Origin of the sequence: Alteromonas sp. 5E99-2 (assembly GCF_017368475.1) — a bacterium.
GTDB lineage: Bacteria > Pseudomonadota > Gammaproteobacteria > Enterobacterales > Alteromonadaceae > Alteromonas_F.
In genome coordinates, this window is the sequence record NZ_JAFNJE010000004.1 from 1 (window position 1) to 230,686 (window position 230,686).

Here is a 230,686-nt window from a genome sequence, read left to right on the forward strand (position 1 = left end):
TTTGTCATCTTCGGAAATGCTGCTTTCTGGATTTTCAGCTTCCAATTCATCTAACAGGTCATCAGTAAGATCATCTGATGGCTCTGGAGACATCGACTCTAAAAGCGCATCAACATCATCAACGCTATCCTCTTCGTCAGAAATACTACTTTCTGGGTTTTCAGCTTCCAATTCATCTAACAGGTCATCAGTAAGGTCATCTGATGGCTCCGGTGACATAGACTCTAAAAGCGCATCAACATCATCAACACTATCCTCGTCGTCTTCGGAATTGCTACTTTCTGGATTTTCAGCTTCCAATTCATCTAACAGGTCATCAGTAAGATCATCTGATGGGGGCTGTGAAACTGAGTTAAATATGTCGTCGATATCGTCTGCTGAAGCATCTTCACCAGCGTCACTATCAGCCGTTAGAGGCTCGTCAATTAATTCATCAATTACATCGTCAGTAATTGCATCTTCACTCGATGAGTTTTGCTCTTCAGATTCATTGCTCGAATCTTCAACAGGCGTTTCTTGGCTTTCTTCTTCATCACTTAAGTCAAGTTCGTCAAGCATTCCACCCATCATTTCTAATTGATCAATTTCACCAATTAAATTCTCTGTATCTTTATCTAACTCTTGGCCTTGCTTTTGTATTTGGTCATCAATTTTGCCAATGGCATCTTCATCGAGATTATCGCCATCAATGCCTAATTTATCAGCGACATCACTAGCATCAAAATCGGCACTATCCACTGCTGCATCGAATAAGGCATCAACATCTACAGCTTCACTTTCTTCTTCCTGATTACTTTCTTCGCCCTGATCACTTTCTTTACTCTCATCGTCACCAGAAATATCAAATGCATCTACTTCATTGCTGTCACCAAACAAATCATCTAAATCACTTTGACCTATTTCACTGTCACCCTCTTCAAATAAGTCATCTAGATCAGAGTCACCCTCAACGCCAGGCTCTGGCACTAACATTTCATCGCTTAGATCAGTGAAGTTTTCCAGTTCATCATCCAAGGAATCTTCTAATTCACTAGACAGCACGTCATCAAGTAAATCATCATCATTAAATAACTCGTCGTCACTGATGTCTTCGCTATCATCAATAGGCTCATCCAGTAAGTCGTCTGTTTCCGACACTGAAACCGCGTCAACAGGCGCGACTGCATCTGATACAACAGGCTCTGCACTTTCTTTAGGTGCCTTTTTCTTGCCTAACAACCAATATGCAACGCCTCCAAGAACCAGTAGAGTCATCACGATAGAAATGACCATAAGTGCAATAGGACTAGAGAGCTTTTTCAATAGACTTGAATTTTCAGCTTCCTGCCGTAACGACTGCTCTTCTTTCAACAACTGCAGCATTTCTTCAATACTTTGTGATTGCGCGCTCATAGTAGACTTAACATCACCGTCTACTTGTTCTCTCAAAGCGTCTAAATCACCGTTAACTTTATCTATTCGTTCGTACAGCTTTTGGTTATCTTCCAACAATGATTCAACAGACTTGATGGAAAGCGCGAACTGATCTTTGAGTTCATCAAATTGCCGTGTTTGAGTTTGATCTAACGAGTTTAGCCTTTTTTCAAGGGCATCCTTCGTAGAAGAAAGGTCATCTTGATTCACCAGTGGTGAAATAGGTTTAATTTCAGCTACTTTCCCATTGGCGTCTCGCGTTGCTCTCTGCCAAGCCTGCTCATCACCTTCAGCTCGTGCTTTAGCTTCTTCAAGATCCACTCTTGCTATATAGCGCTCTGATGGCAACCTAAGAATAGAACCATCAATCATCAAATTTAAATTTCGCTGCTCAAACGCTTCAGGGTTTAACTCGTATATGGCAAGCATGACTTGATAAATTGAGAGGCTTCGATTTTGACGATACCGCTCAGCAACACGCCATAGCGTGTCATCTGACGTGATTGGACCGTAAACATTACCTGAAAACTGTTCGGTGGCGCCTTTAGGCCCCTTTATTTGAACAGATTCCTGAGCATTAACAATATGCCCAATCCCCATATTTATAATAAAGAAGACAAAAGCAATGGAAGCAATAAAAGAGCTTGACCGGGTGTTATTCATAGCGAAATTAAGCTGTTCCCAATTATCCGAATGTAAACCTACAATGAGGTCATCGGCAGATTACTTATTATATTTATTTTATACCACGCACTGTGGCGCCAAAAATACGACATATTCACATGTAATACACGCAATTTTATTTAAAAACACAGCATCTACAATTAATTAAGCAAGTTTTACGCCTAAACGATAAGGCACAAAAAGGTTATAAAAAAGAATGTACTTAGAAATATAAACTAGATCTGTGCCGGCAGCAAAGGTTGCTACCGACAATTTGGTTTTTATTGCAGAGATTTACAGAAAATCGCGAATAAGGGTTTCAGCGATTTGAATGCTGTTAGTAGCAGCGCCTTTGCGAATATTATCAGACACAACCCACAGATTAATACCATTAGGATGAGTGATATCATTGCGAATACGACCAACATGAACAAGATCATTGCCGCTAGAATCTCCTACTTGGGTAGGATACTTTTCTCTATCTTCGTAAACACGAACACCGGGCGCATTTGCTAATAAGGCTTTGACTTCATCAGCATCAATAGGTTGATGTGTTTCTAAATGAATTGCTTCACCGTGGCCATAAAAAACCGGAACACGAACTGCTGTAGCATTAACTAAAATACTGTCGTCGCCCATAATTTTCTTAGTCTCCCACACCATTTTCATTTCTTCTTTGGTGTAATCGTTGTCTAAGAACACATCTATTTGCGGAATACAGTTAAATGCAATTTGTCTAGAGAATGCGTTTACTTTTGCTTCTCTCGCACCCAACAAATCAGCAGTTTGCTTGGCAAGTTCTTCCATTGCTTCTTTACCAGCACCAGATACCGACTGATAAGTGCTAACGTTAATACGTGCAATACCTACCGCTTCATGAATAGGCTTAAGCGCCGCCATCATTTGAATTGTGGAACAATTAGGGTTAGCAATAATATTGCGACTTCTAAAGTCAGCTAATGCATTTGCATTCACTTCAGGAACCACAAGAGGCACGTCTGGGTCGTAGCGGAACTGAGAGGTATTATCGATAACAATACACCCTGCTTCACCTGCAATAGGAGCGAATTTTTCTGAAACGCTTCCACCAGCAGAAAAGAAACCAAAGTTAGCTAAAGACCAATCAAACTCGTCTGCATCAATGACTGTGATTTCCTTACCCTTGTACGTAACAGTTCCACCAGCCGAGCGTTTACTCGCTAGAGGGTATAGTGTATTGATCGGAAAATCGCGGGCTTCTAAAAGTTCGATCATAGTTTGACCGACTAAACCTGTTGCACCTAATACCGCAACATCAAAGGCTTGAGACATGAGAGTGAATGCTCCTGTAATAAAATATCTAGTTAAGCGTTATTATCTGGTAAAAATGTAAAGCCAAGTGCACTTAACGCAGCTCGCTCTTTTTCTGACAGCTTACATTCGCCATGCAAATAAAACGCGTTGTATTCTCGCCTTCCCTGGTATTGCTTTCTTAATTTTGAGAACGCGGGGGATTTTGACATGTTCTCAACAAAAATCCTATGGTCAAAATGTATATCATATACCCTTTGTAAAAATTGGCTCATTGGCATAGCACTATCACCATAGCCATATTCCAAAGGCTCAAGCCGAGGAAGGAATTGATCAATATGCACTTTTTCGCTTTTTGTCGATGTTTTACTACACAAATAATCGTACACCATTTGCGTACCGCGAATTTTACCTTCGTCGGTATGCCCAGCAATGTGTGGCGTACCCAAACGCACAAACGGCAATAACTCAGTATTAATTTTCGGTTCGTTTAACCAAACATCTAATACTAACTGAGGACCTAAATTCGCTTTTTTTAACGATAGTAAATGGCTTTCATCTAGCACCTCCCCTCTACATGCATTAATAAGCCATTGGTTCGTTGTCATTTTATCTAAACGACTAGCACTAAGCATGTTCGCTGTTAGGTGTTCTCCAGTTTGAACGTAAGGAACGTGTAGACTAACCACATCACAAGCAAGCGCTCTGTCTAGATCGACAAAATTGCGTGGGTCCTGATGTTCAATAGGTGGATCGCATAATACATATGAAATCGACAGCGCATCTAAATACTTAGCTAAGGTGCTTCCTACATTGCCAGCCCCAACAATGCCAACTTCAATGGTATTGAAATCCAGTTCTCGTTTATCGTGGGCAAACATAATGGCGCTAACAACGTATTGCGCAACGGCTATAGCGTTACATCCTCCCGCTGAATAATAATTAATACCCGCTTTTTGTAAAAACGGAATATCCATATGATTTGTTCCCGCAGTAGCCGTAGCAACGGTATGCAAACGATTGGCTTTACTGAGAAGTTTTGGTGTGATTTTGGTAGTAGAACGAATGGCTAATACATCAATATCAATAAGACATTCGGATGTCAGAGTTTGCCAAGAATAAGGCTTTGCATGACCCAAAGAGCAGAAATAATCTGCTCCGTGGGGCATGGTATCTTCATAAAGAATATTCATGCTATCGCTATGTTGAGTAAAAAATTAACCCTCGAATTTTTTCATAACTAGCGTTGCATTGGTACCACCAAAGCCAAAACTATTCGACATAACTATATTGAGTTCTGCTTCACGAGGTGAGGTTACAATGTCTAAACCTTCTGCTTCTGGGTCAACGTTTTCAACGTTAATTGACGGACAGATAAAGCCATGCTCCATCATTAACAACGAATAAATGGCCTCATTCACACCTGCAGCACCAAGGGCATGCCCGGTTAATGACTTAGTTGCGCTAATAGCCACTTTTTTGTCACCAAAGACCGCTTTGATGGCGTGAAGTTCTTTCACATCCCCCACAGGCGTAGACGTACCGTGAGTATTTAAATAATCTACATCACCGTCTACATTTTCTAGTGCCATTTGCATACAACGGATCGCCCCTTCACCAGAAGGTGCAACCATATCATGACCGTCGGACGTTGCTCCGTAACCCACAATTTCAGCGATAATATTTGCGCCGCGAGCTTGTGCATGTTCTAGTGACTCAACCACGACCATGCCACCACCGCCACTACTTACAAACCCGTCTCGGTCTGCATCATAGGTACGTGAAGCCAACTCTGGCGTGTCGTTAAATTTCGACGATAATGCACCCATAGCGTCAAACTGAGCTGATAAGGTCCAATGTAGCTCTTCTCCACCACCAGCAAAGACGACATCTTGCTTACCCAATTGAATCAGTTCCATCGCATGACCAATACAGTGGGCACTTGTTGCACAAGCTGATGCAATAGAGTAATTAACACCTTTAATTTTAAACGGTGTCGCTAAGCAGGCAGATACCGTTGATGCCATACATTTAGTTACCATGTAAGGCCCAACACGGCGTACGCCTTTTTCTCTTAAGATGTCAGCAGACGCTACCTGAAACTCAGACGATGCACCGCCAGAACCTGCAACAATACCTGTGCGTATGTTGGAAACTTGTTCTTCAGTTAGTCCTGAGTCGGCGATAGCTTGGCTCATTGCAACGTATGAATACGCCGCAGCTTTTCCCATAAAACGCATTTGTTTGCGATCGATGTGTTCAGCTAAGTCAATATCAACGTCACCCCATACCTGGCTACGCAATCCCATCTCTGCAAATTGTTCAGAGTGAGTAATGCCCGATTTACCAGATTTTAATGACGCCACCACGTCCTCTTTGGATGTACCAATACTAGATACAATTCCCATTCCGGTAATGACTACTCGTTTCATATGTTACCCTTGCGCTTAATTAGCGCTTTTTCCTAATAATTAAAATTTCAGCGTACATGTGTACACTGTGACGGATGAAGCGAGTTATTGCAACCCAGAATTTAGTTGTCGGTCCTGCTAGAATGAAAATTAACACTGCCAAAATACAATTTAATGAACAAAATACCCCGGTCGCAGAAGAGTTTGACGATGTCTATTTTTCTAACGACGACGGTGCAGCTGAAACACACTATGTTTTCATTCAAGGAAACGATTTAATAAATCGTTTCAAACACTGCGATAAACCCTTATTTATCATAGCTGAGACGGGTTTTGGTACAGGCTTAAATTGTGCGATTGCTGTTGAGATATTTAATAAGTTTAGACTAGATAATCCAAATCACGTACTAAAGCGCTTACAAATAATTTCTGTTGAAAAATACCCTTTATCTGCACCTGATTTATCAATAGCGCTGACTAAACAACCCTCCTCTCAAGCATTCAAAAGTGCATTGCTGTCTCAATACCCTAATTTAATCGGTGGTGCTCACCGATTAACCTTTGGTGCCGTCAGTATTGATTTGTGGTTAGGCGACGCAATAGAGATGTTTGACGCCATGATGAGCAGCACTCAAGACAAAGTTGATGCGTGGTTTTTAGATGGTTTTGCGCCAAGTAAAAACCCTGACATGTGGTCTCAAGCCTTGTTCGAAAGAATGGCGGCCTTATCGTGTAACAAGGCGACACTAGCGACATTTACCGCAGCTGGTTTTGTTCGTAGAGGCTTAATTGAGGCGGGTTTCACTATGCGAAAAGCACCGGGTTATGGCCGAAAACGCGATATGTTAGTGGGTGAATATACACCAAAGTTACCTCCTCGTTCCGTAAACAATCACAACAATATCGCGATAATCGGAGGTGGTTTAGCGGGCGCCAATGCCGCACTCGCCCTTGCCAAACGAGGGTGTAACATTACTCTATTTGATAAAAATGACATTGCTAGTGGCGCATCGGGTAACCCTCAAGGAGGCTTCTACCCTCAACTTCACGCTCAAGTGAGTAACCCTAGTACGATTCAAGCTTTGAGTTTTGATTACGCTAAACGAAGCTACCAATCATTACTTAATTCACGTTTTACCTTTGAACACGATTTTTGTGGTGTACTTCAGTTGGCATTTTCTGACAATGTAAAAGAACGTCATCAGAAAATGAAAACTAATAAGCCTTGGCCTGACACGCTTATTCACCCAGTTACCCAACAAGAGGCCTCGACCATAGCCGCAGTTCCTCTTGAAATAGGCGGGATGTTTTTACCTCAAGGCGGTTGGATATCGCCACCATCGCTAGTGAAGGCGTTACTCAATGCCGCAAGCGCTATTTGCAAGCTCACCATAGTTACCAATACCAATATTAATGTGCTTGAAGAAAAAAATGGCAAAGTAAGAGTGAATGCGAAAAATATCAACTATGAATTTGATCATCTGGTTATGGCCAGTGGTTCTCATACCGACGCATTTTCACACTATGCTCATTTACCTTTTGGTAAAACACGAGGGCAAGTGGAAAGCATTCCAACTAACGACGACATCGCGCAATTACAAACCGTACTCTGCCACAAAGGGTATTTTGCGCCGAAAATGAATAACCGTCACGCCCTTGGCTCTACCTATAAACGGGACGATATCACCACTGAATATCAAATCGATGACACCCATATTAATTTGCGAACCCATAAAAAAGCGTTGCCAAATACCGCGTTTATTGACAGCTTGCAGAATGAGTTTACTGGCCGTGCTGCTACACGAATGACCTTGCCGGATCATCAGCCCGTCGTAGGAATAGTAAAAGATGAAAATGATTCTGGGTGCTTCAGCGTGTTATCAGGGTTAGGTTCTCGCGGTTTAACAACTGCCCCACTAATGGCTGAGATATTGGCGAGTGAATTGTTTGCAGAGCCCATACCTATGGCACAGAATCTATATGACGCTGTGCACAATACACGTTTTGCAAAACGTGCTGCTAAACGAGGTTAATAAACCTGAATTCAGGTTTATTACATTTTATCTGTACTTAATTTCACTCCACCAGCCCAGTTATCGCCTTTACTGTCTTCACTTGGAATAACTGCATCGGCAACATAAAATGGCACCAATTGCTGTGCTGTTGCAACAACAGCCCGTGATTGCATACCAATAATTCGAGCATTAACCATATAGCCACCTTGGTGTTTTGCCAAGGTTCCGGTAAGTACGAAATCCACATTGCTGTCACGGGCTAGTTCTAAGTAATCCCTAGACAATATGAAATCACCTTCTTCAGTAACTCTAATGTAATTTGTCGCTTTAAAATCAATAACGGGAATTCTGAACTGGTGAATTTCATGAATAAATGACTCGGCCATTTGTTGAGCTAATAAATTAGTTTGCTGTAAATCGCTATCTAACAATGAAAAATGAGTCACGCCAATAGGCGTTCTTTGGCTAACTTCGTCCATATTCGCAACCAAATCTTGCGTCATCATACGTACGTAATCGCCAATATGATGGGTCAACGGCCTGCCTTTATATGCACCTTGTAAACTTGAATATAGCGGCAGTTGGTTTCCCTCCGTAGCGTCGCCATCCCTTACATTCCCGTTAGCGGAATATTGTATATTCTCTTGAGTTGACTCTAATGTTGTAATATCGACAATATTAAGGCCACTAACCACAACATTGTCTTCAATTTCCTTATCTGCATCATCACCTTTAAAGATAGAACAGCCACTTAATGTAACTACAGCGATTACAGCAAGTACATGTAAATAAAAAGGTTTAATCATAATAATGCGCTCTAATTAATATCAGTCGTTAAACTTTGAGTTCTCACTAAACGACCATTTCTGGAAGTAACGGATTCTGTTTGCCAAAACAATTCTGCAGGGAAAAAAGTCGTTGCCGCTGCCACAACTTCTTTAGTCTGAGCGTGAATAATGCGTGCATTCACAATTGCACCTAACTCTTGATTAAGCACAGTCCCCGTTATAAAAAAATCCACTCTTCGTATATCGCTTAATGCTTCTACGTTGCGTGTAAGTATTGAGTCTGAATCTGCTGTTACTCTAATATCGTCTGAAAGTAAAAACTCTTGAGTAATATAACCTCGTTTAGCAGCTTCAGTCGTTATCCCTTCTTTTAGTTGATGACCAAGTAATTGCAGTGGGTGATGAGACTCACCGTTATACACCTGCTCTGCGAGTGGAACAAACCCCACAACTGCGTAGCGAGATTGTCTACTTGGTGAAGACTGAGCAAAAAGTTCATTGGCAAGTTTATGAGTATAAAGCTCAACATTGCCTAAGGCAGGGTGTGCTTTAACTTGCCTTTTGCTTCTTGCCTCACTGATTTCATCATCACTGTTTGCACAACCACCCAATAAGCAGAGTAAACTTACCAATAAAATGCTCGGTTTTGCCATAATAGCGTTCAGTTTAAAATGGAACATACTGGTGTTAAGCAAAAATCATGCACAAAATTCAAGTTTATAAATTATAGTGGAAACCAAGTTAAATTAACCCATTGGATATCAAAATATAAGACCCAGATAGGCAAGGATTTGCCGTATAGAGGAACAAAAACTACTGCAATATGAGAATGATTATTATTAATAGAATTGGTACACTATAAATGTTAGAGGTAAAGCTAAATTTCACCTTTCAAGCTCTACGGTACATCAACAATAAAAAGGAATGGCAATGGTAATTGACTTAAATAGTAAAAAAACTGTCTTGACTAGTCTGTGTTTAATCGTGGGCTTAAGTGCCTGTAATAAGGCTTCTGACGATACAGAAACCAGCCATTCTCACAATGATGAACTCGTTACTGCAGTAGTAAAAAATGATGCAGACATAGCTTATGCTGTCTACAGCGATTCCGTCATATTAGCAAAAAACCTGCAACAAACCTTAAGTGAATTTATTGCTAACCCTACCGCTCAAGGTTTACAGCAAACAAAAGCAGCTTGGTTGGCCGCCCGTGAGCCTTATGGTCAATCAGAAGTGTATCGCTTTCGCATGGGACCTATCGATATTTTACGTGAAGACGGCACCTTGGGTAGCGATGGCGAAGGTCTTGAAGGGCGCATTAACGCTTGGCCATTAGGTGAAGCCTTAATCGATTATATTGCACCGTCAATAGATGGAAATGCTGGTCCTGAAAGTCCAGCAAATGCGTTAACAGGAAATTTAATTACTAATGTCGACGCCTACCCTGAAATTAATTTAGAGTTACTTAAAACCTATTTTGAACACGGTGAAGACGAACGCAACGTGACAACAGGTTACCATGCCATAGAATTCTTGCTATGGGGGCAGGATTTGAACAAAGACGGCACAGCCGGTTTAGTTCGAGATACTTCTCCTGGGCAGCGTCCACTTACCGATTTTATTGCGAAAGAAGGAATGTGCACTTCTGGTGATACCTTAGCAGCTGCACACATTTGTCAACGCCGTGGGCAATACCTGTTAGCCGCCACCGAATTATTAATTCAAGATCTTTCGGTTATTACGGAATCGTGGCATCCAGAACGAGGCAGTTTTTATCAGTCTTATGTGAGTGCACCTAACAACGCGCTATCCGCCATGTTTGAAAGTATGGGCCGATTGAGTTTTGGAGAGCTTGCTGGAGAGCGTATAAACATTGCGGTAACAACAGACTCTCAAGAAGATGAACACTCATGCTTCAGTGACAATACACATAGAGATATCTTTCTAAACGCACAAGGCATTCAAAACACCTATTTAGGTAAATACACTAGAATAGATGGCAGCGTGATTGAAGGGACTTCTATATACGATTTATTGAACGAAAGTGGTCACAGCGATATTGCAAATATACTGTTGCAACAACTTCAAACAACCATGCAATCAGCAGCGGTTATCAGTAATAAAGGTGAAAATAATATCCCCTTTGACGTGCTGGTTCAAGAAGGCGTAACGCAACCTGACATCAATGCCATGATTAAAAACCTAACAATTCAAACCGATGGAATAGAAAGAGCCATTAATGCTCTTAATTTGCGAACTGATAACTTAAGACAAGATACAGAGCAGGATTTAAGTCTTTGAAATATTGCTGTTTTATCATTCTGGGCTTAATGCTTATAGGCTGTCAGCCCAAACAAGACGAGGTGATTCTCGATCACAGTGGTTTGCCGTTATTGAGCGCAACCAAACCTGATCGCAATGAACACCTATCTGGTGGTGACACCACAGTCTTTATTCGCAACAATGATGCCTTTAGTCAAAGGCCTCTAGCCGTTGCGAAAAACTTTGCCCTTGATGGCGCATTTACTTCCGGTGACCATTTCTTCCGCACACCTATGGCGGGTGTTGGCCCATTATTAAATACTAACAACTGCCAAGGTTGCCATTTAAATGATGGACGGGGCGTCCTTCCATCATCTCCTAACGAACCCTTTACCAGCGCCTTGGTTAAAATTGGCAGTAAAAATGGCGTTCCTGATCCTGTTTACGGAGATCAAATTCAAACGTTTTCGATCACTAGTTTTTCATCTTCAGACATCACTAATGGACTCCCTGAGCACGGTTCCAGTTTGGAGGGTGAATTAAAAGGAGAAGCCTTCCCTTATATCGAGTACGAAGAAATAGCTGGGCAGTACAGTGATGGTACCCCCTATTCCCTGCGAAAACCCATCTATAAATTCAAAGATATGAGCTTTGGAGACTTCATGCAGGATATACAGTTTTCTGTGAGGGTCGCGCCGCAAGTTTTTGGCTCTGGATTATTAGAAGCCATTCCAGAAGCTCACCTTCGTGCATTAGCCGATCCAGATGATAAAGATGAGAACGGTATTTCAGGTAAATTATCCTTAGTTACTGAAGAGCTCACCCAAAAGCAAACAATAGGACGCTTTGCCTATAAAGCACAATCACCTACAGTATTACAACAAGTCGCAGCAGCCTTTAATGGCGACAGTGGCTTAACAAGCTCTATTTTCCCCAAAGAACCCTGCACAGACCAACAAGAAACCTGCCTCGATTACTCGAGTAAAGAACCTAAACAAGGCGACGTACCTGATTTAGACAATGTCATTCTAGCTTTTGTTGAGTTTTATAATCGCGTACTGGCAGTACCTGCTCGTCGTGGCTACGACATAAAAACCGAACGTTGGGATGACAATATTCTGGCTGGAAGAAAAGTCTTTATGGATATTAACTGTCAAAATTGTCACACACCTCGTCATCAAACTGGTGTTGCAAAAGGAAGTGTTCTAGGTGAAATAGCCTTAAGCGGCTTATCTGAAAACGCCAGCGATATCCATGTATTATCGAACCAAACTATTTACCCATTCACCGATTTGCTCTTGCACGATATGGGTGGAACATGCCAAGTTTCAAAAGAGACACCAAACAACCAGATATGTACCAGCGGCGAAAATTGCCATTATGTACAACGATGTGAAGGCCTCGCAGACGGTTTAGTACAGGGAAATGCACTACAAAGTGAATGGAAAACACCCGCATTATGGGGGCTTGGTCTAGTTCAAACAGTAAACCCTAAAGCAACATTTTTACATGATGGACGAGCCCGCACTATTGAAGAGGCGATACTTTGGCATGGTGGGGAAGCCACATCAAGCCAACGTGAATTTATCGCATTAAACGCAAAACAAAGACAAGATCTTATTGCGTTTTTGACATCACTTTAACGCAAAGATTTTCGGAAAGACTAAAATGATAAGTGCCACAAATAACATAGGTAAAGTCAGCGCCGTACTTTTGGTTTTATCGCTTACGGCATGCGGTAAAGCCCCAACGCCAAGCACAACACTACCGACGCAGGAACAAAGCACAAATTCCCATGACCAGTATGAACAATACAACCGTTCACTTAGTGAGCGAGTGCTAGTCCCTCGTTACACCAAGTTAGCGGAATCCTTTTCTAATCTGCATACTACGGCAGTCAACACATGCACTACTGCTCTATTAGATTACACCCATACAAAAGTGGCTTGGCGAGATGCTATGACTGCATGGCAGAGTATTAATTGGTTTCAACTGGGACCAATAGCTGAACATGGGCAACTGACTCGAATTCAATTTTGGCCAGACAGTAATCAAGCCGTAAAACGCGGCGTTGGTAAATTGTTGGCACAAGAAGATCTCCCCACACCTGAACGCCTCAGTCAAATAAATGCGGGGGCTCAAGGTCTACCTGCCATAGAAAAATTACTCTTTAGCGATTTCATGGTTGAGAAAGCAAGTGAACAAAAGCGTTGCCAACTAATTGCCCTTATCTCAGGTAATCTAAGTTCAATGGCAAACGAGGTGTCAGCACAATGGAATAACTCGCAGACGCCCTTTATTGAACACTTCAACACAGGCGAAGGTGAATTTAGTGATGCAAAAGACGCATCAGAAGAAATGATTTCCAATTGGTTAGCCAGTTTAATTCGAGTGTTAGACAACAAGCTGTCTTACCCCTTGTCAATAAAAGCGCCTGGCATTCCTTTACTCGCTGAGTCTCCTTATGCCGATTATTCCACGCAAAATATTCAAGAAAATATACGTGCTTTTCGCGCTGTATTTTCCGCCGATGGTGGCTTTGGAATCGATGATATACTGTCAAAACAAGGACAAGATACTTTAGCTGAAACAATATTACTTCAGTTTGATCGCGTAGATAATGCGATGGCCAAAATCCCTGATTCTTACGAACAAGCATTAGCCACTGAAGAAGGAAGGCAAGCACTAACTGAGCTAATTGATGAACTACGTGGGCTACAACTATTATTTGCGACTGATATGGTGAACGAGCTTTCGTTGAATTTAGGTTTTAATGCCCTTGATGGCGATTAATAAATGAAACGATACGCGAAGTGAAATTGCTTCGCGTATCGTATTTTATGAGGTTATCTGCTACCTGTGTAATGGATCATGTTTTTCCAATCCACAATCACTCGACCCGAACCATTAGTTAAACGGTAAGCACCTACTTTTCTATATTGTTCTTCTTCACCGCCACCGCTAACAGTTTCTTGCCATATAAGTGTGTTGTTTGCGTCGAAAAGCTGTGCAATTTCAAAAGTGCCATCTCTAGTGTCACTGAAAGTACGTAAGTGTAAGCGATACCAAGTGTCTAACTCTATTTCCACAGTATCAAATCGGCTATAACCGTTATTCGCTTCAGTGGTATCCCCTTGTACGCCGAATACATATTCACCATCTTCTTGTCTTACTTGGTAAATAGAAAACACGCCTTCAGAGCCCGTTTGGTCATCGTGAGTTTGTGCTACAGATACACGGTTGAAGTTTGGTTGTTCTGAACTGATTCTGAAATTGCCAGAAAATCTATGTAAGCCTTGTCTACGTTCAAATTGAAACTCTTGACGTTGTAACTCCGCAGTACTTGAAGTTGAAATTTCAAATTGAAATAACCCTCTATCGTTAGTTGCACCACTGGTACTAGGTGTGCGCCCTCTGCCATCTTTGTCTTGGCTGGGTGAGTTACTCGTGTCAACAGTCCATTCGACATCTGAAAAGCTCTGCGCTGAAACACCAGATATTGATGCTGCAATTAACGAACAGGCTACAAACAGATTTTTAAACTTACTTTGATTCACGTACTTCATAACTTTACTTCCTAACGAGGGTATAAATGAGTGGAAACGTTTCCACGATTAAGTAACGTTTTGTCAAAACCACTTCAACAAAAGCAACGTAATAATAACATTTACTTTTTAGTAACAAACCCTACCCACTAGGATTGTTATTATTTCGTTAAAAGTTAAAATTTGTAGGCAATTCGCAATAACAATATAAACACATGATAAATAACGAATTTAAAAAAATAATATAGTGAAAATAAAAAACTTACCTTTCAAGTCGTGATAAAAAAGTGAGATTTAACTTATTGATAAATATCGATTATTTGTTCAAAAAACTAACAATTATCATTTATTGTTAAAAATTTAAACAATATTCCTATCCCGAATGCTAACTAACCTGAACCCAGCTTAAGTATTCGTGCAAGTGTTTGTTTGAAAGTGCTAATTTTTAATACGCCCTAATAATGCTGTCTTTGTAACCCTGTTTGAGTCAATATTTTGGCCGACATCTCTTCGATGGAATAAGTAGTACTATTAAGAAAAGGGATATGTTCCTTACGATATAAGTTTTCTACTTCTCTCAGTTCCATTTTACATTGACGAAGAGAAGAATATTTACTTTGAAACCTGCGCTCTGAACGAATTTGATGTAGCCTATCTGCATCTATTGTCAGTCCAAACAATTTGTGTTTATAGCTTTTCAAACTCAAAGGTAACTTCAATATGTCTCCCATATCTTCTTCTGTAAAAGGATAATTCGCCACTTTAATCCCGTACTGTAATGCAAGATATAAGCTAGTAGGCGTTTTTCCAGACCGAGAAACCCCAATCAAAATCACGTCGGCGTCATCATAATTTTTTAAACTAGAACCGTCGTCATTCGCTACGGCATAGTTAACTGCATCAATCCGAAAATCATAGGTCTTTTCGTGAATACTGTGAGTTCTATGCTTAAGAGGCTTTGATGCTAGCCCTAGCTCCTCTTCCAATGAAGCAACATAACGATCTAAAAAACTATAATTGATACCCACAGATTTAGAAATTATCAAACTCACTTCTACATTGACGATAGTGTAAAAAACTAATGGCCTTTCGCCCGATTCTTTATAAGAGACTTCAATTTCCCTCAGCACAGCTTCAGCTTGTTCTGTTGTTTCTATAAATGGCAAAGTGATATGTTTAAATTCTACGGTAAACAATGACAACAGAGCATGACCAAACACTTCGGCAGTAATCGCAGTTCCATCTGATACGTAAAACGCTGACCTCATAACATCTCCTTAACAATGTCGTAATTTAATTACAGTGAAATTTTAAATTTTACTTTCATATTAAGCTCAATTTATGATTACGCCTCAAAAGCTAGACTTATATAAAAGCCATATTCTTTTGAAAAACAATGATCTTGAAAACAAACCAAGAAAATGAAAGAAATTTGTAAACTTACTTTAATACAAACAACATTATTGATTAAATAACGTTTTGGAGCAAAGCACGTGTTGAATTACACTTTATGGTATCAAGACTTGGGAATGAATGACATTGGCCAAGTTGGGGGTAAAAACGCATCACTAGGGGAAATGATTTCGAACCTAGCAAATGCAGGTGTTGAAGTCCCTGGTGGTTTTGCAACCACTGCCGATGCCTTTAATGAGTTTTTGCAAACTACTGGCGTAGAAGACAAAATATACTCATTACTCGATTCCCTTAATGTCGATGATATAAGTGCCCTAGCCGCTGCCGGCGCTAAAATCCGTCAATGGATTATTGAAACCCCTTTTCAAGAAGCGTTTGAAAAGGCGATCCGAACCGACGTTTTCCGTTTGCAAGAGGGAAATAGTTTAGATATGTCTTTTGCTGTCCGTTCTTCCGCTACCGCCGAAGATATGCCTGACGCTTCATTTGCAGGCCAACAGGAGACATTTTTAAATGTAAAAGGGGTTGATTCCATTCTTATTGCTATTAAGCACGTGTTTGCGTCTCTTTTTAATGATAGAGCGATTTCTTATCGCGTTCACCAAGGCTATGACCATAAAGGTGTTGCACTATCAGCAGGTATTCAACGAATGGTTCGCAGTGACCTAGCGTCTTCAGGTGTCATGTTTTCCATCGATACTGAATCTGGTTTTGAAGATGTCGTATTTATTACGTCTTCTTATGGTTTGGGTGAAATGGTAGTCCAAGGAGCTGTAAACCCAGACGAATTTTACGTACATAAACCTACGTTAGCCGCCCAGCGGCCAGCCATTGTTAGGCGTAATCTTGGCAGCAAATTAATAAAAATGACTTACTCAGATAACCTAGAGCATGGCAAACAAGTAGAAATTGTCGACGTAGCTAAATCTGACAGTGATCAGTTTTCGTTGACCGACGACGAGGTACAGGCCTTAGCCCGTCAAGCTAAAATTATTGAAAATCACTATCAACGTCCTATGGACATTGAGTGGGCGAAAGACGGCAATGATGGCAAGTTATACATTGTACAAGCTCGTCCTGAAACTGTGCGCAGCCGTGAAAAATCTCAATTTATTGAAAACTTCAAACTGAATGGTTCAGCTAAAATCATAACAGAAGGTAGAGCAATCGGTCACAAAATTGGTGCAGGCCAAGCAAAAGTACTCTCATCTATTGATGAGATGAATAAAATCAACGCTGGCGATGTTTTAGTAACCGACATGACGGATCCCGACTGGGAGCCTATCATGAAGCGGGCTTCAGCAATCGTGACAAACAGAGGCGGCAGAACGTGCCACGCCGCGATTATAGCTCGTGAAATGGGCATTCCTGCCGTTGTCGGCTGTGGAAATGCAACCCATTTAATTAAAACGGGCGATACGATCACCGTATCCTGTGCTGAAGGTGATACCGGCTTCATTTATGACCAACAACTGGATTTCGAGGTAGTAACATCTCGTATTGATCAAATGCCAGAGATGCCCCTAAAAGTCATGATGAATGTGGGTAATCCTGATAGAGCATTTGATTTTTCGCGTTTACCTCATAAAGGCGTTGGTCTCGCCCGCTTAGAGTTCATCATTAACCGAATGATTGGAGTACACCCAAAAGCATTATTAGAATATGACAAACAGCCCGTTGATATAAAAAAAGATATTGACGAAATGATGGCTGGATATCCATCCCCAGTCGAATTTTACATACAAAAATTAGTTGAAGGTATTTCAACTATCGGCGCAGCTTTTTCTCCTGAAAAAGTCATTGTTCGTCTATCTGATTTTAAGTCGAATGAGTACTTTAATCTCGTTGGAGGGAATCAATACGAACCTCATGAAGAAAACCCAATGCTAGGTTTTCGCGGCGCTAGCCGCTATATTTCAGCCGATTTCAAAGCCTGTTTTGCACTGGAATGTGAGGCAATAAAGCGAGTTCGTAATGATATGGGGCTCGTCAATGTAGAAATCATGGTTCCTTTCGTTAGGACACTGGATGAAGGCCGTCAGGTGATCAAACTCCTTGCTGAACACGGTTTAGTCAAAGGAGAAAATGGACTAAGAGTAATCATGATGTGCGAGCTTCCATCTAACGCCCTTTTGGCCGATCAATTTTTAGATATTTTTGATGGATTCTCAATTGGCTCAAATGATATGACCCAGCTGACACTTGGTCTAGACAGAGATTCCGGCCTCATTGCTCATTTATTTGACGAAAGAGATCAAGCTGTAAAAGTGTTACTTTCCATGGCTATTAGCGCAGCTAAAAAACGAGGGAAATATGTCGGTATATGTGGACAAGGTCCTTCAGATCACAGCGATTTCGCAGCTTGGTTAGTTGAGCAAGGCATTGATACTGTTTCATTAAACCCAGACACAGTAGTTGAAACCTGGCTGTATCTTGCTAATGCATTAAAATAACCCCTCAAAGGCTGCGTATTTCGCAGCCTTTTTACGAAATACGCATAAACACAGACACTAAAGCTTCTCAGATTCTAACTAGGTTAAATCTATTCAACCCACACACAAAAAGTAATCCACCCTGTAATATTCCAACAAAACTTACAGCTTTTGATCAATTTGACCTAAAAAAACAAATTCATTATGTCACTTAAAGAAAAAGTGATTGTACTGTATGTCTATTTTTTATTAATAAACTAGACTTTAAATTACTGCACCAAACCAATGTTAATTAAATGTAGGAAAAAAATGAAAAAAACAAACACACTGACAACACTAATTTTACTTGGTACATCTTTACTCAGTTTTAATGCACTTTCAGCAATAGAGTTACTCGACAAAAGTAAAAACTTACCGGATACCCATGTTTCGGTATCAGGTTACCTAAAAGTTGATGCAAGACATGTAAACGGAGATGTGGGCTATCAGGATTATTGGGTTGCCAATATTCCTGGTGGAGAGGCCATTGAAACATCTACCACCGCATTTAACTTTAGAGAGTCTAGATTAGGAATTAAAGGGAGCCACAAGGACGTTTCAGGTTATGTGGAAATTGATTTTTATGGTGGCGGCGGTAACGAGATTGTATCAAATTCAACGACCCCTCGTATTCGCCATCTGTTTATCGAGTATAAAAATTGGAAGGTTGGTCAAACCTGGACCACATTTATGCCGCTTGCTGCTATACCTGAAACATTGGACTTTGGAGGGCCTCACGTTGGTGAAGCGTTCATTAGACAAACTCTAATTAGATACACCAATGGACCTTGGCAATTTGCGATAGAAAACCCTGAAACTAACGGCGATGGAGACAATGGTTTTTCCTCAAGTGCGGTGGGGCTGACCGGCACAGATGCTGATCCTGATGAGTCCATTCCCGATTTTATCGGCCGCTATAATCACGATGCAAAATGGGGAAGATTAACATTTGCAACGCTTTTTAGGATTATTGATCAAGGTGGATTAGACGAAACAGCTTTTGGCTTCAACGTATCTGGAAAAATAAAAACGTTTAAAAAAGATGACCTGCGCTTTCAAATCAATCACGGCGACTTAGGACGATATGTCTCTGCTGGTTTAACTCCTGATATTGTCGTTAATCCAACCACCAATGAGACTGAGGTTGAAACAACAACGGCTTTTACAATCTCTTACCGACACTTTTGGACTGAAACCATGCGAACGACCGCTTTCTATGGTTCAGGACAAACGGATATATTAGATAGAAAACGCAATCATTGGGGAATCAATTTGATTGAAGATATTACGCCATACCTTAATATTGGGGCCGAGTTTGGAAACTACTCCGTTGATGATGCAGCCATAGAAGACATAGATTCTAACTACTTTCAGTTATCAGCGAAGTTCACGTTTTAATAGAAGTATTCTTTTTTATTTTGGAAGGCTGTTCTGAAATGTTCAATCAGCAATTTTAGTTTTTTATCAGGCTGACGAGTTCTTGGGTGTACAGCAAAAATACCCAATCGCTTGTTAGCGTGCTTTTCCAGTATCTGAATTAAGCGACCTGATACTAAGTCTTCATGCACTAGCACTCTAGGTAAATAAGCAATACCTAAACTAGCCAGTGATGCTTGTCGCAATCCATCTAAATTATTAGTATTAAAGCGCCCCTCAACTTTTACATCTTGCGCCACACCGTCAACTTGGAATTTCCACAATTCAGCATTTTTCCCATCATATCGATAAACCAAACAATGCCTATTTTTTAGTTCTTCTGGTAACTCAGGTACTCCATGTAAACGCAGATACTCGGGGCTTGCACAAACGATCCATTGAGAATCAATGAGGCGTCGAGCAATAAGGGATGAATCTTCTAAGTGGGCAGTTCGAATAGCGAGATCATAACCATCACCAATAAGGTCCACAAGATGGTTACTTACTGAGAGTTCAATATTAACTTTTGGGTGAAGTTGACAAAACGTGGCAGCGGCAATGTTAAGAACGATTTGAGCCGATACAGCAGGTACAGTAACCTTTATTGTACCTTTTAATTCATTTGCATAACCTGTTACCGCATCTTCTGCATCTTGAAGCGCTAATTTCGCCAGTCTTGCTTTACCGTATAAAGCTTGACCAGCATCAGTCAAACTTAACTTACGTGTAGTACGATAGAGTAATTGTATATTAAGGGCTTTTTCTAATCTTCCAATACGTTTACTTACAACCGAGTTGGTTAACTCCAACTTTTCTGCAACTTTGGAAAAAGATCCATCATCTACAACATGCACAAATAAAAAAATATCATCTGCTTTAACCATAAAACACCTCAATTATAGCAAAAAAAGAAAAAAACAATGTCTTTGATGAATGTATATCAATAGCCAAAGCAAGTGTAAAGTTGATTTCACATTGATTTAACCCATTTTTAACATCATTGTTAGTTCAAAATTGAAACAAATCAATTGTTTTGCTCATCTGAATTAACTGCCAGGAGATGATTATGAACCATACACTGGGACTTTTAGCTTTATTCCCAATAGCCTTATCGGCAATACTATTACTCGGACTACAATGGTCAGCGAGAAGGTCCATGCCTATAGTGCTAGCCGTCACGATAATAATGGCTTTGTTCGTTTGGGAAATGTCCGTAAGCAGAGTTACTGCGTCAATATTACAAGGTTTAATCATTACAGTATCGGTATTATGGATCATCTTTGGCGCGATTGTTCTACTCAATACGCTTAAATACACAGGTGCCATTCAAGTTATACGAATGGGTTTTACTCGAGTGTCGCCGGACCGAAGAATACAAGCTATCATTATTGCATGGTGCTTTGGAACCTTTATTGAAGGCGCGTCCGGATTTGGTACTCCCGCAGCTATTGCTGCACCACTCATGGTTGCCATTGGTTTTCCAGCCTTAGCTGCTGTACTTATGGGTATGATGATTCAAAGTACTGCTGTTTCATTTGGAGCTGTAGGTACCCCCATAATAATAGGTGTAAATAAAGGTTTAGACACAACAGCTATTTCTGCAACCTTGCAAACACACGGCAGTAATTGGGAGCAATTTCTTCAATTGATCACAACTGAAGTTGCCATTATTCACGGTATTGTAGGTACTTTCATGCCTCTTTTAATGGCTATAATGTTAACCCGCTTTTTTGGCAAAAATAAAAGTTGGAAAGAAGGCTTTGAAATTTTACCATTTGCGATTTTCGCAGGCTTAACTTTCACCATTCCTTATGCCCTAACCGGAATATTTCTTGGTCCTGAATTCCCCTCATTAATGGGAGGTTTAGTCAGCATGACTATCGTAGTTAATGCCGCAAAAAAAGGCTTATTCGTGCCCAAAACAGTGTGGGATTTTCCGAAGAAAAGTGAGTGGTTAGAAGGGTGGACTGGTAATTTAGAAACTAGAAATGACGACATCCCTGTAAACAGGAACCTATCTCCTGTAATCGCTTGGATGCCTTATCTTATCGTAGCGGCGTTATTAGTGTGCTCGCGCGTCTTTGTCGACTTTAAAGCAATACTTACAGGTGTAACTCTAAACTTCACCGATATATTTGGCGAAGCGGGTATTAATGCAGGGTTTAGTCCGCTGTATTTACCTGGAGGTATATTAGTAGTTGCTGCGCTCGCAGCAATTATGATGCAAGGTAAAAAAGGTAAAAAGTTATCAATATTCGGCAAGGCCACAGGCGATTCATTTAAAACTATTATGGGAGCAGGTTTTGTTCTAGTGTTTACTATTCCTATGGTTCGCCTATTTATTAATTCTAGTGTCAATTTAGCAGACTTACCCAGTATGCCTGTTGCGGGCGCCGAATTATTTGCTTTTATTTTTGGTGATGCCTTCCCCTTAGTCAGCCCCTCTATTGGTGCATTAGGCGCATTTATTGCGGGTTCCAACACAGTATCGAATATGATGTTTAGCCAGTTTCAGTACGAGGCAGCTCTAACTTTAGGTATTACCCCTGCCCTTATGGTTGCAACGCAGGCCGTTGGTGCGGCAGCTGGCAACATGATCGCGATTCATAACGTAGTTGCAGCTTCTGCTACTGTAGGTTTACTCGGTCAAGAAGGAGCAACATTAAGAAAAACAATTTTACCCACTTTATACTATGTTGTTACTGCGGGTGTTATCGCGCTAATAGCACTAGCCGTTGTAAGGTAGAGAGGAAGAGAATTAAACTATGACTGTATCAAATTATTCCTTGATTAATGATTTCGAAGTACTTCTAGGTAAGGACAAAGTAGCAACAGGAAAACGCAATACCGAACATTTCGTTACAGGATGGCGTTCAGGCAAAGGTGAAGCCCTTGCGGTTGTATTCCCCCAAACGCTTTTGGAGTTTTGGCAAGTACTTAAACTTTGTGTTAATGCGGATTGTATTATGGTTATGCAAGCTGCAAATACCGGCTTGACTGAAGGGTCGACACCCAGTGGGTCTGATTACGACAGAGACGTAGTTGTCATTAACACCTTGGCCATGAGCAAACTAATTTTATTGGATGAGGGAAAGCAAGTAATTAGCCTACCTGGAACCACACTCCACACACTAGAAAAAGCACTCAAGCCGTTAGAACGCTCTCCTCATTCAGTTATTGGTTCGTCGTGTCTTGGTGCATCTATCGTTGGTGGCGTTGCAAATAACTCAGGGGGAACTCTAGTTAAACGAGGACCTGCGTACACAGAACTATCTGTCTACGCTTGGGTAAACGCGAAAGGTGAACTCAAGCTAGTTAACCATTTGGGTATTGAATTAGGCGACACTCCAGAAGAAATACTAACCAATCTGGAAAATGAAATATTCAACAATACTGATATACAATATGACACTGGCAAAGCATCGGCAACGGATTACGTAGACATACTACGAGACGTAAATGCCAATACGCCAAGCCGCTTTAACGCCGACCCAAACCGATTATATGAAGCTAGTGGTTGTGCGGGGAAAATAGCGGTATTTGCAGTGAGATTGGATACGTTTTCCAAACCTAAAAAAGAGCAGAGTTTTTACATAGGGACTAATTCACCAAAAACCTTAGCTAAAATTCGAAAAGATATTCTAAGTTCCTTCAAAGCCATGCCCGAAGTGGGTGAATATATGCATCGAGATATTTTTGATGTTGCGCAAGATTATGGCAAGGACACCTTTTTAAGTGTGAAACACTTAGGCACGGATCAACTCCCTAAAATGTTTGCAATGAAAGCGAAAATAGATGTGGTACTGAATCGGGTACCATTTTTACCCAATTACATCACCGATCGTTTAATGCAAGGGATTGCAAAGCTATTCCCTCAACATTTACCTGAAAGAATGCTTCAGTTTCGTCATCAGTTTGAACATCATCTTATTCTTAAAATGAGCGATGACGGAATTGAAGAAGCCCGAACTTTTTTAAGCCAATTTTTCGCAGAAGCCCCCTCTTCCGGCAGCTACTTTGAATGTGAGCCAGATGAAGCAGAAAAGGCATTTTTGCATCGTTTTGCCGCCGCTGGAGCAGCAATTCGTTATCAAACTCTTAACGAAAATAAAGTAGGCGATATCCTTGCTTTAGATATAGCACTGCGTCGGAATGACGCCGATTGGGTTGAACAACTTCCCGAGGATATCAACCGTGATATAGATAAACGTTTGTACTATGGACATTTTTTCTGCCACGTTTTTCATCAAGACTATGTATTGAAAAAAGGTGTCGATGCCATGGCTGTCAAAAAGAAGATGCTAACGTTGTTAGATAACCGAGGTGCCAAGTACCCCGCTGAACACAATGTAGGTCATGTATACCAAGCAGAACCTGCCCTACAAAACTTTTATCGTCAGCTAGACCCAACAAATAGCTTTAATCCCGGTGTGGGCAAAATGGAAAAGCACAAGCGTAACTGCGCATGTTGTTAGTGTCGCAAATTAGACGATTGTAAAACTCTATATCAAGGTGTTTGTTCGCCTTAAAACGCTCCAAAATACAGGTTTAAAATGACAAGATTAAAAAATTGCCACAATTTTCATGATTTTCGAACATTGGCAAAAAAGCGATTACCCGGTCCAATATTTCACTATATCGATGGTGGTGCTGATGACGAATCAACGTATCGACGCAATACTGCAGCGTTTGAAAGTTGTGATTTAGTGCCTAGCGTACTGGCTGGTGTTAAAGATGTGGATCTATCTGTCACTGTAATGGGACAAAAATTAGACATGCCCGTCTACTGTTCACCAACAGCATTACAACGTTTGTTTCATCACCAAGGCGAACGGGCTGTAGCCAATGCCGCAGAAAAATTTGGAACCCTATTTGGAGTTTCATCATTAGGTACAGTAAGCATTGAAGAGATAGCCAAACAAATCAACTCGCCTCAAGTCTATCAGTTTTATTTTCACAAAGACCGCGGATTAAATAGAGCTATGATGCAACGTGCAAAAGAGGCTGGTGTACAAGTTATGATGCTAACCGTTGATTCTATTACTGGTGGTAATAGAGAACGGGATTTACGCACGGGGTTTTCTATTCCTTTTCAATTGAACCTCAGCGGTATATTACAATTTTTAATCAAACCCATGTGGGGCATCAATTATGTCACCCACGAAAAATTCAGACTACCACAATTAGATGAGCACATTGATATGAGTGGAGGCGCAACGTCAATTGGCGATTACTTTACTAATATGCTTGAGCCATCTATGAACTGGGATGATGTTGCCGAAATGGTGAAATTTTGGGACGGAGAGTTCTGTTTAAAAGGTGTAATGAGTAGAGAAGACGCCCGTCGTGCTGTGGATATTGGCTGTACAGGGATTGTCATATCGAATCATGGAGGCCGCCAACTAGATGGTTCACGTAGCTCCTTCGATCAACTTGCAGAAATAGTCGAGGAAGTCGGAGATGAAATTGATGTTTTGTTTGATAGTGGAGTGCAACGCGGAACTCATGTTTTAAAAGCGCTCTCTCTTGGCGCAAAGGCAGTCGGTATTGGACGAATGTATCTATACCCCCTCGCAGCCGCAGGTCAATCAGGCGTAGAAAGAGCGCTTGGACTAATGAGAGCTGAGATTGAAAGAGACATGAAGCTAATGGGAAAAACATCAATCGACCAGCTCTCAAGTGATAACCTACGCTTTAGGTAATAGCCCGCGTACTATTTTGAGTACAAGCCACTAACAGCTGTTAAAATCAATGTGGCACTTAACTATTATTGCTTCCATTTAAGTCGCCGACTAGGGACTGCCATAAGGCTAAAACTCGTTTTTGATCGCCGCTTTCTAGTTCATTATTGTCAAACGCACTGTGCAAGCTGGATAGTACCTTTTCATTGAGTAAAGGCAGTGACGCGCCTGGCTCAACTTCCATTGGTTTAGCAATCACCGCGACATGACCTTGTAAGTAACTGGCAATAAAAAGTTCTTCGTCAGTTCCCGTATCTACCACACTATCCAGCGCCGATTCCAACGCCATTACTTGATTTAAAAATACAGCCATATTGCTATTCCACCAGATATAAAGCTCGGTCGTGATAACCGGTAATAATTGTTATAGGTCCTTGTAAATTACGATCCACTCTTTCATTTCCCGTGTCGACTCGTAAAGGTCGACCTTCCAATGAATTTAGTTTCAATTTACTTGCCAAAATTAATATATTTTGTTTTTCGATTTGTTTTAAAAAGCAAGGACTTAGTTGTTGATTACCTCGGCCAAAAATGTGTCCTTGACCACCTATTACGGTAATCACTAATTTCACTTTGTTTTTATGCGTATTCACTAGTTGTTCTAAGTAAGACGCGTCCACATCACTTTTGATACACTCAGATTGATAAACCACATCTACGCCCAAAAGGGAGTTTGGCAAATTCAACGATGCCATTACTGATGCTAGGGTAGAGCCTGAGCCCATTACATAATAGAAATCGTCTTCTTCGTCCATTATTTCGATGACATCATCAACTATGTCTTGAAGAACCAATTCATCGCTTTCTTGGCCCCCCATTTTAACGGCTTGGACGTAATTCAAATGAGACGGCACTCGCATACTACCATAGTGCTTCGCGATGACTTTACCTTGCCTAAACGCAGATTCATCGATATCCCGCACTTCACCTTCAATTTGGCTTACAGCTTCGCCCCTTAATAGCGCCCTTAGTACCTCACCTGCGGCACTAGGTGTGACAGCATAAACACCTGAATGAATCTTGCAGCCTGCGGGAACACCTAGCACTGGGATAGTTTGACCAACACAATGAAATACATTCCTTGCAGTACCATCGCCTCCAGCAAAAATTAACACGTCGATTTCTTCTGCGAGCATAGCAATTATTGCGCTTTCAGTATCCGATGCTTCTGACTGAGCATGTGTTTGGGAATACACAATTGAAGGCGTTAACCCCAAAGCAGTTAATGTACTCTCTCCCATACTGCCTGAGGCCGTGAAAATCTGAACCTGCTGTAACTCTTCAACAGCAAGTTTAAGCGCATTACGCATTTTGTCATTGGACAAGCATTGTGCACCTGCACTCAATGCTTGAGCACGAACGTCATGCCCGTCACTGCCTTTTAGCGCTAATGCCCCGCCAATACCGGCATAAGGGTTAACGACAATGCCAATTTTTAGCCGAGCTTTTGTATGCACTGCATGATCCAATTTTTTAATTGCTGCTCGCTCAGCCCTCCAGACATTCTGTCAATTTCTTTGCCGTGATGGAAAAAGATCAAGGTTGGAATGCTACGGATAGACGCTTCTGCAGAAATCCGTTGCGCTTGTTCAGTGTTAACTTTGGCAAATAATACTGTTTCTGACTGCCTAGCGACACTAGTAAATACGGGAGCCATAGCTTGACAAGGTCCACACCAACTCGCCCAAAAATCCACAATTACAGGTAAATCATTTTTTTGAATATAATGCGCATAAGTACTATCGGTTAGCGCTACGGGTTCGCCTGAAAACACGTTATTTTGACACTTTCCACAACGCGCTTGGGTATGGTCTTTATCTTCAGGTATGCGATTAATCGCAAAACATTCTGAGCAAGCTAAATGCATGTATATTCCTATTGGATAATTGAGCAATACTGAATTTTATCAGTTTTTGTTTTCAGGCGTTGTCTATTTATTACGCAAGCGAACCGCACATAGACGAAACATTAAAGGTTTTTTGTAAAGCGTGTATAAAAACTTGAGCGCGAGGAGGAAAACCATTTTCCATATAAACACCAAGTTGGGTTTCAACCGCTTTCGCAAAGGCTTCGGTGTTGGGCTGTGCCCCATTTAAATTATCTGTGCTGACCCTAAATTTATGATTACTCGCCAGCGAGAATCCCCACTCGATAGCCTGAGGTTTTACCTCAACAAGTTCGAACTCTGCTTGCTGTTTTTCATTTCTGCCATCTGGCTCGTACCAGTAGCCGTAATCTGTTTGCAGCCGCCTTTTTTCCCCCGCAAGACACCAGTGGGCAATTTCGTGTAACGCACTAGAGAAAAAGCCATGAGCAAAAATGATACGGTGGTAAGGTATGTGCTGATCTTGAGGAGCGTAGAGGGGTTCATCATCCCCTAATATCAAACGCGTATTGTAGTGTTGAAATGTAACATCAAATAATTCGATTAATTTCCGCACTTTTTCATTTTCTTTCATATACTTATTAACAAAAATAAACCAGCTAACTCAGCATTAATGCATAATAGTGTAGCAAAAGTAAGGCACTATCGGCTATGCTAGCGAAGGTGTACAAAAAAGGACAGTTATTTGCACTCTATCTCCGAACAAATAATAGCGGATCTGCGTAAAACGCAAGCACAACGAGATCTTGCTAAAAAAATGCAAACTCTCGACGCAGTTATTGCTTTACAACATTGGCAGTGTCAACGTTTGTTAACCACTCATGCAGAATTAGCAAAACAAGACAAATATAAAGAAGCTATGGCTTTTTTTGTGGATGAGCTTTACGGCCCCAAAGATTTTAGTCAACGAGATGCCGATATAGTAAAAATTGTGCCTAAACTCGCAGCCTTATTACCTGAAAAAGCAACAAGTGCATTAGCCGATGCGATAGCCTTAAACACCCTTTCTTTTGATATGGATCTAGATTTAATCCATCACTTAAAAGGGCCTCTCAATCCGACTAACTACGCCCAAGCGTACCGAGCAATGGGGCGATTTGAAGACAGGCAACACCAACTTAACACCATTAGCCATCTGGGAAGCCTACTGGCAGATGTAGTAAAGATTCCCGGAGTGTCTATGTTAATAAAAGTAGCACGGCAGCCCGCTAGAGCAGCCGGTGTATTGACTCTTCATGAATTTCTAGAGCGAGGCTTTAGGGCCTTTAAAAATATAGGTGATGTAAACAGCTTTATTTCTCCGATTATTGCTAAAGAAAGAGAAATCATGCAAACACTGCATAGCGATACTTTTGATGTATCGAATGAAAACCCTATACCCGAATTAAGCTAATGACTTCATTCCCGTGGCGTTACGACAACCCTTTTATACTTGAATGGCAGATTCAAGAAGAACACATCGACCATTATGGCCACGCCAATAATGTAGCTTATATTGCACAATTGGAAAAAACAGCGTGGGCCCATTCAAATAATTTAGGCCTAACGATTGAGCAATATAAAGCTCTAGATAGGGCTATGGTTGTGAAGTCACATAATGTGGACTATCTATTGCCCTGCAATCTCAATGAAACTCTTTTATGCGCAACATGGGTTGTACAGTGCAGTAAGAAAATTAAGCTAAAACGCAAATTTCAGTATCTTTGTACCCAAAGAAAGAAAATCGTTTTTGAAGCTGAAACCTTGTTTGTTTGTATCGCGTTATCTTCCGGTCGTCCAACTCGTATGCCTACGATTTTTGAAGACGTGTACGGCGGAGCCTGTATTGGAGAAGTTCAGTGAATCGAACTACAGGCATTTTGATCGTAATAATTTTACTTTCCATAGGATTTAACATTGCACTATGGTTTGGGAATACTTCAAACCCTACGCAAATAAAAAACACACCGGTAGTGGAAAAAACAACCGATAAAACTGCCACAAAAACTAGTTCTCCTGATTCTTTAAATACGCAAGAGCAAACATTAAAACAAGATGAAGAATTACCTTCGAACCTTAATATTGCCCCTTTACGAAGACTTTTAAAAAATGGCGAGTACATTGAACTGGGCCGCCGATTAAGAGATGCGTTGCGGGTTTTACCTAACAATACCGAATTGCTGTTAATGGAAGCTGAATTTATCGCAAAAACCCAGCCGCTCTCCGAAGCAATATTAAATTACTACTCTTTACTCGATAGGCCCTTTGACCCTAACACTCATAAATATATTCAAGATAAAATAGACGAGTTAAGCAGCCACGGGGTTTTACAACTACAAAAAAGCCAACAATGGGATATGCTTGCGCAGTTTATGGAGCCACTATTTCAACGTGTTCCCGATAACAAAACTTACATATTGACCTTGGCTGAAGCATACGGACAGCAAGAAAATTTTTCTTTGATGGAGAGTGTTCTTGCGTCTCTGGATGAGCTCGATCCACAAGCCATTACACTGAAAAATCAAATGTATGCCAATCAACAAAGACCTGCCAATACATCTGAGTTTTTACCGACAACACAAGACAGATCAAATAGCTCAAAGCAAACCGATTCAGTTGCACTAATTAGAAGTCGAGATCACTTTCTTGTTGATATTACTATCGAGCAAACCCCTGTGCGTTTGCTTATCGACACAGGAGCGAGTATTACAGCCTTATCAGCCAGAACTGTAGACCGTTTAACTGAAAAGTACGATGCAGAGTTTCTGGGAGTTTTTCAAGTGAGTACAGCAAGCGGTGTGATTGACGCTCCCATGGTCGCATTTAGAGAATTACAACTGGGTAAATTTACCTTCTCGGATTTACCGGTTATTGTATTACCCTCAGATCCCTTTGATGAAGCGGAAGGCCTGCTGGGAATGAATGTATTGCGTGCATTTGACTTCAAAATTGACCAAAAAACACCAGCCCTTCAATTACGTCAATTTTAACACCTTATACCATGGCTTTTTGGCTTATCCATTCAGCGACTCGCTCAGCAATCATAATCGTCGGCGCATTAGTATTGCCTCCGATGAGTGATGGCATCACAGACGCATCTACGACTCTTAAAGCCTCGATCCCTTTAACGTTACACTGATTATCAACAACCGCCATATCGTCTTCTACAGATCCCATTTTGCACGTGCCAACGGGATGATAAATAGTTTCTGACTTGTGTCTAATAAACTCGCCAATATCACTATCGCTTTGAGCTTCAATGCCAGGACTTATTTCTTTGCCATGATAATGCGCAAAAGCCGGTGAGCCTAAAATATCACGAGCGATTTTCACGCCATCTATCATCACCTCTAAGTCGTGTTCGTGAGACAAATAATTGGGTTGAATTATCGGGTGGTCAGCAGGGTGATTACTTTGTAAACCAATATAACCTCGACTTTTAGGGTAAAGACAGCAGACATGAATTCCAAATCCATACCCCGCCACAAACTTTCTTCCGTGATCTTTCAATATTGCAGGCAAAAAATGCAATTGGATATCCGGCTTTTCGCTTCCGTGGCGAGAGCGGACAAAACCACCGGCTTCAGCAATGTTGGAAGAAAATACACCTTCCCTTTTAAACAAATATTTAAAAGCCCCTTCAATGTACTTAGGCAACGCTGTGGGTGAAATAGCGTAACCTTGTTTTATATTTGTTGTGCATTGCACCAAGCTGTCTAAATGGTCTTGCAGGTTTTTACCTACTCCCGGTAAATTGTGTTGGACGTGTATACCTTTATCCATTAACTCTTCTGCAGGGCCTATACCAGAAAGCATTAAAATATGAGGAGAATTAATAGCGCCCCCACTTAAGATAACTTCTTTTTTTGCATGAAGTCTTAGAACTTTACCTTGGAAGCGAGCTTGCACGCCTATGGCTCTTTTGGCTTTAATTAACACTTTTTCGACATGAGTGTTGGTGTGTATATGTAAATTAGACCGATGGCGAATATCAGATAAAAACCCCTTCGCAGTTGAGCATCTCTGGCCGCCTCTTTGAGTCACATGATATAGTCCTAAACCTTCTCTGTGCATACGGTTAAAATCATCAATGACCTTGAGTTCAACATCTTCTGCGGCATTAACAAAAGCGCTAGAAAGCGGGTCGACATGGCGAAGTTCGTTTACCCCCAATAACCCCCCTTCACCATGAAACTCATCTTTACCGCCAAAAAAATCTTCTGAACGTTTAAAATAAGGCAATACGTCATTAAATGACCAACCTGTAGCCCCTTGCTCAACCCAAGCGTCGTAATCTTCAGCTTGTCCACGTATGTAACACATAGCATTTACCGAACTGGAACCGCCCAAGGTTTTACCGCGAGGCCAAAACAACTCTCTCCCATCAAGGTGTTTCTGGGCTTCTGTATTATAGTTCCAACCAATACTTGTCAGGCGACTAATTAAGGACAAGCCAAAAGGAATGTGAATCAAGGGATGTTTATCTGGCTTTCCAGCTTCAATCAGCGCTACCTTAGCTGCTGGATTTTCACTTAACCTAGATGCTAATACTGCACCGGCCGATCCGCCGCCGACAATAATAAAATCATAATCTTGATTGAACTCTTGCATAACACACCCGAATAATTAAAACCAAAAGGCTGACTTGTGTTGTACCTGCTATTACACCTATACTCGCGGAACTACCCACTCTTTGTCTAGTAAAAATAATACGCTATGAAAAACCTTTCGTTCGCTGATCGTTGCCGCGTAATTATTGCCTGGGTACTGGTGAAATGCGGACGACTGCACTTCGACGATTTTTCAGAACAAGAGCTAAACGAACTTATATCGCCTTATTTACCACAGGAAATTACCGTTGACGTACCGATCGGTAATGCCACTTTGCAATGTAATAATGCCACTGTTTCATTGAACGTCGATAATCGGCTCAGGTTACACACAACCAACGCGTTCAGTATTGATTTTATGGGTAACACTCTTTATCGGATCCATGTAATGGCGATAATTAGCGCCTCACCTAACTATATTAGGAAGCACGAAAAATTAACTTTTATAGATTTAAAAATAGACGAACTTCAATGGATTGACGATGAATACACCTTAATAAAAGAGACGACTAACCGGCTCACCCAGTATTCACCATTGGCATTTACCGCTTCGCTAGCGTCTCCTCTTACAAGTATGCTCAATACAGCAACTGCGGGTTTATCTAGCTCAGCCATTACCTATTTAAATAGTATTGCCCAGAACAACAAACAACAGGTGTTAGATGATCATAAACCAGCCATTGAACAGGCTATTGTGACTCAACTTAACAAAAGTGCAGGCTCTATTACTATGGATCAGGCTATTTGGCGAGAATACGTGTTTAGTAAAATCGGCAAAAAAGTCACGGTTGAACATAATAAACTGCGATTTTGGTTGTCTTAGTAGGCCCTACCTAATAGGCCCTACCTAAATGCGCCAAGTTAAGATTCTACAATAGACACGGGAATATCTTCTTCGTGCTCACCAATATCATCAATACTTAACGTCGGGTCATCAACGCTTTTTTCCAACATATCAAACGCTTCTTCAACGTATCCTGCTAATGGTTGCAATGAATCAATTCTATTATTCCCACAAACAAAGCCTATGTTGGCGGTTCCGTTGTAGGTCATCAAAGTGATATTAACACCGCCTCCTGGCGTCATTGTGGACACCGGATACACCGAAATTAATTTGCTGTCTTTTAAATAACGGGTGTCTTTGGGCCCCGGTACATTAGAAATTAAAATATTTCCAATAGGAGGAATGTAATTCGATAAGCGGCACCATTCAATCACTAAGGCACAGGATTGAATAACAATGGTGTAAGCACTAAACGAGCCTGGGTTTGCTCGTTGCGCTGCGTTTTTAACGATACGGTGATTATAGATAATTTGACGAAGTCGCAAATAGGGGTCGCTTTCTCCATGAGCCAGTTTCACAGGGACTATTGCTATCTTGTTTCCACCGGTTTTTTCACCCGGGCGCCTCAAATTAATAGGCACATTAGTCAACAAAGCTTTTTTGAATGTGTGCCCGTGATCTTGTAAAAGCCTATGTACCCCAATATCAAAAGCGCACAATAAGACTTCGTTTGCCGTTGCTCGGCATCGCCTACTTACTTTGCGAACCCGAGCAAAGTCGATATCCATTGTGGCCACAGCCCGCCCATTTTTTACTTGCCCCGTTAAGATGGTTTTTGTTCCAGTAAACGGCACTGGCATGTAGTGGCGATTAACGCGAATTAACTTTAACAGTAGACGAATGAAGATCACCGTTAAATCCCGTGAAATATGGACGAAATTCACAACTCGTCTTTTCCACATTGCCAAGACCGAAAGACGAGGTTTTGAATAACGTTTACGTTTCATTGCCCAAACAGGGATAAATGAGCCAGTATGTGGCTGCTTCAAATACCCTGCTTGGAACCACCTGACTAAGGTTGCCCCATCTCCATACATGTGATGAACACGAATATAAATGGCAAAACGACGAGATACATCATCGTGTAGAACATGAAATTGCCATAGTGGTTTATCAGGGTCTAAACGGGTTTCATGCATGGATGCTACTTTGTTATCCATGGCAATGGGGTCGTTAACATCCTCAACTTTATGAAACTGAACATGGTAGGACATATTCAAAGATTTAACCGGTTGAAGCCCTATTGGGTACCCCATCACAGATTTCACTTTACATAGAAATGGCGGCACCGCTTTGTCGAAAGATTTGAACTCTGCAACTAAATTGGAAACATACACCGATGGAATAACCCCATCAGGCATCTCTAAAATTTGTATACACCCTACATGTTTAGGGTTTGCAGCCGATTCCGTTATCCAAAATGATTTATCTAAAAACGATAGCGATTTAGCCATATCATATTCCTTGAGACCATCCCTTATGGTTAAAACTAGGTAAATCGTGCAGTTCCAATGCTCTCACGATTGCTGTAGCTGCATTTGGAGACAATGAACACCTTGGAAGCAAGGCAGTAATAAGCAAAGACAAGCAATGGTATTGCTCATATTCACTTGAGTCATATTCTTGATTACTCCCCTTTACTCTTATCATATGATCATATTGACAAGATTGCGTGATAATGAGAGAGGTTAAGGTGGAGATTTGTGCTGACGACGTGTCTTTTAAACTAAACCCACCAGCGTTTGCACACTGAGTAAATAATTGTGAAAGCGTGTCGTTTAACTGCTTCAAAAAACGACTATATTGCTGTTGATGTTGAGGGTATTTTTCCATTAAATCAGCAGGGCTACGATAAAGAAAACGAAAAAGATGAATGCGCTGAATAACCAAAAAAAGATAGAAAAACAGTTCATCTATTTCCAGCGTCGCTATTTTATTTTTATCTAAAATTTCGTCCATTTGCTGGCGATGTAACTTCATTAACGCCATGACTAGCTGCTCTTTACCTTTAAAGTGATAATACAAATTACCGGGAGAAATATCACACTCATTCGCTATATCAACACTACTTATCGCCGCTTCCCCATGGTCATTAAACAAGGCTAAAGACGTCGATAAAATACGCTGCGCCGTTTTCACAAGAAAATTCCAAATAGTTGAGCGAAGCCCGCTCCCATCCCCAACAAAGCGCCAATGACAATCAGTTTCCATTCATCGGCTTGGTAGGCGGGCCGAAGTACCCCTTCAAACTCTTTCGGTGATAACGCACGCATACGCTCACACAAGTCTTCATTAACCCTAAGCACTTGATTAGCGTAATCATAGGCGTAAAACAAAGTGGCTTCGGAGTTATCAAAAATTTGCTTTACCGCTTGTTCTTTCATTTGAAAATAATTGTCTGAGCCAACTCCAATAGCAAAATAAGGCTGTGCAATTGCTACATAGCGCTCAATTGCATCGTTGACGTGAAGTTCTATGAGTTCAAAAAGATGAGATGAGCCAGACCCGTTCAAAATACTGTGAGTAATATTTTGTGGATTAATCAATTTTTCGGAAATTAAATCTGAATAGACTTTTGATACTTCATTTTGCCGTTTTAAAAACATGCCTTGTAACGTAAAAGGGCCAATTTTAATGGGGTTAATGGGTTCAAATATGATTTTTAATGCAATCCAGTTGGTCGCATAACCAACAATTAGCCCACCTAAAGGTAAAATCCACCATGCTTGATAAAACATCCAAAGCAGCATAGTTGCTAAACCGAATAAAAAGCCAAAATAAGACCCAGAACGAATAATAAACGGAAATTCTTTTTCACCTGATTTTAAAAATATCTCATTGATTAGCTCGGGAGAATTCACTAGTTGATAAACAACTAACTCTTTAATATTCAGAATTTCGGTAATATTGTGTTGCACATCGCCCACTAGCTTCTTTACGACGTTAGGCATGTCGCTTTCTACCCTGAGATAAACTAGATTTTTTCCCTGTACCGGCATTGCAGCCCACAGCTGAGGTGCAGAGGATTGCATAACCTCGTTAACTACTTTTCGGATAACTTGTTTTAATCTGCGTTCAACAGCTTTAGTCAATTCATCGGGGTCTAATCGCGCTGCGAGCTCTTCAACGCTCAATAATTTACCCAATACAAGTTCAACTTCAATTTCCGCCATTTCTTTGCGCTTAGCAGGGATCAAACCTTGCCACCCCAAAAAAGGTCGAAAACCAACAAACTCTATTGGGTAAAACATCATTTTTACCGCCATAAAATTCGTTATCCATCCCACTATTGCGCTAGTAAGCGGAATAGACAGCAGTAGCAAAATTTCACTATTCCATTGCATTGTAAACTGCTAGTCCTTGTTTAGGTGAAAACTAAAGGCTACTGGTCGTAGCCCATAACGTCAATGCAAATAATTGGGTAGAGCTTTCTAATCACATTGACTAAACTATAAATTCAAAAGACATGTGAGGTTGTCATGGTACTTTTTAATCGACGTTTGCAAGATCTAGACGAAGCTATTCTTCATGCACAAAGCTATGAAGAATATAAAGAAGTCTGCCATGAACACGACGAATTAAGTGGTGCAGAAGAGTGGAAACACAAAAACCCTTGTAAAGACTACGATTACAGGCTTATCCGAAAGCGCGTGCAGCGTATGCAGTTGGCTCAAAGTAGCGGCGATATTTTTGGTTTAATGTCGATATTGCATGAAGGGTTACATGGAAACCTTGGAAATATCGCAAACCCTGAATTAAAATCTCAATGTAAAATTGGCACTAAAGTCCTTATCGAAACCTTTATTGAGCAAGTACTCAAAGCCATTGAGGCTATTTATAATGCCAATGAAAATAAAGTCGATTTCTACGAAAAATTACACTTTTTTGAAGAAACAAGTCATTCCTTTGGCCGTAGTTGTTTAATGTTATCTGGCGGTGCCGGGTTAGGCTTTTTCCATGCTGGTGTTGTGAAGTCACTTAACGAACAAAACGCATTACCTACAGTAATATCAGGTGCAAGTGCGGGCTCTATTATAGCGGGCTTGTTAGCCACGCGAACTCAGGAAGAACTTCAAACCTGTTTAACACCAGAATTTATATACGAGACTTTTAAAAATTGGCGGGTATGGCGAGGAATTGATAAAAAAGGGCTATTTAATTCCAAGTATCTAGAAAATGCATTGATTGAACTTTTTGATTTAACCACTTTCGAAGAAGCATATAAGCGTACAGGAAGACATGTTACCGTCACGGTTTCCCCTGCAGACATACATCAACATTCTAGGTTGTTAAATGCAAAAACATCTCCTAATGCTATTATGTCTCAAGCGATTAGAGCCTCATGTGCAGTTCCCATTGTATTTAATCCTGTACAACTTCGAGCTAAAACGCCCTCTGGTGAAGTTATACCCTATATTCCAAATCGCCGGTTTGCCGATGGTTCATTGATGGCTGACTTACCATTTGAGCGTTTGGCCCGATTATATGGTGTAAATCACAGTATTGTGAGTCAAACTAACCCATTAGTTGTCCCTTTTTTGTCTTCCGAAAGAGAAGACTCTAAAAGCATAACGAACATGACATTGCGTCATATTAGCGCTTTAGCCAAGCGAAACAGCATTTTCGCATTTGATATTTTAGAGGAAATTATACCGGGTAGAGCAACCAAATTAGCCTTGCACAAATGCCGTTCAGTTATAGACCAGCAGTATGTTGGAAGCATCAATATATTGCCCGAAAAAAACATAAGAAATCTGATGCATATACTGGCAAATCCAACAGTAGACAGCATTCAAGAATTAATGAAGCAAGGTGAAAAAGCAACATGGAGCCAACTTGACTCCATCCATAGAAATACAATAATTAGTGAAACATTGCGTTCATATTTGCAGCAATTGAAACAAAGAGAAGCCCGTATGCTCAAAGGTTTTAGGCCTAGGGATATTGTGGATAAAAGAGCATAGGGCTAGGAGTAAAATTTGTCTTTAAACCAAGTAGATACCAGTTATACACAACAAGTAAAACAACTCGTTTCACATTATTTTGACCCTAAAAATGAAAAGGGTTCAGTTGTATCTGACGCAATGGCTTATTTTGCGAACAAAGATTCGAAAAACAAAGGATCGAAAAATAAAGAGTCAAAAAATGTCACTTTAAATAATTCAGAAAAATCACGCATTGCTAGGGTTTCATCTCTCAATAGCTTTATTTCCCAGTTATTATCGTTGACCGAAGGCGACTCTTTAGAAGAAACTCAACATAATACGGCAAAATTCCTTGGCACCTTACTGCTAATTACAGACCACTCCGATAAGGATTTTGCTAAGCACCATCAAATACTAAAACCTATCTATAAAGCAGCGCTATCATTACGACTTTGTGACGACCTGCTCAATCTCGGCAACGTTACACATCGCTATTTAGGTAAATACTCAGAAACCACGTCGCGCTATCAAACTGACAGCCATTGGGGTGAAAGATGGCGAAATGAACTTGCATTTCCGTTAGTAAAAGCTGCGTTATTACAAGATATTGGCTTGTATCACCCTGCATCAATCGACTTGCTACATGGCGATAACGATAAACTCAATGAATTTCGCCTATTAGACGAAGGTGAACGTAAAACACTGTTAAAGCTAAATTTAAAATACTCTTTAGATTACGTAGAAAACGCCATCGGCTTCTCTCCTTACCAAGCCAATAGTCACGAAGAAAAAGACATTAAAGAATTAATGGAACAAGAGGCGCTAGATTTCACCTTAGAAACCATTAAAGACGCAACAATTTTACAAAATCATATTGGTGATTTAATAAAAATACCTCAAATTTACGCATCCTTTGTGTTGTCGACGAAATCTAATTACGACAAAAAAGACCTACCTAAAGGCTACATGATAATTGAGCAATTAATGAAAAATGGTACGCTGGAAAAGCGCATTGCAAATTGTTTTTTACAAATGGTGGGTTATTTCCCTCAAGGTTTTGGTATTTCTTTTATCGCAAACGACGAGCACGGCAATTTAAAGTCAGACTATGAATTTGCAATTGTTAACCGCCTCTACCCTAAAACAGCTGCGGAACCAAGAGTACGATTAGTCACTAGGAATTTAACATTTATTCGCTCAAGCAAAGATTTAGTCATTTCCCGAGACGCTAATCTCTTTTTCCAAAGTAATCATAAGAAACTACTCACCATCAATAAAGAACGTTTGAACGAAATTTTATCAAACCTCACAGGCGGCCCAGAGGACAGAAACGTAAATAACCTAATTCCTAAACTATGGGAACCTTTTGATTATTTTAGTGAAAAGCAAAATCAAAACTTATGGAATGGAAAATAAACGCCTTAAATTAGGCGTCTTTTTTCGTTGTAGACGTCGTACTTTTAGCTCTTGTGGTACGAGGTTTTGCCGTAGTTGAACTTCTGGCTGCTCTTTTCCTAGGTGTAGCCTGAGTTGGCTTAGATTTAGTTTCAGCCGCTTTTTTAGCTGCAAGCTCAGCAACTAACTCTACTAAGCTATCGATTTTCACCGACAATTGCTCCAATTTAGCGTCTTTGGATGATAGCGAGTCAAAGCGGCTTTTAATAGGACTACACAATTTAAAAGACGTTAAGTTTTCTTTGAGTTGCTTTTCAACTGCACTCCCACGTTCCTGCAAAGATGAAAAGTGGTTTATGGAATCTTCTTTTACAGCAGTAAACGAGCGCTGTAGAAGACTAAAGGGCAGCATTGCTAAACCTATGCCAGCGTCTACAAACTGTGAAATTGTTTGATTTGCGGCTGTATATTGTTTCTTATCAGTAGCCATTTTATAACTCCCAAAATAAGCAACTTGAACTCGAGATAAAAAAATCTGCTGACTACAATCGTAATCAGCAATTAACGAAATTCATCTTGCTTACTTAGCAGCAGCTAACTTTGCAACGGCTTCCGTAAGTGCATCTACTTTCGCATTTAGCTCTTCAATTTTGTCGTCGCTACTATCTGAATCAAGGCCTAATTTTTTACGCACATCGGCTACTCGAGTTTCTACTTCACCTGTTGTTTTTTTGATTTTACCTTTGGCGTCAGACTCTAGGTTTTCGCCTTTCGCAACAAGATCATCAAAGAGCTTATTCGCTTCTGAGCTAATTTTCTCGTAACGACCTTGTGCTTCATCAACACTTTTACCGTACGCACCTAAACCTGCAAGCCAGATTTTACGTGCAAATTCTTCTGCGTTATTGACTGTTTCTTTAATGGTAGGTTTAGTCATGGGGCTATCCTCTTAAACAAAATTCAAAAATAGTGTAAGAGGATAAATTAGAAAGCACATACTAATTATGAAAAATAACGTTAGGAAAAGTTAGTCGACCAAATCTTTTGGCATGTTATCACGCAGTTCAGCCCAAACTTTACCACTTTCGATACCATAACTTCTTACCAGCAATGGTACTTTATCATGCTCCCCATCGGCTGCGATTTGCAGTAATTTCTGATAGTAATCAATAGCGAGCTCTCGCGCTTGGGGGTTAGAAAAGAAGTAACCACCGATGCGGGAATATAACCCTCTAAAGCCATTCATCATTAATACGAACACATTGTTGTTCGACGCCAATGCTAAGTCGTGGTTAACTTGGTAGTCAAATTGTGCAAAAGCAACGCCTTCTTGCTCAACATTTTTATAGCGAGAGATAATTTCTATCGCTTTTTCAGGATTGTGGCGTATTGCACCTCGTATGAATACGGCGCTGAGGTTTGTTCTGGCTGCTAACAAATTGTCGACAAGTTCTGGAATGCCGTCTTGATCTAGACGTGCAAGGGTTTCTAGAATATTTAAACCACAAGTCTCCCAAAAATTATTTACTTTCGTCGGTTTTCCATGCTGGATAGTTAGCCATCCATCTCTAGCTAAACGCTGAAGTACTTCTCGTAATGTTGTTCTGGTAACACCAATCAGTTCAGATAATTCACGCTCTGCTGGTAATATAGTGCCTGGAGGAAAACGCCCGCTCCATATCGATTCGACAATATACTCTTCAGCAAAACCTGCTGGACTTTGTGCCTTATAAATCATAGAAAATTTTTAAACTCATGGCTTGATGTTTTATTCAAACTGATTGTACCAGATGCATAGTCGTTAACAAACCGTTATTAGTTTCTAAAAATTCTCATTGCTTTTCAGTATAAAAATAGAAACTTTTACGCTACTCTTAATTCAGTATTTTATGTTCATTGAAACAAAGGATTCTTCTGTGCAATCTAACATTATGTCCGCGGTTTATAAAAACTTTCTGGGCCATGCTCCCGATTGGTTCAAATTGACCATCATTGCATTTTTAGCGATTAACCCCTTGGTTTTTTATATAGACCATTACGTTGCTGGTTGGCTATTGGTGATAGAGTTTATTTTCACTCTTGCAATGGCATTAAAATGTTACCCTCTGCAACCTGGAGGTTTGTTAATCATTGAAGCCTTGTTTATTGGAATGACATCCCCCGATCACGTATTACATGAAATAGAAGTGAATATTGAAGTACTGCTACTGCTCGTGTTTATGGTTGCAGGCATATACTTCATGAAAGACTTACTGATGTTTTTGTTTACAAAATTAGTTATACAAGTCAAAAACAAAGTGGTTCTATCCGTTTCGTTTCTTTTTGCTTCTGCGTTTTTATCTGCTTTCTTAGATGCATTAACTGTCGTAGCGGTAATAATCAGTGTCGGCATGGGGTTTTACACCATTTATCATCGCGTAGCATCCGGCAAAGAGTTTACTGCCGACCACGATCACACTAGTGATGACAAAATTGGCGAAGACGATTTAGATAATTTCCGCGCTTTTCTACGTAACTTAATGATGCATTCTGCCGTAGGTACCGCGTTAGGTGGTGTAATGACTATGGTTGGAGAGCCACAAAATTTAATCATCGCTGACAAAGCCGGTTGGGATTTTGTAGAGTTCGTTATCCGAATGTCTCCGGTCACTATTCCAGTGCTGATTTGCGGAATTATCACAACGATAGTGTTAGAAAAAGTCAAACTGTTTTCTTATGGTGCCCAACTTCCTATCAATGTCAGAGGAATACTGGTGGACTACGACAAGCATATGGACGCAGAACGCACAACCAGAGATAAAGCCAAGCTTGTTGCTCAGGCACTTATTGGTATTTGGCTTGTGGTTGGTTTAGCTACCCACATTGCCGCTGTAGGCCTTATTGGTTTGTCAGTTATTATTCTAGCCACCTCTATGAGCGGCGTAATTGAAGAGCATGCATTAGGTAAAGCCTTCGAAGAAGCTCTTCCCTTTACTGCCCTACTGTGTGTATTTTTTGGTGTTGTGTCCGTTATTATTGACCAAGGCTTATTCCAGCCAGTGATTCAATGGGTACTTTCTTATGAAGGTAAAACACAACTTGTCTTGTTTTATCTAGCTAACGGCTTTTTATCCATGGTCAGTGACAACGTTTTTGTAGGCTCGGTTTACATCACAGAAGTGACTACAGCACTGCAAGAAGGCCATATAACTCGTGACCAATTCGATTTACTAGCAGTTGCTATCAATACTGGGACTAATTTACCCAGCGTAGCCACACCAAACGGGCAAGCTGCTTTCTTGTTTTTGTTAACGTCTGCCATTGCGCCGTTATTACGCTTGTCATACGGGCGTATGGTGTATATGGCCATACCTTACACTATCGTGCTGACTTTGGTTGGCTTAGCAGCAACCTATTTCAATCTATCAGATGCCACACAAATGCTTTACGATATGCATTTAATCGAGCATCACACTCTTTCTGATATGAGTGAGCATGCCACAGACTCAGGTCATTAGGCTATGAAGATGGCGTTGTTGTAAATGAATAGAATAAGTCTTTGGTCCACAAAACGATCAGCTTGGCTATTGTTGTTTAGCTTATCATTGTCGCTAGAAATAGCGGCTTTGGTATTTCAACACGGGTTCGGTTTCGAACCTTGTGTTATGTGTATTTATCAACGCAATGCCCTTTGGGGTATTGTGTTGGCAAGTACGGTAGTGCTGATATCGAATACACCCTGGACTCGGCTTTTCGGCTATGGGCTGTGGTTGTTATCGTCAGTATGGGGAGCGTTACTATCCTGGGAACATATCGATATTCTCACCGCAAGTAACCCCTTTTATATTGCGTGCGATGCGATGCCAAACTTCCCTGCATTTTTACCTCTACATCAATGGCTTCCTTCTATGTTTGCCGCACCTGGGTTATGTAATGATGATAGCTGGCAGTTGTTAGGACTCACCATGCCTCATTGGCTATTGGGAATATTCAGTCTGTTTGCTTTAACTTGCGTTATTGTAGTGGTAAGTCGGCTTATGGATGCAAGGAAGCTGTGACGGACCTTTATGTCTTACCCGCAAAACTACCTGCTATCCACACACAACAAGGGCCTGTAACTTTAGAGCGAATTCATGTAAATCATGCCGAGATGTTGGCAAAAGCAGGCGCAGATTCAGCGGATCATGTTCATCAGTGGTTAGGAAAGGAGCTATGCCCAATCTCTTTGCGAGCTGCGGTAAAAGTAATAGCTGATCTTGAAGAAAAGCGCATCCAAGGTTTTGGAATTTGCTATCTATTAATTTTTAATCAACAATGCCTTGGCCTAGGCATCATTAACTATATTCACCCTACCCATAAAAATGCAAATTTAGGCTATTGGCTACACCCTGCTTCTGTTGGCCAAGGGCTCGCTTCAGCACTGTGTAAAAGTCTAACTAGGCTTGCATTTACCCAAATGGATTTAATGCGTTTAGAACTACTCATAGAACCCGCTAATTACGCTAGTATTGCTTTAGCTGAAAGGATTGGAGCATCCAAGGAAGGCCTATGTAAAAAGCGTTTATGGGGAACTAGAGATGCTTATTTGTATTCAATCGTCGCTTAGCGGCCACATGACGATATAGTCTTCAAAATCCTCTAGCTCTACATCATTTTCGTTCACTGTTTTGTTACGTATAGATTGATTTGCTGCATGCATCGCAGATTTTTTGCCTTTATTGAGCAATGGATGCCACTTTGGTAAAGGCTTGTTTTCGTACAAACGGCGATAGGCACAACTAGGTGGCATGAAAAAGATATCTTTTAAATTCACTTTAGTTAATTTAACGCAATCTGGTACAAGCTTAGTGCGAGTTGTGTATTGAGTACAACCGCAAGTTTTGGTGTTTAAAAGGTTACACGCAATGTTAGTATAAACGATAGATTCCCCTTCATAAATCACATCAGTAGGCCTTCCTTCGTCTTGATTTTCATCATCGATAAACTTATGCAAACAACATTTTGCGCAGCCATCGCAAAGCGCTTCCCATTCGTCATTATTCATTTCTTGAAGTGTTTTATGTTCCCAAAAATTAACACTTAGAGACATGTAACAACCTCAGTATTCACACAAATTTTGTTTTCTAATTTCATTGCAATGGAATCGCCAGAAAACAAGGGAGCAACGCCTTTGGGAGTCCCCGTCAAAACGATATCGCCAGGTAATAAAGTGAAATGGCTTTTAATTTCATTGAGTAAGGTTTCAATATCAAAAATCATGTTGGATGTATTGCCAGACTGTCTGGTTACACCGTTCACGTCTAGCTGAAAAGACAGGGTCGACATGGTATCTGGTGAGACCGGTATAAAAGAGGAAATAGGACAACTCCCATCGAAGGATTTGGACTTTTCCCACGGATGTCCTTTCTGTTTACACTTAGCTTGGATATCTCGTAAGGTTAGATCCAATGCCAAGCCCACGCCCCAAATTTGGCTCTCCACATCTAGAACCGTATGTCGATTGATCGTCTGTTTAACGAGTAATGCGACTTCAATTTCATTATGGCACTCTCCCTTATCGATAGGGATTTCAATAGGAAGAGAGGCATCAACCAGTGACGTATTCGGCTTCATAAACAGCATAGGCGAACGGGTTCTCGTCGACGCCATTTCTTGTATGTGCTCAGCGTAGTTTTGTCCCACACAGATAACCTTCCCCACAGGAAGGTCGATAGTATTGCCATCAATGTCTTGAAATGACTTAAACAATTTCATCTATAGGCCTTTTTTAATTCTTTCGCTTAAATATGACACGGATATGCCAAAATAGCTTGAACGATTCCAGCGCATGAGTGTTTGAAAGTTGTCATAAACCAAATAGTGCCTACCGGTTTCTCCATCGGGCATCAGTAGCCACGCCTTAATCGGCACATTGGGTAATGGTTGACCATCATAACGAGTAACATTGAATTCCCCCCATGTATGTATTGGTTTACTTAAGCGCTTATCTAAACCTACAATTGAAGAATCTGTCACCGCGCTAGCGTCTACTTGACGACCCCATGTGTATTCATCATTCCAGCCGTGCTGTTTTAAAAAATTAGCAATTGAAGCTAATACGTCAGGTACTGAGTTCCAAATATCTTTTTTTCCGTCGTTATCATAATCAACGGCATAAGCCAAAAAGTTAGTAGGCATAAATTGAGACTGCCCCATCGCTCCCGCCCAAGAACCATTGAATGCTTCTAGGTTGATATGGCCTTCTTGTAAAATAGTTAACGCCGCAAAAAATTGCGTTTTAAATAAGGTTTCTCTGCGTCCCTCAAACGCTAATGAAGCAAGCGAACTCAACACCGGGTGTTTGCCTTGAATTTTACCAAAGTTGGATTCATTTCCCCACAATGCAACAATAAAACGCCCTTGAACTCCGAAATCTTGCTCAACCTGTTTTATTAGTTCTTTATGAGTTTGGTACAAAGATACCGCCTGTTCAACTTTCCAATCGGGCACCCGTGTAGACAAATAATCAGATAATGTAATACGTTTTTCCGGCTGGCTTTTGTCGGCTTTTACCACAGTTGGCCGAAAGGCTATTGATGCCTTTGCTTGAGTTAAAATATCTTCACTGAAACCTTTTTCTTTTGCTTCTATAAATAACTGTTCCACGTAAAGAGCGAATTCGGCTTCGTTCTGGGCAAATACATTGCTTGAAAAAAGATAAAATGAAACGAAGCAAATCCAAAGCGTTACGCCTTTTTTCATTTTAAAACTCCTTTTTAGGAGGCATGGCATCAAGCCCTAAAGCACTGCGATGTTCATGCAGAAGATTCTCTTCTTTTTCTGGTAATTGTAAAAAATAGCCTTGTTCTTCAATTCCTTTAACAAGGTCGTGGTGAGATACCCTATTAAAGTTTTTCTCGTTGTTTAAAGGGAGCATCATCACCAACTCCGGCTTACCCAACTCCTGCATTAAACCTTCAGGGATGCGTTCGAAATGACCTTTTTTCTCGACAAACAAATAAACGCCGGTTTTACGGCGTGTTTTGTACACAACACAATATTTCATTTTTAGCCTACAAGTTTAATGCTTGAAGATGTGGCTGAAAAAGCGCTTTACGCCAGCCCGTCATTAGATCGGGAGTCAGCCCCTGTACTCTGTATTCATCAATAGACAGCCAGTGGTATTTTAGCACTTGGTGCAACTGCTTTTTAGAGCTTAAAATTTCTGTAGGGATACCCGTTTCAGACGAAATTTTGTCTAAAACAGTTTTCAAACTTGCCATTGTCGCTTTATATTTTGAAAACTCAGACAAACGTTTTACTGGCTCAGGAATACTATTTTTATTATTCTCGGCGTCACTTAATGCTTGGTTAACAATTTGTATAGCGTTGCCCCCCGTCATTCTAGCTTCTTGCGGAGTCAGTGCTGAGACCTTTGATAAAGCGGTTTTACTGGTTGGCATTACCATCGCAATGTTGACCATTGAGCCTTCTTTTAATACAAAGTTTAAAGCCATGTCACGAGCTCGTGCTCGTTCTAATCGCCACTTAGCTAAATATTTCAATGTTAAAAGAGACTCTCCTCTCAATTTCCAATTATTTTTTATGAGTAAATAAGCAAATTCACTAGGAAAATGAGCGGCTTTTTTACTGGATAAGAGTTCTGCCTCTGACAACACTATTCGCTTTTGTTCGTCAGATAACTGCGCTATTAGCTTTTCATAAATATCGTACAAATAAATAACGTCGTTTGCCGCATAAACCAATTGCTTTTCGCTTAATGGTCGAGCCAACCAATCAGTTCGTGACTCCCCTTTATCCAATTCAATACCAAGCATATTTTGCACAAGATTGGCATAGCCCACCGTTGCGCCTAAACCACATAACTGCGCTGCAAATTGAGTGTCGAAAAGTGGAGAAGGAAGTACATTAAAGGCAGTGTTAAATGCCTCTAAATCTTCAGAGCAGGCATGCAGTACCTTAATGCAATTTTGATTTGTCAGTAAGTCGATAAGAGGTTGATGATTGTCAATGCACGTTGGATCAATTAATGACACAGTATCGCCATCATTGAGTTGAACAAGCCCCAATTGCGGAGCCAAAGTTCGAGTGCGAACAAATTCCGTATCTAAAATGACAAAGTTTTTTTGTTGAGCGCGGTCACATACGCTTTTTAACTCACTCGAACTTGTGATTAATTCAGTCACGCAACTCTCTTCTTAAAATTTTACCTACATTGGTTTTCGGTAACTCATCTTTAAACACTATAGATTTAGGTACCTTATACCCAGTTAAATGCTGTTTACAGTGGGCTATCATTTCATCTTTTGTAACTGTATTGTTTTTCCTAACAATAAATAAACGCACAATTTCACCACTTACATCATGAGGAATTCCCACGGCAGCGGCTTCAATTACATCATCGTGCATTGCTGCGACTTCTTCTATTTCGTTAGGAAATACGTTAAACCCTGAAACTAAAATCATGTCTTTCTTGCGGTCAACAATATAAAAGTAACCTTGCTCATCAACTTTTGCGATATCTCCCGTCGCTAACCATCCGTCTTTTAGTATTTCATTGGTGGCTTCTTCTCGATTCAAATAACCTTGCATCACTTGTGGGCCTTTTACCCACATCTCTCCTGATTCACCATAAGCCACTTGCTCACCGTTGTCGTCAAGTAGACGAATATCCGTAGAAGGCACAGGCATACCAATACTGCCTTTATAAGATTCAAGCTGAGGCGGGTTAACCGTTACCACAGGGCTACATTCAGTAAGGCCATAGCCTTCCAACAAAACGGTTTTCGTAACCGCTTCCCATTTTTCGGCGACTGGACGCTGCACTGCCATGCCACCGCCGAGACCGAATTTAAAATTGGAAAAATCTAATTCAGCAAAGCCTGGCGTATTTAATAAACCATTAAATAAGGTGTTGACCCCAGGAAGAATGGTGAAAGGGTATTTGCTCAACTCATTAACAAAACCTGCCATGTCCCTAGGATTGGTGATTAACAAGTTCTGGCAACCGTATTTCAAGAAAAGTAGGCAGTTCGCTGTCAATGCAAAGATATGATAAAGAGGCAGTGCGGTAACAACCACGTCTTTTCCTGGCTCAATAACCGTTTCTAAAATTTCAGACACTTGTTCCAAATTAGCAATCATGTTTTTATGCGTCAGCATTGCCCCTTTCGAAACACCGGTTGTACCTCCGGTATACTGTAAAAAAGCCAACGAATCGTGATTCAAGTCTGGTTTTACAAAATCGGAAACATGGGTTTCATTAACCACAGAGGTAAAGGATTTAGCCGTTGGCAACGAATAGGCTGGTACCATTTTTTTCACATACTTGATGACGGCATTTATAACCCAACGTTTAAGTAGGGGTTGCATGTCCCCAATTGAAGTTAAAAAGACATCTTCAACTTTCGTTTCTTTCAGTACGCTTTCCAAAGTACAGGCAAAGTTGTCGACAATCACTATGGCTTTCGCACCGGAATCATTTAGCTGATGCTTTAACTCTCTAGCCGTATAAAGTGGATTCACATTTACAACAACCATACCCGCTTTCAAAATACCAAACATCGCAACAGGATATTGCAAAAGATTAGGCATCATGATGGCAACAGGATCTCCCGCTTTTAATCCAGATTTTTGTAAATACGCGGCAAACTGTGTTGATAATCTATCAAGTTCGTTGAAAGAAAGAGAGCAACCCATATTAATATAGGCAATGGAGTCTTGATAACGCTCAACTGACTGATTGAAAATATCGACAATAGACGCATATTTATCAATATTTATTTCGCTACTAACCCGTGGGTCGTAATGCTCAAGCCAGCTTTTTTCCATCCCAAACCTCATAAAAATGTTGTACAAACCCAAAGTTCTCTCTTTGGCTTCTTATATCTCGATAGATAAACCGTGACATAGTATAAGATGCTAGGGTAAAGATAAACGCAATCTCTTATAATTGCCTGATAAACTCTGTGATATTAAACACAGTTTCTTCGTGTTTTTCTAAATGAAGATGATGGCCTCCATCAATTAACACTAAATTTGCCTGGCTAACCCAGCCTCTCCTTACCTGAAAGACCCTATCCATTTGCTTAACGCTGGTTGAAGATGCAATAACAAGTGTCGGGCAAATAATACGAGTCATTATATTTTCTGCCTGCTCTTCGGTAAGCCTCAAAAGTGACTGAGTTACCAATCGAGGATCACTTGCCCAAAATTGTTCTCCGCTAGTATTTAGGCGAATATTTCTTTCAAGTATAAAACGACATAGTGATTCTTGCAGATCTGTTTTTCTTGCTCGTGCTGCAGAAGCCAAAGCCAAATCAGCTTTTTTGCTTTTTTTCACATTCATTTTCTTCGATCTTGAATGCAATGCATCGCGAAGTTGTTTGGCACTTGTATTTGCAGGCTTAGTTAATGGACCAAAGGAATCAATATTAATCAGTACAATCACAACACTAGGATATAGCGCTGCATAAGTACTCGCTATTATTCCACCTAATGAATGTCCAACTAAAATTACCTTATCTAGAGAGAGCGCATTAATAAGCTGATGTAAATCCTGAACATAATCTAGCTGATTATAATGGCAACCTTCAGGTCGATGCTCAGACTTTCCATGTCCTGCGAAATCTAAGGCAATGAAATCGTCATTTGGAAATGACTGATTCAACCCAATCATGCTATTGGCGTTGTCTAGATAGCCATGTAAGGCAATAACTGTATGTTTAGCTTTGTCCCGTTTTACCTTTAAACCTCGTAACCTAATATAACCTAAGTCAACTTCCCATTCTGTGGCCGATGGCATTATGTACCCTTTAATCCATAAAAAAAGCGGCATTACATTGCCGCTTTAAATCTTTAATTTTTTAACTATTTACTTTTCTATACGATCTGATTGATTTGAACGTCGTCCTTGATAAGGTCTTGAACTAGCTCGAGTAGAGCGAGGCGAAGCACTTGGTGCATTTTCAACCACTCTTACGCGAGAGCGGCCGTGACCACTGCGCACTCCGTAACCATATCTATTTCCACCATAATAACGTCCGCCAAAGCGAGAACCATAAAAGCCACTATGAAATCCGCCAAATCCTACATCTAAACTTGTTACGTTATAGATAGTTTCTTTACGCCATAAATGAAAGCTATTCCCTTGTAAGGTAGGGTATACATAATTTTGTTCGCCAATTACGCCTTCTAAAGGTGAATCAACTACCCCAGTAAAGGTAATCACTCTGCCAGGCTCAAATACGATTGGGTCAAGAAAATCGCTCATTTTAACTTTAAAGCGACCAACGCTTTCGCCTCCAAGGCTAGGCTTTCCATAATGGTTCAACGGAAAACTTACAACTTCAACGACAGACCCATTTTCTAAATTTTCTACATTCGCGATTAACCCTCCCCAACGGGCAGGCTTAGTTAAAGCACCATCACCTATTGCCAGCACTTGTTCGTATGTAACCAGCTGATTCTCATCAGCTATTTGAATATTTTCAGGCACAATAGCGCAGCCAGAAAGAAAAGCGATGAATCCGATCCAAATGAAACGCATGGGTAATTCCTCTAAAAATGGACGATGAGCAATATAGTACTAAACCTTTTTACATGAATGGAACCTGAATCGTTCACAAATTTCATACAAATTAGTCTCAAGCATATATATCTAGACCGAATAACTGCTGAACTTGTTCCCTTCTTTCTGTATTTTGTACTGCTAAATACTGACTTAGTGCTTTGTTGGCAGGTTCTGGTGAAAGTAACTCTGGAGAAAACGCCTGTGAAAAACCGCTTCCGAAATTGACTTGAGAAACCGGCGGCGTAGGGGCTATAGCTTCAGTTCGGTTGTTGCTTGCATCAACAGCCTGTCTTCTAGGAGCTTGTGGAGACAACAGCGCATTACTGACGCCAGTATTAATTGTGGTCATAAAACGTTTATTTAAACCAATTCAGAACGAACAATAATTTGTCGCTTAACTATAAACCCAAAACTAAAGCAAATTTTATACCCATTTACAACAATACTATTCCGCGTCCGCGGCGAGATCAAACTTTAGATTATAACCATCAAACTATTGATCAGCATTTGATATAAGCGCGGCCTGGTGTTTCTCACTAAAATCTGATCAAATCTCCTTTTTTAACCATTGAACGATAAGATGGAAGGCTTCGCTGTTTGGGTCAATCAGGAACGAGACAATTCAGGCGGTCAACATATTGCCTTTGATGGAAAAAACCTTGCCCAAAGCCCTCGAAAAAGAGGCGGATGTTGTTCTTCAGGTAAAAGAGAACCCAAAAGGGTTAAGAGCAGGGATTGAAGGCTGGTTTCATAAGTGCCCGCGCGATGTGTAATCGTCAAGTAAACCTGTAGAGTTTTTAAGCCGCTTTTTGCATTTCTAAATATTTTTCATGGAGTGTCATATATTCCAATGCGGAATGTCGCCGTTACCATTTGCTGTGACCCAAGATAATAAAGACTGTAAGCTCATAGAAAAGCTCTTTGTAGCATCAGGAATTTCTACTGGTACGCAAAGAGCTTTCTTCGGAAAAACACGCTAAAAGAAGCCTATATCGTCACTCAAGATACAATTAAAAATGCTATTTATTCAGATGTACATGATCTATAAGTTTTTGAATCCAGCATAGACAGTCATTTGCCGCGAGGTACATTTTTTTGCCGGATATTGCCGCTTGTTATAGAAACCACATTAGTAATAAGACGAGATTCTAACGCTTATATATTGATTTGAATTATTAACCTGTTATTTATATCAGGTTTTATCATATTGGTTTGTTATTTGCTGTGTATTAAATACCGTAACATCACCCAACGAGAATTTAGTATGCAAGTCAACGGCGCGCAATATTATTCAAGTCAGATCGATGTAGTACAAAAAGGTAATTTAAGTCCAAAGTCCACTGTCCCTTCTACCTTAAGCACGCCAGCCACAACCAAGTCAACGGCTGACACCGTATCAATTAGCACCGCTGGGCTAAGCGCAGAACAAAGGTGGCAGGAAATCGCTGATAAATATGACCTGACAAATGTAACAGCTAATGAAGTTACTACAATGGCAAAGGAGCTATATGACAACAAGCTGATATCTGCTACGGAGATGTTTGACATGTATGTACCCGAAGACATTAATTTTCATCTCAATCTTGATACCAAAAGAGATCATATAGAAAATATGACAAATCGCCTTACAGGGTTAAATAATGCAGAGGGCATCTCACGAGAGTCAATTGAACAAGCGACAAAAATACTTGAGATGTTAAAAGATCTTGGTTAGAGAACCTATACCCATTATCTAAAAATGAGTATAGATTGAGGTTACATTAGGTTTATCGAATGAATACTGAATCACTGTTAAAACCAAATGGAGAGGCAACGGAGTTTGCTGAAACGTTAAACTGATCACTTACATTCGAAGCACCGAAAAAGTCGAATGTATACATGAGTTGGAAACACAACTTTGGCGAGCACACAGGGATAACGATATATCAAAAAAAATGTTGGAATGATTACTTGAACTTACAGCAGCTTTCTTCACTCGCGACAATCGCAGACTCAACTAGCTAAAAACATGAAGAAAGCCAAAGCTGTGGCTATTCGTCCCACACGTCAGCATCGTTACCTTGAAAATGAAAGTGAAGCGGCTTACGCCGCCAACATATTAAAACGACATTTCAACCTAAACACACATAATACGCATTTTGCAGGGGAAATAATGAACATTGGGACATATCAATGCTAAAGTTATCTAGCCTGTGTAATGGATTTATCGACCAAAGAAATAGTGGGCTATGCGCTATCCCAAACACCCAATGCGCAATTAGCGATACAAGCATTAGACAATGCGGTCAAATGCAAAAAACGGCTTAAAAACGGCTTAAAAACGCTACAAGTTTACTTGATTATCACATTTTTGTGTTAAAACTTGACCAAAGTATAATCCCATCGTAAGTACTATTCTTTACCTGGCAACTTCTTCCACGTAACTTTGTCTCGTAAATAAACAGGCTCCAACTCACTTGCGTCCATACCAATAAGTTTGTCAGTTGTGTTTTGCAACTCAGTTAAAGCAAGCTCAATTAAAGCAAGCTGTATCATTTTCTCTGCATGAGGAAAAGCGGTGGTGGCCTGATGAGATTTAACGACCTCGGCAAATTCGGGATAAGCATGCCAACCAGAACCGGATATTCCAGTAGGACTAAAGGCTTGCATCGACTCAAGCGCCACTGAAGGTGGAATAACACTTTCATTTACACAGGTTAAGTGGCCCTGCGCACAACGTTCATATTCACCGTAATAAACTTCACCCATACGGGCATCAGATGCCACAGAAATTCTTTTTTCCTCTGATGTTTGCGCCATAGCAGCTAAGGTACTGATACCAATAACCCGTTTATTTGCGCCAAAGGCCAAGCCTTGAACAATACCGCAGGCTATTCTCACGCCAGTAAAACTACCCGGCCCTCTTCCAAATACCAAATAATCCATATCAGCAATTTTCGCTCCACACTCACTTAATAATCCATCAATCATTGGAAGGATTTTCTGGCTGTGCTGCTGAGGACATTCTTCATACGCACTGTATTGTTTACCATCAACAAGAACAGAAGCAGAACAGGCTTCCATCGATGTATCAATAGCAAGTAAATTAAACTGTTTCATAGTTTTTCCAAAAAAGAAGTCACTTGATTTAAGTCTCGAGTCCGCCGCATAGTCGGCAAACTTGATAAAAAGGTCTTACCGTAATTGTGCGTCACCAAACGCGTATCGCAAATCACTAAAACACCTTTATCACCACTGTCTCGAATCAATCGCCCTGCGCCCTGTTTAAGACTAATAACCGCTTGAGGGATCTGAATGTTAGCAAAAGGGTTTGCCCCCCTTTTTTTACAGTCTTCTATTCTAGCTTGTAGTAAAGGGTCATCAGGGGCAGCAAAAGGCAGTTTATCAATTAGCACACAAACCAGTGCGTCGCCCCTGACATCGACGCCTTCCCAAAAAGCGCCAGTGCCTAATAATACGGCATCAGGCTCATCGACAAACTGTTGTAATAATGCTCTTTTGGTTGTTGAGCCTTGAACTAACAAGGTATTGTCTACCTTATCCGCTAAAGCTTCTGCCATTTTCCTCAGCACATAGTGGCTTGTAAACAGTAAAAAACACCGCCCTTTACTGCTTTTTATCAAAGACAATGAAATGCTTAACAAGGATTCAAAACTCTTCGGATTACTGGGTTCAGGAATATGTCGAGGTACGCATAATAACGCTTGTTCTTCATAATTAAATGGACTTTCCAACCCTAACGTATGGGCGGCGTCTAACCCCATTCGGCGTTGAAAATGATCAAACTTGCCCCCGACCATCAGCGTTGCTGAGGTAAAAATCCATGCTCTATCGGAATCATCCATAATTTGACGAAATTTAGCAGAAATAGAAAGAGGCGTTAAATGCAGAACAATATGTCTTTGAGTGGTTTCATACCATAAGCTCACACCTAGTTTTTCAATATTACACACTGAATCCAAATTCATTCTTAGCAACACTACACGCTCAAAAATTGCGTCGAGCTCTTTGTCTCTTCCAAGGTGTATTTTTGCCACTTCATACACAATACTAAGTGCAGATTTTAGCTTTTCAATTTGTAAGCTGATCTCTTCTTCTTGTAATGCGTCGTGCCAATTCCCTCGTTTGGGGTTAACTGGAAAACACAAACGTAAGTCGTTTGCTGCAGTTTGGCACTTTTGTGCGGCTTTATCGAGCTGTTCAATATCTTTCAATGTTGTGCGGTAGAGCACGGTTATGTCTTTTGCTAATTCTACACATTGACGACTAGAAATGGCTTCCCCGAAATATTCACTGGCAATATCAGGGATTTGATGGGCTTCATCAAACACAATGGAATTGGCTTCAGGAATAAGCTCTCCAAACCCAGTGTCCTTTAGCGCTAAATCAGCAAAGAAAAGATGGTGATTTACGACCACAACATCGGAGTCCATTGCCGTTCTTCGGGCTTTCACCAAATAGCAGTCTTCATAATCAGGGCAGTCTCGCCCCAAACAATTGTCCGTTGTAGAGGTAACGAATGGAATTACTTTCGCGTCTTCTGGAAGCTCTGTTAACTCGCCGATATCCCCGGTTTTTGTCTCATTTACCCATTCTCGGACCAAACTCATTTCATGTAGTGTTTGTTTGTCTAGAAATGTCGCTCCACCCTTGTGTTGTCCTAACCGGTGAAGACAAGCGTAATTAGCTCTGCCTTTTAGCAATGCTGCGCGTTTATTACTTGCTAATGCCGATTTAACTAAGGGAAGATCTCTATGATAAAGTTGTTCTTGAAGATTTTTTGTTCCCGTGGAAACGATACACTTGCCCGGTGCTAGCAGGGCAGGAATAAGATAAGCAAAGGTTTTCCCTGTCCCCGTGCCCGCCTCTACAATCAGTTGCTCTTTCGCTTTTATGACTCGTTCGACTTCAACAGCCATGTCCGTTTGTGCTTGTCGAGGTTTATACCCATCTATTTTTTGCGACAACGCACCTTGACTTGAAAAAGCGTCCTTAACTGTATGTTTGGATTGAGACATTTACGCTAAAACTTTTAAATTCATTAAAATTTACGCCAGTGCTCAGACTAACGTATTCCGCTCATTGTACAATCTTATCATTGATCAGGTGCCTTCTCTTCGATAAATGTTTATCAATAGTCATTTACCTTCGCGTAATGTTATTTATCAAAATAGGGACGCAGTTGTAGTTTACCTTCCCATCACTCTCAGGCATAGTAGAAAAAACAGTATTAATTCATTAGGTTAGGCATGGCTTTTACATCAAATATCAAAGGTATTCTTTGTTTATGTCTTTGTACGTTTTTTGCTCATGGCTCTTCAGTTTACAAAATATCTAATGGCAAAAATACGCTTTATTTAGGCGGAACTATGCATGTACTGGCTCAATCTGATTATCCGCTATCAAATGCATACACTATTGCCTATAAGGCATCTGACAACTTAGTATTTGAAACTGACGTCATGGCTATGTCGTCCCCAGCTATGCAGCAAAAAAGTGTAGAATTATTAACGTTTTCAGATGGTCGCTCCTTAACAGATGAATTGTCCCACGCTACGCTAAGTAAGCTTAAAGCACATTTAAAATCCCGAAATATTTCTTATGACATGTTTCACACAATGAAGCCTGGGCTCGTTGGAGTGACGTTGTCACTCATAGAGTTGCAAACTATGGGACTCAGTGTCCAAGGTGTAGATGCATATTATACTGCTCTTGCGCTCAATGATGGGAAGCCAATTAGTTGGCTCGAGGAACCAGAGCAACAGCTTCACATGTTAGCTAAATTTGGCGAAGACCAAAGCGATCAATTTATTCAATATTCTCTTTCCGAATTACGCGATTTCTCCGAAGACATAACAGCACTAAAACAAGCTTGGTATATTGGCGATTTAAATGGATTAGAAGAAGTAGGAATTAACGACTGGAAAGCAGATTACCCCGAGCTATACCAAATTCTATTATCTGACAGAAATAAAAACTGGATGACCAATATAACAAGTATGATGCAATCCCCCCCTACTGAATTTATTTTAGTCGGTGCTTTACATTTAGCTGGAAATAATGGCTTAATAGCCCAACTCGTCTCAAGAGGATTTACAGTCACCCAGCTGTAATATTAAAAATTTATTACATTCACGGCTAATGTGATTAAACCATCATCTCCCTGTGATACTTTTGTGATATCTTCCAGTCAAGCTTACCTCAATTGATATTTTAGCCTTTATGGCAATTGGAGTTATTCCTTATGACACATTCTGTTTTAGTTGTTGAAGACGATCCAGATATTGCAGATCTAATACGCGTTAATCTTTCAGAATTAGGCATTCAAACTACAATGCAAAATGACGGTAGACAGGGATTAAACTGCGCCAAAGAGAATAAGTTCGATCTGTTATTGTTAGATGTTATGTTACCGGAGATCAGTGGTTTAGATATTTGCCGTGAAATTCGCAGCTGTAAGCCTGAGCAAGCTATTCTAATGCTAACATCCAAAAACTCGGAAACTGATAGAGTATTAGGATTAGAGCTTGGCGCTGATGATTACATGACTAAGCCCTTTAGCGTTAGGGAACTGCAAGCACGTGTAAGATCTCATTTACGTCGTATTGATGTATACAGAGAATCACATCAAGCCGTATCTCAAGATGACATTATCAAAGTAGGCGAATTGGAAATTAATCCGACTCACCATACTATATCCATAAAAGGTGAAGTTTTAGATTTAACGTCTACAGAGTTCGATTTAATACACCATTTAGCCAAGCACCCAAATCAGGTGTTTAGCAGAGCTCAATTATTAGAAAAAGTATGGGGCTATCACCACAGTGGTTACGAGCACACAGTGAATTCTCATATCAACCGACTAAGAGCGAAGGTAGAAGCTGACGCGACTTCTCCCAAAATAATTGAGACCGTATGGGGTGTGGGATACAAACTTAATCCGAGCGCCTTATCATGATGAAACTCTGCTTCTATCAGCGCATCACTCTTATTGTAGTTGGTGTGTTTATGTTAATTTTGATCATGTTTTTCGCGGGTAGCTCATACCTTCAAAAACAAACTCGATACGAAGCAGAACAAGTACTCCACCAAGATCTGGCTCATCACTTAGTAGAAGATAGCCCATTATTAAGCAATGGAGTGTATGATCACGAAGCTCTAAAAAATTCATTTCATATGCTTATGCTGCTTGGGCCAGGCTTTGAGTTTTATTATTTAAATAAAGACGGAAAGGTTCTCACCCACTCCACCCACAAATCGCAACCAGTGGTCAGAGAAGCTATCGATCTTAAGCCTATTCAATCATATATAAACAAAGATAAAGACTTTCCAGTCTTCGCAGACGACCCTAAAGATAGCGATAGACAAAAAATATTTTCCGCAGCTCCTATCTATAATGAAGGCCAGTTACAAGGCTATCTGTACGTAATTATTGGTGGCCAAGATTACGACTCCATCTTATCAGAATTACAAAATAGCCAATCTCTGCGTGAATTTTTCATGTTTGTTGGAGCTGGCCTGATAGCAATTTTAGTTGTTTTATTGGTACTATTTAAGCTCATTACCGCACCGCTCAGAAATTTAGTAAAAGACGTAGCAGAATTTAGAGAAGCGGGTTATCGATTGGAAAAAGCCAAACTTTCCGGCCATAAATGGTGCGTAGACTCAAACAGCGAAATCGACCGACTAGGCTGTGCATTCAGTGATTTATTCCATCACGTGGACGCACAATTTCATGCACTTGAAAGAATAAACGAACAGCGTAAAGAAATGCTGGCTGATATCTCTCACGATCTCCGTACACCTTTAGCCAGTATGAAAGGCTATATCGAAACCTTGCACTTACAAGGTGATACCTTATCTAGAGAAGATCAACAACGTTTTATTAGTATTTGCATGCGCAATATGAACAACTTAAAGTTATTGATTGATCAAATTTTTGAACTCGCCTATTTAGAAGGTGGTCAAGTCACCATTCAAAAAGAAGCCTGTGCCATTGGTGAGTTCTTATTTGATATTACTAGCAAATTTTCGCTAGACGCAAAAAACAAAAATATAACGCTGCGACTCGAGCCAGGCCAAATCGAAGGGTATGTAAATACTGATATGGGTAAACTAGAGCGTATTTTGTCTAACTTAATCGATAATGCAATTCGCCACACACAACCCGGTGGACAAGTCACCTTGTTTGTAGAAGAAACGAATAGTGGTTTTAACGTTGGTGTTGAAGATACAGGTGTCGGTATTGCAGAGAATGAACTTGAATCTATTTTCACACCACGATATCAAGCTAGCAATACCCAAAAACAAGATGGTAAAAATGTCGGCTTAGGTTTGGCAATTAGTCAAAAATTAGTGAGCTTATTAAACTCTGACTTAACAGTGAAAAGCAAATATGGCAAAGGTACCACATTTAGCTTTTCACTCCCTCAAGCATAATATTCGTTACGCTTACATCCGCTCTAGTGTTTCAATTCCAAGTAGCTCTAGGCCTTTAGATAAGGTCTTGGCTACTAATGCGATGAGCGCTAAACGACTTGCTTTTTCTTGCTCACTCACACCTTCTTTTAGAATAGGACACGCTTCATAGAATGACATTAGCGCGCTAGCTACATCGTACAAATAGGTACACAGAAGATGCGGCGTTGCATCTCGCGCTAGGGTTTCAATGACTTCACTAAACTGAAGAAGTAATATGGCTAATTCACGTTCTTTCTCATGTTCTAACACCAAGTTGTTAGAGCCTAATGTACTTGTATCTATACCAGATTTAGTTAAAACGCTATTCACTCGAGTATAGGCATACTGTAAATAAGGTGCAGTATTACCTTCAAATGACAACATAGAGTCCCAATCAAAGACATAATCCGTCGTACGATGTTTACTGAGGTCGGCATATTTAATTGCGCCAATACCAATATCATTGGCAACAGTGGTTTTTTCTTCGTCCGACATGTCATTGTCGCGCTCGGCAATCAAATCACTTGCTCGTTGCACAGCTTCTTTTAACAGGTCAGCCAATTTGACTGTGCCGCCGGTGCGGGTTTTGAAAGGTTTACCGTCTTTGCCTAACATCATACCAAAGGGACAATGCTCATAACTTTGTTCAGGAGCGATAAATTCCGCTTTTCTTGCAACAATTTCGGTTTGTTTGAAATGCAAAGCTTGTCTTGCATCAGTAAAGATAAGGGTTCTGTCAGCATTCAATGTGTTGTTGCGATAACGAATCGCCGCTAAATCTGTTGTTGCATACAAAAATCCGCCACCGGATTTTTGTATAATATAAACTGCCGGCTTACCTTCTTTGTCTGCCAATTCAGGTAAAAAGACAACTTGAGCACCTTGGTCTTCTACTGCAATTCCACTTGCTTTTAGCTCTGTTACAACATCGTTTAAATCGTGGTTGTAGGCACTTTCTCCCATAATATCATCTCGCGTTAGCGACACGTTGAGGTAGTCATACACATCTTCAGAATGTTGAATGGAGATATCAATGAACTGTTGCCACAAGGCTTTACAGCCTTCATCGCCTTGTTGCAAACGAACAACATATTCTCTTGCTCTGTCAGCAAAGCCTTCTTCATTATCAAAACGAACTTTCGCTGCGCGATAAAAGTCTTCTAAATCGCTCAGCGCTTTTTCAGCAATTGCGTCTTCAGCCAAGGTGTCGCTTAAATGGGCCAACAGCATGCCAAATTGTGTGCCCCAATCACCCATGTGATTTTGTCTAATCACATCATGGCCTAAAAATTCGAGGGTTTTGACTACAGCATCACCAATTATCGTACTTCTCAGGTGTCCTACATGCATTTCTTTCGCTAAATTTGGAGCTGAATAATCAACAACAACTTTCTTTGATTCTTGTTTAGCGACGTTTAATCTTTCATCATTCAGCGCATCTATCGCAGACGCTGCAACGAAGCTATCTTTAAGAAAAATATTGATAAACCCAGGCCCTGCAATGTCGAGCTTTTCAACCACGTCATCGAGTTCCACCGCATCAACGATAAGCTCTGCAATATCACGAGGCGCTTTTTTTAATTTTTTTGCTAACGCCATAGCCCCATTAAATTGATAGTCACCAAACCCAGGGCGGGTATTTTTCGCAACGGGTACAACTGGGTTTTCAATGTTCATTGCGGCTAACGCAGCGCTAAAGCGCTCAACGAGTAAAGTATGTATATTCATTAAAATTGTTCTCTTAGTGCTCGCGAGTCGTTGCGAATTCGATATCAGGGTAGCGTTCTTGTGCTAACTGCAAATTAACTCGAGTGGGCGCAATATAAGTTAAGTTATCGCCGCCATCTAAAGCTAGGTTTTGCTCAGCTTTACGTCGGAATTCATCCACTTTTCGCTCGTCGCCATATACCCAGCGGGCCGAAGCGACATTGATATGCTCGTATATCGCATCAACTTTATATTCAGATTTAAGCCTAGCTACAACAACGTCGAATTGCAGAACACCTACGGCACCAACTATTAAATCATTATTAATTAATGGTCTAAAGACTTGCACGGCACCTTCTTCGGATAGCTGAATTAAGCCTTTTTGCAATTGTTTTTGCTTTAATGGATCTTTTAACCGAATGCGCTTAAACATCTCAGGCGCAAAGTTTGGTATTCCGGTAAAACGGTAATCATCACCAGAAGTAAAGGTGTCGCCAATACGAATAGAACCGTGGTTATGCAAACCGATAATGTCTCCTGCATAAGCTTCTTCTAGTAACGCTCGATCCCCCGCAAGAAACGTAAGTGCATCAGAAATACGTACGTCTTTACCTATTCTGGTATGACGCATTTTCATGCCTTTTTCATACTTACCAGAAACAATACGACAAAACGCAATACGGTCTCGGTGTTTGGGGTCCATATTCGCTTGTATTTTAAATACAAAACCACTGAACTTATCATTGTCTGAGTCTATGCGCCCATCATTTGTATCTCGCCCCTGAGGCGCAGGAGCCCATTCCGTTAGACCATCTAACATATGGTCTACACCAAAATTACCCAATGCAGTTCCAAAGAACACAGGGGTGAGCTGACCTTCATTAAACAGCTCCACATCAAATTCGTTTGACGCGCCCGTAACGAGCTCTAATTCGTCGCGTAATTGTTGCGCTAAATCAGACCCGACTTTTTCATCAAGCTCAGGGTTGTCTAATCCTTTAATAACGCGTAGTTCTTGTATGGTATGACCCTGTCCCGATTGGTACAACAAGGTTTCATCACGTTGAATGTGATAGACGCCTTTAAACAGCTTTCCACAGCCAATAGGCCAGGTAATAGGGGCGCATAAGATATCTAGCTCTGTTTCAACTTCATCAAGTAATTCCAGAGGATCGCGAATATCTCGGTCTAATTTATTCATGAAAGTAACAATAGGCGTGTCGCGCAGACGTGTTACTTCCATCAGCTTACGGGTGCGATCTTCAACCCCTTTCGCTGCATCGATAACCATTAAACAGGAATCAACGGCAGTCAGTGTTCTGTAGGTATCTTCCGAAAAGTCTTCGTGTCCTGGGGTATCAAGTAAGTTAACTAAACTATCGCCATAAGGAAACTGCATCACCGAGGTAGTTACTGATATACCTCGCTCTTTTTCCATTTCCATCCAGTCAGACTTTGCGTGCTGCCCAGATTTTTTACCTTTTACCGTTCCAGCAGTTTGAAGCGCATTTCCAAAAAGTAGCACTTTCTCAGTAATGGTGGTTTTACCTGCATCTGGGTGAGAGATGATAGCAAAAGTCCGTCGCTTATTAATTTCTTCGATAAAACTACTACCACTCATATTTGAAAACCTTTTGAAAACAATTTACCCACCACACAATTAGCCAATACAGTTGCGCTATTAAAAGCGCGGTATTCTACCGAAAATGATGAACTTTTGCTTATCAAAATTACTACAGATAGTAAAAATAGATATTATTCAAACAAGTCATGACTAAGAGCCCTACAATACTAAGCTCATAATTAATGCACTTTCTCGGATTTTAGGGTCATTCACACCAGGATAATAACTCGCTCGTTTGCCTACTTCGCTAAAACCTAACTTCTGATAAACACGAATTGCGGTAATGTTAGCTGCTCGCACTTCCAAAAAACACTGTCTGGTAGATTGGGTATCGAATTGCCCAATAACCTGTTTTAAGAAATCGGTACCAATGCCTTTATTTCTAGCGCTCTGATGTACGGCTATATCCATTAGTGTGATTTCATCTAATACCTGTAAAGTAATGGCATAGGCAATAATCGAGTTACTTGTATCTGATGCGATATAAAGGGTGTAGGGTTCGCTTACCATATCGAAAAAAACCTTTTTCGACCACGGGTATGGCTGGCTTTCTTGGTGAATTAAAAAACATTCTTCAATCTGCGCTTCCTGACCAACAGAAACGATATGTAGCTCAATCACGCCACAGGCTCAGCACATTTACACATCGCTTTCCATAAACTTTTCTTTTGCGATGCTGATAAAGCAGTTAATTGAAATGGCACAGACACAAGCGATGAGGAAAACAATATAGGCTTTGAATCATCGACCTGCCATTCCTTAGTATTAGGTAGTGCCATATTGATGTCTTCGAAAAAAGTCTGAATATCGGTAATGACTGGTGAGCTAGTTTCTGTAAGCTTAATAACTTGTTCAACGTTTGATACTGGAACTTCTGGCCGCTTCTGAATGGTATTTTTAGGAACATCTTTTGACTTTACAGATGAACGGAGTGATTGAATAGGATCAATATTTTGAGCTGGTAGCACATCACAAGACTGCACTTTTTCTTTAGCATCTTTGTGCTGCTGTGTCTCAAACACAACAATTCCCATTTGTTTCAATAAAGCGTGTTGATAATCACTTAACATGAGTAAACAAAGAGTACTTAAAAAAAGTGGCAGGGGTGGAGGGACTCGAACCCCCAACCATCGGTTTTGGAGACCGCTGTTCTACCAATTCGAACTACACCCCTAACGAGGTGGTGAATTATACGTATGAAGTTATAAAGGTAAAGCATTTTTAGCCTCGTACCATAAACCATTTGTAATTTGTGTACATAATTTCATCGCTTGAACATAATTGAACACTTCTTGTGCGCTTCTTCCTAGTTTTTCTGCGTAACTTTCAATCACCTGATGAGCCTGGCTTAAGGGTATTTGGTTTATAGAAATTGCCGATGCGATATCAAAATAGCGGTTTCCCCATGCAAGATACTCCCAATCAACCACTATTAAGGGGGCGTGGGATAATATATGCCCTAAAGACAAGTCGTTATGGCATAAAACTCGAGGTTCTGTGTCAAACAATTTATTATAATCGTCAGTGCCTTGCTCAATATCATGGAGCCACTTTTCTTGCTCACTTTGACTTAAATGTTCAAGGTAATGTTGCCATTGAGCAGGCAAATCAATATGTAAAATCAATTTAGAGTCGATTTTTATGGTGTGTAGCTCAGCTAAAACCGTCCCTAAAAGGCTTTGATTTTGTGCAGGTTTAAAAACAACGTTTTGACTGGATACATACTCTTCTACCCAAACTCCATTTGCACAGTCAATCCACACAGGCATTGGAGCAAAACCTTGGCTTGCAAGGTCCTTTTGAGCATTGAATATTGCCGGTCGATTTAACTGAGTAAAAGATTCTTCGATGAATTTTTTTATAACATAGGTTTTATTTTCGGCCTCAAAGGTATAAATCCTATGAGTAGACTGAACAGGCATTAAAGTAAACACTGTATTCTTACCAATTCTTAATGGCGATTTCTTCAATACCTGTAAAAAAATCTTTTTTTCATCGTTCGATATAGTCATATAACGCCTCGTATAAAACCACCGACTTAATTATATTTTCGCTTTCTTTCTCGCTTCCATAACATCAAAATTAAGAAATTTTGCAACGAATATTGCTTGGCCGACTTCTTCATGGGTACGCTGCATTTCTGTACCTAATATAGCAACAACTTGCTGATAATCTCCTGAGACTTGTGTGCTTGTTGAACAAGTTTCAACTTGAATATCACTGTATGAGTTCAATCTATCAATAAACGACTTTATTGGTTCAATATACTCATTGACTAGCGGGTAAAGCGATAGTTCAACCATAACTTTCATAGATTTTTCCTATAATTAATCAGCGCCTTGTACAGTTTAGTACCCATTGCATAATATCATTCAACTTTTATGCTACCAAACAACACTTGAATCCCCCACTATAATCGAACGTTATGATCACTATTGAAATTAATCTAAAAAACAATTGAACTTTTTCCTTGCAGTCACCTCGGGTATTGTTAAAATCTCGCCGCGTTGAGTTAACTCAACGAACCAAGGGGTGTCTCTTTTAACGGAGGCTGAGACTAGCTGTGCTAGAACCCTTATACCTGATCCGGATAATACCGGCGTAGGAATGGTCAATAGTTTTTCTTCCATTGCACTGCCGCAAAACCGAATCTTTTCTATTTTTATTTGAAGAGATCCACATGAAATATCATAAACGTTATTTAAGCTGCTGCCTTGCAGTTGCCCTGTCTCCTGCCCTGTCTTTCGCCAATGAGACAATTGATGAAGCAGACGTAGAGCGTATTGTTGTTACCGCTGAATTTAGAGATGACAGCCTACTTGATTTATCAAGCAGTGTCAGTGTTTTAGACAAAAATGTCATTGAACGCCGAGGCGCTAACCACATCGAGCAATTGTTGAATTTTGCCCCCAATGTAAACATTACTGCTGGCGCATCAAGAGGCCGCTTTTTTCAAATTAGAGGCATTGGTGAGCGAAGTCAGTTTATTGACCCAGTCAACCCTTCAGTGGGTTTGGTTATTGATGGTATCGACTTTACTGGTCTAGGTTTAGCAGCAAATACACTTGATGTTCAACAAGTAGAAGTGTTTAGAGGCCCTCAAGGAACCTTGTACGGTGCAAACGCACTGGCTGGCCTTATCAATTTAAAAACAAACGATCCTACTGATGCGCTCTATGCAAAAATTGGCGTTGAGCTATCCGAATTCGGTGGTCAAGTTATCGACGGTGTGGTTAGCGGACCTATTGGTGAAAAAATCGGTTATCGCGTTGCCGTGCAAACGCTAAAAAGCGATGGATTTACCGAAAACAGCTTTTTAAACAGAGATGACACAAACAACATCGATGAAACCACACTAAGAGGAAAGCTGAAAATCGCAGTTAACGACGATTTGACAGTAAACCTTACTGGGTTATATCTAAACGCTGACAATGGCTATGACGCATTCTCATTAGATAACAATCGAGTGACCCAATCCGATCAACCTGGTCAAGATACACAGCGCTCCTTTGCAGGAGCTATAAACACAGTTTGGACAGGAGCCGAAGCATTCAACCTTGAAGCAACTGTCAGCGGTGCAACCACTGACAGTTTATATAGCTTTGATGAAGACTGGAGCTTTATTGGCGCATTTTCTGACGATTTGTTTCCCTTCAGTTCAGCAGACAGCTTTGATAGAGAGCGAGATAACTTTACTTTTGATTTACGCGCGATATCTTCAGAAGGACATAATATTTTTGCTGGAAAAACCACGTGGGTAGCAGGTATCTATTCAAGAACAGAAACAGAAGATCTGTTTCGTATTCGCTCTTCCGACTTAGCATTTGATGGTGCTTTTTCCAATGACTTCGACACCAGTAATACTGCGATTTATGGTCAGTTAGATACCCAATTGAATGAGCGCTGGAACCTGATCACAGGCTTACGCGTTGAATACCGTGACGCAGAATATACTGACTCAACAGGTGTAGATAGCTCAGTTAGCGAAACATTATGGGGCGGTAAGATAGTACTAGAATATCGCTTAGCCGACGACACTTTGGTTTACGGTTTATTGTCTCGTGGCTTCAAAGCCGGCGGTGTAAACGGGCAAATAATTTCAGCAGCAGAACGCAATGACTTTATACCTCAAAGCACATTTCAATTCGGTACCGAAACATTGGTAAACCTAGAGTTAGGTGTTAAAGGCAGCTGGTTTAACGACAAACTGCAATCACAACTGTCTGTATTTTACCAAGATAGAGATGATGCTCAGGTCAGTCAGTCTATCTTTAACTCAGATGACTTCTCATTTGATGAGTTTTTAGATAACGCTGCGGCAACCGCTATGGGACTGGAGTTTGAGGCAGTTTACGCCGTTTCAGATTACTTTAGCATTTACACTAGTCTTGGTTTACTCGACGCTGAGTTTGACGATTTCGAAACCTTCTCTCATGTTGATGCCCGTACCGCATTAGCACCAATAAACCTTGAAGGCAGAGATATAGCACAAGCCCCGACTTATCAATTTACAGTAGGTACTGATGTTTACCTGAGCGACGCATTAACTTTAAATATTGAAGTAGAAGGTAAAGACGAATATTTCTTCTCGAATGGTCATAATGACCGTGCAGACGCATATGAGCTACTGAATATTCGCCTAACTTATCAACTTGATAACTGGGAGTTTGCGATTTGGGGTAGAAACTTAACCGACCAAGATGTTCAAACTCGCGGATTTTTCTTTAGTAATGAGTTTGGTAATAACCCAAGTAATGGCTATGCACCAGAACCTTATTATCAGTTTGGTGAGCCTAGAATTGTAGGTATAAACGTAAACTACGAGTTCTAACCTCTTAAAAGGAAAACATGCACCCTATATAAAATGGGGTGCATATTTCATTTTATTCGGTCATTTTTAAACCATCACCATACAGCGCTTGATTTTGTAAGGTTTCAAGAGTCTTATGATGGGCTTCAGGCTTACCTGTATCAGGGTTTATTTTAACAAACACAATTTCTTCAGCTAAACATATCGTTGTTTTAGTTGCGTTGTTACGAACCAAACATCTAACCGTTATAGAGCTACGCCCTACCCTTTTTGTTTCTAAGCCAAATTCAACAATATCACCTTGTTTTGCCGGCGATTCGAAGCTAATTTCACTAATATGTTTAGTGACTAAACAGTTTGTTCCAAGTTGGCAAATTGCATAAATCGCTGCTTCTTCATCAATCCATTCTAGTGCTCTACCACCGAATAGCGCATTGGCATAATTTAAATCACTGGGCATCACTAGCCGACGAGATAAAAATCGCATTCGAATTCCTCTTTGCATACAGATAAACTACACATACTTTTTATTATACGCGAATATTCCATTGTATCTCTGGGAAAACTGGTTCAACGAAAGACAACAAGGCCAATACCACCGAAAGTTAATATTACTCAGCGGTGACAAAGTCTGGACTGACGAACAAGCCATACGACTTAGTCAAAGTACTGAGGGAAAATCTATTTGGGTAGGTGACACTAGTGTGTTCACCACACGAGGCGTTCCCACTAAGCAATTTAAAAAGCTACTAGGGCAAGAGTGCTTGATTGGACTATATGACGCTCAAAATGGCATAAGCCCAAGTGCGCTGTTAGCGCTATCCGGTACAATCAAGGAAAATGGTGTATTGGTAGTGTGCTGCCCTAGATGGTCACAGTGGCCATCAGCAACGGCATTAATGCAATCAAATCTGATTAGTCATGGATATAGCTTAGAGCACAGTTTATTCATAGAACGCTGGCAAGAAATGATTTCTAAGGCAGAAGACGTTTTTGTTTACGAACAAGATAAAAACCTTGTGTTTTCACCTTGTAACAAGCCGGTAGAAAATCCGAAAGAATTAAACTTCGAGCCGCCTTTCGCAAGTGGCGATCAACAAAACGCATTTTCAATTTTGTCTAACTTAAAACAGAACGAAAATGCAGTGATAACCGCGAGAAGGGGCAGAGGTAAATCTGCTCTTCTGGGTCTAATTGCAGACTATTATGTAAATGAAGGTAGAACCGTTTATGTATGTACTTCGTTAAAATCCAATGCTACCAGTATATTTAAACATGTAGCTAACAAAAAGCAGGTGAAATGGTACGCACCTGACTCCCCGGAATTGTTAGACTCGTCAGATCTGTTACTTATCGATGAAGCTGCAAGTCTCCCAATAAAAGAGGTGCTGCGGCTCACTAGGAGCTGCAACCAATATATTTTGGCCACCACCACTGAAGGCTATGAAGGCACAGCGACTGGTTTCAAATACAAACTATTACCAAAACTCAAAAATAAAAGCTCGCAAATACGTGAAATAACCTTGCACCAACCCTTGCGCTACTGCAGCGGAGATTCGTTGGAATTACACCTAGACTGTTTATTCTTGCTAAATTCAACAATTCATAATGTTGAAGTTAAACCTAATAAAGAATGTAGCCCGCACATAGAAATCATTAAAAATAAACAGGATGTCTCGGCTGAGAAACTTCGTCAGTGGTTTTCAATTTTATCGTTAGCCCACTATCAAACAACGCCAGAAGACATAATCCGCACTTTAGATTCACCGGATAATTTTTTTATTGTACTTTACCAAAACAACAGCCTTATTGGCGTTGCTATTGTAATAGAAGAAGGCGGGAATCGCTTACAATCTCTTGCTCAAGATATTGCCAGCGGTGCGCGCAGAGCAAAAGGCCATCTGTTAGCACAAAAGTTAAGCTTGCATTTGAGTGACGACACTATTCTCACGAGGAAAATTTGGCGTATAAATCGTATTGCGGTATCTCCCCAGTTACAAAACAAGGGTTTTGGAACAGCATTTTTACGGCAAATAGAAGAGCATGCTTACTTTAAAAAAGTAGACCTTATGGGCGCATCGTTTGCGGCAAGTAATAATGCCACTCGCTTTTGGATTCAAAATGGCTACACACCATTTCATTTGGGCTCTGTAGCAGACAAATCAACTGGTGAGGTATCGTTAGCGGTTGTTAAAACGATCCGTCCTCGAGTAGGCATGGATGAAGCTTTATTGCTTAATTTATTTGTCTATGAGTCACCAAGGCAATTTAGAAACGAGACCATCAGCGAGCTATGTGAACAAACAATCTTAACAAGTAGCAATATAGAGCGACTTGAAGAAATTTTCTTGCAGCGGATTCTGGACTATATCAATGACTCAAGAAGCCACAATCATATGGGCAAAGCAATATCATACTGGTTAGAGGCCAATACACATAGAATAAAGCAAGTTCAACCTCCGACTAAGAACTTCAGTCAGCTACTAACACGTCGATGGATTGACGTAGCCACAGACCAAGAGTTACTCAAAGATTTTAAAATTAACGGAAGGAAAAAGCTCTACAAAAGTCTTAAAGAGAGTTTTTGTTATTACTACTGGGAATTAAATATAGAAATGGAATAGTTTAAAGCAGATAAGAAAAAAGCTCCCGAAGGAGCTTTTTATTTAAAGTCTAATGCCTTTATTTTTAGCTTTAGTTTCAATGTATGAAACCCAAGCTCTAGCATTTTTTCTAACTTCTTTATGTTTTTGTGCTTCAGTCACGTGAACAAATGCTTGCTTAAAGTCGCCTTTATGGAAGTTAGCTTCCATTAAAGCATAGTGCAATTCACCTACATCTTCAGAACCACCATTCAATGCAGCTTTATACGCTTTAATGGCACCACTGTAGTCTTCAGCTATCAACAACAAGTCACCTTGTTTTTTATTAAGCTCTGCATTGTTTTCCACCTTAGCTGCTTGACCATAATAGTTAGCTGCGTTGATGTACTCTCTAGCTTGATGATAAGCATTTGCAACACGGCTAAGTGTTTGCTCATCCTTTTCAAGCAGGCCTGAACTTAAGTTTTCAACAAGAACCTTTGCTGATTTACTTGGTATACCCACTGCTCCGTATAACTGAGAAAGCGTCTGAATTTGACTTTTCTTTTTCAGGAAACCTGCGTTATACGCAATTTCATAAGTAGACAATGCTCTATCATAATCTTCTGTAGATAAGTAGAAAGCACCAAGTTGTGTCCACCAATTTGGATCTTCAGGAAAAACCGTAACAAGATCTTCTGCAACTAATACAGCATCTTCATACATTTTACGTTCGTAGAATGCCTGAAGCTTCAGTACATAAGGATTCTTATTGGGCTTTTCAAAAAGCGCAATGGCTTTATTCGCAGGTTCAACGATTTCAGCAAACTTTTTCAGCTGGTAATTAGCATTGGCAATACGTGTATAAACATTTGGGTCTTCTTTACAAGTAAATTCGTCCCACTTTGCGTAATAGTCAATTGCACTAGCATACTCTTGCTCTTGCATGCTTAAATCACCAATCAATTTAAGCAAACTTGCGTGCTCACTGTCGTTTAGAATTTTAGGATTAGCGGCCTCTTTCAAATGACCTAAAGCCCGCTGACCTTCACCTTCAACGCCTGCTAAAATATTTCCTAAGAAACGCTTAACATAAGCTGCATCAAACTCATTTTTTGGCGAAAGCTCGTCTAAAATTTCAACAGCATCGTTAATGCGATCTTCATTATAAGCTTCAAATGCTTCAGCAACTTTTTTACCTACACTTTGCCCAGGTAAGTTAGTTTTACCTTTCTTGTAGCCTGGACAAATGACAGGTCCAACAGGTACAGCTGGCGCTGCGTTTGCTGTGTCATTTTCTTGCGCAGAAAGAGACATCGCAGAAAGCGACAGCCCCATGCCTAATGCAGCATTAAAAAACACAGAACGCTTAAATAAATTAGTCATATCTAGTTCTCCAACTTAAAGTCTAATTGGACAGATTGATTAAATTGTTTAACTGCCTTACCGCCTTCGATTTTTGGCTTGTACTTCCACTTAGCCAAAGCTCTTCGCGCTTCTCTATCGAATACGCGCTTCGGGTCCGCATCTGTAACCTTGATATCGTCAACACCACCCAACTCATTAATAGTAAAGGAAAGTCTTACCCAACCTTGTTTACCATCACGAGCCGCTTGGGGCGGATATTTCGGTTCAATACGAACAATAGGGGTTGCTTCACCATCTTGTCTTAGTGCACCGACACCACCTAAGTTAATATCAAGACCACTTGTATCAACGCTTGGAACATTCAGACTAAACCCATCTGAATCTGGTTCAGCTGCATCCGGTTCAGTTGGCTGTACCTTAGGCGGTTGCTGTGGCGGAGGCGGAGGAGGAGGAGGAACACGATTACGCGTCTGTGTCTCATCGTCCGGCTCCTGCATCACGATATCAATCACTGGCACTTCAGGGATCTCATCATTGGGACCGTTCGATGATTCGATGAGCTTAGCCATCATAACGAACAGTCCAAATGCGAAAGCAGCACCGATAAAAATCGATAATATTACTCTCATTTACTTAACCTCGCGCAGCAACGGAAATGCGATCAATCCCAGCAGCTTTGACTTGGTCCATCACTTCAACTACCAAACCGTGTTTCGATTTGATATCCGCTTGGATAATCACATAGTCAGTGGGTTGTTCTTTCAGAAGGCGTTCCATATTAACTAAAACGCTATCTGAGTCAACTAAACGCTTGTCTAACCAAACGTCACCGTCTTCCGTTATTGCTATAAATATATTTGCGTTCTTATGAAGGAAAGCTTGGCTAGCATCTGGCTTATTAACCTCGACTCCGGCTTCCTTAACAAAAACAGTAGTAACAATGAAAAAGATCAACATAATAAATACAACGTCCAACATAGGAGTCATATCTAGTTCTGCATCATCCTCTTCTGTTCTGACTTTACGCGCCATAATCTTTCTCTCTAATGATGAGGCAAGCTGTCTATAAGCTTATCACGTGCTATTTTAGCTCTTGTCTCTAAACGAGAGCTGATGAATAAGCCTGACAATGCTGCAACCATCCCAGCCATAGTAGGGATCGTCGCCATTGATATACCAGATGCCATTAACCTTGCGTTACTCGTACCTTGAGTCGCCATGGTCTCAAAAACATTAATCATTCCAGTTACTGTACCTAATAATCCTATAAGAGGACACATAGCTATTAACGTTCTGATAATTAACATTCTTGCATTCAAGTCATCTGACGCTTGCGAAATCCAACGATCACGGATTCTATGCGCATACCAAGACGTGGTATCTTCTCTGGCTTCCCAACTAGTGATGATGTTTTTTCTCACTTTTGGAAATTCACCTAAAAGATACCAGTAGCGCTCAATCATTAAAACCCACATAAGAAAGAGCGCAGCAGCAACGAAATACAACACGTCACCACCGGTAGCGATAAAGCCCCTGACAGATTCAAGTAATCCGTAAAGGCTTGTCATATTATGCTTTCTCCGACTCAGCGTGAGCCGCGATTACACCAGCAGTCTGCTCATCTAAAACATGAACAATTGATCTGCTACGTGATGCAACGAAACTATGCATAAGAATAAGAGGTAGCGCTGCAATAATACCTTGAGCTGTTGTTACCAATGCCATTGAGATACTTCCAGCCATTTGACGAGGGTCGCCTGTACCAAACAAGGTAATAGTTTGGAAAGTCTCAATCATACCTAAAACTGTACCAAGAAGACCTAGTAATGGCGCGATAGCTGCGAAAATCTTAATAACATTAATACCGCTATCAATACTTGGTAGTTCTTTCAATATAGCTTCGTCAAGTTTAAGTTCTAAGCTTTCCGCATCTACATTTTTATTGCTATGATAAACAGCAAGAATTCTACCTAATGGGTTAGCGCTCGAAGGATTATTTGTATTCTTAAGCTGTGCTTTAATTTTACTTCCAACTAAGGTTAACGTAATAATTTTATAAACACCTATAAGAAGACCAATTACTAGCATTCCAGTAATTACATATCCTGGAGTTCCACCATTATGGAAACGTTCCAAATTTGTCGCTTTTTGTTTTAACAAGCCTAAGATTTGACCCGCTGAAGGATCTACATAGAAAGGAATTACACCTGAAGAGGCATCAGTCAAATTTTGAGCTGTAGCCACCAAGTAAGAATCAGGTTGACGTCCTAATGGCTGAACTTTTTTACTCTCAGCATCATAAGATAAATAACCTTGTTCACTTACTAGGTTAAATGAACCGACACGAACCACTTCTTGCTGAACAGTACCACCGTCTAGACTTACTACTTCCGTAGTGAATTTAGAAACTTGGCCAGATTCAGTCATTTCAGTTTGTAGTGCGAACCATAAATCTTCAAGCTCTTTTAGCTTAGGTAGCCCCTTAGATTCAGATGCCATTTCAGCAAGAAAATCACCACGGCCTTTATATTCAGCACTTACTATAGATGTGGAAATACGTCCATAAGCTTCAGATGATGCCTGTCGAACTACACCAAACATTTCACCCAACGTACCCAGCGCTTGGTCCAACTCTGTTGCTTTCTCTGTAAGCGTTACTTCATTTGCAGCAAATTGCTTATTAAGGCGAGTGCCTCGATCTTCTTCAGCTTTAAGTGCAGCTTGCGCTTTGCGTAATAAAGCTTGTTTATCAGAACGTGCAGAACGAAACTCTGCTTCTCGCTGTTCATTAACTTTTGCTTCAGAAACACGATTGCTTTTCACTTGATTTAGCAACTGCTCAAGAGTGCCCGCTTCTTGCGCTACCGCGCCTGCAGATGCAACCATTAGAGAAGCGGCTGCGGCTATAAATTTCAATTTTGCTTTCACGTCAATTACTCCGCTGCTTGAATAGGCAATTTAATTAGGTCGAATGGAATTTGTTGATTTGCCATTCTGACAGCACTAACAGCTGATGATAGATATTCACCACCTAACTCATTCCAGCTACGAGAAGTATTGTCCCATACCCATGCACTTGATTGGTCTAGTGAAAGGGCTAAAAGCGCAGTACGCCCAAGATTGAAAAACTCTACAGTAACGTCTGTTCCAGCAATATTGATAGTACCTTGTTCAGATGTGATCTTAGTACCATATTCATTTTCAACCAAGTAAGCTTCTATAACCTGACGGAATTGCTCTGAAACCGTTACGTCAGAATTACCCATAAGGTCGCGAAGACGGTCAACACGTGCTAAACGTTCTACCTTTTTGATAGGAACATCTAGGTTAACAAACTGTTCTAGGCTATCAATCATTCTAAACATTAACGGCACTATGCCTTGTTTAGTTTCTTCAATACTGTCAATTTGATCTTGAAGAGAATTAATACCTAATTGTTGATCTGCAACCAAACCTGCAAGGTAATCGTTATATACCTTAAGGTTTTCTGTTTGATCTACTACACCACGATACTCAATCAACAAATCTTGGGATTGTTCGAATAAAGCGTTAATCTTTTCTTGAGATTTAACCGCTGCGTTATGAATTTTTGCTTCTTCTGAATGAAGCTCTTTGAGCTCCGCAGCAGATGCTACTGAGCTACTTAAAAGCACTACTGAGCTAACTACAGCAGAAGAAATGAGAGTTCTTTTACTCATATTGGACATAGTTCCCAACTAATTTATTGTTAATCCTTAAAAAAGTATTACGCTTTATTAAGGGCCTTTGAAAAAACGCTTATTAAATAAGCAAATTTATAAATATTATTAATATTATTTTTTTGTTCAGTGCAAATATTCACACGATTACAAGACTCGAGTCAAGGTACTCTTTTTATTTAAAGTAAACTTAATCCGATAATTTCTAATTAGCCTTTGAAATTATATCAAAAGCAATAGTTAATCTTTGCTCATCCGATGAGAAAGGAATTGTTCCGTGCCAACAATACGAAGGAAATACAACCAACCTTCCTACTTTAGGCTTAATTTTGTATTCGTATTCTAAATTACTCGGAACTTCAAAGTTAGGTTTCCCAAAAACAAGGTGGCCCATGTCACTTTCTTCACCAATAACGTCAGGGAGAGACACATAGAAAACTGCACTCAAGTTTCCTTCAGGGTGCACATGGGAACTATGGAAGCCTTTATCATTCAAACAAATAGACCATGAAGCTACAAATTGATGATTATCAAATGGTTTTGGGATAAATTCATGTTCACTAGACAGTTCATTCAAGCCTAATCCATAACTTTTAATACATTCATCAAAAAACATTTTTAGCTTTTGAATAAGATAGTTAGAACTCGAAAGTATATCGCCTTTAGTTTGTGTACCACTCGTTAATGTTTGGAATAGAGGAGCTAAATTGGTCTGATGTATAGCTTTTAAGTAGGCTGATAATTCATTGCAAAAGACATTTGATTCTGAACCATTGAAATTAATAGGAAGATCATAGGTTTGAACCAACTTAGAATAGTTACAAAAACTCTTAATGTATTCTTTTTCACCAAGTAAACGTTGGGCAACAGCGTAATAAGCCTTCCCTACTACGCGATACGTTTTGTCACTTATTAACTCTAAAGCCAACTCTTTTGCACTATTCGCATCTCCCAGCTGTAATTTATACATGCACAAAAGTTGCTTAGCTGGAAGGGAGACTATATTTTCTAAGGTTTCAGACGCAAGCAATAAGTTTCCTTGTCCGAATTGTATTTTCGCCAAACGAAAACGTATCGCGTCCTGATTATGCAATTGACTATAAAATTTATCGATCAATTGGGATGCTGCATCGTAACGTTTTAATTGAATCAAATTATCACAATATCCTAAAACTAAACTTTCACTTACATGACCTTTTTGCATCGCCTCTTGGTATGGTTTTATGGCCCCTTCAACATCTCCCAGTTCAAACAAAATTTGCGTCAAATTTCGATAACTATCTTCAAAGTGCGGATTACGCTCAATAGCAAGCTTGTAATGTTTGACGGCATCAACTAAGTTTGAGACATCTGTATAAGCATTACCCAAATTATGGTGTAACTGGAAAGAATCGTCCCCGAGTGAGGCAACTTTTTTCAAATAAACTAGTGCTCTTGAAGGGTTCTTTAACAAGCGCTCAACAACGGCCAAGTTATGAAGTGATGATTTTCGATTAGGCGCTAATTTGATTATACTCTCATACATATTTTTTGCATAAATGAGCTCGCCTTTCTGTTTTGCAATACTTGCTAACTTAGTTTTTAATAATAAATTCGTCGGCCATATTGACTCATATATCTCGAATTTATTTTGTATAAAGCTTAATTCAACATCACCTTTTGCATTCAATAAGTCTAAATGCTTAATAGCTAAATCACTATGGTTTACAGCTTCAGCTTCTATGATACGAATTGCATCCTCAACACGATTAATCGCAAATAAACAATCGCTTAAAGAAGAAATTATCTGACTATTCTTTGGCTGAAAATCATAAGCGCGTTGTAAAAACTCTAGAGCTTCTTGGGCTCTTTTCGTTTGTAATAACAAAACACCAAGGTATAAATTGACATTAATATCGCCCTTATTTTCAAGAAACAATTGGCGATATACAATTTCCGCTTGATTAAAGTCACCTTGCTGATGTTGCGATAACGCATATTGAAGATTGAACATACTAATATTTTTTAAATGTGATAGACCAAGCTACAGGTAGCTCTTTATTTTTTATAAAAAATGGCGAATAATCCCAGTCACCTAGTTGATTTGTTTTACTAATAATATTCTTGATATCACTTTCTCTTAAAGCTGCTTCACACATTATTGACATTCGACTCATTGCCTCTTTAAGTTGCGCATCTATACCATTGAACCATTGTATAATATCAGACTCATTATATTGCCTGAAACGTTCAACTAACTGCTTAAATCCATTAACAAAATGTAACGTGCCTCCACACCAAATATCATAATTTTCATCAAGAAAAAGCAAAAATTCCGATAATAAATCAGAGACACCATTCGCAAACAATTCTTTTATGGATTCTTCAATTTTAGAATACAAGGAACATTTAGTTAAAATCAATATCGCTTTTAATTCCGCAGAATAACGAGAATGAATATGGCCACCATGAATATGGCTTAAAGTATACAAGCTTGCATTTGATGATAGTAAGCTAGGAATGCCTGTAAAAACCTCCACCCCAAGATATTCAACACCAAACTGACTAACTACAGTAGTAAACTTATGTAAGTCACATGATTCAAGGTGGTTTTCAGTATTTAGGAATGTCGATACTGTTGGGAATTTAGAACTTAATATGTTCAAAGGTTCAAAAGAACAATCAATCCCCATTAATTGATACGACTCAAGAGCATCAATACAAGAAAATATTGCCCCTGTCCCACAGCCAATATCTGCAATTCGACTATTTTTATTTTGTTTATTAAAAATTGTTTTCCAATATAAAGATAATTCTTTAAACCCTTCTCCATGAAGATCGGTAAATACCGATTGTGTATTGCTATTCGACAGCCAGTATTTATTCCATTCGTCTATATTTTTCATTACATTGTTTTATAAAGTTCAACTCGCATTTATTAAGTACGTCTTTAAAATAAAAAAGGCGGGCTATGCCCACCTTTTAATATATCCAAATAACGTGTTTTAGAACGTTGCTGTAATACCAGCAAAGTAAGTTCTACCGAACACATCATATGTTGCAGGATATGTGTTTGACTGTTCTGAGTTAGCGCCAAATACTAATGGCTCTTTTTCAAACAAGTTACGTACACCTGCATTCAACTTAAAGTGATCATTAAGGTAGTAAGTACCAGTTAAATCAAAGTAACTAACTGAACCTGTAGTTTCTTGTACAAATACTACATCATCATTATCATCTTCAGTACTTCCGATAAAACGCCATAGTAACTGAACGTCGAAGTCATCTTGACCCCACTGTACTGTTGCTCTGTGCTTATAGTCTTGAACTGGCTCACCACATGTATCACCAAATTGACCTGCACAATCTATCACAGGATCTGCGGCCGATGTCTGGAAAGAGTTTTCGTCTGTGTAAGTTCCTAAGTAGCTTACGCGCATATTACCGCCAGCTAAATCAAAAGAATAATTCACAGAAAGGTCAACACCTTTTAATGCTAGTTTACCCACATTCTGAGACAGAACTTCTACAAAATCAATTGTACCATCTGCGCGACGAGTAATAACATCACAGAACGCAGAACCTACACCACCATTCTCATTGCTAGTATCATAACAACTTTGAAGGATATTATTTACACCACCACCGAAGTCAAATACTGCATCTTCAATTTCAATGTCAAAGTAATCGATACTAATATTTAAATCTTCGATCGGAGAAAATACAGCTCCAATTGTCACAGTATCGGCTTCTTCTTCTTGTAATTCTGGGTTACCACCAAAAAGTCCGCTCGTTTGGCCTGAAATAGCATCAAGTGACGGTGTGAAAACTGCGTTTGCAGGAACACCCGTTGCTAAACAAATAGCTCTAACTGCCTCTGATTGATCAACTGCTTGCGATGAACAAGGATCTTCTGCTGAAGGGTTACCTTCACTTTGAGGAGAGAACAATTCATCAATATTTGGAGCTCTAACCGCTCGGTTAAATCCAGCTCTGAAGCGAACTTTATCGTTCACGGCCCAAGAACCTGCGACTTTAAATGAACTTACACCACCAATTGTAGAGTAATTTGCATAACGGTATGCTAACTCTAAATCAATAAGTTCTGCGAATGCCACATCAGAAACCAAAGGTAGATATGCCTCTACAAAGTAATCATTTACTTCAATGTTACCAGATACGGGAGGTGAACCATTAAAACCAGCAATCGTACTTGCTGCTAAATCTTGTGATGGGTCAAAAGAGAAGTTCTCTTCTCTTCGTTCAAAACCTACTGAAAGGCCAATTGCACCGCCAGGAAGTTCAAAGAAATCACCAGTATCACCAGTGATATTAAAACCAAATACATCCTGCTCGAATTTTTGTGCTGAATTAACTCGCGTAGAAATAAACTCGGCTGATTCTTCGCTGATATTACCTTCACCGAAAATATTTAATGGAGTACAACCCGTTAAACCACCGTTAGAAGCAGTATCAGAACAACTTGGGTTTCCATCTGCATCAAGAATAACCTGCCCAGATTCATCTGTCGCAAGGAGAAGAGCTTGGTTGAAACGGTCTACATTGACGTTACCTAACTGAATAGTATCTTGAGTAACTTCACCAGTTTGATAGTAAAGGTCATATTCCCAAGCAGAATCCCCAAATGCGCCGCGTAAACCAGCTAAAATTGAAAACTTAGTACTAGTGTCTTCTGCAATACGAGCGCCAACTTCAAGTAAACGGCGACGCACTAATGCAGTAGCGGTATCAGCAATACCATCGTTATCAGTGTCTACATCACCACCAATTGCGTCAGACAAAATCTGTTGAGCTTCAGCGTCAATAAATGGATTTCCATCTAAAGTAAATTCTGAAGTTTCAAAAACTGGTGTTGCAGCTAATTGTTGTGGAACAAAACTGTTTGCGAAACTGCCCTGACCATACACTTCAATGTTGTCAGTTATTTCATAACGACCAAGTGCAGTTATATTATAACGTTCCTGAGGAAGTTGCAGATAGTTAACTGGAGCAAAATTATAAAAGTCGTTCGGCTCACCAGATTGAACGAAAGGTCTAAATGAACCATCTGGATCAAAAATACCGCCGCCACCAAACTCATCCGGTAATCCAGCTGCAAAAATAGACGTTCCTGGTACACCTGAAGAACCAAAAGATTCTAAAAATAGGCTACCATCTTCAGCCACAGCATCATCTAACGCAACAGCGGAAATTTCTCTGTCGCCGGCAAATAATTCTTCACGTTCGGTATATTGAAGAGACAACACAACGTTACCGCGGTTATCATCAAAGTTGCCACCTACAGTAAATGAACCATTCCAAATTCCGGCATCACCTTCTTCTGTAGTTTCATAACTGACTTGAGCTTCTGCACCTTCGAAGTTTCTTTTTAGTTTAAAGTTAACAACACCTGCAACCGCGTCTGAACCATAAACTGCTGAAGCACCACCTGTTAGCACTTCTACATCTTCAATAAGCGCAGCCGGAATAGTGTTAATATCAACAACACCTGCAGCCGTAGTTGGAGTTGCACGGATTCCATCAACCAACACTAGCGTACGGCTAGTGCCTAAACCACGTAGGTTAACAGTTGCAATACCACCACCTGGGTTATTGGAAGAACGGTCCAGACCAGGAACCGTTTGTGGTAGCGTATTTAATAACGCTTCAGTATTCACTGAGTTTGTAAGAGTGAACTGTTCTGCACTAATAGTCGCAACTGGAGCATTACTTGAAAAGTCAGCCTTGCGTATACGAGAACCTGTTACTGCGATTTTCTCGACGTTAACTTCTTCTTCGCCCGATGACTCTTGAGCGTACAAAGGGGTAGTAAGGATAGTCGATGCAGCACCAACCATTCCAGCAAGCTTCACAGCCGAAGCTAGCTTTGAATTTCTAAACATGTATTGTCTCCCTAGACCACTAAATTCATTTAGTGTTTATTATTCGTTCAATTAAAAATTGATTATTGCAATTGATAACGACTTTTATTAATTTTTTGAGAAATCTTTCCCAACAAAATAATAACCAAATAAAACACGGCTGGTCAACTTAACAGTTTCAAATAGCTGTGAAAGTTTCAAATCAATTAAAAGATGCTAACTCAATTTGTAAATAAATGTTTACAGCAGTTTAATTATTAACCCATTTGCGTAAAACTTAAATAGAACTTTTGTTTTTATAATGTTCAAACTATCTTTAGATAATGTTTAGAAATTAAAATTATATAAAAGAGACTATAAAATGAAATTAGATGATGACATTCATAATTACTATGAACATTTGGTCATAGAGCATGTGACTGCGTTAGGTTTAGACAAAACACAGACACCTGATTATTTAGCGGATTTATGTTGCTTAGCGCTTAATCAAGTACCGCCGCGGTACATACGATATGAAGTAGATATGGCCTTTTATTTGCCCCAGAGTGAAAGGATGCAAATGAAAATGAACGTTGAAGAAGCCGTTGGAAAAGCAATACACTTTTTAGAATCTAGCGCGTCTTAATTCAATTTGAGTAGATTGGGTGGCACACCTTCAGCCGCATCCCGGCACATGAGTCGTTTGCTGCGGCTGCTCCCTTCCAGGCCTGACCGAGTTCACAAAGTATCATTGCGGGAGGACCAAAGGCCTACCATTGAAGGCGCGCATTATGAACAAGTTACGCAGTTCATGCAAGCGCTTTTCACTTTTTCAAAAACCGTTCTTCAGCAATTTTATTTGCCACAATATTGGTCGCTAAATCTTGTTCATCAGAACCTTTAAAAATATCGGTTAATGTTTGACCGATATTTTCAATATGACTTTTAAGCCCCCTATCAGAACTTTCAATTTTTTGATGATAAATATCAATTATTCCTCCGGCATTAATCACATAATCTGGAGCGTAGAGGATTCCTCTATTACGGCATTCTGTTCCTATTCCCTCATTTGCCAATTGGTTATTTGCCGCTCCCGCAATCACTTTAGCTTTAATGTTAGGTAACGATGTAGGGTTAATCGTTGCGCCTAGTGCACAAGGTGCAATAACGTCAACATCGAGAGTTAAAATATCTTGAGGATCGACAATAACAGCCCCCAGTTCTTCTGCTGCGACGGTTACGTTCGGCTTGTACACATCTGCTACAAATAACTCTGCTCCCGCATTTTTTAAATGTCGAGCCAAGCGAATCCCTACACTTCCCAGTCCCTGTATAGCAACTTTCACCCCTCTTAAGTCAGTATTATATTGGTATGCAACGGCTGCTTTTACCCCAACAAACACACCCAATGCAGTAGCCGGCGATGGATTGCCATCAGACTTTTCTTCACTAATATGATACTTGGAGTGAATACCCGCTATATAATTAGAGTGTTTTTCCATATGTTGTAAATCTTCAACGGAAATCCCCGAATCTTCGGCCGTGTAATAACGCCCTTTAAACGTGTCAACGAATTTTCCCATTGCTTCCATCATAGCGGGAGTTTTAGCAGCTCTAGGATCTCCAAGAATCACTGATTTTCCGCCACCCAAAGCTACATTTGCCATAGCAGCTTTATAGGTCATTCCTTTCGACAACCTAAGTACATCCGTCAGCGCTTCCTCACTATTTGCATATGACCACATACGACACCCTCCAAGAGCGGGTCCCAAATTAGTATTGTGTACCGCGATAATTGCTTGTAAACCTGAATATTTATCATTAAAAAAAGCGACATGCTCGTGATTATTGTATTCATTGTGATCTAAAACAGACATTGCGATCCTTATAAAATATTTACTGACAAAATAGTAAAATAAAAATCAAACAATAAATTTGCTATGTTTGTAGAAATTGGCAATCTCAACAGAAATTCTATGTTTATACGATCCTTAGTGTTAGGATATATGTCCTGTTTGTTGACGATTTATATGATAGATGAAACTCGATAAGTTTGACCGAGAAATACTCAGAGTGTTACAGAAAGATGCAACCGTCTCTATGGCGGAATTAAGCACTCGAGTAGGTTTATCTCATACTCCCTGTTGGAGAAGAGTAAAGAAACTAGAAGCTGAAGGTATAATTAAGCAAAAAGTAACATTGCTCGATAATAAACTTTTGAATCTTGGGGTGTCGGTTTTTATTTACGTCACACTAAAAAATCACGATGGTGAGTCACTGAACGATTTCGAAAATGCTGTTCAGTCGATTAATGAAATTGTCGAATGCCACACCACCAGTGGTGAAAAAGATTATTTACTCAAAGTCATTGTAGAAAGCATAGAAGAATACGAACACTTACTGAAAAATAAACTAACAAATTTGCCTTTAGTTGATCACTTAAGCTCTACATTTGCATTAAAACAAGTAAAAAACACCACTGAACTACCTATAAAAAGTCAATAAATGTAAATAGATAGCACTAAAGTGGTGTTGAACTTTTGTTGATGCCATATTCTCTTAATTTATTGGCAATTGCCGTATGACTCAAACCTAATTTTTTTGCTAGCTGACGAGTACTTGGGTACGATGGATAAAGTCGTCTTAGTACGTCTTTTTCAAACTTTTTCACTTCTTCATCTAATGTGCCGTCAAAGTTCTCATCTATGTATGTAACCGAAGGTGCACAACTGGGGAGTTTGAGATCATCTTTAACAATCTCACTTGAGTCAGACATTGATAACACTCTAAATAACGTATTTTTTAGCTGCCTAACATTTCCAGGCCATGGGTACTGTAATAAAAAATCAACACAAGATTTATTCAGTTTTGCAGTACGCTTTCCAAGTTTTGCACTATTCTCAACGATGCATTCCTCTGCAATTTCAATGATGTCTGCTTTCCTATCTCTTAGCGCTGGCATCGTTATATTAAGGCTATTCAATTGGTAATAAAGTTCCTGCTTAAATTTACCTTTATCAGATAATTCACTCAAATCTTCAGTTGTTGAGCAAATTACTCGCACCGAGACTGTTCGCAATTTATGCTCCCCGATTCGATTAAATTGCCCAGTTTCTAAAAAGTGTATAAGTTTCAGTTGTATATTCTCTGGCAGCGCAGACACTTCGTTTAAAAAGAGCGTTCCACCATCACAGCTTTCAAACAACCCCACTTTAGCTGAAGTTTGTCCCATGACATTATCTGCACAACCAAATAGTTCTAATTCCAGCACAGTTTCAGGTAGCAAGGCACAATTTAACACTAAAAAAGCCTTGTTAGCTCTTCGACTATTTTGATGGCAAGCTTGCGCTAAGCGCTTTTTACCCGATCCTGTTTCACCGCTTATAACAATTGAAGCATCAAGATCGGAGATTTGTTGTGCTGCTTTGATAACCTTTTTCATTGCCATACTTGACGTAGTGAATTGTTCAAAAGCGCTTTTTTCATAGGTATGAAAGGTGTTAAATTGCTGCTCCAGCCTCACTTCAGATTTCAACATCATAACGCCCCCAGCCAATATTGAGCCATTGGTACCGTCAGGAACAAACACAGGAACTATGTCGGCTAAATAATCTTGTTTAATAAACTTAACTTTTGTTGTCTGAGAGCCAATATCACTCCGTTCAAGCCAATTGCTGACAACAACTCCGTCAATCAATTCTCCAAGTTCCAGCCCCTCTACTTCTTCTTGAGAAAGCTCTAAACTTGAAAGCGCCGCTGTGTTGCATGTGACAACTGCACCTTTAATGTCAAATGAAAAAACAGGGTCGGGTAATGCCTGTAAAATTGCTGATAGCTGATAGTGTTCCCTTTCCCCAGGCATATAAAGTGTAGTTTTAACATCCTCGATACCATTTATCCGTCTTATTTTAGGCATCAAATGTTTAAAATCTTCAAATTCCATATTCGGAAAATGTAAGTATATTTTTCCTGATTCGTAAATCTCGATACCTCGTAAATCGATTTTATGCTCAACAAGAATATCAAGTATATCTTGAGTTATGCCCAACCTGTCCTGACAGCTGATTTCCAATCGCATTTACACTACCTACTCATGAACTCTAGTTTGCGAGAATAGACTAGAACATGCCGAAAACGCTAACTTTTTCTATTAAGAACGGTTTATTTGCGATTAAATCAATTTTTTAAGAAATTAAACAATAAAAAACCCGAAATAATTCGGGTTTTTTAAAGACTCTACTCATTTACAGCTGGTTAAATTCTCGTTTTAATTGAAATTCACGAGAAGTTACATAAGTTTCTATATTTCTCAATTTTAGTTCTGCTTGCTCAAATCTATCTTTTATATCTGACAATGCTTGTTTTGGCGGCTCCCCTGCTTGCCATACTTTTGTTTTCAATTCCACCGGACCAGTTGGTGAAGATGCTTCATTTTTCCATCCTTTACCGTCATGAATTGACACTGTATTTTCGGCATTATTGATTTCACTTTTGTGCTTCTTATCTAAGATAACCCACGCAGCAACATAAGTTACGAAAACAAAAGGAGCGGCAAGTAAAAAGAAGCACGTTATAGTTAATATCCGCATAAACCATACTTCGATACCAAAATAATCCGCTATTCCAGAGCAGACACCTGCAATCCTTTTATTCTCAGTGTCTCTAAACAAACGTCGTTTTGATTTCATGCCTTTTTTCTCCAATCAGGAGTTTCTTGGTCTAATATAGCTTCTAATGTTTCAATCCGCTCTGCCATTACCTCTGCCTTAATAGCCATGTCTTTCAATACGGCTTGATCTTCCGGCGCTAGCCCCTGGGCAACTTGTTTTTTACTTTTATAGTGCAAAATTAACCAAATAGGTGCTACGAAAATAATAAACAAGATCAATGGTGCGATGAAGAGTCCAACTATACCTTCATTCATTTTTACTCTCCTTGAAAACAGGCCCTAAGCTAGGGCCGATAAATTAATAAATAACTAGACTATAAACTTAAGATTTCGCTTTTTTGCTCATTTTCGCTTTCAGCGCTTCTAGCTCATCAGTTACTTTATCATCTGCTTCAAGTTCAGAAAATTCATCGTTCAAGGTTTTCTTCCCAAGGTCATAGGCTTCAACTTGAGATTCTAAATCATCAATTTTTCTCTCAAACTGACCGAACCTTTCCATAGCTGCATCTACTTTACCACTATCTAGAGTTCGCTTAACTTCTAAGCGAGAACTCACCGTTTTTTGGCGCATTAAAATCGCTTTCTGACGACTTTTCGCATCAGCTAATTTTTCTTGTAGCTGACCTACTTCATCCTGAAGTTTAGAAATTTGTTCTTCTACAATGCTAAGCTCAGTCCGAAGCGTTTCTGCACTGTCTGCTGCCCTTTGTTTTTCTTGTAAAGCGGCTCTTGCTAAGTCTTCACGTTCTTTGTTAATAGCCAGCTCCGCTTTTGCTTCCCAATCTGCGGCATCGGAATCAAATTTATTAATTTGATGTACGATTTCTTTCTTACTTGCTATTGTCTTAGCTGAAGTAGAACGTACCTCGACTAAGGTGTCTTCCATTTCTTGAATAATTAGACGAACCATTTTTTCAGGATCTTCTGCTTTATCTAAAAGCGAGTTGATGTTTGAATTAACGATATCGGTGAAACGCGAGAAAATTCCCATAATTGTATGCCTCGTTTTACTTAAGATTAAATAACTATACTGAGAATGTATTCAATAAGCTTGCCAACTCTAAAAAACAGTATAACCGAATGAAAAATAACAATTTAATCTAAATCAATAAAAATGTCGATTTCCTCACCGTTATCACTTACACTAACATTTGGTTTTTTTGACCAAATATTAAGGAATCTAATTTGAGCCGTTTCCGCAAGCAAGATAATTTATTAGGGCAATCCAATAGTTTTTTAGAGATATTAGAGCAAATATCTCAAATCGCCCCACTAAATAAACCCGTATTGGTTATTGGTGAGCGCGGCACAGGTAAAGAGCTTATCGCTGCTCGGTTGCATTATTTGTCTAAGCGCTGGGATCAAACTTATCTTAAATTAAATTGTGCTGCATTAAGTGAAAGTTTGTTGGAGTCAGAACTGTTTGGCTATGAAGCAGGCGCATTTACCGGCGCATCGAAGCGCCGAGAAGGTCGCTTTGAAGTCGCTGACAACGGTACCTTATTTTTAGATGAACTAGGGAACACATCTGGCTTAATCCAAGAAAAACTATTACGTGTTATAGAATATGGTGAATTCGAGAGGGTCGGTGGAAGTAGAAGTGTAAAAGTTGACGTACGTATTATTGCAGCAACAAATGAAAATCTTCCCGCTTTGGCTGAATCTGGCGAGTTTAGAGCTGATCTGTTGGATAGGCTCGCATTCGACGTTATTACTATTCCCCCATTGCGTGAACGGCGAGACGATATCATAGATCTAGCGGAGCACTTCGCAATGAGTATGACAAAAGAGCTAGAAATGGAGTTATTCAGTGGCTTTTCAAAGAACGCAAAGCAGATATTGTTAGATTATGATTGGCCGGGGAATATTCGAGAATTAAAAAACGTTGTTGAACGTGCAGTTTACCGAAACAACAACCCCCATGTACCCGTCCATGAAATTGTATTGGACCCGTTTGAATCCCCTTTCAAACCAAAATCTAGAACCAAGACTAAAGATAGAGCTCAACATATTGATCCACTGAAAGATGAAAGTGATTCAGTCTTAGACAAAGCCAATTCAAACTCATCCATTTCTGAGCAACCTCAAATTGCACCGAATACCAGTCCTTCCTTTAGCTTTCCATTAAATCTAAAAGAGACCTCTCAGAATTTTGAAATAGATCTGATTAAAAGTGCACTCGCAGAATGCCAATTTAGTCAGAAACGTACAGCAGAACAATTAGGCTTAACTTATCATCAACTTAGAGGCTACCTGAAAAAGTATAATTTGTTAGAATCTTCTACACAGAATATCAACGGCAAGTCGGTATAAATGAACACTCATTTACTAAATACATGTATCATTGGTGTGTTAGTTTTACTAATCAGCGCATGTTCTCAATCTAATCTCGACAGCATTGCATCTGATTCAATTGTCTATTGTTCAGAGAGTGATCCAAATACTTTTAACCCGCAACTCGATACCTATGCAACTACAGCTGATGCATCTTCATACCAAATATATAACCGACTAATTGAATTCGACCCTATTGATGGAAAAATAATCCCGTCTCTTGCTAGTAGTTGGCTAGTAAGTAAAGATGGCCTTACTTATACTTTTCAATTGCGCCGCGGTGTTAATTTTCACACAACATCGTATTTTACACCGACACGTTCATTTAATGCTGATGATGTAGTGTTTAGCATTAACCGTTGGCGTAATGAATCTCATCCCTACCACCATGTATCAGGTGGCCGTTATCCTTACTTTCAAAGTTTAAAGCTCTCGAAATTTATTAAAGAAGTTAAAAGAATAAATGGATACAGGGTACAAATTACACTTAACCAACGGGATAGTTCTTTTCTAGCCAACCTTGCTACAGATTTTTCAATTATCTTATCCGCAGAGTACGCCCAAAATTTACTTATAAACAACCAACCAGAACAGATCGACAGTTATCCAATTGGTACGGGGCCGTTCAAATATCAAGATTATACAAAAGGCCAGGTTATTTATTTTAAAAAGCATGATGATTATTGGAAAGACGAAAAGACAGTCAATAATTTAATTTATGATATTACTCCCAAAAGTACTCTTCGGCTCGCTAAACTAGTGACTGGCGAATGCGACATTATTGCCTTCCCTTCCCAATCGGAGCTTGACGTTATTGTCGATAGAGATGATTTAGTGTTAGACCAATCGCCTTCATTAAACATTGGTTACTGGGCGTTTAACACCCAAAAGGCGCCTTTCAACGACCCTAACGTACGAAGAGCTTTAGCCTACGCCATTGATAAAAATTCATTACTCGAAACCGTTTACTTAGGAAAAGCGACCCCAGCTAATACACTTATTCCTCCCACGAGTTGGGCTCATAGCGAAGATGTTAACGATACGTCTTACAACCCAATATTGGCTCGTAAACTACTTGACGAAGCCGGCATTGAACCCGGCTTTACAATGACAATTTGGGCAACCCCACTTATTCGAGACTACAATCCCAATGCAAAACAAATGGCAGAACTTATTCAGCAATATTTAGCCGACGTCTTAATTAACGTTAATATAGTTAATCGAGACTGGACGCCTTTTATAGAAAAGTTAAACCTCGGAGAGCATGACTCAGTGTTGCTAGGTTGGTCAGCAGACAATGGAGATCCTGATAATTTCTATCGACCTCTACTTAGCTGCGATGCTATCCCCTCAGGGACAAACGTTGCAAGGTGGTGTAATGACGACTATGACCAATTGGTTTATCAAGCACTACAAACCGATGATATCGCACAAAGACAACTGATCTATGAAGAAGTTAACCATCTAATTGCTAAGCAAATTCCAATTGTACCCATCGCCCACTCTTTGAGCTATCAAGCGTATAACAAGCAGTTAATAGGTTTGACTAATAATCCTTATGGCGCGATACGGTTTTCTGGTGTGAGTAAAAGCCAATGATGGCAGTTATAATCAGGTACCTTTTATTATTTGTCATCACTCTCAGTGTACTGATTTGCTTTTCGCTTGCACTCGCACACATGTTTCCAGGAGACCCATTAACTAACTTATCAGGCGTCACAACAGAGAACGCCAAAGTCATTGAACACCTTGCTAATAAGTGGGCAATTGACACCAACCCCATTCATTACTTTATGAATTATTGTTCGCTGTTACTACAAGGTGATTGGGGAATAAGTACAATATCAGGTAACCAATTGGCTGCTGATATGGCTCGTGTTATTCCAGCGACAATAGAACTGAGCATTTATTCAGCTTTCATCGCTATTTGTATTGGTGTTCCTTTAGGATGCATTGCGGGAATAAAAGCCTATACAAAAATAGATTATAGTATTAATGCGGCCTCCATTATTCAGTATTCAACGCCCGTTTTTTGGAGTGGACTAGCATTTATACTTATATTTTGTTTTCAACTTAAACTATTCCCGCTATCTGGACGAATTTCCGTATTATTTAATATTCCGCATCAAACCGGCTTCGTCTTAATCGACATATTCTTAGCTGAGAACATCGACCGCAAAGCTGCTTTTATGAATTGTCTGCATCACATGGTTTTACCTAGTCTTGCCGTAGGTTTAGTTTCTGCAGCTGCGCTAGCTCGTCTTGTTAGACGTTCTGTTATAGATGTATTAAACAAGCCTTATATTTCTGCTGCGCGTTCTAGAGGTCTTCCATTTAAGACTATATTCTTTAATCATGTACTTAGAAACTCATTACTTCCAGTATTGCCATTAGCAGCTATACAAATTACCACTCTAATTACCAATGCTATGATTATCGAAGTGTTGTTTTCTTGGCCTGGTGTTGGTAATTTTTTACTGCAAGCTATTTATCAACAAGATTACTCTGCATTGCGCATTGGGATGCTAGTCGTTTCCACACTCGTTATCTCCTTGACCATTTTTGCTGATTTACTAAATAGAATAATTGATCCCAAAAAAGGGAGTGTCTCTGATGTCTCGATTTAGCCTTTACGAAGAAGAATTTCATCCTGCTCCTTGGCGGCAAACATGGCACTCATTCAAAGAAGATCATGTATCTATGATTGGCTTTATTCTGTTTTTAACAATGGTTAGTTTAGCATTACTGGCTCCATTACTCGCTCCAACATCCCCTTCGGTTCAAAACACTGATGCTTTGATTCTTCCACCTAGTTGGGATACTGCAGGCAGTATTAATTTCATATTAGGTACAGATGCATTAGGCCGAGATGTTTTATCTAGATTAATGTATGCAAGCAGAGTCACCTTTAGCAGTGCCCTAACAGTTGTTTTAATATCACTTTTAGTGGGTGTGACTGTTGGTACGTTAGCAGGAATGCTTAGAGGTATACGTTCTTCGGTTTTAAACCATTTACTCGACGCATTAATGGCAATCCCGACATTATTAATTGCCATTATCATTGTAGGCATCTTCGGTGTCGGTTTATTAAATACCATTTGGGCAATAACCTTAGCACTTATACCTCAGTTTATTCACGTTACGAGAAATTATGTTAGTGAACAAATGGATAACGACTATATTCGTGCATCTAAATTAGATGGGGCGACTCCGTTTCAAATTTTTTATTACTCCTTGTTACCCAACTTATCAGAAATGCTAGTTGTCCAGGGGACTCTAGCCATGTCTATTGCAATCATTGATATTAGTGCCTTAGGTTTTCTAAATCTAGGTGCGCAATCCCCCACCCCAGAATTAGGAGCAATGCTTGCGGAAGGATTAGATATTGCCTATATCACTCCATGGAATATCATCCTTCCTGGATTGTTTATTTTTCTTTTTGTCTTAGCGATAAATATCGTTGGAGACGGTTTAAGAGCGGCTTTACGCGCTAGGACTAGTCGCTAATGCCGTTATTAGATATTAAGAATTTAACCCTCGAAATTCCCCACGAAGGGAAGCTCATAAAAGCACTTGATAAAGTAAGCCTAACGGTGAGAGAAGGTGAGATAAGAGCGCTAGTCGGTGAATCAGGCTCAGGTAAAAGTATTATTGTTACCGTCATATCTGGCGCAACGCCACCAAATTGGCGAGTAACCGCAGACAGAATGACGTGGAACGGTGAGGATTTACTTAATATTTCGGCGGAACGTCGGCGCACAATAATGAATCGGGAAATAGCCGTAGTTTTCCAAAACCCACTAACAGCGCTAGATCCATCAGTAAAAATTGGAGCTCAAATAAAAGAGAGTATTCCCAATGAGCTCGTTGTAGGGAAATATTTCTGGCAAAGAGCAGCAAGACGGAAAAAAACAACCATATCCACACTTCATAAGGTTGGAATTAAAGACCATTTAGGAGTGATGAACTCATATCCTCATGAAATATCTACCGGCATAGGGCAAAGAATAATGCTGGCTATGGCACTGGTTGCGCAGCCCAAGATAATCATAGCTGACGATCCCACACGAGGTATGGAAACAAAAACAAAAACTCAGATACTAAAACTATTAACTAAGCTTAATGTGACTCGTTCTGTTGCCGTTTTGTTTGTAAGTCATGATTTACTTGCTATAGCCAGTATGGCCAATAGTATGACGGTGCTATATTGCGGCCAAACCGTAGAGTCGGGAAAGATGAAAAACCTTAAAAAACGCCCTTTACACCCCTATACAAAAGCCCTCATCGACAGTGCGCCAAGTTTTCGTTCTGATTTATCCCATAAAACGTTACTCCCAGCCTTATCAGGAAGTATACCCGCTTTACAAAATGTTCCCATCGGATGCAGACTTGGGCCTAGATGCCCAAGAGCGCAGCGAGAATGTGTAAACGTACCGTCACCCCGGCGAATACATGAGCATACTTATAGTTGTCACTTTCCTCTACATAGGGAAAAACGTTAATATGGCTTTGATTGTCAACGAGCTTTATCACATATCAAATAAAACCAAATTCGAACTTGGGCCGATTTCGGTTACGGTTGAAAAAGGAAAGTCTTTGGCCATCATTGGTGAGAACCAGTCGGGTAAATCACTTCTTGCCAAGATTCTAGTTGGTGCGACTAAGCTTAGCGGAGGGAATATTGTGTTACACGGAGTACGCAGTGATAGCCGTGAACGTAAAAAAGCAATTCGAATGATGTTTCAGTTTAGTAGTCATACCCTCAACCCGTCGTTATCCGTTAAAAAAATATTAGAAGAGCCATTAATACGAAATACATCATTGTCTGCTACAGAGCGAGTTTTTCTAATTGAACAAACGTTAATACAGGTTGGCTTACTACGGGAACATTTGCACTTCTATAGGCACATGTTGTCAGACGGACAACAGCAACGGATTGCATTAGCTAGAGCGATTATTTTATCACCGAAAGTACTTGTAGCAGATGAGCCTTTTGCAACCTTAGACCCATCAATACGTTCGCAGACCATCAATCTTATATTAAAGCTACAAGATGAATTAGGGCTTTCCTTTATTTTTATTAGCCACAACCTTGGAATTGTAAGGCACATCGCGGACAATGTGATGGTTTTAGATAAGGGAAAAGCCGTAGAAATAGGAAAAACAGAAACCATTTTTCGCTGGCCTAAACACGATGTCACCAAAAGACTGATAACATCCTATCAGTCCTTGATTCCTCAACAAACCTTAACGGATTAACCTACTAGCGCAAGTAATATTCCAGCGGCAACGGCTGAACCGAGTACACCAGCTACGTTAGGCCCCATAGCATGCATCAATAAGAAGTTTTGGGGGTTAGCTTCCAATCCCACTTTATTCACTACACGAGCCGCCATAGGCACTGCTGATACGCCTGCGGCACCGATAAGAGGGTTTATTGGCGTACTACTAAATTTCGCTAGTACTTTTGCCATTAACACACCAGCCGCCGTGCCAATCGCAAACGCAATCGCACCCAATCCCAAAATGCCTAATGTTTCTACCGTTAAAAATTTCTCAGCGGATAACTTTGAACCCACAGCCAAACCTAAAAAGATAGTAACGGTATTAATAAGTTCGTTTTGAGCAGTATTAGATAACCTGTCGACTACACCGCTTTCTTTCATCAAGTTGCCAAAACAAAACATACCTACTAGCGGTGTTGCTGAGGGTAAGAATAAAATCGTTAACAATAGAACCGCCAGCGGAAAGAGTATTTTTTCTCTTTTAGAAACAATTTTGAGCTGCTCCATTTCGATTTTTCTTTCATCTTCAGAAGTCAGTAATTTCATGATTGGTGGCTGAATAATAGGCACCAATGCCATATATGAATAAGCAGCGACAGCAATTGCACCCAGAAGATCTGGTGCAAGCTTAGAGGCTAAGAAAATCGCAGTTGGCCCATCCGCCCCGCCTATTATGGCAATTGCCGACGCATCACTTAAAGAAAATTCAAACCCAGGCACAAAATTTAATGCAATTGCACCAAATAACGTTGCAAAAATACCAAACTGGGCCGCGGCACCCAACAGTAGAACTCGAGGGTTAGCAATAAGGGCGCTGAAATCTGTCATAGCACCAACACCCATAAATATAAGTAAAGGGAAAACCCCAGTATCGATACCAATATGGTAAATGTAATGTAGTAACCCACCGACTTCGCTAAAGCCCGCTAACGGAATATTCGTTAAAAGTGCACCAAAACCAATTGGAAACAATAATAGGGGTTCAAACTTTTTAACAATGGCTAGGTACAGTAAACCGCACCCCACAATCATCATAATAACTTGCCCTAGTATGAAATGAGGAAAAGCCGTGCTTTGCCATAAAATTTCTAACTTTTCCATTTATTACCCCAAAGTCAGTAAAGGTTGACCAGCAGACACACTGTCGCCTTCTTTAGCAACAACCGATGCAACTGTGCCTGTATACGCACTTCTGATCTCAGTTTCCATCTTCATAGCTTCTAGAATGACAACTACGTCACCTTCAGCGACTGCTTGTCCCGGAGAAACCAAAACTTTGAATACATTTCCAGCCAGAGGTGAATTAATGGTGTTAGATGCTACTGTTGTGGCTGCAACGTGTGGCGTTGCGGTTTGCGTGCTCACACTTGGACTAGCAACGTCTATGCTCGCTAACGACCCAGTAGGCCCAATAGCAACTTTATAGGCTTTGCCATCCACAGTAACGTCGTATTGCCCTAATTCTGAACCCGCCTCAGATACATCTGTTACAGTGGTGTTCTGTGCAGATATTGGTGCGTCTTCAAATGCACTTGGGTTGTTTCTATTTTGGAGAAATTTAAGCCCAATTTGTGGAAACAGTGCATACGTCAGTACATCATCGACTTTTTCATCTGCAAAAGTAAAAGATTCAGATTTTGATAACTCAGTGAGCTCTTCAGTTAGCTTTTCAAACTCATCATCTAGCACATCAGCAGGACGGCAAGTAATAGGCTCTTTTCCGTCGAGTACTTTTGCTTGGAGTTCAGCGTTAACTGGTGCAGCTGTTTTTCCGTATTCGCCTTTCAACACACCGGCGGTTTCCTTCGATATACTCTTATACCGTTCACCAGTAAGTACGTTAAGCACAGATTGAGTACCAACAATTTGAGATGTTGGGGTAACTAATGGAATGAAGCCTAAATCTTCACGAACTCGAGGAATTTCTTTTAACACTTCTTCGAACTTGTCTTCAGCCCCTTGCTCTTTCAGCTGGCTTTCCATGTTAGTTAACATGCCACCAGGAACTTGCGCTAGCAAAATACGAGCATCAACGCCTTTTAAACTTCCTTCAAACTGCGCATACTTTTGACGTACATCTCTGAAATAAGATGCGATTGGCTCAAGCTGCTCTAATGATAACCCTGTATCTCTAGCGGTGTTTTCCAGTATAGACACAATCGTTTCTGTTGCAGTATGACCATAAGTCATACTCATTGGTGAAATTGCTGTGTCGAGAATATCAATTCCCGCATCAATGGCTTTTTGATAGGTTGCTGTACTCAGCCCTGTTGTAGCATGACATTGCATCGCGATAGGAACACTTACGGTTTCTTTCAAGCCTTTAACCAGAGCTTCACAGTCGTATGGCTTAAGTAATCCTGCCATGTCTTTTATACAAATAGAATGCACACCTAAGTCTTCAATTTGTTTAGCCATATCAAGCCAAGTTTGCAAATTATGAACTGGGCTTACTGTATATGACAACGTACCTTGAGCATGAGCACCACAATCAATAGTGGCGGCAACAGCAGTTTTAAGGTTTCGAACATCATTCATCGCATCAAAAATACGAAAAACATCCACACCATTAGTGTGTGCACGCTCAACAAACTTAGTCACTACATCATCAGCATAATGTCTATAGCCCAAAAGGTTTTGACCTCTTAGTAACATTTGCTGCTTGGTATTTGGCATTGCCGCCTTTAGTTGCCTAATACGCTCCCACGGATCTTCACCTAAATAACGAATACAAGAATCAAACGTCGCACCACCCCAAGATTCAACGGACCAATATCCTACTTTATCCAATGCTTCCGCTATAGGAAGCATATCTTCAAGGCGCAAACGCGTGGCTAGCAACGATTGATGCGCATCGCGCAATACTAGCTCTGTAATCGCTAAAGGTTGAGTCATAATAGATCCTCGTTTTCGTCTTATTTCTTAAGGTGCATGGCAAAAGCAGCGTTTATGGCCGCAATATGCTCTTTCGAGATTTCTTTTTCTGCTTCTGATTGAGCATTAGAAACACTAGAAGTTGCAGCGGAAACATCATCTGAACTCTGTTCTGGAAATAATGAGCACAACCAGCTTAATCCGTTAACTGCTGCAATTAGCAAAGCGAGAAAAAGAAACACAACAAGCATACCAACAAACATCAAGGATGCCGCTTCGGTAAGTTGTGAAGTAACAAGTTCCTGAGCCATGAAATGTCCTCAATTTACTGTATTTTAGAAAAACTGGCGTAGTCCGCAAACTACTCATATGCAAATCTCAAGCTGCATATTAACAAATAACAGCCTTAAACGCCTAATTATTCATTAAACTTGAAATTTTATTCTCTTTCAGGCATAAAAAAACCGCTCAAAGAGCGGTTTTTCTAATTGGCGCGTGTGGAAGGATTCGAACCTCCGACCGCCTGGTTCGTAGCCAGGTACTCTATCCAGCTGAGCTACACACGCATTGTTTGTTGGCGCGTGCGGAAGGATTCGAACCTCCGACCGCCTGGTTCGTAGCCAGGTACTCTATCCAGCTGAGCTACGCACGCGCAATAAACAAAACAATGGCGGAGAGGGAGGGATTCGAACCCTCGGTACGAATTAACGTACGGTTCCTTAGCAGGGAACTGGTTTCAGCCACTCACCCACCTCTCCGGAATGTGGGAGCGAATTCTACTGATTAAGTAAGGGAAGTCAACGCTTTTTTAAACTTAAACAGTGCGCTTGCTGTTAAATTAAACAAACGCAAAGAATTGCTTAAAATACAGGCTATAAGCTAGCGTATATTTTACTGGTTACCATTATTATCGGTAGAAATAGGTTGACCCGTTTTTTCAGCCTGAATACGCATGTAAATTTCTTCACGATGCACAGAGACTTCTTTAGGAGCGTTAACTCCGATGCGAACTTGATTACCCTTTACACCTAATACCGTAACTGTCACTTCGTCACCAACCATTAGAGTTTCGCCTACGCGGCGTGTTAATATAAGCATTATTTTGCTCCTATTGTTCCATTAATTGTAGCATCCTGATATCAATATGAATTTGACACGACTCAAACCCAAATTTATACCTCTACCGATACTTTCGTATTGTTTATCTTCTTGCAACTAGACCGTTCAATTATAGCTTATCTTTCAACCATTCGTTAACGCTATCTAACGCAGCTGCTAAATTTTCTGGTTTATCACCGCCAGCTTGGGCCATATCAGGCCTTCCACCACCTTTACCACCTACTTGAGCCGCAACAAAGTTGACTAAATCTCCAGCCTTAACTTTGTTTGTTAAATCTTTCGTTACACCTGCGATAAGGCCTACTTTACTATCATTTGCAGTGCCTAGAACTACCACACCTTGTTTTAAACGGTTTTTCAAATCATCCATCATAGGGCGCAGTGCTTTCGTTTCTACGCCGTCAAGCTTAGCAATCAACACATCGATGCCATTAATACCTACTTTACTAGAAAGAAGGTCGGCTCCCTGCTGGCTTGCTTCCTTATCTTTTAGTTTCGACAACGCTTTTTCAGTTTGTTTCAATTGACTTTGTAATAATTCTACCTTTTGTGCGACAGAGTCTAAGTCAGTTTTCAACAAACTTGCTGATTGTTTCAGAATCGCATTGTGTGATTGAACAATTTTGAGAGCCTGACTCCCCGTGGTTGCCTCTATGCGACGAATACCGGAAGCAATACCACTTTCGCTAGTTAGCACAAACAGACCAATATTCCCTGTTGAACTCACATGGGTTCCCCCGCATAACTCAACTGAAAATTTGCCCATAGATACTACGCGCACTTTTTCGTCATATTTTTCACCGAACAACGCCATAGCACCAGACTCTTTAGCTTCCTCTAACTCCATCAATTGAGTCTCTAAGGGATGATTTGCTCGTATTTCCTCGTTAACTCGCTGCTCGATTAACGATAACTCTTCAGCAGTGATACTTTCAAAATGAGAAAAATCAAAACGCAGTTTTTGGTCGTCAACAAGAGAACCTTTTTGCGTGACGTGTTCACCTAACACTTCACGTAAAGCTGCATGCAATAAATGTGTTGCACTATGGTTTCGCTTTATTGCTTCTCTGTTTTCGTTATTAATTGTAGCGGTAACTTTGTCACCCACAACAAATTTACCTTTAGCAACACCACGATGAGCAAATGCATTACCTAGTTTTTGAGTGTCTTTTACTAAAAACGTACTGTCTCCGCTTCGCAGTGTTCCTGTGTCACCAACTTGTCCACCTGACTCAGCATAAAATGGAGTTTTAGCTAGAACTATAATGCCCTCTTCTTCGTCCTCAAGCTGTTGGCTTTTTTCTTGACCAGCAATAATATCGAGAATATCTGACTCATCAGAATACGCGTCATAGCCAACAAATTCAGTGGTACTTTCCACAGCCACATTAGAGGAATAATCCACGCCAAAATTAGAGGCTTTTTGCGCACGTAGACGCTGTGCCTGCATTGCAGATTCAAAACCGGTTTCATCTAGCTTTATGTTTTTCTCACGGGCAACATCATTGGTTAAATCTACAGGGAAACCATAGGTGTCATAAAGTTTGAAAATCACATCGCCAGACAGGGTATCTGTAGTGAGTTGTTCAATGGCTTCATTTAAGATAACCATTCCTCTTTCAAGGGTTTTACTGAACTGCTCTTCTTCAACTCTTAATACTTTTTCGATAACAGGTCGTTGTTCGACAATTTCAGGGTAGGCTTCACCCATTTCTTTACATAATTGTTCTACTAGGCGGTAGAAAAAGATATCGCTGGCTCCTAGCTTGTACCCATGGCGCACAGCACGGCGAATGATACGCCTTAGCACATAACCACGGCCTTCATTTGACGGCATAACACCGTCACAAATTAAAAACGCACAACTGCGAATGTGGTCGGCAACAACTCGTAAAGATTTATTCTCTTTGTCTTGCGTCCCGATAATTGACGCTGCGGCATCAATTAAGTTTACAAACAAATCTATTTCATAGTTGCTGTGTACGTTTTGTAATATTGCAGAAATACGCTCAAGCCCCATTCCCGTATCTATAGACGGGGATGGCAATGGCAGCATGTCACCATTGGCTTGCTTATTGAATTGCATGAAAACCAAGTTCCATATTTCAATAAAACGATCACCGTCTTCTTCAGGTGAACCTGGAGGTCCTCCCCAAATGTGCTCACCGTGGTCGTAGAAAATTTCGGAACAAGGTCCACATGGGCCTGTATCGCCCATTGACCAGAAGTTGTCTGAGGTACTAATACGGATAATTTTTTCTACTGGTATGCCGATATCGTCTTGCCAAATGCGAAACGCTTCGTCGTCTTCGGAGTAAACTGTGACTAATAATTTTTCTTTTGGCAGCTTTAACTCTTCAGTAAGAAATGACCATGCAAACTGAATAGCTTCTTTTTTGAAGTAATCGCCGAAACTAAAATTACCGAGCATTTCAAAGAAAGTATGATGACGAGCGGTGTAACCCACATTTTCTAAATCATTGTGCTTCCCGCCAGCTCTAACACAACGCTGAGAGCTTACGGCTCGTGTATATGAGCGTTTTTCTTTGCCTAAGAACACATCTTTAAATTGGTTCATTCCGGCGTTCGTAAATAACAATGTTGGATCATCGGAAGGAACCAATGATGAGCTGCTCACTTGCTGATGATTATTGCTAGCAAAGTAGCTAAAAAAAGCGTTGCGAAGTTCTGCTGTAGAGAGTGTCATTAAGTAAGTAGTCCTTAGTGCTAGAGTACTGACGATTTCTGGCGTTAAGGTATCACGAATTGACCTCATTTGTCAGTGCGTGTTCAATCTGCTCGTAGGAAAAACCTCGATACAACAGAAAACGTTGTTGTTTGGCTTTTTCTTTTGCATCTTTAGGAGGTAATTCGCCAAACTTTTTACACTTCACAACCCAAGCGAGTTCGAACCAATCAACCTCAATTTCACTGAAGCCTGCCAACGCGTCACAATCATCTATTTTATGCTGCTTTAGGACCTCTTTTATACGCGTTTTCCCTTGGCCTTTGTTGATGCCAGATCGATAATGCATTTCTGCAAATCTAGAATCAGACTGAATATTAGCTTGCTTAAATTTCTCCAAAACAGGCAAAATATCCTCTTGCTCAAAGCCTTTTTGCTCTAGTTTTAATAGTAGTTCATTAAAGCCATGCTCACGACGACTAAGTAAATGAGTCAATGTATGGCGAATGAGTTTTTGGTTATCTTCAGTCATGCTAAGACTAATTTTCTATACTTTTTGTTGTGTTACGTTTTGTATAAAACCGTTGAGATCAAAGCTCGCTCTTACCAAACAAAACTCTCTGCATAATTTTAGTGAATGTCATGAGAACAAAATTATCAAACGAGATATTCAATAAATTCGCTATTCTATTCTGGAATGACAATAGGTTCTGGTGGTAAAAGCACTCAGACTTCATTTCACCATTAGCTCTAACTCTTGAGGCTCTTAGTTTGAAATTGCCAACTTTATTTTCTTTTAATGCAAACTCTAAAAGTGCTTCACTATTGAGCGAAGCATTACTTTGTATAGAGAATTCCAAGGTTTTATGAAAACGCTTGCCATAACTTGCGATTGCATTTTCCCCAGATACAATCGCAAATCTGTCGTTGTAGCCATTCCAGTGCTGCCAATTTGGTAACAATACACCGTCCTTTAATGTAAGAGCTCGTTTGATATCCGTATAAAACGAATCGTGATACATTAAATCTGGGCGAACAAAAATAACAATATCGGCATGCCACTTTTCGGCCAATAAGGTTACTCGCTTTAATGAATAAAGTTGGTGGTATAGGTTTCTAAGGGATGTAAAATCATCGTCATAGTTATCGCCATACGTTTTTGAGGCTTCAAAAGTAGTATTAGGCAAAAATTCATCGGGTTCTTCCAATATGACTTCATCTAACTTCAACAACTTAAATTCGTCACTTTTGAGCTTTTCATTCTCTCCACTACGCGAATTAACAACATGTTTTTGGTTGAAAAAATGCCCGAAAAGCTTAACCTCTGCAAGCTCTGATGCAGGCTTGATTATATTCTTTTCAATATTGCCAATCGTATACTTGAGAGAACGTGTGATGCCAAAAAAACAAATCGCTATTTTCATTTCAATACTACATTTTGTAAAAAATAAAGTTGCTACTACTGTGTCTAATGCTTCATAAAATTACATTAATGGCTAACTCAAACAGCCTGTTTTTTGCGGATATCGATTGATATTTTAAGAATAATATATGAAAAAAGTATGGGTTACCATTTTTAAATAATCTAGCTTTAATCTCTCAATTTTAAGCTCTATTCATTTGTAAAAATCACCCACTTTACTAAATCACCAAATACGCGAACGTATGGCGAATGACTTTGTATTTATCTTCGGTCATAGTATGACGTGTTTTTTATTGTATTTTTAAGGTAAAACCCTTGTCTCTTATTGTAAAACAGCACGCCAGTATCACTGATTTTGAGCAGGCCGTCTGGGATTCGCTTGCCAATGATGCAGGTCCATTTTTATCCTATCATTTTTTGGAGGCCTTGGAATTAAGTGGCTCTATCAACAATTCAATAGTTAATGATACTGGGTGGCAACCAAACTATTTAGCCGTTTATGACACAACTTCTACTTTAGTGGCCGCTGTTCCGGGCTATATTAAAACCCACAGTTATGGTGAATATGTATTTGATCACGCTTGGGCAAATGCATACGCTCAACACGGTTTAGATTATTACCCGAAATGGATCGGCGCTATTCCGTTTACTCCAGTAACAGGTAAACGAATTTTGGCGAAACAAGATAAGCTCGCCTCATGTTTGAGCGCTATCGACACTCATTTGAAAAATAGAAATGATGTTTCTTCGTACCACTGGCTCTTTACCACTCAAGAACAACAAAAAAGCTTACTAACACTATCTGGACTCCCTAGGTACTCAGTGCAGTTTCAATGGCAAAATCGCAAATTTACTAGTTTTGAACATTACCTATCCACCTTCAAATCAAGAAAAAGGAAAACCATTAACAAAGAACGGTTAAAAGCACAACGAGGCCTGAAAATTCAACGGTTAACAGGAGACGCAATCACTCGGGAAATACAAAAAGAATTTTATCTTTGCTATCAGCAGACCTATCTAAAACGCAGTGGGCACGCCGGCTATTTGACCGAATCATTTTTCGAACGAATTTTTACACAAATGAAAGAACAAATTTTGCTAGTTGTCGCAAGTGACCAATCAGGCTTTAAAGGCTCGGCTTTGTTCTTTTATGATCATACTGGATTATTTGGTCGCTATTGGGGATCACTGGATGATATTGACGGTTTGCACTTCGAGTGTTGCTACTACCAAGGAATAGAATTTGCTATTGAAAACTCGTTGCCAATATTCAATCCCGGTACTCAGGGAGAACATAAGTTACTAAGAGGTTTCGAGCCCTGGGTATGTGCATCTTGTCATGTACTTAGCGATCAACGTTTTCACAGCGCAATATCTGATTTTTTAGAAAGAGAATGCGTTGCAATAGAGCACTATTACCAAAGTGCAATCAACACGCTTCCTTTCAACAGCGATATGTTAGCCGACATTGCCAATCAAAACAGGTTAATAAACACACATAAGATAAAATGGTAAGCTAAAGCCTATTGCTCCTAATTGTTCGAATACATTCACCTATTTACTCATCTCTTCGGTGCTCATCTTGGCATTCTTTTAAGGTTAGCAAACCCGATGTAATCGATACTAAAAACGGAACCAAATACGTCAAAAGTAAGTTCAATACATTTAATGGTGCATTCCCTAACAGGCCATCAGTTTGATTTATCAAGTTTAAAACCGTCCCAACCAAGAGCATTGTTATTAACGATCGCTTTAACAATAAAGGCGTGACCTTAAATGAGCTAGACGCTGTTGATTTTGTCATGATTAAACTCTAACCCCTAAAAAATCGTTGTAATAAACAAACCGTACCAAAGAAGATAAGTGTAGCACCCCAAGTAGGCTTAATTTGCTACGGTCATCTTATGACTAACGCCTTGAACTGTCAGTAATACTACTGTATTTATTAGATTAATCATCACACATAATCTATATTTAGCTACAATTCGTCTAGAAAACTAATTATAAAGCCCGTGGACAAACTTTCTTCTGCCTTTCAACACTTTTCATTTAATGCCGATGTGTTTTTCAGCGGGAACCTTTGCAGTATTAGTGAATTTAAGCAATCTTCAAATTTATGCGGCCATTTACACACTGTCCAGTCTGGTGTTTTAACCGTTATTGACAGTAACAAACAGCAACATAAAATTACTAAACCCAGTGTGCTTTTTTTTACTAAAGAAAGCCATCATAGATTAATTCCCGAGCCAGGCTCTAATGTCGAATTAGTGTGCGCGACGATTAACTACAAGAATGAATCCCACAACCCGATAACACACTCAATGCCAAGTTTTGTTAATCTTCCTTTAGACGACCCTACATCTAAGCTAGGTCAGACTGCAACCTGGCTATTTGAAGAAGCGTTTTCTGAGCTGAATGGAGGTAAACTAGTTATGGATAGGTTATGTGATATCTTGATTATTCAGTTGTTAAGAGAAACGCTAAAAAACAATACGTTGGCTCCCGGGGCATTGAACGGCCTAGCTCACCCACAATTATTTAAGGCATTAACTGCCATTCACAACCAACCAGAGAAGCCATGGAGTGTAGAATCGTTAGGAACTGAAGCTTCTATGTCACGTGCAAAGTTTGCTGAGTTGTTTCACAATTTAGTTGGCCAAACACCATTGAATTATTTGACTGATTGGCGGATAAACTTAGCCAAAAGCCTCTTAAAAAAAGGGCTTACAGTATCTGAGGTATCCCAACGTGTGGGTTATGAAAATAGCTCTAGTTTTACTCGAGTGTTTTCGAAGAAAGAAGGGACTTCTCCGAAAAAATGGGCACAATAAGAAAGCAAAAGCTGCAGTTGTTAGCTGCAGCTTAAACGCCTTTATAAATTAGCCTTTGCTACTGATATATTCATCAACAAAATCTTCAAGAATATTTAACGGCACAGCGCCGTTTTTAAGCACGACGTCGTGGTATTCGCGAATATCGAACTTATCTCCAAGTGCCAATTGTGCTTTTTCTCTGAGTTCTAAAATTTTCAGCATACCAATTTTATACGCTGTTGCCTGCCCCGCCATTACCACATGACGTTCTACCATTTTAACCGCATCCGGTTTAGGGTTTGGTGTGTTATTTACGTAATAATCGATACCTTCTTCACGGGTCCATTTCATCTCATGAATTCCAGTATCAACAACAAGTCTACACGCTCGCCACAACTCCATCGCTAAGCGGCCAAAATCAGAGTATGGGTCCTCGTATAAGCCAATCTCTTTAGGCAAATATTCAGAATAAAGCCCCCACCCCTCAATATAGGCAGTGTAGCCTCCAAATTTACGAAATTTTGGGATACCTCTTAATTCTTGAGCTATGGCTAGTTGCATGTGATGCCCAGGGATACCTTCGTGGTAGGCCAATGCTTCCATTTGATAAACAGGCATATCACTCATCCGATAAAGGTTAGCGTAATAAATACCCGGTCTCGTGCCATCTTGAGATGGTCTTTGATAAAACGCTTTACCGGCGGACTTCTCACGAAACGCTTCAACGGCTTTCACAGTAAGTTCAGCCTTAGGCTTCACCAAAAACAGCTCATCTAATCGACCTTTCATATCTTCGATAATTGCAGTCGCTTCAGACAAATAACGCTGCTTACCTTCAGCCGTTTCGCCATAGAAAAACTGTTCATCAAAACGCATGAAATTGAAAAATTCTTGAAGGCTCCCTTCAAAGCCTACTTTTTTCATGATCACTCGCATTTCATTGTGAATACGAGCCACTTCACTTAGCCCTATTTCATGAATATCTGCAGCTGTTTTATCCGTGGTGGTCATTCGTGCTAAGCGCACGTTATAAAATTCACTTCCTTCAGGGAATTTCCATACACCATCATTGGTATCAGCGCGCTTTTCTAGCAAGTTCAAGGTGTCTATAAGTTTTACATATCCAGGGCCGAATGAAGATAATAGCGCTTCACTGACTTTTTCAACTAGCAGAGATTTTTTATCATCTGCAATATCCAAATCTTTAATTTTACTTTTAAAATCAGCAAGAAGCGTACTATCGTCGCCATCATCAAACGGCGCGCCTTTTATAACGTTTTTACTGTCGCTAATCACATAGGGGTATACAAATTTTGGCGCAATAATGCCCTTATCAGCTCTACTTTTAAGACCATCAATGACTTGGTCTAAAAGTTCATCTACTTTATTAATACGAGAAATATAATCCAGGGCATCATCTTCACTACTAATTGGGTGTTGATTAATAAGCAGCGCCGGTACGCGAGAGTGAATACCAAACATTTGATTCACTGGATAGTTGTGATCACGCCATTTGAAGTCTTCTATCTCTTGCTCGAGATTTTGCTTCATCATGGTATAACTTACTAAAACCTGGGGGGATAATGCTGAAGTATCAATCTTATCCATCTCTTGAAGATTCGCTTTTGCGATCTCAAGGGTTTCTAGTGCGAATGCGTCAGATAAATCATCCCACTTATCTTGATCCTCTTTTATCCCAAGAAAACTCTGGGTCATTGGGCTTCGCATTACGCTTTCGTTAAATACTTTCTCAAAAAATGCACTGGCCTGTTCATCAGCAGATAATGATGCAGCTACAGACTCTACTGCTGTTTGGCTTTCTGCTTTAGTAGATTCGGTTGTTGTAGATTTTTGCCCACAGCCAGAAAGAAGAATAGCACTCACTGAGAGTGCTACAATATTGAATTTGTTTCGCATTTGTCGCCCTTATTAAGTTTTGTAGTTATTGTTTTCGCTTCGAGTCTACCAGACTATAAAAACGTCTCAACACTACTGGTCTCAATAAATCGACACTTGATGAATTGCTACAAGTTAGGACCAAGCCAGCGTTCAGCATCTTCACATGACCAACCTTTTCGCTGAGCATAATTTTCAAGTTGGTCTCGCTGAATTTTGGCAACCGCAAAATACTTAGCTTGGGGGTGAGAAAAATACCATCCAGAAACCGATGCGCCAGGATACATGGCATAACTCTCGGTTAACTTCATACCAGTATGCTTTTCTGCATCTAATAAGTTCCAGATAGTTTGTTTTTCTGAATGTTCAGGGCACGCCGCATAACCCGGTGCCGGACGAATACCTTGATATTTTTCTCGAATTAACGCGTCATTGTCGAGGTCTTCATCAGCAGCATAACCCCAATACACTTTACGAACTTGTTCATGAAGGTACTCTGCAAAGCCTTCGGCTAATCGGTCTGCAATGGCTTTCACCATAATCGCATTGTAATCGTCACCTTGCTCTTCAAAAGATTTTGCTAAATCATCTTCACCAATACCCGCAGTAACAGCAAAGGCACCGATATAATCTTGAATGCCACTTTCTTTAGGCGCAATGAAATCACTTAGACAATAGTTTGAGAACTTATCTTTCTTAGTTTGTTGACGTAAATGGTGCCCCACTGCTTGTATATTCTCACGACTATCATCCGTATAGATTTCTACGTCATCTTCAACACGGTTAGCCGCAAACAAGCCGATAACGCCTTTAGCAGTTAAGCTCTTATCCTTAATCACGGCATCTAGCATGACATTAGCATCCGCAAACAAAGAGCGGGCTTCTTCCCCCACTACATCGTCATTAAGAATACGGGGATACTTCCCAGCTAACGACCATGTTAAGAAAAAAGGTGTCCAATCAATATAATCGCGAAGTTCACTCAACTCTACACTAATAGGAGTTACGCCTAATTTATTAGGGGTAACCGGTAGCGTAGCAAAATCGGGAGAGAACGCATTTTCACGGGCATCTTGTAAGGATACAGCTGCTGATTTCGGCCGTTTTCTAGCGTGCTGCTCACGCACTTTTTCATATTCAGTATCGAGTTGTTTTGAAAACACATCTCGAGACTCTTTATTCAGTAGTTTTTGACATACCCCTACAGCACGGCTGGCATTGGGAACATACACTACGGGGTGGTCATAATTTTGTTCAATTTTAACAGCAGTATGTGCTTTTGATGTTGTCGCTCCGCCAATTAACAAGGGTAAATGAAAGTCTTGGCGCTGCATTTCTTTTGCCACATACACCATCTCATCAAGAGAAGGAGTAATAAGGCCAGACAAGCCAATCATGTCTACATTTTCATCTTTAGCGGTTTTCAATATCGTTGCTGCGGGTACCATAACTCCCATGTCAATAACTTCAAAGTTATTACATTGCAGCACCACGCCCACAATATTCTTACCAATGTCGTGCACGTCACCTTTTACTGTAGCAAGTAAAATTTTTCCATTACTTTTAACGTCACCAGATTTTTCATCTTCAATATAGGGCTGCAGATATGCCACCGCTTTTTTCATAACCCGTGCTGACTTTACCACTTGAGGAAGAAACATTTTTCCTTCGCCAAATAGGTCACCTACTACATTCATACCGTCCATCAATGGACCTTCAATAACATGCAAAGGCTTTTCAGCCTGTGACCTTGCTTCTTCAGTATCATCAATGATGTAGTCGGTAATACCTTTTACAAGCGCATGTTCAAGGCGTTTATTCACATCCTGCTCTCGCCATGTGAGGTCTTCTTTAGCTTGAACCTTACCATCGCCTTGATACTTCGGCGCGAGTTCTAAAAGCGCGTCAGTTGCACCATCATTGCGATTTAAAATAACGTCTTCTACTGCGTCCCGCAGTTCTTTTGGTATTTCATCGTAAACTTCTAATTGACCCGCATTAACTATGCCCATATCCATACCCGCCCTAATGGCGTAGTACAAAAATACGGAATGCATGGCTTCCCTTACTGGGTTATTGCCACGAAAGGAAAAAGAGATGTTAGATAACCCGCCAGAAATATGGGCATGAGGACATGTTTCACGAATAATACGCGTGGCTTCGATAAAGTCTACGGCATAATTATTGTGTTCTTCGATACCGGTCGCCACTGCGAAAATATTCGGATCAAAAATAATATCTTCAGGTGGAAAGCCGATTTCTTCAGTGAGCACTTTATAGCTACGCTGACATATTTCCACTTTCCGTTCTTTTGTATCGGCTTGACCTGTTTCGTCAAATGCCATAACAACCGTTGCTGCACCATAACGTTTAATCAATTTTGCTTGATGAAGAAAGCTTTCTTTTCCTTCTTTCAAACTAATCGAGTTCACAATGGCTTTACCTTGCACACACTTTAAGCCAGCTTCGATTACGTCCCATTTACTACTGTCAATCATAATAGGAACCCGGCTAATATCAGGCTCAGACGCAATTAAATTCAAAAATGTAGACATGGCCTCAACTGAGTCCAACATGGCTTCATCCATGTTGATATCAATAATCTGCGCGCCGTTTTCTACTTGTTGTTTTGCAACATCAAGTGCAGCCTCGTAGTCACCTTCAAGAATAAGGCGTTTAAATTTAGCGGAACCCGTAACATTTGTACGTTCACCGACATTAATAAATGTAGAAAACTCTGTACTCACTTTTCCGCCTTAATGAACAAAAGGTTCTAAACCAGACAATCGCATTTTCGTTTCTATTTTTGGTATAGAACGAGGTGCTAATGTTGAAACTGCATCGGCAATTTGTGCAATATGTTCTGGCGTACTACCACAGCAACCGCCAACAATGTTCACTAATTGACTCTCACCCCACTCTTTAATATGAAACGCCATTTCTTCTGCGGTCATATCGTACTCACCAAATTCATTAGGTAGACCAGCATTCGGGTGAGCGGATACTAAACAGTCTGCTATTTGAGAAATTTCATCTACATATTGTCTGAGTGTATCAGGCCCCAATGCACAGTTTAAACCGAAAGAAATTGGTTCGACATGACGCAATGAGTAATAAAATGCCTCTGCTGTTTGTCCAGATAAGGTACGCCCTGACGCATCTGTAATGGTGCCAGAAATCATCACAGGTAACTTTTTACCCAATTGTTCAAAAGCAGTATCAACTGCGAATGCTGCGGCCTTTGCATTTAAGGTGTCGAAAATAGTTTCTAGCATAATGCAGTCTACCCCGCCCTCAACAAGGGCCAAGGTAGATTCCACATAAGCTTCAACTAATTCGTCAAATGTAACATTGCGCTTACCAGGGTCATTTACATCGGGAGAAATAGACGCAGTACGGTTAGTCGGGCCTAAAACCCCAGCTACGATGCGAGGTTTATTCGGTGTTTTAGCTGTGTATTCATCTGCAGCTTCTCGCGCAAGCTTTGCGGCAGCGACATTGATTGCCTTGGAATAAGATTCCATATCATAGTCTGCCATAGCAATTGTCGTAGCATTGAAGGTATTCGTTTCAATAATATCAGCACCCGCGGCTAAATAATCGCAATGAATTTGTTTGATGATTTCTGGTTGTGTTATCGCGAGTAAATCGTTGTTGCCCTTCACATCACAATGCCAATCTGAAAATTGTTCGCCTCGGTAGTCTTCTTCTTCTAATTTATGGCATTGGATCATTGTTCCCATTGCACCATCTAATATAAGAATACGATCAGCGGCTAAAGTTGAAAAATCGAAACTCATTGCTACCTCTAATTACCCGTTTTGCTTAACGTATTAAGATCATAAGGCGTGTTTTGATACACATAATAATTTAACCAATTGCTATACAGTAAGCTTCCGTGCGAGCGCCAATTTACTATTGGTTTTTTCGTTGGATCATTATCAACAAAATAATGCTTTGGCAGTGTTGGATTACATCCTTCAGCGGTGTCTCTGGCATATTCTTCAGATAAGGTTTCAGGATCGTATTCAGGGTGCCCAGTTAATAATACGGTGCGTTTATCTGACGACGCAACCAAATAAGCGCCAGCTTCTGGTGATTCGGCAAGTACATTTAAGCCATCAATACTGTTGTATGTTTGACTGGATATTTCACCAAAGCGCGAATGCGGCGCCCAGAATGTATCATCAAATCCACGAACCAGTTCATTTTGCGGTTGTGGTACGCGGTGGGAGAATACCCCTGATAATTTATCTTTCCTCAGGTTTCTATTTACGCCATGGAAATGGTACATAGCGGCGTGAGCTGCCCAGCATAAATAGAGAGTGGATTGAACATGTCTTTTTGTCCATTCAAACACCGCTGCTATTTTATCCCAATATTTGACCTCGTTATAAGGCATTAGCGCCAATGGCGCACCTGTAATAATAAGACCGTCATATTGTTTATAGGCAACATCATCGAACAGTGTATAAAAAGCGTCCATATGGGATTGCGGTGTATATTTAGGCGCACAGGAATCAATACGAATAAGATCGACATTGATTTGTAAAGGCGTATTTGAAAGCAAACGCAATAATTGCAGTTCAGTTTCAATTTTATTGGGCATTAAATTCAGTATACCCACTTCTAACGGACGAATATCCTGCGTTGCTGCACGAGCGCTATCCATAACAAAAATATTTTCTTGCTGTAACAGCTTTTGCGCAGGAAGTGCTTCAGGAACTCGTATAGGCATAGTATGACTCTGAATTTAAACGGTGCACAACACTAAATAAAATTACACTAGTTGTCAATTTATTTACGTCTAGACGTCTAAACATCTTAAATCTAATAAGATTGACTCCCGTTTAAGGAGTGGTACAAGCGTTTGTTTGAAAGTGCTAATTTTAATATTGACACTCGGTGCTGCTAGAATTGAGCGACGTTTCTTAAACAGGATTCAGGTTAATTAAGTGTGTAGAGAAATTAAAACACTGACTTCGGCGACAGGTAAGTCACAGGCTTGAGCTATTTCTTCTGCCCCAACGCCTTGTTTAGCCATAGCGGCTGCTTTTTGATACAACTTGACTTGAGGATCCTGAGAAAGCTGCTCTCTCAACGTACCCTCTAACTGATTTATTTGTTCAGGTAATGGTTGGATTATTTTATGTAGGGTATGGATGCTTGCTTCAGCTTCGTCGAGACGAGACAGCAAGATTTGATATGCCATTTTATTTTTAGCAATCAACTGCGCTGCGCTAGTCTGTTCTGTAGTAATCCGTTTTAACTTTTTATTTAACCCTACAATCATCGCTATAAACACAAATAGCGCAGTAGCAATCAGTGCTCCTACGCTAATCATTTGAGTCATTGTAAAAGTCAAAATAGGTTCTTATAAACTACTAATTTCTTCCCATTCTTCATCACTAAGAAGTTTATTCAGGTCAACCAATATCAATAGGTTACCATCGCGATTAGATACACCTTGAATAAATTTAGCACTTTCTTCAGTACCCACATTTGGTGCACTGTCGATTTCAGAAGAACGTAAGTAAACCACTTCTGCTACACTATCAACGAGTATACCGACAACCTGCTCATCAGATTCAATAATTACAATTCGTGTATTGTCAGTGATATCACTAGACGACAGACCAAAACGTGTTCGAGTATCAATTACGGTAACAACATTACCCCGCAAATTAATAATTCCCAGCACGTAATCAGGCGCGCCTGGCACAGGTGCTATTTCGGTATATCTCAACACTTCTTGCACTTGCATTACATTTATACCGTAGGTTTCTTCACCCAAACAGTACGTTACCCACTGTAATACTTCATCGCTATTGTCGGTTGCTGGATTCGTATTTCTATCGTCACTCATTTATTCGGCTCCCACTTAGTCTTGTGAATCGCTGTTCAATCCTTTGTTAAGCATAGATACTAACTGATAAACATCAATTAAAGCACACATTCTTTCTTTTACCATACCGGCCAACCATGGACGTTTTTTATCATTCTCACGCCATTTAACATCAGATTTGTTTAATGACACGGTATCAACTAACTTCTCGCACGCTAAGCCCCAAGTACTCTCGGCAAGCATAACCAGATAACTATAGTGTAACCCCTCTTCCAAAGTTTGCGTGATTTTTTCAGGCATTACCCATTTTGCGGTGTCTACAACATTTAATTTTTCATCACGATGCAACATCACACCCTTAAACCAAGACGGTTTTCCAAACAATGGACTCACATTATCAACTTGATGAATTCCTCCAAGGGTTACCAGAGGAACTGCCAATGTCAGCCCTGCGACTTCAAAAAAAAGTGCTTGGAAATTCTCTTCGAGCTGCTCAGCAATGGGTATATCATGTTTGATTAATGGCTGAGTACCTATTTCCTCAGAAGTCTGCTCTACTTCTAACTCAGGAACAGAAACATCACGCTCAGCTTTTATTACCGGCGTATCTATCAATTGCGATTCAGTTAACAGCTTCTCAGCAACCGCTTTTTTTTGTTCTAGGTAGCCGGTTTCATCTGAGACATTATTTTCTGACAACAAACTCCCCAAGTAATCTTCCATTACTTCTTCATTTGCAAAACGGTTTGGCTTGCTCATTATCCCTTACTCTCTAATTCTTTTAGTAGTCGCTTGTATGCAAACACGCCTCGACATTTAGGAAACGTAACCGACGCTGGAGACTGCGCTTGGCTCGCGTCTCTAAATCGAGTATCAATCGGAATTGTGTGTTCCCACAATATATTGCCATAATCTTCATTTAGTTTATCGTGCGCATCCAGCGCAGCTTTAGTCCGTTTATCAAACATTGTTGGAACAACGACGGCATTGAACTCTTTAGATAAGGTTTTACCCATGATTTCAAGCGTATGCATCATCCTGTCTAAACCTTTAAGGGCTAAGAATTCGGTTTGAACGGGTACAATCACTCGTTGGCAAGCAGCCAAAGCATTGACCATTAGTACACCTAAAACCGGTGGGCAGTCGATGATCACATGATCAAATTCATTTTCAATTAACTTCAATGCATTTTTTAACACAAACCCCATACCGTTTTTTGCGCCTAACTTTCTGTCTAACGTTGCAACATTCATAGTGGCAGGAAGTATAAACAAACTATCTAGTTTTGTTGGACACAAACAATTCATTACACTATCGAAAGTCAACGAACTAGCTTGAGTAAATACATCATAAACAGAAGCATTAAGTTCCTCTGAATTAATACCGAAATAGTAACTTAAGGACGCTTGAGGATCCGTATCAACCAGCAGAACTCTTTTTCCTCTTTGCGCTAAAAGGCCACCTAGAGTAACGGTCGTGGTTGTTTTCCCTACACCGCCTTTTTGGTTAGCAACTGTCCATATGCACAATTTATTCATCACAAACCTAGCTCTGCTAACAAGCAAGAGGCCATATCATCAATACTAATATTCTTTGATGCAATCCCCGCTGTGGTTACAGCTTTTGGCATCCCGTAAACCACCGAACTTGATTCGTCTTGTGCCCAAATAGTCGCACCAATTTGACTTAGCTTTTCACACCCTAGCTTTCCGTCTTGTCCCATGCCAGTTAGTATTACAGCTAAAACATCGCCTTCGTATACTGATGCCAAACTATCAAAGGTAATATCAACACATGGGTGGTAATTTACTTTTTCATGAGACTCTGTATCTCTCACAACTAACGTACCATTGTGAGCTTCGCCTTGAACTACGCATTGTTTTCCACCTGGCGCGATATAAGCTTTTCCACACTCTAGTTTCATCCCGTTGCTAGCATGAATAACATCAATACTAGAAATGATATTCAACCGTTGCGCAAATGCGGCGGTAAAGCTCCCTGGCATATGCTGCGCAATCACAACTGGAACCGGTAAATTTGAAGGCAGCTTAGTCAAAATTGACTGTAAGGCAACAGGGCCTCCAGTGGACGCTCCTATAGCTAAACATTTATAACGCTTACCCGAAGGAACAATGGCTGAAGAGGATACTTTTTCCGCTTTACTTTTGTGCGCAGGAGTAACTGAAGAGTCTTTTTGAAAAGACATCATCGACGGATCATTATGGGTCGATTTTGTTTTAACTATATAAGGTTTACGCCTTGCCAGAAGACGAATTTTTGTTCTCAAAGCATTGACAGCTTCGGTATTGTTGTTTGAAATATCATCGAATTTTTTTGGGAAAAAATCCAAAGCTCCCACTTCTAAAGCATCTAATGTTGCTTGAGCTCCACTTTGAGTAAGTGAAGAAAACATAAGAATAGGAATCGGTGTATTTTCCATAATACACCTAACTGCAGAAATACCATCAAGAACAGGCATTTCTACATCCATAGTAATCACATCAGGCGAGAGCTTTTCCGCTAAAGCGATGGCTTCATTTCCATCTTTAGCTTCACCCACTACATTAAGCATTGGGTCTTCATCAATAAGCCTTCGCAAACTGCGCCTATAGAATGTCGAGTCATCAACCACCAGCACATTAAATGCCATTAACTCGTTCCTTTATATTTCTATTTTAATGTTTTTGTAGCATATTTTTTAAGTAAACTAGGAATATCCAAAATCAGGGCTATCCCACCATCAGATGTAATGGTTGCGCCAGCCATTCCCGGAGTTCCTTGTAATAAAACGTCGAGTGGTTTAATTACCACTTCTTCCTGTCCAATCAATGAATCGACAACAAAACCAACTTGCTTCGTACCAATTTGAACAACAACAACATGTCCTTTGTCTTTTTCAACATTACTCGCGTCGCCTCGCAGTAACCACTCCCCTAAGAAAAATAGTGGGATGGCTTTAGAGCGAACAATCATGGTCAATTGTCCATCTACCGTATTCGTTTTACTAGAATCAACATTGATTATTTCGTTTACAGCGCCCAAAGGTAAAGCGAAGGTTTGACCTCCGACTACAATCATAAGTGTCGGTAAAATCGCCAGCGTAAGTGGGACCTTGATATCTAAGCGAGTGCCTTTACCCAACTGAGAATCAATACTAACAGTACCATTTAATTGATTTATTTTTGTTTTAACAACATCCATTCCGACACCACGGCCAGAAATGTCACTGATCTCAGTTTTTGTAGAAAAACCTGGTGCAAAAATCAAATTAAATGCTTCAACATCAGACATTCTTGCCGCTGCATCAGCGTCTAAAACACCTCGACTAATAGCGATTTCTTTAAGTTTTTCAGCATCCATCCCCTTACCATCATCTTCGATAGTAAGCAGTATGTGGTCGCCCTCCTGAGAAGCTGCGAGTGTTACAGTTCCCATCTTAGGCTTTCCAGCCGCAACCCTTTCATCTGGCATTTCTACGCCATGGTCCACTGAATTTCGTACTAAATGCACCAATGGATCTGCAAGGGCTTCTACTAGATTTTTATCTAAATCAGTATCCTCACCTTTCAGTTCTAATGTAATTTCTTTTTTCAACGAGCGAGCCAAGTCACGTACAACTCTAGGAAAACGTCCGAAGACCTTTTTAATTGGTTGCATGCGGGTTTTCATTACCGCGCCTTGTAAGTCACCGGTAACGACGTCCAAATTGGCAATCGCTTTTGTCATCGACTCATCAGCTAAATTTATACCTAAACTTAACAGCCTATTTCTAACCAATACGAGCTCGCCGACCATATTCATAATTTGGTCAAGACGCTTAGTATCTACACGTACAGTCGTTTCAGCTGCTGGAGCAGATTGCGCAGGCTTTTTATCGTCTTTAGGTGCCGCTTTTTTGGCTGCTGCAGGCTTAGCAGGAGCAGGTTTAGTGTCTTTTGGTTTTGCAGGTTCTTTTGGTTTTTCAGCAGCTTTAGCTGCTGCAGGTGGCGGTGCTTTTGCTGGAGCAGCATCAGCAATAACCGGCCCTTTTCCACTACCGTGTAACTCATCTAGTAATGCTTCGAACTCATCATCTGTGATTTCGTCATCATTTCCTGATGCAGCATTATCCGCTGAAGCATTTCCTTCAGAAGGTTCGTTTTCTGCGCTGAACTTACCTTTACCATGAAGGCCGTCCAGTAAAGCTTCAAATTCGTCATCTGTAATGTCATCAGAAGAATTCACGTCTTTTGATTCAGAGGCATCAGCCTTAGGAGTTGGAGCTCCACCTTCACCATGAAGCTCATCAAGTAAGGCTTCAAATTCGTCTTCATTGATCTCATCAATACTTCCACCCTCAGTGGCCTTTTGGGCTTCTGCTGGTGGAGCGACTTTCTCAGGTTCAGGTTCAGGCTCTTGCTCAACAACAGCCTCTGATTCACCATCATTAGAAAAAATAGATTCACCATCTTTCTCTGGTTGGCTCAATTTATGAAGAACGTCAATAAGCTCTTTGTCTGCAGGTTCTAGCGCTTCAGACGCTTTGACCTTCTCAAACATTTCAACTACGACATCAGTTGCTTGTAGAATCACATCCATGAGTTCTGGGGTCAGTGTTCTTTGCCCATTACGCATGATGTCAAAAACATTTTCAGCACCGTGACATATTTCAACTAACTCAGTCAAAGAAAGAAAGCCTGCGCCACCTTTTACTGTGTGATAGCCTCTGAATATGGCATTGAGTAAATCCCCATCTTCGGGATTATTCTCTAAATCTACAAGTTGTTCTTGAAGTTGTTCTAAAATTTCGCCAGCTTCAACCAAAAAGTCCTGGAGAATTTCTTCATCTACATCAAAAGACATGTCTCTTTCCCCTAAAATCCTAAGCTAGATAACAAATCGTCAACATCATCTTGACCGCTAACTACATCATCTCTTTCAGCTGCATCCAGTATTGGACCTTCAGCCGTTATACCATCAACAGACTCTTCTGCCTTCGTAGACTTAGATGATGCCCCCGGCTCCCCGAACATAGTTAACATGTTAACTAGACTGTCTTGTACTTCGTTGACTAGTTCAATTACACGGCGAATAACCTGCCCGGTTAAATCTTGATAACCTTGCGCCATAAGCACTTCAGTTAACAAGCTATTAAGCTTACTAGCGCCTTCTGAGGTATCTTTGAAAAAAGCATCAATGTTATGACAAAGTGGCTTAAACTCTCCAGAACTAATGTTTCTAGTCATTAATTTTTGCCACTCTGGAAGAATTTTTTCTAATTTTTCTGACAAATCATCAACAATCGGCATACTCGCATCCACCGCATCCATGGTGGTATTCGCTGCTTTTTCTGTTTCTTCGATAACATAAAGTAAACGAGTTTGAGCATCAGGAATATCTTCCGAAGCCAAATCAGCAATGCGCTCATCGAGCTGCACATTGTGAAGCGAATCGTGTAGCTGACGGGTCAACTTTCCAACTTCTGCAAATAATTCTGCTGAAGCTTTCATGGATACCGCTTCTAAAAGTGCATTAGCAGAGTCGGCATCGCCTGATTCGATATAGCTAACCAGCTGTTTTGCCTCTTCGAGTGAAATAGGCACATTATTTTTATTATCTATCATCCAGATTTCCTGTATTGATAATCAGTGCAAATTTCACCCAAGACGCTCAAAAATTTTGTCTAATTTTTCTTTTAACGTACCCGCAGTAAATGGCTTAACTACGTATCCATTCACACCTGCTTGTGCAGCTGCGACAATTTGTTCTTTTTTAGCTTCTGCGGTAACCATAAGTACAGGCATATGTTTTAATTTATCGTCAGCGCGAATTGCCCTCAATAAATCGATACCTTGCATGCCTGGCATATTCCAATCAGTCACTACAAAATCAAAATCACCTTGTTGCAGCATAGGTAATGCGGTACTGCCATCATCTGCTTCTTGAATATTTCCAAAGCCAAGATCTTTAAGAAGATTTTTAATTATCCGTCTCATCGTTGAAAAGTCATCAACAACAAGAATTTTCATATTTTTATCCAATGTAGCCTCCGATGAGGTTATAATTATGCTAATTCTTTATCTAGCTATTTTTTTGCCATGATTCCATTTTGGACTTGAGCTTTAGCATGGCTTGACTGTGAATCTGACTAACCCTAGATTCACTCACTTCCAACACTTCACCAATTTCGCGAAGATTCAATTCTTCATCATAGTACAAAGACAAAACAATCGCCTCTCTCTCAGGTAAAGTAGTGATCGAATGAGCCAGTGCCTTTTGAAAAGCTCCTTGCATTAGATCAGCAAGAGGGCCATCATTTCCTTCGTCCTGTTCTGATGATAGTACATCTTCAGAAATTCCCAAGTCTTCTATGCCAATTAATTTTCCAACGTTCACATCATTGAGCATACTATGGTATTCATTTAGGCTGATATTGAGCTTCTCCGCTATCTCAGAATCACGCGCATCTCGACCTGTTTCTCGCTCAACTTGATTGATTGCATCGGTAATAGAACGGCTATTTCTATGAACAGAACGAGGAGTCCAATCACCTTTTCGGATTTCATCAAGCATCGCACCTCGAATACGGATACCTGCAAAAGTTTCAAAGCTAGCACCTTTTGAACCATCAAAGTTCTTAGCGGCCTCTAACAGACCTATCATGCCGGATTGAATGAGATCGTCTACAAGAACACTTGCGGGGAGCCTGGCGATTAAATGGTGTGCGATACGCTTAACGAGAGGCGCATGCTGTTCCACAAGCTGGTTTTTATCTGACTGTTGTTGGTATGCAGCGGCTTTCCTCATAACATTCAGTCACCCATAGCTTTACTTTGGGTTAATTGCTCCAAAAAGAACTCAAGATGGCCACCTGGCTGCTCAGGTATCGGCCAATTCAATGCTTGTGTCGCCAATTGACTAACGGCCACTGCCGCAGGCGAACTGGGGTAGGCGTCTACAATGGTCTTTTGCTTGCGCACAGACTTCCTAATATTTTCATCAAAAGGAACGGTACATACTAACTCTAGTGCCACATCGAGGAAACGGCCCGTGACTTTAGACAACTTATTAAATAATTCTCGTCCCTCACGAATATCTCTTACCATATTCGCAACGACTTTGAACCTAAAGACGCCGTGTTCTCTATTTAATAATTTTATCAGTGCATAGGCATCGGTAAGTGAAGTTGGTTCGTCGCAAACTACGACCATGATGTCTTGGGCTGCGCGAGAAAAGCTCAGCACCATATCACTAATACCTGCCGCCGTATCAACAATAAGCACATCAATAGGTGTTTTTAACTCACTAAATGCCCTGATCAACCCCGCATGCTCTATCGGGGTTAATTCAGTCATAGACTGAGTTCCCGACGTCGCAGGTGCGATTTTAATACCGTGGGGGCCAGTGACCAACACATCATCTAGAGTGCACTCACCAGTTAATACATGGGAAAGGTTTTTTTCCACACGTAATCCGAGCATGACATCAACATTTGCTAGGCCTAAATCGGCATCGAGTACCATAACTCGTTTGCCTTGTTTTGCCATAGCAATTGCTGTGTTCAATGTTATGTTTGTTTTGCCGACACCGCCTTTTCCGCCGGTGACTGCAATTACTTTAATTAATCGAGACTGATTCATAGTTCTTAAGCTGCTGGCCTGATCGGAGATCATACTGCTCGAGTTGTCGAAAATTGATTGTGGTTGTTAGTATGGTTCATACCGTGCTTTTTATAAAGCTTTGCAGCACTAGATACTAAAAATTTTGCATCTGCGGGGCGAATGTCTTCAGGAACTTGCTGCCCGTCAGTTAAAAAACTAAGAGGTAATTGATGTTCCAATGCCACACTTAATGCTTCCCCAAGACTAAAACATTCATCCAATTTAGTCAGTATGCATCCATCTAAATTTGCACCGTCATATGCTTGTATAGCTTGGTTTAGCGCGGGATACTGCGTATTTGATTGAAGTACCAAGTAGCGCTTTACTGCCATATTAGAATTCGACAATTGCTCAAGTTGCTTAACCAATTTTTCATCTCTTTGACTGAATCCTGCAGTATCAATAAAAATCATTTTCTTATGTCTCAATTGAAACAGCGTATCAGACAAAATTTGTGCATTTTCTGCTCGTTTAACCACACAACCTATAATTTTCCCAAAGGTTTGCAGTTGCTCAAACGCACCTATTCTATAAGTATCAATGGTTACCAAGGCGACACTATCAGGACCGTGTTTTTTTGCATATCGTGCGGCAAGCTTAGCAACTGTTGTTGTTTTTCCTGTCCCTGTAGGCCCCATTAAGGCAACAGCGCCTGTTTGCGAAAGTAATCCATTACCGCCTAAACTAAGTCGGTTAACCATTAACTGTAAAACATAACGCCACGCATCTCGTTCTGTAGCGTCTGCGGGAACAAAATCCGATAACTGCTCTGCTAAGTTATAACTTAGCCCTAAGCCAACAAGTTGCTTACAAATAAAGCCATGAATAGGTTTTTGTCTTTGTTTTTTTGCTTCAAATAAATCCGCAACTTGATGCTGTAAAACTTGTCTCAACGTTGTTAATTCGTCTTTAATATGAGTAAGTGATGCATTATCAATACTAGGTTCATCAGCCCAGTCGTCTTCAACAGATTGAGCCTGTTTATTCGGTGCACTCGCTTGTACACCAAAGTCGTTTTCACGCTGTGGTGGTGTTGGCTGATAATCACTCATACCCTCTTCACGAGGAAGCTGTGATTTTGCTTGTTGCTCAAGAAGGGCTTTTAAATTATCAGGTCCGTGATCACCAATAATTTCACTTAACGTAGGTACAGGTTTCGTACTTGGCGCTGAAACGGGAGTGCGTGCTTTTAAGCTTTGCTCTGGCTCTTTATCATACGCAGCAACAAGCTCGACACCATCAGAAACTTTACGATTCGACATAATTACAGCATCTTGACCAAGCTCGTCTTTTACCAAACTCAAGGCTTCTCGCATGTCTTTACCAAAAAATCGACGAATTTTCATTTCATTTCACCTTACTTACCTATAGCACTCACAATTTTGATTTGTTTATCTTCAGGAACTTCCTGATAAGATAAAACGTGCAAACCCGATACCGCATTTTTTAAGAATCTAGAGAGAACAGGCCGCAGCATTCCCGACGTTAACAACACTGCTGGCTCACCCGCTAATTCCTGTTTTTGACAGACATCTTGTAAAGATGATTGCAAACGTTCAGCTAACCCTGGTTCAATACCAGCGCCACTTTCTCCACCAGCCTGCAATGACTGATGCAAGGTCTGTTCCAATTCTGGGGCTAAGGTAATAACAGGTACTTCTGACGCGCCCTGACTGACTTCTTGCACAATTAATTTTTTCAGAGCAATTCGTGTTGCAGAAACTAAAACGTCGGGATCTTGACTCTTTGGCCCGTATTCGGACAAAGTTTGAACAATCGTGCGCATATCGCGAACGGGAACGCCTTCATACAACAGTGTTTGTAAAACTTTAACCACAGTACTCAAAGGTAAAATATCAGGCACCAGCCCCTCAACCAATTTGGGGTGTGTTTTTTCCAAGATATCAAGAAGTTGTTGAACCTCTTCATGTCCCAATAGCTGATGAGCGTTGGTCATTAATAATTGGCTTAAATGTGTAGCAACAACAGTGGCAGCATCAACAACCGTATACCCCAATGTTTGTGCTTGCTCGCGTTTGGTTGGTTTAATCCAAACCGCTTCTAGCCCAAATGCTGGGTCGGTCGTTTTACGCCCATCTAAGCTTCCATACACCTGACCGGGGTTGATGGCCATTTCCTCATCATGACTAATTTGCGCTTCTCCCGTATTTACTCCTAACATTGAAATTGTATAAACATTGGGGTCGAGATCTAGATTATCTCGAATATGAACAGGAGGTACCAAAAACCCCAATTCTTGAGACAGCTTTTTCCGTACGCCTTTTATTCTGGTGAGTAGTTCTCCACCTTGGGACTTGTCTACAAGGGGAATAAGCCTATACCCAACTTCAAGTCCAATGGTATCGACTTGCTGTACGTCATCCCAGCCCAGCTCTTTTACTTCTGTGGGCGCGGCTTTATCCGCATCGACTAGCGCAGGTTTAGCGGGTTGTGCGGCTTTAATTTTCGCTTGTCTCGCTGAGAAATAAGCTAGCCCACCAATCAGCGCAGAGAAACCTAAAAAGGCAATATGAGGCATACCTGGAACAATACCCATTACAAACAAAATACCTGATGCAATGTATAAAGCCTGCTGATTACCTAGCTGCCCTCGAATTTCATTACCCATTTCTTGAGAATCGTTTTCTCTTGTCACGATAATCGCAGTGGCAACAGATAAGAGTAATGAAGGTATTTGCGCCACTAAGCCATCACCAATGGTCAAAATTGTGTAAACCTCCATAGCCTGACCGAAAGGTAAGTCGTGTTGAATAATGCCAATAAATAAACCACCCACAATATTTATCAACATAATGAACAAGCCCGCCATCGCATCGCCCTTTACAAACTTTGACGCACCATCCATTGAACCGTAAAAATCTGCTTCTGTGGTAATGTCTTCTCGGCGAGATCTCGCTTCTTCCTGGTCGATATACCCTGCGTTCAAATCCGCATCGATAGCCATTTGCTTACCTGGCATCGCATCTAGGGTAAAACGGGCGCTCACTTCAGAAATACGACCCGCACCAGCAGTAACAACTTTAAAGTTGATAATCAGTAAAATCGCGAACACAACTACACCGACCGCATAGTTTCCACCAATAACTACTTCACCAAAGGCTTCAATCACTTGACCTGCCGCGGCCCCACCCTCATGACCATATAGTAAAACCACTCGAGTCGAAGCAACGTTCAGCGCCAGGCGTAAAACTGTCGCAATTAATAGAACAAGGGGGAAAATTCCAAAATCTACCGGCCTTTTAGTCAAGACAGCCACTAAAATAATCACCAATGACAAGGCAATGTTAAAACTGAATAACACATCCAGTAAAAACGGAGGCATCGGCAGAATAACCATCCCCATAATGGCTAGGAGTACTATGGGCGCACCCAAGCCTCCTGCTACACTTTGGAATTGCGACTTATTGAAATTTTGAAAATAGGCAGGTAATTGCACCGGGCCTCGTCCTCTAAGGTAAATATCATTCGCGCCAAAAAAGGCAACACTTCAACTTACCTTACAACTACTGTGCCAATGTATTAACGACGTAATTCTGGCGGGATTGGCAGTGTCTTTGATAAAGGGTTTGGACGCTTACCTTTTCCTGATTTAAATCGCTTCAACTGATACACATAAGCCAACACTTGTGCAACCGCCATAAACAGTCCATGAGGTATGGGGTGATCCACTTCAGTAGAATAAAAAATAGCCCTAGCCAACATGGGTGATGGTATTAAAGGCACATCATGGGCTGTAGCAATCTTACGAATATGCATAGCCAGTTCATCAGCTCCCTTAGCAACGACTACCGGCGCCATATCTCCATCGTCTTGATACTTTAACGCGACAGAATAATGAGTTGGGTTTGTCACTACAACGTCAGCATCAGGCACAGCTTGCATCATCCTGTTTGCGGCAGCTTGGTATTGAAGTTTACGAATACGCCCTTTTGTTTGTGGATCCCCATCTGAATTTTTGTGCTCATCTTTCACTTCTTGTTTCGTCATTTTCAACTCTTCGTTGTGCTTATGCATTTGATAAGGCACATCAATAACGGCAACAGGAATAAGAGAAAGACACAAAATCAAAAATGCCCACTGAATCATGTCCATGGCATGAAAAAGGTTTGCAGGGTAATTCTCTAAATCGAGGTGTATAGCTTCATTCCGATATAAATACAAAGCAGTCATTGTGGCTGTAGCGATAACCAAAATTTTCGCAATGGACTTAACCAGCTCTACGAGTCCATTGGTACCAAACATTCGTTTAAAACCAGCCATAGGGCTTAGTTTTGACCATTTAGGCTCTGCCGATTCCCAAGTGAAGTTAAACCCGCCCAATGCTATCGAACCATAAACGCCTGCAACCATTCCAATGACTAAAAACATAATAACCGGCACCTTCACCCTATCAATGGAGTACTGAAGTGCTTGAAACATATGTAAAGGGTCGTAGGTTTCATCTCGTGATAGCTCGAATAAGCTTCCCATAACACTGAATAACGACTCTGCAACAATCCCCCCGAATATCAATAAAGCAATTGCACTGGCCGCTAATACCAATACTGTAGATAACTCTCGACTTCGCGCAAGTTGGCCTTTTTTTCGGGCATCTTCAATTTTTTTGGCCGTGGGTTCTTCGGTTTTTTCTGAACTCTGTTCCATTTTTCTCTTACCTTTCTACTGTTTATTTCAGTTAGGTTTTAAGTTGCACAAATTCGAAGTAATTCACACATAAATTGTTCAGCCCTACCCCATTGCAATGAAAAATGCATGGCAAAATTCGACATGGTTATCCACATGATCACCAAGCCCATAATTTGGGCGAGTGAAAAACCAATACTAAATACATTTAATTGAGGCGCGGCTTTCGTCATCACGCCAAATGCTAAATTCACAATGAGTAATGACACAATAGGCGCGAGAGACAAGGTTAACGACGATACAAACAACCAACCGGCCCAAAGGGCAATGTCTCGGAAATTTTCTTTACTAAAAAATTCGCCTCCAATAGGAAATGCTTCAAAGGACATCACTATCATTTCTATCATAATCAAATGGCCATCCATTGCCCAAAACAATAAAGTCGCTAAAATCAAATAAAACTGACCAACAGCGGGAACGTTTATTCCGTTAACGGGATCGACAATAGAAGCAAACCCCATCCCAGTTTGCATTGCAATAATTTGTCCCGCCAACACAAATGTATTTAGCACCATCATTGAGACAAAGCCAATGGCAACACCAATTAACAACTGTTGAATAGCAAGTAATATAGTGTAGGCGCTAAAAAAGTCATCTACAGGTACTACGGGTACTAAAGGCATAATGGCAAAAGCTAAAATGATCCCGAATAAGGCTCTAATTTGCGGAGGTACGGTTTGCGCACTAAGCCCGATCATGGCCACAAACAAACCTGATATCCTTAAGAATGGCATCATAAGGCCTGCTATAAACTGGTTAATTGTTTCTAGCTCAAAAACCATATCAGCTGTTAGCCTATAATCTGAGGGATTAATTCAACCATATGGAAAGTAAAATCCATCAGTTTTGTCACTAACCAACTTCCTCCCCAACTCAATGCAAGTAGCGTTACTATAAGTCTCGGTAAAAAGCTCATTGTTTGTTCGTTAATTGACGTTGCAGCTTGGAATATTGCAACAATTAACCCAACCCCTAAGCTTGGGAGAATAATCGCGGTTACCAATAAGATAACCATGAACATGGACTCGCGGAGTATTTCAACAAAGACTTCAGGTGTCATGGGTTAGACTCCCATTCCAAAACTGGTTGCTAAAGTACCAAACACCAAATTCCAACCATCTACCAAAACAAACAGCATTAATTTAAAAGGAAGTGACACTATCATTGGCGATAACATCATCATACCCATCGCCATCAGAATAGACGCAACGACCAAATCAATAATAAGAAAGGGAATAAACAGCATAAATCCAATTTGAAAAGCGGTTTTCAGTTCGCTGGTGACAAACGCAGGTATCAAAATAGTGATCGGCACATCTGCTGGGTCTTCATACCTGTCTTCATGCCCCGCAATTCTGACAAAAGACTCAAGATCTTTCACCCGTGTTTGCGACAACATAAATTCTCGCATAGGCTCTTTCGCTTCATTTATCGCGTCAATAGAAGACATAGACTCGTGTAAATATGGTTGCAGCGCTCGGGTATTCACTTCATCAAATACGGGAGACATTATATACATGGATAAAAACAAACTAACACCAATCAAGATTTGATTAGACGGTGATTGTTGCAAGCCAATCGCTTGGCGTAATATAGATAACACCACAATGATACGGGTGAACGACGTCATCATTAATATGAATGCCGGCAACAAGCTCAAAGCAGTCATAATGAATAACGCTTGAAGCGTCATGGTGTAATCTTGTGCTCCGTTGCCGTCGGTTGTTACTGTAACCGCTGGAATACCTTGTTGAGCAAAGATATCAGGAACAAACAAAAGGGTGATCAGCCCAAGTAAAAACTTACTTTTCATTATTATCTTCCTTCTTTGAACCCATTTTATTTTGAATACCCGACGCCATAGCTTCTACTAGCTTATCTTTAAAGCTTCCAGATTCATTTTTCGTCAGGGATTTTGCAAATGGTTGATTTGGCTCAATATGCTCTTGGAGTGTTGCCAAGAGATTAATGGAATGGGTTGTTATACCAACAAGATGTTGTTCATTCCCGACCTGCAACACCATAATGCGCTCTTTTGTACCAGCCATCATGCTAGAGACCACTTTCATTTGGCCATTGCCATGAGAACCGCCAGTAAACCGACGCATCATGTAAGACAGCCCAAAAATAATGGCGATAACAACAAAAAGCGACATAAAAATGGACATTATAGTCGCGATGTCAGGACTAGTGCTGGTGCTTTCTGCTACAGAGGAAGTAGACAGTGTGCATAGGGGAATCATGCACACCACTGATTTTAAAGAGGTTTTACCTAAGCTTTTTAATTCTCTCAATTTGACTAATAACATCAGTTAACCGGATACCAAATTTATCGTTGACCACTACTACTTCTCCATGAGCAATCAACGTGCCATTTACAAGCACATCTAATGGTTCCCCAGCAACCCTATCCAATTCAACCACTGAACCTTGGTTGAGTTGAAGTAAATTCCGAATACTAATGTGACTGCGTCCAACCTCCATTGAGATCGTCACAGGGATATCTAAAATAGTATCTAATTTTTTCTTTTCATCTTGGGTAATAGGCGCGCTGTCATCACCACTGAACTCTTCAAGTTCTGCGGTTTCTACACCATCGACGCCTTCCGCTGCTTCTTCAGCTTGCTCCTGCTCTTCAGAATCAGCTTGTTCAGCCATTGCCGCAGCCCAATCGTCCATACCGTCTTCTTCACTCATAACTTTCCCCTTAAATTCAACTTATAAATCGTCTTCTAACACTTGTAGTTCAGCGTCGTTATCAATAACTCTGCCGCCTCTAGTTAACAATTGCAGCTCAGATTTAACGGACGTGGGCCGTGGTATCTTCTCAACAATTTTTAACGCTAAGTTATCTCTCGAACGGCCTATTTTCGCTCTGAATGTAGGTAAGCCTTCAATCAGCACTGTAATGTGTTCTGGTAACTCTACAGGTACAATATCACCGGCTTTAAATTCCATAATTTGGCGCAGGCTCACATCAAAATCCAACATATGGGTACTTAATTCCACATCAACATCTAAGATTTCATCGCGCAGCGCTTTACTCCAACGTAAATCCGTGTCTTCTTTATCACTTTGTACACCGGCATCAAGTAATTCACGTATAGGCTCTAACATGGAATAAGGTAATGACACATGGAAGTCACCACCACCGCCGTCAAGTTCAATATGGAAAGAGCTAATCACCACAACCTCAGTGGGGCTAACAATGTTTGCCATTGCTGGGTTCACTTCCGAATCAAGATATTCAAATGACACGTCCATTACCGGTGCCCAAGCTTCTTTATAATCTTCGAAAATGATTTTAAGTAGCATTTGAATAATACGTCGCTCAGTAGGCGTAAATTCCCGCCCTTCAATTTTTGCGTGATAGCGACCATCGCCACCAAAGAAGTTATCAACCAGAATAAACACTAAGCGCGCTTCCATAGTGATCAGCCCCGTGCCTTTTAACGGACGAAACCGAACCATGTTCAAACTCGTTGGAACAAATAAGGTATGTATATATTCGCCAAATTTGATCATTTGAATGCCATTAATAGACACTTCAGCTGATCGGCGCATCATATTAAACAGGCTAACTCGCATATGACGAGCGAACCGTTCATTTACGATCTCCAGCGTGGGCATTCGCCCACGCACGATACGATCTTGAGAGGAAAAGTCGTATTCTAGTTCGGACTTATCCCCCGCTTCCGTATCGGATGTATCCTCTTCTTCGACGTCATCTACACCGTGTAGTAGTGCATCAATCTCGTCTTGGGAGAGTAGATCGCTCATGATGATATCCTCATTATTGCATCACAAAACCGGTAAAAAGCACCTGCTCAACAACAGGCCCACCCGCGAGTTCCTGCAATCGTTCTTGTACTGCCGTTAATGCATTATCTCTCAACGCCAATTTACCAGATTCAGTCACTAACTCGTCAGCATTTCCTGCACTAAAAACTTGTAATAGTGTACCTTCTATTAAAGGAATATGAGATTTAGCTAATTCTTCATTTTCAGAGCCACGCATCATCAATTGCACTTTAATTTGGACAAGCCGAGCTCTCCCAGTACCAGGTACGTTGAACACAAATGGCCTAGGCATAGCAACGTACAACGCAGATCCTGTTTGTGCAGCCCCTTGAGGTTCAGCTGCTGGAGCTTGTTGTCCCGCTTCACCTGACACTTCTTCCATTTGCTCAGGCACATCATCTGACCCACTAAACAATAAAAAATACGCAGCGGCACCGCCTCCAAGTAATACAACTACTGCAATAATAATAATCAGTGGTAGCTTACTCTTCTTTCCACCATCTTCAATTTGTAACTCTTCATCAGCCATTAAATAACTCTCTTTTAATATGTTGATAGTAATTATTAGCTAACATAGGAAAATCGCAACTTTATACATAAGCATCAACATTATAAGGTGACTGATTTGGTCGAATTGGTTGCTCAATTACATTAATATCGTCATCTGATTCCGATGCGAACAACGGATTATTCGCAGCGCCTTCAGCGCTTTCGCCGTCAGAACTATCCCCATCTTGAGTAGAAACAAAAGACTCACCTAAATCTAGTCCTTGTTCTGCCAACATATCTTTAAGCTGTGATTCTGTTTGAGCTAACACATCTCTTGCTTGCGCAGATTGTACAACAAAGTTCACCGAAGCCGTTTCCCCCACCATGTTAATTCTAATTTGCATACTACCTAATTCAGGCGGATCTAAACGAATTTCAGCTGCGGTAACTCTACCACCCACCATCCAGCGAATTTTTTCAGCTACTTGTTTTTGTCCTTCCACTTGATGAATAGCAACAGGTCGATTTAAATCAGTTGATGTTTGAGCTTGAGTTTGCACTCTATTTTGCGCAGCTACATCAATAGCCCGTTCTGCCGTTAAATTGTCAAATGTTGTTGCCAAAGATACATCCGTTGCATGAGATGTAGGGGCTGCTGAAGAAAGTAATTGCGCAACGACATTCAATTGACCATTAGCCTGTTCAACAATATTTTGCACTAACCCCAAAAATTGTTCTGTTTTCGCAGCCTGCTGTAACACTAACGATTGTTGATCATCGGTTAACTCTACTGCATCACCAGATAAAGACTCTTCTACAATGCTCGCTAAAGACTCTTCTGATGATTGTCCATTATTTACCAGCGCTTTAACATCGCTTACCGAGGCAACAATGTCAGCTCTCAATGTTAAAGCTAGATTCGCTTTATCTACTGACTCTGGCAACACAGTTAATACATTTTGTATTACCGCTTCAATATCATCCTCGCTCAAAGAAGCAAGTTCACTATCAATTAGCTTATTTTCATCAGGATTTAAAGCAGAGGGTAACGTTACGGCTGCTGTGCTGCTATTGTCTGAAGCAATATTTGCTTCTTCACTGATTTCTTCTAGCTCACTTTCAAGTAAAGTCGTAACCAGCTCAATATCTGCTTCTTGCTGTTCCGCTGTTAAAAGAGGGTCAATAATAATTTCTGCATTAGTATCTAAACGTAAACCATCATCTAAATCACCGCTGTCATTACTTCCATCAATAGCATTGATGATTGATACAATATTTGATGCCGTCGTTAGTAACACATCGTCTTGAGCAATTAAATCAGCAGACTCATTATCTAGAGTAACGTTATTAGATGAAGTATCTTCAAATAGTAAGTCAATATTTTCTGTGTTGTCGACAGTACTCTCATCACTATTATCTTTGAATATCGGTGTTGCGTCTAAAAGCGACTCTTCGTCTTCTACTAGCAAGTAATCAAGGTTGTCAATTAATCCGTCTTGCTCTATTTGAATTTCAATATCTTCATCTGCTAATTTGTTACTTTCTGCCCCTTCCACAGTAAGATTGTTTGCAGAAATTTCATTTTCTGTGATTAAAGAAGAAAGCAGTAATTCTTCGACAACATCCTCTTCAATTACAAGAGCAGAATCGGTCTCTTCTACAACAACAATATGTCCTTCAGCATCTTCGGCTAATTCACCTTCAATTTCGGAAGAAACAATACTCAACACATTATTTTCATTGCCCTGAACCGCTTGTTCTGTGGCATTGTCATTATTTTCATCACCAGCAATAACATCGTCTACAAAGGCAACCCAGTCGACATCCACTTCTTCTGCGTGCTCGTCAGTATTTGTAGTCGCGTGAGCAAAAGAGTCTGTTTCCGGCTCTGGTTCAACAGGGGTTATTCTACCTCTATCGATAATCCTATCACCGCTATTTTGCGTTTGGTCTCCAGCTTCAGACAACAAATTAGCAAACACGAATTCGCTTTTTTCACTGGCTATATCAGTGTTCGTTTCAATAGAAATAGCGCTATTAAGATCAATAGGCAATGTAGCGGCAGCGTCAGTCTTTGGTGTGGCAATATGTTGCATAATCGTTCCTGGCTGAATTTCTATTTATCGGATTTTCAACAATATTTTGTCTATAATCCCAAACATACTGTAGATGTTTGCAAAAGTTATTCCATCTTTCTTCATTCTTTTTACATTGCTGCTCTACGACGTAAAAATTGTTGTCCAGAAAACTCGTCCATTAACTGTTGTTCCATTCTTGTTTGCCTTTGCATAGCTTCAACTTTTTTCTTTTCTAACAATAATTCAATAGCTTTTTTGCGCTGCTGTTTAGCAATCCATTCCCTTCTACGTTGATCAACTAAAAGAGTCGCTTTAGAAATAAATTTTAATTGTTGTTCACAAGCTAAGTCTAATTTTCCGACAAAGGAAAGGTGTTGTTGGTAACGGGAAGCCGCAAGACCAACTGCACTGCCATCACGCTTTATGCCTTCGATATAATCAATTCTATACTGCTGCAATTGAGTTAGTTTTTGTTGAAGTTCCAACAACTGATTTTGCGCAGCTCTAAAGTTATTAGCTGCGGCTTGCTCTCGCTCTATTTCTACCCTAAGCACGGTGTCTAGTTGAGAAGTGGCCATATTACCTCGCAGGACCTAGCCCTTTTGTTAAGGTTGTCATTGCCTGTAGACTATCTTCAAAAGGCAAAATCGTTTTCATTGGTTGTTGTAAAAATGCGTTAATTGCTGGCTCAGCCCGTATGGCTAAGTCAATGCGCTTATCAGTGCCTTTTGCATACGCACCTATGGTAATAAGGTCTTTATTTTGCTGATAACGAGAATAAACTTGTTTAAGCCGTCGTGCGGCTTGTTCGTGCTCAGGTGTAGTGACTTGAGGCATAACACGGCTGATGGATTTTTCGATATCAATGGCGGGGTAATGTCCCGCATCGGCAAGGGTACGGGATAACACAATATGACCATCTAAAATCGCTCTTGCTGCATCTGCGATAGGATCTTGTAAATCATCGCCTTCCGTAAGCACTGTATAAAACCCTGTAATTGAACCTTGTCCCTCACCACCGTTTCCAGCCCGTTCGACTAACGCTGGTAATCGGGCAAATACCGAAGGCGGATATCCTTTAGTTGCTGGCGGCTCACCTACAGCCAAAGCAATTTCTCTTTGCGCCATAGCATAACGAGTTAACGAATCAATCAGCAATAACACATTGAGGCCTTGATCTCGAAAATACTCAGCAATACTCACCGCGGTTTCACAACCTTTTAAGCGCATTAGTGGTGAGGTATCAGCAGGAGCGGCAACAATAACAGCACGCTCTCTTTCTTCTTCCGTCAAAATATCCTGAATAAACTCTTTTACTTCCCTCCCCCTCTCGCCAACTAAGCCTACGACAACAACATCGGCTTTACAGCCTCTTGTCATCATACCAAGTAACACACTTTTACCAACACCACTTCCGGCAAACAAGCCCATTCGTTGTCCTTGCCCTACGGTGATCACGCTATTGATTGCACGAACACCTACATCAATAGGCGTGTCAATTGGACGGCGAGTTAATGGATTCATAGGAGGGCGTGTAAATGGAACGCATGTTGTAGTTTCAATAGGGCCTCTACCATCGATAGGTTGAGCGTTACCATCAACCACTCGCCCAAGCATAGCCATGCCTACTGGCAAGCCATTGTCTCGAGAAAGAGGTAACACTCTTGAACCTGGAATAATGCCTCGCACCGCTTCTGAAGGCATTAAGTAAGTAATATCTTTGTCGAAACCAACCACTTCAGCTTCAATTTCGCCGTCTACGGTTTTTACAGCACACTGACTTCCAACCGGTAATTGGCACCCCACGGCTTCAAGCGTAAGACCAATGCCTCTCACCAATTTTCCTGCTGCAACGACAGGCGCTGGCGTCACTTGACGACTTAACTCAGCAAAGTGCTCTTCAAGCGTGATCATCATTTATCCCGTGAGACAATAAGAACTTATCGATAACGTCTCGGGTTCTTCGTTCAATACTGACATCCACGGCATTGTTATTTGACACCACTTCAACGCCACCTCGTTCTAGGCTTTGTTTTTCTATGATGTTCCAACCCTTTTCATTTTGTTTCTCTTTAGAAACAAGGGTGTCAAGGTTAGTTATATCATCGGGGTGAATATGGATTTGAATACCCACTTCATTTAAAGGTAAAGCCTCTAGGCCTTTTTCTAGTGCCATCGAAAGTACATTCTCGTTGGTTTGCACTTCGACTTGAATAACGGCCCTTGCTAACGTCACTGCCAGTTGAGTCACTTGTTTTTTTACAGCATCATTGACTTGTTCTAATGGGTTATGCAGCTGTTGTACTAGGGTTTCAAATGTATCGGCAATCTCTTTCGCTTCTTTTTTACCTTCTTCTAGGCCCGAATTCAGCCCTTCTTCGGTGCCTTTAGCCAGGCCTTCAGCCTGACCACTTTCGAATCCTTCTTTATTACCTTCAATAAGACCTTTCTCTTTACCTTGGTTAAATCCTTCTTCATAAGCTGCCGCTCTTATGGCTTCTATATCTTCAGCAGTTGGAGGTAATATTTCTTCTTCTTTTTCGGGTGGTTCATATTTCCACCCAGGCTTAATGTTAAACGCATTGGTGGGCGCATCACTTTTATTTTTTTGCTCTTCGATGTAGGGTAAATCCCATTCTGAAACATCGTCATCGTGGTCTGAATTATAAGAACTCATCACCACCACCACCGCCTAGCATAATTTCACCAGAGTCAGCTAAGCGACGAGCAACAGAGAGTATTTCTTTTTGTGCTGTTTCTACTTCGCTAACACGTACAGGACCCATTGCTTCCAAATCATCAATCAACATTTCAGCAGCCCGCTTGGACATATTGGTTGTAATCTTATCTTTCAATGCGTCATCAGCGCCTTTAATTGCTTTGAGCAGCGCTTCTTGTTGTACTTCTCTTAATATGGCTTGAATACCTCGGTCATCAACATCAACAAGGTTGTCAAATACAAACATGAGGTCTTGGATTTGCTGGCTCATTTCTTCATCTTGTTCACGGATAGCATCCATTAACTGGCCTTCGATATTCGTATCTAGGTAGTTCATGATGTTAGCAGCAGATTTCAAGCCGCCCATTTTAGCGGCTTGCGTCCCGGCTTGACCTGCAAACTGTTTCTCCATAATTTCATTTAATTCTTGCAATGCCGCTGGCTGAACTTCTTCAAGGTTAGCAACACGCATTAATAAGTCTAAACGCACTTTCTCAGGGAATTGCGCCAAAATTTCTGCTGATTGTTCTGGTTCAAGGTATGACAATACAATGGTTTGAATTTGTGGATGCTCGTTGCGAATAATACTGGCCACCTGCTTAGAATCCATCCATTTCAATGAATCTAGCCCCTTAGCACCAGATCCCATCAATATTTGGTCAATCAAGTTGGCCGCTTTATCTTCACCAAGAGCCGCTGTTAATGCGCGCTTCACAAAGTCTTGGCTTTGGAAACCAATGGTACTGTAGTTTTGAATTTCTTCGATAAAGTGTTTATGCACAGACGTAATTTTAGCCTGAGTCATGTCATCTATTTTCGCCATCTCACCGCCAAGCTTTTGAACCTGCTTAGGCTCGAGATGCTTTAATATTTGCGCAGCATCTTCCTCTGACAAACTAAGTAATAAAATAGCGGCTTTTTCAACCCCCTCTAGCTTACCAATGTCATAGGTTGCTTCTTGCCCTTCAGTTTCTGCGATTTCTTCAGCCATTATTTAATTCTCTCTATTCATCCTGAAGTAACCAGCCTTTGACCACTTGAGCAGAAAGTTCTGGCTCATTGGCAACAAGGGCACGTACTGCTTTAAGTACATCTTCGTCTTTATGTAAGTCAGGTAACATTAATGAGCCATCGGCGGCAAAACCAACTTGCCCTTCATCAAACTCTTCTGACAACATACTTATGGTTTCATCACCCAAATCTAAACTGTCATCAGCATCAAATTCGTCGGAATTAGCCGTTTCTTCAGGGTTAATCAACTTACGCATCATCGGGCGTACAACAACAAAGAACAACACAATGATTACTAAGCCACCCATGACTATTTTCACTAATGGCAAAAATGAAGGGCGTTCCCACAAGGGTAAATCTGCAACTTCACCTTCTTCAAACCGTTTAAATGGAATACTGACGACTTCCAGTGAATCTCCGCGGGTAACGTCGAATCCTATACCGCCTTGTAATAAACGACGAATATTTAGTATTTCCTCTTGGGTACGAGGCTCACTGGTTACCGTTCCATCTTCAGCAGTAACAGACTTGTGATCCACCGCAACTGAGACACTTAAGCGGCTCATAACACCGGTTTGCTGCTTAGTGTGGCTTATTGTTGTATCTAATTCATAGTTGCGGGTTTGTTCTTTGCTGTTGCGCCCTGGAATGGGTACTGAACGACCACCACCATTGGCTTCTTCGGGAATATTGGATTCTAGTGGAGGTTGGTTTGATAACGCACCTGGTATACCTGAGTTTACCGACCCTGTACTGTTCTGTTCAACGATCATTTCACTGCGCACTGCAGGTAAATCAGGATTGTATCGGCGCTGTGTTTGTTCCACCGAAGTAAAATCCATACTGACATCCGCTTGTGCCGTGTAGTTTCCTAAGCCAATAACAGGAATGAGTATGGCATCAATTTTCTTTAAATACTCTTGTTCTCTTTGTCGTTCTAGTTCGTACTCTTTTCTTGCTCTAGCACTCATTGAATCTTGAGAGCCTGAATTGAGAAGACGTCCGTTACTGTCGGTAATAGTTACCTTTGAGGGCTCCATACCTTGTACCGCGGAAGCTACAATATCAACAATGGCGTCAACTTCTTCGCCCGCAATAACTCGTCCTCGTTGCGCGGTAAGAACTACTGTCGCGCTGGCTTTCTTTTCTCTACGAGCAAATACATTTTCTTTCGGTAACGCCAGTAACACTCGTGCGCGGTTGACACTGGATATCTCTTCTATGGTTCTTGCAATTTGTTGTTCACGAGCATGTTTTAAACGTTCGCCTTCAAGCCGCTGGCTCACACCGAACCCCATATCTTGCATGATAATATCAGAACCCGTATCGACATCTTGCGTAACGCCTTGACGCGCCATGCCCAGTTTAATGGTCTGATATTCATCACTGCGAACTAAAATGGTATTCCCGTCCAATTTATAGTCAATATCGCTAGCATCTAGAAAGTCTAGAGTTTCAATCAACTCTTCAGTTGGCATTTTTGCTAAGGGTCGATAATCTGGCTCTTGCATCCAGATAACAACCATTACGGAAATTGCGATACAAATCACCAAGACAACAACAAGTGTCATCTGGCGCATCATATCTGCCCCACTCAGAGCGTCAATAAACCCAGACTTTTGCTCTGCATCATTGTCTCCGATACCATTTGAGTCTGAAATTGCCAATTCGGTACTTGCACTATCTGCCACGAGAATCTACTCCTAAACCGGCATATTCATGATTTGTTTGTATGCTTCAAGTACTTTGTTTCTCACTTGTACTGTTGCTTCAAACGCAATACCCGCTTTTTCTTTTGCAACCATCACATCAGCTAAACTGATGTTGGGTTCACCTAATTCAAAACTATGCTGCATATCACGGGCTTTATAACCCATGTCATTTACATTACCTATTGCATCGCCAAGAAGTTCTGCAAAGTTTTGTTGTGCTGGGTTGTTAGGGGTAACAGTAGGAATGTTGTTAGGAGAAATGCTATTGATTTCTCCCATCATGGCTTGCATTTCTTGATATAAGCTATTGCCTTTAATGTCCATGATACTGTGCTCTCTCAATGCGGTAAGTCAAAATATTGGCGATGTTAATCGCAGTTATAGAGAGAATTGCAAGGAGCTTGCCAACAATAAAAAACCCGCTATTAAGCGGGTACGTCTACACCAGATTCTCGCATTTTTGCGAGCTTATATCGCAGTGTTCGAGGACTAATACCCAGCTTTTCTGCGACATCTTTTCGCTTGCCATTACACAAAGTCAGCGTATCTAAAATAATTTGGTGTTCTTGCTGTCGAAGTTCAGACCCCAACTTGCTGTCAGCATCTTCTTCGCTAACGACCTCATGTTCAACTTGTGCCCATGCAGTGTCAGTTTCAATGAGCAAATCAGAAGAGTCAATTTCTCCGTTTTCACATAGGATCAAGGCACGCTGTATTACATTATCTAACTCACGTACATTACCTGGCCACTGGTGTTGAACTAACTTGTTTCTTGCAGCTGCATTCAATTTACACACTTCACTATTCTGAGCCTGTGAATAGCGATGTATCAAATGCTCAGCCAAAGGCAATATATCACCAGGTCTTTGATGTAAAGGACGCCACACTAATGGGAATACGTTTAGTCGGTAATACAAATCTTCCCGGAAAACCCCTTCAGCGACGGCTTGTTTCACATCTCTATTACTGGTTGCAACCACTCTTACGTTTAATGAAATTGTTTTACGAGCACCTAACCGTTCCACTTCTCTTTCTTGGAGAACCCGCAGAAGCTTGGCTTGAAGCGCTAAATCCATTTCAGTAATTTCGTCTAGCAGTAAAGTGCCATTTTGTGCTTGTTCAAATTTTCCAGGACAGGCTTGCACTGCGCCAGTAAAGGCCCCTTTTTCATACCCAAAGAGTGTTGCTTCAAGCATATTTTCTGGAATCGCCGCACAATTTATTGCAACAAAAGGTTCATTCGCTCTAGGCGACATATCATGAACATAACGAGAAATAACTTCTTTACCCGAGCCACTTGGCCCTAAAACCATAACGGTCGCGTCTGTTTTCGCCACTTTTCTAGCTAAATTTAATAACTGCAAACTCGATTCGTCTTCAACCACTGGATTGCCTTTTACGACCTTTTTAGCAGGAGCGTAACGTTCAACTAAATTGATTAATACCTGAGGTGCAAAGGGTTTTGATAAGTAGTCCGTAGCGCCATCTTTCATGGCTTGTACTGCATCGTCAATTTTCGCAAATGCCGTCATTAAGATAACAGGAGTATTGTTACTTTTTGCCTTAATTGACTTTAGTAAGGAAAGACCGTCCATTCCCCCCATTTGAATGTCACTAATGACGAGGTCAACAGATTGACGACTTAGCTCTATAAGCGCCTGCTCAGCACTTTCAGCTTCTACGGTTTCGTAGTTAGCAAGAGTCAAGGTGTCATTCAGAGCTTCGCGTAATCCTGCATCATCTTCAACTATTAGAATTTTCGTAGCCATGGTTATTCTCCTGACGCTAAAGATAAGCTAGCTTGAGCTGGCAAAGTTAAAATAAAGTGAGCGCCTCTATCTGTTTCGTTTTTCAAAGTAACATTCCCCCCGTGAGACTGCATAACCGACTTAACCACAGCAAGCCCTAAGCCTGTTCCATTGGTCTTGGTTGTATAAAAAGGAGAAAAAATTTGCTTCATAATACCAAAAGGAACACCTGGTCCTTGGTCAATAACATGAATAGACACATCATTTTGAAGCCATTCAACACGCACATTGACATCATCACCAGGCTGGCTTACTTGAATGGCATTATCAATCAAATTAAGCAAAGCGCCTTGTAGTGCTGTTAGATTTCCTGAAATAGTCATTGGTAAATCGACATCATCTACCTTTAAATTCACTTTTCTCTTATCTGCTAAAATTTGAGCTGTGGGTAACACTGAATTAAAAATATCAGCCATTGTTAACGGCGCAAGTACTTGTTGATCACCACTTTTAGCAAACAACAGCATGTCATTAACTTGGCTTTCAAGCTCTTTTAGCCTGTCGTTAACTCGGTTACTGAATTTGACTCTTGTGGCATCATCCATAGTTGGCTGAACTAAGTTCGCGGCATACAACATAGCTGCAGATAATGGCGTTCTAATTTGATGAGCAAGTGACGCCACCATATTTCCAAGTGACGATAAGCGTTGCATGTGACTGATTCTTGACTGAAGCTGTCTTGTTTCTGTTAAGTCAGTTAACAGAATAAGTTGGCCCGGCTCACCTTCCAAAGGAGATATAGCTAACTTCACTCGTTTTCCATTGGTAAGGGATACTTCATGACCATCATCGGCTCTTGGCTTAAATGCACGGGCAATAACGTCTCGCCATAGCTCATTTTCCAAAGGCTCGCCTAATAGCTCAATAGCTTGAGGGTTAGATTGTATTACAACCCCTTTGCCATTAATTACAACGACCCCAGCAGGAAGCACTTTAAGAAGACTTTCCAGTCTATTAGCTTGTAGAGTTTGAGATGTAGTCACTTTGAATCCTCACTTATTAAGCGTTAAGGCGTCATTTTTTTATGAATAACGCTTTGCTATAAGGAGGGATTGCAGAAGGTGTGCCAGTTTTTTGTTAGATTTTCGCCAAAATCTTGGCAGGCAGTCTAATTTATATTAAAAATACCTTAGGGTTTATCTTTAGCAATGTCGTATTTACGCATTTTTTCAACCAAGGTAGTGCGACGCATTCCAAGTTTATCCGCAGCTCTAGCCACCACCCATTCCGTTTGCTCAAGGGCTTGGGTAATCATGCTTGTTTCTAAATCTGATAAATATTCCTTCAGATTCACACCTTCATCAGGTAAGTGACTACTTTGAGCAGCACCAGAACCAACTTGGCTAATAAGCTCATGATTTTCTTCTATTTCGTCCGCAGCTGATTCCGCAAAAAGAGTATTAAAAGCTTCTCTCTCTAATACTTCTTCTGGATATTCAGGTTGATATTCACTGAAGTCACCATGCTGATATTTTTCTGGTAAATCAGTAACGTCAACAATTTGTCCTGGATTCAAAATAGTCAATCGCTCAACTAAGTTTGATAACTCCCTGACATTTCCAGGCCATGAGTGTTCCATCAACGAGCTCAAAGCTTGTTCAGTAAAACGCAATCCTGGGGCCCCGTCTTTTGTTAACCGACTCATCAACTCCTGTAATAACAGAGGAATGTCATCTTTCCTTTCTTTCAACGCAGGACTAATGATAGGGAATACATTTAGACGGTAATATAAATCTTCCCTAAATTTATCCTCTTCAATCATAGTTTCTAAATTTCTATGAGTCGCGGCAATAATACGCACATTACACTTAATAGGCTTACTTCCACCAATGCGCTCATAAGTGCGCTCTTGTAACACTCGAAGAAGCTTAACTTGCATCTGTAATGGCATATCACCAATTTCATCTAAGAAGAGTGTTCCGCCTTCCGCTAACTCAAAGCGTCCCTTTCTAGCGCTTACTGCGCCAGTAAATGCGCCTTTCTCATGACCAAATAGCTCACTTTCTAACAATTCTCCGGGGATCGCACCACAGTTTAAAGGTATGAAAGGACCCGATTGACGTTTTGATAAATAGTGAACATTTCTGGCAACCACTTCTTTACCAGTTCCCGACTCGCCTAATATAATTACGCTAGCATCAGTAGGAGCAACTTGTTCTACTAAGTGACGCACATGTTGAATTTGCTTACTCTTTCCGACCAAACTACGAAATAACATCATTGTCGGCACAGTACCAGCTTGACGAGCTGGATGTTGACTCGTGTATTCTTGGCAACGATGTAATGCTTGTGTCAATGCGGGATAAGTAACAGGTTGAACTAAATGACACACTATATTTTTAGGAAAATGGTCTGCATTTTCTTGTGAGCCTATGCAAATGAATGCAGTTTCAGGCATCGCGGGAATAATAGGAATAATACTATCCATAGACTGGCAATTAAAAATAACTGCATCAGGAACACTTTCAGCTTTACTGTTAGTAACCGATTCAAATTCATCCGACGAGCACGCATGAAAAGTTTCGCCTAGAAAAGATAATATTGTGCTGAGTTCTTGTTTAAAAGACTTATGGTCTGAAACAAGCAAAATACCTTTCATTCATTCCCCAAAGACACTGCGTTAATTTTAATTTTTAGTATTTGCAGTCTTGATTGTATATCCTACTTCGCGGATCGCAACTGAAAGCAGCTATTTCACCCATAAAAAAAGCAGCTATTGCTGCTTTTTTCTACATTAAACAGATATTTAATTAAGGAGAGCCAAAACTTGCCCTTGTTGTTGGTTTGCTTGTGCTTGTATTGTGAGCGCAGCTTGGCTTTGTACATTAGAAGCCGAAAGGCTTGCTGTAGATTGCGCAAAATCAGTATCTGCGATACGCCCTCTAGCAGCAGAAACATTGACGTCACTTTGGGATAAATTTCTCGCTGTGCTCTCGAATCTACTTTGTACAGCACCTAGTTCACTTCGGGCTGATCCAACAGATTCAATGGCCGCATCTGTAGCTGCTAACGAGTCTTCGATTGATTGAGTCGTCACATCAACATTTAAGATTGCATCAAGTTCTTCATTGAAATTTTGTGTGCTTACATCAATTTGATTACCTGCATCTGAACCAACCTGAAAACTGATACCGCCGTCTTCACTCAATAACGCTTGGCCTGCAAAGTTGGTTTGTTCAATGGTTTGTGAAATGTTGTCTTGCAACGCAGAAATCTCGCCCTGAATAGCGGTTCTGTCAGAGTCGCTTAAAATGCCATTACCTGACTGAATGGTTAATTCACGAATACGGTTCACGTCTTCGTTTATTCCTGACAAGCCACCTTCAGCGACTTGCGCCAAAGATATACCATCAAAAGAATTGGAGATAGCCTGACGGTTACCTTCTACTTCTGTGGTTAATCTGTCTATAATTTGTTGAGCTGCAGCACCATCTGCTGCACTATTAATTCTTCGCCCCGACGAAAGCTCTTCCAATCGCTGCTCTTGCTGCTGTTGGACTTGCTGTAATATGGACGAAGTACCTACTGTATTTATTGATGACATAGTTCACCCCTCTTAAATTCAGTATACACATAATAAAACGTCAGCTCAAAGTTTGTACAACATACTTAGGTATACTATTTAATAACTATTTCATTCGCCACACCTTAATTAGCGAGATAACACAAGTATTTATGATTTCTTCCGATAAAATAACTAACTCTATTTTTTCAACTAGGTCTGTTTAAAAACCCTACACCATGCAGCAAAATACGTTTTTAATCCAAAAATTTGGAATGTCTCTTGTTCCACTAAGCTCAGACAATGTTGTTCAAGTGCTAGATTGGCGCAACTTGGATTTCGTTCGAGCGAATATGCTAAACCAACAAATAATCAATGCATCTGAACACCAAGCTTGGTTTGAACGTGTTTGCCATGACGATAATGAGCTCCATTTCGTAATTGAATATAAAAATGCAGGTGTTGGCGCAGCAAATTTAAAATTGCAGGAAAAGTACGCTGAATCCGGTTTGTATTTAAGCGATGAGGCAATTAGAGGTAGCGCTTATGCATTTTTACCTTCACTTTTACTACTAGAGCTTGCATTTGACACATTAAAGCTTACCGAGGTCCGTGCAACAGTATTACTTCACAATACCTCAGCACTGCGTTTTAATACACAACAAGGGTATGAAATCGTGGAAGAAAATACGGATCATATTATGATGCGCATAACACCAGAGCTGTTTAACCCAAAAAAACAAAAACTCTATCGCTTTTTTGACAGGTAAATTATGTCCAATACAACACTAATCGATGTATTTAGTACATCACTTAATATCGAATCAAACCTAGTTGTCGATACACTCGCATATTCCGAGCACCCAAACTGGGATTCAACCGCTCACATGATATTAATCACCGATTTAGAATCAGCATTTGATGTCATGCTTGAACCCGACGACATTATCGATATGAGTTCAGTGGCCAAAGCACGACGGATTTTAGCTAAGCATGGTGTGGCTTTTTAATGAGTTTTTGGCAACTAAATGCAAATACGTCCGCTTTGGCTTGCATTGCCGAAGATGGTAGACGTGTAAGCTATACTCAGTTGCAACTTGCCGTTGAAAAAAAGCGTGAAGCCCTTCCAGCTAAACGCACCCTATGTGCTATTCGCACGCAAAACACCCTAGCTACCTTAATCAATTATCTCGCTTGTCTGCAAAGCGGGCACGCAACAATACTTATTGAAAAAAGCGCACCTGATGCGGCGCTGCTAGCAATAGAAAAAGAATACCGTCCAAATGTTACCTTAGACGAAGACACCATGACGTTTTCAGCAGATTGTGAGCATAACCTAGCTTCAGAGCTTGGATTATTATTAACCACATCTGGGTCGACAGGCACTGCAAAATTTGTCTGTTTAAGCTTCGAAGCTCTAAAAGAAAATACCAGCAGCATTTGCTCTTATCTACCCATAAAAAGTACAGATACCGTACTCACCACATTACCGTTTTCATATAGCTTTGGGCTATCTATAGTCAATACCCATTTAGCCAAACGCGCCTGTATCGTATTTAATAGCGCTAGCGTAATGAGCCCAGAGTTTTGGCAAAACGTAACTACCTACAATTGCACTGCACTTTATGGCGTACCATTTACATTCGAAACGCTGCGCCGAGTGGGTGGTTTAGTAAAACTGCCAAAGTCCATACGGTATCTGGCTCAAGCTGGCGGATATTTGAATAAGCAAACAAAACTCCTTTTTCATCAGCATTGCGAAAGCAACAACTTTGAATTTTATGTTATGTATGGGCAAACAGAAGCGACCGCACGCATCGCATATTTACCTCCGGAGAAACTAAGCCAAAAACCAGACGCTATAGGTCAAGCCATTCCCGGCGGGCATTTACGTTTAATAGACGAAGGCGGAAAGCCAGTTACTAGCGCAAATATAGCTGGTGAACTCGTTTATGAAGGCCCCAATATCATGTTGGGCTACGCCGAGTCATATCGCGATTTACAATTTTTCTCGAAATTGCAAACTCTTCCTACGGGCGACTTAGCTTTTTTCGACGAAGAGGGCGATTTCACATTACAAGGTAGAAAAAAACGCATTATTAAGCTCAACGGTGAACGTACCAATTTAGATGAAGTTGAAGCGATACTTGGACAAACCTTAGGGCCAATAAAAGTCATCGGTGAAGATGACAAAATACATTGTTTTGCCGAGCAAAACTGCGGCGAAACCTCGGGTAAAAATGAACTTACCGCCAAGCACATAGCGACGTTACTAAAATTCCACCCTCGCGTTATTGAATTCACTTTTGTAGACTGCCTACCTGTACTTAGTAACGGCAAAGTGGATTACACGAGATTAAAAACCTTATGCTAAATTGGGATGAGCTTAGCTTATGGCCTGTATATGACTGGCCCGAAAGCCAAAAACAGTCTGTGTTTAAACCCGCATTTTCTGAGCTCAACCAATGGCATTATACTCATTGTAAACCCTACCAGCACTGGGTAAACGCCAGCCAAGGTGAACATCTCCCCCTTTGGGCGAGGCAGTTCAAGTTACAACACTTGTCTTCTATTCCTGAAGAGCATCGCTTTAAAACGGTTACGTCTAGCGGAACCAGCGGCGGCTCGGTATCACAAATTGTGTTAGATAGAACCACAAGCGCATTGCAGTCTAAAATACTGACTAAAATACTGGGGCAATGGATTGGGAAGCAACGCCTCCCCTATTTAGTTGTGGATAGCCCTTCAGTATTAAAGTCAGGAAGTTCATTTGGTGCTCGCGCTGCGGGAATTCAAGGCTTATCATTTTTTGGTCGAGGCAGAGAATTTGCGTTAGACGACGACTTTAATCTTAACTTGGACGGGTTATTGCCTTTCCTAAAACAACATTCAGGCCCAACCGCGTCTCCTATTTTAGTATTTGGTTTCACATTTATTCTATGGTCTAAGTTTCTAAAGCCTTTGTTAAATAAAGGATTAACCTTTGACCTACCCAATATGATCATTTTACACAGCGGCGGCTGGAAAAAGATGCTCGATGACGCTGTGGATAATGAAACCCTGAAACATCATGTTCATGGGCTATTTGGGACCCATCATGTTCATAATTTTTATGGTATGGCGGAACAAACCGGAACCATCTATGTTGAATGTGACGCTGGGCATTTACATGTTCCAGTTTGGGCAGATATCGATATTCTAGATCCTCAAACCTTTAAACCTACTGAAATAGGTAACCAAGGAATTATCCAAACCCGTTCATTGTTACCCACCAGTTACCCCGGACACAATATCGCCACCGAAGATTTAGGCGTCATTCGTGGTATTGATGATTGTCCTTGTGGAAGAAAAGGAAAATATTTCAACGTCCTTGGTCGTATACCTAAAGCTGAAATAAGAGGTTGCAGTGATACGTTTAAGTAAACTTGTTAAATTCGACACAATCAGGTGGCTTTACCCCAAGGCAATAGAGCACTGCGATATGTTCGACAATGCGCCCTGCGCTGAATTTATGAGTGAAGATAGTCTGAGCTTTTTTTCCGATTTTTCGGCATTTTTACTACACCAAGAAAAGGTTAAAGAGGAACCTGTCTTAGTGTCGCTGGCATTTTGGTTACGCAGTGCCAATTTAACTCAAATTGCACAAAAATATACGAAAAATCAACATGAGCCTTTGGGTAGTGTATTTCAAATCGCGCCGAACAATATCGACACCTTATTTTTTTACAGCCTAACCCTAGGCATATTGACGGGAAACAAAGTTGTTGTTCGACTAGGTAATACCGCTTCGCCTATTGCGTCTTTACTCATTGAACAATTTATAGAGTATTGTGCCAAATCACATTATCAAGCTGCTAACCGCCTTGCCTTAGTTTCATACCCTCGAAACGACGATATCTCTGGGAGCCTTGTGGCCCATGCTGATGGCATTGTCGTTTGGGGAGGGGATGCTACGGTAAATCATTTCAAAACATTGAAAACTAAAAACAGCTGTAAAAATCTATATTTTCCAGACAGGTATTCCATTGCTTTACTTGGCGAGATAGCCAAATCTGATATTCAAAAAGCAGCGAAAGGTTTTATTACCGATGTACAAAGCTTTTCTCAACAAGCTTGTGCGTCGCCTAGAGTTGTTGTTTGGTTGCCAAATGTAACGACCAGAACCAAACAACTGTTCTGGTCTGTGGTTAATGAACATTGGGGAAATACCCAACTTACCACAGCAGAACAGGTAGACCGGCAGGTTTATATTCAATACCTTGTAATGCGTGGACAAACCCAAGCATTAAGTTCGTTCGATGATTTTGATGTGATTGATGTATCTCATATACAACAACAAGACATCGAACTACATTGTGGTAATTATATATTTGTACAAAACCACCTTTCATCTTTGCATGACCTAAATGCGTTACTGCAACCTAAACTACAAGGCATTAGCTATTATTCTGTATCAGATGAAGAACGGCTAGAAGTGCAAAGTTTAGCAGGCGGCGAACACATTCGCCGCTGGTCTTTGCTAGGACAAAGCTTACAGTTTTCTCATGTTTGGGATGGGGTGGATATGGTTAGTGAACTAAGCAACTAAATTGCTATATTCACAACATGTTGCTAATCGGATTTAATCGTCCACTGATAGGCATTTTCATCATGAAAACAATTCACATGACCTTGCAACTTTTCATCAGATAGTAAATGAATAATAACCAAATCTCGTTGGCTATATTCAATAGGCGCAGGTTTAGCAAAGCTCCCCAATATATCAACATAATTATTGGGGAGCTTTGCGTTAAAACAGCAGTAATCGGGAAAAACATAAAATTGAGGTAATACCTCACCTAAATTTTCAATCAAATTCAAAGTTTGATTCTTTATTAACTCCAATGTCGCCTTTGTAGAATAAAGTAATTTTGGAACATATATGGCGCCATCTAATTCACCATTTATAACTTTAGGGACTAACTTTAAGGTATTTGCATCATAGTGTAGAGGTGCTGTCCCGTTGTAAAAATCGTCTAGCGAATCCTTGGACTTGGTATGAAAAGGGCTTATCAGCAAGTTTATCCTATGTGCAGGCAGAGCTGCTTTTAACCGTTTGAAAATGTGAATATCAACATCAACAATTAGGACATCTTTGGGTTCATTTTGTCGACTAAGCGTATATACAATTTTGTCAAAGATGTTTTCATTATTTATGATAAAAACAAAACTTGAATACTCGCTAAATTCATCACTAGAAAAGTGAAAGTTCATATTTTTAGTTTTGAATTCACTTATACTTTCCAAAAGGTAAGGACAATTTGTAATGTTCAAATTGACATAAACCTCTACAGATTTTAAATAACTATGTGCGATTATCTTTTCTCGATGAAAACCGAAAGAGTGAATAAAGTCAAACTCAGAAGCATAATTAGCATACTCAATTTTCACTTTACATAAAAAACGTCGCCATGCACTAATCAAAGAGATTTCTAACCCAAAATCTGACTCTGGCAATTGAGAGAATTTTGAAAAGACACTCAATGCATAATTATTAGAACCGTAAAACAAATAGAATGATAGTGAGTTATTGTTATAGAAATCGATTAATAGTTGTTTCTGTTTCAATATAAATGTGTCTATAGTAATGTCTCTTGCCTCAAGACTAGACAAAAGAGTTAATAACAATTCAATATCTTGCTCTACTTTCTCTAAACTAAAATGGCTTAAAATATCTTTTGAATCCACCTGCTTAAGAAGGTTTTTAGATTGATAAAAAGCATGTTCTTTTAACGTGTCCAAAACAACACTTTTATCCAATTTAATTTCTGGTAGCGTTAATTCATCAGAACGTATCGGCTTAGCGCCTTCGATTAGCGCTCCGTGGCTACAATTGAAACACTCTACGCCCTCATTGCTAAGTAAGCTTTCCATACAATTCTTAGATAACTTAAACTCGTACTTCGTTTTTAAAAAGCCACCGAAATTTCCAGGAACAAAAATATTCAATTGATTACTTTTAGCATAGTCATAAACTTCTTGACCTTTTTCATTATAGTATTGAGAGTGACTTGAGTGATGCTCAGTATCCGATAAAAAGGCTAAATCCACACCAAATAAAAAGATATTTTTTAACTTCAATTTGATAATTGCGTTCAAAGCTAAATTAGAAACTGTGGGATACGCATTTTCTAAAATTTCGGCAACATTGCGGCCTATCGCTAGTTCTGTTACTTCTGTTGACGATTCTCCCTGCTTTAAACACATGAAAACATCTTTAAAAAGTTCGGTAACGTGGGGGTGAATACCATTACAAGACAACAATATCGTTTCAGCTAACAACGGTTTGCAATCGGCCCTCTGTAACCAATCATACGTAGAACGGTTTTGTTCTATTTCTACGTGAATATCAGGTTTAATATTAAACTTCGCTAACGTACCAATAGAAGTACCACAAGAAACAATAATAACCCGTTCTTGAACCGAACTTATGTAGTCTATTTCTTTGTCTAATGAAGGACCATTGCCAACAATAAACACAGGGGTTTCATCAAAGGTACCTGGATATGTTATATCCGACTCTGTTCGTTGTACAAAGCACTCATTTTTCAGTACATGACGAGTATGCTCTATACCGTAACGCACATGATCAAAGTATTCACCCGCACTGACTACGACCTGTAACTGTTCTCGCAATGAACTGATTCGATCAGCAAAGTCTCTTCTCGAATAAGCTTGATAAAAATAAGTATCTTGCAATACATAAGGACCAATTGCATGAAACTGATGTATTAAATCTGAATATAAATGACTACCATCATCGCCAATATTAAAATACAAGCGGGCTTGCCTATGGTTAAAGTCATCTAATATAGGTTTAAAGTCTATAGCGAATAAAGCAGCATAAAAAAAGTCAGGTTCAGGTTCACAAACTAGAAGAGCATCAATTGTATGTTCAGCTAATAATTCATCTAGATGATAACCATTAACTATACCAAACAAAATTAATGACTTGATATCACTAGGCAAAGTCGAAACTTTGTCATCTAACTGCTCAATTATCACGCCAACTTCATCAACAAACTGATAATGCAAATAGGGGAGCAATTTAGTCCCGTTGTAACCAAGTACCAAACCATCTTTATTGGGGTACTGAGCAAAATTATTGTAATTAGATTTTCCGGCATCACGTGGCAATTCTGAGCAAAAATAAAGTCCTGTTTCTATGTGTCTTAGTGCTACTTCATTTTCTTTAGATTCCACAACTTCCCAGCGCTGTGACTTATAATTTTCAAACTGCAAAGCAATCTCTGAGAACGTTGCTCTGAAAGTTTCAATATTCTTTTTAAACAGTGAGTGATCTTTAGGTACAACTTTTTCTGAGATTTCAAATTTCGGCGGAGGAGTCCAAATAGGTATGTATTGAGACCAATTTTCTCCTCGCTGCCATTCAATAGCATATTCAAAAAAGGATATAGCATTGTAAAATTTTGCGTGATCAATGATGCTTAAAAATTCAGCATTATTGTAATGCTGATAAAAATCAATGAACTTTAAACTACAGTGTTCTCTAAGCTCTTTTAAATCACTTTTTATTTTTTCCCCACTTTCACCTATTTGAAAGAATAGCGTTATACCTTTTTCTTCTGCCCGTTTTAACACAATTTGCCAATCAAGGAGAAAGCTTGAGCCCAACAAAAACTGAGTTTCTGGCTCATAGATAATTATAAATTTGCTGTTTGTCTCTTCAATCAATAAGTTAAGATGATAACCAAGACCTAACCCTAGTATAACTAGACAGGAGGAGTCCGTAACTTGTGATGATTGAGCACCATTTGCGTCCAAATATACTCGTATGGGCGCGTCCTTGAATTTGTTTACTTGACGGTGAATTTCGTCATTTGGCTCAACGCCATAGAGCACAGTACCGGTTACTCCATCGACTAAATTCCCATTTTTATTCTTGTTAAAAAAAAGGCCATAGTTTTGCCAACTACTTTGTTCAACAACTTTTTTTAATCCCGGTGCAAAACGAAAAAAAGCCCTTTTATTATCCTCAAAACGCTTTGTTAAACCAATTGCACTATGTTGCTCTATATCACTTTGCTTTTCTTCGTCAGAATAGATGTGTAAACGTATATCATCAAGCATAAGTATATTCTTCTGTCATAATTCAAATTCACCAACTAGCTTGTCGATGTTTCTTTGTTTATCGTAAAAACACGCTCTCTGTTGCATCAAAATCAATTTTTCTTTAGATTCTATGAGGCGTCTCGCAATTCTCAGAAAATCATTTTTTAGCGTCTGCTGATTACCTGAGTATTCTATAATTTCAGCCCAGCCTTGCTCATTTGACAACTTAGATGCATGCCTTTGATTACTTGCTACTACAATTAGTAATGACGGTGTATGGCAAGCTAAAAGTTCAAACTGGCTACTGCCACCGGCAGAAACTGCAAACAACGCTTGACCCCAAACCTCAGCCATGTTCTGTACATTATGCTTATGAGAAATTGAGATTTTTAGCACTTTATTCATTCTATTGATAAGTGTATTGAGATCATCTACGTATTTATAGGCAGGACCCGTCACTACACAAATAGCATAATTTAAAGGTAAACTTACTAACAGCTCTAAGAAGTACCCTGTTAGATTTTGAGTATCTGCCCCGCCTAAGCATAAGACAATGGTATTGCGTTCATCGATAGATTTAGGCTGGATTTCAGTAAATTCCCGTCTCAAAATTCGATAATTATGTCCCAAAGCGAAGCGGGTATTTAACTGTTTATTTTGATACTGATTATGATTCATTGCCGAATTAATCACTAAATCGACATGCTCAAAATCGGTATAAACTAAATCATCAAATAAAGCTACTCTTTCACATGCGTTTTTACACAACTTAAAAAAATCAGGTGGGACGTTATAAGAGTCGATTACAACCCAATCAACTACTTCATGGCTAAAGCCAGTTAATGATGACGCAGAAAAAGTCTCCGCAACTTCAACAATGTTACCTATCCAATCGCTTCTGATATTAACAAGCTCAATTGAAGGCAAGTCTAGAACAAAAGTAATTTTATGTTTTTTTGATTGCAGCGCTTGTGCAAGAGCTAAACACCGAAGTAAATGCCCCATACCGGAGCGGCTTGAACCTTCAGTAAAAAACGCAACATGCATTAGCTAATATCTTGCCATGTAAGTGCGTGACCTTTCACAAAATCACTTGCCGCTTTTCTACCCAACACATCTTCCCAATATTTAGGAGCAAGACCAAAGGCAGGCCGCACAATGCGTAGATTCTCATCAGTAAAAACATCTCCTTTTTTAACGTTTTCACTAACGTAAATAGAACGTCGATACTGTTTTGAATTCGTTTCAGCTTCAGTTCCTGCGTATACAATATCGCCTTTTGCTTCCCAAGCTCTATGAGCTTCTTCAACTAACATCTGTAACTCTTTTGGCTCCATAGAAAACGCTGCATCAACACCGCCATCGCTTCTATCAAGAACAAAGTGTTTTTCTATAACGACAGCGCCAAATACAACCGACGCAACAGCAGCTCCTATCCCTTTAGTATGATCAGATAAACCAACACTGGTTTTAAATGTCGCGCTCATATGAGGTAAGGTAGTTAAATGAGTGTTTGTTGCCTCAGCCGGATACGTACTTGTACATTTTAGTAAGATAATATCTTCGCATCCAGCTTGCTTCGCTGTCGTGACTGCTTCATCTATCTCAGCTAGCGACGCCATACCCGTAGACATAATTATTGGTTTACCGGTTTTTGCTACTTTTTTAATTAACGGAAGATGAGTCAGTTCAAACGATGCAATTTTATAGCAAGGTACATCTAATGTTTCTAAAAAATCTACGGCATCAAAGTCAAAAGGAGAGCTAAACGCTTCCAAACCAAGAGATCCAGCATAAGCAAACAACTCTTGATGCCACTCATAAGGAGTGGACGCTTTTTGATACAATGAATGCAATCGCTCGTTGAACCACAAACTCTCTTTTTCCTGTATTAAGAAATCAGGATGGTCGACATCTAAAGTCATACTATCGGCAGTATAAGTTTGCAATTTGATGGCATGAGCACCAGCATTTGCAGCTTCTTCAATCATACGCTTAGCCAACGATAGATTCTGCTGATGATTGCCACTGAGCTCAGCAATAATAAAAGGCGCATGATTTAGTCCTATAAGACTATTACCAATTTTAATCTCTTTCATATTGGCTCTTATTGTATTTTGATTTTATATACGCTTCGTACATAAGCTCTGCTTTAGTCCAATCTTCATATGTGTCGATGTCTTGCACCAGATATCTTGGTAATACAACGGGAATACTATGTTCGGAAAACATCGCTAATTTGTTTAACCAAGCCGAAGTGCTTCCCCAATAAAACTGCCCAGCGTCGTGGTACATTTCCGCTAAATCTTGAGAGCGACACCCCATAGCACTCGGTGTCACAGGTAACACGCCGGATCCAGATAATTTTAGAGCTCTTTGAATAGGAAAATCGAATGAAGTCACAGAAAAAGCAAACTTTGACTCATTAGTATCAGTCAATTTCTCAAAGCCTTTTTTTATCCAATCACCAGTTAGGAAAGGTGCAGTTGCGTAAATACAACATACATTGTCTACTTCACCGAAATGATTTTCGTAAAACTTTATTCCATGTTCAACAACCGGCATAGTACCTGTTTTATCATCTGCGAGGCTAGTCGGTCTTTCTATGATAACAGTAGCCCCTGACTCCTTAGCTATTTTTGCTATTTCAGAATCATCCGTAGACACAACAATAGCATCAAAAAGGGCCGTACTGATTGCAGCTTCAATGCTATATGCAATTAATGGTTTTCCAGCAAAACAACGTATATTTTTTTTAGGAATACGCTTACTTCCTCCTCTTGCAGGTATTATCGCAATGTTTTTTTTATTCATGACAGCATCTCTTTTAAAGATTGAATAATATAAGTTTGGTTATCGGCTGATAAATCAGGAAATAAAGGGAGAGTCACCGCCCGCTCAAAATAATTTTCACTCTGAGGGAATTGCCCTTGAAAGAATCCTAGTGATTGAAAGTAAGGGTGCCAATGAACGGGGATATAATGACTATTAGCCACAATTCCTTTACTTTTCAATTTGTCATAAACAAATTGTTTATCGTGCTCCAATAACTCCACCACAAACAAATGCCATGCACTACTCTCATCCCAAATAGGAAGCTTTAAAGGTAGTATACTTAATTCATCAATGTATCGTTTTGCTCGCTCTCGACGCGCCTGAATCAAGGAATCTATTCGCTGCATCTGGCTAACACCTAATACCGCGTGTACATCGCTCAAACGATAATTGTAACCAAGAAGTTGCTGTTCAAAATGAGCCGGACCGAAACTATCACTCTCAAATTCATTTGCGTTTTTTGTAATACCATGAGAAGCATATTGACGTAACTTTCGAGCTAATTTGTCGTCATTCGTTAATACGGCTCCGCCCTCGCAAGTCGTGATACTTTTTACAGGGTGGAATGAACATACGGTCATTATAGAATGGAAAGGTTTACCTAAAGCGTATTGCTTTTTATATTTGCCTCCCAAACCATGAGCGTTATCTTCTATTATCGAAAACCCATAATCTAATGAAAGTTGATAAAATGCCTCTAAATCGCACCCATGACCCGCGAAATGCACAAGCACAATAGCTTTTGGCAAACAGTTGTTTTTTTGAGATTCCGATAATTTTTCTTTTAGTAAGCTAACAGACATTTGTCTAGTGACCGGATCAATATCAACAAAGTCTATTTTAGAGCCGCAATACAAAGCACAATTTGCAGATGCAACAAATGTGTTAGGCGTTGTGTAGACAATATCACCTTTCTGCAAAGATAAAGCCAAACAAGCAATATGCAACCCAGAAGTTCCACTATTTACGGCAACAGCATGCTTTGCTCCGGTGTATTCACACAACGTTTTCTCAAACAAAGGCACTTGCTCACCTTGTGTCAGGTTACCGCACTCCAATACTCCACTTACAGCATCAATATCATCGCGGTTAACCGATTGCGCTCCATAATAAATCATAATAGTTGGTTTAAGGCTTTCAAATTATCTACTGTCAGAAAATCCGGATTTGTTCCTGAGTGATATTCAAATTTTTCAGGGACTGGAGAGCCTTTTTCCCCTGCTCTATTTTTATCGTATTTTATATTTTTGTCGAAAAAAGTAATGGCTGGCGTAATAACATAATGATCATCAAACTCAAATGTGTGTCTTGCCATTTCTTCTGGCACCATTATTTCGTGCATTTTTTCTCCGGGCCGAATACCCACTTTTTCGTATTCACGAGAGCCACTCATTGCTTCAACTAAATCAATAATATGCACAGACGGTATTTTAGGAACATAGATTTCCCCTCCTTGCATACGCTCGAAGGTTTTGATGACAAATTCAACACCTTCGCTAAGTGGAATCCAAAAGCGCGTCATTTCGGGGTGAGTAACAGGAAGTACAGTTTCTCCTTTACTTATTAATGAATGGAAAAACGGTACTACCGAGCCTCGAGACCCTACTACATTTCCATATCTAACAACAGAAAACCTTGGTCCCTTCACGCCCGATATATTATTAGCTGCTACGAATAGTTTGTCAGATGCTAATTTAGTTGCACCGTACAAATTAACTGGATTTGCGGCTTTATCTGTAGACAATGCAATAACGTGTTTAACATTATTTAAAATACACGCATCAATAACATTTTGAGCACCATTGATATTCGTTTTTATACATTCATTTGGGTTGTACTCAGCTGCAGGTACTTGTTTCAATGCTGCCGCATGAATGAGAAAATCTACATCACGAGTAGCCGATTTCAAACGCTCTTTGTCTCTAACATCGCCTAAAAAATAGCGCATACACGGCTCATCAAATGACTGCTGCATTTCAAACTGTTTTAATTCATCTCGAGAATAAATTATTAGCCGTTTAGGCGAATAGGTAGAAAGTAAAGTTCGAATGAAGTGCTTACCGAAAGACCCGGTGCCACCAGTAATTAGAATTGACTTGTCGTTAAACATACTGAGCCTCTATCTAAGTTAATCGTATCAGCTTATTAATTATTCTATTTTTTGATACTGCATTATTTGTACCATAAGAGTGACGGTATATTGACAAAAATTAAAGTATTATTTTGCCGTTTGTTTAAGATTAACTAATATCCATTTTTAAGTAATTACCAAAACGGCCGATAAAAACTAAAGTGTTTGACGATAGTTAAAATTAATTGCGTTGGAGAATACAAAATCAAACTTGCTAAATTAATCGATTTTGAAATAAAAGGAGACTCACGAGGTTCCTTGATTTCGCTTGAGCAATATAAAAATGTTCCATTCGATGTGTTGCGTATATATTATATTTTCGATACTAGAACTGGAGTATCACGAGGGTTTCATGCCCATCGTCATTTGGAGCAAGTCGCTGTTTGCGTAAAAGGCCGTTGCCAATTTCATCTTGACAATGGCAAGCAGAAAGAAGAAATCGCCCTAGACTCACCAAGCGTCGGTTTATACATTGGTCATAATATATGGCGTGAAATGCATGATTTTAGTGACGATTGCGTATTATTGGTTTTAGCCAGTGATTATTATCATGAAGACGATTATATTCGTAGCTATGATGAATTTTTAACATCGGTAAAGAATAATGATTCACAAACTAAGTGACGTTGCATCTAAAGCCATTGGAAAAAACACCAATATTTGGCAATTTAGCGTTGTGTTAGAAGGTGCTATCATTGGTTTCAATTGCAATATTTGCGCCCATACATTCATCGAGAACAAAGTCTCTATGGGTAACAATGTAACCATCAAATCTGGTGTTTATTTGTGGTACGGGATAACCATAGAAGACAATATGTTCGTTGGGCCTAACGCGACATTCTCAAATGACAAATACCTTCGCTCTAAAAAATATTTAGAGCAATACCCAAAAACTATAGTGAAAAGAAATGCGTCTATTGATGCAAATGTTACAATTCTGCCTGGAATCATATTGGGCGAAAACTGTATGGTTGAGGCTGGCGCTGTAGTTACAAAAGATGTTCCTGACAATACCGTTGTTGTAAGTAATCCAGCTAGAGTTATTGAATACGTGAGCAAGTAATATGATCCCATTTTTGAACTTAAAAGAGATAAATCAAAAATATGAACAAGAGTTGAAAGATGCTTGCTCTCGAGTCATCAACTCTGGTTGGTACATTATGGGCGAGGAGCTTTTGGGTTTTGAAAAAGAGTTTTCCACGTTTTGTGGGACTAACCATACTATAGGAGTAGCCAGTGGTTTAGATGCATTATCGCTGGTACTCAGGGCATGGATAGAACTCGGAAAATTGAAAGCCGGCGACGAAGTTATTGTACAAGCAAACACATACATTGCTTCAATATTATCTATAACAGAAAATAATTTAATTCCCGTATTTGTTGATCCCGATCCCTTTAGTTTAAATCTTGACCCACACAAATTAAAAGCCGCTATCACAGAAAAAACAAAAGTCATTTTACCCGTCCACCTATACGGCCTGCTTTCCCCAATGAGTGAAATAATGGCAATAGCAAAAGATTTTAACTTACTCGTACTGGAAGATTGTGCTCAAGCACATGGGGCAAAAGAGAGTGGAAAGTTAGCAGGAAGTTGGGGTGACGCGGCTGCCTTCAGTTTTTATCCTGGTAAAAATTTAGGTGCGTTAGGGGATGGAGGAGCCATTGTTACCGATAACGATGAATTAGCCCATTTGTTGAGGGCTTTGCGCAACTACGGTTCCCACAAGAAATATGAACATTCTTACCTAGGAGTCAATAGTCGCTTAGATGAAATTCAAGCCGCTATGCTCAGAGTCAAATTAAAATACTTATCTGATGAAACCGTATCTCGTCGGGACGTTGCTTCGCGGTACTTATCAGGAATCGTAAATACAAAAATTCAATTACCACAAGATCCAATACCGCTCAGCCATGTTTGGCACCTGTTCGTTGTACAAACTGAATACCGCACTAAATTACAAGAATTTTTGAGCTCCGAAGGAATACAAACACAAATTCACTACCCAATTCCACCAAACAAACAACAAGCTTACAAAAAGTGGAGTAATTTAAGTTTACCTATTTCTGAAAAGTTGCACCAAAGAGTGCTGTCATTACCAATAGCGCCTAATTTAGAAAATGACGAAGTTGAATATATTATCAAAACAGTAAATCAATTTAGTTAACTTAGATATGTCATTTAGATTGAATGTCGATAGATTTTTAAAGATGAATATTACCCAAAACGAATCAAGATTACTGTAATGTTTGCTTTTTATGCTGACGGGTTCAACATGGAAGTATGATGATCTCTATCAAGAAATGAAGGAAAGTGACAATTTTCACCCGACGGTAGTTATCATCCCCTTAGTAACAAAAGGGGAAGAAGCTCTAATTCAAGAAATCGAATTAAGCCAGAATTATTGTGAACGCAACCACTACAACTATGTCTGTTCTGCGCAACTAAATCAGGACACTTTTCGTAAGGAACTTTGTTCATACTGTACTGGCGACAGATCACCATTAGCTGTATGGAGCCTTTCTAAGTTGTAATAGCGCATATACGCTGTCACATTATTTCTCATATGTTCACGAGTTGGCTGTGGTACTTTCAGTAACCAATCATGTTTTAAGCTGCCGAAGAAACGTTCGACAACAGCATTATCCCAACACGCACCAACATCCCCCATACACGCTCCAGCGCCGTAATTCAATAATAATCTCCGGTATTGTTTACAGGTGTATCGTGACCCTCTGTCAGAGTGAAACACCAAGCCTTTTGGTGGTTGACGTAAGTTATACGCTTTCATCATGGCTTTACTTACTAAGTCCGTGGTCATTCGTTTATCAATATGCCAACCAATGATACGGCGGGAATATAAGTCCATGACTATGGCTAGATACATCCAGCCTTCACCAGTCCTTAAATAAGTCACATCACCAGCCCACACTTGATTTGGCGCAACAGGATTAAAGTTTTGATTCAACAGATTATCTGCAACAGCATCACTGTGTTTGCATTTGGTCGTCACCTTGTAGGCAACACGTTGCGTCACAACTAGGCCAAGTGTTGCCATTAGCTTCTGAACGCCGTAATCACTCACTTGAAAGCCCTCCTCGCATAACCGTTTACGTAACTCTCGATAATCTAAGCTATTTCTGCTTTGTTCGAAGATAACTTTGGCTCTTCGATACAGATTAAGTTGCTCTGCCGTAATGAGTTTTGCAGGGCGATTAAGCCATGCGTAATAAGCACTGCGGCTTACTTTCATCATTTTACAAAGCTTCACAATAGGAAAAGCTGAAGATAACTGCTTAATCGTTTTAAAGGTTACTTGGTTTCCTTTAACAGGCGGGCGCTGGCCTTTTTTAATATCTCTTTCTCTATCCTTAGCTCTTTATTTTCCTTGCGCAGCTTTAGGAGCTCAGCTCGTTCATCTGCATTTAGGCTAGTGCCTGAATGCTCAGCTTCAACCTTGGCTCTCCAGTTATAAAGTAATTTATCTGTAATACCTAAAGATGCTGCCGCCTTAGGTACGCTGTAACCTTGCTCGGTTACCAATGCCACAGCTTATTGTTTAAATTCAGCTGTATAACTTATGTTTGTTCGTTTTGTCATTTAACACCTCGATAATTGGATTATATTCCATTATTAAAATGTCCTGTTTGATTAAAGCAGAATAATTTATTTGCAAGGTGATAGAGTTGGAAACAATCCGTTTTTATTTGAAATGAACTCAATGGAATCTACCGATGTAGACTGGGAAGAAGATTTTACTATTGCAGAAATACTATACAAACACTCTCTAAGCCAGAAACTCTAATCGAGTCTAGCCAGAGTATTAACCACCCACTTCTCAATTTTTTCGCAATTGATGTCATATGGAGCAATATACATACCTCGGGTGTCAGCGGTACCCGCTTTATATGTAATGAAGTCAAGTTTAATACCCAAATGCTCAGCCAACGACGAATAGCCTGAAAAATCACCTGCCTCTTCGGCTATCCAAGTCAAACATCGTATCCCCGAATTTGCGAAAATCAAATTAGTCCAAGCAGCGCCTGTTGGACCTATAATAATCTCTGCTTGCTGCATTACTTCGACCTGCTCTTCAAAAGTAAGGTCTTCCAAATAAACTGGCTTAAAGCCATATTTATCGAGAATAGAAATTACCTCATCTTGGTTGAAACTCCTAATATATGGCTTGCGAGCAAAAAACACTCTTTTTTGCTGAGACTCATTCGTTTTTTTTGCTCGTCCTTTTAACGCTACCAATTTTAAGAAACGAAGTGAACTTGAGCTTATATAACAATTAGTAGCATCGCAAACTTCACCTATTTTTAAATTCGGTGCGATATAATTAGGAGGAGTAATATAAATAAGTTCATTCACCTGATACTGACTCGTACTTTCCAACCATATAACGTCATTTTTAATCTTAAAAAGAGAGAAAAAAGAACTGATCGATGGTATTTCCTGAACATTTTTAGAAATAAGAATAGGAAAATTCACAAACTCACATGGTAATTTACTAAGATATTGAAGTTTACTTAATACTTCTAATACCCAATGATAATAATTAGTATCACTGGATCCAGTAATTGCTATGCCTCTTTGAATTTGTTTTGGTTTTCCTTTTCTCAATATCACTTTATTACTACCGTGAGTTACAATGTTTCCACCAGAGTAATCTGCACAATGATCTCTCAAGCTAGGGACTCTGGTCATTACAGTGGTGTTATTATCAAACGAAATCGCACTATTTGTAGGAGATATAGTAGCCTGTTTAAAAAAATACGCCGATACACTTGGGAGATATATCTGCTTTATTTGAGATTTTGAGTCTAAGAAATTAGGAGTAAAAGAAAACCCCTTATGTTTAGCTATAAATTCTTTAACTTTATTCATTTCTAATTGATCTAACCATAAAATATCATTGGTTAAATAGCATCGAAAATCTATCACAAAGAGTTTAACTAAATATAAAAGGCAGCTAGATAGCAGGTTCTTGTGATTACATATATAGTTTGTTAATGCACTTATAAGATGATGTTTATAATGGTGACGTGGTGATAAACTTACGTCATGATACAAGCTAATTTTATGCTCTGGTACGCTCAACTCGCCTGTCAATTGCTTATGTATTTCCTTATAAGAATCACTTGCAATAATTATAGTATCAAACATTTTTTCTCCGATCTCCTTAGGATCAAAAACGGGTTTTCCACAAAATCTTGTCCCATGTTTGTTACTATTGTTGTCTAAAAATCCAAGAACCTTATATTGGCTTTGGATAGAATCAAAAAGATATTTCCCTCCAGCTCCTGTACCAAAAATAAATACTTTTTTTTTCTTTTTCGAAAATTGTAAGTTCAACATCCTCATACTAGCCTTTCCATTCTAAATATCATATTTATAGTAATTAGCGGGTCCACTACTTTGGAGAGACTATTAAAATATCTTACTTATATTTTGCTGTTTTTTTACGCGCGGATATAAATTTAGCCAGCTCATTTTTTGAGGAAGAAAAATGCGTCTGTATTTCAGTTTCAAACTTTTTTTGAGTAACTAACTCTTTACTAGCGAAGTCCTTTTTATCAACATCATCCAATAGATTCATATACCGATTTATCAATTCATCTCTTAATGCCATAAATTTATCTAGAGCATGAAAATCGACTTCTTGTTCTAACAATACAGAAGAAATTGAATTATTAGTTTGTATTAACTCATCTAACGTTGAATCTGCTATCACTTAAACAACCTCATTGTTCTGCAATTTCATTTGATAAGCATCATCTTTCGCTGATTGAGGAATTTGCACCCATGCGTCACGGATAGGGCTAAATAAATGAATAACTTCATCTATTGGCTCTAGACTATTTTCAATATGAGCTTTACCTATTTGATCTATCATGTAGTCATACAAAGAATAAAGGTTTTGAGATAATTCTCCACCGACCTCTAAATCAATAGTATCTCGTAAATTCATAAAAATAGCGGTCACTCTAGAAAGCAACTCGGATTTTGATTCAAATTCTTTTCTTTCTATCGCACCTTTAGCATAAGCAAGTCTATCAAGTGCGCCTTGCATTAACATTAATGTTAAGCGGTGAGGATCTGCGTTGGCAATATCTTGTTTTAAATTGCCTTTCTTATAGGCATTTATTCCTGTTAATCGCATGTTATGCCTCTATTAGCCAAGCGCACTTAACAATGCAGCACCTGTACTATTCAAACTAGATACAGTTTGATCTAGATTTAAATACCGATCCCGTAAAATCTGCTCAGTATTTAAAAGTCTCAACTCTAACGCTTCTCGTTCGTCAAACAAGTTATCTCGCTCTTGAAGGGCACTGTCTTCTCTCGAATCAATCAGCCCTCCAGCTTGAGTATAGGATTCTAAAACTTGTAAAAGGCGAGTCGCTATTCCTTCGTCCTCATCAGTAAATAGTGCAGCGATATCGTCAAAATTGTCGTCTAACGCATCTTGCAGTCTATCTTCTCCCGTACCTAAACCAAAATCGGTGTTGCCTATTTCCAACTCACCATCTGAATTTAATTCAATTCCCAGCTGAAACAAATTTCCCAATCCCGAAGAGGCAACATTTTCACTTACGATATTCGCTAATGATGTTTGCAAACCACGTAATAAAGAGTCTCCGGCTAATGCCCCATCATCTTCTAATTCTGACTCGCCAAAACGAGACAATGTTTGGATTTCACCAATCAAACTATTGTAATTATCGACAAAATCTCTAACTCTGGTCTCAAGCCCTTCCTGATCAAAGCCGACAGTTAAACTTGAAGTAACACGGGTTACGCCATCAGCTTCAAATTCAGAAACGCTCTCAACTTCAAAAGTAACACTTTGAATAGTATTAGCAAATTCGTTAGACCCGCTTTGAACTTCTAATCCATCAACAAAAGCAATGGCATTTTGCGCATTTTCTGTTGCAGTAAGAAAAGCCGTCGTTTCAGAGGAGTCTGTGGTTGCTATTCTTTCTAAATCAGAGAGATCATCATCATTGACGATAACTAAGTCATTTCCGTCTCCCGTTACATCAGAAGTAATAACAAGCCGAGCACCTGCAGCCGTGCCTGTGTCAATAATATTGGCCGTGACGCCAAAATTGCCTTCAGCGTTGTTAATTTGTTCTCGTAATTGAGCTAATGTTGTTCCTGCAGTTAAATCGATTGAAAATGAATCTCCACTACCATCAACTTTAAAGGTAAGAGAACCATCTCCCGATGATAAAACAGCGTCAGAAGAGTCGGTAAAAGCACCGTCATCTGTAATTAATCGACTTCCAGTCGCAAGCTGCTCAACTTGAATATCATAGGTACCACTTAAAGCACTGTTAGCTGCTTCCGCGGTAAAAATAGCGTCTTCAGAATCAGGAGTAGAAACGGTCGTTTCACGTCCATTTAAATCCGTACTGTTCTCAAGGTCTTCAACTGCATCTTGAAAATCAGACAAACGAGAAGTTAATTGACCTAAAGCAGAAATTTCAGCCTCATTGGTCTCTTCTCTTGCATTAATCGAATTTTCTCTTGGCTCACGCTGCGCAGATACAAGCTGAGTAACCAAACTTTCTAGATCTAAACCTGAACCTACACCCAAAGATGAAATTGACATACTATCTACCTTTTTAAACTTGTCGGTTGATTAACACCCCTACACTACTTCCAATATCGTCTTGTAAAGACTGAATACGGTCAGCGAGTTCCAATACTTCTTCTGAAGGTATCTGTCGGATAACATCACCAGAACTGGAATCTCTCACTGTTACTATAGCGCGTTCTGTTTCATCATCCACCGAAAATGCTAAGTTACGGGATTGGCCTTGTACAAAAGATTCAACTTCTTCCACTGCTTCCTGTAACGCTTCATTATTACTTTCGCTATCTAAGTTATCGGCACCCGTTGAGCTTTCTTGAGTATCAGACGTAACATTAACTCGTGTATTATCAGTACGCAACGGTATTTCTGTATTTACATTTGTACTCTGCTCATCAGTTTGCGGTGACGATGTTCTCTCCACTGTAACATTAGATGCAGCAATATTTTGACCAACTTGTAATGAATTAATTGTCATGATCTACCTCCTTAAGTAGAAACGACAAAACGGGCTCTGTTTTCACAGACGCCCGTTGTCTTTAATAAAAACTAAACTCGCTTCGTTAGCCGAGAAGAGACAACGCAGTCTGTGGACGTTGGTTCGCTTGGCTTAACACAGAAACAGATGCTTGTTGAATAATCTGATTTCGAGTCAACTCTGCCGTTTCTGTCGCAAAATCAGTATCTCTTACCTGCGCTCGTGCACCGGATAAGTTTTCTGAAATATTCGAAAGGTTACGGATAGTCGACTGAAAACGGTTTTGTAAAGCACCTAATTCAGCTCGAGTTCCACCAATAGAAGATATCGCACCGTCGATTGCAGTTAATGCAGCAGATGCACCTGCAGCCGTTGAAACATCTGCAGTATTAACACCAAGCCCAGTAGGACCAAAACCATTCGTTGACGACAAGTTAACACTGATGGTTTGTCCTGCATTGGCTCCAACTAAGAAAGATGCTGAAAAACCGCCATCTAATAAGTTAACGCCACCAAATTCAGTGGTTTCAGCAATTCGAGAAATTTCAGCTTGAAGCTGGACAACTTCTTCCTGTAACGCAGTTCTATCAGCACTGCTGTTAATCCCATTTTGTGATTGAACAGCCAAAGTACGAATACGCTGTAAACTGGTTGTAACTTCACCAAGTGCGCCTTCAGCAGTTTGTGATAGTGAAATAGCATCGTTTGCATTACGAACCGACTGATTCAAACCTTGGATTTGAGATGTCAAACGATCTGAAATCTGAAGACCTGCCGCATCATCAGCTGCACTATTGATACGAAAGCCTGAAGAAAGACGTTCGAAAGACGTATTTAGACGCTCACCCACATCAAATAATTGACGTTGGGCGTTAAGCGCCGATGTATTAGTATTTACAAATAAAGACATAACCTACCTCCTGGGCCTTAGCAAACTATTTGCTGGCTCAAAAATTTTCGTTATTTAGGTTCACTACGCCTAAACAACAACCTCATAATTAAATTTCCTCTCAACTATGGGTATCGACTGGTTCAGTAGGTTCTTTAGTTTTTTTTTCGCTTTTTTTAAAAAAAGATGAAAACATTTCATAACCCCATGTTTAAAATAGATTTTTTATTTAAATAAAAATCAAATGATAAAATAAGGTGGCGTCGGGATGGTTTTGTGACAAGTTGGCACGAGGTGTGCTTTAGTATTATCAAGTAACGCTGAATTAATCGGATGTTTGACACTGGCATAAAAAAGGCCGGGTCATACAACCCGGCCAGCTTGCTCACGTTAGGAGATTGGAGCAAATCAGTTTCAGTCGGCTTTCAGAATTAGTAGATATATACTGGCCTCTCAACCATAACTTCTACACCTTCAGTTCTGTAAGTCGGCGTTTTATTAAAAGTAGTGGCCCTTTGAGCTTATTGCAAGCCCAAGGGCCGCCTTCCTTGGCTAGGGTTGGCCTCTCAGTTCCACCCTCAGTGGTATTTCTTAACTATTTTTCTTACTTCTTCCTATTATCCCAATAATGATAACGCAGCTTGCGGTCTCTGGTTTGCCTGAGCGAGCACTGTTGTACTTGCTTGCTGAATTATCTGGAAGCGGGTAAGTTCTGCCGTTTCTGTGGCAAAATCTGTATCTCTAATTCGAGACCTTGCCGCAGAGGCATTTTCAGAAATATTACTCAGATTTCGAATTGTCGATTGGAATCTATTTTGCAATGCACCTAATTCTGCCCGTACACCACCGATAGCAGAAATAGCACTATCAACAATGCCTAATGTTGTTGATGCAGCAGCCTCAGTCAGTACATCTACGGGCGTACCATTGGACAATCCAGAGAATCCAAAGCTTGCACCACTTGCGCTAGACAAATTAACGCTGATTGTTTGCCCTGCATTGGCGCCAACCAAAAATGAAGAAGAGAATCGCCCGTTTAACACATCAACCCCACCAAACTGTGTGGTAGCGGCTATCCGCGACACTTCAGCTTGCAGCTGAGCGACTTCTTGTTGAAGTGCCACTCTGTCCGCAGAAGAGTTAATACCATTTTGCGATTGAATAGCCAAAACACGAATACGCTGCAGTGCTGTTGTAGTTTCAGATAACGCACCTTCAGCTACTTGAGCCAAGGAAATTGCATCATTTGCATTTCGTACTGCTTGATTCAAACCTGAAACTTGCGATGTAATCCTGTCTGATATTTGCAGACCGGCGGCATCATCTGCTGCACTGTTAATTCTAAAACCTGAAGACAGTCGCTCAAAGGCAGTGTCTAAGCCAACTCCAGAGTTAAAAAGTTGACGCTGTGTATTTAAAGATGAAACATTAGTATTTACGAAAAGACCCATTATATTTCTCCTAACTATTTAATAAAAAACGTGTTATTGATTTTATTATTCACGTTATGGTTTTTAATCAACGAGTTGGCATAATCCATGCTTCTCTCAATGTGTCAGGAAATTCCTGACACTTTTACACGGCCTAGCCATGAAAAAGTATAATGCTGACGGCGGGTCTGGCGTACCAGACCTCATACCTCTCACTACCTCCTGGCGTCTTATCCGTCAGTCAGCAGTTCAAGCTCCACATGACACTTTCTCGCTCGTTGCCTTACAAATTCTTATTTATTTACGTTTCTGTAGTACGCTAAGTAAACACTTAGGCTGTTAACCTGCCTGCTCTAATACTGGCGTACTTGCCTATTAGATAATTTAGAATCGACTAAATCGTGCCGCTTCTATGGCAAAGCCTGTATTTTTACTTCGATAGCTTGCCGTTGACGCATTTTCAAACACAGTGTTTAAAACACCGCTTCGAGCAAGTTGAGGTGTGATCAAAATACGACTAACTTGATTAAATCTTCGTACTTTCGATGCGAGCTTAACTAAAAAAAACCTCGTATCTACTTTGTCGTATCTTGCACTTTTGGTTGTAAAGGATGACGAAAGACATGTAAACGCAGCCGTCAAACTCACTTTGGGAAAGAATAATTGTCGTTGTATATTTAAAAACAACGTATTTTTACTAACAAATAAACTCATTGTAATCTCCTAACGATTTTCTAAATCAGGCATATTTATTATTATTATTTGCCTAGTATGCCATTGATATTTTTATTATTAGTTCAATGACTAAGGGAATTTTCCCTTGGGTAACCGGCTTGTTTTTATTGTTCCGATTCCCTTTGATTTAGTTATCGTGCAGATACGAGAAATCCTTTAGCATTTTTTTCACTAAATTATTAAGCTTTTGTTTATAAAGGATTTTTAAATGGGTTTATTTTCTAAAATTAAAAAGGCTGAGGCAATACTGCCCCAGCCAACCGCTCTACGTTAGGAGATATTGAGCGAAAATCGTTTATCCGACCTCTCATTACCCACTCCTGGCGTCATCAGATAGCGATAGCTCACTACCTAATTTAACCTAGAAGGGAAAGGGCGGCCTGTGGTCTCTGATTTGCCTGAGCCAACACAGTTGTACTTGCTTGTTGAATAATCTGGTTACGAGTCAACTCAGCGGTTTCCGTCGCAAAGTCAGTGTCTCTAACTTGCGAACGTGCACCTGACAAGTTTTCAGATATATTACTTAAGTTACGAATAGTAGATTGGAAACGGTTTTGCAACGCACCCAGCTCAGCTCGCTCTCCACCGATAGCAGAGATAGCAGCATCTACTGCCGCAAGTGCAGCCGAAGCACCAGCCGTTGATTCAACAGTTAACGTATCAACTCCAAGGCCTGCTGGGCTAAATCCATCAGTTCTAGATAAATTGACACTGATGGTTTGTCCTGCATTGGCTCCCACTAAGAAAGACGCTGAAAAACCGCCATCTAACAAGTTAACACCACCAAATTGCGTTGTTTCTGCAATTCGGGATAACTCAGCTTGTAATTGCACAACTTCTTCTTGCAGTGCTGTTCTATCTGCTGAAGAGTTGATACCGTTTTGCGATTGTACTGCTAGAGTACGGATTCTTTGTAGTGCCGTAGTACTTTCTTGCAACGCACCTTCCGCAGTTTGCGAAAGAGAAATTGCATCGTTAGCATTACGAACGGCTTGATTAAGACCTTGAATTTGCGACGTTAAGCGGTCAGATATTTGTAAACCAGCTGCATCATCTGCTGCACTGTTAATACGAAAACCAGACGACAAACGCTCGAATGATGTATTTAATCTATCACCCACATCAAACAACTGACGCTGGGCATTTAACGCGGACACATTGGTATTGACGAATAAACTCATGGGATTCCCCTACACTTTCAGTCCAGCACAAGCTGGCCGTCGGATTTTCCGACTTACTTTCAAATTTAGTAGACCATCAATCTCTAAAATGATGACTGATGAACTGGCTCTCACATTGGTTATCGTCGGATTAAAAATTCCCTTGAGTACTAATTTCACTTTTTTTTCATTAAAGGTGTTTTTATAAACAAATTTAAACAACTATACTGTATGTAAGTTAATGAATTAATTTAAAAAAATGACATCAACATTTAATTTAAAAATAAATAATATTATTCGAATATCATCTTCGGCTTGTCATAGTGCATTTTGTGATGCTATTGATCTTGGTGATACGCAGTTGGCCTGCTACAGGCAAGCCACTAATCACATAAGTGCCGATGGTCGTATTGAAACAACCTTGATCACCCCCCAGGGAAAACAACGACAACACTTATGGTTTAACGATGTGGATTTACGGGATCCCAAATTATCACGGCTTCCCGACGGTCGAATATTACTGATTGCTTACGCAAGGCATACCGCTAACGATAACAAAACCTTATATGGACAAAGTATTTTTTGGGTAAGCCAAGATGGTTCGAGTTGGTCTTCACCACGTTACTTTGGCCCCAAAAATTGGTGGCTGTGGCGTTTAACTTGGCATAAAGGCGTAGCTTACGGCCTCGCTTACAACAGAGAAAAAGAAAGAGTCGACCTTTATACTGGCCACCCTTTACGCACAATGGATTGCATAAAACAAGGTGCGTTATCAAAACAGAAAGAAGGGTATGGATATCCAAATGAAAGTGATATTTGGTTCGATAAAAACCATCACATGCACGTTTTATTGAGAAGAGATGCAGATTCCTATTCAAGCCTTCAGGGTAAAAGCGCATTTCCCTATACCAAGTGGCAATGGAATGATTTAAATAAATATGTAGGCGGCCCTAAGGTTATCGCAAATCCATTTAACCCAAAAGAGTCGTGGGTTTGTGGAAGGGGCATATTAAAAAATAAGTTGAAAACTTGTCTGTGGTCACTAACCAATGAAAATACTCAGTTAGTTCATCAACTCACGTTACCAAGTGCTGGAGACAACAGTTACCCAGGTATGTTTTTTAAAAATGGTTGTCTCAATATTGTTTACTATTCATCACATATAGATAATCAAAGCCGTGTATATCTAGCGACTTTAAAATAACAATAACACTAACACTATGAAATAAAATTAAACAACGACAAGTTAGAAATTCTCGGAAAAGTCGTGAGTACCGCTTCCAGAGCTGCTTCTTGACGAGAAAAATCGGCTGACGCTTGAGCAAAATCCGTATCTTCAATTTCAGAACGAGCCTCTGCGTTTACAATTTCTAAATCGAGGTTTGTTTCATATATAGATTGCGCTGTATTTAAACGTCCACCAATAGAAGACACTTCTTGTGCAATATCTGCAGTACCATTATCTATACCCACTAAAGCATCGGCAATAGCTTCGCGAAGATCAGAATCTGATGAACTTGGGTCTTGTAGAGCAATCACCAAATCATTCAAGGTTTCGGCCACGTTCTTTTTTTCAGGCGCTCGTAAACTTAAATCGACCGTGTCTCCAGCACTACCTTCAATGGTAAATTGTGCACCATTAACGGTGAAGGGTTGACCAGATGTAAAGCTCTGAGTCGATACAATCGCGCCCGTACCCACATTCGTGAGTTGAATATCGCCTGAACCTAAAATAGTGAATTGAAAGTCATTATTCGCAGGGTTAAGAGCGTCATAGTTATTTTCATAAAATTGATCGAATGTTCCCTGTTGAGTGATCACAGTATCGCTTACGCTTGCAGTACCTGATACACCAGTCACATCATAATTAAATCGAGCAAGAGCATTTTCAAATACTTGTTGACCTGAAACGGAGCTTCGCACTTCTACACTGTCACTCAATCTCACCGTATTTGTTCCTGCATCGCCTAGGTATTCAAATGAATTCGCCGACGCAGGGTTAAAGTCATAAGCTTGAGTGTTTGATTGATAACCTGAAAAAATATATTCGCCATTCGCATTTTGAGCATTAAACAAATCAAACACTTCGTTTCGAATTTGTTCTACTTCTGCGGCAATGGCCTCTCTATCGGACTGAGAAAAAATCCCCGAGCCCGCTTGAATTGTGAGTACTCTCGCTCGCTGTAGTGAATCAGTAATATTAGTCAGCACAACTTCTTGTTGTTCTATGGAACTCTGAAACAAATCATTATTGCGCTGAAATTGTGTTAACTTATCAATTGTTTCTGTTAAACGAATGACTTTTGCAGCACCTATGGGATCGTCCGACGGGTCATTAATCCGCTTTAGGGTTGAAAGCTGCTCTTGCGTTTTAACTAAATCATTTTGATTATTATTAATTGCTCTAATGTTTTGTTCGTAAAGAAAGCTAGTAGGTATACGCATAATTTATTCTCGACTCAATTATCTAACGACCGACAAGATAGTGTCGAACAAAGTTTGGGCTGTTGCCAAAATTTGCGCCGATGCAGAATAAGATTGTTGAAAACGGACTAGGTTTGCCGCTTCCTCATCTAAACTCACGCCTGATACCGAATTAAACAGCTCACTGGACTCTGCTTGCAGTGCTTGAGCCGCTTCTAATGTGATATCCGCGTTCGCAGATTTCGCGCCAACACTTCCTACCAACGAAGCATAAGCTTCGTGTAAAGTAGCATTCTGATTACTTGAAATGCTGCTTAATTGAACCAAGCCACTCTCTTGTAAGTCAGCCAAAATCACCGCATTTCGGTTATCATCAAAACCATTAGTATTGAACTCAAACGTAAAACTATCGCCTGGCTCAGGTTGTCCTTCCAAAGACACGTCGTAACCTGGGTAATTCTCCAATGCCGAAAATGCTGCAGGGTAAGCTGGTGAAGCACCATTAGCTTCTGCTTGAGCCAATAAATTCTGATAATCTGTTACCCCTGTAACCACAGTTATGGTATTACCCGCATTGTCTAAAACCGTAAATTGACTTGATGAATCAAAAACAATTTGTGCTGGTGCGCCCACAGTAGCACTAGGGGAAGACGCAACATCGTCAATACCGCCTGCACCATTAAATCCAGAACGGTCGTTTCCTACACCAACTGTAGTATTCGTTACCACTGTAGACGTTACCTGCAAATCACCAAAATTGTTTGAGTCAGGTGTTACTCTTATTGGCAATGCAAATGCTAAATCTTCCGGTCTATTTGTATCTAATTCAATATTTGAACCGGCAAATTTGGTAGGTTGAAACAAAAATTCATCATCTACAGTATAAGTAGATGTAGAGTCGAACTCTATTTCGATCCCGCCCTCAATGGCATTAAAACCACTTCCTACAACAACATTCGTGAATACAATCGGATTGTTGTCAGCATCGAGTTTTGCCGTACCATTCCCTTCTAACAATTCAATCGTAATTTCATTTGGCTGGTTTGCACCATCAACGCTAGTAACGGTAATTTTAATATCTGCATCTGTAACAGTAGAACCTTGACCTGGAGTAAATCGCCCATCAACGGTAAGGCTTCCATCTGTATCCTCAAATGGCAATCCTATAAATTCAGGCAGTGCGAAAATATCACCGCCAAGTTGACCGTCCAAATCTAAACCTAGGCTATTCTGAGAATTAATTGCATCGCTGAGAGCCACTGCTAACTGACCAATATCTCTTTGTGCAACACCAAGGACTTCATCACGAAAACGAAAGAGCCCCCCAATGCTTCCACCGAGATCGTCTTCAGAAACATTAATCACTGTGTTGTTTTTGTTCTCAAATGACGTTGTTAAACGCAAATCCCTAGAAAACGAATCAGCTTGGTTGCTTAGCGCCAGTAAGTTAAATGATCCATCATCAAGAACTAACGATTCGCCAGATGTTAAGCTAACCGCTAACGTGTTCCCTGGCCCAGCCCCTTCCCTAACTTCTATAGACAATAATTCGGCAAGATCATTTATCGCTGCATCTCGTTGATTTAATAGCGTACTCGCTTCCCTATCTGGGTTATTTCCTTCAGCAACGATAATGGCTTGATTAAGCGTACCAATATTCTCAATGAGCGAATTGGCTTGGTTTATTGAATCTTCAAACTGTAGGTTAAGTTCTTCCTCTTCTTCCGCAAGAAAATTTGAAATGATTTCCACTTGCGAGATAAACTGCCCCGCTTCACCCAGAACGACTTCTCGTGAAACCACACTAGACGGGTCATCAACCGCAGTTTGTATAGCAGCAAAAAACTCACTTAGGCCGTTAGCCAAGGAGTTTGCTTCGCTAGCCAAAAGATTATCAATACTGTTAATTTTAGCCTCGTAGGTAGCAAGTTCGCCTACAGTGGTAATATCACGACGGAGTTGATTTAAAGCAAACTGGTCAAGAACGCGCTCGGTAGTACCCTGCCCAACCCCTCCGCCAAGTTGCGAAGTGAAACTTGTTCGCTCGCGAACATAACCATCTGTATTAACATTGGCTATATTGCTACCAGTGGTTTGCAGTAGTTGGCTACTGGCATTCACTCCGGTTTTGGCAATGGAAAATAAATCGCTGGTAATAGTAGATGACATATTTTACCTACCCATCTAGCCGCTTCATGATAGCGACGATTTTTTCTGCGTAGGCAGGGTCGGTTGCATAACCTGCCTTTTGCAATTCTGAGAAAAACTGATGTGGTTTATCAGCCTGAGTTAATGCTTTTTGGTATTTATCGTCATCTAAGAATTTTGCGTAATCTTCCACACTTGACTGCAAAGAGTCATAGACTTTGAACGTAGCGTGTTGTTTCTTTGCTATACCGTCTTTATATTCAATTGTCGGAACGTTAGCTTTCTGGCCATCCCATTTCCCATCGGCTTTGATCCCAAACAAATTGTTGCTGCTCTGCCCTAATGGATCATGAACCATGTATTGACCCCAACCTGTTTCTAAGGCGGCTTGCGCGACTAACGCATTAGTTTCAATGCCAACCTCATTGGCTATAGGCTCAAAAATAGGTGTTAACGTATCAATAAAAGCTTGTTCATTTTCAAATGCAGCTCGTTTTTGTACAGGCGCATTTTCAACAAAAGGTAAATTACCATCATTTCTTAGAACCGATGCTGGAGTGTAGCCTTCTTGAGGAGGTCCTAATTGCTGAACAATAAGCTCTGATAACCCTAAACCTTGTTTTGAAGCTAAATCATTGGCTATCTCTTGGTCATGCATTTCCCGATAAAACTTCATATATTGGGAGTTCATTGGGTTTTTGTCGTCAGCCAACACATCTTGCGCTTGGCGCATAGACTTGAGCATCATACGAACAAAGATTGCTTCAAACTGTTCTGCAGCTTTCTCGAGCGCGGCAACATCGCCACTTGCGGCAGCTTGCTTTAAACTGTCTAAACCAGCTTCATCACTAATATTACTTGCAAGGTCTAAATGTTGTTGATTGCCCAGCTGCCCAATAGTCATTAGATCACCACCAATTCACCGCGTAAAGCACCCGCCTGACGAAGCGCTTCAAGAATAGCCATTAAATCACCAGGCGCCGCGCCAACTTCGTTCACTGCACGCACTAATTCATCTAAGGTGACACCTGGATCAAATTTGAATATTCGGCTGTCAGCTAAATTAACATCGACAATGGACTGAGTCGTAATTGCAGTATCCCCATCGGCAAAGGCATTAGGCTGAACCACTTGTTGATTTTCAGCTATGGTCACCGTAAGTCCACCGTGAGTAATAGCCGCAGGAAGTAAACGCACATCTTGTCCAATAACAATGGTGCCCGTTCTGCTATTAATGACTACACGAGCCGGTGCATCTGCAGGTGTGAATTCGAAGTTTTCTACCGTTGCAAGAAAAGCCACTCTCTGGCCAATATCTCTGGGAGCAGTTATTCTTACTGAAGCCGCGTCAATTGGCGTAGCGATAGAGTAACCTTGAGAAGGAGAAGCTCCTAATCGCTCGTTAATCGTATCAGCTAAACGCTTAGACGTACTAAAATCGGGATAATGTAAATTAAGTGTCAATGTATCGCCGTTAGCAAACCCACTTGGAACAGACTGCTCTACCATCGCGCCATTAGGAATACGTCCAACCGTTGGTGTATTCACTACAATTCGACTTCCATCTGCACCTTCAGCACCTAAACCACTGACAATCAAGCTGCCTTGAGCTACAGCGTATACTTGGCCATCCAAGCCTTTCAAAAAAGTTTGTAGTAAGGTACCACCTTGTAAGCTACTCGCTTCACCAATGGATGAAACGGTAATATCAATGGTTTGCCCAGGCTTTGCAAAAGCCGGTAATTCAGCGTGTACAGCAACCGCTGCAGAGTTGGCAACGCTCGGCGTATCATTTGGGTCTAGCGCAATACCAAAATTAGCGAGCATAGTTCGAAAACTTTGCTCAGTAAAATCAGTTTGCTCACCGGTTCCGGGTAGGCCTACAACCAGGCCATATCCAATCAACTGGTTACTTCTCACACCTTGAATATCAGCAACATCTTTTATTCTTTGTGCAAACGAAGCCTGACTAGCCAATGCAGTAAAGAATAAAATGATGGTTACCATCAAAAAGTGTATGCGCATTATAAAGGCCACCATTTAGAATCGAAAAATTTGGCTAACCAACCTTGTTCTTGTGCCCTAGCAAAAGAGCCGGTACCACTGTATTGGATTCTTGCATTTGCAATTTGCGCTGATTGCACAATATTTAGCGGAGAAACGTCTCCAGGGCGAATAATGCCGGTTAAACGGATGTATTCATCGCCGGTATTAAGGGTGAGCCACTTTTCGCCCCGTATAACTAAATTGTTATTTGGCAATACATCCACAACTGTTACCGAGATATTGCCTTGCAAACTATTACTTTGGTTGGCTTGAGCATCGCCTAAGAACTCGTTTTCAGTTTCTACTTCAAAACCGATAGAACGTCCGCTAATGGTTGCTGCAACATTGCCTAAACCTAAAATTGGATCAATCCCCAATGACTGCTCTTTTGACGTAGTAGTGTTCGCTGATTTGGTTGCATTGGTGTTTTCGTTTAGCTGAACGGTAATTATGTCGCCGACTCGCTTAGCGGTTTTGTCGCTGTATAGACTGTTAGAAAAACGAGCTTGAAACAACGAACCATTCTCTTCTACTTGTTCAACAGGATAGTCTGGAACAATGGGTGCAAAACGCGGGTCATTTGCTTGCACAGGGGGTTGGCTTGGCGTGCTTCCGCACCCAATAACCAAAAAAGACAATGTAACGATGAACAAAATGTTTTTCACGACGTCACCTATAGTTGTTGAATAATTTGGCTTAGCATTTGGTCAACGGCAGAGATAACTTTTGAGTTCATTTCGTACAAACGCTGACTTTCAATTAGGTTTACCAACTCTTCTGTTACATTCACATTTGAAGTTTCTAAAGACCCTTGAATAAGAGAACCTATGCCATCCAATCCAGGGATACCTTCAATAGGGTCACCACTGGCACCTGATTCAATGAATAGGTTTTGTCCTATCGGTTGAAGACCTGCGGGATTGATAAAATCCGTTAAGTTAATTTGTCCTACAATTGAAGGCGCGGCTTGCCCTGCCAAAGTAACGGCGACTTGTCCATCTTGAGAGATAGTGACTTGCTCAGCGTCTTCAGGGATCGTGATTTGCGGCTCTAAAAGAAATCCAGCACCAGGCGTCACAATTTGACCTTCGTCGTTTAATGTAAATTGGCCATTTCGCGTATAAGCTGAAGTACCATCAGGCTGTTGAATTTCAAAAAATCCGTCGCCTCTAATACTGATATCTAGCGCGTTTTCAGTGGTTAATAGATTACCTTGAATATGGGCTTTTTGTGTTGCTACTACCTTAGAGCCAGCACCTAGTTGCAAACCAGAAGGCAATTCAGTATCCGCTGACGAACGCCCACCGGGTTGATTGATGTTTTGATATAGTAAATCTTCAAATACCGCTCTGTCTTTTTTGAATCCAACGGTTGATGCATTGGCCAAATTATTCGACACCACTGACACATCTGTTTGCGCCGCGTCTAAACCTGTTTTACTTATCCACAATGCAGGATGCATAACTTACTCCTCGTCACGTAATACGCGCGGTTAAAGAATTCTCAATAAACTGTTGCCACGAGTGTCTAAGTCTTCTGCACTCTTCATCATTTTCACTTGCAATTCATAATGGCGCTGTAATCCGATAACCGACATCATTTCATCAATGGCATTCACATTGGATACCTCAAGGAATCCAGATGCGACAGTTACACTGTCATCAAAATTAGCGTCTTCGCCATTTTTCAAACGAAACAAGCCATCGGAACCGCGCTCCAGCTCTTTAGTATCAGGATTGACAAATCGCAACCTACCCGCTTCTTCTTGAACCGTAGCGGGAGCTCCCTGAGGTGTAGTAAATATGGTTCCATCAGGTGATATCGTCAGGTTGGATATAGGAACAGGTAAGACAATCGGCCCAAAATCGCCGATTACTGGACTACCATGAGCATCAACCAAACCACCTTCCGAATTCATTTGAAAACGGCCATCTCTGCTGTAAGCTTCATTACCGTTTTTATCTTGAACTGCGAACCAACCTTCTCCTTGTATAGCAAGGTCTAAGTCTCTGCCGGTTGCCTGTAACGCTCCTGCGCCATAGTTATTACTCGGACTTTCCGTCATAGAAAAGACCCGGGTCGGCAAACCTTCGCCGTACGCCGGCATAGCTCTTGCCTGTTGTAGCTGAGCTTTAAAACCTGTAGTTTGAGCGTTCGCTAAATTATTAGCCCTAACGCCGGTGGCTAAGAGATCTTGATTCGCGCCAGATGAGGCGATGTAAAGCAATTTATCCATGACACTTAATTGACAGTTAGAGTTAGATTAATAACTACTCAGCAAAGTTAGTGCCAACTTTGTGATACTTTGATGATATTTCGAAAACCTTAAATGGCTTAAACAAAAAGGCCAAGAAATGGCCTTTGTAGAAGAGTGCTCTTGCGTTCCGCTATAAGTGAACTTTGGCTAATTAAAAAAATAAGTGGCTAAACGGATTAAGGAGTCGGGCAACACCTGAAGTGAAATGCAGCGGCTCATCAATAATACTAAACACTAAACAGCCATCCTCATGGTTAGACAATGGGGAATGTGTGTGAGTATCATTTAAATAAATGAAATCACCGCTTTTATAGGTGTTCATACCGTCGCTGAATTCACCGTTAATAACCAGTGTGGTCTCTCTACCTTTGTGAGTATGTTCAGGTACACTTCCACCTTTCTCCATAAAAATAAAGTTTGCTTTCCCAGTTCCACCTATATTTACAGGTGCCTGCCAAAGTTTTCCTACTAACTTCGACCAACTCCCCGTTACACTGGCATAACGTCTTAGACTTGGTGGCAATACAAATTCACGACCATCTAGTTCAATCGAAACATTTTCCACAATTGCGTTTTCTTGAGGAAGTTCAGGTAATTGAAGAATGGATTCTATCATTGATGAATAACGAGGTTGATCAGACAATTCATTTTTCAAAGAAAGACTTTCAGACGCCAAGACTTCGGTTAATTGCGCTACCTCAGCTTGACACTTTTCACACATATCGCAATGAGCTGCAATAACCAAACTGTCACAGCTACCAAGTGTTCCGTCGACATAGGCTCGTAATTGTTCTAATGAAGGGTGATTTTTAATCATGATCTTTCAACATTTCCTTCAAGCGTATTAATGCCAAGCGAGTACGAGATTTAACGGTTCCTAATGGAATATCTAATTCAGTTGCGACTTCTTGTTGAGATTTACCATCAATATAAATTGCTTCAATAACGACTTGCTGTTTCCGAGGTAAATTGGCGAATAACCCACCGACTTGTTCTAAAGTCACTTTTTCATCGATAGAGATTTCATTCACATCTGCCGTTTGCTCACACAAAACGGGCCAAAGGTCATCCGAGCAAATATCTTCTTTTCTATTTTGCAACTTTCTAAGCATGTCAAAGCGAATATTCCTTGCTATGGTAAAAATCCATGTAGACGGTGAGCCTTTATCTGCGTTAAACAAATGAGACTTTTGCCAAACTTTTGACATCGTGTCTTGTACCAGCTCCATTGCTAAAGCCTCGTTACCTATTTGTTTCAGCGCATAGGAGCGAAGCCTTGGAGCAAAGTGATTAAACAAAGCTGCAAATGCGGGTTTGGAACGCTGTTCAGCCACCAATACAAGTTGAGCCGACAAACTGTCTGCACACTCTTTTGAATTGACTGTTTTTTGCCTATCTTCCAATGGAATACCAACTAGCATGAGCGCCTCTATATAATCCGCTTTATCGATTATACGAGCAGTGAGGGTATAGAGATCAGTCTAGCACAAGGTTTTTTAAAAACGTCACTATATATTTACAGTCTTGTTGTTTCATAAAAAACTGTTTTCGTTCTGGATCAACAGGTATCAATTCTAACCAGCGATGAATAACCCAAATAGGGTTATCAAATTCTGGCCTTATATATAGCGTGTTTAATTCTTCATATCGGCTAAATATTTCTTGTAATCGCCCCCTCATAACGGCAATGTCAGATTCGTCAATATCGCAGCACCAAGGTGCTTTTTCTACACAATCTCCTATCCTAAGCCCGTCGCTCTCGGTACGGATATTATCTATGTTAACTGCCGTTTCACCAAAGACAGTTATGGACATAAAACCGTCACTAAGCAGATTAAAATCAATTATCTTCGCGTATGTCCCAACCTCAAAAATGTGTTTGTTTAACGCTTTGTCTCCACTCACGTTTAGCATGCAAATAACAAATCCACTGTCATTCGCGCAGGCATCTTTAACCATACGAATATATCGCGGCTCAAAAATACGCAGTGTCATTCTTCCTCCTGGCATCAAATGCGCAGACAACGGGAATAAAGGACAATTAGTAGAAAACATGGCTAAACGCTCATTTGTTTTATCGTTTAAAGTGACTACGTAGATTGGCGAAAAATAGTTTGATCATTTTTCATGATCCTTTCATTTATTAAGCCTGTACACTCTATAAAACAAACAAACAATGAATTGCATGAGTATTTTAGATAGATTTAACAAAATGTATTCTGATATATCAGAATTGAACGTTGAAGATTTAAATACCCTTTACCACCCTGATGTAACCTTTGTCGACCCGGTGACAACGCATAAAGGGCTTAGCTCTGTTAAAGGGTATTTTATGAATCTATTAAAAAGCTCAAAAACGTGTACCTTCACCATCCACGACACCATTGAGAATAATTCAGCCATTTCTTCCACTCACTTTGTGGTTGTTTGGACAATGTATTTAACCTCTGAAAAATTGAACAAAGGAAATCCTATTACGTTAGACGGCACCAGCTTGTTAACAGTAGAAAAGGATCTCATCATCTATCATCGAGATTATTACGATATGGGGCAAATGATATACGAAAATATCCCCGTATTACGCCACATTATTTTAAAGATTAAATCAATGTTAGCTAAATCATGAATAAAACCTTATTGGTAACAGGTGCAACCTCAGGTATTGGTAAAGCGCTTGCTCTTCATGCAGCTTATTGTGGATACAAAGTGATTGCTTGTGGCCGTAACAAAGAGAGCTTGCTAGAGCTTGCAAATAACACACTAATTTCTACCTTAGAATTCGATGTCACTAACGAAAAGCAAACTCATCGGGTGCTAGCAGACCTTCATTTTGATATTGCAGTGTTAAACGCGGGCACTTGTGAATACGTAAAAATTGATAATTTCGAACCGTCAGTAATAAAGCGAGTGTTTGACACCAATTTTTTTGGTGTTGTTAATACCTTTTCAGCCCTTCGGGATAAATTATCGGCAGGTAAGCAAATCGTAATCATTGATTCTTTAGCTCGTCTTCTTCCTTTTTCCAGATGCGAAGCTTACGGTGCAAGCAAAGCCGCAGTCTATTATTTTGGTAAATCTTTGGAAGTGGATTTGGCTCAACATGGAGTCATTGTGCAAACGATTTCTCCAGGATTTGTAGAAACACCGTTAACCGATAAAAACGACTTTGAAATGCCAATGAAAATATCGTCTAGGTTAGCAGCAACGACTATTTTAAATGCGATAGAAAGTAAGGATTCAACGACTTATTTTCCGCGCAGGTTTTCATTCTTGCTACGATTTTTTAGTTTATTACCCGCTCGTATTCAAAGAAACCTTTCTCTTTATTTAAAAAACAGGCAAAGCCAATAATATGAAAGATAAACGCAAACGTATTGCAATAGTTGGCAGTGGTATTTCTGGCCTAACAGCAGCTTATATACTCAATAAAAAACACGACATCACTGTGTTTGAAGCGAATGATTATATTGGTGGCCACACTGCCACTAAACAAGTGGAGCACAATAACACCCGCTACAATATAGACACTGGGTTTATCGTATTTAATGATTGGACTTACCCTAATTTTATACGTCTGATGGACGAGCTAGGTGTTGAAAAACAAAAAACGGAAATGAGTTTTTCCGTTAAAAACACATCAGAAAATATTGAATACAACGGCCACAATTTAAACTCCTTATTTGCTCAGCGCAGAAACCTGCTAAGACCAAAATTTTTACACATAGTTAAAGACATCATCAAATTTAATAAGGTCTGCAAGCAGGTTATTGAAGATAAAACCGATACAGATGGACTGACACTGTTTGATTTTATTCAACACAACAAACTCAGTCAGGATTTCGCAAATAATTACATATTACCTATGTGCGCAGCGATATGGTCTGCGAGTTTAGATGACGTGAAACAATTTCCACTGACGTTCTTTTTGCAATTTTTCAACAATCACGGCTTGTTGAATATAAAAGATCGCCCCCAGTGGTATACGTTAGTTGGTGGCTCTAGTAGTTACATCGAGCCGCTCACTTCAGGCTTTAAGCAAAAAATAAAACTGAACAGCCCTGTAAGTAACGTACATCAACTAGACGGCACCTGGTATTTAAGTACCAAAGGGGGAATCGAAGAATTCGATAGTGTGATCTTCGCATGTCACAGCGACCAAGCACTAACCTGCTTAAGTAATCCTTCAAGTGTTCAAAAAGCAGTTTTAGGCGCCATTCCTTATTCAGACAATGAAGTCGTGCTGCATACTGACGAATCTGTACTCCCTAAACGAAAACGCGCTTGGGCAAGCTGGAACTACGAATTACGTCCTAATTTATCCTCTGGTTTGGCTCATAAAAGTCCCGCATCGGTGACGTACAACATGAATATATTGCAACGGCTAGCTACCCAAACAACCTTTTGCGTTACTTTAAATAACACAGCTGCAATTGACCCAAAACAGATATTGGGACGTTATAACTATACTCACCCTCAATACAGTAAAAGCATGGTTAAAGCACAGAGCAAACGCAGTGAAGTTACCAACCAAAATGGGTTACATTTCTGTGGTGCGTATTGGTACAGTGGGTTTCACGAAGATGGTGTAAAAAGTGCACTTGATGTATGCCGAGATATGGGAGAGCAATGGTAATGCAACATGTACAAGAAAGTGCGATTTACCAAGGCGACGTCGTTCACCAACGTTTTCTTCCTAAACACCACAAATTCACTTATTCAATGTTTTTTTTCTGGCTTAAATTGTCAGAAATCACAGATGAATTGAACTTTATAAACTATTTTTCTGTGAATAAGCGAAGCCTGTACCAATTCAAAGTGTCTGACTACTTTCCCTATAAGCAACCCCAAACACCTCAAGAGCTTGCCAGCGCAGTAAAAGCGAAAATGCAAGATTTAGGGGCGAGCGATGTTTCAGGTGAGATCTACTTTTTTGGGCAAGTGCGAGCTTTGGGTATTTTTTTCAGTCCAGTGAATTTTTACTTTCACAAGCCCACCACAAGCGACGACTGTAATTGGATGCTTGCAGAAGTCAGCAATACCCCGTGGAACGAAAGACACTATTATTTGGTTGATATGTATAATCAAAAAGACACTGACAAGCAGTTTCATGTATCGCCATTCAACCCCATAGACATGCAATATAAATGGCAAGTCGGACAACCTAATAACAGCTTTAACTTGGCTTTATCTTGTTATAAATCTGAACGTCATTTTACCGCCTCTCTCGCCTTGAAAAAACACGCATTATCCAGCAAAAATATGAAACGACTCGTATTTAAAATACCCAGTACTACGCTGTTTTCATTGATAGGTATCTATTGGCAAGCGCTCAAACTATTCATTAAACGAGTCCCTATTTACTCCCATTCTCCAGTATTAAAAGAGGACAAGCACAATGTCTCAAAGTGATTTTATTCTTCCTTCAGTAGAAACTTACACCTGGAGTGAACGTCTATGCCGTTCATTATTTTTAAACGTCTTATCTATGATGAAAAACGGACAAATTACCGTTCGTGAACAAGGACAAGAAATAGCTCAATTGGGCTCGGCATCTGAACTACAGGTAGTCGTAAATATAAATTCTCCGAAAGCTTACCCTAAATTGCTATTGGGGGGTGGAGTTGGAGCAGGAGAAGCTTATATGGACGGGTTGTGGGATGCGTCTGATTTAACCCAGCTAGTTCAATTATTTGCTCGTAACCTAACCCTAATTGATAAATGGGAAAACAAATTTAAATGGTTGAATTATCCAACTCGAAAGATACATCACTATTTACGCCGAAATAGCCAAGCTCAAGCAAAGAAAAACATCGAAGCTCACTATGACTTGGGAAATACGCTATACACCCAATTTCTAGACGAAACCATGATGTACTCATCGGCAATTTACCCTGACAGTACGTCATCCCTTCATGAAGCCCAAAATTATAAACTGCATACTATTTGTAACAAATTGCAGTTAAATGAAAATGATCACTTATTGGAAATAGGCACAGGTTGGGGAGGACTAGCAATACATGCCGCAAAACACTTTGGGTGCAAAGTGACCACAACGACAATTTCAGAAGAACAGTATGCTTGGGCAAAGCAGTGGATAGAAAAAGAATCTTTAGAAGACAAAATAACTCTGCTTAAAAAAGACTATCGTCATCTTACAGGACACTATACAAAACTGGTTTCTATCGAAATGATTGAAGCTGTGGGTAAGGCCTATATGAGTCATTTTTTCCAAAAGTGTAATCAGCTACTTGAAGAAGATGGCTTGATGTTGATTCAAGCTATCACCATTGATGACAGACGCTACGAGCACTATTCAAAAAACGTTGATTTTATTCAAAAGTACATATTCCCGGGAGGTTTTCTGCCCTCTCAACTTGCATTAAATACAGAGCTGAAAAACAACACCAATATGATGATCAGAGATCTTCAAGATATTGGCCTTGATTACGCGCAGACATTAAAACACTGGTATGAAGCCTTTAATCAAAATAAAGATAACCTATATCAGCATGGTTACGACGATAGATTTATGCGCATGTGGGAGTTCTATTTAAAATACTGCGAAGGTGGCTTTTTAGAACGCAGCATAAGTACGGTTCAACTTGTCATGAGTAAACCGCACTTTAGAAGCCAGTTGACTAGAGCGGTCCACTATAACTAAGGGGACGCTCATCGCTACGTAAAAGAGTATTACATGGATGTTGCCCTCGCTTTCTTATCACTGGCACTCTGTCCGTTTAAACGCCTTAATGTGATTACTTTCAGGGCAGTTAGATGGGGAAACTCTATCAGCATACCTATGGTAATAGTGGCGTATACCAAAGGTTGGTCGGGTAGTGCTATTGTTGCCAGCCCAAGCATCATAGGTGCATTACGCGCTGCCGTCGTAAAGGTAAGTAAGCAATGGTCTTGATAATCAAATTTAGCAATTTTTGAAACTACTTCAGCCAAGAAATACGTGGCTAAAAAGAAGATAAAAATCGCTAAAAGTAAAAGAGGCAAAACGCTCAAATAGTGAAGTAATTGATTAATATTAAAAGCAAAAATTTGCCCAACCAATAAGGTTAATAATAAAGGAATTCCATACTTACAAAACCCCAACATGGCGGGCATAACACGATGTAAAATCAAACGCAGAAAAATGGCTGCCAATAAGGGCTGTAAAAACCACACTAGCAATGCGCTTAAATCAACTTTATATGCCACTACCGTATCGAAAAGGAGTAAATAAACAGGGAACAGGATCAATTGCGTTAACATATTGATGGGAAGAAGTGCCGCTCCCAATTCAACATTGCCTTTGGCTAATCGAGTGAACCCCAAAAACCAATCCGTACAGGGCGCCATAAAGTAAATCATCAGCCCAGTATAAAAAAGTTTGTCTCCAGACAAGAATACCGACGCTATGACAAAACCTATAAAAGGAATTAAAACAAAATTTAAGCACCATGCGATACTTAAAAATCGCAGGTTATTCAACCCCTTGAAAATACCTTTAACAGGTACTTCAAATAACAACAAGAAGACTAAAATCAAAATGGTAGGGTCAATTAAATCTCCTGCTTGTTCTCCTAAATGGGGAGACAGGAAACCCATAACTGAACCGCAGATAATGGCGATCATAAACAGACTTGTAGTGCTGAACAAAAAAGTGCGTCGTAGGCTTTTAAATTGCATTAACAAAAGCACTCCTGCGTCACACAACACCCTAAATCATCCAGTAACATTCCCGCTTGCTTGTAATGGGACAATATTGACATGTCTAAATCTAATTCAGTGCCTATTACTTTGCATGGAAGGGCAAATCGGCCTCTAAACTTATAAATGAAGCACAATAAAACCGTGTCATGTGCTAGCTTAGGTCCAGCTAAAAACAGATTGTTTTGGCATATTGATTCGTCGAAATTGTTTACCAGAGGAAGCCCATTTTCATATTTGAATAATTCGTGGACTGGCCCAAGATGCGTATCGAAGCCTGTACAATTAATGGGTATGCCTTTACTGACAACAGCCTTTCCATTAGTAGATACCAGTCGAAACCCATCCGCAGACGATAAGACTTGTTTTACAGAAAAATTTTGTTCTAATTCGACCAGGTGTGAATTCGCCATAGCTGAAAGCCTTTCAGCGGTATAAGGACTTAACACTTTGCTCGGGTCATAAGTGGATTCTTGTTCACCTCCATTGTCAATCAAAGTTACTTTTTTGCCTAAAGAGGCTAAGTTATACGCGGCGTCTACGCCACTTTCATAACCACCAATCACAACATAATGGTCTTCTTCACATTCTTTCCAGGACGTTATTTCGCTGTTATGTACACATAAATGACTCCCTTCAAAGGCTGACATCCGAGGTGAGCTGTATTCTCCTCCAGCCCAAATAACATATTGGCTATAAATTCGTTTTCCTGTGTTAGTCGTCAATAAAAAATGATCATAAGGCTGAGGTTCAACCTGAATCACTTGGGTATTTTCTAACACTTTAATCTCATAGTGGCTGGCAACACTATTTAGATAGCCTGCATATTCATCTCCACTTAGATGCTCTTTTCCAACGCTAAATCCAGGAGATGTATCAGGCGTAATCGCATTCAAATCAGTTTGATGATAACCGTTACTAGGAAAAGACGGCGTTATAAGCTTCATCTCTTTTGGCCATGCTTTAAAACTACTGCCTACGGTACTGGCATCCAAAATCACCATATCGGCATCTTTGATACCCATCTGCTTTAATAATGCAGCGCATCCAAGCCCAGCTGGACCTGCCCCAATAACAGTGACTTTTGTATCTTGTCGAGAAGTTACCATTGAAATTAATATCTCAAACCATAAAAGTTATGTTATATCATAACAATAAATAAAGGAGATGATCAATCGATATAAAGGCAGGAATACACTTTTCCTTACGCTCTTGAGCTTAAATAAAAATCATAGTTTTATGATGTGAAAAACCAACACGAAAACATGTTGGTCTTCATTTTATGTTTCTGTGATTATATGTAAGATACATATACAGAACTCGAAGCGTTTTAGCCTTCAGTGGTTTCAGTAGTCGCTTGTTCTGTGACTGAGATGGGCTTAGAGAATTTAGGTTTACCCTGATTAATGGTAATTTCGACTCTACGGTTTTTTGCGCGATCTTCGCTATTTTTAGGTTTTGGTATCAGTGGGTTTGTATAAGCCAGTCCAACTACCCTCATTCTGCCTTCGTCAAACCCTGAGGCAGTGCGCAGTTCTTCAGCAACTGCAACGGCGCGCTGAGACGATAAATCCCAGTTGGAATTATACAGTTCATTGGAAATATTTTGTCTGTCGCTGTGGCCCGATATCTCTACTTCACCGGGTACATCAGCCAAAATCACCCCAATTTCTTGAATAATAGGTTTAAATTGAGGCTGTAAAAACGCAGAACCCGCGGAAAATGACCCGTTTTCTCTAATTCTAATAATGATTTGCTGACCTAACGATTCCAGTTCTAAGGCACCGTCTAGTACTTGTTTTTGCAATTGTTGGGCAATTTTCTTTAACTGTTCGGCAGTTTCTTTTTCACTTGCAGCCTCTTCTGCCGAAGACGTTGCGCTATCTGTAGCCGTTTGCTGGGCCTGACCACCCCGTTCATTCCCACGCTGCTTTTGGCGCCCTCCAGATGATTCTTCATCGCCAGCTTGAAACTCCAACGCCTCTTGGGTAATTTCCATTGTTTGTTGCTCTAGAATTTCAATTGGGCTGGGCTCCGGTCTACCAGGGCTGAACTCTAGTGCAATCACACTGGTACCTTTGGGGATATCTTTTACCTCAATTTTATTTTGTACGCCAAAAGCAAACTTCATTGACCCCGCAATTTGCTTAAATTTAAGTACATCCATCTCAGAAAAAGAAAGTAATAATACGAAAAAGCACATCAACAACGACATTAAGTCAGCAAAGGTTCCCATCCATGCTGGAAGACCTTCAGGTGGACACTTAGGGCATTCTTCAGCCACTTTTTATTCTTCTTCTGTCGTGCTGCCGCGCTTCTTAGCGGCAATGTAGTTTTTCAAAATTCCTTCAATCACTCTGGGGTTTTGCCCATCAGCAATACCCACAATACCATCGAGTACGAGCTTTTGATTTAACGCTTCTTCCACCGCCCTGTTTTGCAGTTTTACTGCGATGGGTAAACAAATAATATTTGCCAAAAATGCACCATACAAAGTTGTTAATAATGCAACAGCCATTGCTGGGCCAATAGATTTTGGGTCATCCATATTAGAAAGCATTGCTACTAACCCAATAAGTGTTCCAATCATTCCCATTGCTGGTGCAACATCACCAAGGGCTTTAAATATTGTAGCGCCGAACTCATGCCTTTCTGTGGTCATTTTAATGTCTTTATCTAAGGTTTCACGCACTACATCAACATCGTGCCCATCAACCAACATATCGACACCTTTTTGCATAAAGGGGCTGTCAATTTCTGCTTCTTCCAACGCCAAAAAGCCACCTTTACGTGCTGCATCGGCCATTTCAACTACTTTCTCAATAAGCGTTTCAGGTGCGTCAATCTTGAACATGAAAGCTTTACCAGCAACTTTCCCCGCACCAAAAAATTGACCAAGGGTAAATTGCGAAAGCACAACAAATAAAGAACCACAAAATACAATGAGTATAGACGGGGTATTGATGAACATACTCATTTCACCACCGCCAAGCATTGCCATCACAATAAAGCCAATTGCGCCTAGGATACCGATGAGTGTTGCTAAATCCACGAGCCAATCCTTTCAAGAATAGAAAATATACTGATTATTACTTAGTGTATCGGCAACACAGAAATTTTCCATACTCTTTCGCATTGATTTTTCATTCTTTTCTAATATATCAACATGAAATCAATTCACGCCTTTAATAAAAGCCACAGATATTAACAATAATGCACAATTATATTGACCCTAAATACGGCCTCGGTTAAGGTGCGCGCTTATCTTTATTGAACGTTGTTAACTACTATGGCCGAACCAAAACAACTCGCCAATTCCTTTGAAGATGCTATCCAACAGCTTGAGAAAATTGTCGAACATATGGAACAAGGAGATCTTCCTCTTGATGAGGCACTTACTCAATTTGAGCGAGGTGTAGCCTTAGCTCAACACAGCCAGCAAGCGTTAAACAGTGCTGAACAGAAAGTAAAACTACTTCTTCAGTCAAAACAAGGCAGTGTACTGACTGACTTAAATGACGACGACAATGACGCTGCATACTGAAGATATGTCACTTCGCCCTACAGCAAAACACGTTCAAGACAGTGTGCATATGTTTCTTGCACAGCAAATAGATAGTTTACCTAGCCACCCTACTGAACTTGCAAATGCAATGAAGTACTCCCTACTCGGTGGTGGCAAGCGTATGCGCCCACTACTGTGTTATTTAATAGCGGATGCGATAGATGTGTCGACAAAAGACGCGCTTGTCATTGGTTGCGCAATTGAGTGTATTCACGCGTACTCTTTAATTCACGATGATCTTCCCGCGATGGATGATGATGATACACGAAGAGGCCAACCAACCTGTCATATCGCATTTGGTGAAGCCCAAGCAATTTTGGCCGGTGACGCATTACAGGCTCTTGCCTTTTCTATTTTAAGTGAACCTGATTGGCTAACTGACCGACTGCAATCTAAAGTCGCGTTAGTGCATACCTTGGCGTTGTCGTCAGGGCAACAAGGTATGTGTGGAGGACAAGCTATAGATTTAGCCGCCACAGGTAAAAACGCCAGTATTCCTCACACTCTAGAAACCTTAACTCAGCTTCACCGTCTTAAAACCGGTGCTTTATTAAAGGCTTGTGTGTCTATGCCTTTATTACTAAAACCTGATATCTCCAAAGAACATGTTGCCTTATTTGATACCTTTGCCGAAAAAATTGGGCTCGCATTTCAAGTTCAAGACGACATACTTGACGAAACGGGTTCTGAAGCACAAATCGGAAAACCTCAAGGTTCAGACGCAGAGCTGCACAAGCATACCTTCCCTGCACTACTAGGTATCGAAGGCGCAAAAACAGAATTACAAAATCTTGTGCAAGATGCCCTTCACGCGTTAGCCAGTTTGCCTTACAATACATCAGCTTTGGTTGCGTTTTGTGATGTGTTAATCCATCGCGACCATTAAGCAATTATTAGGCATAACAAGATTATAAAATGACCCTAGACTTAAACCACTACCCGACTCTTTCATTGGCGTCTACACCCGACGAAATGCGTAAATTGAGTCAAGACCAACTCAAATTACTCAGTGAAGAATTACGTGCATACTTACTCGCCAGTGTGAGTCAAAGTAGCGGTCACTTTGCTTCTGGGTTAGGCACGGTTGAACTGACAGTCGCATTACATTATGTGTATCAGACACCTTTTGACCGACTGATTTGGGATGTGGGCCATCAAGCTTACCCTCACAAAATACTCACGGGTAGAGCTGAACAAATGTCGAGTATTCGTCAAAAAGACGGATTACATCCTTTTCCTTGGCCTCCAGAAAGCCAATTCGATACATTCGCAGTAGGCCATTCATCCACATCCATCAGTGCCGCTTTGGGTATGGCTATTGCCGCAGAGAAAGAGAACAAGGGCCGACGAGTGGTATCGGTTATTGGAGATGGTGCGCTCACCGCAGGTATGGCATTTGAGGCCATGAACCACGCAGGGGACATAGGCACAGATATGGTTGTAGTATTAAACGACAACGAAATGTCTATTTCCGAAAACGTAGGTGCATTGAATAGTCACCTTGCTCGTTTATTAACGGGTTCATTCTTTAATGGCATTCGAGACGGCAGTAAAAAATTACTGTCTAATGTGCCACCGATAAAAGCCTTTGCCAGTCGAGCTGAAGAACATATTAAAGGCATGGTTGTGCCCGGCACCATCTTTGAAGAACTGGGCTTTAATTATATTGGCCCTATTGATGGCCATGATGTTAACGGTGTAGTAGACACCTTGCGCAATATGCGTAAATTTAAAGGCCCTCAACTGCTTCACGTGGTGACTAAAAAGGGTAAAGGCTACGAAGTAGCCGAAAAAGACCCAATAAAATTTCACGCAGTACCTAAATTTAACCCTGAAGATCATTGCTTCCCTAAAGCCGCGCCTTCAAAGCCGAGTTTCTCTAAGATATTTGGTCAATGGCTATGCGACATGGCCAAAGACGATGCCTCGTTAATGGCGGTAACCCCCGCAATGCGCGAAGGCTCAGGTATGGTTGAGTTTTCTCAAACATACCCTGAACAATATTTTGATGTGGCGATTGCCGAACAACATGCAGTCACATTTGCCGCAGGCTTAGCCAAAGACGGTCTTAAACCTGTTGTTGCAATTTATTCGACATTTTTACAACGGGCCTACGATCAACTCATACATGACGTTGCTATTCAAAATCTTCCGGTACTATTTGCCGTTGATCGCGCTGGCATTGTTGGTGCTGATGGGCCAACCCATCAGGGGGCGTTTGATATCGCCTTTATGCGCTGCATTCCGAACATGATGGTAATGACACCAAGTGACGAAAGCGAATGCAGAAATATGCTGTATACGGGTTATCAAGCAAATCAACCAGCGGCCGTTCGCTACCCTAGAGGTTCAGGTATAGGCATTGAAACTCAAGAAAAAATGGAATTGCTGCCTCATGGTAAAGCGAAACCGGTTTTAGCTGGACAGTCTGTGGCTATTTTAAATTTTGGTACGCTTATGCCATTTGCAAAAGCAGTCGCCGAAGAAAGAGGTTATTCATTAATTGATATGCGCTTCGTTAAACCTATAGATGAAGCCTGTATTATTGATGCCGCAAAGAACCATAAACTCATCGTTACCCTAGAAGATGGGTGTATTATGGGCGGCGCTGGCAGCGCGGTGAATGAAGTCATAATGAACAGCGCTCACCTTACTTCTTGTTTGAATGTTGGTTTACCCGATGACTTTATATTGCAAGGCAAGCAAGAAGAAATGTATGGGGTGTATGAAATGGATGAAGCAGGTATTAAACGTCAAATTGACCAGCGTCTACAGAAATTAGCATAGCTCTATTTTTTAATTAGCTTAGTTATAAAACACTGTAATACACTAAGGCGTGTAAGCATCCGCATGCAAAAATACCCGCGAATACATCATCAACCATAATCCCCAGGCCGCCACTGACGTTTCTGTCTAGTAGACTAATGGGCCAAGGTTTTAAAATATCAAATAACCGAAATAAGACAAATCCAGCGACTATTGTTGGCAAGGACAAGGGTATCCATAAAAACGTCAACATAATGCCAACAATTTCATCCCACACGATGGCCCCGTGATCATGTACTTTCATGTCCTTCGCTGTTTTTTCGCAAATACTAATCCCTAGCACAGCAAAAACAGCAGTAAGCGCAGCAAAACCCGCCATAGGTATATAATCAATAAGGATAAGAAAAGGAAGTCCGGCTAACGTTCCAAACGTGCCAGGCATAAAAGGCGCGAGTCCCGAGCCAAATCCCAAGGCTAAAAAATGCCAAGGGTTGGTTAACTTAATACGGGAGCGAATCTGTTTATCCACTAAAGTGTTCGAAACCTGCGTCTTTCGGTAAGGAAAATGGCATATCGCCTAAGCGTAAATCAATCTTTTGCTTTTGGCCCGTAATTTGGCCAATACAAGTCGCTTGTACATCGCAATTGCCCAGTATGGTCTCCAACTGCCCTCTTTGCTCTTCGCTCACAGTAAAAAGCAATTCGTAATCGTCACCCGAGGTTAATGCATGATTCACGGCATCGTCAATACCAACCACATCAACAAGTTCATCAGACAAGGGTAATCGGCCTATATGCACTCGCGCGCCCACGTCAGACCGCTCGAGTATGTGTTGTAAATCAGCCAACGTACCATCTGAAACGTCAATACAAGAACTTGCTACACGGCGCAGTGCATTCCCTAACATGACTCTAGGTGTAGGTGAAAAATGACGATTAACCAAATAATCCTGACTTTCGTTTAAATTCTCAAGGCCTTGCTTAGCTATCTCTAAACCCGCTCCTGCATCGCCTAAGGTTCCTGATACGTAAATCCAATCACCTGGTTTAGCACCAGACCTACGGATTTCACAATTTTCGGGAATAAAACCCTGTGCAGTAATAGTTAGCGATAAAGGCCCTTTCACTGTATCACCGCCAATTAGATCAACGGAATAATATTCAAGAAGCTCATACAATCCTTCAGAAAAAGATTCCAGCCATGCTTCGTCAGTGTCAGGCAGAGTAATTGATAGACTAATCCAAGCCGGTTCAGCGCCCATTGCAGCGAGATCACTAAGGTTAACTGCAACCGCTTTATAGGCCACTGAGCGTGGGGGAGTGTGCGCTAGAAAATGCACATTTTCCACTAGCGTGTCGGTAGTTATGGCTAGTCGTTTATTGTCGGGCACCTTTAATATGGCACAATCATCACCGATACCCACAATAACATCTTTTCGCTGACGGCCTCGTCGCTCAAAGAAGCGTTCTATAAGGTCAAACTCCTTAATAGACACGCTTTATTGCTCGTGCTCTCGGAATTTTCGTACGGCTTTATCAAGTGCGCCATTAATAAATTTATGACTTTCTTGTGCACCGAAGGTTTTTGCTAATTCAACGGATTCGTTGATCACAACGCGATAAGGAATATCAATACACTCTTTCAACTCGAAAGTCGCAATGCGTAAAATCGCCTTTTCAATTGGATCAAGCTCTTCTGGTAAACGACCAAGATAGGGCTTAATCGCAATATCCAATTCATCGGCTTGCTCACCAACACCGCGAATTAGACGTTTGAATAAAGCCGTATCGACCTTTTTCATATCATTGCTAGTGGCCATACTTAATTCGACTTGCTCGATGGCATTACCGCTTAACTGCCAAGCATAAATTCCTTGAACAACAAGCTCTCTAGCGCGGTGACGGTTTGATACTTTCACTCGTTAGGCTCCAAGCGCTTCATCAAGAGAAGCCATTACGTTCACCATTTCTAACGCACCTAATGCAGCTTCAGAACCTTTGTTCCCTGCTTTAGTACCTGAACGCTCTATCGCTTGTTCAATGGAATCTGTGGTAATAACACCAAAAGAAACAGGAATATCAAAATCTAAACTAACTTGTGCTAAGCCTTTATTACATTCACCCGCAACAAAATCAAAATGAGGTGTTCCACCGCGGATAACTGCACCTAACGCAATAATTCCATCGAATTGCTTAGAGGCCGCAACTTTTTTAGCCGCTACAGGTAACTCGTAAGCACCGGGTACGCGAACAATTGTGATGTCTTGTTCGTTGACTTCACCATGACGTTCAAGTGTATCGATTGCTCCTTCAAGCAAACTCTCAACGACAAAGCTATTAAAACGAGATACAACTATCGCAAATTTTTTGCCAGTGGCTCTCATATTGCCTTCGATAACGTTCATGGTAAATTCTCCAATTTTTAAACGGCGCGAAGTATACCCTAATGGCTGATTAGCCGCCAGTACACATCGCACTTTAACCTCAAGGGTAAATTAGTCGTCGTCAGACAACACGGTTTCCACGACTTCTAGGCCATAACCTGAAAGTGAATGGTATTTCACAGGCTTACTGAGTAAGCGCATTTTAGTCACACCTAAAGATGCAAGAATTTGACTGCCCACACCGATAGTTCGTGATGAGCCTTTCCAAATTGCACTTTGAGGCTTTTGTCCTTGGTCTTCAGCACTAAATTGACGTACCAACTCGGGTATATTTTCTTGATTTCCCAATACCACCAGCACGCCATCTTCACTGGCTATGCGTTGCATTGCTTGAGGTAGCGTCATAGAACGGCTAATTGAACGGGTCGACCCCAATAAATCGCCTAGGGTATTGTGTAAATGCACTCGAACCAATGTAGGATTATCAGTAATCTCGCCGTGCTTTAACGCATAATGCACTTGGTTATCGATAGTGTCTTTATAAGTATGTAATTCAAAATCACCATATTCTGTAGGCAAATTACATTGCGCCACTTTTTCAATGGTGGTTTCATTTAAATTTCTATACTCAATTAAATCGGCTATGGTACCAATTTTAATATTGTGCTTTTCAGCGAAAACTTCAAGCTCTGGACGACGGGCCATTGAGCCATCATCGTTAAGTATTTCAACAATAACACCGGCAGGTTCACAACCTGCAATTCTGGGTAAATCGACCCCAGCTTCAGTATGCCCTGCTCTATTTAACACCCCGCCTTCTTTGGCGATAAGGGGGAATATGTGGCCAGGCTGAACGATGTCGCTTGCTTGCGCATCTTTATTCACAGCAGCTAAAATAGTCGCCGCGCGATCAGCTGCAGATATACCTGTGGTCACGCCTTTGGCCGCTTCAATTGATACGGTAAAGTTAGTGGAAAACTGCGCGCCGTTATTATCGACCATTAAAGGAAGGTTGAGCGTTCTACACCTTGCTTCAGTCATTGGTAAGCATACTAAACCTCTAGCATGGGTCACCATGAAATTAATCGCTTCTGGCGTTACATGCTCAGCGGCCATGATTAAATCGCCTTCGTTTTCTCTGTCTTCGTCATCCATCAGAATGACCATTTTACCTAAACGAATATCTTCGATAATTTCTTCTATGGAGTTTAACGCCATTGTATATCTCTACCTATTTAAACGAGACTTATTTTAAGTAACCATGTTCAGCTAAAAATGCTTCTGTTATTTTTGAAGACGTGGGCTGTGCCGCTTTTTCGCCTAGTAACAAACGCTCTAAATAACGGGCGATCAAGTCAACTTCTAAATTAACTCTAGTGCCTGATTGGTATGTGTCAATAACGGTTTCTTTTACCGTATGAGGAATAATCCAAAGCATAAAACGAGCGCCGTCGACTTTGTTTACTGTTAAACTGGTACCGTCTACAGTAATACTGCCTTTGTGGGCAATATATTTAGCAAGCTCATCCGGTGCTTTAACCCAAATTTCCATGTAATCGATGTGATCGATAATGGTGTCAATTTCACCCACACCATCAACATGTCCAGACACAATATGACCACCTAAACGCCCGCCTACTTGCATTGCTTTTTCTAAATTAACTTTGCTGCCATTTTTATAATCAGCAAAACCGGTTAATTTAAGTGTTTCTGCGGAAACATCAGCTTGGTAAAAGTCGTTAGCAAAATGCACAACAGTTAAGCATACGCCGTTAGTCGCAATACTGTCGCCAAGTTTAACATCAGACATATCTAAGTTCTGGGTTGCTACGGTAATTCGGCAATCATCGCCTTTTCGGTCAATCGCCGTTAGCGTTCCAACAGCTTCAATAATACCTGTAAACATTAATCACCTTTATTCTGCGCGTATTCATTAATCTTCAAACACATAGGTAAGACGAATGTCTTCACCAATTTGTTGGTTTTCTTTGAGTTGTAATTTAGGTGTTTCAGCTAACACTTCATAATGAGGTAAGGTCACCAAAGGTGCTCCGCTGTGACCTATAACCATAGGTGCCAAATACACAACAAGCTCATCCACTAAACCTTCAGCTATAAAAGCCCCCGCAAGCGTAGCGCCCGCCTCAACTAAAACAGAATTACATTCTTGTTTAGCTAAATACGCTAACGTGCTTTTTAAACACGGATAAGCGTTATCATTTGTATCATGATGAACAGAAACACTGTCTGAAAAGCCGCGCTGTGCTTCATTGTTACAGGTTACCAATAAGGTTGCTTCACCATCATTAAACAACTGTGCCGACGGTGACAACGGCGTATTACCTTCAACCACCACCCGTAACGGCTGCCGAATAGCCTGTTCAGGGTAATCCTCAAATTGTGCTTGCTCGGGCCGAACAAGTAAACTTGGGTTGTCATCTCTTACTGTTCCACTGCCAGTAAGAATCGCGCAGCTTTTAGATCGTAAGTGTTGAACATCACGACGAGCACAGGGCCCAGTAATCCATTGGCTTTCGCCGTTTTCCAATGCCGTTTTACCGTCCAAGGATGCTGCCAGCTTTACACGAACATAAGGCATTCCTGTGGCCATGCGTTTTAAAAAACCAAGATTCAGTTGTTTAGCTTGGTCACGCAATACTCCGGTTATAACCTTTATTCCAGCCTCTTCTAGACGGCGAATGCCATTACCATTTACATTGGGATTTGGGTCGTTATTCGCAATAACTACACATGCGACGCCAGCCTTAACTAAGGCATCGGCACAAGGGGGCGTTTTTCCTGTATGGGAACAAGGCTCAAGTGTTACATAGGCTGTTGCGCCCTTGGCTTTTTTACCCGCATCTTTTAACGCGTGTACTTCAGCATGGGGATCACCCGCCTTCATATGAGCGCCTTTGCCCACACAGAGGTTGCCAGCATTAACAATGACACAACCCACATTAGGATTCGGAGAGGTGGTATATTGGCCTTTTTGCGCAAGGGCTATTGCTTGTGCCATCCAATATTCGTGATTGTTTTGATCCGCACTATTCGGGTTCATTGAGCTTCGCTATTTCTTCGCCAAACTCTTTAATATCTTGAAAAGAGCGATACACAGACGCAAAACGTACATAGGCCACTTGATCTAGGCTTTTTAATGCATCCATGATCAAGTTACCCAAGTAATTACTTTGAAGCTCCCTTTCGCCCGTAGCGCGAAGCGTCGACTTGATAGACAAAATACAGCGTTCAATATGCTCAGTGCTCACTGGGCGTTTTTCTAACGCACGTTGTAAGCCTGCTCGTAATTTATCTTCATTAAAAGGTTCTCTAGAGCCATCTCGCTTGATAACTCTAGGCATTACTAACTCTGCGCCTTCAAACGTTGTAAAACGCTCTTTGCAACTTGCGCATTCCCTACGACGTCGTACTTGCTGCCCTTCTGCAACCAAACGTGAATCAATCACTTTTGTCTCATGGGTGGAGCAGAAGGGACAAAGCATTAAGCGTAAACCGGGAACTGGTTACACAAGGCGACGACTTCACCTTTAACACGCTGCTCTACGCTTTCATCACCAAGGTTATCAAGTACATCACAAATCCAAGTGGCAACTTGTTTTGCTTGTTCTTCACCAAAACCACGACGAGTAATTGCTGGCGTACCAATACGTAAACCACTGGTTACAAACGGAGAACGGGGGTCGTTAGGTACAGAGTTTTTATTCACTGTAATATTCGCACGGCCTAAGGCAGCATCAGCGTCTTTACCCGTGATGTCTTTATCGATTAAATCTAATAAGAACAAGTGATTTTCAGTGCCGCCAGACACAATGTTGTAACCTCGGTCTTGCATTACTGAGACCATAGCTTTTGCGTTGATCACAACATTTTGCTGATACACTTTAAATTCAGGTGCTAATGCTTCTTTAAACGCAACTGCTTTTGCAGCAATAACGTGACAAAGAGGACCACCTTGATTACCTGGGAATACAGAACTATTTAGCTTTTTATAAATCGTTTCATCACCACATGCAGACAAAATTAATCCACCACGAGGGCCCGCTAAGGTTTTATGCGTAGTGGTAGTCACTACATGAGCATGAGGAAGAGGACTTGGATAAACACCTGCGGCAACAAGCCCGGCTACGTGAGCCATATCCACTAATAAATACGCGCCAACTTTATCAGCAATTTCTCTGAATTTCTGCCAATCAACTATGCCTGAGTACGCAGAGAAACCGCCAATGATCATTTTGGGTTTGTGCTCTAGTGCTAATGCTTCTACTTGCGCGTAATCAATAATGCCCGTTTCTTCGTCTAGACCATATTGAACTGCGTTATAGGTTTTACCCGAAAAACTAACATGGGCACCATGAGTTAAGTGACCACCATGAGCAAGACTCATACCCAAAACCGTATCGTTCGCTTCAAGTAACGCCATAAATACAGCTGAATTAGCTTGCGAACCAGCATGAGGTTGAACATTGGCGTAATCAGCGCCAAACAACTGCTTTGCTCGCTCAATAGCTAGGTTTTCGGCAACATCCACATGCTCACAACCGCCATAATAACGCTTGCCTGGATAACCTTCTGCATATTTGTTGGTAAGTTGAGAGCCTTGTGCTTCCAAGACTCGTTGGCTGCAATAATTTTCTGATGCGATAAGTTCAATATGCTCTTCTTGACGACGAGTTTCAGCCGAAATGGCTTCTGCTAGTTCCGGATCAAATTCAGCAATTGACATCTTACTCGTGGGCGTATTGATAGACATATGGGCAGCTCCTAACTTCTAAATTAAGGTGTTCAAATTTGCACCGCGTATTTTAGCGATTTTACGCTGGATGTATATAAAAAGCGTTCAATCAAACAGGGCAAAATGTAATTAGTTATTCTGTTTCTCTAGTTGCTTCTCTAATTGTTTTACGCGGTCGAATAAAGAAGGTAGTTGACGCCCTCTTACACTCACCTTACGCCACTCTCGATTTGTCAGAGCAGGTTGGCCAGAAGAATAAACGCCCGGCTCGGTAATATCTTGCACTACCATTGAAAAACCCGTGACTTGTACTTTGTCACAAATCGTAATGTGCCCATTTATTCCAACTCCACCAGCTATAACAACATATTTTCCAATCGTGGTACTACCCGCTATACCAACAAAACCACAAATACAACTGTGATCACCTATCTTACAGTTGTGTCCAATTTGTACTTGATTGTCGATAATGCAATTTTTACCAATAACAGTATCATCCAATGCGCCTCTATCAATACTGGAGCTTGCCCCAATAGAGGTATCGTCTCCGACGATGACAGAACCAATTTGAGGAACAGGTATCCATGTTCCTTTATCATTAGCAAAACCAAATCCGTCGGCGCCAATGACTGTTTGGCTATGTACAACAACGTTATTGCCTAACTGAACCTCTCGATATAAGGTGACGTTTGGATGAATAATACTATTACTGCCAATACTGACATTATTTTGAATTACTGTATTCGCGCCAATAGTGACGCCATCGCCAAGCACAACATTCTCGCCCAGCACTACATTGTGCCCAATGTTTACATTCTGCCCCAGTGAGACAGACTCTGGCACCACAGCACTTGCAGCAATTCCACTTGCTAGTGGAACGGGTACATAAAACAACTGAGCCACTCGAGCAAATGTCGCATGAGGGTTATCAGAGAGTAATGCAGGCCCATTGACCTGATCTTTATAATCAGGATGAACAATCACAGCCCCTGCATTAGTTGTGTTGAGCTGGCTTTTGTACTTTACATTGGTTAAAAATGAAATATATCCGCTAGTCGCATTCGCTAGGGTATCCACACCTGTATAAACCGCGTCGGTTGTATTTATCGCTTCGAGGCCAAGTTGTTCCGCGATATGTTGAAGAGAAAAGTGTTTTGCCATTTTCATACCCTTTCTTAAATCTAGTGTTACTCTATCTGTAATGTATAGACTAAATTCCCATTTACAATAACCAAGACTAGCGAGAATAGGTCTGCCTTGGTTACAATAACCTTATTAATTACCCCTAATAGTAGGAAAAGTATGGCTCAGTACGTTTACAGCATGCATCGCGTTGGGAAAATAGTCCCACCCAATCGTCATATTCTTAAAAATATTTCTCTTAGTTTTTTTCCTGGTGCCAAAATTGGCGTACTCGGTTTAAATGGTGCAGGTAAATCAACCTTACTTCGCATTATGGCTGGCGTTGATAAAGACATTGAAGGGGAAGCTCATCCTCAACCCGGCATCAATATTGGCTATTTACCGCAAGAGCCTCAGCTTGATGAGAGCAAAGATGTGCGAGGCAATATTGAAGAAGCCGTTCAAGATGTCGTACACGCATTAAAACGACTAGACGAAGTTTACGCAGAATATGCCGCTGAAGGCGCAGATTTCGACGCACTAGCAAAAGAACAAGGCGAATTAGAGTCGATTATTCAATCTAAAGACGGTCATAATTTAGAGCAATCTCTTGAACGCGCAGCTGACGCATTGCGACTGCCACCTTGGGACGCCGATGTCTCTAAGCTTTCAGGAGGAGAACGCCGACGTGTTGCTTTATGTCGTTTATTGCTAGAAAAGCCAGACATGTTGCTACTCGACGAACCTACTAACCATTTGGATGCAGAATCCGTTGCTTGGTTAGAGCGTTTCTTGCACGACTATGAAGGCACCGTTGTTGCGATTACCCATGACCGATATTTCCTCGACAATGTGGCCGGTTGGATACTTGAACTAGACCGAGGTGAAGGTATACCTTGGGAAGGAAACTATTCTTCTTGGTTAGAGCAAAAAGACAACCGTTTACAGCAAGAAGAAAAAACCGAATCTGCGCGACAAAAATCCATAAAGCAAGAATTAGAATGGGTACGCACAAACCCTAAAGGTCGTCAGGCTAAAAGCAAGGCTCGTATGGCTCGCTTCGAAGAATTGAATACGTCAGATTACCAACGCCGTAATGAAACCAGTGAACTATTTATTCCACCGGGTGAGCGTTTAGGCGATCAGGTTATTGAAATAAATAACCTCAAAAAAGCCTATGACGGCAGAGTCCTCATTGACGATATGTCTTTTACTGTTCCCAAAGGGGCTATTGTGGGTATTATTGGGCCAAATGGCGCGGGTAAATCAACCTTATTCAAAATGATTACCGGTGAAGAAGAAGCCGATGGCGGTACGGTAGTGCTGGGTGATACGGTAAATATTGCTAGCGTTAACCAATTTCGAGACCACATGAATGAAGAAAACACCGTGTGGAAAGAAATTTCAGATGAACAAGACATCATTAGAATTGGTACTTTCGAGATTAACAGTCGTGCGTATTGCAGCCGCTTTAACTTTAAAGGCACAGACCAACAAAAATTCATTAAAGACTTGTCTGGTGGTGAACGCAACCGAGTGCATTTAGCCAAGTTATTGAAAGCGGGCGGTAACACCTTGCTACTCGATGAACCAACCAACGACCTTGATGTTGAAACCTTGCGAGCATTAGAAAATGCCTTGTTGGAATTTCCGGGCTGCGCCATGGTTATTTCCCATGACCGTTGGTTCTTAGATCGTGTTGCGACTCATATTTTAGATTATCGCGACGAAGGGAAAATTAACTTCTATGAAGGTAATTACTCTGACTACGAAACTTGGTTAAAAGAAAACTTTGGTCAAGACGTGGTTGAGCCTCATCGATTAAAATACAAAAAAATCAGTAAATAAACAAAGAGCCGAAAAAAGCGCCGAAAGGCGCTTTATTTTTATTAGCACAACATTGAACTATAAATTCAATAGTATTTTGTCTATGGTTATTTGGCGGCCAGTTCATAAAAATCAAATTTTGAACTGGTCACAAATTCTTCTAACTTTTCTATTTCTTTCGTCACTTGTTCTTTATCTGAACTATTTTCGCCTCGCTCTAAACTTTTTATTTTATCTTTCGCATCAACTAGGTTTTGCTTAACATTGACTAACTCGGGGTCAATTTGTTCCCAATCAATTCCCGACAATATCGTAATAAGAGTATCTGTTCTTTCAGATAAGCGGTTTAGTTCATCTCTAGTTTGGCGAGATGCCATGAGTTCTTCTACTTTTCTGTCTTCCCACTTTTTATTCCCGCTATAGGTTTTCACCCCATGAGCCAATATACCAATTCCCCAGCCGAGAGTAGGGTAAAGAAACCACAGGTGATCAGGATCCGTTATTAAATTTGATACACACAAAAATAAACTCACTCCAAACCAACGAGAAAGATGAAGGTAAAAACCTCTTATTTCTTTGACATGGGCCCGTGCTTCTTGTTCATTCATAATGAGTTCCTTTATTGAAATTAGACACTTTAAACGTATTCATTGAGATTGTAATGGCATTAGTTAAGCAACAACCACACCAAAAAAATATCCACTTTAAATCAATAGCTTAACAAAATGAAATCATATAAATATAATAATCACACTAAGTTTTAGTCATATCAATCAATTTTTAATTAATTTACTGAGAATCGAATTAACAATTTTAAATGTGTATAGACAGGCTAATTAAAAACAGTAATAGTGAATAATTATTTCCTCATATCTAAACGAGCACTATTCGAATGATTATTACCAATACAGAAACGATTCCAAATAAAACGATATCCATATGCCACGGTGTTGTTTCTGGCAGTACGGTAAGAGCTAAACACGCAGGCAGAGATTTTATGGCCGGTCTTAAAAATTTAGTGGGTGGTGAATTGGTAGGTTATACCGAATTACTCAGTGAATCGAGAGAGCAAGCCATGGAAAGAATGAAAGCCCAAGCAGCAGAGCTTGGCGCCAACGGCATTGTTAATGTTCGCTTTTCTACATCCAGTGTGTCTGCTGGAGCCTCTGAAATATACATATATGGCACAGCCGTCACTGTGGAGTAAAAAGCATGCTGCAAATTGCTATTATTGTTTCTTTATTACTCCTTGGCTATGTTTTTGGCAGACATGCAGAGGCCAAACATTATCGCTATATAGAAGCGAAAGAAAGTGAGTTACTCGCCCTTCCTGCAACGAATTTACGTACGCCATTAAACACCTCGAAAACAATTTCTCATACTGAATTAGTCACCGGGAACGTAGTCATTTCTGTAGATTATTTTAAACGTATGTTAGCAACACTTCGCGCTTTAGTAGGAGGCGAAATTAACGCCTACGAAACTCTAGTCGACAGGGCGCGAAGAGAAGCTATTATTCGCTTAAAAACGTCTTGTTTGGGAGCAAGTGAAATCATCAACTTAAGACTAGAAACCTCTTCTATATCAAAAGGCGGTAGAAACCAAATAGGCTCAGTTGAAGTGCTAGCTTATGGCACGGCTATTTATTACCAAGGTGCGAATACTGAAGGAACAGTACTCTGAAGTACGCAACCAAGCGCTTTCAAAAAAATGTAAATGTAAGCTCAACCCACCCTTTAAAAGAGTTCTTTATTTTATTTTTGGGTGTCAGTGGCTGCTTTCTGTTGGTATTTTTTTTATTGGGTATAGCGGTTGATTCAGTTGTTGACAGACTACCAACAGATTTTGAGACAAACGCTACCTTCACTCCGTTAATTAGCGAGAATGAAATCAATCCAGAATTACAGTCCAAAGTGAACGCGCTACTAAGCTGTGCCGGTTTACAAAATGCTGTACATGTTTCCGTTGTAGATGATGCTAGTATTAACGCTATGGCCTTGCCTGGTAAACATATGATTGTAAATCAAGGCCTTCTGGATGCCGTTAAAAGCGACATCGGGTTGTCATTTGTGCTCGCTCACGAACTTGCCCATTTCCAGCATAAAGATCACCTAAGAAGCCTAGGTAGAGGCATAGTGCTCAGTGGCTTATCGGCAATGCTAACGGGAAGTAGTTCATCCCTTACCCAACTGCTCACTCCCGCTTCTCATGCAGACCAGTCACACTATTCCAAGAGTAGAGAATCACTCGCTGACTCGGCCGCATTAGAAACAGTGTTCTGTTTTTATGGTTATACCGAAGGTGCAACCGAACTATTTCATGTTATTGCTGAACGATCTGAGCAAAGTCGCTGGTCTAACTTAAACCACTACTTATCTTCTCATCCAGACACGAATGAAAGGATACATGTTATAAATGCATTAAGCAGAGAATTAAAAGACACCAATGAATAAAGTAAATCATTTCAAAGTTAATAATTACACCTCAATTAGTCATCGGTTAATCTTGTTATTTATTCTTAGTAGCTCATGGCTGGTTACAATAAATAGTGTTCACGCCAGCAACGAGGAAATAGCTGAAATTCAAGATTCAGTTATTAAAATATACACAACCCAAGCCACCCCAGATTATTTCACTCCTTGGACACTGCTAACGCCTCGTCAAAGCACAGGCACAGGGGCTGTCATTAAAAATAATTTGATAATGACAAACGCTCATGTAGTGGCAAATGCAAGTTATGTTCAAGCGCAAAAACACAATGACCCTCGCCGCTATCAAGCCCGTGTTGTATTTATATCTCATGAAGCCGATTTAGCAATGATAACCGTAGAAGAACCCGGTTTTTTTGACGAATTAGAAGCCCTTCCTATAGGTGATTTACCCGACCCTCTGCAGGAAGTCTCCGTTTATGGTTATCCGATCGGAGGAAAATCGCTTAGTATCACTAAAGGCATATTATCTCGAACTGAACACCAAAGATATGCTCATGCTGGCGCTTTTTTATTGGCAGGTCAAATAGACGCAGCGATAAACCCAGGAAACAGCGGTGGCCCCGTTATTGTTGATAAAAAAATTGTGGGTATCGTAATGCAAACCAATGGCAATGGTCGTGCGGAAAATTTAGGTTATTTCGTTCCACCTAGTGTGATTAAGCATGTGCTAACAGATGCCACAGATGGAATTAACGATGGTTTTCCCGACCTAGGTTTCCGTACTCAGAACTTAGAAAGTCCATCAGCTAAAGCCGCATTCGGTTTAAACAAAGACGAAAATGGTGTTGTCGTAATTAAAGTATTCCCAGACTCGCCGGCAGCAGGCATTCTAAAAGAAAACGATGTAATTTTGAGTATCGATGATTTTGATATCGCCGAAGATGGCAGCATTAAAATAGGTCAAAATGTATTAACCGATTTTAAATATGCTATTGATTTGCATAATGTAAATGAAAAAATCAACATTACTTATTCCAGAAACGGAAAGATCGCAAAAACCAAACTGGTTGCCGAGAAAGCCAAAGGTAATTACAACATGGTGTTGGCTGAGAACTTCGACTCGCTCCCCCAATACTACGTTTATGGCGGGGTAGTATTTGTCCCTCTCAACATGAACTTAATAAAACGTTGGGGAAGTGAATGGTATAAATCAGCTCCCATTAATTTTTTAAGTGCGCGAAATGAGTGGCGCACGCCAGATAAAGATCATTATGTTGTTGCACTTAGAGTATTACCTGCAGATGTCAATCTAGGTTACCACGATTTAAGAAACTGGATAGTCGATACCGTTAATGGCGAGCCCATTGGTAACTTTACGCAATTTGCAAACAAACTTAAAAACAATACCGACGACGATTTGGTGTTTAGAAACTCGCTTGGATATCAAATTGTGATAAACCATGAACAAGCAATAGAATCACAAGACAAGATTTTGTCTCAATATCGCATTCCAAGCCCTTACTCTAAGAACTTGTTTAACGACAATTAAATTGCCTCTAGAGCATCCAGCAAAGTAGATACACCAACAACCGCTAGCCCTGTTAGCGGTTTTTTTGGTTTGTTTGCCATAGGCACAATGGCGCGTTTAAACCCGTGTTTGGCCGCTTCTTGCAAACGCTCACTGCCGTTGGGTACAGGTCTAATTTCACCGGCTAGTCCCACTTCTCCAAACACAATCAGATCATCCGGTAATGGGTTATTTCTAAAACTCGACATCATAGCCAGTAATACGGCTAAATCTGCGCTAGTTTCCGTTACCTTTACTCCGCCCACTACATTCACAAACACATCTTGATCGCTCATCTGCAAGTTACCATGCTTATGCATCACGGCTAACAGCATGGCTAGACGATTTTGCTCTAAGCCTACTGTGACCCTTTTAGGGTTGGCAAGTTGGGAATAATCCACCAAGGCTTGTATTTCCACTAAAAGTGGCCGAGTTCCTTCCCACACCACCATGATGATACTGCCCGGAGACTGAACTTGGTTCTTACTCAAAAATATGGCTGATGGGTTACCTACTTCTTTTAGCCCTTTTTCGGTCATGCCAAACACACCCAGTTCATTCACCGCGCCAAATCTGTTTTTATGACTTCTCAAGGTACGGAACCGACCATCACTTTCGCCTTCAAGCATCATGGAACAATCAATACAATGCTCTAATACTTTGGGTCCAGCTAAACTGCCGTCTTTAGTGACATGTCCAACCACAAACATGGCGATATGATTTTGCTTAGCAAAACGGGTTAAATACGCTGCGCTTTCCCTTACTTGAGCAACACTTCCCGGTGCCGATTGAATATCACTCACATGCATCACTTGTATCGAGTCAATCACCATAATTTCAGGTTTTTGCTGAGACGCTAAATGGCAGATTGTTTCCACATTGGTCTCGGAAAGCATATTGAGCTTATCTTTTGGCAAATTTAACCGCTGCGCCCTCATTGCCACCTGTTGTAACGACTCTTCTCCAGTCACATACAGCGCTTGTTTATGTTGCGCCATGGCGCACATGACTTGTAACAACAGCGTACTTTTTCCGGCACCCGGGGAGCCACCAATCAAAATAGCTGACCCCGGCACAATCCCGCCACCAAGAACTCTATCAAGTTCTTTAAACGTGGACTCGAGCCGAGGTAAAGCTTGTGTATCTATAGTATCTAGAGTTTGAATTTGCGCTGAGGTTTGCCCTGCATATCCCGAAAAATCAGAACGCGAAGCAGGTTGTGCCGACGACAAAACCACTTCAGAAAGCGTATTCCATGCCTTGCATTCCGTACATTGACCTTGCCAACGAGGAAATTCTCCCCCACAGTCTGTGCATACATAGGCTGTTTTTCGTTTTGCCATAATCGAATAAATATCTTAAAAATATATTTTGCTATTCTACTAGCGAACGCTATTGGAAATACATAACGGCTTAAATAAAATCATAAAATAAGCTTATATTTATGTATATAATCAAAAAAATTGCCGTCATCAATTATCAGCTATTAAGCTTGGATGGTATTAGCCGATAAATGACAAAGCGTCCGAATAGGTGAAACAAGGGTTATAAATGTCGCAAGAGTTGCAACAATACACTTCAATTATTGAGCAGTTGAAGCCGATGGTAAAAGAGCCCGAGTTTAACTATGTACTCTCTCAAGTTGCAGGCCATATCCCAAAAGAAAAACGCTTTCTAATAAAAATGGAAGTAAAACGCTTAGCTAAGCCTTGTATTCGTTCTATCGATCTTCGTGGTCAACTAGACACTCAATGTAACCACTTTATTCACTCCAATATTGGGCATTATTTAGATGAAGCCGCAACTGACTTATTCGAACAGCAACTGCGCATTTTTGGTCAATACAGTTTTGGTGTGTATGAGGCTGTTGTTAATGATGCAAAAAAACGAGCTTTAGAAGACGTAGGCAAAAACAAAGGATTCCATTTAGCTGAAGATGCAAGCGACACATCAGAAAACACGTATAAAGCACCCATTGTAAATTTATTAAACTATCCACAACGCAACTATGAGCGAATGAACTTCGCTGTATCTTTGGAAGTATTTACAGAGCAAAACAAAAGTATCATGGCCACAAGCATTGATATTTCAATATCAGGCATAAAACTAAAAACCCTGTCTGATACCCCTTTCAATGCAGGTGAAAAGGTTTCTGTTTATTTTCGAGGTTTAGAGGCGGAGTTTGCAATCACTCGTCGTGATTCAATAGCTTACAAAATCATAGATACGGCTAGAGGTAATCGGGAAAAAATTATTCGGTTAGAGCGCTGCGAAGAGCATCCTAACCCATTATTCGACGAATTTTTAGAGCGTTTTATTCACGGAAATAAGCGACGCTATAAAGTGAATATGAATAATACAATTGATGCCATTATTAACAAATCCTGTGAACAATATTTTTCACCTTTATGCCCTTCTCTACCGGTTTTTATAGACAGCATTGAAAATAAACTCATTCCAAGATTTGCCATGCTCAATAGCGCAAATAAAGACATTCTCGATTATTGGACTGACGAAAGAGACAAAGTCATGCTGGCCTATTTGCTTAGCCCGGCCAGGTTAGCTAGCTTATGTAGAGGCGAATATCATGGAGAAACCACAATATATGCGTTTAACCATATTCAAGACGAGCGTATTTATTTTTATTCTGCCATGCAAGAAGAGCTTGATAGTAACATTGAATTTAAAAAACTTTTTTTAGGTTTCGGTTCAAAAAAAGTGAGTTGGCGTGTATTCAAATTAAAAGCAATTGGTATTCGCCCAGAAGATGCACACTCCCCTTTGTCTATTCCAGACTCCATTAGTAAAAAAATAAAATCTCAGAATACACCGCCGCCGCCCAGACTAATGGCAAAGTTAAAACACCTGAAGTACATTATCCATGTTACTGATATTACTAGTGAACTTGGTCAACAATGCTATGCTGCAATTAAAATAGATAGAGGAGCTATCAAGGGCTTGAAGGAATTTGCGCATGCTCGAAATCGCATCCCTGCCAATATAAAAGCATTTCGCTATAAACACGAAGAAAACAGAACAGAAAGTAGATACTTACTCCGTTCAAATGTAGAAGTAACACAAGGCAGCAATACCCTTTCTGGAGTGACAGAAGATATTTCCACAAATGGCGTACGCATTGAACTCAGCAGCCCATTTGAAGGGGCCATTGACAATAGAGTTAGCGTTAATTTTACCAAACTCCAATCAATGACGACTAAATTCAATGTTTCATCTCTTAAATATCGAGTCGTACATTTAAGTTCAGACTACACAATAATGCACTTAAGGTGCATTGCTGGTGATGAAGGTTTACCTGCTCGCACTTTCTTTGATGAATTAATCAAGCAAAACCGGTCTCGATTAAAAACCTACCCAGAGGAAGAAGAGTATCCAGGTATTGGCCACGCGCTTCGTTGTATTAACGCAAAAAGTATTACTGAATCGTCATTTATAGTACAAAAAAAACAAGGCCAACACATACCCTATGCATGCGTATGTCCTGAAACATCCACCCTTGTAACCACTATTGCTTCTTTTCTAACCAAGCCAGGTGAAGTCGACTTAGAATTTTTATTTCGTGAAGAGGAAGACAATGATTCCTTTATTGATTCTGCTTTTAAGCAAGCCAAATTGGAAAATTGTACCGTTAATGCCGAAATATTCATTAGTTTTGACTCTACACAAACAGATAAAGAGCATGCTTTAACGGTACATTGGTCCCATAAATTTGCGAGTCATAAAGTGAGAAAATCCTTTATTGACAAAGCGATGAAACGAGGTCAGTTCATCGCTTTAAAAGTAGCAATCGCTCATACTCAACGACCTGACTTAGCTATGTTACAACTAGAAATGAATTACGTCGGCATGTACGCCCTTCATCGAGTCAAACTACTGGAAGAAAATTTATGGTCCGTTGTCGGTGGCGTTCATTTATTTGACATTACCGAAGAAACAATGAGGCGCTACCACTATTCAACAACTGTAATAAAAAACAACCGTCATCAAACTTCAGTCCCAAAAGTAGAGACCGACGGGATCAAGGCGCTACTTTCCTCTTAAGGCGCAATCAGTAGCAATAGAGCATCTAACGATTGATACGATACGACGTAATCAGCTTGAGCTCTAACACTGGGTTTTGCGTGAAATGCAACGCCTAAAGATGCCCGAGCTAGCATAGGTAAATCATTTGCGCCGTCGCCAATTGCACACACTTGTTCACTGTCTATTTCCCACTCACTCTGTAAACTAGATAAGGTTTTAGCTTTTACTTGTGCATCAACAACTTGCCCTGTTGTTTTGCCTGTTAGTTTTTCATTTTCTATTTCAAGTACATTAGATATAGCAAAGTCTAACCCTAGCAGATCTTTCAAATAATCAGCAAAATAGGTGAAACCTCCAGATGCAATGGCTATCTTCCAATTACACTTTTGAAGCTCGGTGACTAAGCGCCACAGACCTGGCATCAATGGTAACTGAGCTTTTATATGTTCCAGCGCGTCAAGGTTAACTCCAGATAAACACGCCACTCGTGTTTGCAAACTTTCAGCAAAAGCCAGTTTGCCATTCATTGCTTGGGCAGTCACGTTCGCTACATCATCATAGCGGTTCGCAAGACGGGCAATTTCATCAATACATTCCATTTGGATCATAGTGCTATCCATGTCCATTAAGAGCAAACCAGGTTTGCTCAATGTTGGGCAACTGGCTTGATATACTAAATCAACTAGATAGGTATCCGACATGACTTGAAGTCGTTCTTTCAACGTGTCTTCATCATTCACAACAATGAAAATGTCTATGGCATACATACCCGTTTTGGCAGTATTGGCATTTTGCTTAACCCCAACAAGATCAACAATAGGAATTAAATCATCAAGTATCTTTTCTATCGTAAATGGCGATAAGACTTGACCAATAACAACAATTTTATTTTGTGTGTGTACGGCTTTTTCTAAAGGGGTAAACCCTGTACTTGAATCCCATGAAAGCCCTTTAGGGTAAGATGAAAATAAAGAGGTAAAAGAGGAAAACGAAGAGTTATTCACGTCGATTGTCCAAGATAGTCAAAGTGCTGAGTATCCTACGCTAACTAGTACAAATTGGGAATTAGGACTTGGCAATTTTCCTACTTTGTTCTATGTTAAATGCGATGACATCAATTAACTCTACTCACGTCGACAAGCAGTCAGAAGCTCCTAGAAAAATAGGAACATCTCTTACTCTTCATTCCGACTACACCGTAATTAAACGCGTTCTTCATATTACGTGCTTAATCGGTATACTTTACGCTTTGAGCTTTGCATCTTTTCAGTTCTCCTCACTGGAAGAATTAGTACACTCGCAGCACTCTGCTTTAGGCACCACTGCAAATCGATATGATACAGAAAAAAACTACGCAACTTTGTTTGCAGAACAATGGGGAGCCGCTGCATTTCAAGATCCCATTGAAAAAGACACACTTATTCAAATTTGGTCTACCTTGCCCGCAGTTAAATTCATTGCTGTGTACAGTGAAACTGGTCATCTGATCAGACAAGCGCCTCAAGACACATCGTTAAAAGAAACAAGAAAAGCGCTTCCTAATGCTCTTGTTACATCAGCGTTATTAGATGAAAAAACATCAAAAGGAATGTTAATAATGCTAATAGATGAATCATCTTTTGAGTCAATCGCCGCCACTCATAAGCAGTTATTATTGAAAGGGGTACTCGCCTGCTTGTTTATCGGTGTAGTTATAGGTAGCTATCTGTTTAGGGGATTTCGCTATTTTAGGCCTAAAACCCGCAAATAATTATTACTGGTCGTATTTTTAATAGTTAACAGGTCTTCATTTAAAAGTTCGCTCAAACAGTCGGCTACATGAACAATGTTTACAGGCTCATTGCGTATTCCTTGCAACCCTTTCATAGGCATATCTGGAGAGTCCGTTTCCAACACCATTGTGGAGAGCGGAAGCTGGCGTAACGTATTTCTAGTTTTAACAGCTCTGTCATAAGTTATAGTTCCTCCTATTCCCAACACAAAACCTCGGTCAATATAGGCCTTAGCGACTTCAATGCTGCCAGAGAACCCGTGAACGATACCGCCATAATGAAATTGAATTCTCTTTACACTCGCCATAATACTGTCATGAGTTTTGCGGTGATGTAATATGACCGGTAGCCGGAGCTCTTTCGCCAATGCCAGTTGACGTTCAAACGCTGACACCTGTTCTAGCCAAGGGACAGAGCACACTTTATCTAAACCAATCTCACCTAAGGCACATGCTTGGTGAACACTAGAAAATTGATTTTCTAGTGTCTTCAAATCACACTTCCAGTGCTCGTTTAAAAAAAAAGGATGCAGCCCGAATGAATAATCGATACAAGGGTAGTGTTTGGCGATACCGATTTGTCGTTCCCAACCAGCTCTAGTCGTACCCGGAATATGCATGCGTTGTACTCCCACGCCTTGAGCTTTTGAGACAACGTGAGCTAAGTCATGGGAGAAGTCAGGTAAATCTAGATGACAATGGCTATCAATCAACATGCATGTATTCAATAATAAGGAAAATAGATTTCATAAAAAACAGCCTCCCCCTTAACATAAAGCCCTTCAATTAACGCCTTGTTGTTCCTTTAATTCTGCTCGATATTCTTCAAGCTTCTGAGCAATATGTCTACCTGATGGTTTTAGCACATGAGCTTTAAACATTAACTCTTCCGCTAGCATTAAGTCGAACTTTTCAACGTTTATGGCTGCTTCTTTTAACAGCATAGCTGATTTTATATACGCTTGAGTTTTAAGATCCCTTACAGGGTTTAAGCGTTCTTGGTACTGTTTAAAGACAGCTCTTAATTTCTTGTCGGTTAGATAACTGAGAATTTTGTTTAATACCTCTTCTTCATCGGCTCCACTTTTAGCAATATTATCGAGTGTTAATTTGTAACGATTAAGTACAAAGTCTTGCGCTTTGTTTAAGTACTCCTCAAGTTCAAAACGCTCAATAAATTTTGAATAGCCAATAGCGGCTTCTTCTCGGCCAATAACATCAACGTCTCGGGCATTTTTCTTTGTTGCTAATTTAATGTAGCCGTTACGGTTATCCTTAAATATTGTTTTAGACTTCATCGCTCTCTCAGGGCGACCTCTAGACAGCAAAGAGATATACTCCATTTCACTTCTATGCATTCTATGCACTACGTAAAACGGGTCAACGTCCGTTGAAAAGTAATCTCCTCTTACACAAGACGCATTCTTATGATAAACACCAAATTTCCAAGGCTTACCATCGCCTAAAAAGTACTCACCATTTTCAACGTTAACATTATGTATATCCACTTTCTTGATAGCTAAATTAACATTAAATAACGTTTTCACTTGGCGAACGCTATTTCCTTTAAGAGGTTCATAAATGCTTGAAAATTCAGTTTCGTTGGTTTTACATAGCCATTTAAAGGAGCAAATATGCTTATCGTGATGCTTTTGAATAAAATCTTTAATTGAAAAATCTATGCTAGGAGAAAACCAAAATTCATCGATGTCTAAAAACATCATATGAGTAAACCCATCAGCACGGGCACTTAACAAGGCTTGTTCGTATACTTCTTCTTGCGGGAAAACGTAACCACCAGAAAAAATAGGATCCGCATCAATAAAATTAACTTGGGACAAGGCTTTTAGCTTATTTTTTAATTCCCACGTGTTATCAGAGGTATTATTTACATGAATATCAATCTCATCAAATCCTATTGTCAAATGATGAAAAATCCATTCAGGAAGATACGCCGCTTCGTCTTTTGCAACGGCGACCAATTTAACTTTTGCCATTTACCAATACATCCATAATGAGGTAATAAAGTTTATTTTAATAAAAGTAATCTTCATAAAGCACTAATAATAAAAATAAATCCAAGAAACCAAAAGAGAGAATCTATATAATAATAACTTACTCAAATTATTCGACCATCAATACTAATACTAGATTCAGCGAGAGCTTAAACTATGGGTTAAGCCTTGTTTTAGTCCATTGAGAATGGATATTTTCACGGGAAAATACAATTCTATCATGTAGCCGATGAGAGCCCCCTTGCCAAAACTCGATAACCAGAGGCGTAACCGAATATCCGCCCCAGTTGGGTTTTGGAATCGGCTTATCAGCATATTTTTCCTTCATAGCATTAAAACGGTCTATCAAGGTTTGTTTAGAACTAAGTGGTTGGCTTTGTTGAGAAACAAATGCGCCTAGTTGACTTTCCTTTGGCCGTGACGAAAAATAAGCTTCGCTTTCATGCTCAGGTGTACGGCTTACCACTCCACGAACGGATACCTGACGTTCAAACAAATACCAAGGAAAATGCAAAGAAACTAGGTCGTTTTTTTCTATATCTTTGGCTTTGCTGCTTTCATAATTGGTATAAAAAACGAATTTGTCATCAGGGCGTCCCTTTAATAACACAATACGCTGAGATGGCTCGCCGTTACCATTTACTGTAGCCAAGGTCATCGCATTAGGGTCTGGTAAGTCAGTTTGAATCACCTCCTCTAACCAGCTATCAAACAGTGCCAAAGGGTTGTTAGGTAAATCAGCTTCTAACAATGTTCCCCTAGTATAGTTTTCTCTAATATCTGGTAGTTTCATAAGATGCTCGCTTTAATCTTGACCATACCCTAAAGAATGAAGTGCACGTTCGTCATCAGCCCAACCAGACTTAACTTTTACCCAAAGTTCTAAAAACACGGTTTGTTCAAACAAGTTTTCCATGTCTTTTCTGGCTTCGCTGCCAATTTTTTTAAGCGATTGACCGCCCTTACCAATGACCATACGTTTTTGAGTTTCTCGTTCTACAAGCACTAAGCCGTTGATCCTCAAAGTACCATTGTCCGTCATCAGAAATTGTTCTATTTCTACCGTAGCCGAATAAGGTAATTCATCGCCAGTAAAACGCATTAATTTTTCACGGATAATCTCAGCAGCCATAAAGCGACTTGAACGATCGGTAATGTACTCTTCAGGGAAAATAAACTCGCATTGAGGTTGCTGCGCAATGACGTAGTCTCTTAAAGGATCAACATTTTTCCCAGACTTCGCGCAAATAGGAAATACTTCGGCATAGCTATGTGTATCAGACAACCAAGAAAGTTGCTCTAACAGTTCAGTTTTTTCTTTCACTTTATCTGTTTTATTTACCACGAGTACGACAGGTAAACCGCTGCGTTTCAGCTTTTCCAGTACATGAGCATCGTCGTCATTCCAGCGAGTTCCTTCAACAACAAATAACACTAAACTCACTTCCGCTAGAGTACTGCTTGCAGCGCGGTTCATTAGCTTATTTATAGCTCGTTTTTCGTCTTGGTGTAATCCAGGCGTATCAATATAAACGGTCTGAACATCGTCTTGACTGTCAATACCTAAAATACGATGTCGAGTGGTCTGAGGTTTTCTAGACGTAATACTCACCTTCTGCCCTATCAATTGATTCAATAAGGTAGATTTCCCCACATTTGGGCGCCCGACAATTGCAACGAATCCACAACGGGTATTAGGTAATTCAGGCATTGTCATTAGTTAACCTTTTTAGCATTTCTCTGGCCGCGTTCTGTTCTGCTTTTCTACGACTGGATGCAACCCCTTGGGTTGTAATATCAGAATTTATAATAGAACAACTCACGGTAAATGTTTGTGCGTGATCTTTACCTTCAGTCGCCACAACTTCATATAAAGGAAGTGCTTTTTTACGACCTTGCAACCATTCTTGTAACTGCGTTTTACTGTCTTTGGGATGGGCATTAGGGTCCAACACGTCAATCCGAGCTTGGAACAAATCTAAAATAACCTTTTTAGTTGTATCAAATCCAGATTCGCAATAAACCGCACCAAGTAAAGCTTCCACCGCATCGGCTAAAATAGACGCTCTGCGATACCCTCCACTTTTCATTTCACCACTACCGAAAATGATCAGTGGCCCTAAGTCCAGCTGCATAGCGACCTCAGCTAACGTCTCGCCTTTAACTAGGGTTGAACGCATTCGCGTGAGATTCCCCTCAGGCACTGTCGGAAATTGCTTAAAAAGCGCTTCAGCAATAACTAAACCCAAGACAGCATCGCCAAGAAACTCTAAGCGTTCGTTGTGCACTTTGGCGGCACTGCGATGAGTAATAGCTTGTTCAAATAAGTTAACATCAGTAAAGGTATAACCTATTTTGTCAAAGATTTGCGCGTAACGACTGCGCTTTTGCATTATTGGATACCACCAACGCGATTAAATCTCACACCCGTCGGGATCCAAGAAGGCAATATGCTGTCTTTGTCTCTATCGAACTCAAAACTAATCCATATAGCTACTGCTTTACCAACTAGATCGTCGTCAGATACAAAGCCCCAAAAACGACTATCTCGGCTGTTATCACGGTTATCGCCGAGCATGAAATAATGCCCCTCAGGTACGACCCACTCATTTGCTCTGGTCCCGCGCTGAGCGTAAAACTCTGAAGGGTGAGCCTCATAAACAGGATGACGTAAAATATCATGAGATACATCGCCAAGCTGTTCGTTAAATCGCTGTAATTTAGCTAATTGCTGCACAAATTCATCGTTGCCAATGTAATCTAAATGGACCGGCGCTAACTCAGGACACGATGAACTTTGCGATTCACACTTTGGCTTTATAAAAATTTGCTTGTTGCGATAGATAATAGTGTCGCCAGGTAAACCCACTAGCCTCTTTATATAATCTACCCTTTTATTTTCAGGGTATTTAAACACCACCACATCACCTCTGGATGGTGAACCTGTGTCTAAAAATTTATGCCTAAAAACAGGGTCTTTTACCCCGTATGCATATTTTTCTACCAAGATAAAATCACCCACCAGCAACGTCGGCATCATCGAACCAGATGGAATTTGGAAAGGCTCGTATAAAAATGACCGCAATACTAAAACAAAGGCAATAACAGGAAAAATCTGCTGAGACGTGTCAACAATATAAGGTAATTCTCCTGCTTCTGCTTCTTTGCGTTTTTTAGCAAAGAAAAGCGAATCGACCAACCAAATAATGCCTGTGATAGTCGTCAAAGCCACAAGCAGTAACGAGAAATAGTTCGCCATTACTTACCTACCTTCAACACTGCTAAAAACGCATCTTGTGGTAATTCTACATTCCCAACTTGCTTCATTCGTTTCTTTCCTTCTTTTTGTTTTTGGAGCAGTTTTTTCTTCCTACTCACATCACCACCATAGCATTTAGCGATAACGTTCTTTCTAAGCTGTTTAACTGTACTTCTAGCAATAACATGGTTGCCAATTGCCGCTTGTATAGCAATATCAAACATCTGCCTTGGAATTAATTCCCTTAGTTTCTCTACCAGCTCTCGGCCACGTGTTTGAGAATTTTCTTTGTGCGTGATCACTGCAAGAGCATCAACACGTTCGCCATTAATCAAAATATCAACCCGAGCCATATCAGATGAACGAAACGACTTGAAGTTATAGTCTAATGAAGCAAAACCTCGGCTAGTTGATTTCAATCGGTCGAAGAAATCCAATACCACTTCTGCCATTGGTAATTCGTAAGTCACAGCAACTTGCTTCCCGTGATACGCCATGTTGGTTTGGCTCCCACGTTTCTCGATACACAGGGTAATAACGTTACCTAAGTAATCTTGAGGTACCAAGATATTCGCTTCAACAATAGGCTCTCTAATTTCTTCAATGTCATTGACCGCAGGTAATTTTGACGGATTATCAACTTGAACCAGTTCGCCTTTGGTCGTTTTCACTTCGTATACCACGGTTGGCGCAGTAGTGATCAAATCTAAATCGTATTCTCGCTCTAAACGCTCTTGTATGATTTCCATATGTAACATACCGAGGAAACCGATACGGAAACCAAAGCCTAATGCGGTTGAACTTTCTGGTTCATAAAAGAGTGATGCATCATTTAGACTTAGCTTAGCTAACGCATCTCTAAAGTCTTCATAGTCATCAGAGCTGACAGGGAAAACACCTGCATAGACTTGAGGTTTAACTTTTTTAAAGCCAGGTAATGCCAGTTCTGATGCATTTCTCGCAGTAGTAATGGTGTCACCAACAGGCGCGCCGTGAATTTCTTTAATACCAGAAATAATAAAACCTACTTCACCTGCTTTAAGCACTTTCTTTTGCAGTGCTTTTGGCGTGAACACACCTACTTTATCAACAATGTGCTCAGCCCCATTGGACATGATTTTGATTTTATCTTTTACTGAAAGCTGACCTTGTACAATGCGAACTAAAGACACGACACCTTGATAATTATCGAACCAAGAATCAATAATTAGCGCTTGTAAAGGTGCGTCTAATTCACCTTCAGGTGGTGGAATTTTAGTTACGATTTCTTCAAGTACATCTTCAATACCAATACCCGTTTTCGCAGAGCACTGCACTGCGTCAATTGCATCGATACCGACAATATCTTCAATTTCTTCCGCCACTCGCTCAGGCTCGGCTTGTGGTAAATCAATTTTATTCAGGATAGGCACAACGTCCATATCCATATCAATAGCCGTATAGCAGTTTGCCAATGTTTGAGCTTCAACACCTTGTCCAGCATCAACAACCAACAATGCGCCTTCACACGCAGCTAAAGAACGAGACACTTCATAAGTGAAATCGACATGCCCGGGCGTGTCGATGAAATTCAATTGATAGGTTTCACCATCTTTCGCTTTATAATCAAGGGTTACACTTTGTGCCTTGATAGTAATGCCGCGCTCTCTTTCAATGTCCATTGAGTCAAGGACTTGAGCCGCCATTTCGCGGTCAGCCAGCCCTCCACAATGCTGGATAAGTCTGTCTGACAAAGTACTTTTGCCATGATCTATATGAGCGATGATACTGAAATTTCGAATGTGCTTATGTTGCATATCTAGAGAGATACCTGAAAACTACGAACTAAAAATGTGCAGTAATATTTATGAAAATTGAGCGTTATATCAAAAACATTACAAATGAGGGCGGATTTTACCTATTTCTTGCGCAGAAAGCTAACTTACCCATCGCCTTATAATAACAGGTTGAAACCGTCCTTTGTCTAACTGTTTACATTTACCTGCTACATAGCGGAAGCAAATGAATGTAGGGACACAAGCAAGGGCAAATAACATCAACTCATGAACTGTGTTTGCCCAAAAACTAGATAGGCTCAAAAGGGCAATAAAAAAAACAAGGATCGGCAATAAATACAATAACCAAGATGCAATTAAAACACTCTGTTCATGAATGCCAATGCTCACCGTATCACCCACTTTCACCGGTACTGGAGAAGATAAAGTTAAACGCTGAACTTTACTAGAAAAGGCTCTCGCGATAGTACCAGAGCCACAATTATCTTGAGCATTACAGCTAGAACAGGTACTTTTTACTGCAGCTTCAACCACAATTTTGTCATCAATTACCGATACAACCTTAGCGGTTTCTTCAATCACAATTAAGGTGCCGTTTTCACAGAGCTTGCAATGGCATTTGCAGTTTCTGGTGGAATTTCACCGATTACAGTCACTTGGCTATTTCCCATAGAGCGACTTAAAAATGTACTGAGCCCATGACGAAACGCTACATCTGTATTCAACGACTCACTTCTGGGTTCAACATAGACGGAAACATCAACTAAACCATCAGAAAACAAACGGTATTCTACCCTTTGGCCTGTTGCCGCTAACCGCCTTGTATCTTGTTTAATTTCTTTCATACCTTCAGGTAAATAAGAAACTAGCCAATTGTGCTTATCAGGCATGGTTGGTGGCATTGCCGTTAAGCGCGGCAGGCGATCTTTATTCACAGTTGAAAAATAAGGGTGAGGCTCTTCGCTAATCGCGAAAAGCAACATTTGAATTTGCTCTAAAATAACGCCTTTATGATCCAGCATATTAAGTTTGAGTAACATGCCTGTTTTTTCATCTAGCCATAATTGATAGCTATATCGCGTGTTATCTAAACTTACAATGCGTATTTGCTTCGCGGGTTGACCTGATATTCTAGACCGGCCCACCACAATAAATTCATACGCATCATGGAGGAAATCTTGATTTTGTAGCAAGGCCCAAGGAATGGGTCCGTTGATAGAGTTACCGACAACGGTATATGGCGGCGCATCGGGTTCAAAGACACTGACATGCTCGCCCACTCGAATAAACTCTTTACCCGGACCGTTTTGTAAGTTGAGCTGTTCCATATCAGGGCTATCCCCCATACGGCCATGGCGCCATAAATAGGGAACTGCATCCTGCCCCGCTTGTAAAACAACAAAACGAGCTTCGAAGTTATTTTCGGTAACTAGGTTATGTAATTGTTCTAAAAGCTCTTCAGCCGTTTGGCTAGTTGAAGAGGTTGTAGGTGAAATTTCAGACGACGGTGGGCTTGTTTGTGCTACTGCAAAAAACGCAGCAGCACTCAAAAATAATACAACAGGGAAAAATCGCAACATATTTATTTTGACGGTACGCCCTCATGAGCTTCTTCAGACAATTCTGGCACTGAAGCTTTTAACTTAACTTGTTGTTCATGATCAGTAATTAGCGCTTGAATTTGGCGTCTAGTTTCCATCAAGTCTTGCTTTGACTCATTAGGTAAAACACGAGTTTGATTCAAACTCACTGGTGCTAAACCACCTTGAGGGGTAGTTGTGATTGCAGTTGTAAAAGGTTCATTTGTGTCAGGTTGGTTGTAAGTTTGTACACCAATAATCACCGCAGCTGCAACACTTGCAGCAACAGCAAATTGACCTGATTGACGCGCAAATGGGACTACTTTAGTCGAAAGTTTTGACAAAAAGCTCGAATTTTTTGATGTCTTAGGAGCAAGAATGGCCGGCTCAGATTCTAAGGCTGCAGCAATACTTGCGCTTACATCCATATAGGCACCTTCTGGCATTTCCTTACGCATAACACTTCTCACTACATGATAGCGATTCCATGCGTTACTCAGTTCAGCATCATCATTCACTTGTAGTGAATCGACATTGGATTCTCCATCCATAACTGCTGACATTTGTTCAAATTTTTGTGTCATATCGATTTTTTCCCGTTGCCTCTATTGGCATTCAACTACACCTTACGACATGCAATATCGTAAAAGGTTCTAAAATAAGATCAATTACTTTTCTAAAAGAGGCTGAATAACTTTATCAATTGCCTCTCTAGCTCTGAATATTCGCGACCTAACTGTACCGACAGGACATTCCATCACGGTCGCAATTTCTTCATAGCTCAGCCCTTCAATTTCCCTCAATGTAATTGCCATACGTAAATCGCTAGGCAATTTATCAACGACACCAAACAATACAGAACTGATTTCTTCCGACAGTAAACTCGCTTCCGGTGTATTTTTCTCCTTTAGCGCATCACTACCTTCATAATGATCAGCTTCTTGAGCATCAACATCACTAGAGGGCGGCTTTCGCCCCTGAGACACTAAATAATTTTTCGCACTATTTACCGCAATGCGGTACAACCAAGTATAAAACGCACTATCCCCACGGAAGTTGGGAAGCGCACGATAGGCTTTAATAAAGGCTTCTTGAGTCACGTCTGCAACATCACCTGAGTGCTTTACATAACGAGAAACTAAATGCATAACCTTATGTTGGTATCGAGAAACCAAAAGATTGAATGCGTTTTTATCACCACTTTGTACTTTTTCGACCAATTGCTGATCTGTTAACTGCTCGCGCATTCGAGCTTTTACCCCTTAATTATTCATGTACCATCATATTTTGCTGACAGACATAAGATAGATGACAAATATCGCGATAAGTTTCATTTTTTGCGATTTTGTTTTGTAATCAGTAAACTTGACCTACATTATGGCTCGAAACCCCATACAAAATAAATGAAAAAACACACAGTTTTGTCATCACAGGCTCAAACAGACACAATTGAGCACCTTACCGACGTACTTATTATTGGCAGTGGCGCTGCTGGATTAAGCTTAGCGTTAAAATTAGCAGACCATTGCAACGTTATTATTTTGAGCAAGAGCGACCGCAATGAAGGTTCTACACGATACGCCCAAGGCGGTATTGCTGCTGTATTTGATGAGCAAGATTCCATTGAAGCTCATATTGCAGACACCTTAGTTGCTGGCGCAGGTTTATGTAATGAAGAGGCGGTCAGATTTACCACCGAAAGCGCTAAGTCTGCTTTGGAGTGGTTAATTAGTTCAGGCGTACCTTTTGATACCGAAAAAGATGACAAAGGTAAAACTCGGTTTCATTTAACCCGAGAAGGTGGTCACAGTCATAGACGTATTTTACACGCAGCCGATGCCACTGGTGAAGCACTGCAAATCACATTAAACGACGCGGTGGCCGAACACCCCAACATTCATATATTTGAATGCTATAACGCCATAGACTTAATTTGCAGTAAATCTAGGCCCACATACAGCAATGGCGCTTACGTATGGAACTTAAAGCGCAGCCACGTAGAAGTCATACGTTCAAAATTTGTTGCTCTGGCATCAGGTGGTGCAAGTAAAGTCTATCAATATACATCTAATCCAGATGTATCCAGTGGAGACGGTGTTGCAATGGCTTGGCGTGCGGGTTGTCGGGTGGCCAATATGGAATTTAATCAATTCCATCCTACCTGCTTATATCATCCACAGGCTAAGAACTTTTTGATTAGTGAAGCGCTACGTGGTGAAGGGGCCTATTTATGCCATAAAGACGGCACTAAATTCATGCACAAATTTGATGAAAGAGCCGATCTCGCACCTAGAGACATTGTTGCAAGGGCGATTGATTTTGAGATGAAACGCTTGGGCGCAGATTGCATGTATTTAAACATCAGCCATAAACCGTCAGATTTTATTCGAAAGCACTTCCCTAATATTTACCGTAAATGCCGCTCGCTAGGCATAGATATTACTCGTGAGCCAATCCCAGTGGTTCCCGCAGCACACTACAGCTGCGGAGGCGTGATGACGGATTTCAATGCAAAAACCGATTTAGAAAATGTCTATGCTATTGGAGAAGTTGCTTATACCGGGCTTCACGGTGCCAATAGAATGGCGTCTAATTCCTTACTAGAATGTGTGGTATTTGCTCACGCTGCAGCCAAGCACATTTTAACGGCTCTGCCCAATTCAGATACACCAGGAGCCGTTGCACCTTGGGATGAAAGCCAAGTTGTTAACGCCGATGAAGAAGTCATTATTCAGCATAATTGGCACGAATTGCGATTATTTATGTGGGACTATGTTGGTATTGTAAGAACCGACAAACGATTAGAAAGAGCCCTTAGGCGAATTCAATTATTGTCACAAGAAATACAAGAATACTACGCTCATTTTCGCGTAAGTCATAATTTACTCGAGCTCAGGAATTTGGTGACCGTCGCTGAATTAATAGTTAAATGCGCAATGCAGAGAAAAGAAAGCAGAGGTTTGCATTTTAACCTGGACTACCCTGATTTATTACCAGAAGCAAAACCTACTGTTATAAAACACGAGCTATCAAAACCGACGGTGCAACCGGGTAGCCTCGCCACGGGCATATCTGACGAGTAAATGCACAATATCTCGTTTATTCGCATCATGTAAACTCATGAACCTATCGACATTTATGCACCCCGTAACTATTTGTGTAGTGCTGGGTAAATAGATAGGTTTCATGAAGTCACAATCAATTTCTAGGGGAAGATCGGAATCTTTAAAGTTTAGCGCTTCTTCTTCAACAGATAAAACCATGGCTAAGCTATACATTCCATGAATTATTGCCTGTTTGAAACCAAACATTTTTGCAAACACTGAAGCCAAATGAATGGGATTATAGTCACCTGATAATTCGGCATAACGCCTTCCGTCACTCCCTTTAAATTTTAAAGGCCTTAAGTCTCTTCTCACTAAACTAGGAGAAGGGCGTAAATAAGGAAGATGAGAAGCCTGCTTCAATTTATTATCAGTGTCGTGAAAACTACGCGACAAATAAGTACTGGTTGCTTGATAAACACATTTAGATTCCTGCTCTCCCTTTACAACAACGTCTACCGCAATGCCCCTTGGGTGAGCATAAACCTCGCCAAATCGCACAGACAATTCAAAAGGTTGGCCAAGTTCAAAATCCGGTGTTTGTACAATACTGTTGTGAATATGCACAAGCCCAACTGGGTTAAATGGGCAACGTTCATCTGTCAATAGCTCCAATTGCATTGGCAATGTGAGCATTTGTAAATAACAAGGATGAGTAAAATCAGACATCCACCTCAACCTAAACTCATACTGCCGATAGTGGCGGTAATCTACTTTAAAGTAGGGGTCAGTTATTGTGATAGCACGCAAGGAGCTCAGTGCTTCAGCGTCGAATGTAGTGTTTTTTTTCTTAATTGCATGTTTAATAGCTTTAATAACGACACGAATTACAGCCTTGTTTTTACTCAACATTTTATTTTAACTCTGCCGTCATTGATTTCCATCTTGTTACCCATCGGCACAAGCGTCTATAGTTTTTATCGCCTACAGAGCTCTGCATTACCCAACCTCTCACCTTAATATTACTTTTACTTTGCAACGACAAAAACACAGCAAAGGGAGTAATCAAACTAGGAAAAGTCAGGTTCATTACTTCTTTTGAGAAACCCAATAGACGAATATTTTCATTATTATCGTCAAACGCTATCGCAGACACTGTACGTTTATCAATAGACAGTGGTATGAATACACAACGTGTCCAACAACTTAAGGATATTTTCGTATAGGTACTAGACACGAACACGGTTAACAACAAGTGCAACCATTTTTGCAAACTCGGGATCATCACACTTTTCGTGCCCCATCATCCAAGCATATAAGTCTGGGTCATCACTTGTTAAAAGTCGTTCAAAGGTCTCTTGCTGCTCAAAAGATAAATCCGCAAAAGATTGCTCTACAAAGGGCAATAACAAAACATCAAGTTCTAACATGCCTCTGCGGCACGCCCATTTCAATCTAGCTAAACGTTTTTGAGTGAACATTTCACACCTACAATTATTTGATTAATAATATCGTACCACGAGGCTAATGCTGTGCTAACCCTTCTTTAGTTCAGGTGATCAATTAAAGATCAAAATTTCTCTTGTAAAGCCACTTTATACCCCAATTTCTAAAGTAGTTTAATTTTTATTGAGTCCGTTGTCATGACGCTATCAGCGCCCCCAAGTCCATTAAGTCTATCCTTTGTTAAGATTACTGGTCCCGAAGCCAGCTCGTTTTTACAAGGTCAGCTTACGATTGACGTGCCTTCTCTACAACCTCAAACAATGCGTTACGCAGCACAATGTAACGCAAAAGGAAAAATGGTCGGTTTGGGGTATTTATATAATTCGGGTGACGCGTATTTTTATATTCAATCCAGTGTATCTGCACAAACAAGCTATGCTCAGTTTAAAAAATTCGGCGTCTTTGCAAAGGCTGAATTTAACCTACCTGAGAATGACCAGCATTGTGTTGCAATTAGACCTCACTCTATAGATTTTCTAGCCAATACAGCAGTCATCACTCCAGTTGTTGAACACGTGCAAGGCCTTCAATTTGCCATTTTCACTGGTCAGCTTCAGCAAAGTGAAATCTTAAACTTCGAAGATGCAAACGCAGAGTTTGTACAAAATGGAATCCCGTTTCTTTACAGCAATGTCGATGAACAATGGATACCGCAAATGTTAAATGTGCAGGCACTCAATGGTATCGATTTTGACAAAGGCTGCTATATGGGACAAGAAGTGGTTGCCCGAACGCATTATTTAGGCAAGAACAAACGCGCCCTTTTTACCTTTTCAACTAGTATTACAGACGTAAACGAGCAAATAAAAATAGATGACCCCGTCTACCGCCGTTTAGGTGAAAACTGGAGAAAATCAGGCTCTATTGTGAATTTCGCCAGACAAAATAATAAGCTGCTTATCTCGGCCGTACTGCCCAATGATGTGTCTGAACAAGACGTCTTAGCCTTAACTGAAACAGAGTCTGACAGACTTAGCCCCATTCCTTTACCCTATGTGGTAAACTCTTCAACGTCTTCAATTAAAAACCGAAAACACAATGATTAAATTAAATGATGTAGTAACACTTCACTATTCAGTCTCCACCCAAGATAACGTTACACTGGACTCGTCAAGAGACGGCGATCCTATGGAAGTTATGATAGGAAGCAGATTCCTTGTTGATGGGCTAGAAGAAGCAATTGTTGGCAGAACCAAAGATGAAATCTTTGAAGTTACTCTTTCTCCGGATCAAGCCTACGGAGAAAGACACGATGCACTAGTACAAACAGTGCCTTTGGATATGTTTGACGGTATCGAAGTTGAACCGGGAATGAGTTTCAGAGCAACCACTGACGAAGGTGAGCAATCTGTTATCGTAATCGAAGTTGATGACACCAATGTCGTTGTAGATGGCAACCATCCTTTAGCAGGTGTTACCTTATCATTTGACGTCGAAATTTTGGGTGTTAGAGAACCCACTGAAGATGAATTAAAAAATGGGCTAGCAGAAAAAAAATCGAGCTGTTGCGATTCCAATGATGATGACAGCGCTGGCTGTTGCCAGCACTAATAACAAAAATAGAACTTAGAGCGCTTCTTCTCCGCGCTCTCCTGTACGGATCCGAACCGCGGTTTCAATTGGGTAAACAAAAATCTTACCGTCACCAATTTTACCTGTTTTAGCCGCTTTAATAATCGCTTCAATTGCTGCATCTACTTGCTCGTCTGCCACTACAATTTCAACTTTAACTTTGGGTAAGAAATCAATTTGATACTCAGCACCTCTATACAACTCAGTGTGCCCTTTTTGACGACCAAACCCTTTTACTTCGCATATGGTCATTCCTACAATACCGGATTCAGCTAATGCTTCTCGAACATCATCAGTTTTGAACGGCTTAATTATTGCCTCGATTTTTTTCATTTATTATTCTCCATCGTATATTGTCGGGATTGGTATGCGCTTATGCTGCGTTTTTTGATAAATGCCAATTAACCGCTTTTCCACTTCACTTGGCACTGTTTTTCCCTCTAGGAAATCATCAATTTGGTCATAACTCATGCCTAAAGCCTCTTCATCGGCCTTCTGTGGAGAGAGTGTTTCTAAATCAGCAGTAGGTGCTTTATTAATAATAATTTCAGGTGCTCCAAGTCTAGCAGCTACTGCTTTAACTTGGCGTTTGTTTAAACCAAACAAAGGAGCCAGATCACAGGCTCCGTCACCATATTTAGTATAAAATCCGGTAATATTCTCCGCAGAGTGATCTGTGCCTAAAACAAGCCCATCAGTTAGTCCTGCGATTTCGTATTGAATAACCATACGAGTACGGGCTTTAACATTACCTTTTACAAAATCGACTTTGCTCGCTTGATCAGGAATAAGTGATGTTCCTGATAATGCATCTAGCGTAGTTGCATGTATAGCATCTGCCCCAGGTTTAACATTAACCGTTACCGATTGGCTAGGCTTAATAAAGTCAATTGAAGCCTGAGCGTCAGACTCGTCTGCTTGGGTATCGTAAGGCAACCTTACCGCAATAAATTGATATGATTTATCCGACTCATCGTTGAGTTCATTCACTGCAACTTGAGCCAATCTACCTAGTGTGCACGAATCAATACCACCACTAATTCCCAGCACCAAGGTTGTCATGTTGGCTTGGACAAGCTGCCCTTTTATAAACGCCACACGCTTTTCTATTTCCGCGTCAACATCTATACATGGCAACACTTTCATTTCATCTAAGATAGCTTGTTTATCCATGGTATTTAACTCCAACCCATTTTTTTAGCCGCAATAGTTACACAGTAAATATTACACATAAATGCACACGATAAATACGGTTTAACAACATTATTCCCATATCAATCCAAGATAGTAGACGTAAACTTAACTTATTTTCAGAATATCCGCGATCAAAGCACTACCAACAGACTTTTGGTTCACGGTTCAAATTCTGATCAATACTCAAGGTATCGCACAACTCATTTTGTTTTTGCCCACCTAGCGCATTGGCTTGAATAACAAACTCCGTCGATGACGGTGTTGTCATAGAAATAAAGTAATACTCCGGTTCCGGAAATGAAATTTCATTGGCGTTGGCAAAGCGCTGTTGCTGCAAAAAAAACGCTTGTTGCTGTAAGTGCAACTGTAGCAGTTCCGTTTGAGCATTTTTTCTTCGTGCAGACACAGTAAAATCTTGATAACTCGGAATTGCAATACTCGCGAGAATAACACCCACAGCAAGGCTAATCAGTAATTCAATTAGCGAGAAGGCGCGTTTGTAATAGACCTGTTCCATAGTCGGTTTTTCCTTGTTAGCTATTGTCAAAAAGCCTTTTCATCGTATAGCGTAATTAAGGAGTTCTAAAGAGTATCGTCAACAAACTGAACCAAACCTGCCAAGGAGAAGGCAAGATGCAAACTGCGTTTAACCGTTATGGATATACCTTAATTGAGCTCATGATAGTGATAGCCATTATGAGTATTTTAGCGACAAAGACATTTGCTAGTTACTCTTCAATTCAACTAAAACTAAGCCAACGAACAACGGCCTACAACATAGAAGATTTTCTAAACCAAGCGCGTAACAACGCCATTCAACTAAAACATGATATATATGTGTCGATACAAGAATCAGACAACTGCCTAGGCGCATCGGCTTCAGGTCCTTGCGATTGCAGCAGCGAGTATTCGTGCTTAATAAATAGCAAAAACTACAGGCTCATACTAGACAATAAGCAGTTAAGCTTTAATGAACTTACACTTGCTCAGTCCACGTATTTCAAATTCGAAAAACACCTTGGTATCGCTGCAGGCTACAATGGTTCCTTTGCACTGCACTCATCATTAGCTGACGTTCGAGTGATATTATCTGGGCTAGGCAGAAGCAGAGTTTGCCTAGACAGGGGAAATATGTCTGGAATTTCATCATGTTGAAGCGCACTGGCTTTACCCTAGTAGAACTAATGATATCCCTATCACTCAGTGCCGTTGGCATTGTTATGACCGCATCCATAATAGCCTCAACATCAAATCGGCTGTTTAATCTTGATCAAGTCATGAGATTACAAAATGAGTTGAACATTATCGCATCGATTCTTTACAAAGACATACAGAATATGGAATACGACGGCGTAGTAATAGAAAGATTAATATCTCCCTCCATAGGCCCCTCTCCCTTTGATGATTCCATTGAAATATCCCAAGCCACGGGCGAAACGGAAAATAGCTGTATAACCTTTGCAAGCGATCTAAATGGAGACGGGTTACTCACCACTGAATCACCGAATGAATACAGAGGGTATCGGTTGCGTAATGGTGCAATTGAAGTGAGGCAAAACGCTAGGGGCTGCAACGAAAATGGGTGGCAAGATTTAACGTCAACAGACAGTGTTATTATTGAGTATATTGCCTTTACTACGTCATTTAGTGATGCAATCCCTATTGCCAACAAGGTGATCACCATCACCATTTCTGCTTCATTGCCAAACTATGTAAATATCACTCGGCATTTAGAAATACAGGTGGTCACAAATAATGCGTAAAATTGACTACCAGATAAGTTTTCGCAAAGGCTTTTCGACGTTTATTATTTTATTAATACTTGCCGTCTTGTCATCATCAATCGTTGGTGTATCGGTAAATAAAACCCACCGGCAACTATCAGCACTAACCGCTCAACAACATACATTCGCAGCTGAAACCTACGCGGCTTCATTGCTAAATGACATCATTTTTGACCATTTCGCGTTTGGCGCTCACCAACATACCTTAAATAATAATCTCGGTTGGGATTTCATCAGCACTGAAATGGTAACGCCTATATCCATTAAAAATAAGCCATTTCAAAAAGTAGCGCTATCGATTACAGCAAACCACTCATCAAGGGCAAGTTTCACCTACAGTGTGAACATGCTTAAGAGTCGACGACTAGAAAATATTCCTAATTCTGCTTTAGAGCACTGGTCTCCAGAAGAAATACATTTATTAACTCAGCATTATTTCAATACCGACGAACATGACTTTCTTAGTTACCATAGTACCGCAAAATATACTGCTGGCAATTGTGATTCTTTAACGCCTGAACACACAGGGTTACTCTGGATAAAAGGAGATTGTGAACTAGCCTCTCTTCATTTAGGCCAAACCCTACGCCCTGTCATGCTTGTTATTGAAGAAGGTGCGATTTCACTAAACCAAGCAAGTGTAACAGGTCTAGTTATTCATTTATGTGGAGTATCCGAAAGTCACTCGTTCTTATTAAATACAGATTCAGACGTGATTGGTGGAGTATTGTCATTATGCACACCACCATCAAACTCATTAGCATTACAGTTTAATAGTGACGTATTAAACACGGTTCAATCTCATCAAGATAACGTATTAACATCGATTATGGAGGGCTCATGGCTAAAACAATAGCAAAAGGATTTTCCTTAGTAGAAACCCTAATTAGTGGCAGCTTATTAGCACTTTTATCTTTCACGTTAATCCATACAAGTTATACGCTTCAGGATTACACTCAAAAGAGTGAAGAATTTATACAGAGCACATGGCAGCGCAAATCAGCACTGACTTATGGACAACTCACCTCAGATGAGTTGTCATCAATTAACAGCTATACACAAGACTTTGTATTGCGTTTAACAGACACAAATAACGACGGTATTGACGATCAATGGTTAAGGGTATCAGAACCCAACACCACGAATGCACTAGAAAAACACATCATAGAAACACGCTATGTAAATGGAGAAACCTTATCGCTAACACACAGTTCGCTATTGCCGCGCTAAATATGAGTACGTTAAACGCAGACTAAATTCAATTAACTCTCGTTTAAAGCGTGTTTTAACGGTTCCAAAAAGCCATCGTAATGTTCCCACTGATGCACTGCATCTTTATATAACGGTAAGCGAACCTGCTCTGAACTTGGTGTGCGTACAGGTCGTGTAGACTGGTGAAATTCAACACAGTTTTGTTCAAAGGGTAACTCGCAGTAATCGAGTATACGACGGACTTGTTGCTCTAGGTTTTCGTGTAAATCTTCATGTTGAACACGCAATATCCTATTGGGTAATACGTTATCCCAATGGTCCATTACATCCACATAATGGCGATAATAATTCCCCATATCTGACAAGTCATAAGAAAAATCTTGGCCTTCAGCGAACAGCTGTTTAAATCCAGAAAAACAACAAGCCATCGGCTCTCGGCGCGCATCAATGATTTTTGCGTTGGGTAAAATAAGTTGAATAAACGGAATATGTCGAAAGTTATTCGGCATTTTATCAATAAAAAATGGCGCTCCATTGCGATGAGCCATGGTTTCGTCGATATACTTTTGTCCTAAGTTAAGGCACTGTTCAAAAGACATATCTTGTAAAATACTGGGATACCGAGGTGTTTCACTATTTACTCGTCGCCCATTTAAATGATGGGCCATGCTGATAATATTGGCCAATTCCATCGTGCCATCAACTTGACTATGTGACGCTAATATCTGTTCAATAAGGGTTGAGCCTGCTCGGGGCAAACCTACAATAAAAATAGGTGCTTGAGAGGCACACCCTGCATTTTTAAATTTATCAAAAAATGCAGAATCAAAATGCTGTTTTTGATAGTCAAGCTCGTAGGTCACTTTACTTAAATCATAACGACTTTTCGCTTTTTTCAATGTGTTGCCAGAAGCATAAAATTCAAATGAGCGAGCATATTCCTTGCGATCTTCAAACCCTTTTCCTAGTGCAAAGCAAAAATGCGCTTTATCTTCCGCCGATGTTGAATCACGTTCGACTTGCTCCATCATATGATTGATTTCATTGTCCGAAAAACGATACGTTTTTAAATTGGCTAAGCTCCAAAACGCATCGCCATAATCAGCCCGTTGTTGATACGCTTGCTGATAAGACACTATCGCCTCTGGAACCTTTCCTATGGTTTTTAACGCATGGCCTTTAGAAACTAAAATAGAAGAGTTGTTTTGTTCTATTGCCAATGCTTGGTCGTAAGTTTCCACGGCCAATTCAAACTCCCCACACGACTGCTGAGCGTTAGCCAAACCAACAATAAACAAAGGATTATTCGAGTCCGCATCAAATAGGGTTTGTGCCTGTTCCAACGCCTGATGAAATTTTTGTCTGCGATGCAACACATTAATAAAATCAAACCTAGCTCGGGTAAAATTTGGTGAAAACGAAAGCGCGCTTTCCAGCAGAAACTCTGCATCATCGAGTATTTGAAATTCAACACCCAATTCAGCTAACATTCTCATAGCTTCAACGTTTCGTGGGTTTTTCTTTAAAAAAGAACGACATAATTGCTCGGCTTTGTGCAACTTTTTCTGATGAATATAGCTTGCTACTGTGACCAATTCACGAGGTAAACTACTCAACCACGCGTAATAAACCTTAGCCTCTTTTTGACGGTGATAAGTCGTTTCCTCTGAGAGTACTTTCCAGCTCGCAAGTAAAGACGGGTTGTATTTAACCGCAGTATCAAAGGCATCTATAGCTTCATTTTTTTTACCCATAGCAAGAAAGTTATAGCCTTTTTCTTGATACGCTCTATCGTACTCGGGACTCATGTTAATGAGTACACTAAGGGAGTCTAAGGCCTGTGAATATTGCTGTAACTTTCGCTGGCACACGGCTAGACAATAACGACTTTCAAGATCAGTTTCATTTTCCATAATCCCTTTTTCAGCTAAAGTTATAGCCTGTTGAAAATGGCCTTGTTGAACTGCTAATTTAGCCGATTGGCTGAAAGATGGAGATCCTGATGAAGCAAATGAAGACATAAAAATTTAGCGAGAATGTGAAACCGACATAGTAGCTAAGTTACCAGCCTACTATATCGGTTTTATGACAGCGATGATTAATATTGGTAGCTTACCCTAACACCAGCTGTTCTAGGTCGAGTTGGAACAACTCTAAACACATTATCAGGTGCGCCAGCAGACAACTCCCCCACTGTATCAGTTAGGTTGTCGACAAAGAAATTAACCGTCCAATTATCATTACTTACGCCCAAGGTTAAATTTACCTGTTCATAACTATCTAATTCAAAACGCTGATCTTCTGCTAATGAAGTAAAGCGGCTGCCAACTAATTGGCCAACAACTTGTCCAAAATACGTATAGTCACCAACATCGTAGTAATATCGACCACCTACCACACCTTCATAAGATGGAGAATAAGCTAAATCAGACCCAACAGGCGCTATGTTCACTAAGGTG

General features: G+C 40.4%; 226 protein-coding genes, 4 tRNA genes, 1 other RNA gene and 1 riboswitch (1 of these 232 cut by a window edge). Of the genes, 69 read left to right on the top strand and 162 right to left on the bottom strand.

The genetic code is table 11. The features are described from left to right. From J3L16_RS05340 to fabB, 4 genes are all read right to left on the bottom strand, one after another. On the bottom strand, nt 1–2,076 hold a 2,076-nt coding region (locus tag J3L16_RS05340), incomplete at its 3' end, for a FimV/HubP family polar landmark protein (protein ID WP_278252774.1). A gap of 294 nt (nt 2,077–2,370) precedes the next feature. Next, the gene (locus J3L16_RS05345; protein WP_207611868.1) at nt 2,371–3,387 is read right to left on the bottom strand and encodes an aspartate-semialdehyde dehydrogenase; all 1,017 of its coding nucleotides are present in this window, start codon (nt 3,385–3,387) and stop codon (nt 2,371–2,373) included. 32 nt (nt 3,388–3,419) lie between these two features. Further along, nucleotides 3,420–4,559, bottom strand: a complete 1,140-nt coding sequence (locus J3L16_RS05350; protein WP_207611869.1) for a 4-phosphoerythronate dehydrogenase — start codon at nt 4,557–4,559, stop codon at nt 3,420–3,422. Nucleotides 4,560–4,583: 24 nt separating this feature from the next. Continuing rightward, the gene (fabB, locus tag J3L16_RS05355) at nt 4,584–5,798 is read right to left on the bottom strand and encodes a beta-ketoacyl-ACP synthase I (RefSeq protein WP_207611870.1); all 1,215 of its coding nucleotides are present in this window, start codon (nt 5,796–5,798) and stop codon (nt 4,584–4,586) included. Between the two features lie 122 nt (nt 5,799–5,920). On the opposite strand from fabB, the gene mnmC reads away from it, so the two are divergent. Further along, nucleotides 5,921–7,810 carry a bifunctional tRNA (5-methylaminomethyl-2-thiouridine)(34)-methyltransferase MnmD/FAD-dependent 5-carboxymethylaminomethyl-2-thiouridine(34) oxidoreductase MnmC gene (mnmC, locus tag J3L16_RS05360; protein WP_207611871.1) on the top strand — a complete coding sequence of 630 codons (1,890 nt, stop codon included), beginning with the start codon at nt 5,921–5,923 and terminating at the stop codon, nt 7,808–7,810. A gap of 20 nt (nt 7,811–7,830) precedes the next feature. Here mnmC and J3L16_RS05365 read toward each other — a convergent pair whose 3' ends face one another. Continuing rightward, complete coding sequence (locus J3L16_RS05365) at nt 7,831–8,598, bottom strand: FlgO family outer membrane protein (protein WP_207611872.1); 768 nt, start codon at nt 8,596–8,598, stop codon at nt 7,831–7,833. 11 nt (nt 8,599–8,609) lie between these two features. Continuing rightward, a complete protein-coding gene (locus J3L16_RS05370) occupies nt 8,610–9,233 on the bottom strand; it encodes a FlgO family outer membrane protein (protein WP_242698687.1) in 624 nt (207 codons plus the stop codon). 277 nt (nt 9,234–9,510) lie between these two features. On the opposite strand from J3L16_RS05370, the gene J3L16_RS05375 reads away from it, so the two are divergent. The 3 genes from J3L16_RS05375 to J3L16_RS05385 are packed head-to-tail and all read left to right on the top strand — an operon-like array spanning nt 9,511 to nt 13,635. Further along, nucleotides 9,511–10,881, top strand: coding sequence for an imelysin family protein (locus J3L16_RS05375; protein WP_207611874.1), 1,371 nt, complete (start codon nt 9,511–9,513; stop codon nt 10,879–10,881). Next, the gene (locus tag J3L16_RS05380; RefSeq protein ID WP_207611875.1) at nt 10,878–12,485 is read left to right on the top strand and encodes a di-heme oxidoredictase family protein; all 1,608 of its coding nucleotides are present in this window, start codon (nt 10,878–10,880) and stop codon (nt 12,483–12,485) included. The genes J3L16_RS05375 and J3L16_RS05380 overlap by 4 nt, the downstream gene beginning before the upstream one ends. 25 nt (nt 12,486–12,510) lie before the next feature. After that, nucleotides 12,511–13,635, top strand: coding sequence for an imelysin family protein (locus J3L16_RS05385; RefSeq protein WP_207611876.1), 1,125 nt, complete (start codon nt 12,511–12,513; stop codon nt 13,633–13,635). Nucleotides 13,636–13,688: 53 nt separating this feature from the next. Here J3L16_RS05385 and J3L16_RS05390 read toward each other — a convergent pair whose 3' ends face one another. Further along, nucleotides 13,689–14,408 (bottom strand): hypothetical protein, encoded by a 720-nt coding sequence (locus tag J3L16_RS05390; protein WP_207611877.1) that lies wholly within the window; start codon nt 14,406–14,408, stop codon nt 13,689–13,691. Nucleotides 14,409–14,842: 434 nt separating this feature from the next. Beyond that, nucleotides 14,843–15,655: a pyruvate, water dikinase regulatory protein gene (locus J3L16_RS05395; RefSeq protein WP_207611878.1), complete on the bottom strand. Its 813-nt coding sequence runs from the start codon at nt 15,653–15,655 to the stop codon at nt 14,843–14,845. A 225-nt stretch (nt 15,656–15,880) separates the two neighbouring features. Between J3L16_RS05395 and ppsA the strand changes: the two genes are divergently transcribed. Together ppsA and J3L16_RS05405 are read left to right on the top strand one after the other, a co-directional pair. After that, on the top strand, nt 15,881–18,253 hold the full coding sequence (gene ppsA / locus J3L16_RS05400; protein WP_207611879.1) for a phosphoenolpyruvate synthase: 2,373 nt from the start codon (nt 15,881–15,883) through the stop codon (nt 18,251–18,253). A 288-nt stretch (nt 18,254–18,541) separates the two neighbouring features. Further along, nucleotides 18,542–19,669 (top strand): DcaP family trimeric outer membrane transporter, encoded by a 1,128-nt coding sequence (locus tag J3L16_RS05405; RefSeq protein ID WP_207611880.1) that lies wholly within the window; start codon nt 18,542–18,544, stop codon nt 19,667–19,669. On the opposite strand, the gene J3L16_RS05410 is transcribed toward J3L16_RS05405, so the two are convergent. After that, nucleotides 19,666–20,571: a LysR family transcriptional regulator gene (locus J3L16_RS05410; protein ID WP_207611881.1), complete on the bottom strand. Its 906-nt coding sequence runs from the start codon at nt 20,569–20,571 to the stop codon at nt 19,666–19,668. The two genes, J3L16_RS05405 and J3L16_RS05410, sit on opposite strands and share 4 nt — an antisense overlap. A 182-nt stretch (nt 20,572–20,753) precedes the next feature. On the opposite strand from J3L16_RS05410, the gene J3L16_RS05415 reads away from it, so the two are divergent. The 3 genes from J3L16_RS05415 to J3L16_RS05425 all read left to right on the top strand — a co-directional run bounded on the left by J3L16_RS05415 (nt 20,754) and on the right by J3L16_RS05425 (nt 25,389). Then, nucleotides 20,754–22,433, top strand: a complete 1,680-nt coding sequence (locus J3L16_RS05415; protein ID WP_207611882.1) for an L-lactate permease — start codon at nt 20,754–20,756, stop codon at nt 22,431–22,433. Between the two features lie 19 nt (nt 22,434–22,452). Continuing rightward, nucleotides 22,453–24,162 (top strand): D-lactate dehydrogenase, encoded by a 1,710-nt coding sequence (dld, locus tag J3L16_RS05420; protein ID WP_207611883.1) that lies wholly within the window; start codon nt 22,453–22,455, stop codon nt 24,160–24,162. A 78-nt stretch (nt 24,163–24,240) separates the two neighbouring features. Beyond that, on the top strand, nt 24,241–25,389 hold the full coding sequence (locus J3L16_RS05425; protein ID WP_207611884.1) for an alpha-hydroxy acid oxidase: 1,149 nt from the start codon (nt 24,241–24,243) through the stop codon (nt 25,387–25,389). A gap of 58 nt (nt 25,390–25,447) precedes the next feature. Here the strand turns inward: J3L16_RS05425 and J3L16_RS05430 are convergent, their stop codons facing one another. The 4 genes from J3L16_RS05430 to J3L16_RS05445 all read right to left on the bottom strand — a co-directional run bounded on the left by J3L16_RS05430 (nt 25,448) and on the right by J3L16_RS05445 (nt 27,887). Beyond that, a complete protein-coding gene (locus J3L16_RS05430) occupies nt 25,448–25,741 on the bottom strand; it encodes a YfcL family protein (protein WP_207611885.1) in 294 nt (97 codons plus the stop codon). Nucleotides 25,742–25,745: 4 nt separating this feature from the next. Beyond that, on the bottom strand, nt 25,746–26,885 hold the full coding sequence (locus J3L16_RS05435) for an ATP-NAD kinase family protein (RefSeq protein WP_207611886.1): 1,140 nt from the start codon (nt 26,883–26,885) through the stop codon (nt 25,746–25,748). Beyond that, nucleotides 26,864–27,295, bottom strand: a complete 432-nt coding sequence (gene trxC / locus J3L16_RS05440) for a thioredoxin TrxC (protein WP_207611887.1) — start codon at nt 27,293–27,295, stop codon at nt 26,864–26,866. Before trxC ends, J3L16_RS05435 begins: the two co-directional genes overlap by 22 nt. Nucleotides 27,296–27,365: 70 nt before the next feature. Then, nucleotides 27,366–27,887 (bottom strand): elongation factor P hydroxylase, encoded by a 522-nt coding sequence (locus J3L16_RS05445; RefSeq protein WP_207611888.1) that lies wholly within the window; start codon nt 27,885–27,887, stop codon nt 27,366–27,368. A 111-nt stretch (nt 27,888–27,998) separates the two neighbouring features. Here J3L16_RS05445 and J3L16_RS05450 point away from each other — a divergent pair, with 111 nt between their 5' ends. Genes J3L16_RS05450 through J3L16_RS16525 form a run of 3 tightly spaced genes read left to right on the top strand, consistent with a single transcriptional unit; the run spans nt 27,999 to nt 30,282 of the window. Continuing rightward, entirely contained in the window at nt 27,999–28,706 is a 708-nt protein-coding gene (locus tag J3L16_RS05450; RefSeq protein WP_242698688.1) for a hypothetical protein, read from the top strand. After that, a complete protein-coding gene (locus tag J3L16_RS05455) occupies nt 28,706–29,155 on the top strand; it encodes a thioesterase family protein (RefSeq protein WP_207611889.1) in 450 nt (149 codons plus the stop codon). The genes J3L16_RS05450 and J3L16_RS05455 overlap by 1 nt, the downstream gene beginning before the upstream one ends. Beyond that, a complete protein-coding gene (locus J3L16_RS16525; RefSeq protein WP_207611890.1) occupies nt 29,152–30,282 on the top strand; it encodes a retropepsin-like aspartic protease in 1,131 nt (376 codons plus the stop codon). Before J3L16_RS05455 ends, J3L16_RS16525 begins: the two co-directional genes overlap by 4 nt. 4 nt (nt 30,283–30,286) lie before the next feature. Here J3L16_RS16525 and J3L16_RS05465 read toward each other — a convergent pair whose 3' ends face one another. Then, nucleotides 30,287–31,903, bottom strand: coding sequence for a choline dehydrogenase (locus tag J3L16_RS05465; RefSeq protein ID WP_207611891.1), 1,617 nt, complete (start codon nt 31,901–31,903; stop codon nt 30,287–30,289). Between the two features lie 105 nt (nt 31,904–32,008). Here J3L16_RS05465 and J3L16_RS05470 point away from each other — a divergent pair, with 105 nt between their 5' ends. Then, nucleotides 32,009–32,725, top strand: coding sequence for a hypothetical protein (locus tag J3L16_RS05470; RefSeq protein ID WP_207611892.1), 717 nt, complete (start codon nt 32,009–32,011; stop codon nt 32,723–32,725). 38 nt (nt 32,726–32,763) lie between these two features. On the opposite strand, the gene J3L16_RS05475 is transcribed toward J3L16_RS05470, so the two are convergent. From J3L16_RS05475 to J3L16_RS05485, 3 genes are read right to left on the bottom strand one after another with little or no spacing between them, the layout of a single operon-like run. Then, nucleotides 32,764–34,200, bottom strand: a complete 1,437-nt coding sequence (locus tag J3L16_RS05475; RefSeq protein WP_207611893.1) for a wax ester/triacylglycerol synthase domain-containing protein — start codon at nt 34,198–34,200, stop codon at nt 32,764–32,766. A gap of 1 nt (nt 34,201) precedes the next feature. Then, nucleotides 34,202–34,885: a TetR/AcrR family transcriptional regulator gene (locus J3L16_RS05480; protein WP_207611894.1), complete on the bottom strand. Its 684-nt coding sequence runs from the start codon at nt 34,883–34,885 to the stop codon at nt 34,202–34,204. Then, a complete protein-coding gene (locus tag J3L16_RS05485) occupies nt 34,882–36,090 on the bottom strand; it encodes a DUF445 family protein (protein WP_207611895.1) in 1,209 nt (402 codons plus the stop codon). Before J3L16_RS05485 ends, J3L16_RS05480 begins: the two co-directional genes overlap by 4 nt. A 135-nt stretch (nt 36,091–36,225) precedes the next feature. Between J3L16_RS05485 and J3L16_RS05490 the strand changes: the two genes are divergently transcribed. Continuing rightward, nucleotides 36,226–37,710 carry a DUF3336 domain-containing protein gene (locus tag J3L16_RS05490; RefSeq protein ID WP_207611896.1) on the top strand — a complete coding sequence of 495 codons (1,485 nt, stop codon included), beginning with the start codon at nt 36,226–36,228 and terminating at the stop codon, nt 37,708–37,710. A 15-nt stretch (nt 37,711–37,725) separates the two neighbouring features. Continuing rightward, a complete protein-coding gene (locus J3L16_RS05495) occupies nt 37,726–39,087 on the top strand; it encodes a hypothetical protein (protein WP_207611897.1) in 1,362 nt (453 codons plus the stop codon). 10 nt (nt 39,088–39,097) lie between these two features. Here J3L16_RS05495 and J3L16_RS05500 read toward each other — a convergent pair whose 3' ends face one another. From J3L16_RS05500 to fadR, 3 genes are all read right to left on the bottom strand, one after another. Next, a complete protein-coding gene (locus tag J3L16_RS05500) occupies nt 39,098–39,556 on the bottom strand; it encodes a hypothetical protein (protein ID WP_207611898.1) in 459 nt (152 codons plus the stop codon). A gap of 90 nt (nt 39,557–39,646) precedes the next feature. Next, on the bottom strand, nt 39,647–40,003 hold the full coding sequence (locus J3L16_RS05505) for a phasin family protein (RefSeq protein WP_207611899.1): 357 nt from the start codon (nt 40,001–40,003) through the stop codon (nt 39,647–39,649). Nucleotides 40,004–40,093: 90 nt separating this feature from the next. Further along, nucleotides 40,094–40,804 (bottom strand): fatty acid metabolism transcriptional regulator FadR, encoded by a 711-nt coding sequence (gene fadR, locus J3L16_RS05510; protein ID WP_207611900.1) that lies wholly within the window; start codon nt 40,802–40,804, stop codon nt 40,094–40,096. A 178-nt stretch (nt 40,805–40,982) separates the two neighbouring features. On the opposite strand from fadR, the gene nhaB reads away from it, so the two are divergent. The 3 genes from nhaB to J3L16_RS05525 are packed head-to-tail and all read left to right on the top strand — an operon-like array spanning nt 40,983 to nt 43,651. Further along, entirely contained in the window at nt 40,983–42,563 is a 1,581-nt protein-coding gene (gene nhaB, locus J3L16_RS05515) for a sodium/proton antiporter NhaB (RefSeq protein WP_207611901.1), read from the top strand. 24 nt (nt 42,564–42,587) lie between these two features. Then, the gene (gene dsbB / locus J3L16_RS05520) at nt 42,588–43,103 is read left to right on the top strand and encodes a disulfide bond formation protein DsbB (RefSeq protein ID WP_207611902.1); all 516 of its coding nucleotides are present in this window, start codon (nt 42,588–42,590) and stop codon (nt 43,101–43,103) included. After that, nucleotides 43,100–43,651 carry a GNAT family protein gene (locus J3L16_RS05525; protein ID WP_207611903.1) on the top strand — a complete coding sequence of 184 codons (552 nt, stop codon included), beginning with the start codon at nt 43,100–43,102 and terminating at the stop codon, nt 43,649–43,651. The genes dsbB and J3L16_RS05525 overlap by 4 nt, the downstream gene beginning before the upstream one ends. Here J3L16_RS05525 and J3L16_RS05530 read toward each other — a convergent pair. The 9 genes from J3L16_RS05530 to J3L16_RS05570 form a co-directional block, all read right to left on the bottom strand. Then, nucleotides 43,637–44,134, bottom strand: coding sequence for a YcgN family cysteine cluster protein (locus J3L16_RS05530; RefSeq protein WP_207611904.1), 498 nt, complete (start codon nt 44,132–44,134; stop codon nt 43,637–43,639). The two genes, J3L16_RS05525 and J3L16_RS05530, sit on opposite strands and share 15 nt — an antisense overlap. Further along, the gene (locus J3L16_RS05535) at nt 44,125–44,799 is read right to left on the bottom strand and encodes a fumarylacetoacetate hydrolase family protein (protein ID WP_207611905.1); all 675 of its coding nucleotides are present in this window, start codon (nt 44,797–44,799) and stop codon (nt 44,125–44,127) included. The genes J3L16_RS05530 and J3L16_RS05535 overlap by 10 nt, the downstream gene beginning before the upstream one ends. Further along, nucleotides 44,800–45,786 carry a lytic murein transglycosylase gene (locus J3L16_RS05540; RefSeq protein WP_207611906.1) on the bottom strand — a complete coding sequence of 329 codons (987 nt, stop codon included), beginning with the start codon at nt 45,784–45,786 and terminating at the stop codon, nt 44,800–44,802. A 1-nt stretch (nt 45,787) separates the two neighbouring features. After that, nucleotides 45,788–46,075, bottom strand: a complete 288-nt coding sequence (locus tag J3L16_RS05545) for a YcgL domain-containing protein (RefSeq protein WP_207611907.1) — start codon at nt 46,073–46,075, stop codon at nt 45,788–45,790. 22 nt (nt 46,076–46,097) lie between these two features. After that, the gene (gene rnd, locus J3L16_RS05550) at nt 46,098–47,231 is read right to left on the bottom strand and encodes a ribonuclease D (RefSeq protein ID WP_207611908.1); all 1,134 of its coding nucleotides are present in this window, start codon (nt 47,229–47,231) and stop codon (nt 46,098–46,100) included. After that, nucleotides 47,224–48,876, bottom strand: coding sequence for a long-chain-fatty-acid--CoA ligase FadD (gene fadD, locus J3L16_RS05555; protein WP_207611909.1), 1,653 nt, complete (start codon nt 48,874–48,876; stop codon nt 47,224–47,226). The genes rnd and fadD overlap by 8 nt, the downstream gene beginning before the upstream one ends. A gap of 115 nt (nt 48,877–48,991) precedes the next feature. After that, nucleotides 48,992–49,882, bottom strand: coding sequence for an alpha/beta hydrolase (locus J3L16_RS05560; RefSeq protein WP_207611910.1), 891 nt, complete (start codon nt 49,880–49,882; stop codon nt 48,992–48,994). A gap of 36 nt (nt 49,883–49,918) precedes the next feature. Further along, on the bottom strand, nt 49,919–50,593 hold the full coding sequence (locus tag J3L16_RS05565; protein ID WP_207611911.1) for a Slp family lipoprotein: 675 nt from the start codon (nt 50,591–50,593) through the stop codon (nt 49,919–49,921). A 97-nt stretch (nt 50,594–50,690) separates the two neighbouring features. After that, entirely contained in the window at nt 50,691–50,966 is a 276-nt protein-coding gene (locus tag J3L16_RS05570) for a hypothetical protein (protein ID WP_207611912.1), read from the bottom strand. A 298-nt stretch (nt 50,967–51,264) separates the two neighbouring features. On the opposite strand from J3L16_RS05570, the gene J3L16_RS16410 reads away from it, so the two are divergent. From J3L16_RS16410 to J3L16_RS05585, 4 genes are all read left to right on the top strand, one after another. After that, on the top strand, nt 51,265–51,390 hold the full coding sequence (locus J3L16_RS16410) for a hypothetical protein (protein ID WP_278252781.1): 126 nt from the start codon (nt 51,265–51,267) through the stop codon (nt 51,388–51,390). A gap of 491 nt (nt 51,391–51,881) precedes the next feature. After that, the gene (locus tag J3L16_RS05575; protein WP_207611913.1) at nt 51,882–52,331 is read left to right on the top strand and encodes a hypothetical protein; all 450 of its coding nucleotides are present in this window, start codon (nt 51,882–51,884) and stop codon (nt 52,329–52,331) included. A 294-nt stretch (nt 52,332–52,625) separates the two neighbouring features. Beyond that, entirely contained in the window at nt 52,626–52,796 is a 171-nt protein-coding gene (locus J3L16_RS05580; RefSeq protein WP_207611914.1) for a hypothetical protein, read from the top strand. Nucleotides 52,797–52,814: 18 nt separating this feature from the next. Beyond that, nucleotides 52,815–52,976: a hypothetical protein gene (locus J3L16_RS05585; RefSeq protein ID WP_207611915.1), complete on the top strand. Its 162-nt coding sequence runs from the start codon at nt 52,815–52,817 to the stop codon at nt 52,974–52,976. Between the two features lie 32 nt (nt 52,977–53,008). Here J3L16_RS05585 and tsaB read toward each other — a convergent pair whose 3' ends face one another. Beyond that, the gene (tsaB, locus tag J3L16_RS05590; RefSeq protein ID WP_207611916.1) at nt 53,009–53,716 is read right to left on the bottom strand and encodes a tRNA (adenosine(37)-N6)-threonylcarbamoyltransferase complex dimerization subunit type 1 TsaB; all 708 of its coding nucleotides are present in this window, start codon (nt 53,714–53,716) and stop codon (nt 53,009–53,011) included. After that, entirely contained in the window at nt 53,713–55,635 is a 1,923-nt protein-coding gene (locus J3L16_RS05595) for an ATP-dependent DNA helicase (RefSeq protein WP_207611917.1), read from the bottom strand. Before J3L16_RS05595 ends, tsaB begins: the two co-directional genes overlap by 4 nt. A gap of 231 nt (nt 55,636–55,866) precedes the next feature. On the opposite strand from J3L16_RS05595, the gene J3L16_RS05600 reads away from it, so the two are divergent. From J3L16_RS05600 to J3L16_RS05610, 3 genes are all read left to right on the top strand, one after another. After that, nucleotides 55,867–56,730: a TraB/GumN family protein gene (locus J3L16_RS05600; protein ID WP_207611918.1), complete on the top strand. Its 864-nt coding sequence runs from the start codon at nt 55,867–55,869 to the stop codon at nt 56,728–56,730. A 131-nt stretch (nt 56,731–56,861) separates the two neighbouring features. Continuing rightward, complete coding sequence (locus J3L16_RS05605) at nt 56,862–57,575, top strand: response regulator transcription factor (protein ID WP_207611919.1); 714 nt, start codon at nt 56,862–56,864, stop codon at nt 57,573–57,575. Continuing rightward, nucleotides 57,572–59,056 carry a HAMP domain-containing sensor histidine kinase gene (locus J3L16_RS05610; RefSeq protein WP_242698691.1) on the top strand — a complete coding sequence of 495 codons (1,485 nt, stop codon included), beginning with the start codon at nt 57,572–57,574 and terminating at the stop codon, nt 59,054–59,056. Before J3L16_RS05605 ends, J3L16_RS05610 begins: the two co-directional genes overlap by 4 nt. Nucleotides 59,057–59,068: 12 nt before the next feature. Here the strand turns inward: J3L16_RS05610 and argS are convergent, their stop codons facing one another. From argS to J3L16_RS05645, 7 genes are all read right to left on the bottom strand, one after another. Further along, nucleotides 59,069–60,805: an arginine--tRNA ligase gene (gene argS, locus J3L16_RS05615; protein WP_207611920.1), complete on the bottom strand. Its 1,737-nt coding sequence runs from the start codon at nt 60,803–60,805 to the stop codon at nt 59,069–59,071. Nucleotides 60,806–60,818: 13 nt separating this feature from the next. Continuing rightward, on the bottom strand, nt 60,819–62,405 hold the full coding sequence (gene prfC / locus J3L16_RS05620) for a peptide chain release factor 3 (RefSeq protein WP_207611921.1): 1,587 nt from the start codon (nt 62,403–62,405) through the stop codon (nt 60,819–60,821). Between the two features lie 162 nt (nt 62,406–62,567). After that, nucleotides 62,568–63,029 carry a ribosomal protein S18-alanine N-acetyltransferase gene (gene rimI, locus J3L16_RS05625; protein ID WP_207611922.1) on the bottom strand — a complete coding sequence of 154 codons (462 nt, stop codon included), beginning with the start codon at nt 63,027–63,029 and terminating at the stop codon, nt 62,568–62,570. Then, nucleotides 63,026–63,430, bottom strand: a complete 405-nt coding sequence (locus J3L16_RS05630) for a hypothetical protein (RefSeq protein WP_207611923.1) — start codon at nt 63,428–63,430, stop codon at nt 63,026–63,028. Before J3L16_RS05630 ends, rimI begins: the two co-directional genes overlap by 4 nt. 75 nt (nt 63,431–63,505) lie before the next feature. Then, nucleotides 63,506–63,582: transfer RNA gene (locus J3L16_RS05635), tRNA-Trp, on the bottom strand. Nucleotides 63,583–63,610: 28 nt separating this feature from the next. After that, entirely contained in the window at nt 63,611–64,420 is an 810-nt protein-coding gene (locus tag J3L16_RS05640) for a phosphotransferase (RefSeq protein WP_207611924.1), read from the bottom strand. Nucleotides 64,421–64,450: 30 nt separating this feature from the next. Then, nucleotides 64,451–64,720, bottom strand: a complete 270-nt coding sequence (locus J3L16_RS05645) for a YkoF family thiamine/hydroxymethylpyrimidine-binding protein (RefSeq protein WP_207611925.1) — start codon at nt 64,718–64,720, stop codon at nt 64,451–64,453. Between the two features lie 206 nt (nt 64,721–64,926). After that, nucleotides 64,927–65,033, top strand: a riboswitch (TPP riboswitch). A gap of 55 nt (nt 65,034–65,088) precedes the next feature. On the opposite strand from J3L16_RS05645, the gene J3L16_RS05650 reads away from it, so the two are divergent. Further along, a complete protein-coding gene (locus J3L16_RS05650) occupies nt 65,089–67,239 on the top strand; it encodes a TonB-dependent receptor (protein ID WP_207611926.1) in 2,151 nt (716 codons plus the stop codon). 52 nt (nt 67,240–67,291) lie between these two features. Here J3L16_RS05650 and J3L16_RS05655 read toward each other — a convergent pair whose 3' ends face one another. Continuing rightward, entirely contained in the window at nt 67,292–67,705 is a 414-nt protein-coding gene (locus J3L16_RS05655; protein ID WP_207611927.1) for a hotdog domain-containing protein, read from the bottom strand. Between the two features lie 61 nt (nt 67,706–67,766). Between J3L16_RS05655 and J3L16_RS05660 the strand changes: the two genes are divergently transcribed. Then, entirely contained in the window at nt 67,767–69,842 is a 2,076-nt protein-coding gene (locus J3L16_RS05660) for a GNAT family N-acetyltransferase (RefSeq protein ID WP_207611928.1), read from the top strand. Nucleotides 69,843–69,884: 42 nt separating this feature from the next. Here the strand turns inward: J3L16_RS05660 and J3L16_RS05665 are convergent, their stop codons facing one another. From J3L16_RS05665 to J3L16_RS05705, 9 genes are all read right to left on the bottom strand, one after another. Further along, complete coding sequence (locus tag J3L16_RS05665; protein ID WP_207611929.1) at nt 69,885–71,186, bottom strand: tetratricopeptide repeat protein; 1,302 nt, start codon at nt 71,184–71,186, stop codon at nt 69,885–69,887. 2 nt (nt 71,187–71,188) lie between these two features. Next, complete coding sequence (locus J3L16_RS05670) at nt 71,189–71,797, bottom strand: energy transducer TonB (RefSeq protein ID WP_207611930.1); 609 nt, start codon at nt 71,795–71,797, stop codon at nt 71,189–71,191. Nucleotides 71,798–71,801: 4 nt separating this feature from the next. Then, nucleotides 71,802–72,200, bottom strand: coding sequence for a biopolymer transporter ExbD (locus J3L16_RS05675; protein ID WP_207611931.1), 399 nt, complete (start codon nt 72,198–72,200; stop codon nt 71,802–71,804). 11 nt (nt 72,201–72,211) lie between these two features. Continuing rightward, nucleotides 72,212–72,736 carry a MotA/TolQ/ExbB proton channel family protein gene (locus J3L16_RS05680; protein ID WP_207611932.1) on the bottom strand — a complete coding sequence of 175 codons (525 nt, stop codon included), beginning with the start codon at nt 72,734–72,736 and terminating at the stop codon, nt 72,212–72,214. 1 nt (nt 72,737) lies between these two features. Beyond that, nucleotides 72,738–74,096 carry a MotA/TolQ/ExbB proton channel family protein gene (locus J3L16_RS05685; RefSeq protein WP_207611933.1) on the bottom strand — a complete coding sequence of 453 codons (1,359 nt, stop codon included), beginning with the start codon at nt 74,094–74,096 and terminating at the stop codon, nt 72,738–72,740. A 5-nt stretch (nt 74,097–74,101) separates the two neighbouring features. Beyond that, a complete protein-coding gene (locus tag J3L16_RS05690; protein WP_207611934.1) occupies nt 74,102–74,866 on the bottom strand; it encodes a DUF3450 domain-containing protein in 765 nt (254 codons plus the stop codon). A 205-nt stretch (nt 74,867–75,071) separates the two neighbouring features. Then, a complete protein-coding gene (locus tag J3L16_RS05695; RefSeq protein WP_207611935.1) occupies nt 75,072–76,859 on the bottom strand; it encodes a putative 2OG-Fe(II) oxygenase in 1,788 nt (595 codons plus the stop codon). Nucleotide 76,860: 1 nt separating this feature from the next. Beyond that, nucleotides 76,861–77,751 carry a hypothetical protein gene (locus tag J3L16_RS05700; protein WP_207611936.1) on the bottom strand — a complete coding sequence of 297 codons (891 nt, stop codon included), beginning with the start codon at nt 77,749–77,751 and terminating at the stop codon, nt 76,861–76,863. Nucleotides 77,752–77,850: 99 nt separating this feature from the next. Next, nucleotides 77,851–80,748, bottom strand: a complete 2,898-nt coding sequence (locus J3L16_RS05705; RefSeq protein WP_207611937.1) for a TonB-dependent receptor — start codon at nt 80,746–80,748, stop codon at nt 77,851–77,853. A 340-nt stretch (nt 80,749–81,088) separates the two neighbouring features. On the opposite strand from J3L16_RS05705, the gene J3L16_RS05710 reads away from it, so the two are divergent. Continuing rightward, nucleotides 81,089–81,352: a late competence development ComFB family protein gene (locus tag J3L16_RS05710; RefSeq protein ID WP_207611938.1), complete on the top strand. Its 264-nt coding sequence runs from the start codon at nt 81,089–81,091 to the stop codon at nt 81,350–81,352. Between the two features lie 25 nt (nt 81,353–81,377). Here J3L16_RS05710 and ffs read toward each other — a convergent pair. Both ffs and J3L16_RS05720 read right to left on the bottom strand, forming a co-directional pair. Further along, nucleotides 81,378–81,474, bottom strand: an RNA gene (ffs, locus tag J3L16_RS05715) — signal recognition particle sRNA small type. Between the two features lie 56 nt (nt 81,475–81,530). Further along, the gene (locus J3L16_RS05720) at nt 81,531–82,583 is read right to left on the bottom strand and encodes a Glu/Leu/Phe/Val dehydrogenase (RefSeq protein ID WP_207611939.1); all 1,053 of its coding nucleotides are present in this window, start codon (nt 82,581–82,583) and stop codon (nt 81,531–81,533) included. A 160-nt stretch (nt 82,584–82,743) separates the two neighbouring features. On the opposite strand from J3L16_RS05720, the gene J3L16_RS05725 reads away from it, so the two are divergent. Beyond that, nucleotides 82,744–83,211 carry an Lrp/AsnC family transcriptional regulator gene (locus tag J3L16_RS05725; protein WP_207611940.1) on the top strand — a complete coding sequence of 156 codons (468 nt, stop codon included), beginning with the start codon at nt 82,744–82,746 and terminating at the stop codon, nt 83,209–83,211. A 16-nt stretch (nt 83,212–83,227) separates the two neighbouring features. Here the strand turns inward: J3L16_RS05725 and J3L16_RS05730 are convergent, their stop codons facing one another. The 4 genes from J3L16_RS05730 to pspA form a co-directional block, all read right to left on the bottom strand. Further along, nucleotides 83,228–84,784, bottom strand: coding sequence for a sigma 54-interacting transcriptional regulator (locus J3L16_RS05730; protein WP_207611941.1), 1,557 nt, complete (start codon nt 84,782–84,784; stop codon nt 83,228–83,230). A 166-nt stretch (nt 84,785–84,950) separates the two neighbouring features. After that, nucleotides 84,951–85,394, bottom strand: a complete 444-nt coding sequence (gene pspC / locus J3L16_RS05735; protein WP_207611942.1) for an envelope stress response membrane protein PspC — start codon at nt 85,392–85,394, stop codon at nt 84,951–84,953. After that, a complete protein-coding gene (gene pspB / locus J3L16_RS05740; RefSeq protein WP_207611943.1) occupies nt 85,391–85,630 on the bottom strand; it encodes an envelope stress response membrane protein PspB in 240 nt (79 codons plus the stop codon). Before pspB ends, pspC begins: the two co-directional genes overlap by 4 nt. Nucleotides 85,631–85,697: 67 nt before the next feature. Continuing rightward, nucleotides 85,698–86,366, bottom strand: coding sequence for a phage shock protein PspA (gene pspA, locus J3L16_RS05745; RefSeq protein ID WP_207611944.1), 669 nt, complete (start codon nt 86,364–86,366; stop codon nt 85,698–85,700). Nucleotides 86,367–86,560: 194 nt separating this feature from the next. Between pspA and pspF the strand changes: the two genes are divergently transcribed. The 6 genes from pspF to J3L16_RS05775 all read left to right on the top strand — a co-directional run bounded on the left by pspF (nt 86,561) and on the right by J3L16_RS05775 (nt 92,968). Next, nucleotides 86,561–87,688, top strand: coding sequence for a phage shock protein operon transcriptional activator (gene pspF, locus J3L16_RS05750; protein ID WP_207611945.1), 1,128 nt, complete (start codon nt 86,561–86,563; stop codon nt 87,686–87,688). After that, nucleotides 87,689–89,308 carry an ABC transporter substrate-binding protein gene (locus J3L16_RS05755; protein ID WP_207611946.1) on the top strand — a complete coding sequence of 540 codons (1,620 nt, stop codon included), beginning with the start codon at nt 87,689–87,691 and terminating at the stop codon, nt 89,306–89,308. An 80-nt stretch (nt 89,309–89,388) separates the two neighbouring features. Then, nucleotides 89,389–90,336: an ABC transporter permease gene (locus tag J3L16_RS05760; protein ID WP_242698692.1), complete on the top strand. Its 948-nt coding sequence runs from the start codon at nt 89,389–89,391 to the stop codon at nt 90,334–90,336. Beyond that, nucleotides 90,323–91,216 carry an ABC transporter permease subunit gene (locus J3L16_RS05765; protein WP_207611948.1) on the top strand — a complete coding sequence of 298 codons (894 nt, stop codon included), beginning with the start codon at nt 90,323–90,325 and terminating at the stop codon, nt 91,214–91,216. Before J3L16_RS05760 ends, J3L16_RS05765 begins: the two co-directional genes overlap by 14 nt. Beyond that, nucleotides 91,216–92,211: an oligopeptide/dipeptide ABC transporter ATP-binding protein gene (locus J3L16_RS05770; protein WP_207611949.1), complete on the top strand. Its 996-nt coding sequence runs from the start codon at nt 91,216–91,218 to the stop codon at nt 92,209–92,211. Before J3L16_RS05765 ends, J3L16_RS05770 begins: the two co-directional genes overlap by 1 nt. 1 nt (nt 92,212) lies before the next feature. Then, nucleotides 92,213–92,968: an ATP-binding cassette domain-containing protein gene (locus tag J3L16_RS05775; RefSeq protein ID WP_207611950.1), complete on the top strand. Its 756-nt coding sequence runs from the start codon at nt 92,213–92,215 to the stop codon at nt 92,966–92,968. Here the strand turns inward: J3L16_RS05775 and J3L16_RS05780 are convergent. The 10 genes from J3L16_RS05780 to J3L16_RS05825 form a co-directional block, all read right to left on the bottom strand. Then, complete coding sequence (locus J3L16_RS05780; RefSeq protein ID WP_207611951.1) at nt 92,965–94,095, bottom strand: sodium ion-translocating decarboxylase subunit beta; 1,131 nt, start codon at nt 94,093–94,095, stop codon at nt 92,965–92,967. The two genes, J3L16_RS05775 and J3L16_RS05780, sit on opposite strands and share 4 nt — an antisense overlap. A gap of 3 nt (nt 94,096–94,098) precedes the next feature. Continuing rightward, a complete protein-coding gene (gene oadA / locus J3L16_RS05785) occupies nt 94,099–95,889 on the bottom strand; it encodes a sodium-extruding oxaloacetate decarboxylase subunit alpha (RefSeq protein WP_207611952.1) in 1,791 nt (596 codons plus the stop codon). A gap of 20 nt (nt 95,890–95,909) precedes the next feature. Further along, nucleotides 95,910–96,179, bottom strand: coding sequence for an OadG family transporter subunit (locus J3L16_RS05790; RefSeq protein WP_207611953.1), 270 nt, complete (start codon nt 96,177–96,179; stop codon nt 95,910–95,912). A gap of 178 nt (nt 96,180–96,357) precedes the next feature. Then, a tRNA-Arg gene (locus J3L16_RS05795) sits at nt 96,358–96,434 on the bottom strand. A gap of 9 nt (nt 96,435–96,443) precedes the next feature. Beyond that, nucleotides 96,444–96,520, bottom strand: a tRNA-Arg gene (locus tag J3L16_RS05800). A gap of 16 nt (nt 96,521–96,536) precedes the next feature. Further along, nucleotides 96,537–96,626 (bottom strand) — tRNA-Ser (locus tag J3L16_RS05805). A gap of 133 nt (nt 96,627–96,759) precedes the next feature. Further along, entirely contained in the window at nt 96,760–96,966 is a 207-nt protein-coding gene (gene csrA / locus J3L16_RS05810) for a carbon storage regulator CsrA (RefSeq protein ID WP_207611954.1), read from the bottom strand. Nucleotides 96,967–97,096: 130 nt separating this feature from the next. Beyond that, entirely contained in the window at nt 97,097–99,694 is a 2,598-nt protein-coding gene (alaS, locus tag J3L16_RS05815) for an alanine--tRNA ligase (protein ID WP_207612133.1), read from the bottom strand. 52 nt (nt 99,695–99,746) lie between these two features. Then, nucleotides 99,747–100,205, bottom strand: a complete 459-nt coding sequence (locus tag J3L16_RS05820) for a regulatory protein RecX (protein WP_207611955.1) — start codon at nt 100,203–100,205, stop codon at nt 99,747–99,749. A gap of 58 nt (nt 100,206–100,263) precedes the next feature. Further along, nucleotides 100,264–101,097, bottom strand: a complete 834-nt coding sequence (locus J3L16_RS05825) for a hypothetical protein (protein ID WP_207611956.1) — start codon at nt 101,095–101,097, stop codon at nt 100,264–100,266. A 314-nt stretch (nt 101,098–101,411) separates the two neighbouring features. Here J3L16_RS05825 and J3L16_RS05830 point away from each other — a divergent pair, with 314 nt between their 5' ends. Beyond that, the gene (locus J3L16_RS05830) at nt 101,412–102,611 is read left to right on the top strand and encodes a peptidogalycan biosysnthesis protein (protein WP_207611957.1); all 1,200 of its coding nucleotides are present in this window, start codon (nt 101,412–101,414) and stop codon (nt 102,609–102,611) included. Between the two features lie 43 nt (nt 102,612–102,654). Here J3L16_RS05830 and J3L16_RS05835 read toward each other — a convergent pair whose 3' ends face one another. Next, entirely contained in the window at nt 102,655–102,900 is a 246-nt protein-coding gene (locus J3L16_RS05835; protein WP_207611958.1) for a hypothetical protein, read from the bottom strand. Nucleotides 102,901–103,108: 208 nt separating this feature from the next. Between J3L16_RS05835 and J3L16_RS16530 the strand changes: the two genes are divergently transcribed. After that, on the top strand, nt 103,109–103,927 hold the full coding sequence (locus tag J3L16_RS16530; RefSeq protein ID WP_207611959.1) for an AraC family transcriptional regulator: 819 nt from the start codon (nt 103,109–103,111) through the stop codon (nt 103,925–103,927). A 48-nt stretch (nt 103,928–103,975) separates the two neighbouring features. Here J3L16_RS16530 and J3L16_RS05845 read toward each other — a convergent pair whose 3' ends face one another. The 35 genes from J3L16_RS05845 to J3L16_RS06015 all read right to left on the bottom strand — a co-directional run bounded on the left by J3L16_RS05845 (nt 103,976) and on the right by J3L16_RS06015 (nt 141,156). Beyond that, a complete protein-coding gene (locus tag J3L16_RS05845; protein WP_207611960.1) occupies nt 103,976–105,826 on the bottom strand; it encodes a DUF885 domain-containing protein in 1,851 nt (616 codons plus the stop codon). A gap of 107 nt (nt 105,827–105,933) precedes the next feature. Next, complete coding sequence (gene metH / locus J3L16_RS05850; RefSeq protein ID WP_207611961.1) at nt 105,934–108,552, bottom strand: methionine synthase; 2,619 nt, start codon at nt 108,550–108,552, stop codon at nt 105,934–105,936. 9 nt (nt 108,553–108,561) lie between these two features. Continuing rightward, a complete protein-coding gene (locus tag J3L16_RS05855) occupies nt 108,562–109,605 on the bottom strand; it encodes a homocysteine S-methyltransferase family protein (RefSeq protein ID WP_207611962.1) in 1,044 nt (347 codons plus the stop codon). A gap of 8 nt (nt 109,606–109,613) precedes the next feature. Continuing rightward, on the bottom strand, nt 109,614–110,543 hold the full coding sequence (gene metA, locus J3L16_RS05860) for a homoserine O-succinyltransferase (protein ID WP_207611963.1): 930 nt from the start codon (nt 110,541–110,543) through the stop codon (nt 109,614–109,616). A gap of 213 nt (nt 110,544–110,756) precedes the next feature. After that, nucleotides 110,757–111,158 (bottom strand): DUF2802 domain-containing protein, encoded by a 402-nt coding sequence (locus J3L16_RS05865; protein ID WP_207611964.1) that lies wholly within the window; start codon nt 111,156–111,158, stop codon nt 110,757–110,759. Nucleotides 111,159–111,179: 21 nt separating this feature from the next. Further along, nucleotides 111,180–111,671, bottom strand: coding sequence for a chemotaxis protein CheW (locus J3L16_RS05870; RefSeq protein WP_207611965.1), 492 nt, complete (start codon nt 111,669–111,671; stop codon nt 111,180–111,182). 15 nt (nt 111,672–111,686) lie between these two features. Then, entirely contained in the window at nt 111,687–112,409 is a 723-nt protein-coding gene (locus J3L16_RS05875) for a chemotaxis protein CheW (protein ID WP_207611966.1), read from the bottom strand. After that, nucleotides 112,409–113,179 (bottom strand): ParA family protein, encoded by a 771-nt coding sequence (locus J3L16_RS05880; protein ID WP_207612134.1) that lies wholly within the window; start codon nt 113,177–113,179, stop codon nt 112,409–112,411. The genes J3L16_RS05875 and J3L16_RS05880 overlap by 1 nt, the downstream gene beginning before the upstream one ends. 8 nt (nt 113,180–113,187) lie before the next feature. After that, on the bottom strand, nt 113,188–114,300 hold the full coding sequence (locus J3L16_RS05885) for a chemotaxis response regulator protein-glutamate methylesterase (RefSeq protein ID WP_207611967.1): 1,113 nt from the start codon (nt 114,298–114,300) through the stop codon (nt 113,188–113,190). 20 nt (nt 114,301–114,320) lie between these two features. Then, nucleotides 114,321–116,492: a chemotaxis protein CheA gene (locus J3L16_RS05890; protein ID WP_207611968.1), complete on the bottom strand. Its 2,172-nt coding sequence runs from the start codon at nt 116,490–116,492 to the stop codon at nt 114,321–114,323. An 11-nt stretch (nt 116,493–116,503) separates the two neighbouring features. Next, nucleotides 116,504–117,253: a protein phosphatase CheZ gene (locus tag J3L16_RS05895; RefSeq protein WP_207611969.1), complete on the bottom strand. Its 750-nt coding sequence runs from the start codon at nt 117,251–117,253 to the stop codon at nt 116,504–116,506. Between the two features lie 33 nt (nt 117,254–117,286). Next, nucleotides 117,287–117,670 carry a chemotaxis response regulator CheY gene (gene cheY, locus J3L16_RS05900; RefSeq protein ID WP_207611970.1) on the bottom strand — a complete coding sequence of 128 codons (384 nt, stop codon included), beginning with the start codon at nt 117,668–117,670 and terminating at the stop codon, nt 117,287–117,289. A gap of 40 nt (nt 117,671–117,710) precedes the next feature. Then, nucleotides 117,711–118,436, bottom strand: a complete 726-nt coding sequence (locus tag J3L16_RS05905; RefSeq protein WP_207611971.1) for an RNA polymerase sigma factor FliA — start codon at nt 118,434–118,436, stop codon at nt 117,711–117,713. A gap of 5 nt (nt 118,437–118,441) precedes the next feature. Then, nucleotides 118,442–119,302, bottom strand: coding sequence for a MinD/ParA family protein (locus J3L16_RS05910; RefSeq protein WP_207611972.1), 861 nt, complete (start codon nt 119,300–119,302; stop codon nt 118,442–118,444). Continuing rightward, nucleotides 119,299–120,636 carry a flagellar biosynthesis protein FlhF gene (flhF, locus tag J3L16_RS05915; protein WP_207611973.1) on the bottom strand — a complete coding sequence of 446 codons (1,338 nt, stop codon included), beginning with the start codon at nt 120,634–120,636 and terminating at the stop codon, nt 119,299–119,301. Before flhF ends, J3L16_RS05910 begins: the two co-directional genes overlap by 4 nt. 11 nt (nt 120,637–120,647) lie before the next feature. After that, entirely contained in the window at nt 120,648–122,747 is a 2,100-nt protein-coding gene (flhA, locus tag J3L16_RS05920; RefSeq protein ID WP_207611974.1) for a flagellar biosynthesis protein FlhA, read from the bottom strand. An 83-nt stretch (nt 122,748–122,830) separates the two neighbouring features. Next, nucleotides 122,831–123,955 carry a flagellar biosynthesis protein FlhB gene (gene flhB, locus J3L16_RS05925; RefSeq protein ID WP_207611975.1) on the bottom strand — a complete coding sequence of 375 codons (1,125 nt, stop codon included), beginning with the start codon at nt 123,953–123,955 and terminating at the stop codon, nt 122,831–122,833. 38 nt (nt 123,956–123,993) lie between these two features. After that, nucleotides 123,994–124,776: a flagellar biosynthetic protein FliR gene (gene fliR, locus J3L16_RS05930; RefSeq protein ID WP_207611976.1), complete on the bottom strand. Its 783-nt coding sequence runs from the start codon at nt 124,774–124,776 to the stop codon at nt 123,994–123,996. A gap of 8 nt (nt 124,777–124,784) precedes the next feature. Next, nucleotides 124,785–125,054: a flagellar biosynthesis protein FliQ gene (gene fliQ / locus J3L16_RS05935; RefSeq protein ID WP_207611977.1), complete on the bottom strand. Its 270-nt coding sequence runs from the start codon at nt 125,052–125,054 to the stop codon at nt 124,785–124,787. 3 nt (nt 125,055–125,057) lie between these two features. Next, nucleotides 125,058–125,807 (bottom strand): flagellar type III secretion system pore protein FliP, encoded by a 750-nt coding sequence (gene fliP / locus J3L16_RS05940; protein WP_207611978.1) that lies wholly within the window; start codon nt 125,805–125,807, stop codon nt 125,058–125,060. After that, nucleotides 125,797–126,237, bottom strand: a complete 441-nt coding sequence (gene fliO / locus J3L16_RS05945; RefSeq protein ID WP_242698693.1) for a flagellar biosynthetic protein FliO — start codon at nt 126,235–126,237, stop codon at nt 125,797–125,799. The genes fliP and fliO overlap by 11 nt, the downstream gene beginning before the upstream one ends. Nucleotides 126,238–126,262: 25 nt before the next feature. Continuing rightward, nucleotides 126,263–126,691 carry a flagellar motor switch protein FliN gene (gene fliN, locus J3L16_RS05950; RefSeq protein ID WP_207611979.1) on the bottom strand — a complete coding sequence of 143 codons (429 nt, stop codon included), beginning with the start codon at nt 126,689–126,691 and terminating at the stop codon, nt 126,263–126,265. Between the two features lie 21 nt (nt 126,692–126,712). Next, complete coding sequence (fliM, locus tag J3L16_RS05955) at nt 126,713–127,774, bottom strand: flagellar motor switch protein FliM (protein WP_207611980.1); 1,062 nt, start codon at nt 127,772–127,774, stop codon at nt 126,713–126,715. Between the two features lie 13 nt (nt 127,775–127,787). Next, a complete protein-coding gene (fliL, locus tag J3L16_RS05960) occupies nt 127,788–128,324 on the bottom strand; it encodes a flagellar basal body-associated protein FliL (RefSeq protein WP_207611981.1) in 537 nt (178 codons plus the stop codon). Between the two features lie 61 nt (nt 128,325–128,385). Continuing rightward, nucleotides 128,386–130,380 (bottom strand): flagellar hook-length control protein FliK, encoded by a 1,995-nt coding sequence (locus tag J3L16_RS05965; protein ID WP_207611982.1) that lies wholly within the window; start codon nt 130,378–130,380, stop codon nt 128,386–128,388. 110 nt (nt 130,381–130,490) lie between these two features. Continuing rightward, nucleotides 130,491–130,940, bottom strand: a complete 450-nt coding sequence (gene fliJ / locus J3L16_RS05970) for a flagellar export protein FliJ (RefSeq protein ID WP_207611983.1) — start codon at nt 130,938–130,940, stop codon at nt 130,491–130,493. A gap of 1 nt (nt 130,941) precedes the next feature. Then, entirely contained in the window at nt 130,942–132,276 is a 1,335-nt protein-coding gene (fliI, locus tag J3L16_RS05975) for a flagellar protein export ATPase FliI (protein WP_242698694.1), read from the bottom strand. Beyond that, nucleotides 132,263–133,039, bottom strand: a complete 777-nt coding sequence (gene fliH / locus J3L16_RS05980) for a flagellar assembly protein FliH (protein WP_207611985.1) — start codon at nt 133,037–133,039, stop codon at nt 132,263–132,265. Before fliH ends, fliI begins: the two co-directional genes overlap by 14 nt. After that, entirely contained in the window at nt 133,026–134,072 is a 1,047-nt protein-coding gene (fliG, locus tag J3L16_RS05985; RefSeq protein WP_207611986.1) for a flagellar motor switch protein FliG, read from the bottom strand. Before fliG ends, fliH begins: the two co-directional genes overlap by 14 nt. 13 nt (nt 134,073–134,085) lie before the next feature. Further along, nucleotides 134,086–135,783 carry a flagellar basal-body MS-ring/collar protein FliF gene (gene fliF / locus J3L16_RS05990; RefSeq protein WP_207611987.1) on the bottom strand — a complete coding sequence of 566 codons (1,698 nt, stop codon included), beginning with the start codon at nt 135,781–135,783 and terminating at the stop codon, nt 134,086–134,088. Nucleotides 135,784–135,795: 12 nt separating this feature from the next. After that, on the bottom strand, nt 135,796–136,128 hold the full coding sequence (gene fliE, locus J3L16_RS05995) for a flagellar hook-basal body complex protein FliE (protein ID WP_207611988.1): 333 nt from the start codon (nt 136,126–136,128) through the stop codon (nt 135,796–135,798). 101 nt (nt 136,129–136,229) lie between these two features. Continuing rightward, entirely contained in the window at nt 136,230–137,573 is a 1,344-nt protein-coding gene (locus tag J3L16_RS06000) for a sigma-54 dependent transcriptional regulator (protein ID WP_207611989.1), read from the bottom strand. Nucleotides 137,574–137,575: 2 nt separating this feature from the next. After that, entirely contained in the window at nt 137,576–138,595 is a 1,020-nt protein-coding gene (locus J3L16_RS06005) for a PAS domain-containing sensor histidine kinase (protein WP_207611990.1), read from the bottom strand. Nucleotides 138,596–138,741: 146 nt separating this feature from the next. Then, complete coding sequence (locus tag J3L16_RS06010) at nt 138,742–140,211, bottom strand: sigma-54 dependent transcriptional regulator (RefSeq protein WP_207611991.1); 1,470 nt, start codon at nt 140,209–140,211, stop codon at nt 138,742–138,744. A gap of 147 nt (nt 140,212–140,358) precedes the next feature. Then, nucleotides 140,359–141,156 (bottom strand): flagellin, encoded by a 798-nt coding sequence (locus J3L16_RS06015; protein WP_207611992.1) that lies wholly within the window; start codon nt 141,154–141,156, stop codon nt 140,359–140,361. A gap of 233 nt (nt 141,157–141,389) precedes the next feature. On the opposite strand from J3L16_RS06015, the gene J3L16_RS06020 reads away from it, so the two are divergent. Genes J3L16_RS06020 through J3L16_RS06040 form a run of 5 tightly spaced genes read left to right on the top strand, consistent with a single transcriptional unit; the run spans nt 141,390 to nt 145,702 of the window. Beyond that, the gene (locus J3L16_RS06020) at nt 141,390–141,884 is read left to right on the top strand and encodes a GNAT family N-acetyltransferase (protein WP_207611993.1); all 495 of its coding nucleotides are present in this window, start codon (nt 141,390–141,392) and stop codon (nt 141,882–141,884) included. 3 nt (nt 141,885–141,887) lie between these two features. Further along, nucleotides 141,888–142,124 carry an acyl carrier protein gene (locus J3L16_RS06025; protein ID WP_207611994.1) on the top strand — a complete coding sequence of 79 codons (237 nt, stop codon included), beginning with the start codon at nt 141,888–141,890 and terminating at the stop codon, nt 142,122–142,124. Next, nucleotides 142,124–143,488: an AMP-binding protein gene (locus tag J3L16_RS06030; protein ID WP_207611995.1), complete on the top strand. Its 1,365-nt coding sequence runs from the start codon at nt 142,124–142,126 to the stop codon at nt 143,486–143,488. The genes J3L16_RS06025 and J3L16_RS06030 overlap by 1 nt, the downstream gene beginning before the upstream one ends. Then, entirely contained in the window at nt 143,482–144,537 is a 1,056-nt protein-coding gene (locus J3L16_RS06035; RefSeq protein WP_207611996.1) for an acyl-protein synthetase, read from the top strand. The genes J3L16_RS06030 and J3L16_RS06035 overlap by 7 nt, the downstream gene beginning before the upstream one ends. A gap of 58 nt (nt 144,538–144,595) precedes the next feature. Further along, nucleotides 144,596–145,702 carry an acyl-CoA reductase gene (locus J3L16_RS06040; protein ID WP_207611997.1) on the top strand — a complete coding sequence of 369 codons (1,107 nt, stop codon included), beginning with the start codon at nt 144,596–144,598 and terminating at the stop codon, nt 145,700–145,702. A 23-nt stretch (nt 145,703–145,725) separates the two neighbouring features. Here J3L16_RS06040 and J3L16_RS06045 read toward each other — a convergent pair whose 3' ends face one another. The 6 genes from J3L16_RS06045 to pseB are packed head-to-tail and all read right to left on the bottom strand — an operon-like array spanning nt 145,726 to nt 154,171. Then, nucleotides 145,726–149,244, bottom strand: a complete 3,519-nt coding sequence (locus J3L16_RS06045; protein ID WP_207611998.1) for a 6-hydroxymethylpterin diphosphokinase MptE-like protein — start codon at nt 149,242–149,244, stop codon at nt 145,726–145,728. A gap of 15 nt (nt 149,245–149,259) precedes the next feature. Next, entirely contained in the window at nt 149,260–150,273 is a 1,014-nt protein-coding gene (gene pseG / locus J3L16_RS06050) for a UDP-2,4-diacetamido-2,4,6-trideoxy-beta-L-altropyranose hydrolase (protein ID WP_207611999.1), read from the bottom strand. Beyond that, a complete protein-coding gene (gene pseI / locus J3L16_RS06055) occupies nt 150,273–151,325 on the bottom strand; it encodes a pseudaminic acid synthase (protein WP_207612000.1) in 1,053 nt (350 codons plus the stop codon). Before pseI ends, pseG begins: the two co-directional genes overlap by 1 nt. Continuing rightward, nucleotides 151,312–152,040, bottom strand: coding sequence for a pseudaminic acid cytidylyltransferase (gene pseF, locus J3L16_RS06060; RefSeq protein ID WP_207612001.1), 729 nt, complete (start codon nt 152,038–152,040; stop codon nt 151,312–151,314). The genes pseI and pseF overlap by 14 nt, the downstream gene beginning before the upstream one ends. Beyond that, a complete protein-coding gene (gene pseC / locus J3L16_RS06065; protein ID WP_207612002.1) occupies nt 152,037–153,179 on the bottom strand; it encodes a UDP-4-amino-4,6-dideoxy-N-acetyl-beta-L-altrosamine transaminase in 1,143 nt (380 codons plus the stop codon). Before pseC ends, pseF begins: the two co-directional genes overlap by 4 nt. Beyond that, nucleotides 153,176–154,171 carry a UDP-N-acetylglucosamine 4,6-dehydratase (inverting) gene (gene pseB, locus J3L16_RS06070; protein ID WP_207612003.1) on the bottom strand — a complete coding sequence of 332 codons (996 nt, stop codon included), beginning with the start codon at nt 154,169–154,171 and terminating at the stop codon, nt 153,176–153,178. The genes pseC and pseB overlap by 4 nt, the downstream gene beginning before the upstream one ends. Nucleotides 154,172–154,357: 186 nt before the next feature. Between pseB and J3L16_RS06075 the strand changes: the two genes are divergently transcribed. Genes J3L16_RS06075 through J3L16_RS06085 form a run of 3 tightly spaced genes read left to right on the top strand, consistent with a single transcriptional unit; the run spans nt 154,358 to nt 156,357 of the window. Continuing rightward, on the top strand, nt 154,358–154,816 hold the full coding sequence (locus tag J3L16_RS06075) for an FdtA/QdtA family cupin domain-containing protein (RefSeq protein WP_242698695.1): 459 nt from the start codon (nt 154,358–154,360) through the stop codon (nt 154,814–154,816). Continuing rightward, nucleotides 154,797–155,255 carry an acyltransferase gene (locus tag J3L16_RS06080; protein WP_242698696.1) on the top strand — a complete coding sequence of 153 codons (459 nt, stop codon included), beginning with the start codon at nt 154,797–154,799 and terminating at the stop codon, nt 155,253–155,255. Before J3L16_RS06075 ends, J3L16_RS06080 begins: the two co-directional genes overlap by 20 nt. A gap of 1 nt (nt 155,256) precedes the next feature. Beyond that, nucleotides 155,257–156,357: a DegT/DnrJ/EryC1/StrS family aminotransferase gene (locus J3L16_RS06085; protein WP_207612004.1), complete on the top strand. Its 1,101-nt coding sequence runs from the start codon at nt 155,257–155,259 to the stop codon at nt 156,355–156,357. Nucleotides 156,358–156,639: 282 nt separating this feature from the next. Here the strand turns inward: J3L16_RS06085 and J3L16_RS06090 are convergent. Further along, nucleotides 156,640–157,739, bottom strand: a protein-coding gene (locus J3L16_RS06090) for an IS3 family transposase (protein ID WP_347564644.1) whose coding sequence is annotated in 2 segments (ribosomal slippage) — nt 156,640–157,514 and nt 157,514–157,739 — 1,101 coding nt in all. Because the reading frame shifts where the segments join, the coding sequence is not laid out codon by codon here. A gap of 121 nt (nt 157,740–157,860) precedes the next feature. Here J3L16_RS06090 and J3L16_RS16415 point away from each other — a divergent pair. Next, complete coding sequence (locus tag J3L16_RS16415; protein ID WP_278252789.1) at nt 157,861–157,995, top strand: hypothetical protein; 135 nt, start codon at nt 157,861–157,863, stop codon at nt 157,993–157,995. On the opposite strand, the gene J3L16_RS06095 is transcribed toward J3L16_RS16415, so the two are convergent. The 9 genes from J3L16_RS06095 to J3L16_RS06135 all read right to left on the bottom strand — a co-directional run bounded on the left by J3L16_RS06095 (nt 157,992) and on the right by J3L16_RS06135 (nt 166,506). After that, a complete protein-coding gene (locus J3L16_RS06095) occupies nt 157,992–159,551 on the bottom strand; it encodes a glycosyltransferase family 61 protein (protein WP_207612005.1) in 1,560 nt (519 codons plus the stop codon). The two genes, J3L16_RS16415 and J3L16_RS06095, sit on opposite strands and share 4 nt — an antisense overlap. Nucleotides 159,552–159,633: 82 nt before the next feature. Beyond that, nucleotides 159,634–159,927, bottom strand: a complete 294-nt coding sequence (locus J3L16_RS06100; RefSeq protein WP_207612006.1) for a hypothetical protein — start codon at nt 159,925–159,927, stop codon at nt 159,634–159,636. Further along, nucleotides 159,928–160,356, bottom strand: a complete 429-nt coding sequence (gene fliS, locus J3L16_RS06105; RefSeq protein WP_207612007.1) for a flagellar export chaperone FliS — start codon at nt 160,354–160,356, stop codon at nt 159,928–159,930. Nucleotides 160,357–160,368: 12 nt separating this feature from the next. After that, a complete protein-coding gene (gene fliD, locus J3L16_RS06110; protein ID WP_207612008.1) occupies nt 160,369–161,811 on the bottom strand; it encodes a flagellar filament capping protein FliD in 1,443 nt (480 codons plus the stop codon). Between the two features lie 13 nt (nt 161,812–161,824). Then, nucleotides 161,825–162,271 carry a flagellar protein FlaG gene (locus J3L16_RS06115; RefSeq protein ID WP_207612009.1) on the bottom strand — a complete coding sequence of 149 codons (447 nt, stop codon included), beginning with the start codon at nt 162,269–162,271 and terminating at the stop codon, nt 161,825–161,827. 85 nt (nt 162,272–162,356) lie between these two features. Next, nucleotides 162,357–163,181, bottom strand: a complete 825-nt coding sequence (locus J3L16_RS06120) for a flagellin (RefSeq protein WP_207612010.1) — start codon at nt 163,179–163,181, stop codon at nt 162,357–162,359. A 596-nt stretch (nt 163,182–163,777) separates the two neighbouring features. After that, the gene (locus J3L16_RS06125; RefSeq protein ID WP_207612011.1) at nt 163,778–164,611 is read right to left on the bottom strand and encodes a flagellin; all 834 of its coding nucleotides are present in this window, start codon (nt 164,609–164,611) and stop codon (nt 163,778–163,780) included. A 363-nt stretch (nt 164,612–164,974) separates the two neighbouring features. Continuing rightward, entirely contained in the window at nt 164,975–165,304 is a 330-nt protein-coding gene (locus tag J3L16_RS06130) for a hypothetical protein (protein ID WP_207612012.1), read from the bottom strand. Between the two features lie 377 nt (nt 165,305–165,681). Next, nucleotides 165,682–166,506 carry a flagellin gene (locus tag J3L16_RS06135; RefSeq protein ID WP_207612013.1) on the bottom strand — a complete coding sequence of 275 codons (825 nt, stop codon included), beginning with the start codon at nt 166,504–166,506 and terminating at the stop codon, nt 165,682–165,684. 238 nt (nt 166,507–166,744) lie between these two features. Between J3L16_RS06135 and J3L16_RS06140 the strand changes: the two genes are divergently transcribed. Next, on the top strand, nt 166,745–167,689 hold the full coding sequence (locus J3L16_RS06140) for a hypothetical protein (protein ID WP_207612014.1): 945 nt from the start codon (nt 166,745–166,747) through the stop codon (nt 167,687–167,689). Nucleotides 167,690–167,703: 14 nt separating this feature from the next. Here the strand turns inward: J3L16_RS06140 and flgL are convergent, their stop codons facing one another. The 10 genes from flgL to J3L16_RS06190 form a co-directional block, all read right to left on the bottom strand. Next, the gene (gene flgL, locus J3L16_RS06145) at nt 167,704–168,930 is read right to left on the bottom strand and encodes a flagellar hook-associated protein FlgL (protein ID WP_207612015.1); all 1,227 of its coding nucleotides are present in this window, start codon (nt 168,928–168,930) and stop codon (nt 167,704–167,706) included. An 18-nt stretch (nt 168,931–168,948) separates the two neighbouring features. Next, complete coding sequence (flgK, locus tag J3L16_RS06150; RefSeq protein ID WP_207612016.1) at nt 168,949–171,078, bottom strand: flagellar hook-associated protein FlgK; 2,130 nt, start codon at nt 171,076–171,078, stop codon at nt 168,949–168,951. Nucleotides 171,079–171,085: 7 nt separating this feature from the next. Continuing rightward, nucleotides 171,086–171,961, bottom strand: a complete 876-nt coding sequence (locus J3L16_RS06155; protein WP_207612017.1) for a glucosaminidase domain-containing protein — start codon at nt 171,959–171,961, stop codon at nt 171,086–171,088. Then, entirely contained in the window at nt 171,961–173,064 is a 1,104-nt protein-coding gene (locus tag J3L16_RS06160) for a flagellar basal body P-ring protein FlgI (protein ID WP_242698709.1), read from the bottom strand. The genes J3L16_RS06155 and J3L16_RS06160 overlap by 1 nt, the downstream gene beginning before the upstream one ends. Nucleotides 173,065–173,081: 17 nt before the next feature. Beyond that, nucleotides 173,082–173,768: a flagellar basal body L-ring protein FlgH gene (gene flgH, locus J3L16_RS06165; protein ID WP_347564645.1), complete on the bottom strand. Its 687-nt coding sequence runs from the start codon at nt 173,766–173,768 to the stop codon at nt 173,082–173,084. A gap of 8 nt (nt 173,769–173,776) precedes the next feature. Beyond that, complete coding sequence (flgG, locus tag J3L16_RS06170) at nt 173,777–174,565, bottom strand: flagellar basal-body rod protein FlgG (protein ID WP_207612019.1); 789 nt, start codon at nt 174,563–174,565, stop codon at nt 173,777–173,779. A 30-nt stretch (nt 174,566–174,595) separates the two neighbouring features. After that, a complete protein-coding gene (gene flgF, locus J3L16_RS06175) occupies nt 174,596–175,339 on the bottom strand; it encodes a flagellar basal-body rod protein FlgF (protein WP_207612020.1) in 744 nt (247 codons plus the stop codon). A gap of 172 nt (nt 175,340–175,511) precedes the next feature. Continuing rightward, entirely contained in the window at nt 175,512–176,177 is a 666-nt protein-coding gene (locus J3L16_RS06180; protein WP_207612021.1) for a ChrR family anti-sigma-E factor, read from the bottom strand. After that, complete coding sequence (locus J3L16_RS06185) at nt 176,170–176,781, bottom strand: sigma-70 family RNA polymerase sigma factor (RefSeq protein WP_207612022.1); 612 nt, start codon at nt 176,779–176,781, stop codon at nt 176,170–176,172. The genes J3L16_RS06180 and J3L16_RS06185 overlap by 8 nt, the downstream gene beginning before the upstream one ends. 55 nt (nt 176,782–176,836) lie before the next feature. Continuing rightward, nucleotides 176,837–177,415: an LON peptidase substrate-binding domain-containing protein gene (locus J3L16_RS06190; RefSeq protein WP_207612023.1), complete on the bottom strand. Its 579-nt coding sequence runs from the start codon at nt 177,413–177,415 to the stop codon at nt 176,837–176,839. 130 nt (nt 177,416–177,545) lie between these two features. Between J3L16_RS06190 and J3L16_RS06195 the strand changes: the two genes are divergently transcribed. From J3L16_RS06195 to J3L16_RS06215, 5 genes are read left to right on the top strand one after another with little or no spacing between them, the layout of a single operon-like run. Continuing rightward, nucleotides 177,546–177,986 carry a nuclear transport factor 2 family protein gene (locus J3L16_RS06195; protein WP_207612024.1) on the top strand — a complete coding sequence of 147 codons (441 nt, stop codon included), beginning with the start codon at nt 177,546–177,548 and terminating at the stop codon, nt 177,984–177,986. Then, nucleotides 177,983–178,711, top strand: coding sequence for an SDR family NAD(P)-dependent oxidoreductase (locus tag J3L16_RS06200; RefSeq protein WP_207612025.1), 729 nt, complete (start codon nt 177,983–177,985; stop codon nt 178,709–178,711). Before J3L16_RS06195 ends, J3L16_RS06200 begins: the two co-directional genes overlap by 4 nt. A gap of 1 nt (nt 178,712) precedes the next feature. Then, complete coding sequence (locus J3L16_RS06205; protein ID WP_207612026.1) at nt 178,713–179,993, top strand: FAD-dependent oxidoreductase; 1,281 nt, start codon at nt 178,713–178,715, stop codon at nt 179,991–179,993. After that, nucleotides 179,993–180,769: a DUF1365 domain-containing protein gene (locus J3L16_RS06210; RefSeq protein ID WP_207612027.1), complete on the top strand. Its 777-nt coding sequence runs from the start codon at nt 179,993–179,995 to the stop codon at nt 180,767–180,769. The genes J3L16_RS06205 and J3L16_RS06210 overlap by 1 nt, the downstream gene beginning before the upstream one ends. Further along, entirely contained in the window at nt 180,756–182,021 is a 1,266-nt protein-coding gene (locus tag J3L16_RS06215; protein WP_207612028.1) for a cyclopropane-fatty-acyl-phospholipid synthase family protein, read from the top strand. Before J3L16_RS06210 ends, J3L16_RS06215 begins: the two co-directional genes overlap by 14 nt. 29 nt (nt 182,022–182,050) lie before the next feature. On the opposite strand, the gene J3L16_RS06220 is transcribed toward J3L16_RS06215, so the two are convergent. The 4 genes from J3L16_RS06220 to pomA all read right to left on the bottom strand — a co-directional run bounded on the left by J3L16_RS06220 (nt 182,051) and on the right by pomA (nt 186,110). Further along, the gene (locus J3L16_RS06220) at nt 182,051–183,037 is read right to left on the bottom strand and encodes an arsenic resistance protein (protein WP_207612029.1); all 987 of its coding nucleotides are present in this window, start codon (nt 183,035–183,037) and stop codon (nt 182,051–182,053) included. Beyond that, nucleotides 183,037–184,167 carry an NAD(P)/FAD-dependent oxidoreductase gene (locus J3L16_RS06225; RefSeq protein WP_207612030.1) on the bottom strand — a complete coding sequence of 377 codons (1,131 nt, stop codon included), beginning with the start codon at nt 184,165–184,167 and terminating at the stop codon, nt 183,037–183,039. Before J3L16_RS06225 ends, J3L16_RS06220 begins: the two co-directional genes overlap by 1 nt. A gap of 221 nt (nt 184,168–184,388) precedes the next feature. Then, nucleotides 184,389–185,342 (bottom strand): flagellar motor protein MotB, encoded by a 954-nt coding sequence (locus J3L16_RS06230; protein ID WP_207612031.1) that lies wholly within the window; start codon nt 185,340–185,342, stop codon nt 184,389–184,391. A 3-nt stretch (nt 185,343–185,345) separates the two neighbouring features. Next, the gene (pomA, locus tag J3L16_RS06235; protein ID WP_207612032.1) at nt 185,346–186,110 is read right to left on the bottom strand and encodes a flagellar motor protein PomA; all 765 of its coding nucleotides are present in this window, start codon (nt 186,108–186,110) and stop codon (nt 185,346–185,348) included. Between the two features lie 237 nt (nt 186,111–186,347). Between pomA and xseB the strand changes: the two genes are divergently transcribed. From xseB to dxs, 3 genes are read left to right on the top strand one after another with little or no spacing between them, the layout of a single operon-like run. Continuing rightward, a complete protein-coding gene (gene xseB / locus J3L16_RS06240; RefSeq protein WP_207612033.1) occupies nt 186,348–186,602 on the top strand; it encodes an exodeoxyribonuclease VII small subunit in 255 nt (84 codons plus the stop codon). After that, entirely contained in the window at nt 186,574–187,509 is a 936-nt protein-coding gene (locus J3L16_RS06245) for a farnesyl diphosphate synthase (protein ID WP_242698697.1), read from the top strand. Before xseB ends, J3L16_RS06245 begins: the two co-directional genes overlap by 29 nt. A 29-nt stretch (nt 187,510–187,538) precedes the next feature. After that, entirely contained in the window at nt 187,539–189,410 is a 1,872-nt protein-coding gene (dxs, locus tag J3L16_RS06250) for a 1-deoxy-D-xylulose-5-phosphate synthase (RefSeq protein ID WP_207612034.1), read from the top strand. Between the two features lie 22 nt (nt 189,411–189,432). Here dxs and J3L16_RS06255 read toward each other — a convergent pair whose 3' ends face one another. The 10 genes from J3L16_RS06255 to lpxD form a co-directional block, all read right to left on the bottom strand. Beyond that, a complete protein-coding gene (locus J3L16_RS06255) occupies nt 189,433–189,918 on the bottom strand; it encodes a phosphatidylglycerophosphatase A (protein WP_207612035.1) in 486 nt (161 codons plus the stop codon). Next, on the bottom strand, nt 189,911–190,879 hold the full coding sequence (thiL, locus tag J3L16_RS06260) for a thiamine-phosphate kinase (RefSeq protein WP_207612140.1): 969 nt from the start codon (nt 190,877–190,879) through the stop codon (nt 189,911–189,913). Before thiL ends, J3L16_RS06255 begins: the two co-directional genes overlap by 8 nt. A 9-nt stretch (nt 190,880–190,888) precedes the next feature. Beyond that, nucleotides 190,889–191,308: a transcription antitermination factor NusB gene (gene nusB / locus J3L16_RS06265; protein ID WP_207612036.1), complete on the bottom strand. Its 420-nt coding sequence runs from the start codon at nt 191,306–191,308 to the stop codon at nt 190,889–190,891. Between the two features lie 3 nt (nt 191,309–191,311). Then, on the bottom strand, nt 191,312–191,794 hold the full coding sequence (ribE, locus tag J3L16_RS06270; protein WP_207612037.1) for a 6,7-dimethyl-8-ribityllumazine synthase: 483 nt from the start codon (nt 191,792–191,794) through the stop codon (nt 191,312–191,314). A 90-nt stretch (nt 191,795–191,884) separates the two neighbouring features. Continuing rightward, nucleotides 191,885–192,991, bottom strand: coding sequence for a bifunctional 3,4-dihydroxy-2-butanone-4-phosphate synthase/GTP cyclohydrolase II (gene ribBA / locus J3L16_RS06275; protein ID WP_207612038.1), 1,107 nt, complete (start codon nt 192,989–192,991; stop codon nt 191,885–191,887). Between the two features lie 28 nt (nt 192,992–193,019). After that, nucleotides 193,020–193,679, bottom strand: a complete 660-nt coding sequence (locus J3L16_RS06280; protein WP_207612039.1) for a riboflavin synthase — start codon at nt 193,677–193,679, stop codon at nt 193,020–193,022. A gap of 27 nt (nt 193,680–193,706) precedes the next feature. Continuing rightward, the gene (ribD, locus tag J3L16_RS06285) at nt 193,707–194,834 is read right to left on the bottom strand and encodes a bifunctional diaminohydroxyphosphoribosylaminopyrimidine deaminase/5-amino-6-(5-phosphoribosylamino)uracil reductase RibD (protein WP_207612040.1); all 1,128 of its coding nucleotides are present in this window, start codon (nt 194,832–194,834) and stop codon (nt 193,707–193,709) included. Then, nucleotides 194,821–195,276: a transcriptional regulator NrdR gene (gene nrdR / locus J3L16_RS06290; protein ID WP_207612041.1), complete on the bottom strand. Its 456-nt coding sequence runs from the start codon at nt 195,274–195,276 to the stop codon at nt 194,821–194,823. Before nrdR ends, ribD begins: the two co-directional genes overlap by 14 nt. After that, nucleotides 195,276–196,544, bottom strand: coding sequence for a serine hydroxymethyltransferase (glyA, locus tag J3L16_RS06295; RefSeq protein WP_278252790.1), 1,269 nt, complete (start codon nt 196,542–196,544; stop codon nt 195,276–195,278). The genes nrdR and glyA overlap by 1 nt, the downstream gene beginning before the upstream one ends. A gap of 111 nt (nt 196,545–196,655) precedes the next feature. Then, complete coding sequence (lpxD, locus tag J3L16_RS06300; protein WP_207612042.1) at nt 196,656–197,687, bottom strand: UDP-3-O-(3-hydroxymyristoyl)glucosamine N-acyltransferase; 1,032 nt, start codon at nt 197,685–197,687, stop codon at nt 196,656–196,658. A 141-nt stretch (nt 197,688–197,828) separates the two neighbouring features. Between lpxD and ettA the strand changes: the two genes are divergently transcribed. Beyond that, nucleotides 197,829–199,496 (top strand): energy-dependent translational throttle protein EttA, encoded by a 1,668-nt coding sequence (ettA, locus tag J3L16_RS06305; RefSeq protein ID WP_207612043.1) that lies wholly within the window; start codon nt 197,829–197,831, stop codon nt 199,494–199,496. 86 nt (nt 199,497–199,582) lie between these two features. Here ettA and J3L16_RS06310 read toward each other — a convergent pair whose 3' ends face one another. Next, nucleotides 199,583–200,083, bottom strand: coding sequence for a 2TM domain-containing protein (locus J3L16_RS06310; RefSeq protein ID WP_207612044.1), 501 nt, complete (start codon nt 200,081–200,083; stop codon nt 199,583–199,585). Between the two features lie 284 nt (nt 200,084–200,367). Here J3L16_RS06310 and J3L16_RS06315 point away from each other — a divergent pair, with 284 nt between their 5' ends. The 4 genes from J3L16_RS06315 (at nt 200,368) to J3L16_RS06330 (ending at nt 203,456) form a co-directional block, all read left to right on the top strand. Beyond that, nucleotides 200,368–200,682, top strand: coding sequence for a YbjQ family protein (locus J3L16_RS06315; protein ID WP_207612045.1), 315 nt, complete (start codon nt 200,368–200,370; stop codon nt 200,680–200,682). Nucleotides 200,683–200,687: 5 nt separating this feature from the next. Next, nucleotides 200,688–201,158: a heavy metal-binding domain-containing protein gene (locus J3L16_RS06320; RefSeq protein WP_207612046.1), complete on the top strand. Its 471-nt coding sequence runs from the start codon at nt 200,688–200,690 to the stop codon at nt 201,156–201,158. A 116-nt stretch (nt 201,159–201,274) separates the two neighbouring features. Beyond that, on the top strand, nt 201,275–201,928 hold the full coding sequence (locus J3L16_RS06325) for a M48 family metallopeptidase (protein WP_207612047.1): 654 nt from the start codon (nt 201,275–201,277) through the stop codon (nt 201,926–201,928). Beyond that, the gene (locus J3L16_RS06330) at nt 201,921–203,456 is read left to right on the top strand and encodes a serine protease (RefSeq protein ID WP_207612048.1); all 1,536 of its coding nucleotides are present in this window, start codon (nt 201,921–201,923) and stop codon (nt 203,454–203,456) included. The genes J3L16_RS06325 and J3L16_RS06330 overlap by 8 nt, the downstream gene beginning before the upstream one ends. Here J3L16_RS06330 and radA read toward each other — a convergent pair. Then, on the bottom strand, nt 203,453–204,817 hold the full coding sequence (radA, locus tag J3L16_RS06335; RefSeq protein ID WP_207612049.1) for a DNA repair protein RadA: 1,365 nt from the start codon (nt 204,815–204,817) through the stop codon (nt 203,453–203,455). The two genes, J3L16_RS06330 and radA, sit on opposite strands and share 4 nt — an antisense overlap. 208 nt (nt 204,818–205,025) lie before the next feature. Here radA and J3L16_RS06340 point away from each other — a divergent pair, with 208 nt between their 5' ends. Beyond that, nucleotides 205,026–207,533 (top strand): PilZ domain-containing protein, encoded by a 2,508-nt coding sequence (locus J3L16_RS06340; RefSeq protein WP_207612050.1) that lies wholly within the window; start codon nt 205,026–205,028, stop codon nt 207,531–207,533. Here the strand turns inward: J3L16_RS06340 and serB are convergent. Beyond that, a complete protein-coding gene (serB, locus tag J3L16_RS16250) occupies nt 207,530–208,519 on the bottom strand; it encodes a phosphoserine phosphatase SerB (RefSeq protein ID WP_207612051.1) in 990 nt (329 codons plus the stop codon). The genes J3L16_RS06340 and serB overlap by 4 nt on opposite strands. A gap of 68 nt (nt 208,520–208,587) precedes the next feature. On the opposite strand from serB, the gene J3L16_RS06350 reads away from it, so the two are divergent. Continuing rightward, entirely contained in the window at nt 208,588–209,265 is a 678-nt protein-coding gene (locus tag J3L16_RS06350) for a hypothetical protein (RefSeq protein WP_207612052.1), read from the top strand. On the opposite strand, the gene J3L16_RS06355 is transcribed toward J3L16_RS06350, so the two are convergent. The 11 genes from J3L16_RS06355 to rpoE form a co-directional block, all read right to left on the bottom strand. After that, entirely contained in the window at nt 209,238–210,002 is a 765-nt protein-coding gene (locus J3L16_RS06355; RefSeq protein ID WP_207612053.1) for a TatD family hydrolase, read from the bottom strand. The genes J3L16_RS06350 and J3L16_RS06355 overlap by 28 nt on opposite strands. Nucleotides 210,003–210,068: 66 nt before the next feature. Beyond that, nucleotides 210,069–211,283 carry a glycosyltransferase family 2 protein gene (locus J3L16_RS06360; RefSeq protein WP_207612054.1) on the bottom strand — a complete coding sequence of 405 codons (1,215 nt, stop codon included), beginning with the start codon at nt 211,281–211,283 and terminating at the stop codon, nt 210,069–210,071. A 172-nt stretch (nt 211,284–211,455) separates the two neighbouring features. Further along, nucleotides 211,456–212,094 carry a pyridoxamine 5'-phosphate oxidase gene (gene pdxH / locus J3L16_RS06365; RefSeq protein WP_207612055.1) on the bottom strand — a complete coding sequence of 213 codons (639 nt, stop codon included), beginning with the start codon at nt 212,092–212,094 and terminating at the stop codon, nt 211,456–211,458. A gap of 12 nt (nt 212,095–212,106) precedes the next feature. After that, nucleotides 212,107–213,012, bottom strand: coding sequence for a GTPase Era (gene era, locus J3L16_RS06370; protein ID WP_207612142.1), 906 nt, complete (start codon nt 213,010–213,012; stop codon nt 212,107–212,109). Further along, the gene (gene rnc, locus J3L16_RS06375; RefSeq protein WP_207612056.1) at nt 213,005–213,694 is read right to left on the bottom strand and encodes a ribonuclease III; all 690 of its coding nucleotides are present in this window, start codon (nt 213,692–213,694) and stop codon (nt 213,005–213,007) included. Before rnc ends, era begins: the two co-directional genes overlap by 8 nt. Then, on the bottom strand, nt 213,694–214,560 hold the full coding sequence (gene lepB / locus J3L16_RS06380) for a signal peptidase I (RefSeq protein ID WP_207612057.1): 867 nt from the start codon (nt 214,558–214,560) through the stop codon (nt 213,694–213,696). Before lepB ends, rnc begins: the two co-directional genes overlap by 1 nt. Continuing rightward, nucleotides 214,560–216,356: a translation elongation factor 4 gene (gene lepA, locus J3L16_RS06385; protein ID WP_207612058.1), complete on the bottom strand. Its 1,797-nt coding sequence runs from the start codon at nt 216,354–216,356 to the stop codon at nt 214,560–214,562. Before lepA ends, lepB begins: the two co-directional genes overlap by 1 nt. A gap of 120 nt (nt 216,357–216,476) precedes the next feature. Further along, nucleotides 216,477–216,917, bottom strand: a complete 441-nt coding sequence (locus tag J3L16_RS06390; RefSeq protein WP_207612059.1) for a SoxR reducing system RseC family protein — start codon at nt 216,915–216,917, stop codon at nt 216,477–216,479. A 2-nt stretch (nt 216,918–216,919) separates the two neighbouring features. After that, complete coding sequence (locus J3L16_RS06395) at nt 216,920–217,915, bottom strand: MucB/RseB C-terminal domain-containing protein (protein WP_207612060.1); 996 nt, start codon at nt 217,913–217,915, stop codon at nt 216,920–216,922. Between the two features lie 2 nt (nt 217,916–217,917). Next, nucleotides 217,918–218,499: an RseA family anti-sigma factor gene (locus J3L16_RS06400; RefSeq protein WP_207612061.1), complete on the bottom strand. Its 582-nt coding sequence runs from the start codon at nt 218,497–218,499 to the stop codon at nt 217,918–217,920. Nucleotides 218,500–218,583: 84 nt separating this feature from the next. Next, nucleotides 218,584–219,162: an RNA polymerase sigma factor RpoE gene (rpoE, locus tag J3L16_RS06405; protein WP_207612062.1), complete on the bottom strand. Its 579-nt coding sequence runs from the start codon at nt 219,160–219,162 to the stop codon at nt 218,584–218,586. Nucleotides 219,163–219,318: 156 nt separating this feature from the next. Between rpoE and nadB the strand changes: the two genes are divergently transcribed. Continuing rightward, complete coding sequence (gene nadB, locus J3L16_RS06410; RefSeq protein WP_207612063.1) at nt 219,319–220,998, top strand: L-aspartate oxidase; 1,680 nt, start codon at nt 219,319–219,321, stop codon at nt 220,996–220,998. Here nadB and J3L16_RS06415 read toward each other — a convergent pair. From J3L16_RS06415 to J3L16_RS06425, 3 genes are all read right to left on the bottom strand, one after another. Further along, on the bottom strand, nt 220,945–221,871 hold the full coding sequence (locus J3L16_RS06415) for a MaoC/PaaZ C-terminal domain-containing protein (RefSeq protein ID WP_207612064.1): 927 nt from the start codon (nt 221,869–221,871) through the stop codon (nt 220,945–220,947). The two genes, nadB and J3L16_RS06415, sit on opposite strands and share 54 nt — an antisense overlap. A 1-nt stretch (nt 221,872) precedes the next feature. Beyond that, the gene (locus tag J3L16_RS06420) at nt 221,873–222,115 is read right to left on the bottom strand and encodes a protein YgfX (protein ID WP_207612065.1); all 243 of its coding nucleotides are present in this window, start codon (nt 222,113–222,115) and stop codon (nt 221,873–221,875) included. A gap of 73 nt (nt 222,116–222,188) precedes the next feature. Then, nucleotides 222,189–222,440: a succinate dehydrogenase assembly factor 2 gene (locus tag J3L16_RS06425; RefSeq protein WP_207612066.1), complete on the bottom strand. Its 252-nt coding sequence runs from the start codon at nt 222,438–222,440 to the stop codon at nt 222,189–222,191. Between the two features lie 162 nt (nt 222,441–222,602). Between J3L16_RS06425 and J3L16_RS06430 the strand changes: the two genes are divergently transcribed. Next, nucleotides 222,603–223,511, top strand: coding sequence for a hypothetical protein (locus J3L16_RS06430; RefSeq protein WP_207612067.1), 909 nt, complete (start codon nt 222,603–222,605; stop codon nt 223,509–223,511). After that, on the top strand, nt 223,504–224,016 hold the full coding sequence (locus tag J3L16_RS06435; RefSeq protein WP_207612068.1) for a peptidylprolyl isomerase: 513 nt from the start codon (nt 223,504–223,506) through the stop codon (nt 224,014–224,016). The genes J3L16_RS06430 and J3L16_RS06435 overlap by 8 nt, the downstream gene beginning before the upstream one ends. A 15-nt stretch (nt 224,017–224,031) precedes the next feature. Here the strand turns inward: J3L16_RS06435 and J3L16_RS06440 are convergent, their stop codons facing one another. The 3 genes from J3L16_RS06440 to J3L16_RS06450 form a co-directional block, all read right to left on the bottom strand. After that, a complete protein-coding gene (locus tag J3L16_RS06440) occupies nt 224,032–224,370 on the bottom strand; it encodes a P-II family nitrogen regulator (RefSeq protein ID WP_207612069.1) in 339 nt (112 codons plus the stop codon). Nucleotides 224,371–224,373: 3 nt separating this feature from the next. Continuing rightward, the gene (gene nadE, locus J3L16_RS06445; protein WP_207612070.1) at nt 224,374–225,210 is read right to left on the bottom strand and encodes an ammonia-dependent NAD(+) synthetase; all 837 of its coding nucleotides are present in this window, start codon (nt 225,208–225,210) and stop codon (nt 224,374–224,376) included. A gap of 160 nt (nt 225,211–225,370) precedes the next feature. After that, entirely contained in the window at nt 225,371–225,748 is a 378-nt protein-coding gene (locus J3L16_RS06450) for a type IV pilin protein (protein WP_207612143.1), read from the bottom strand. A 116-nt stretch (nt 225,749–225,864) separates the two neighbouring features. On the opposite strand from J3L16_RS06450, the gene J3L16_RS06455 reads away from it, so the two are divergent. Genes J3L16_RS06455 through J3L16_RS06470 form a run of 4 tightly spaced genes read left to right on the top strand, consistent with a single transcriptional unit; the run spans nt 225,865 to nt 228,245 of the window. Then, nucleotides 225,865–226,386, top strand: a complete 522-nt coding sequence (locus J3L16_RS06455) for a prepilin-type N-terminal cleavage/methylation domain-containing protein (protein WP_207612071.1) — start codon at nt 225,865–225,867, stop codon at nt 226,384–226,386. Then, a complete protein-coding gene (locus J3L16_RS06460; RefSeq protein ID WP_207612072.1) occupies nt 226,380–226,994 on the top strand; it encodes a prepilin-type N-terminal cleavage/methylation domain-containing protein in 615 nt (204 codons plus the stop codon). Before J3L16_RS06455 ends, J3L16_RS06460 begins: the two co-directional genes overlap by 7 nt. Continuing rightward, nucleotides 226,987–227,871 (top strand): hypothetical protein, encoded by an 885-nt coding sequence (locus J3L16_RS06465; RefSeq protein ID WP_207612073.1) that lies wholly within the window; start codon nt 226,987–226,989, stop codon nt 227,869–227,871. The genes J3L16_RS06460 and J3L16_RS06465 overlap by 8 nt, the downstream gene beginning before the upstream one ends. Then, nucleotides 227,856–228,245 (top strand): hypothetical protein, encoded by a 390-nt coding sequence (locus J3L16_RS06470; protein WP_207612074.1) that lies wholly within the window; start codon nt 227,856–227,858, stop codon nt 228,243–228,245. Before J3L16_RS06465 ends, J3L16_RS06470 begins: the two co-directional genes overlap by 16 nt. A 32-nt stretch (nt 228,246–228,277) precedes the next feature. On the opposite strand, the gene J3L16_RS06475 is transcribed toward J3L16_RS06470, so the two are convergent. Together J3L16_RS06475 and J3L16_RS06480 are read right to left on the bottom strand one after the other, a co-directional pair. After that, nucleotides 228,278–230,248 (bottom strand): tetratricopeptide repeat-containing sulfotransferase family protein, encoded by a 1,971-nt coding sequence (locus J3L16_RS06475; RefSeq protein WP_207612075.1) that lies wholly within the window; start codon nt 230,246–230,248, stop codon nt 228,278–228,280. Nucleotides 230,249–230,325: 77 nt separating this feature from the next. After that, a protein-coding gene (locus J3L16_RS06480; protein ID WP_207612076.1) for a TonB-dependent receptor crosses the window boundary here: on the bottom strand, nt 230,326–230,686 show its final stretch. It continues 2,057 nt past the right edge of the window; only the last 361 of its 2,418 coding nucleotides appear in the window; the start codon falls outside the window, past its right edge; it ends in the stop codon at nt 230,326–230,328.

Bases quoted from the DNA above. Each gene is read 5' to 3' on its own strand.
- J3L16_RS05405 (WP_207611880.1), top strand. From the start codon at position 18,542: ATGAAAAAAACAAACACACTGACAACACTAATTTTACTTGGTACATCT.
- J3L16_RS05560 (WP_207611910.1), bottom strand. From the start codon at position 49,882: ATGCCGCTTTTTTTATGGATTAAAGGGTACATAATGCCATCGGCCACA.
- J3L16_RS05455 (WP_207611889.1), top strand. From the start codon at position 28,706: ATGACTTCATTCCCGTGGCGTTACGACAACCCTTTTATACTTGAATGG.
- alaS (WP_207612133.1), bottom strand. From the start codon at position 99,694: ATGACACTCTCTACAGCAGAACTTCGCAACGCTTTTTTTAGCTACTTT.
- pseC (WP_207612002.1), bottom strand. From the start codon at position 153,179: ATGATTTATTATGGAGCGCAATCGGTTAACCGCGATGATATTGATGCT.
- prfC (WP_207611921.1), bottom strand. From the start codon at position 62,405: ATGAGTGGTAGTAGTTTTATCGAAGAAATTAATAAGCGACGGACTTTT.
- J3L16_RS05485 (WP_207611895.1), bottom strand. From the start codon at position 36,090: ATGCAATGGAATAGTGAAATTTTGCTACTGCTGTCTATTCCGCTTACT.
- J3L16_RS05770 (WP_207611949.1), top strand. From the start codon at position 91,216: ATGCCGTTATTAGATATTAAGAATTTAACCCTCGAAATTCCCCACGAA.
- J3L16_RS06030 (WP_207611995.1), top strand. From the start codon at position 142,124: ATGAGTTTTTGGCAACTAAATGCAAATACGTCCGCTTTGGCTTGCATT.
- J3L16_RS05565 (WP_207611911.1), bottom strand. From the start codon at position 50,593: ATGCGTTTCATTTGGATCGGATTCATCGCTTTTCTTTCTGGCTGCGCT.
- J3L16_RS05965 (WP_207611982.1), bottom strand. From the start codon at position 130,380: ATGCAACATATTGCCACACCAAAGACTGACGCTGCCGCTACATTGCCT.
- J3L16_RS06440 (WP_207612069.1), bottom strand. From the start codon at position 224,370: ATGAAAAAAATCGAGGCAATAATTAAGCCGTTCAAAACTGATGATGTT.
- lepA (WP_207612058.1), bottom strand. From the start codon at position 216,356: ATGCAACATAAGCACATTCGAAATTTCAGTATCATCGCTCATATAGAT.
- J3L16_RS06415 (WP_207612064.1), bottom strand. From the start codon at position 221,871: ATGTTGAGTAAAAACAAGGCTGTAATTCGTGTCGTTATTAAAGCTATT.
- flhF (WP_207611973.1), bottom strand. From the start codon at position 120,636: ATGAAAATTCGTCGATTTTTTGGTAAAGACATGCGAGAAGCCTTGAGT.
- J3L16_RS05710 (WP_207611938.1), top strand. From the start codon at position 81,089: ATGAAATTAGATGATGACATTCATAATTACTATGAACATTTGGTCATA.
- J3L16_RS05775 (WP_207611950.1), top strand. From the start codon at position 92,213: ATGGCTTTGATTGTCAACGAGCTTTATCACATATCAAATAAAACCAAA.
- fliP (WP_207611978.1), bottom strand. From the start codon at position 125,807: ATGAAAAGTAAGTTTTTACTTGGGCTGATCACCCTTTTGTTTGTTCCT.
- J3L16_RS05445 (WP_207611888.1), bottom strand. From the start codon at position 27,887: ATGAAAGAAAATGAAAAAGTGCGGAAATTAATCGAATTATTTGATGTT.
- pdxH (WP_207612055.1), bottom strand. From the start codon at position 212,094: ATGAAACTACCAGATATTAGAGAAAACTATACTAGGGGAACATTGTTA.
- J3L16_RS05665 (WP_207611929.1), bottom strand. From the start codon at position 71,186: ATGACTAATTTATTTAAGCGTTCTGTGTTTTTTAATGCTGCATTAGGC.
- J3L16_RS05695 (WP_207611935.1), bottom strand. From the start codon at position 76,859: ATGTTCAATCTTCAATATGCGTTATCGCAACATCAGCAAGGTGACTTT.
- J3L16_RS05365 (WP_207611872.1), bottom strand. From the start codon at position 8,598: ATGATTAAACCTTTTTATTTACATGTACTTGCTGTAATCGCTGTAGTT.
- J3L16_RS05835 (WP_207611958.1), bottom strand. From the start codon at position 102,900: ATGACAAAATCAACAGCGTCTAGCTCATTTAAGGTCACGCCTTTATTG.
- J3L16_RS06425 (WP_207612066.1), bottom strand. From the start codon at position 222,440: ATGTTCACTCAAAAACGTTTAGCTAGATTGAAATGGGCGTGCCGCAGA.
- J3L16_RS05905 (WP_207611971.1), bottom strand. From the start codon at position 118,436: ATGAGGAAAGCCGCTGCATACCAACAACAGTCAGATAAAAACCAGCTT.
- argS (WP_207611920.1), bottom strand. From the start codon at position 60,805: ATGAATATACATACTTTACTCGTTGAGCGCTTTAGCGCTGCGTTAGCC.
- J3L16_RS06225 (WP_207612030.1), bottom strand. From the start codon at position 184,167: ATGGTAACTTCTCGACAAGATACAAAAGTCACTGTTATTGGGGCAGGT.
- J3L16_RS06190 (WP_207612023.1), bottom strand. From the start codon at position 177,415: ATGTTTTCTACTAATTGTCCTTTATTCCCGTTGTCTGCGCATTTGATG.
- lpxD (WP_207612042.1), bottom strand. From the start codon at position 197,687: ATGGCAAAACACTTTTCTCTTCAACATATCGCGGAACAACTTGGCCTC.
- J3L16_RS05895 (WP_207611969.1), bottom strand. From the start codon at position 117,253: ATGATAGATAATAAAAATAATGTGCCTATTTCACTCGAAGAGGCAAAA.
- J3L16_RS06450 (WP_207612143.1), bottom strand. From the start codon at position 225,748: ATGGAACAGGTCTATTACAAACGCGCCTTCTCGCTAATTGAATTACTG.
- J3L16_RS06000 (WP_207611989.1), bottom strand. From the start codon at position 137,573: ATGGCTACGAAAATTCTAATAGTTGAAGATGATGCAGGATTACGCGAA.
- pseF (WP_207612001.1), bottom strand. From the start codon at position 152,040: ATGAATAAAAAAAACATTGCGATAATACCTGCAAGAGGAGGAAGTAAG.
- J3L16_RS05385 (WP_207611876.1), top strand. From the start codon at position 12,511: ATGATAAGTGCCACAAATAACATAGGTAAAGTCAGCGCCGTACTTTTG.
- J3L16_RS06280 (WP_207612039.1), bottom strand. From the start codon at position 193,679: ATGTTTACAGGTATTATTGAAGCTGTTGGAACGCTAACGGCGATTGAC.
- J3L16_RS05855 (WP_207611962.1), bottom strand. From the start codon at position 109,605: ATGAGTTTCGATTTTTCAACTTTAGCCGCTGATCGTATTCTTATATTA.
- fliE (WP_207611988.1), bottom strand. From the start codon at position 136,128: ATGGACATTAAAGGCAATAGCTTATATCAAGAAATGCAAGCCATGATG.
- flgG (WP_207612019.1), bottom strand. From the start codon at position 174,565: ATGCATCCTGCATTGTGGATAAGTAAAACAGGTTTAGACGCGGCGCAA.
- J3L16_RS06120 (WP_207612010.1), bottom strand. From the start codon at position 163,181: ATGTCTTTATTTGTAAATACTAATACATCGGCGCTTAACGCCCAACGT.
- J3L16_RS06430 (WP_207612067.1), top strand. From the start codon at position 222,603: ATGACGCTATCAGCGCCCCCAAGTCCATTAAGTCTATCCTTTGTTAAG.
- J3L16_RS06455 (WP_207612071.1), top strand. From the start codon at position 225,865: ATGCAAACTGCGTTTAACCGTTATGGATATACCTTAATTGAGCTCATG.
- J3L16_RS05505 (WP_207611899.1), bottom strand. From the start codon at position 40,003: ATGACTAAACCTACCATTAAAGAAACAGTCAATAACGCAGAAGAATTT.
- J3L16_RS06180 (WP_207612021.1), bottom strand. From the start codon at position 176,177: ATGATTAAAAATCACCCTTCATTAGAACAATTACGAGCCTATGTCGAC.
- J3L16_RS06310 (WP_207612044.1), bottom strand. From the start codon at position 200,083: ATGAATGAACAAGAAGCACGGGCCCATGTCAAAGAAATAAGAGGTTTT.
- ribE (WP_207612037.1), bottom strand. From the start codon at position 191,794: ATGAACGTTATCGAAGGCAATATGAGAGCCACTGGCAAAAAATTTGCG.
- J3L16_RS05465 (WP_207611891.1), bottom strand. From the start codon at position 31,903: ATGCAAGAGTTCAATCAAGATTATGATTTTATTATTGTCGGCGGCGGA.
- fliJ (WP_207611983.1), bottom strand. From the start codon at position 130,940: ATGGCCACTTCTCAACTAGACACCGTGCTTAGGGTAGAAATAGAGCGA.
- fliQ (WP_207611977.1), bottom strand. From the start codon at position 125,054: ATGACACCTGAAGTCTTTGTTGAAATACTCCGCGAGTCCATGTTCATG.
- pspB (WP_207611943.1), bottom strand. From the start codon at position 85,630: ATGAATGAAGGTATAGTTGGACTCTTCATCGCACCATTGATCTTGTTT.
- J3L16_RS06210 (WP_207612027.1), top strand. From the start codon at position 179,993: ATGCAACATGTACAAGAAAGTGCGATTTACCAAGGCGACGTCGTTCAC.
- J3L16_RS05705 (WP_207611937.1), bottom strand. From the start codon at position 80,748: ATGTTTAGAAATTCAAAGCTAGCTTCGGCTGTGAAGCTTGCTGGAATG.
- J3L16_RS05575 (WP_207611913.1), top strand. From the start codon at position 51,882: ATGCAAGTCAACGGCGCGCAATATTATTCAAGTCAGATCGATGTAGTA.
- J3L16_RS06245 (WP_242698697.1), top strand. From the start codon at position 186,574: ATGACGACGACAATGACGCTGCATACTGAAGATATGTCACTTCGCCCT.
- fliR (WP_207611976.1), bottom strand. From the start codon at position 124,776: ATGGTTTTTGAGCTAGAAACAATTAACCAGTTTATAGCAGGCCTTATG.
- J3L16_RS06460 (WP_207612072.1), top strand. From the start codon at position 226,380: ATGTTGAAGCGCACTGGCTTTACCCTAGTAGAACTAATGATATCCCTA.
- J3L16_RS06340 (WP_207612050.1), top strand. From the start codon at position 205,026: ATGTCGCAAGAGTTGCAACAATACACTTCAATTATTGAGCAGTTGAAG.
- J3L16_RS06465 (WP_207612073.1), top strand. From the start codon at position 226,987: ATGCGTAAAATTGACTACCAGATAAGTTTTCGCAAAGGCTTTTCGACG.
- J3L16_RS06475 (WP_207612075.1), bottom strand. From the start codon at position 230,248: ATGTCTTCATTTGCTTCATCAGGATCTCCATCTTTCAGCCAATCGGCT.
- fliD (WP_207612008.1), bottom strand. From the start codon at position 161,811: ATGTCAATTTCATCTTTGGGTGTAGGTTCAGGTTTAGATCTAGAAAGT.
- J3L16_RS06015 (WP_207611992.1), bottom strand. From the start codon at position 141,156: ATGTCATCAATAAATACAGTAGGTACTTCGTCCATATTACAGCAAGTC.
- J3L16_RS05570 (WP_207611912.1), bottom strand. From the start codon at position 50,966: ATGACCACAATTAATACTGGCGTCAGTAATGCGCTGTTGTCTCCACAA.
- J3L16_RS05645 (WP_207611925.1), bottom strand. From the start codon at position 64,720: ATGAAAGTTATGGTTGAACTATCGCTTTACCCGCTAGTCAATGAGTAT.
- J3L16_RS06045 (WP_207611998.1), bottom strand. From the start codon at position 149,244: ATGCTTGATGATATACGTTTACACATCTATTCTGACGAAGAAAAGCAA.
- fliO (WP_242698693.1), bottom strand. From the start codon at position 126,237: ATGATTCCCCTATGCACACTGTCTACTTCCTCTGTAGCAGAAAGCACC.
- J3L16_RS05370 (WP_242698687.1), bottom strand. From the start codon at position 9,233: ATGGCAAAACCGAGCATTTTATTGGTAAGTTTACTCTGCTTATTGGGT.
- J3L16_RS06095 (WP_207612005.1), bottom strand. From the start codon at position 159,551: ATGTTGAACTTACAATTTTCGAAAAAGAAAAAAAAAGTATTTATTTTT.
- J3L16_RS05825 (WP_207611956.1), bottom strand. From the start codon at position 101,097: ATGAAAATAGCGATTTGTTTTTTTGGCATCACACGTTCTCTCAAGTAT.
- dld (WP_207611883.1), top strand. From the start codon at position 22,453: ATGACTGTATCAAATTATTCCTTGATTAATGATTTCGAAGTACTTCTA.
- pspA (WP_207611944.1), bottom strand. From the start codon at position 86,366: ATGGGAATTTTCTCGCGTTTCACCGATATCGTTAATTCAAACATCAAC.
- metA (WP_207611963.1), bottom strand. From the start codon at position 110,543: ATGCCTATACGAGTTCCTGAAGCACTTCCTGCGCAAAAGCTGTTACAG.
- J3L16_RS06400 (WP_207612061.1), bottom strand. From the start codon at position 218,499: ATGACACAAAAATTTGAACAAATGTCAGCAGTTATGGATGGAGAATCC.
- J3L16_RS05345 (WP_207611868.1), bottom strand. From the start codon at position 3,387: ATGTCTCAAGCCTTTGATGTTGCGGTATTAGGTGCAACAGGTTTAGTC.
- oadA (WP_207611952.1), bottom strand. From the start codon at position 95,889: ATGACTCAACCTTTAGCGATTACAGAGCTAGTATTGCGCGATGCGCAT.
- J3L16_RS06330 (WP_207612048.1), top strand. From the start codon at position 201,921: ATGAATAAAGTAAATCATTTCAAAGTTAATAATTACACCTCAATTAGT.
- J3L16_RS05610 (WP_242698691.1), top strand. From the start codon at position 57,572: ATGATGAAACTCTGCTTCTATCAGCGCATCACTCTTATTGTAGTTGGT.
- J3L16_RS05500 (WP_207611898.1), bottom strand. From the start codon at position 39,556: ATGGCTACTGATAAGAAACAATATACAGCCGCAAATCAAACAATTTCA.
- J3L16_RS05690 (WP_207611934.1), bottom strand. From the start codon at position 74,866: ATGAGTAAAAGAACTCTCATTTCTTCTGCTGTAGTTAGCTCAGTAGTG.
- J3L16_RS16410 (WP_278252781.1), top strand. From the start codon at position 51,265: ATGGAAAAAACCTTGCCCAAAGCCCTCGAAAAAGAGGCGGATGTTGTT.
- J3L16_RS05470 (WP_207611892.1), top strand. From the start codon at position 32,009: ATGAAAAACCTTTCGTTCGCTGATCGTTGCCGCGTAATTATTGCCTGG.
- fliS (WP_207612007.1), bottom strand. From the start codon at position 160,356: ATGCGATTAACAGGAATAAATGCCTATAAGAAAGGCAATTTAAAACAA.
- J3L16_RS06220 (WP_207612029.1), bottom strand. From the start codon at position 183,037: ATGCAATTTAAAAGCCTACGACGCACTTTTTTGTTCAGCACTACAAGT.
- J3L16_RS05650 (WP_207611926.1), top strand. From the start codon at position 65,089: ATGAAATATCATAAACGTTATTTAAGCTGCTGCCTTGCAGTTGCCCTG.
- fliI (WP_242698694.1), bottom strand. From the start codon at position 132,276: ATGATCACGCTTGAAGAGCACTTTGCTGAGTTAAGTCGTCAAGTGACG.
- dxs (WP_207612034.1), top strand. From the start codon at position 187,539: ATGACCCTAGACTTAAACCACTACCCGACTCTTTCATTGGCGTCTACA.
- J3L16_RS06185 (WP_207612022.1), bottom strand. From the start codon at position 176,781: ATGCTAGTTGGTATTCCATTGGAAGATAGGCAAAAAACAGTCAATTCA.
- xseB (WP_207612033.1), top strand. From the start codon at position 186,348: ATGGCCGAACCAAAACAACTCGCCAATTCCTTTGAAGATGCTATCCAA.
- radA (WP_207612049.1), bottom strand. From the start codon at position 204,817: ATGGCAAAACGAAAAACAGCCTATGTATGCACAGACTGTGGGGGAGAA.
- glyA (WP_278252790.1), bottom strand. From the start codon at position 196,544: ATGTCTATCAATACGCCCACGAGTAAGATGTCAATTGCTGAATTTGAT.
- rpoE (WP_207612062.1), bottom strand. From the start codon at position 219,162: ATGCGCGAGCAGTTAACAGATCAGCAATTGGTCGAAAAAGTACAAAGT.
- J3L16_RS05605 (WP_207611919.1), top strand. From the start codon at position 56,862: ATGACACATTCTGTTTTAGTTGTTGAAGACGATCCAGATATTGCAGAT.
- J3L16_RS05425 (WP_207611884.1), top strand. From the start codon at position 24,241: ATGACAAGATTAAAAAATTGCCACAATTTTCATGATTTTCGAACATTG.
- J3L16_RS05675 (WP_207611931.1), bottom strand. From the start codon at position 72,200: ATGGCGCGTAAAGTCAGAACAGAAGAGGATGATGCAGAACTAGATATG.
- J3L16_RS05725 (WP_207611940.1), top strand. From the start codon at position 82,744: ATGAAACTCGATAAGTTTGACCGAGAAATACTCAGAGTGTTACAGAAA.
- J3L16_RS06135 (WP_207612013.1), bottom strand. From the start codon at position 166,506: ATGAGTTTATTCGTCAATACCAATGTGTCCGCGTTAAATGCCCAGCGT.
- fliG (WP_207611986.1), bottom strand. From the start codon at position 134,072: ATGGCTGAAGAAATCGCAGAAACTGAAGGGCAAGAAGCAACCTATGAC.
- J3L16_RS05720 (WP_207611939.1), bottom strand. From the start codon at position 82,583: ATGTCTGTTTTAGATCACAATGAATACAATAATCACGAGCATGTCGCT.
- trxC (WP_207611887.1), bottom strand. From the start codon at position 27,295: ATGCATTTAGCTTGCTCAGAATGTTTTGCGATTAATCGCATACCTGAA.
- J3L16_RS05430 (WP_207611885.1), bottom strand. From the start codon at position 25,741: ATGGCTGTATTTTTAAATCAAGTAATGGCGTTGGAATCGGCGCTGGAT.
- fliL (WP_207611981.1), bottom strand. From the start codon at position 128,324: ATGGCTGATGAAGAGTTACAAATTGAAGATGGTGGAAAGAAGAGTAAG.
- J3L16_RS05875 (WP_207611966.1), bottom strand. From the start codon at position 112,409: ATGAGCAAGCCAAACCGTTTTGCAAATGAAGAAGTAATGGAAGATTAC.
- ribD (WP_207612040.1), bottom strand. From the start codon at position 194,834: ATGAACCCGAATAGTGCGGATCAAAACAATCACGAATATTGGATGGCA.
- J3L16_RS05700 (WP_207611936.1), bottom strand. From the start codon at position 77,751: ATGAAAAATATAGACGAATGGAATAAATACTGGCTGTCGAATAGCAAT.
- J3L16_RS05540 (WP_207611906.1), bottom strand. From the start codon at position 45,786: ATGAAAAAAGGCGTAACGCTTTGGATTTGCTTCGTTTCATTTTATCTT.
- J3L16_RS06020 (WP_207611993.1), top strand. From the start codon at position 141,390: ATGTCTCTTGTTCCACTAAGCTCAGACAATGTTGTTCAAGTGCTAGAT.
- J3L16_RS06200 (WP_207612025.1), top strand. From the start codon at position 177,983: ATGAATAAAACCTTATTGGTAACAGGTGCAACCTCAGGTATTGGTAAA.
- nadB (WP_207612063.1), top strand. From the start codon at position 219,319: ATGAAAAAACACACAGTTTTGTCATCACAGGCTCAAACAGACACAATT.
- fliN (WP_207611979.1), bottom strand. From the start codon at position 126,691: ATGAGTGAAGAAGACGGTATGGACGATTGGGCTGCGGCAATGGCTGAA.
- J3L16_RS06025 (WP_207611994.1), top strand. From the start codon at position 141,888: ATGTCCAATACAACACTAATCGATGTATTTAGTACATCACTTAATATC.
- J3L16_RS05415 (WP_207611882.1), top strand. From the start codon at position 20,754: ATGAACCATACACTGGGACTTTTAGCTTTATTCCCAATAGCCTTATCG.
- J3L16_RS05910 (WP_207611972.1), bottom strand. From the start codon at position 119,302: ATGATCTCCGATCAGGCCAGCAGCTTAAGAACTATGAATCAGTCTCGA.
- J3L16_RS06215 (WP_207612028.1), top strand. From the start codon at position 180,756: ATGTCTCAAAGTGATTTTATTCTTCCTTCAGTAGAAACTTACACCTGG.
- J3L16_RS05350 (WP_207611869.1), bottom strand. From the start codon at position 4,559: ATGAATATTCTTTATGAAGATACCATGCCCCACGGAGCAGATTATTTC.
- J3L16_RS06035 (WP_207611996.1), top strand. From the start codon at position 143,482: ATGCTAAATTGGGATGAGCTTAGCTTATGGCCTGTATATGACTGGCCC.
- J3L16_RS05490 (WP_207611896.1), top strand. From the start codon at position 36,226: ATGGTACTTTTTAATCGACGTTTGCAAGATCTAGACGAAGCTATTCTT.
- flhB (WP_207611975.1), bottom strand. From the start codon at position 123,955: ATGGAACAGAGTTCAGAAAAAACCGAAGAACCCACGGCCAAAAAAATT.
- J3L16_RS05600 (WP_207611918.1), top strand. From the start codon at position 55,867: ATGGCTTTTACATCAAATATCAAAGGTATTCTTTGTTTATGTCTTTGT.
- J3L16_RS06195 (WP_207612024.1), top strand. From the start codon at position 177,546: ATGAGTATTTTAGATAGATTTAACAAAATGTATTCTGATATATCAGAA.
- J3L16_RS06080 (WP_242698696.1), top strand. From the start codon at position 154,797: ATGATTCACAAACTAAGTGACGTTGCATCTAAAGCCATTGGAAAAAAC.
- J3L16_RS05375 (WP_207611874.1), top strand. From the start codon at position 9,511: ATGGTAATTGACTTAAATAGTAAAAAAACTGTCTTGACTAGTCTGTGT.
- tsaB (WP_207611916.1), bottom strand. From the start codon at position 53,716: ATGAAACAGTTTAATTTACTTGCTATTGATACATCGATGGAAGCCTGT.
- J3L16_RS05595 (WP_207611917.1), bottom strand. From the start codon at position 55,635: ATGTCTCAATCCAAACATACAGTTAAGGACGCTTTTTCAAGTCAAGGT.
- J3L16_RS05410 (WP_207611881.1), bottom strand. From the start codon at position 20,571: ATGGTTAAAGCAGATGATATTTTTTTATTTGTGCATGTTGTAGATGAT.
- nrdR (WP_207612041.1), bottom strand. From the start codon at position 195,276: ATGCTTTGTCCCTTCTGCTCCACCCATGAGACAAAAGTGATTGATTCA.
- J3L16_RS06125 (WP_207612011.1), bottom strand. From the start codon at position 164,611: ATGGGTCTTTTCGTAAATACTAATGTTTCATCTTTAAATACACAGCGT.
- csrA (WP_207611954.1), bottom strand. From the start codon at position 96,966: ATGCTTATATTAACACGCCGCGTAGGCGAAACTCTAATGGTTGGTGAC.
- J3L16_RS05890 (WP_207611968.1), bottom strand. From the start codon at position 116,492: ATGTCTTTTGATGTAGATGAAGAAATTCTCCAGGACTTTTTGGTTGAA.
- J3L16_RS06360 (WP_207612054.1), bottom strand. From the start codon at position 211,283: ATGGCAAAAGTTAAATTGGTCGCCGTTGCAAAAGACGAAGCGGCGTAT.
- J3L16_RS06155 (WP_207612017.1), bottom strand. From the start codon at position 171,961: ATGACTATTGGGCAGCTGGGCAATCAACAACATTTAGACCTTGCAAGT.
- flgK (WP_207612016.1), bottom strand. From the start codon at position 171,078: ATGTCATCTACTATTACCAGCGATTTATTTTCCATTGCCAAAACCGGA.
- fliH (WP_207611985.1), bottom strand. From the start codon at position 133,039: ATGAGTTCTTATAATTCAGACCACGATGACGATGTTTCAGAATGGGAT.
- fadR (WP_207611900.1), bottom strand. From the start codon at position 40,804: ATGATTTATAAGGCACAAAGTCCAGCAGGTTTTGCTGAAGAGTATATT.
- J3L16_RS06205 (WP_207612026.1), top strand. From the start codon at position 178,713: ATGAAAGATAAACGCAAACGTATTGCAATAGTTGGCAGTGGTATTTCT.
- ribBA (WP_207612038.1), bottom strand. From the start codon at position 192,991: ATGGCGTTAAACTCCATAGAAGAAATTATCGAAGATATTCGTTTAGGT.
- flgF (WP_207612020.1), bottom strand. From the start codon at position 175,339: ATGGATAAATTGCTTTACATCGCCTCATCTGGCGCGAATCAAGATCTC.
- J3L16_RS05845 (WP_207611960.1), bottom strand. From the start codon at position 105,826: ATGCGAAACAAATTCAATATTGTAGCACTCTCAGTGAGTGCTATTCTT.
- pspC (WP_207611942.1), bottom strand. From the start codon at position 85,394: ATGAAATCAAAACGACGTTTGTTTAGAGACACTGAGAATAAAAGGATT.
- J3L16_RS05585 (WP_207611915.1), top strand. From the start codon at position 52,815: ATGGATTTATCGACCAAAGAAATAGTGGGCTATGCGCTATCCCAAACA.
- J3L16_RS05475 (WP_207611893.1), bottom strand. From the start codon at position 34,200: ATGGCTAAATCGCTATCGTTTTTAGATAAATCATTTTGGATAACGGAA.
- J3L16_RS06320 (WP_207612046.1), top strand. From the start codon at position 200,688: ATGCTGCAAATTGCTATTATTGTTTCTTTATTACTCCTTGGCTATGTT.
- pseG (WP_207611999.1), bottom strand. From the start codon at position 150,273: ATGCATGTTGCGTTTTTTACTGAAGGTTCAAGCCGCTCCGGTATGGGG.
- J3L16_RS06315 (WP_207612045.1), top strand. From the start codon at position 200,368: ATGATTATTACCAATACAGAAACGATTCCAAATAAAACGATATCCATA.
- J3L16_RS05390 (WP_207611877.1), bottom strand. From the start codon at position 14,408: ATGAAGTACGTGAATCAAAGTAAGTTTAAAAATCTGTTTGTAGCCTGT.
- ettA (WP_207612043.1), top strand. From the start codon at position 197,829: ATGGCTCAGTACGTTTACAGCATGCATCGCGTTGGGAAAATAGTCCCA.
- J3L16_RS05760 (WP_242698692.1), top strand. From the start codon at position 89,389: ATGTTTCCAGGAGACCCATTAACTAACTTATCAGGCGTCACAACAGAG.
- J3L16_RS05730 (WP_207611941.1), bottom strand. From the start codon at position 84,784: ATGCGATTGGAAATCAGCTGTCAGGACAGGTTGGGCATAACTCAAGAT.
- J3L16_RS05870 (WP_207611965.1), bottom strand. From the start codon at position 111,671: ATGAGTGACGATAGAAATACGAATCCAGCAACCGACAATAGCGATGAA.
- J3L16_RS05885 (WP_207611967.1), bottom strand. From the start codon at position 114,300: ATGGCATTTAATGTGCTGGTGGTTGATGACTCGACATTCTATAGGCGC.
- pseB (WP_207612003.1), bottom strand. From the start codon at position 154,171: ATGTTTAACGACAAGTCAATTCTAATTACTGGTGGCACCGGGTCTTTC.
- J3L16_RS06355 (WP_207612053.1), bottom strand. From the start codon at position 210,002: ATGTTGATTGATAGCCATTGTCATCTAGATTTACCTGACTTCTCCCAT.
- J3L16_RS05395 (WP_207611878.1), bottom strand. From the start codon at position 15,655: ATGAGGTCAGCGTTTTACGTATCAGATGGAACTGCGATTACTGCCGAA.
- J3L16_RS05765 (WP_207611948.1), top strand. From the start codon at position 90,323: ATGTCTCGATTTAGCCTTTACGAAGAAGAATTTCATCCTGCTCCTTGG.
- J3L16_RS06160 (WP_242698709.1), bottom strand. From the start codon at position 173,064: ATGGTAACCATCATTTTATTCTTTACTGCATTGGCTAGTCAGGCTTCG.
- lepB (WP_207612057.1), bottom strand. From the start codon at position 214,560: ATGGCGAACTATTTCTCGTTACTGCTTGTGGCTTTGACGACTATCACA.
- pseI (WP_207612000.1), bottom strand. From the start codon at position 151,325: ATGAAAGAGATTAAAATTGGTAATAGTCTTATAGGACTAAATCATGCG.
- J3L16_RS05790 (WP_207611953.1), bottom strand. From the start codon at position 96,179: ATGGCTCAGGAACTTGTTACTTCACAACTTACCGAAGCGGCATCCTTG.
- J3L16_RS05640 (WP_207611924.1), bottom strand. From the start codon at position 64,420: ATGACTATATCGAACGATGAAAAAAAGATTTTTTTACAGGTATTGAAG.
- J3L16_RS05780 (WP_207611951.1), bottom strand. From the start codon at position 94,095: ATGGAAAAGTTAGAAATTTTATGGCAAAGCACGGCTTTTCCTCATTTC.
- J3L16_RS05865 (WP_207611964.1), bottom strand. From the start codon at position 111,158: ATGACTCAAATGATTAGCGTAGGAGCACTGATTGCTACTGCGCTATTT.
- J3L16_RS06130 (WP_207612012.1), bottom strand. From the start codon at position 165,304: ATGAGTTTATTTGTTAGTAAAAATACGTTGTTTTTAAATATACAACGA.
- J3L16_RS06470 (WP_207612074.1), top strand. From the start codon at position 227,856: ATGGCTAAAACAATAGCAAAAGGATTTTCCTTAGTAGAAACCCTAATT.
- fadD (WP_207611909.1), bottom strand. From the start codon at position 48,876: ATGGAAAAAAGCTGGCTTGAGCATTACGACCCACGGGTTAGTAGCGAA.
- J3L16_RS06010 (WP_207611991.1), bottom strand. From the start codon at position 140,211: ATGAAAGGTATTTTGCTTGTTTCAGACCATAAGTCTTTTAAACAAGAA.
- J3L16_RS05670 (WP_207611930.1), bottom strand. From the start codon at position 71,797: ATGAGAGTAATATTATCGATTTTTATCGGTGCTGCTTTCGCATTTGGA.
- dsbB (WP_207611902.1), top strand. From the start codon at position 42,588: ATGAATAGAATAAGTCTTTGGTCCACAAAACGATCAGCTTGGCTATTG.
- J3L16_RS06395 (WP_207612060.1), bottom strand. From the start codon at position 217,915: ATGTTGCGATTTTTCCCTGTTGTATTATTTTTGAGTGCTGCTGCGTTT.
- J3L16_RS05530 (WP_207611904.1), bottom strand. From the start codon at position 44,134: ATGTCTCTAAGTGTTAATTTTTGGGAACATAAAACACTTCAAGAAATG.
- J3L16_RS05755 (WP_207611946.1), top strand. From the start codon at position 87,689: ATGAACACTCATTTACTAAATACATGTATCATTGGTGTGTTAGTTTTA.
- flgL (WP_207612015.1), bottom strand. From the start codon at position 168,930: ATGCGTATACCTACTAGCTTTCTTTACGAACAAAACATTAGAGCAATT.
- J3L16_RS05820 (WP_207611955.1), bottom strand. From the start codon at position 100,205: ATGACTGAAGATAACCAAAAACTCATTCGCCATACATTGACTCATTTA.
- J3L16_RS06115 (WP_207612009.1), bottom strand. From the start codon at position 162,271: ATGACAATTAATTCATTACAAGTTGGTCAAAATATTGCTGCATCTAAT.
- fabB (WP_207611870.1), bottom strand. From the start codon at position 5,798: ATGAAACGAGTAGTCATTACCGGAATGGGAATTGTATCTAGTATTGGT.
- nadE (WP_207612070.1), bottom strand. From the start codon at position 225,210: ATGGATAAACAAGCTATCTTAGATGAAATGAAAGTGTTGCCATGTATA.
- J3L16_RS06085 (WP_207612004.1), top strand. From the start codon at position 155,257: ATGATCCCATTTTTGAACTTAAAAGAGATAAATCAAAAATATGAACAA.
- mnmC (WP_207611871.1), top strand. From the start codon at position 5,921: ATGAAAATTAACACTGCCAAAATACAATTTAATGAACAAAATACCCCG.
- J3L16_RS06040 (WP_207611997.1), top strand. From the start codon at position 144,596: ATGTTCGACAATGCGCCCTGCGCTGAATTTATGAGTGAAGATAGTCTG.
- J3L16_RS05580 (WP_207611914.1), top strand. From the start codon at position 52,626: ATGAAGAAAGCCAAAGCTGTGGCTATTCGTCCCACACGTCAGCATCGT.
- J3L16_RS05655 (WP_207611927.1), bottom strand. From the start codon at position 67,705: ATGCGATTTTTATCTCGTCGGCTAGTGATGCCCAGTGATTTAAATTAT.
- era (WP_207612142.1), bottom strand. From the start codon at position 213,012: ATGCCTGAATTACCTAATACCCGTTGTGGATTCGTTGCAATTGTCGGG.
- J3L16_RS06140 (WP_207612014.1), top strand. From the start codon at position 166,745: ATGACATCAACATTTAATTTAAAAATAAATAATATTATTCGAATATCA.
- fliM (WP_207611980.1), bottom strand. From the start codon at position 127,774: ATGAGCGATCTACTCTCCCAAGACGAGATTGATGCACTACTACACGGT.
- J3L16_RS06435 (WP_207612068.1), top strand. From the start codon at position 223,504: ATGATTAAATTAAATGATGTAGTAACACTTCACTATTCAGTCTCCACC.
- J3L16_RS05535 (WP_207611905.1), bottom strand. From the start codon at position 44,799: ATGAAATTGTTTAAGTCATTTCAAGACATTGATGGCAATACTATCGAC.
- rnc (WP_207612056.1), bottom strand. From the start codon at position 213,694: ATGCAAAAGCGCAGTCGTTACGCGCAAATCTTTGACAAAATAGGTTAT.
- J3L16_RS05680 (WP_207611932.1), bottom strand. From the start codon at position 72,736: ATGACAAGCCTTTACGGATTACTTGAATCTGTCAGGGGCTTTATCGCT.